Annotated in this window: 220 protein-coding genes and 2 tRNA genes (2 of these 222 cut by a window edge); 89 read left to right on the forward strand and 133 right to left on the reverse strand. The window is 70.6% G+C overall.

Going from position 1 to position 220,095, the window contains the following annotated elements; genetic code table 11:
* The 4 genes from IAI59_RS09480 to cuyB all read right to left on the reverse strand — a co-directional run.
* Positions 1-1,012: the 5' portion of an MFS transporter gene (locus IAI59_RS09480; protein ID WP_207416295.1), read on the reverse strand. 215 nt of this gene lie to the left of the window's left edge; the window shows 1,012 of its 1,227 coding nt (coding positions 1-1,012); it begins with the start codon at positions 1,010-1,012; its stop codon lies off the left edge, out of view.
* An 86-nt stretch (positions 1,013-1,098) separates the two neighbouring features.
* The gene (locus IAI59_RS09485) at positions 1,099-1,554 is read right to left on the reverse strand and encodes a DUF5991 domain-containing protein (RefSeq protein ID WP_207416296.1); all 456 of its coding nucleotides are present in this window, start codon (positions 1,552-1,554) and stop codon (positions 1,099-1,101) included.
* A 17-nt stretch (positions 1,555-1,571) separates the two neighbouring features.
* Positions 1,572-2,423, reverse strand: a complete 852-nt coding sequence (locus IAI59_RS09490; RefSeq protein WP_207416297.1) for a LysR family transcriptional regulator — start codon at positions 2,421-2,423, stop codon at positions 1,572-1,574.
* 4 nt (positions 2,424-2,427) lie between these two features.
* The gene (gene cuyB, locus IAI59_RS09495) at positions 2,428-3,132 is read right to left on the reverse strand and encodes a cysteate racemase (RefSeq protein ID WP_207416298.1); all 705 of its coding nucleotides are present in this window, start codon (positions 3,130-3,132) and stop codon (positions 2,428-2,430) included.
* Between the two features lie 174 nt (positions 3,133-3,306).
* Here cuyB and IAI59_RS09500 point away from each other — a divergent pair, with 174 nt between their 5' ends.
* On the forward strand, positions 3,307-4,137 hold the full coding sequence (locus tag IAI59_RS09500) for a sulfite exporter TauE/SafE family protein (protein WP_207416299.1): 831 nt from the start codon (positions 3,307-3,309) through the stop codon (positions 4,135-4,137).
* A 21-nt stretch (positions 4,138-4,158) separates the two neighbouring features.
* On the opposite strand, the gene IAI59_RS09505 is transcribed toward IAI59_RS09500, so the two are convergent.
* From IAI59_RS09505 to IAI59_RS09515, 3 genes are all read right to left on the reverse strand, one after another.
* Complete coding sequence (locus IAI59_RS09505) at positions 4,159-7,872, reverse strand: glycosyltransferase (RefSeq protein WP_207416300.1); 3,714 nt, start codon at positions 7,870-7,872, stop codon at positions 4,159-4,161.
* 14 nt (positions 7,873-7,886) lie between these two features.
* On the reverse strand, positions 7,887-9,611 hold the full coding sequence (locus IAI59_RS09510) for an FkbM family methyltransferase (RefSeq protein ID WP_207416301.1): 1,725 nt from the start codon (positions 9,609-9,611) through the stop codon (positions 7,887-7,889).
* 146 nt (positions 9,612-9,757) lie between these two features.
* Positions 9,758-11,092: an NAD(P)/FAD-dependent oxidoreductase gene (locus tag IAI59_RS09515; protein WP_207416302.1), complete on the reverse strand. Its 1,335-nt coding sequence runs from the start codon at positions 11,090-11,092 to the stop codon at positions 9,758-9,760.
* Positions 11,093-11,231: 139 nt separating this feature from the next.
* Between IAI59_RS09515 and IAI59_RS09520 the strand changes: the two genes are divergently transcribed.
* The 4 genes from IAI59_RS09520 to IAI59_RS09535 are packed head-to-tail and all read left to right on the forward strand — an operon-like array spanning position 11,232 to position 14,940.
* Positions 11,232-12,170, forward strand: coding sequence for a 2-hydroxyacid dehydrogenase (locus IAI59_RS09520; protein WP_237181100.1), 939 nt, complete (start codon positions 11,232-11,234; stop codon positions 12,168-12,170).
* A 4-nt stretch (positions 12,171-12,174) separates the two neighbouring features.
* A complete protein-coding gene (locus IAI59_RS09525; protein WP_207416304.1) occupies positions 12,175-12,951 on the forward strand; it encodes a class II aldolase/adducin family protein in 777 nt (258 codons plus the stop codon).
* Entirely contained in the window at positions 12,948-14,096 is a 1,149-nt protein-coding gene (locus IAI59_RS09530) for an ABC transporter ATP-binding protein (protein ID WP_336512466.1), read from the forward strand. The genes IAI59_RS09525 and IAI59_RS09530 overlap by 4 nt, the downstream gene beginning before the upstream one ends.
* 55 nt (positions 14,097-14,151) lie before the next feature.
* Positions 14,152-14,940: a class II aldolase/adducin family protein gene (locus tag IAI59_RS09535; RefSeq protein WP_207416305.1), complete on the forward strand. Its 789-nt coding sequence runs from the start codon at positions 14,152-14,154 to the stop codon at positions 14,938-14,940.
* Positions 14,941-14,978: 38 nt separating this feature from the next.
* Here the strand turns inward: IAI59_RS09535 and IAI59_RS09540 are convergent, their stop codons facing one another.
* Positions 14,979-15,977, reverse strand: a complete 999-nt coding sequence (locus IAI59_RS09540) for a Bug family tripartite tricarboxylate transporter substrate binding protein (RefSeq protein ID WP_207416306.1) — start codon at positions 15,975-15,977, stop codon at positions 14,979-14,981.
* A gap of 162 nt (positions 15,978-16,139) precedes the next feature.
* Here IAI59_RS09540 and IAI59_RS09545 point away from each other — a divergent pair, with 162 nt between their 5' ends.
* The 4 genes from IAI59_RS09545 to IAI59_RS09560 all read left to right on the forward strand — a co-directional run bounded on the left by IAI59_RS09545 (position 16,140) and on the right by IAI59_RS09560 (position 21,265).
* Positions 16,140-17,885: a glucan ABC transporter ATP-binding protein/ permease gene (locus IAI59_RS09545; protein WP_207416307.1), complete on the forward strand. Its 1,746-nt coding sequence runs from the start codon at positions 16,140-16,142 to the stop codon at positions 17,883-17,885.
* 111 nt (positions 17,886-17,996) lie between these two features.
* The gene (thrS, locus tag IAI59_RS09550; protein WP_207416308.1) at positions 17,997-19,949 is read left to right on the forward strand and encodes a threonine--tRNA ligase; all 1,953 of its coding nucleotides are present in this window, start codon (positions 17,997-17,999) and stop codon (positions 19,947-19,949) included.
* Positions 19,950-20,021: 72 nt separating this feature from the next.
* A complete protein-coding gene (gene infC, locus IAI59_RS09555; protein WP_207416588.1) occupies positions 20,022-20,546 on the forward strand; it encodes a translation initiation factor IF-3 in 525 nt (174 codons plus the stop codon).
* Between the two features lie 140 nt (positions 20,547-20,686).
* Complete coding sequence (locus tag IAI59_RS09560) at positions 20,687-21,265, forward strand: SH3 domain-containing protein (RefSeq protein ID WP_207416309.1); 579 nt, start codon at positions 20,687-20,689, stop codon at positions 21,263-21,265.
* Between the two features lie 7 nt (positions 21,266-21,272).
* Here the strand turns inward: IAI59_RS09560 and IAI59_RS23345 are convergent, their stop codons facing one another.
* A complete protein-coding gene (locus IAI59_RS23345; protein WP_207416310.1) occupies positions 21,273-22,370 on the reverse strand; it encodes a class I SAM-dependent methyltransferase in 1,098 nt (365 codons plus the stop codon).
* 118 nt (positions 22,371-22,488) lie between these two features.
* On the opposite strand from IAI59_RS23345, the gene guaA reads away from it, so the two are divergent.
* Positions 22,489-24,063, forward strand: coding sequence for a glutamine-hydrolyzing GMP synthase (guaA, locus tag IAI59_RS09570; RefSeq protein ID WP_207416311.1), 1,575 nt, complete (start codon positions 22,489-22,491; stop codon positions 24,061-24,063).
* Between the two features lie 39 nt (positions 24,064-24,102).
* Here guaA and IAI59_RS09575 read toward each other — a convergent pair whose 3' ends face one another.
* Together IAI59_RS09575 and IAI59_RS09580 are read right to left on the reverse strand one after the other, a co-directional pair.
* Complete coding sequence (locus IAI59_RS09575; protein WP_207416312.1) at positions 24,103-24,318, reverse strand: hypothetical protein; 216 nt, start codon at positions 24,316-24,318, stop codon at positions 24,103-24,105.
* A 407-nt stretch (positions 24,319-24,725) separates the two neighbouring features.
* Positions 24,726-24,932 (reverse strand): cold-shock protein, encoded by a 207-nt coding sequence (locus IAI59_RS09580; RefSeq protein WP_207416313.1) that lies wholly within the window; start codon positions 24,930-24,932, stop codon positions 24,726-24,728.
* A gap of 144 nt (positions 24,933-25,076) precedes the next feature.
* On the opposite strand from IAI59_RS09580, the gene IAI59_RS09585 reads away from it, so the two are divergent.
* The 5 genes from IAI59_RS09585 to IAI59_RS09605 all read left to right on the forward strand — a co-directional run bounded on the left by IAI59_RS09585 (position 25,077) and on the right by IAI59_RS09605 (position 29,739).
* On the forward strand, positions 25,077-25,235 hold the full coding sequence (locus tag IAI59_RS09585) for a hypothetical protein (protein WP_207416314.1): 159 nt from the start codon (positions 25,077-25,079) through the stop codon (positions 25,233-25,235).
* Between the two features lie 81 nt (positions 25,236-25,316).
* Positions 25,317-26,528: a putative DNA modification/repair radical SAM protein gene (locus IAI59_RS09590; protein ID WP_207416315.1), complete on the forward strand. Its 1,212-nt coding sequence runs from the start codon at positions 25,317-25,319 to the stop codon at positions 26,526-26,528.
* A 4-nt stretch (positions 26,529-26,532) separates the two neighbouring features.
* On the forward strand, positions 26,533-27,930 hold the full coding sequence (locus IAI59_RS09595; RefSeq protein WP_207416316.1) for a UdgX family uracil-DNA binding protein: 1,398 nt from the start codon (positions 26,533-26,535) through the stop codon (positions 27,928-27,930).
* A gap of 61 nt (positions 27,931-27,991) precedes the next feature.
* Entirely contained in the window at positions 27,992-28,207 is a 216-nt protein-coding gene (locus IAI59_RS09600; protein ID WP_207416317.1) for a hypervirulence associated TUDOR domain-containing protein, read from the forward strand.
* The gene (locus IAI59_RS09605) at positions 28,204-29,739 is read left to right on the forward strand and encodes a cryptochrome/photolyase family protein (RefSeq protein WP_237181101.1); all 1,536 of its coding nucleotides are present in this window, start codon (positions 28,204-28,206) and stop codon (positions 29,737-29,739) included. The genes IAI59_RS09600 and IAI59_RS09605 overlap by 4 nt, the downstream gene beginning before the upstream one ends.
* Here IAI59_RS09605 and IAI59_RS09610 read toward each other — a convergent pair.
* Positions 29,736-30,941 (reverse strand): multidrug effflux MFS transporter, encoded by a 1,206-nt coding sequence (locus IAI59_RS09610; RefSeq protein ID WP_207416318.1) that lies wholly within the window; start codon positions 30,939-30,941, stop codon positions 29,736-29,738. The genes IAI59_RS09605 and IAI59_RS09610 overlap by 4 nt on opposite strands.
* Before the next feature lie 229 nt (positions 30,942-31,170).
* Between IAI59_RS09610 and IAI59_RS09615 the strand changes: the two genes are divergently transcribed.
* Both IAI59_RS09615 and IAI59_RS09620 read left to right on the forward strand, forming a co-directional pair.
* The gene (locus IAI59_RS09615; RefSeq protein ID WP_207416319.1) at positions 31,171-32,250 is read left to right on the forward strand and encodes an amino acid ABC transporter substrate-binding protein; all 1,080 of its coding nucleotides are present in this window, start codon (positions 31,171-31,173) and stop codon (positions 32,248-32,250) included.
* A 62-nt stretch (positions 32,251-32,312) separates the two neighbouring features.
* Entirely contained in the window at positions 32,313-33,332 is a 1,020-nt protein-coding gene (locus IAI59_RS09620) for an amino acid ABC transporter substrate-binding protein (protein WP_207416320.1), read from the forward strand.
* Between the two features lie 4 nt (positions 33,333-33,336).
* Here the strand turns inward: IAI59_RS09620 and IAI59_RS09625 are convergent, their stop codons facing one another.
* The 6 genes from IAI59_RS09625 to IAI59_RS09650 form a co-directional block, all read right to left on the reverse strand.
* Positions 33,337-33,612, reverse strand: a complete 276-nt coding sequence (locus IAI59_RS09625; RefSeq protein WP_207416321.1) for an acylphosphatase — start codon at positions 33,610-33,612, stop codon at positions 33,337-33,339.
* A gap of 13 nt (positions 33,613-33,625) precedes the next feature.
* Positions 33,626-34,339, reverse strand: a complete 714-nt coding sequence (locus IAI59_RS09630) for an ATP12 family chaperone protein (RefSeq protein ID WP_207416322.1) — start codon at positions 34,337-34,339, stop codon at positions 33,626-33,628.
* A 40-nt stretch (positions 34,340-34,379) separates the two neighbouring features.
* Positions 34,380-35,255 carry a 3-hydroxybutyryl-CoA dehydrogenase gene (locus IAI59_RS09635; RefSeq protein WP_207416323.1) on the reverse strand — a complete coding sequence of 292 codons (876 nt, stop codon included), beginning with the start codon at positions 35,253-35,255 and terminating at the stop codon, positions 34,380-34,382.
* A gap of 4 nt (positions 35,256-35,259) precedes the next feature.
* The gene (locus IAI59_RS09640) at positions 35,260-36,186 is read right to left on the reverse strand and encodes an electron transfer flavoprotein subunit alpha/FixB family protein (RefSeq protein WP_207416324.1); all 927 of its coding nucleotides are present in this window, start codon (positions 36,184-36,186) and stop codon (positions 35,260-35,262) included.
* Positions 36,187-36,189: 3 nt separating this feature from the next.
* The gene (locus IAI59_RS09645; RefSeq protein WP_207416325.1) at positions 36,190-36,936 is read right to left on the reverse strand and encodes an electron transfer flavoprotein subunit beta/FixA family protein; all 747 of its coding nucleotides are present in this window, start codon (positions 36,934-36,936) and stop codon (positions 36,190-36,192) included.
* Between the two features lie 153 nt (positions 36,937-37,089).
* Positions 37,090-37,281, reverse strand: coding sequence for a twin transmembrane helix small protein (locus IAI59_RS09650; RefSeq protein WP_207416326.1), 192 nt, complete (start codon positions 37,279-37,281; stop codon positions 37,090-37,092).
* A gap of 271 nt (positions 37,282-37,552) precedes the next feature.
* On the opposite strand from IAI59_RS09650, the gene IAI59_RS09655 reads away from it, so the two are divergent.
* A complete protein-coding gene (locus IAI59_RS09655; RefSeq protein ID WP_207416327.1) occupies positions 37,553-37,837 on the forward strand; it encodes a hypothetical protein in 285 nt (94 codons plus the stop codon).
* 12 nt (positions 37,838-37,849) lie between these two features.
* On the opposite strand, the gene IAI59_RS09660 is transcribed toward IAI59_RS09655, so the two are convergent.
* The 3 genes from IAI59_RS09660 to IAI59_RS09670 are packed head-to-tail and all read right to left on the reverse strand — an operon-like array spanning position 37,850 to position 40,720.
* Complete coding sequence (locus IAI59_RS09660) at positions 37,850-38,740, reverse strand: prephenate dehydrogenase/arogenate dehydrogenase family protein (RefSeq protein ID WP_207416328.1); 891 nt, start codon at positions 38,738-38,740, stop codon at positions 37,850-37,852.
* Entirely contained in the window at positions 38,733-39,821 is a 1,089-nt protein-coding gene (gene hisC / locus IAI59_RS09665; protein ID WP_207416329.1) for a histidinol-phosphate transaminase, read from the reverse strand. Before hisC ends, IAI59_RS09660 begins: the two co-directional genes overlap by 8 nt.
* On the reverse strand, positions 39,818-40,720 hold the full coding sequence (locus IAI59_RS09670) for a chorismate mutase (protein ID WP_207416330.1): 903 nt from the start codon (positions 40,718-40,720) through the stop codon (positions 39,818-39,820). The genes hisC and IAI59_RS09670 overlap by 4 nt, the downstream gene beginning before the upstream one ends.
* A 108-nt stretch (positions 40,721-40,828) precedes the next feature.
* Here IAI59_RS09670 and metX point away from each other — a divergent pair, with 108 nt between their 5' ends.
* From metX to metW, 3 genes are all read left to right on the forward strand, one after another.
* Positions 40,829-41,995, forward strand: a complete 1,167-nt coding sequence (gene metX, locus IAI59_RS09675) for a homoserine O-acetyltransferase MetX (RefSeq protein WP_207416331.1) — start codon at positions 40,829-40,831, stop codon at positions 41,993-41,995.
* 149 nt (positions 41,996-42,144) lie between these two features.
* Complete coding sequence (locus IAI59_RS09680) at positions 42,145-42,753, forward strand: hypothetical protein (RefSeq protein WP_207416332.1); 609 nt, start codon at positions 42,145-42,147, stop codon at positions 42,751-42,753.
* Between the two features lie 172 nt (positions 42,754-42,925).
* The gene (gene metW / locus IAI59_RS09685; RefSeq protein WP_207416590.1) at positions 42,926-43,528 is read left to right on the forward strand and encodes a methionine biosynthesis protein MetW; all 603 of its coding nucleotides are present in this window, start codon (positions 42,926-42,928) and stop codon (positions 43,526-43,528) included.
* 7 nt (positions 43,529-43,535) lie between these two features.
* Here the strand turns inward: metW and IAI59_RS09690 are convergent, their stop codons facing one another.
* A complete protein-coding gene (locus tag IAI59_RS09690; RefSeq protein ID WP_207416333.1) occupies positions 43,536-43,724 on the reverse strand; it encodes a soj family protein in 189 nt (62 codons plus the stop codon).
* 86 nt (positions 43,725-43,810) lie between these two features.
* Positions 43,811-44,017 carry a hypothetical protein gene (locus IAI59_RS09695; protein ID WP_207416334.1) on the reverse strand — a complete coding sequence of 69 codons (207 nt, stop codon included), beginning with the start codon at positions 44,015-44,017 and terminating at the stop codon, positions 43,811-43,813.
* Positions 44,018-44,239: 222 nt separating this feature from the next.
* Between IAI59_RS09695 and phbB the strand changes: the two genes are divergently transcribed.
* Positions 44,240-44,962 (forward strand): acetoacetyl-CoA reductase, encoded by a 723-nt coding sequence (gene phbB / locus IAI59_RS09700; RefSeq protein ID WP_207416335.1) that lies wholly within the window; start codon positions 44,240-44,242, stop codon positions 44,960-44,962.
* A 39-nt stretch (positions 44,963-45,001) separates the two neighbouring features.
* Here the strand turns inward: phbB and IAI59_RS09705 are convergent, their stop codons facing one another.
* The gene (locus IAI59_RS09705) at positions 45,002-45,364 is read right to left on the reverse strand and encodes a phage holin family protein (protein WP_207416336.1); all 363 of its coding nucleotides are present in this window, start codon (positions 45,362-45,364) and stop codon (positions 45,002-45,004) included.
* A gap of 63 nt (positions 45,365-45,427) precedes the next feature.
* On the opposite strand from IAI59_RS09705, the gene yddG reads away from it, so the two are divergent.
* On the forward strand, positions 45,428-46,297 hold the full coding sequence (yddG, locus tag IAI59_RS09710) for an aromatic amino acid exporter YddG (protein ID WP_237180563.1): 870 nt from the start codon (positions 45,428-45,430) through the stop codon (positions 46,295-46,297).
* A gap of 10 nt (positions 46,298-46,307) precedes the next feature.
* On the opposite strand, the gene IAI59_RS09715 is transcribed toward yddG, so the two are convergent.
* The 3 genes from IAI59_RS09715 to IAI59_RS09725 are packed head-to-tail and all read right to left on the reverse strand — an operon-like array spanning position 46,308 to position 49,749.
* Positions 46,308-46,667: a hypothetical protein gene (locus tag IAI59_RS09715; RefSeq protein WP_207416338.1), complete on the reverse strand. Its 360-nt coding sequence runs from the start codon at positions 46,665-46,667 to the stop codon at positions 46,308-46,310.
* The gene (gene ctaD, locus IAI59_RS09720) at positions 46,664-49,195 is read right to left on the reverse strand and encodes a cytochrome c oxidase subunit I (RefSeq protein ID WP_207416339.1); all 2,532 of its coding nucleotides are present in this window, start codon (positions 49,193-49,195) and stop codon (positions 46,664-46,666) included. Before ctaD ends, IAI59_RS09715 begins: the two co-directional genes overlap by 4 nt.
* A complete protein-coding gene (locus tag IAI59_RS09725; protein WP_237180601.1) occupies positions 49,192-49,749 on the reverse strand; it encodes a cytochrome c oxidase subunit II in 558 nt (185 codons plus the stop codon). Before IAI59_RS09725 ends, ctaD begins: the two co-directional genes overlap by 4 nt.
* Before the next feature lie 138 nt (positions 49,750-49,887).
* On the opposite strand from IAI59_RS09725, the gene IAI59_RS09730 reads away from it, so the two are divergent.
* Entirely contained in the window at positions 49,888-50,385 is a 498-nt protein-coding gene (locus IAI59_RS09730; RefSeq protein WP_207416341.1) for a DUF2231 domain-containing protein, read from the forward strand.
* Here IAI59_RS09730 and IAI59_RS09735 read toward each other — a convergent pair.
* The 5 genes from IAI59_RS09735 to IAI59_RS09755 all read right to left on the reverse strand — a co-directional run bounded on the left by IAI59_RS09735 (position 50,363) and on the right by IAI59_RS09755 (position 54,337).
* Positions 50,363-50,872 (reverse strand): CopD family protein, encoded by a 510-nt coding sequence (locus IAI59_RS09735; RefSeq protein WP_207416342.1) that lies wholly within the window; start codon positions 50,870-50,872, stop codon positions 50,363-50,365. The two genes, IAI59_RS09730 and IAI59_RS09735, sit on opposite strands and share 23 nt — an antisense overlap.
* Positions 50,869-51,627 (reverse strand): cytochrome c oxidase assembly protein, encoded by a 759-nt coding sequence (locus tag IAI59_RS09740; RefSeq protein WP_237180602.1) that lies wholly within the window; start codon positions 51,625-51,627, stop codon positions 50,869-50,871. Before IAI59_RS09740 ends, IAI59_RS09735 begins: the two co-directional genes overlap by 4 nt.
* A gap of 191 nt (positions 51,628-51,818) precedes the next feature.
* A complete protein-coding gene (locus IAI59_RS09745) occupies positions 51,819-52,577 on the reverse strand; it encodes a DUF2076 domain-containing protein (RefSeq protein WP_207416344.1) in 759 nt (252 codons plus the stop codon).
* Between the two features lie 146 nt (positions 52,578-52,723).
* Positions 52,724-53,155, reverse strand: a complete 432-nt coding sequence (locus IAI59_RS09750) for a CoA-binding protein (protein WP_207416345.1) — start codon at positions 53,153-53,155, stop codon at positions 52,724-52,726.
* A gap of 72 nt (positions 53,156-53,227) precedes the next feature.
* The gene (locus IAI59_RS09755) at positions 53,228-54,337 is read right to left on the reverse strand and encodes an S-(hydroxymethyl)glutathione dehydrogenase/class III alcohol dehydrogenase (protein WP_207416346.1); all 1,110 of its coding nucleotides are present in this window, start codon (positions 54,335-54,337) and stop codon (positions 53,228-53,230) included.
* An 82-nt stretch (positions 54,338-54,419) separates the two neighbouring features.
* On the opposite strand from IAI59_RS09755, the gene IAI59_RS09760 reads away from it, so the two are divergent.
* The 3 genes from IAI59_RS09760 (at position 54,420) to IAI59_RS09770 (ending at position 56,317) form a co-directional block, all read left to right on the forward strand.
* Positions 54,420-55,262: a S49 family peptidase gene (locus IAI59_RS09760; protein ID WP_207416347.1), complete on the forward strand. Its 843-nt coding sequence runs from the start codon at positions 54,420-54,422 to the stop codon at positions 55,260-55,262.
* Positions 55,263-55,308: 46 nt separating this feature from the next.
* Positions 55,309-55,749, forward strand: a complete 441-nt coding sequence (locus tag IAI59_RS09765; RefSeq protein ID WP_207416348.1) for a PaaI family thioesterase — start codon at positions 55,309-55,311, stop codon at positions 55,747-55,749.
* A 64-nt stretch (positions 55,750-55,813) separates the two neighbouring features.
* Positions 55,814-56,317: a pyridoxamine 5'-phosphate oxidase family protein gene (locus tag IAI59_RS09770; RefSeq protein WP_237181103.1), complete on the forward strand. Its 504-nt coding sequence runs from the start codon at positions 55,814-55,816 to the stop codon at positions 56,315-56,317.
* Positions 56,318-56,463: 146 nt separating this feature from the next.
* On the opposite strand, the gene IAI59_RS09775 is transcribed toward IAI59_RS09770, so the two are convergent.
* The 5 genes from IAI59_RS09775 to gloB all read right to left on the reverse strand — a co-directional run bounded on the left by IAI59_RS09775 (position 56,464) and on the right by gloB (position 59,264).
* Complete coding sequence (locus IAI59_RS09775; RefSeq protein WP_207416349.1) at positions 56,464-56,718, reverse strand: GlsB/YeaQ/YmgE family stress response membrane protein; 255 nt, start codon at positions 56,716-56,718, stop codon at positions 56,464-56,466.
* Between the two features lie 130 nt (positions 56,719-56,848).
* Positions 56,849-57,457 carry a class I SAM-dependent methyltransferase gene (locus IAI59_RS09780; RefSeq protein ID WP_207416350.1) on the reverse strand — a complete coding sequence of 203 codons (609 nt, stop codon included), beginning with the start codon at positions 57,455-57,457 and terminating at the stop codon, positions 56,849-56,851.
* Positions 57,454-57,906 (reverse strand): cupin domain-containing protein, encoded by a 453-nt coding sequence (locus IAI59_RS09785; protein ID WP_207416351.1) that lies wholly within the window; start codon positions 57,904-57,906, stop codon positions 57,454-57,456. The genes IAI59_RS09780 and IAI59_RS09785 overlap by 4 nt, the downstream gene beginning before the upstream one ends.
* A complete protein-coding gene (locus IAI59_RS09790; RefSeq protein ID WP_207416352.1) occupies positions 57,903-58,496 on the reverse strand; it encodes a glutathione S-transferase N-terminal domain-containing protein in 594 nt (197 codons plus the stop codon). The genes IAI59_RS09785 and IAI59_RS09790 overlap by 4 nt, the downstream gene beginning before the upstream one ends.
* A 36-nt stretch (positions 58,497-58,532) precedes the next feature.
* Positions 58,533-59,264 carry a hydroxyacylglutathione hydrolase gene (gene gloB / locus IAI59_RS09795; protein WP_207416353.1) on the reverse strand — a complete coding sequence of 244 codons (732 nt, stop codon included), beginning with the start codon at positions 59,262-59,264 and terminating at the stop codon, positions 58,533-58,535.
* A gap of 48 nt (positions 59,265-59,312) precedes the next feature.
* On the opposite strand from gloB, the gene IAI59_RS09800 reads away from it, so the two are divergent.
* On the forward strand, positions 59,313-60,074 hold the full coding sequence (locus tag IAI59_RS09800) for a class I SAM-dependent methyltransferase (RefSeq protein ID WP_207416354.1): 762 nt from the start codon (positions 59,313-59,315) through the stop codon (positions 60,072-60,074).
* Here the strand turns inward: IAI59_RS09800 and dmeF are convergent.
* The 5 genes from dmeF to IAI59_RS09825 form a co-directional block, all read right to left on the reverse strand.
* Entirely contained in the window at positions 60,071-60,979 is a 909-nt protein-coding gene (gene dmeF / locus IAI59_RS09805) for a CDF family Co(II)/Ni(II) efflux transporter DmeF (RefSeq protein ID WP_237180564.1), read from the reverse strand. The two genes, IAI59_RS09800 and dmeF, sit on opposite strands and share 4 nt — an antisense overlap.
* Positions 60,980-60,989: 10 nt before the next feature.
* Positions 60,990-61,271, reverse strand: coding sequence for a metal/formaldehyde-sensitive transcriptional repressor (locus IAI59_RS09810; RefSeq protein ID WP_207416356.1), 282 nt, complete (start codon positions 61,269-61,271; stop codon positions 60,990-60,992).
* A gap of 43 nt (positions 61,272-61,314) precedes the next feature.
* Positions 61,315-61,602 carry an RNA-binding S4 domain-containing protein gene (locus IAI59_RS09815; protein WP_207416357.1) on the reverse strand — a complete coding sequence of 96 codons (288 nt, stop codon included), beginning with the start codon at positions 61,600-61,602 and terminating at the stop codon, positions 61,315-61,317.
* A gap of 16 nt (positions 61,603-61,618) precedes the next feature.
* A complete protein-coding gene (locus IAI59_RS09820; protein WP_207416358.1) occupies positions 61,619-64,492 on the reverse strand; it encodes a helicase-related protein in 2,874 nt (957 codons plus the stop codon).
* Positions 64,493-64,611: 119 nt separating this feature from the next.
* The gene (locus IAI59_RS09825) at positions 64,612-65,769 is read right to left on the reverse strand and encodes a M20/M25/M40 family metallo-hydrolase (RefSeq protein WP_207416359.1); all 1,158 of its coding nucleotides are present in this window, start codon (positions 65,767-65,769) and stop codon (positions 64,612-64,614) included.
* 152 nt (positions 65,770-65,921) lie between these two features.
* Here IAI59_RS09825 and IAI59_RS09830 point away from each other — a divergent pair, with 152 nt between their 5' ends.
* The gene (locus IAI59_RS09830) at positions 65,922-66,653 is read left to right on the forward strand and encodes an aspartate/glutamate racemase family protein (protein ID WP_237180565.1); all 732 of its coding nucleotides are present in this window, start codon (positions 65,922-65,924) and stop codon (positions 66,651-66,653) included.
* On the opposite strand, the gene bla is transcribed toward IAI59_RS09830, so the two are convergent.
* A complete protein-coding gene (gene bla, locus IAI59_RS09835; protein WP_207416360.1) occupies positions 66,650-67,504 on the reverse strand; it encodes a class A beta-lactamase in 855 nt (284 codons plus the stop codon). The genes IAI59_RS09830 and bla overlap by 4 nt on opposite strands.
* Positions 67,505-67,609: 105 nt before the next feature.
* Here bla and IAI59_RS09840 point away from each other — a divergent pair, with 105 nt between their 5' ends.
* The gene (locus tag IAI59_RS09840) at positions 67,610-68,476 is read left to right on the forward strand and encodes a LysR family transcriptional regulator (RefSeq protein ID WP_207416361.1); all 867 of its coding nucleotides are present in this window, start codon (positions 67,610-67,612) and stop codon (positions 68,474-68,476) included.
* On the opposite strand, the gene lpxB is transcribed toward IAI59_RS09840, so the two are convergent.
* The 8 genes from lpxB to hisI form a co-directional block, all read right to left on the reverse strand.
* Complete coding sequence (gene lpxB / locus IAI59_RS09845) at positions 68,473-69,618, reverse strand: lipid-A-disaccharide synthase (RefSeq protein WP_207416362.1); 1,146 nt, start codon at positions 69,616-69,618, stop codon at positions 68,473-68,475. The genes IAI59_RS09840 and lpxB overlap by 4 nt on opposite strands.
* A complete protein-coding gene (locus IAI59_RS09850) occupies positions 69,615-70,505 on the reverse strand; it encodes a carbon-nitrogen hydrolase family protein (protein ID WP_207416363.1) in 891 nt (296 codons plus the stop codon). Before IAI59_RS09850 ends, lpxB begins: the two co-directional genes overlap by 4 nt.
* Positions 70,502-71,077, reverse strand: coding sequence for a GNAT family N-acetyltransferase (locus tag IAI59_RS09855; protein ID WP_207416364.1), 576 nt, complete (start codon positions 71,075-71,077; stop codon positions 70,502-70,504). The genes IAI59_RS09850 and IAI59_RS09855 overlap by 4 nt, the downstream gene beginning before the upstream one ends.
* Before the next feature lie 33 nt (positions 71,078-71,110).
* Positions 71,111-71,821 (reverse strand): SDR family oxidoreductase, encoded by a 711-nt coding sequence (locus IAI59_RS09860; RefSeq protein WP_207416365.1) that lies wholly within the window; start codon positions 71,819-71,821, stop codon positions 71,111-71,113.
* Between the two features lie 16 nt (positions 71,822-71,837).
* Positions 71,838-72,488 carry a hypothetical protein gene (locus IAI59_RS09865; protein WP_207416366.1) on the reverse strand — a complete coding sequence of 217 codons (651 nt, stop codon included), beginning with the start codon at positions 72,486-72,488 and terminating at the stop codon, positions 71,838-71,840.
* 100 nt (positions 72,489-72,588) lie between these two features.
* On the reverse strand, positions 72,589-73,239 hold the full coding sequence (locus tag IAI59_RS09870) for a GOLPH3/VPS74 family protein (RefSeq protein ID WP_207416367.1): 651 nt from the start codon (positions 73,237-73,239) through the stop codon (positions 72,589-72,591).
* A gap of 67 nt (positions 73,240-73,306) precedes the next feature.
* Entirely contained in the window at positions 73,307-74,335 is a 1,029-nt protein-coding gene (locus IAI59_RS09875) for a CobW family GTP-binding protein (RefSeq protein WP_207416368.1), read from the reverse strand.
* Positions 74,325-74,753: a phosphoribosyl-AMP cyclohydrolase gene (gene hisI, locus IAI59_RS09880; RefSeq protein ID WP_207416369.1), complete on the reverse strand. Its 429-nt coding sequence runs from the start codon at positions 74,751-74,753 to the stop codon at positions 74,325-74,327. Before hisI ends, IAI59_RS09875 begins: the two co-directional genes overlap by 11 nt.
* A 35-nt stretch (positions 74,754-74,788) precedes the next feature.
* Between hisI and IAI59_RS09885 the strand changes: the two genes are divergently transcribed.
* Positions 74,789-75,292: a Fur family transcriptional regulator gene (locus IAI59_RS09885; protein ID WP_207416370.1), complete on the forward strand. Its 504-nt coding sequence runs from the start codon at positions 74,789-74,791 to the stop codon at positions 75,290-75,292.
* A 21-nt stretch (positions 75,293-75,313) separates the two neighbouring features.
* Here IAI59_RS09885 and glgX read toward each other — a convergent pair whose 3' ends face one another.
* The 5 genes from glgX to IAI59_RS09910 form a co-directional block, all read right to left on the reverse strand.
* Entirely contained in the window at positions 75,314-77,452 is a 2,139-nt protein-coding gene (glgX, locus tag IAI59_RS09890; RefSeq protein WP_207416595.1) for a glycogen debranching protein GlgX, read from the reverse strand.
* 151 nt (positions 77,453-77,603) lie between these two features.
* Positions 77,604-78,791: a cystathionine beta-lyase gene (gene metC / locus IAI59_RS09895; protein WP_207416371.1), complete on the reverse strand. Its 1,188-nt coding sequence runs from the start codon at positions 78,789-78,791 to the stop codon at positions 77,604-77,606.
* The gene (locus tag IAI59_RS09900) at positions 78,788-79,633 is read right to left on the reverse strand and encodes a sulfurtransferase (protein WP_207416372.1); all 846 of its coding nucleotides are present in this window, start codon (positions 79,631-79,633) and stop codon (positions 78,788-78,790) included. The genes metC and IAI59_RS09900 overlap by 4 nt, the downstream gene beginning before the upstream one ends.
* 5 nt (positions 79,634-79,638) lie before the next feature.
* Positions 79,639-80,358: an alanyl-tRNA editing protein gene (locus IAI59_RS09905; protein WP_419556470.1), complete on the reverse strand. Its 720-nt coding sequence runs from the start codon at positions 80,356-80,358 to the stop codon at positions 79,639-79,641.
* On the reverse strand, positions 80,355-80,996 hold the full coding sequence (locus tag IAI59_RS09910) for an NUDIX domain-containing protein (RefSeq protein ID WP_207416374.1): 642 nt from the start codon (positions 80,994-80,996) through the stop codon (positions 80,355-80,357). The genes IAI59_RS09905 and IAI59_RS09910 overlap by 4 nt, the downstream gene beginning before the upstream one ends.
* Before the next feature lie 39 nt (positions 80,997-81,035).
* On the opposite strand from IAI59_RS09910, the gene IAI59_RS09915 reads away from it, so the two are divergent.
* On the forward strand, positions 81,036-82,004 hold the full coding sequence (locus IAI59_RS09915; protein ID WP_207416375.1) for a DMT family transporter: 969 nt from the start codon (positions 81,036-81,038) through the stop codon (positions 82,002-82,004).
* On the opposite strand, the gene IAI59_RS09920 is transcribed toward IAI59_RS09915, so the two are convergent.
* The 4 genes from IAI59_RS09920 to IAI59_RS09935 form a co-directional block, all read right to left on the reverse strand.
* The gene (locus tag IAI59_RS09920; protein ID WP_207416376.1) at positions 82,001-83,212 is read right to left on the reverse strand and encodes an MFS transporter; all 1,212 of its coding nucleotides are present in this window, start codon (positions 83,210-83,212) and stop codon (positions 82,001-82,003) included. The two genes, IAI59_RS09915 and IAI59_RS09920, sit on opposite strands and share 4 nt — an antisense overlap.
* 75 nt (positions 83,213-83,287) lie before the next feature.
* Positions 83,288-83,728: a GNAT family N-acetyltransferase gene (locus IAI59_RS09925; RefSeq protein ID WP_207416377.1), complete on the reverse strand. Its 441-nt coding sequence runs from the start codon at positions 83,726-83,728 to the stop codon at positions 83,288-83,290.
* A gap of 8 nt (positions 83,729-83,736) precedes the next feature.
* Entirely contained in the window at positions 83,737-84,369 is a 633-nt protein-coding gene (parA, locus tag IAI59_RS09930; RefSeq protein WP_207416378.1) for a ParA family partition ATPase, read from the reverse strand.
* Between the two features lie 4 nt (positions 84,370-84,373).
* Positions 84,374-85,564 (reverse strand): MFS transporter, encoded by a 1,191-nt coding sequence (locus IAI59_RS09935; RefSeq protein ID WP_207416379.1) that lies wholly within the window; start codon positions 85,562-85,564, stop codon positions 84,374-84,376.
* A 131-nt stretch (positions 85,565-85,695) separates the two neighbouring features.
* Here IAI59_RS09935 and IAI59_RS09940 point away from each other — a divergent pair, with 131 nt between their 5' ends.
* Positions 85,696-86,109 (forward strand): rhodanese-like domain-containing protein, encoded by a 414-nt coding sequence (locus IAI59_RS09940; RefSeq protein WP_207416380.1) that lies wholly within the window; start codon positions 85,696-85,698, stop codon positions 86,107-86,109.
* Position 86,110: 1 nt separating this feature from the next.
* Positions 86,111-86,614: a GNAT family N-acetyltransferase gene (locus IAI59_RS09945; RefSeq protein ID WP_207416381.1), complete on the forward strand. Its 504-nt coding sequence runs from the start codon at positions 86,111-86,113 to the stop codon at positions 86,612-86,614.
* Here IAI59_RS09945 and IAI59_RS09950 read toward each other — a convergent pair.
* From IAI59_RS09950 to IAI59_RS09970, 5 genes are all read right to left on the reverse strand, one after another.
* Positions 86,611-86,925 carry a plasmid stabilization protein gene (locus tag IAI59_RS09950; protein ID WP_207416382.1) on the reverse strand — a complete coding sequence of 105 codons (315 nt, stop codon included), beginning with the start codon at positions 86,923-86,925 and terminating at the stop codon, positions 86,611-86,613. The two genes, IAI59_RS09945 and IAI59_RS09950, sit on opposite strands and share 4 nt — an antisense overlap.
* 56 nt (positions 86,926-86,981) lie before the next feature.
* Entirely contained in the window at positions 86,982-87,821 is an 840-nt protein-coding gene (locus IAI59_RS09955) for a transporter substrate-binding domain-containing protein (RefSeq protein WP_207416383.1), read from the reverse strand.
* A gap of 119 nt (positions 87,822-87,940) precedes the next feature.
* Positions 87,941-89,050 carry an S-methyl-5-thioribose-1-phosphate isomerase gene (gene mtnA, locus IAI59_RS09960; protein ID WP_207416384.1) on the reverse strand — a complete coding sequence of 370 codons (1,110 nt, stop codon included), beginning with the start codon at positions 89,048-89,050 and terminating at the stop codon, positions 87,941-87,943.
* 115 nt (positions 89,051-89,165) lie between these two features.
* Positions 89,166-89,660, reverse strand: a complete 495-nt coding sequence (locus IAI59_RS09965) for a UPF0262 family protein (protein WP_207416385.1) — start codon at positions 89,658-89,660, stop codon at positions 89,166-89,168.
* Entirely contained in the window at positions 89,653-90,126 is a 474-nt protein-coding gene (locus IAI59_RS09970) for a DUF983 domain-containing protein (protein WP_207416386.1), read from the reverse strand. The genes IAI59_RS09965 and IAI59_RS09970 overlap by 8 nt, the downstream gene beginning before the upstream one ends.
* Positions 90,127-90,261: 135 nt before the next feature.
* On the opposite strand from IAI59_RS09970, the gene IAI59_RS09975 reads away from it, so the two are divergent.
* On the forward strand, positions 90,262-90,903 hold the full coding sequence (locus IAI59_RS09975; protein ID WP_207416387.1) for an aspartate/glutamate racemase family protein: 642 nt from the start codon (positions 90,262-90,264) through the stop codon (positions 90,901-90,903).
* Here the strand turns inward: IAI59_RS09975 and IAI59_RS09980 are convergent.
* The 6 genes from IAI59_RS09980 to IAI59_RS10005 form a co-directional block, all read right to left on the reverse strand.
* On the reverse strand, positions 90,900-92,093 hold the full coding sequence (locus IAI59_RS09980) for a M20 aminoacylase family protein (RefSeq protein WP_207416388.1): 1,194 nt from the start codon (positions 92,091-92,093) through the stop codon (positions 90,900-90,902). The two genes, IAI59_RS09975 and IAI59_RS09980, sit on opposite strands and share 4 nt — an antisense overlap.
* Before the next feature lie 73 nt (positions 92,094-92,166).
* Positions 92,167-93,171 carry an N-carbamoyl-D-amino-acid hydrolase gene (locus tag IAI59_RS09985; protein WP_207416389.1) on the reverse strand — a complete coding sequence of 335 codons (1,005 nt, stop codon included), beginning with the start codon at positions 93,169-93,171 and terminating at the stop codon, positions 92,167-92,169.
* A gap of 35 nt (positions 93,172-93,206) precedes the next feature.
* Entirely contained in the window at positions 93,207-93,422 is a 216-nt protein-coding gene (locus tag IAI59_RS09990) for a hypothetical protein (RefSeq protein WP_207416390.1), read from the reverse strand.
* A gap of 13 nt (positions 93,423-93,435) precedes the next feature.
* On the reverse strand, positions 93,436-93,684 hold the full coding sequence (locus tag IAI59_RS09995) for a hypothetical protein (protein WP_207416391.1): 249 nt from the start codon (positions 93,682-93,684) through the stop codon (positions 93,436-93,438).
* An 11-nt stretch (positions 93,685-93,695) separates the two neighbouring features.
* On the reverse strand, positions 93,696-95,081 hold the full coding sequence (locus tag IAI59_RS10000; protein WP_207416392.1) for a dihydroorotase: 1,386 nt from the start codon (positions 95,079-95,081) through the stop codon (positions 93,696-93,698).
* Between the two features lie 76 nt (positions 95,082-95,157).
* Entirely contained in the window at positions 95,158-96,399 is a 1,242-nt protein-coding gene (locus IAI59_RS10005) for a D-alanyl-D-alanine carboxypeptidase family protein (RefSeq protein ID WP_207416393.1), read from the reverse strand.
* 284 nt (positions 96,400-96,683) lie between these two features.
* Between IAI59_RS10005 and IAI59_RS10010 the strand changes: the two genes are divergently transcribed.
* The 5 genes from IAI59_RS10010 to IAI59_RS10030 all read left to right on the forward strand — a co-directional run bounded on the left by IAI59_RS10010 (position 96,684) and on the right by IAI59_RS10030 (position 102,237).
* Complete coding sequence (locus tag IAI59_RS10010; RefSeq protein ID WP_207416394.1) at positions 96,684-98,207, forward strand: MmgE/PrpD family protein; 1,524 nt, start codon at positions 96,684-96,686, stop codon at positions 98,205-98,207.
* Between the two features lie 411 nt (positions 98,208-98,618).
* Entirely contained in the window at positions 98,619-99,641 is a 1,023-nt protein-coding gene (locus IAI59_RS10015; protein WP_207443781.1) for a hypothetical protein, read from the forward strand.
* 123 nt (positions 99,642-99,764) lie between these two features.
* Complete coding sequence (locus IAI59_RS10020) at positions 99,765-100,754, forward strand: 2-hydroxyacid dehydrogenase (RefSeq protein WP_207416396.1); 990 nt, start codon at positions 99,765-99,767, stop codon at positions 100,752-100,754.
* Positions 100,751-101,212: a GNAT family N-acetyltransferase gene (locus tag IAI59_RS10025; protein ID WP_207416397.1), complete on the forward strand. Its 462-nt coding sequence runs from the start codon at positions 100,751-100,753 to the stop codon at positions 101,210-101,212. Before IAI59_RS10020 ends, IAI59_RS10025 begins: the two co-directional genes overlap by 4 nt.
* A 59-nt stretch (positions 101,213-101,271) precedes the next feature.
* Positions 101,272-102,237, forward strand: coding sequence for a tripartite tricarboxylate transporter substrate binding protein (locus IAI59_RS10030; protein WP_207416398.1), 966 nt, complete (start codon positions 101,272-101,274; stop codon positions 102,235-102,237).
* 3 nt (positions 102,238-102,240) lie between these two features.
* On the opposite strand, the gene IAI59_RS10035 is transcribed toward IAI59_RS10030, so the two are convergent.
* The 14 genes from IAI59_RS10035 to queA form a co-directional block, all read right to left on the reverse strand.
* Positions 102,241-102,678, reverse strand: coding sequence for a GNAT family N-acetyltransferase (locus tag IAI59_RS10035; protein ID WP_207416399.1), 438 nt, complete (start codon positions 102,676-102,678; stop codon positions 102,241-102,243).
* Positions 102,678-103,310 (reverse strand): 3-oxo-tetronate 4-phosphate decarboxylase, encoded by a 633-nt coding sequence (gene otnC, locus IAI59_RS10040; protein ID WP_207416400.1) that lies wholly within the window; start codon positions 103,308-103,310, stop codon positions 102,678-102,680. Before otnC ends, IAI59_RS10035 begins: the two co-directional genes overlap by 1 nt.
* On the reverse strand, positions 103,307-104,569 hold the full coding sequence (otnK, locus tag IAI59_RS10045) for a 3-oxo-tetronate kinase (protein WP_207416401.1): 1,263 nt from the start codon (positions 104,567-104,569) through the stop codon (positions 103,307-103,309). The genes otnC and otnK overlap by 4 nt, the downstream gene beginning before the upstream one ends.
* A gap of 24 nt (positions 104,570-104,593) precedes the next feature.
* Entirely contained in the window at positions 104,594-105,487 is an 894-nt protein-coding gene (locus IAI59_RS10050) for a class I SAM-dependent methyltransferase (protein ID WP_207416402.1), read from the reverse strand.
* Positions 105,484-106,518: a glycosyltransferase family 4 protein gene (locus tag IAI59_RS10055; protein WP_207416403.1), complete on the reverse strand. Its 1,035-nt coding sequence runs from the start codon at positions 106,516-106,518 to the stop codon at positions 105,484-105,486. The genes IAI59_RS10050 and IAI59_RS10055 overlap by 4 nt, the downstream gene beginning before the upstream one ends.
* Complete coding sequence (locus IAI59_RS10060) at positions 106,518-106,916, reverse strand: 6-pyruvoyl trahydropterin synthase family protein (RefSeq protein WP_207416404.1); 399 nt, start codon at positions 106,914-106,916, stop codon at positions 106,518-106,520. The genes IAI59_RS10055 and IAI59_RS10060 overlap by 1 nt, the downstream gene beginning before the upstream one ends.
* Before the next feature lie 13 nt (positions 106,917-106,929).
* Entirely contained in the window at positions 106,930-107,889 is a 960-nt protein-coding gene (locus tag IAI59_RS10065; RefSeq protein WP_207416405.1) for a zinc-dependent alcohol dehydrogenase, read from the reverse strand.
* On the reverse strand, positions 107,886-108,677 hold the full coding sequence (locus IAI59_RS10070; protein WP_237180567.1) for a RibD family protein: 792 nt from the start codon (positions 108,675-108,677) through the stop codon (positions 107,886-107,888). The genes IAI59_RS10065 and IAI59_RS10070 overlap by 4 nt, the downstream gene beginning before the upstream one ends.
* 36 nt (positions 108,678-108,713) lie before the next feature.
* The gene (locus IAI59_RS10075) at positions 108,714-109,271 is read right to left on the reverse strand and encodes a VUT family protein (RefSeq protein ID WP_207416406.1); all 558 of its coding nucleotides are present in this window, start codon (positions 109,269-109,271) and stop codon (positions 108,714-108,716) included.
* Between the two features lie 66 nt (positions 109,272-109,337).
* On the reverse strand, positions 109,338-110,036 hold the full coding sequence (gene queC, locus IAI59_RS10080; RefSeq protein ID WP_207416407.1) for a 7-cyano-7-deazaguanine synthase QueC: 699 nt from the start codon (positions 110,034-110,036) through the stop codon (positions 109,338-109,340).
* On the reverse strand, positions 110,033-111,076 hold the full coding sequence (gene queG, locus IAI59_RS10085) for a tRNA epoxyqueuosine(34) reductase QueG (protein ID WP_207416408.1): 1,044 nt from the start codon (positions 111,074-111,076) through the stop codon (positions 110,033-110,035). The genes queC and queG overlap by 4 nt, the downstream gene beginning before the upstream one ends.
* Positions 111,063-111,530 carry a preQ(1) synthase gene (queF, locus tag IAI59_RS10090; protein WP_207416409.1) on the reverse strand — a complete coding sequence of 156 codons (468 nt, stop codon included), beginning with the start codon at positions 111,528-111,530 and terminating at the stop codon, positions 111,063-111,065. Before queF ends, queG begins: the two co-directional genes overlap by 14 nt.
* Positions 111,527-112,651 carry a tRNA guanosine(34) transglycosylase Tgt gene (gene tgt / locus IAI59_RS10095; RefSeq protein ID WP_207416410.1) on the reverse strand — a complete coding sequence of 375 codons (1,125 nt, stop codon included), beginning with the start codon at positions 112,649-112,651 and terminating at the stop codon, positions 111,527-111,529. The genes queF and tgt overlap by 4 nt, the downstream gene beginning before the upstream one ends.
* Positions 112,648-113,727, reverse strand: a complete 1,080-nt coding sequence (gene queA / locus IAI59_RS10100) for a tRNA preQ1(34) S-adenosylmethionine ribosyltransferase-isomerase QueA (protein WP_207416411.1) — start codon at positions 113,725-113,727, stop codon at positions 112,648-112,650. Before queA ends, tgt begins: the two co-directional genes overlap by 4 nt.
* Positions 113,728-113,830: 103 nt before the next feature.
* Between queA and IAI59_RS10105 the strand changes: the two genes are divergently transcribed.
* Together IAI59_RS10105 and IAI59_RS10110 are read left to right on the forward strand one after the other, a co-directional pair.
* A complete protein-coding gene (locus tag IAI59_RS10105; protein WP_207416412.1) occupies positions 113,831-114,601 on the forward strand; it encodes an SDR family NAD(P)-dependent oxidoreductase in 771 nt (256 codons plus the stop codon).
* 37 nt (positions 114,602-114,638) lie between these two features.
* Positions 114,639-115,841, forward strand: coding sequence for a Zn-dependent hydrolase (locus tag IAI59_RS10110; protein ID WP_207416413.1), 1,203 nt, complete (start codon positions 114,639-114,641; stop codon positions 115,839-115,841).
* On the opposite strand, the gene IAI59_RS10115 is transcribed toward IAI59_RS10110, so the two are convergent.
* Together IAI59_RS10115 and IAI59_RS10120 are read right to left on the reverse strand one after the other, a co-directional pair.
* Positions 115,842-116,522: a Fe2+-dependent dioxygenase gene (locus IAI59_RS10115; protein WP_207416414.1), complete on the reverse strand. Its 681-nt coding sequence runs from the start codon at positions 116,520-116,522 to the stop codon at positions 115,842-115,844.
* A gap of 78 nt (positions 116,523-116,600) precedes the next feature.
* Positions 116,601-118,766 carry a TonB-dependent receptor gene (locus IAI59_RS10120; RefSeq protein ID WP_237181104.1) on the reverse strand — a complete coding sequence of 722 codons (2,166 nt, stop codon included), beginning with the start codon at positions 118,764-118,766 and terminating at the stop codon, positions 116,601-116,603.
* A 267-nt stretch (positions 118,767-119,033) separates the two neighbouring features.
* Here IAI59_RS10120 and IAI59_RS10125 point away from each other — a divergent pair, with 267 nt between their 5' ends.
* From IAI59_RS10125 to mdoH, 4 genes are all read left to right on the forward strand, one after another.
* Positions 119,034-120,110: an imelysin family protein gene (locus tag IAI59_RS10125; RefSeq protein WP_207416416.1), complete on the forward strand. Its 1,077-nt coding sequence runs from the start codon at positions 119,034-119,036 to the stop codon at positions 120,108-120,110.
* A 75-nt stretch (positions 120,111-120,185) separates the two neighbouring features.
* On the forward strand, positions 120,186-120,812 hold the full coding sequence (locus tag IAI59_RS10130) for a carbonic anhydrase (protein WP_207416417.1): 627 nt from the start codon (positions 120,186-120,188) through the stop codon (positions 120,810-120,812).
* Positions 120,813-120,903: 91 nt separating this feature from the next.
* Positions 120,904-122,448, forward strand: coding sequence for an OpgD/OpgG family glucan biosynthesis protein (locus tag IAI59_RS10135; protein WP_408887605.1), 1,545 nt, complete (start codon positions 120,904-120,906; stop codon positions 122,446-122,448).
* Positions 122,436-124,571 carry a glucans biosynthesis glucosyltransferase MdoH gene (mdoH, locus tag IAI59_RS10140; RefSeq protein ID WP_207416418.1) on the forward strand — a complete coding sequence of 712 codons (2,136 nt, stop codon included), beginning with the start codon at positions 122,436-122,438 and terminating at the stop codon, positions 124,569-124,571. The genes IAI59_RS10135 and mdoH overlap by 13 nt, the downstream gene beginning before the upstream one ends.
* On the opposite strand, the gene IAI59_RS10145 is transcribed toward mdoH, so the two are convergent.
* Positions 124,568-124,828: a hypothetical protein gene (locus tag IAI59_RS10145; protein ID WP_207416419.1), complete on the reverse strand. Its 261-nt coding sequence runs from the start codon at positions 124,826-124,828 to the stop codon at positions 124,568-124,570. The two genes, mdoH and IAI59_RS10145, sit on opposite strands and share 4 nt — an antisense overlap.
* Positions 124,829-124,988: 160 nt before the next feature.
* On the opposite strand from IAI59_RS10145, the gene IAI59_RS10150 reads away from it, so the two are divergent.
* Positions 124,989-126,410: a M20 family metallopeptidase gene (locus IAI59_RS10150; RefSeq protein ID WP_207416420.1), complete on the forward strand. Its 1,422-nt coding sequence runs from the start codon at positions 124,989-124,991 to the stop codon at positions 126,408-126,410.
* Positions 126,411-126,435: 25 nt separating this feature from the next.
* Here the strand turns inward: IAI59_RS10150 and IAI59_RS10155 are convergent, their stop codons facing one another.
* The gene (locus tag IAI59_RS10155) at positions 126,436-126,768 is read right to left on the reverse strand and encodes a DMT family transporter (protein WP_207416599.1); all 333 of its coding nucleotides are present in this window, start codon (positions 126,766-126,768) and stop codon (positions 126,436-126,438) included.
* Between the two features lie 20 nt (positions 126,769-126,788).
* A tRNA-Leu gene (locus IAI59_RS10160) sits at positions 126,789-126,874 on the reverse strand.
* Between the two features lie 127 nt (positions 126,875-127,001).
* On the opposite strand from IAI59_RS10160, the gene cysE reads away from it, so the two are divergent.
* Genes cysE through IAI59_RS10175 form a run of 3 tightly spaced genes read left to right on the forward strand, consistent with a single transcriptional unit; the run spans position 127,002 to position 129,021 of the window.
* Positions 127,002-127,835: a serine O-acetyltransferase gene (gene cysE, locus IAI59_RS10165; protein WP_207416421.1), complete on the forward strand. Its 834-nt coding sequence runs from the start codon at positions 127,002-127,004 to the stop codon at positions 127,833-127,835.
* Between the two features lie 47 nt (positions 127,836-127,882).
* Complete coding sequence (locus IAI59_RS10170; RefSeq protein ID WP_207416422.1) at positions 127,883-128,341, forward strand: disulfide bond formation protein B; 459 nt, start codon at positions 127,883-127,885, stop codon at positions 128,339-128,341.
* A gap of 47 nt (positions 128,342-128,388) precedes the next feature.
* A complete protein-coding gene (locus tag IAI59_RS10175; RefSeq protein ID WP_207416423.1) occupies positions 128,389-129,021 on the forward strand; it encodes a hypothetical protein in 633 nt (210 codons plus the stop codon).
* 1 nt (position 129,022) lies between these two features.
* Here the strand turns inward: IAI59_RS10175 and IAI59_RS10180 are convergent, their stop codons facing one another.
* A complete protein-coding gene (locus IAI59_RS10180) occupies positions 129,023-129,583 on the reverse strand; it encodes an HNH endonuclease (protein ID WP_207416600.1) in 561 nt (186 codons plus the stop codon).
* Between the two features lie 166 nt (positions 129,584-129,749).
* Positions 129,750-130,406, reverse strand: a complete 657-nt coding sequence (locus IAI59_RS10185) for an alpha/beta hydrolase (protein ID WP_207416424.1) — start codon at positions 130,404-130,406, stop codon at positions 129,750-129,752.
* Positions 130,407-130,457: 51 nt separating this feature from the next.
* On the opposite strand from IAI59_RS10185, the gene gluQRS reads away from it, so the two are divergent.
* Positions 130,458-131,315, forward strand: coding sequence for a tRNA glutamyl-Q(34) synthetase GluQRS (gene gluQRS / locus IAI59_RS10190; RefSeq protein ID WP_207416425.1), 858 nt, complete (start codon positions 130,458-130,460; stop codon positions 131,313-131,315).
* On the opposite strand, the gene IAI59_RS10195 is transcribed toward gluQRS, so the two are convergent.
* The 3 genes from IAI59_RS10195 to IAI59_RS10205 form a co-directional block, all read right to left on the reverse strand.
* Positions 131,300-132,736: a mannose-1-phosphate guanylyltransferase/mannose-6-phosphate isomerase gene (locus tag IAI59_RS10195; protein WP_207416426.1), complete on the reverse strand. Its 1,437-nt coding sequence runs from the start codon at positions 132,734-132,736 to the stop codon at positions 131,300-131,302. The two genes, gluQRS and IAI59_RS10195, sit on opposite strands and share 16 nt — an antisense overlap.
* Positions 132,737-132,864: 128 nt before the next feature.
* Positions 132,865-134,367: a tripartite tricarboxylate transporter permease gene (locus IAI59_RS10200; RefSeq protein ID WP_207416427.1), complete on the reverse strand. Its 1,503-nt coding sequence runs from the start codon at positions 134,365-134,367 to the stop codon at positions 132,865-132,867.
* Between the two features lie 39 nt (positions 134,368-134,406).
* Entirely contained in the window at positions 134,407-135,000 is a 594-nt protein-coding gene (locus IAI59_RS10205; protein ID WP_207416428.1) for a hypothetical protein, read from the reverse strand.
* A 343-nt stretch (positions 135,001-135,343) separates the two neighbouring features.
* Between IAI59_RS10205 and IAI59_RS10210 the strand changes: the two genes are divergently transcribed.
* Both IAI59_RS10210 and IAI59_RS10215 read left to right on the forward strand, forming a co-directional pair.
* Positions 135,344-136,534: a M20 metallopeptidase family protein gene (locus IAI59_RS10210; protein WP_207416429.1), complete on the forward strand. Its 1,191-nt coding sequence runs from the start codon at positions 135,344-135,346 to the stop codon at positions 136,532-136,534.
* A 14-nt stretch (positions 136,535-136,548) separates the two neighbouring features.
* Complete coding sequence (locus tag IAI59_RS10215) at positions 136,549-137,532, forward strand: ketopantoate reductase family protein (RefSeq protein ID WP_207416430.1); 984 nt, start codon at positions 136,549-136,551, stop codon at positions 137,530-137,532.
* On the opposite strand, the gene IAI59_RS10220 is transcribed toward IAI59_RS10215, so the two are convergent.
* Both IAI59_RS10220 and IAI59_RS10225 read right to left on the reverse strand, forming a co-directional pair.
* Positions 137,529-138,491, reverse strand: coding sequence for a hypothetical protein (locus IAI59_RS10220; RefSeq protein ID WP_237181106.1), 963 nt, complete (start codon positions 138,489-138,491; stop codon positions 137,529-137,531). The two genes, IAI59_RS10215 and IAI59_RS10220, sit on opposite strands and share 4 nt — an antisense overlap.
* An 8-nt stretch (positions 138,492-138,499) precedes the next feature.
* Entirely contained in the window at positions 138,500-138,748 is a 249-nt protein-coding gene (locus IAI59_RS10225; RefSeq protein WP_237180569.1) for a hypothetical protein, read from the reverse strand.
* Between the two features lie 107 nt (positions 138,749-138,855).
* Between IAI59_RS10225 and IAI59_RS10230 the strand changes: the two genes are divergently transcribed.
* Complete coding sequence (locus IAI59_RS10230; protein ID WP_207416431.1) at positions 138,856-139,188, forward strand: DUF1491 family protein; 333 nt, start codon at positions 138,856-138,858, stop codon at positions 139,186-139,188.
* Between the two features lie 4 nt (positions 139,189-139,192).
* On the opposite strand, the gene IAI59_RS10235 is transcribed toward IAI59_RS10230, so the two are convergent.
* The 7 genes from IAI59_RS10235 to IAI59_RS10265 form a co-directional block, all read right to left on the reverse strand.
* Entirely contained in the window at positions 139,193-140,161 is a 969-nt protein-coding gene (locus IAI59_RS10235; protein ID WP_207416432.1) for a 2-hydroxyacid dehydrogenase, read from the reverse strand.
* 84 nt (positions 140,162-140,245) lie between these two features.
* Positions 140,246-141,772, reverse strand: a complete 1,527-nt coding sequence (locus IAI59_RS10240) for a peptidoglycan -binding protein (RefSeq protein ID WP_207416433.1) — start codon at positions 141,770-141,772, stop codon at positions 140,246-140,248.
* A gap of 18 nt (positions 141,773-141,790) precedes the next feature.
* Entirely contained in the window at positions 141,791-142,954 is a 1,164-nt protein-coding gene (locus IAI59_RS10245; protein WP_207416434.1) for a MotA/TolQ/ExbB proton channel family protein, read from the reverse strand.
* Complete coding sequence (locus tag IAI59_RS10250) at positions 142,951-143,586, reverse strand: OmpA family protein (RefSeq protein WP_207416435.1); 636 nt, start codon at positions 143,584-143,586, stop codon at positions 142,951-142,953. The genes IAI59_RS10245 and IAI59_RS10250 overlap by 4 nt, the downstream gene beginning before the upstream one ends.
* Before the next feature lie 50 nt (positions 143,587-143,636).
* Positions 143,637-144,494, reverse strand: coding sequence for an inositol monophosphatase family protein (locus IAI59_RS10255; protein ID WP_207416436.1), 858 nt, complete (start codon positions 144,492-144,494; stop codon positions 143,637-143,639).
* Positions 144,495-144,586: 92 nt separating this feature from the next.
* Positions 144,587-145,153: an elongation factor P gene (gene efp / locus IAI59_RS10260; protein ID WP_207416437.1), complete on the reverse strand. Its 567-nt coding sequence runs from the start codon at positions 145,151-145,153 to the stop codon at positions 144,587-144,589.
* A 181-nt stretch (positions 145,154-145,334) separates the two neighbouring features.
* A complete protein-coding gene (locus tag IAI59_RS10265) occupies positions 145,335-146,258 on the reverse strand; it encodes a manganese catalase family protein (RefSeq protein WP_207416438.1) in 924 nt (307 codons plus the stop codon).
* Between the two features lie 199 nt (positions 146,259-146,457).
* On the opposite strand from IAI59_RS10265, the gene IAI59_RS10270 reads away from it, so the two are divergent.
* Positions 146,458-147,528: an SDR family oxidoreductase gene (locus IAI59_RS10270; RefSeq protein ID WP_207416439.1), complete on the forward strand. Its 1,071-nt coding sequence runs from the start codon at positions 146,458-146,460 to the stop codon at positions 147,526-147,528.
* A 200-nt stretch (positions 147,529-147,728) separates the two neighbouring features.
* Positions 147,729-149,684 (forward strand): asparagine synthase (glutamine-hydrolyzing), encoded by a 1,956-nt coding sequence (asnB, locus tag IAI59_RS10275; RefSeq protein ID WP_207416440.1) that lies wholly within the window; start codon positions 147,729-147,731, stop codon positions 149,682-149,684.
* Positions 149,685-149,695: 11 nt separating this feature from the next.
* Here asnB and IAI59_RS10280 read toward each other — a convergent pair whose 3' ends face one another.
* Positions 149,696-150,865 carry a glycosyltransferase gene (locus IAI59_RS10280; RefSeq protein ID WP_207416441.1) on the reverse strand — a complete coding sequence of 390 codons (1,170 nt, stop codon included), beginning with the start codon at positions 150,863-150,865 and terminating at the stop codon, positions 149,696-149,698.
* Positions 150,866-150,915: 50 nt separating this feature from the next.
* Positions 150,916-152,196, reverse strand: coding sequence for a DUF445 domain-containing protein (locus tag IAI59_RS10285; RefSeq protein ID WP_237180570.1), 1,281 nt, complete (start codon positions 152,194-152,196; stop codon positions 150,916-150,918).
* A gap of 252 nt (positions 152,197-152,448) precedes the next feature.
* Here IAI59_RS10285 and IAI59_RS10290 point away from each other — a divergent pair, with 252 nt between their 5' ends.
* From IAI59_RS10290 to uraH, 5 genes are read left to right on the forward strand one after another with little or no spacing between them, the layout of a single operon-like run.
* Positions 152,449-153,174, forward strand: coding sequence for a metal ABC transporter ATP-binding protein (locus IAI59_RS10290; protein WP_207416443.1), 726 nt, complete (start codon positions 152,449-152,451; stop codon positions 153,172-153,174).
* A complete protein-coding gene (locus tag IAI59_RS10295) occupies positions 153,174-154,040 on the forward strand; it encodes a metal ABC transporter permease (protein WP_207416445.1) in 867 nt (288 codons plus the stop codon). The genes IAI59_RS10290 and IAI59_RS10295 overlap by 1 nt, the downstream gene beginning before the upstream one ends.
* A 33-nt stretch (positions 154,041-154,073) precedes the next feature.
* Positions 154,074-155,021, forward strand: coding sequence for an aldo/keto reductase (locus IAI59_RS10300; protein WP_207416447.1), 948 nt, complete (start codon positions 154,074-154,076; stop codon positions 155,019-155,021).
* A 58-nt stretch (positions 155,022-155,079) separates the two neighbouring features.
* Positions 155,080-156,498: an NAD(P)-binding domain-containing protein gene (locus tag IAI59_RS10305; RefSeq protein WP_237180571.1), complete on the forward strand. Its 1,419-nt coding sequence runs from the start codon at positions 155,080-155,082 to the stop codon at positions 156,496-156,498.
* Positions 156,495-156,830, forward strand: coding sequence for a hydroxyisourate hydrolase (uraH, locus tag IAI59_RS10310; RefSeq protein WP_207416452.1), 336 nt, complete (start codon positions 156,495-156,497; stop codon positions 156,828-156,830). Before IAI59_RS10305 ends, uraH begins: the two co-directional genes overlap by 4 nt.
* Positions 156,831-156,842: 12 nt before the next feature.
* Here uraH and IAI59_RS10315 read toward each other — a convergent pair whose 3' ends face one another.
* The 5 genes from IAI59_RS10315 to IAI59_RS10335 all read right to left on the reverse strand — a co-directional run bounded on the left by IAI59_RS10315 (position 156,843) and on the right by IAI59_RS10335 (position 162,041).
* On the reverse strand, positions 156,843-157,559 hold the full coding sequence (locus IAI59_RS10315; RefSeq protein ID WP_207416453.1) for an SOS response-associated peptidase: 717 nt from the start codon (positions 157,557-157,559) through the stop codon (positions 156,843-156,845).
* A gap of 2 nt (positions 157,560-157,561) precedes the next feature.
* On the reverse strand, positions 157,562-159,133 hold the full coding sequence (locus IAI59_RS10320) for an ABC transporter substrate-binding protein (RefSeq protein ID WP_207416605.1): 1,572 nt from the start codon (positions 159,131-159,133) through the stop codon (positions 157,562-157,564).
* A 92-nt stretch (positions 159,134-159,225) separates the two neighbouring features.
* Positions 159,226-160,530, reverse strand: a complete 1,305-nt coding sequence (locus IAI59_RS10325) for a CapA family protein (RefSeq protein WP_207416454.1) — start codon at positions 160,528-160,530, stop codon at positions 159,226-159,228.
* Positions 160,531-160,542: 12 nt separating this feature from the next.
* Positions 160,543-160,875: a DHCW motif cupin fold protein gene (locus IAI59_RS10330; RefSeq protein ID WP_207416455.1), complete on the reverse strand. Its 333-nt coding sequence runs from the start codon at positions 160,873-160,875 to the stop codon at positions 160,543-160,545.
* The gene (locus tag IAI59_RS10335; protein ID WP_207416456.1) at positions 160,872-162,041 is read right to left on the reverse strand and encodes a M20 aminoacylase family protein; all 1,170 of its coding nucleotides are present in this window, start codon (positions 162,039-162,041) and stop codon (positions 160,872-160,874) included. Before IAI59_RS10335 ends, IAI59_RS10330 begins: the two co-directional genes overlap by 4 nt.
* Before the next feature lie 123 nt (positions 162,042-162,164).
* Between IAI59_RS10335 and IAI59_RS10340 the strand changes: the two genes are divergently transcribed.
* Positions 162,165-162,869: an extensin-like domain-containing protein gene (locus IAI59_RS10340; protein ID WP_207416457.1), complete on the forward strand. Its 705-nt coding sequence runs from the start codon at positions 162,165-162,167 to the stop codon at positions 162,867-162,869.
* Here IAI59_RS10340 and IAI59_RS10345 read toward each other — a convergent pair.
* From IAI59_RS10345 to IAI59_RS10360, 4 genes are all read right to left on the reverse strand, one after another.
* Positions 162,866-163,342 (reverse strand): CinA family protein, encoded by a 477-nt coding sequence (locus IAI59_RS10345; RefSeq protein WP_207416458.1) that lies wholly within the window; start codon positions 163,340-163,342, stop codon positions 162,866-162,868. The two genes, IAI59_RS10340 and IAI59_RS10345, sit on opposite strands and share 4 nt — an antisense overlap.
* Positions 163,339-163,638, reverse strand: a complete 300-nt coding sequence (locus tag IAI59_RS10350; RefSeq protein ID WP_207416459.1) for a putative quinol monooxygenase — start codon at positions 163,636-163,638, stop codon at positions 163,339-163,341. Before IAI59_RS10350 ends, IAI59_RS10345 begins: the two co-directional genes overlap by 4 nt.
* 22 nt (positions 163,639-163,660) lie before the next feature.
* On the reverse strand, positions 163,661-165,265 hold the full coding sequence (locus IAI59_RS10355) for a GMC family oxidoreductase (RefSeq protein WP_207416460.1): 1,605 nt from the start codon (positions 165,263-165,265) through the stop codon (positions 163,661-163,663).
* Between the two features lie 81 nt (positions 165,266-165,346).
* Complete coding sequence (locus IAI59_RS10360; RefSeq protein ID WP_207416461.1) at positions 165,347-166,210, reverse strand: SDR family oxidoreductase; 864 nt, start codon at positions 166,208-166,210, stop codon at positions 165,347-165,349.
* 154 nt (positions 166,211-166,364) lie between these two features.
* Between IAI59_RS10360 and rplM the strand changes: the two genes are divergently transcribed.
* The 9 genes from rplM (at position 166,365) to IAI59_RS10405 (ending at position 174,238) form a co-directional block, all read left to right on the forward strand.
* Positions 166,365-166,835: a 50S ribosomal protein L13 gene (gene rplM / locus IAI59_RS10365; RefSeq protein ID WP_207416462.1), complete on the forward strand. Its 471-nt coding sequence runs from the start codon at positions 166,365-166,367 to the stop codon at positions 166,833-166,835.
* A 4-nt stretch (positions 166,836-166,839) separates the two neighbouring features.
* On the forward strand, positions 166,840-167,340 hold the full coding sequence (rpsI, locus tag IAI59_RS10370; protein WP_207416463.1) for a 30S ribosomal protein S9: 501 nt from the start codon (positions 166,840-166,842) through the stop codon (positions 167,338-167,340).
* A gap of 124 nt (positions 167,341-167,464) precedes the next feature.
* Positions 167,465-168,421, forward strand: a complete 957-nt coding sequence (gene argC / locus IAI59_RS10375) for an N-acetyl-gamma-glutamyl-phosphate reductase (RefSeq protein ID WP_207416464.1) — start codon at positions 167,465-167,467, stop codon at positions 168,419-168,421.
* A gap of 2 nt (positions 168,422-168,423) precedes the next feature.
* Positions 168,424-168,963 (forward strand): gamma carbonic anhydrase family protein, encoded by a 540-nt coding sequence (locus IAI59_RS10380; RefSeq protein ID WP_207416467.1) that lies wholly within the window; start codon positions 168,424-168,426, stop codon positions 168,961-168,963.
* Positions 168,963-169,493, forward strand: a complete 531-nt coding sequence (locus tag IAI59_RS10385; protein ID WP_207416469.1) for a hypothetical protein — start codon at positions 168,963-168,965, stop codon at positions 169,491-169,493. The genes IAI59_RS10380 and IAI59_RS10385 overlap by 1 nt, the downstream gene beginning before the upstream one ends.
* A gap of 88 nt (positions 169,494-169,581) precedes the next feature.
* Positions 169,582-170,145, forward strand: coding sequence for a hypothetical protein (locus IAI59_RS10390; RefSeq protein ID WP_207443783.1), 564 nt, complete (start codon positions 169,582-169,584; stop codon positions 170,143-170,145).
* An 87-nt stretch (positions 170,146-170,232) separates the two neighbouring features.
* On the forward strand, positions 170,233-171,825 hold the full coding sequence (locus IAI59_RS10395) for an ABC transporter substrate-binding protein (RefSeq protein WP_207416473.1): 1,593 nt from the start codon (positions 170,233-170,235) through the stop codon (positions 171,823-171,825).
* Positions 171,826-171,883: 58 nt separating this feature from the next.
* Positions 171,884-173,203: an LLM class flavin-dependent oxidoreductase gene (locus IAI59_RS10400; protein WP_237180573.1), complete on the forward strand. Its 1,320-nt coding sequence runs from the start codon at positions 171,884-171,886 to the stop codon at positions 173,201-173,203.
* A 57-nt stretch (positions 173,204-173,260) separates the two neighbouring features.
* Positions 173,261-174,238 carry a Bug family tripartite tricarboxylate transporter substrate binding protein gene (locus tag IAI59_RS10405; protein ID WP_207416476.1) on the forward strand — a complete coding sequence of 326 codons (978 nt, stop codon included), beginning with the start codon at positions 173,261-173,263 and terminating at the stop codon, positions 174,236-174,238.
* 9 nt (positions 174,239-174,247) lie between these two features.
* On the opposite strand, the gene pdxY is transcribed toward IAI59_RS10405, so the two are convergent.
* Positions 174,248-175,108 carry a pyridoxal kinase PdxY gene (pdxY, locus tag IAI59_RS10410; protein ID WP_207416477.1) on the reverse strand — a complete coding sequence of 287 codons (861 nt, stop codon included), beginning with the start codon at positions 175,106-175,108 and terminating at the stop codon, positions 174,248-174,250.
* Positions 175,109-175,272: 164 nt separating this feature from the next.
* Between pdxY and rpmE the strand changes: the two genes are divergently transcribed.
* The 4 genes from rpmE (at position 175,273) to IAI59_RS10430 (ending at position 178,248) form a co-directional block, all read left to right on the forward strand.
* Entirely contained in the window at positions 175,273-175,503 is a 231-nt protein-coding gene (gene rpmE, locus IAI59_RS10415) for a 50S ribosomal protein L31 (protein WP_207416478.1), read from the forward strand.
* 209 nt (positions 175,504-175,712) lie between these two features.
* Positions 175,713-176,189, forward strand: a complete 477-nt coding sequence (locus IAI59_RS10420) for an Hsp20 family protein (protein ID WP_207416608.1) — start codon at positions 175,713-175,715, stop codon at positions 176,187-176,189.
* Between the two features lie 164 nt (positions 176,190-176,353).
* Positions 176,354-177,871 carry an aldehyde dehydrogenase gene (gene adh, locus IAI59_RS10425; RefSeq protein WP_207416479.1) on the forward strand — a complete coding sequence of 506 codons (1,518 nt, stop codon included), beginning with the start codon at positions 176,354-176,356 and terminating at the stop codon, positions 177,869-177,871.
* Positions 177,871-178,248: a DUF779 domain-containing protein gene (locus IAI59_RS10430; protein ID WP_207416480.1), complete on the forward strand. Its 378-nt coding sequence runs from the start codon at positions 177,871-177,873 to the stop codon at positions 178,246-178,248. Before adh ends, IAI59_RS10430 begins: the two co-directional genes overlap by 1 nt.
* Positions 178,249-178,399: 151 nt before the next feature.
* Here IAI59_RS10430 and IAI59_RS10435 read toward each other — a convergent pair whose 3' ends face one another.
* A complete protein-coding gene (locus IAI59_RS10435; protein ID WP_207416481.1) occupies positions 178,400-179,578 on the reverse strand; it encodes a M20 aminoacylase family protein in 1,179 nt (392 codons plus the stop codon).
* A 282-nt stretch (positions 179,579-179,860) separates the two neighbouring features.
* Here IAI59_RS10435 and IAI59_RS10440 point away from each other — a divergent pair, with 282 nt between their 5' ends.
* Positions 179,861-181,219: a DEAD/DEAH box helicase gene (locus IAI59_RS10440; protein ID WP_207416482.1), complete on the forward strand. Its 1,359-nt coding sequence runs from the start codon at positions 179,861-179,863 to the stop codon at positions 181,217-181,219.
* A gap of 58 nt (positions 181,220-181,277) precedes the next feature.
* Here IAI59_RS10440 and phaC read toward each other — a convergent pair whose 3' ends face one another.
* A complete protein-coding gene (phaC, locus tag IAI59_RS10445; RefSeq protein ID WP_207416484.1) occupies positions 181,278-183,131 on the reverse strand; it encodes a class I poly(R)-hydroxyalkanoic acid synthase in 1,854 nt (617 codons plus the stop codon).
* 195 nt (positions 183,132-183,326) lie between these two features.
* Between phaC and IAI59_RS10450 the strand changes: the two genes are divergently transcribed.
* The 6 genes from IAI59_RS10450 to IAI59_RS10475 all read left to right on the forward strand — a co-directional run bounded on the left by IAI59_RS10450 (position 183,327) and on the right by IAI59_RS10475 (position 189,405).
* On the forward strand, positions 183,327-183,863 hold the full coding sequence (locus IAI59_RS10450; protein WP_207416487.1) for a hypothetical protein: 537 nt from the start codon (positions 183,327-183,329) through the stop codon (positions 183,861-183,863).
* A gap of 76 nt (positions 183,864-183,939) precedes the next feature.
* Positions 183,940-185,163 carry an LL-diaminopimelate aminotransferase gene (locus IAI59_RS10455; protein ID WP_207416489.1) on the forward strand — a complete coding sequence of 408 codons (1,224 nt, stop codon included), beginning with the start codon at positions 183,940-183,942 and terminating at the stop codon, positions 185,161-185,163.
* Entirely contained in the window at positions 185,160-186,461 is a 1,302-nt protein-coding gene (locus IAI59_RS10460) for a homoserine dehydrogenase (RefSeq protein WP_207416492.1), read from the forward strand. The genes IAI59_RS10455 and IAI59_RS10460 overlap by 4 nt, the downstream gene beginning before the upstream one ends.
* Positions 186,462-186,474: 13 nt before the next feature.
* Positions 186,475-187,461, forward strand: a complete 987-nt coding sequence (gene glpX, locus IAI59_RS10465; RefSeq protein ID WP_207416494.1) for a class II fructose-bisphosphatase — start codon at positions 186,475-186,477, stop codon at positions 187,459-187,461.
* Positions 187,462-187,528: 67 nt separating this feature from the next.
* Positions 187,529-189,247: a single-stranded-DNA-specific exonuclease RecJ gene (recJ, locus tag IAI59_RS10470; protein ID WP_207416609.1), complete on the forward strand. Its 1,719-nt coding sequence runs from the start codon at positions 187,529-187,531 to the stop codon at positions 189,245-189,247.
* An 82-nt stretch (positions 189,248-189,329) separates the two neighbouring features.
* Positions 189,330-189,405, forward strand: a tRNA-Glu gene (locus IAI59_RS10475).
* A 93-nt stretch (positions 189,406-189,498) separates the two neighbouring features.
* On the opposite strand, the gene IAI59_RS10480 is transcribed toward IAI59_RS10475, so the two are convergent.
* Genes IAI59_RS10480 through IAI59_RS10490 form a run of 3 tightly spaced genes read right to left on the reverse strand, consistent with a single transcriptional unit; the run spans position 189,499 to position 191,803 of the window.
* Positions 189,499-190,677: a DUF3618 domain-containing protein gene (locus IAI59_RS10480; protein ID WP_207416496.1), complete on the reverse strand. Its 1,179-nt coding sequence runs from the start codon at positions 190,675-190,677 to the stop codon at positions 189,499-189,501.
* Complete coding sequence (locus IAI59_RS10485; protein WP_207416497.1) at positions 190,674-191,087, reverse strand: phage holin family protein; 414 nt, start codon at positions 191,085-191,087, stop codon at positions 190,674-190,676. Before IAI59_RS10485 ends, IAI59_RS10480 begins: the two co-directional genes overlap by 4 nt.
* The gene (locus tag IAI59_RS10490; protein WP_207416498.1) at positions 191,087-191,803 is read right to left on the reverse strand and encodes a hypothetical protein; all 717 of its coding nucleotides are present in this window, start codon (positions 191,801-191,803) and stop codon (positions 191,087-191,089) included. Before IAI59_RS10490 ends, IAI59_RS10485 begins: the two co-directional genes overlap by 1 nt.
* 316 nt (positions 191,804-192,119) lie before the next feature.
* Here IAI59_RS10490 and IAI59_RS10495 point away from each other — a divergent pair, with 316 nt between their 5' ends.
* Complete coding sequence (locus IAI59_RS10495; RefSeq protein WP_207416499.1) at positions 192,120-194,612, forward strand: PAS domain S-box protein; 2,493 nt, start codon at positions 192,120-192,122, stop codon at positions 194,610-194,612.
* A 14-nt stretch (positions 194,613-194,626) separates the two neighbouring features.
* Here the strand turns inward: IAI59_RS10495 and IAI59_RS10500 are convergent, their stop codons facing one another.
* Complete coding sequence (locus IAI59_RS10500; protein WP_207416500.1) at positions 194,627-194,818, reverse strand: hypothetical protein; 192 nt, start codon at positions 194,816-194,818, stop codon at positions 194,627-194,629.
* A gap of 324 nt (positions 194,819-195,142) precedes the next feature.
* Here IAI59_RS10500 and IAI59_RS10505 point away from each other — a divergent pair, with 324 nt between their 5' ends.
* Together IAI59_RS10505 and IAI59_RS10510 are read left to right on the forward strand one after the other, a co-directional pair.
* Positions 195,143-196,279 (forward strand): mechanosensitive ion channel family protein, encoded by a 1,137-nt coding sequence (locus IAI59_RS10505; RefSeq protein WP_207416501.1) that lies wholly within the window; start codon positions 195,143-195,145, stop codon positions 196,277-196,279.
* A gap of 150 nt (positions 196,280-196,429) precedes the next feature.
* The gene (locus IAI59_RS10510) at positions 196,430-198,733 is read left to right on the forward strand and encodes a mechanosensitive ion channel family protein (protein ID WP_207443785.1); all 2,304 of its coding nucleotides are present in this window, start codon (positions 196,430-196,432) and stop codon (positions 198,731-198,733) included.
* 45 nt (positions 198,734-198,778) lie between these two features.
* Here IAI59_RS10510 and IAI59_RS10515 read toward each other — a convergent pair whose 3' ends face one another.
* Positions 198,779-199,759, reverse strand: coding sequence for a Bug family tripartite tricarboxylate transporter substrate binding protein (locus IAI59_RS10515; protein WP_207416505.1), 981 nt, complete (start codon positions 199,757-199,759; stop codon positions 198,779-198,781).
* A gap of 112 nt (positions 199,760-199,871) precedes the next feature.
* Between IAI59_RS10515 and IAI59_RS10520 the strand changes: the two genes are divergently transcribed.
* Positions 199,872-201,098 carry a metal-dependent hydrolase family protein gene (locus IAI59_RS10520; protein ID WP_207416507.1) on the forward strand — a complete coding sequence of 409 codons (1,227 nt, stop codon included), beginning with the start codon at positions 199,872-199,874 and terminating at the stop codon, positions 201,096-201,098.
* On the opposite strand, the gene IAI59_RS10525 is transcribed toward IAI59_RS10520, so the two are convergent.
* From IAI59_RS10525 to IAI59_RS10540, 4 genes are all read right to left on the reverse strand, one after another.
* Positions 201,095-202,348: a BaiN/RdsA family NAD(P)/FAD-dependent oxidoreductase gene (locus IAI59_RS10525; protein ID WP_207416510.1), complete on the reverse strand. Its 1,254-nt coding sequence runs from the start codon at positions 202,346-202,348 to the stop codon at positions 201,095-201,097. The two genes, IAI59_RS10520 and IAI59_RS10525, sit on opposite strands and share 4 nt — an antisense overlap.
* A gap of 15 nt (positions 202,349-202,363) precedes the next feature.
* Positions 202,364-204,169 (reverse strand): AsmA family protein, encoded by a 1,806-nt coding sequence (locus tag IAI59_RS10530; protein WP_207416511.1) that lies wholly within the window; start codon positions 204,167-204,169, stop codon positions 202,364-202,366.
* Between the two features lie 63 nt (positions 204,170-204,232).
* On the reverse strand, positions 204,233-206,062 hold the full coding sequence (locus tag IAI59_RS10535; RefSeq protein ID WP_207416512.1) for a CocE/NonD family hydrolase: 1,830 nt from the start codon (positions 206,060-206,062) through the stop codon (positions 204,233-204,235).
* On the reverse strand, positions 206,062-207,642 hold the full coding sequence (locus tag IAI59_RS10540) for an ABC transporter substrate-binding protein (protein WP_207416513.1): 1,581 nt from the start codon (positions 207,640-207,642) through the stop codon (positions 206,062-206,064). The genes IAI59_RS10535 and IAI59_RS10540 overlap by 1 nt, the downstream gene beginning before the upstream one ends.
* Positions 207,643-207,969: 327 nt before the next feature.
* On the opposite strand from IAI59_RS10540, the gene IAI59_RS10545 reads away from it, so the two are divergent.
* On the forward strand, positions 207,970-210,516 hold the full coding sequence (locus IAI59_RS10545) for a hypothetical protein (protein WP_207443787.1): 2,547 nt from the start codon (positions 207,970-207,972) through the stop codon (positions 210,514-210,516).
* A 54-nt stretch (positions 210,517-210,570) separates the two neighbouring features.
* On the opposite strand, the gene IAI59_RS10550 is transcribed toward IAI59_RS10545, so the two are convergent.
* Positions 210,571-212,079: a hypothetical protein gene (locus IAI59_RS10550; RefSeq protein WP_207443788.1), complete on the reverse strand. Its 1,509-nt coding sequence runs from the start codon at positions 212,077-212,079 to the stop codon at positions 210,571-210,573.
* A gap of 1,377 nt (positions 212,080-213,456) precedes the next feature.
* Between IAI59_RS10550 and IAI59_RS10555 the strand changes: the two genes are divergently transcribed.
* Positions 213,457-213,861, forward strand: a complete 405-nt coding sequence (locus tag IAI59_RS10555; protein WP_207416516.1) for a helix-turn-helix domain-containing protein — start codon at positions 213,457-213,459, stop codon at positions 213,859-213,861.
* Positions 213,862-213,984: 123 nt separating this feature from the next.
* Here IAI59_RS10555 and IAI59_RS10560 read toward each other — a convergent pair whose 3' ends face one another.
* Genes IAI59_RS10560 through IAI59_RS10580 form a run of 5 tightly spaced genes read right to left on the reverse strand, consistent with a single transcriptional unit; the run spans position 213,985 to position 219,604 of the window.
* On the reverse strand, positions 213,985-215,112 hold the full coding sequence (locus IAI59_RS10560; protein ID WP_207416517.1) for a glycosyltransferase family 4 protein: 1,128 nt from the start codon (positions 215,110-215,112) through the stop codon (positions 213,985-213,987).
* Entirely contained in the window at positions 215,109-216,275 is a 1,167-nt protein-coding gene (locus tag IAI59_RS10565) for a glycosyltransferase family 4 protein (protein ID WP_207416518.1), read from the reverse strand. The genes IAI59_RS10560 and IAI59_RS10565 overlap by 4 nt, the downstream gene beginning before the upstream one ends.
* Complete coding sequence (locus IAI59_RS10570; protein WP_207416520.1) at positions 216,272-217,342, reverse strand: GNAT family N-acetyltransferase; 1,071 nt, start codon at positions 217,340-217,342, stop codon at positions 216,272-216,274. Before IAI59_RS10570 ends, IAI59_RS10565 begins: the two co-directional genes overlap by 4 nt.
* Entirely contained in the window at positions 217,326-218,093 is a 768-nt protein-coding gene (locus IAI59_RS10575; RefSeq protein ID WP_207416521.1) for a YdcF family protein, read from the reverse strand. Before IAI59_RS10575 ends, IAI59_RS10570 begins: the two co-directional genes overlap by 17 nt.
* The gene (locus IAI59_RS10580; RefSeq protein WP_207416522.1) at positions 218,093-219,604 is read right to left on the reverse strand and encodes a polysaccharide deacetylase family protein; all 1,512 of its coding nucleotides are present in this window, start codon (positions 219,602-219,604) and stop codon (positions 218,093-218,095) included. Before IAI59_RS10580 ends, IAI59_RS10575 begins: the two co-directional genes overlap by 1 nt.
* A gap of 80 nt (positions 219,605-219,684) precedes the next feature.
* Between IAI59_RS10580 and IAI59_RS10585 the strand changes: the two genes are divergently transcribed.
* Positions 219,685-220,095, forward strand: partial view of a GNAT family N-acetyltransferase gene (locus IAI59_RS10585; protein ID WP_207416523.1) — the start only. It continues 597 nt past the right edge of the window; only the first 411 of its 1,008 coding nucleotides appear in the window; the start codon lies at positions 219,685-219,687; its stop codon lies off the right edge, out of view.

Below are 220,095 nucleotides of genomic sequence, written 5' to 3' on the forward strand. Positions count from 1 at the left end.
CGGCGTCCTTGACCATCACGTCGCGCGGCGTGCGGCTGGCGCCGAGCGCCAGCCCCGCCAGCAGCGCCACGACGATGGCCCCCGCCGGCGGCAGCGGCACGGCGCCCAGCGCCAGGATCAGCGCCACGGCCACCAGGGTCAGCCCCACCACGAAGGCGCCGTGGCGCTTGGAATGGTCGGCGAACCAGCCGCCAGCGAGCACGCCCAGGATGTTGCCCACGAAGTAGCCGGTCAGCAGGGTGGAGCCCATCGCCACCGGCAGCCCCCACAGCACCCCCATGACCGGGATGGCGAAGGCCTGGAAGCCGGAGGAGGCCATGGAGGACAGCCAGAAGAAGGCGAAGAACAGCAGCATCGGCTTGCTGAACAGCAGGTTGGCGCCGGTGGCCTCGCCAGCCGCGGCGCGTGGCTTGGGCTGGTCGGTCAGGATGCGGCTTTGCCACAGGATCGCGGCCACCACCGGCACGCCCAGCAGCCCGACCAACAGCAGCGCCTCGCGCCAGCCAAGGCCGAGCGCCAGCGCCGCGATGATCGGCGGCGCGGCGGCGAAGCCCAGGTTGCCGGTCATGGTGTGCATGGAAAAGGCCCGCCCCATGCGGCTCTTGTTGATGCTGCCGGCCAGGATGGCGTAGTCGGCCGGGTGGATCACGCTGTTGCCGACGCCCGACAGCAAGGCCAGCGCCAGGATGGTGCCGAAGTTGGGCGCGAAGGCCATGGCGGAGATGGACAGCGCCATGACCAGGGTGCCGCCGACCAGGTAGCGCCGCGCCCCCTGGCGGTCGACCAGAAAGCCCACGGGCGTTTGCAGCACCGCCGTGACGGTGCTCATCAGCGCGATGGAAAAGCCCAGCGTGGTGTAGGACACGCCGAACTCCTCTTTCCACACGGGAAACAGCGGCGCCAGGCACAGCATGTAGAAGTGCGACAGGAAATGCGCCGTGCCGATCAACCCGATGACGGGCCAGTCCCGGTCCTTTTCGGGCAGGGGCGCCGGGGCGGCGGGAACGGTCATGGCGGTTTCCTCGGTGTCGCGCGCATCATTCGTTGCGCGGAGGCTGCGCCCGCGCGCCGGATGCTGTCAAACCGCCCGGCGGCGGGTCAGACCCGCTTGAAGCGGATGGCCGGCGGCGTCGGCCCCGGCTCCGGGCTCAGGGCACCCCAGGCGGTCAGCGGCACGCCACCCCCGTCGCGCTTCAGCTGGAACAACTCCTGCCCGGGCCGGAAGCGGGCGACGTTGTAGCGGTTGGTCAGCTTGCCGTCGGCATAGGAGCGGAAGCGCACCCACAGCGTGTTCGGGTCGGCGCCGATCTCGCACAGGATGTGCTCGTCCGTTTGAAAGCCGGTGATGTCCAGGCGGCAGGTGCGCGCGCTGACCCGCAGCTCATAGGTGACCGCGATGCCGCTGCCGCCGGCGCTGCGGCCGCCGTGCCATTCGAAGCGGTAGTTGCCGGTCCAGGCATCGAGGCCAGGTGGCGCGCCCTGCGCCAGGGCGCCGCCGCCGGCGGCCATGGTGATCGCCGCCAGAATCCCCGCAAGCCAGCGTCTGCGCCGCATGCCCCCTCCGCTCCCGCCTAGTGCTGCTCCAGGCTATCGCGGATCAGCAGCACCAGCGGCGCAACAAGCTGTGTGCGCCCGGCGGCATCGCCGAACACCGCCATCTCGGCCACGCCGAGCGGCGGCAGGCCGGCGAATTCCCGCAACCCCGGCGGCAGGCCGGAACGGCCAAGCACGGTGGCCGCCAAACCGGCCTGCGCCGCGGCGGCCACGCCAAGCAGGCTGGCCGAGGTGTAGACCACCTCGAACCCCAGCCCCGCGCGCGCCAGCGCGGCCAGCGCGCGGTCGCGGAACATGCAGCCCTGGGGCAGCATGGCCACCGGCAGGGGGCGGCCTTCCGGTGCCTGCCAGCCGGGGGCGGCCACCCAGATGATGGGCTCCGTCCACAGGATGGTGCCCGCCGTTTCGCCGTCGCGCCGCTTGCCCAGCACCAGGTCCAGCGTGCCGCGCTCCTGCGCCTGGCGCAGCTCGTGGCTGCGGCCGACCTCCACCTCCAGCCGCACCTCGGGGTAGTCGGCGGCGAAGCGGGCCAGGATGGGCGCCAGGTTGCGCGGCACGAAGTGGTCCGCGACGCCGAGCCGCAGGTGGCCCGCCACGGGCGGCGCCACCAGCCGGCGCACCGCCTCGTCATTCAGTGCCAGCATGCGGCGGGCATAGGCCAGCAGCGTTTCGCCATCCCGCGTCAGCGCCACGGAGCGGCTGGTGCGCTCGAACACCCGGCGGCCCAGCAGCTCCTCCAGCCGCTTCACCTTCAGGCTGACGGCCGATTGCGTCAGGCCCAGCGCGGTGGCGCCGGGCGTGAACCCGCCGCGCTCCGCCACCTGCACGAAGCAGCGCAGCAGGTCGAGGTCGAGGTCCGGCGCCCGCAAGCCGCTACCCCCTGGCCCAGCGGATGGCGGCCAGCGCCAGCGCGTCGATGGTGTCGACCAGCGGCACGCCGATCTCGGCGTGCGGGCCGGCCTGGATGCCGAGCGGGATCTCGGTGCACCCCAGCACCACGGCGGCCGCCCCGCGCTGGCGCAGGATGCCCGCGGCCTCGGCCAGCGGGGCGTAGGCGCCGGCCACATCGTTGGCCTTGACCCTGGCGATACCGGGGGAAACGAGGGCCTCCATCTCCGCCGCCCCGGGCACGATCACCTCGTAGCCCAGCGCTTCCAGCCGGTCCTGGTACAGGCGCATGGCCAGGGTGGCGGCGGTGCCCATGACGCCGATGCGCCCGCCCTTGATGCCCTGGCGCGCCAGGTCCTCAGCCGCCGCGTCGACGATGTGCAGCACCGGCAGCGCCGTGGTGGCGCGCAGCTCGTCGAACCAGCCATGCGCGGTGTTGCAGGGAATGGCGATGGCCCCCGCGCCGGCGGCGGCCAGCCCCGCCACGCCGCGCGCCAGGGCCGGCAGCGGGCTTTCGCCGCCATGCAGCCGCGCCAGGGTGCGGTCGGGCACGCGGGGGTCGGACCACAGCACGGCCGGGATGTGGTCCTGGTCGCGCCCCGCCGGCGTCAGCAGCGTCAGCCGCAGCATGAACTGCGCGCTGGCCAGCGGCCCCATGCCGCCCAGCACGCCGAGAACCTTGTCCACCACGATCCCAACCCTTTCATCGCCCGGGCCGCAACGGCCGGCCGCGGCAAGGTGGCGCAGTTCACCGCGTCGGGAAAGGCCGCGGCCCGGCGCCGGCACGGGGTTGCGGAACCGCCGGGTGCGTGGGATGCCGGGGGTTCACACGTCCAGCTCCGTCGCGCCGAGGGTCCTTTCCGCATGCAACATCTGTCCGACCCCGTCTGGCTGGCCGCGCTGGCGCTCGCCATGGCCTTCACCGGCCTGGTGTCCGGGACGCTCGCGGGGCTGCTCGGCGTTGGCGGTGGCATCGTCATCGTGCCGGTGCTGTTCAACGTGCTGCCGCTGTTCGGCATTCCCGAGGCGGTGCAGATGAAGCTGGCGGTCGGCACCAGCCTGGCCACCATCATCCCGACCTCCATCGTCTCTGCCCGCAAGCACTACGCCAAGGGCGCGATCGACGGCACGCTGCTGCGGCGCATCTGGCCCAGCATGGTGCTGGGCGTGGTGCTGGGCACGATCGCCGCCATCTGGCTGCATGGCGCGGCGCTGTCGGCGGTGTTCGCGGTGATCGCGCTGCTGGTGGCGCTGAACATGGGCTTCACGGGCGTGGACTTCAAAATCCGCGACATCACGCCGCGCGGGCCCGGGCTGTGGGGCATCGGCGGTTTCATTGGCATGATCTCGGCCATGATGGGCATCGGCGGCGGCACGGTGGGCGTGCCGATCCTGTCGATGTTCGGCACGCCCATCCGCTCGGCGGTGGCCACCGCCTCCGTGTTCGGGTTGATCATCTCCATCCCGGCCACGGCGGGCTTCATCTATGGCGGCCTGGGGGTGCAGGACCTGCCGCCATGGTCCATTGGCTATGTGAACCTGATCGGCTTCGCGCTGATCGTGCCGAGCTCCATCCTGGCCACGCCCTGGGGCGTGAACCTGGCGCACACCATCCCGCCGCTGGCGCTGAAGCGCGCCTTCGCGGTGTTCCTGGCCATCACGGCGGCGCGGATGATCTATTCGCTGGTGACCTGAGGCACCCGCCCGCGCCACCGTTCAGTGGCGCGGGCCGTGTTCCGGTGGCGTCCAGCAAAGGGTCCAATGGCCGTCCACCGCGCAGTCCAGAAGCTGCCGGTAGCTTTCGTCCCAGCTCAGCGCGCGGATGCCGCTGGCAGCGGGCGCGAAGCCTGCGGCCACCCAGTCGCGAATGGCCGTGGCCAGCTCGGCCGGCGTATCGCCGGAGAAGTAGCGCGCATGGTCGCCCGCCACCTCGCGGAAGACGGGCAGGTCGCGTGCCAGCACCGGCAGGCCTGCCTGGGCGGCTTCGATGATCGGCAGGCCGAAGCCCTCGTGCCCCGAGGCCATCAGCAGGCCGGAGGCGCCGCGATACAGCAGCTGCAGGTCATCGTCCGAGCAGCCGGACAGCCAGTGCAGCCGGTCGCCCCGGCCGGCTGCGCGGCGCAGCCGGGCGGCGAACTCCTCCATCTTCCAGCCCTGCTTGCCGACGATGGTCAGGCCCACGTCATGGCCGTCGTCCCACAGCTCTTCCAGCGCGGCCAGCGCCTGCTGGTGTCCCTTGCGGGGCTCCACCGTGCCGGTCATCAGCAGGGTGGGACGGCGCTTGGCGGCGTCCAGCGCCGCCTGGACCTCGGGCGAGGACGCCTCCGCCGCCGGCACCGGCCGGAAATCCGCGCCCAGGTGGAACACGCCGATCGGCAGCGGCGCCGCGCGGGCCACCGGCTCCTCATCCAGCCAGGCCACCAGCTCGTCCGCCACGGCGCGGGAGATGCAGGCAGCGCCATCGGCGATGCCCAGCATCCGCACGTACCACTGCTTGATCAGCGCGATCACGTCGGCCGGGAACAGCTGGGGCTGGCGCATCGGCAGCAGGTCGTAGACCACCAGGACAATGCGCGCGCCCTGCAGGCGGGCGCGGCGCATCTCCTCGAATTCCGGGGCCGTCAGCTCGGCGTTGATGTCGGCGCAAAACAGGATGTCGCCGGGGCCAATGTCCAGCGGCGTTTCCGGCAGATCCAGCGGTGCGTGGCCCAGCATGCGCAGCGGCACCGCATGCGTCAGCCGCAACCGGCCCTGCTGCGCGCGCATCGCCTCCCCACGAAAGCCTTCCGGCGGGGCTTCCAGCACGCGGCGGCCGATCTCGCGCACCACGCGCTGAATGCCTGAGGCACCATCGCGCCGCGCCAGTTCGGAGATGTCCACCAGGAGGCGGGGGTGCCCGCCGCCGCGCCAGGGCTGCGCGAAGCTGCGGACCACGGCCTGGGCGGCTTGGCTCAGGGCGCCTGGGTAAGGCGCGACTGCCGCTATGCGGCCCTGCAGGCGGCGTGCCGCGATCAATGCCTGCTGCGCCGCATAGGCCGCCTCGATCGCATCATGATAGCGCAAGGCGATGGCTTCGGGCGCCAGCACGGAACACACGAAATCGCGTCCGGCCCGCCCCAGCTCCGCCCTGCGGGCCGGATCGGCCTGCATGTCGCGGATCGCGGCCGCGAGCGCGTCGGCATCCGCCTGCTCGGGTAACTGCAACACGGCGTCTGGCGGCAGTTCGCCCGCGGAGCCATGCGCATTCACGATCACCGGGACGCCCGCCATCATCGCGTCCGTCACCGCAGCGGAAGATTCGCCGCGCGACCCGCGTCGCCATTGAACGGCGAGGTCGGCAGCAGCGAGCCAGGCATCGTAGTCCGTCCGCGACAATCGCCCGATGCAGCTGATGCCTGCGCCGGCGCTTTCCACTTCGCGCCGCAGTTCCGGCGCGGCATCGCCGGCGAAAACCAGCCGGCCGATCAGGCCGCTGCGTTTCCAGGCCTGGGCCAGAAGCTGCGGGCACTTCAGCGCAGTCACGCCGCCGAAGCTCACGACCACGAATGCATCGGCTGGCAGGCCCAGGGCCGCTCGCGCCGTCGCGCGGTCTGGCAACGCGCGGTCCACCTTGATCAGCGGAATGGTCGTGATGCTTTGCGTGGCGGCGGCGCCAAAATGCTTCTCAAGCATCGCGACCCCGTGCCGCGAATGCTGGATCACGCCGACCGAGTTCTGCAACACAGGCAGCGAGCAGGGATAATGCGCGAGCGCTGCGTCCAGACCTTGCTCCGACGCGAAGCGCAGCGCGGGATAGCCGTGCGATTGCAGCAGCACACTGCGGATCTGGTCTGGCTGGCCACGCTCGTGTGCCAGCCAGTTCATGTAGTCCGACAGGAACGCGTCATGCAGCACCACCATGCCGGGGCAGTTGGGCAGCAGGTCCTCGGTCTGGAAGCGGTGAAAATGCGAATTGCCGACCTGATACAGCACCCGGTCAAATTGCCCCGCCTGTTGCAGGAACTGGCCGGGCGAAAGCCAGGGGTAGGTGGCGGAGATGCGGATGTCGTCCGTCTCCTGCTCGCTCACCACCGCGATGTCGTAGTGACGCCCGAGGCTCAGCAGCAGGTCGCGGCTGTAGTCGGCGATGCCGCTGGCGGCCGGCGGCAGCGGTGAAACGAAAGCCAAGCGCTTGCGGGGCAGCAGCACGGAAACCGGCCGCGGCTGTTCCTTGGCCAGGCGGCGGTCATGGATCTGCTCCAGCGCATCCCAGGCCCGATTGGCGCTGGACTGCCAAGTGAAGGTTCCCGCCTGCACAGGGCCATAGGCCGCAAGTTCCTGTCGGAATGCGGGGTTCTCCAGCACGCGCCGCATGGTGGCCGCGATGGAATCCGGGTCGGATGGGTCGAAAGTCGCGTCGTTCCGGCCAATCACCTCGGGCAGGCTGGTGGTGTTGCTGGCGATGGTGGGTGCGCCGCAAGCCATGGCCTCTGCCACCGGAAGGCCGAAGCCCTCATGCACGGACGGGAAGACGAACAGCGCACAGCTCGAATATAGCCCGTTCAGGTCCTCCTCGCGCACGAAGGGGACGATGACGAAGTTCTCCACCGGTACGTCAAGCTGCGCGGCCGTGCGGCGCAGATGTCCTTGGTCCATCTTGCCGACGATCAGCAACTGGTAGCGCGCACGCAGCGCCGCCGGCAGGCGCGCATAGGCCGCAATCAGCCCCGCCTCGTTCTTGCGAATGTCCCCCGCGCCGAGGAACAGGATGAATTCCTCCCGCAGCCCGTAGCGTTTCAGCAGCGTAGTGCGGCTATCTGGCGTCAGCGCCGCGGGGCGGAACTTCTCACTAATGCCGGCTTGGATGTTGAAAACCCGTTCCGGCGCATAGGGCAGGTGCCTGATGGCCTCGCCGCGGCTCGAATCCGAGATCGCAAGAAGCCCTTCGCAGAGCGCCATTTCCTGGACGCAGCGATAATACCACCGGGAGGCCTGAGATACCGTGCCGCCGAAGTATTCGGAATGCCGGATCAGCGGGATCAGGTCGTAGCAGGTGGCGACCACCGGCAGCCGCTCCAGCTCCGGTGGCAGGAGGGTGACGACATCGTCGCCCAGTCCCTCGAACATGCTGCTGACATGCACCAGATCGGGCTTCAGCGAAGCCAGGAACTGGGCACGCAGCGTTTCCCCGAAGGCCCGCATCGGCGTTTCGGCGGCGGCGGCGGTGCCGGGCGGGGAATGCCAGGTGCGGATGTTCGCGGCCGGCAAGAGCGGGGCGAACTGCGCGCCCAGCAACTCGGCGGTTTCCGGAAAGGCACCGTTGGTGGCCACCACGACGTCGTGCCCCCGCGGGGCGCGTGCCATGGCCAGGGCCAGCTCCCGCGAATAGCGGCCGATGCCGCGCGTGTAGCTGCTGCCCTGCGAACCCTGCAGATCGATGACGAGGCGCATGAAGTCTGGTTTCCTCAGCGGGCTGCGGGGGCGGCGGTGCCACTGGTGGCGAACTGGCGGTACAGCCGCGCCTCGTCCTCGCTCAGATCGGCCGGAACCGCCTGCTGCGGCGCCAGCATCTGGGTCAGCTCCTCCATGGTCATGGCCGGTGGCGGCGGGGGAGGGAGGGCCGCTCGCTCCTCATAGGCACGAAAGCGCAGCGCCAGCCATTCCACCGGCGCGGGCGCGATGCGCCGCGCGAGCTGCGCGCCTTCACGGCTGCCTGGTACCCGAAGCACCATCCGCATGCCCTGGTGAAAGACTTGGCGTGCCATCTCCTTGGCATCGCGGTGCGGCGCGGAGGGCGCCGGCATGGGGGGCGGGGCCGGGGCGGGCAACGCCGGTGGCCGCAGCTTCAGCACGCGCCGGCTGTGCCGGATCGGGGCCGTGACACGCCACGACCGGCTGGCGAGCAGGGCGTTGAGCTGCCGGTTCAGCTCGTCGTAGCTCCCCTTCCAATGCGTCACTTCGTGGCGTTGCCAGGCGACATGGGCCGCCAGCCGCTCTGGCAGGGATTCATCCAGGATGCCGGGCACGTGGGGGAACTCGATGCCCGATGCCGCTGCCAGGCGGGCCAGGCGCTGTTGCACCGCCCCGCATTCGGCGCGCTGATGCGCCACCTGCCCCTCGACCGACTTGAGCGTTTGTTCCAGCTCGTCCCGCGCCGTTTCCTCCAGCCGCAGCCGGTCGCGCATCCGTCCGTTGCGGGCCACCTGCGCTTCATGCGCCGCAGTCATCGCCTGCAACTGGGTGGCCGCTGCTTCCTGGTCCATGGCGGCCTGCGCCAGCCTGCCTTCGAGGGCTGCCACCTGCGTGTTCAACGCCGCGATCTGCTCGCGCAGTTCCGAGATCTGCGTGCGCTGGGCGGCCAGGGCGGCCTCGGCCGTCGCGCCGTGCTCGGCGGCGGCGCGGTGGGCTTCCAGAGCGTCGGCCAGTTGCCGGTCGCGCTTCAGTAACTCGGCTTCCAGGCCTTCTCCCCACGCTTGCGTCGCCTGCACCTGATCGCGCAGGGTTTCCACGACCACCGGCGTGTAGTCATCCAGAATGTTGGCGCCGGCTGTGAGCCTGCCCGCCAGCTCGGAGTGTTCGCGGGCCAGGAAATAAAGGTTCAGGCCATCGAACAGGCACCGGTCGTATCCGGCATCGAGCAGCATGGATTCCCAGCCGAGCTCGCTGCGCGCCGTGGTTCCCGGCAGCGTCGCTTCCACGACCACGATCCAGGGCCGGAACCGCGTGAAATCGGCGCCTTCCAGCACCGCCTGCTCCGCGCCCTCCACGTCGATCTTCAGGAAGTGGATGTCCGCGCCGCCGGCCATGGCGCAGACATCGGCCATGGTCACACCGCGCACCTCGCGTGCCTCGACCTCGCGCCCCTGGGCAGCAGCTTCCTCCGCGATATTCGGCACCGTGGTGGACAACCCGGTGCCGGGGACATGCAGAAAGCGGATGGTCCCCGGCTTCGCGGTGACGGCCATGTTGAGGTTGATGTCGCGCGGCCGCCGCTCAACGCAGCGCTCGAAGAATTCCCGCGATGGCTCGACGTTGATGCCGCTCCATCCCCGTTCGTAGAAAGCGCGCGTCACCGACAGCTCGTCCGGGTCGCAGGCGCCGACGTCGATGTAGAAGCCGCTCTCGATATGGCCCAGGGCTCGCCAAAGAATGACGTCCTCACCATTCTGGGCGTAAGAGATAAAGCTCATCATCATCCTTGGTCAGGGTAAGGGCTGCGGCGCGATGCCCGTGGCACGGCGTGATGGATAGAGGGGGCGGCGGCTTTGAGACCTCACCGTCATAACAAACTGCGCCGCCACTGCCCAGGCCGCATGGCCCGGCAGTGCGGGTATGGCTAGGCCCGCAACCGGTCCAGCCGGTCACGCACCCGGTACCAGCTTCCCACCATGGGCAGGAACCAGGGCGTGCCGTCGTAGGTCGGCAGGGTGGGGAAGCGCAGCCCGTCCAGGGCGAAGCCCTGGTTGCCCGCGCCGGCCAGCTTCAGCGCGCAGTTGTGGCCCAGCCAGGATGCCATGGCGACACCGGACCCCTGGCACCCGGCGGCGTAGTGCACGCCGTCCTGCGCGCCGATATGCGGCAGGAAGTCGAAGGTGAAGGCGACGTTGCCGCTCCAGGCATGGCTGATGCGAGTCTTTGCCAGCTCGGGGAAGACCTCGCTCATCATGCGGTGCAGGGTGGGTGCGGCCTGCTCGGGCGAGACGTCGCGGAAGGAGGCGCGGCCGCCCCAGACCACGCGCGTGCCGTCCGGGCTGGCGCGGAAGTAGTTCAGCACCCGGCGGCTTTCGCCCGCCACGCGGCGGGCGGGGAACAGGCGCTCGATCAGCCCCGGCTCCAGCGGCTCGGTGGCGATGATATAGGAGGCGATGGGCAGCAGCCGCTTGGCCAGCCAGGGCATGGCGCCACCGGCGGAGCCGCCGCCCGGGCCGCGGGAATAGCCGTTGGTGGCCACCAGCACCGCGTCCGCCATCAGCTCCCCCTTGTCAGTCGCGATCCGGAAGCCGCTGCCCTGGTGGCCGATGCCCGACACGCGCACCCCGCTGGCCAGCACCGCGCCAGCCCGCTCGGCTGCCCTGGCCAGGCCGCGGGCGTACTTGCCCGGGTGCAGGCTGCCGGCGCCGTCCGCCACCATGGCGCCGTGGTAGTGGTCGCTGCCCAGCACCTCACGCATCCGCTCGCGCGGCACCATGCGAGTGGGGTGGCCGGTCAGCGCCGCCAGCCGGTCGGCGCGGGCGGCCATGCCCTGGTAGTCGCGCGGCGTCCAGGCAGCGCTGACGCGGCCGCAGCGGACGTAGTCGCAGTCGATCGCCTCGCGCGCGATCAGCTCCTCGATGAACGGAAAGCTCGCGGCGGCGGCGTCCATGATGGCGTTGGCCCGTGCCTCGCCATGCTGCTTGGCCAGATCCGTCTTGGCCAGCTTCAGCCCGCCCGACACCGCGCCGCCGTTGCGGGAAGAGGCGCCCCAGCCGATCCGCTCGGCATCCAGCACCAGCACCTCGTGGCCCAGCCGGCGCAGCGTCAGCGCGGCCGAAAGCCCGGCATAGCCGCCGCCCACCACCACGACGCCCGCCCGGCCGGGCAGCGGCGTGTCGCGCGGTTCGGGCTCGGCGGCGTCCCACCAGTAGGGGCGGGCGGCGAAGCCGGGGGCGCGGAGGGCGTCGGGGATGCTCATGGCGGGGCGGAATCTTTCGGCAGCGGCACCTCAGGCTTGGCCCCAGCCGGCGGGGCTGGCAAGGGGGAGGCCTTTACCGCGCCTCCCGTCCTGGGCAGTGTGCGCTGCAACACTCCTCCAGCCGAAGGTGGCGCCGACCGTGTTGCTTCTGGTGAAATCCGGTGGTCCGAAGGCCGTGCCCGATTGGCAGAGCTGCTTTCGCCGCCACGACCCGCGCCTGGACGTCCGCTGCTGGACCGACCCCGGGGTCGACCCCGCCGCCGTCCGCTACGTGGTGGTCTGGGAGCCCGAGGAAGGGCGCCTGTCGGCGATGACGGGGCTGCGCGCCGTCTTTTCCTCGGCCGCTGGCGTCGACCACATCACCCGCGTGGCGGACTGGCCGCGCCACCTGCCGCTGGTCCGCATGGGCGGCGACGACACGGCGCAGCGCATGGGCGAATACATTTCCTGGTCCTGCCTCAGCCTGCTGCGCGACGCCCGCACCTTCGCCCTGGCGCAGCCGGAGGGACGCTGGGCCCACCGCGAAACCCGCTTCTCGGCGCCGCAGCGCACCGTGGGCATTCTGGGGCTGGGCAACCTCGGCGCCGCGGCGGCGCGGATGCTGCAGGGCCTGGGCTTTCCGGTGCGCGGCTGGTCGCGCTCCCGCAAGGCGCTGCCCGGCGTGGAAAGCTTTGCCGGCGCGGAGGAACTGCCCGCCTTTCTGGCCGGAACCGACATCCTGGTCTGCCTGCTGCCTTCCACCCCCGAGACGGCCGGGCTGATCGGCGCCGAGCTGCTGGTGCAACTGCCCGCCGGCGCCGGGCTGGTCAGCGCCGGGCGCGGCCAGCACGTGGTGGAGCCGGACCTCGTGGCAGCACTCGATTCCGGCCACCTGTCCGGCGCGGTGATGGATGTCTTCGCCACCGAGCCGCTGCCGCCGGACAGCCCCCTGTGGCGCCACCCGCGCATCACCGTCACGCCGCACATCGCCTCCATGGCCAGCCGGCAGGAACGCGCCCGCTATGTCGCGGAAGCGATCGCGGCGCAGGAAGCCGGCCGCCCGCTGCCCAATCTCTTTGACCCCGCCAAGGGATACTGAGCCCATGCTGACCCCGCCGCCGCTGCCCCCCGTCCGCCCCGACCCGCTGCACGTGCCGACCGAGCAGGAGCTGCGCCAGGACCTGGCCTGCGCCTACCGCCTGCTGGCGCATTTCGGCATGACCGACCTGGTCTACACCCACCTGTCCGTGCGCGTGCCGGGCGAGGGGCACCGCTTTCTGGTCAACCCCTACGGCCTGATGTTCGAGGAGATCACCGCCTCCTCCCTGGTGCTGGTGGATGCCGAGGGGCAGCCGGCGCAGGAGACCTCCTGGCCGGTCAACCCGGCAGGCTTCGTGATCCATTCCGCCCTGCACCTGGGCAGCGAGCGGGCGCAGTGCGTGATGCACACCCACACCTTGGCCGGCATGACGGTGGCGGCGACCGGCTGCGGCATCCTGCCGCTCAACCAGATGAACATGGAGTTCACCGACCGGGTGGCGATCCATGAATACGAGGGCATCGCCGCCGACGACAACCTGGACGAGCGCGAGCGGCTGGTGCGCGACATGGGCGACAAGCCCTGCCTGATCCTGCGCAACCACGGGCTGCTGACCATCGGCCGCACGGTGGCCGAGGCTTTCTACTGGATGTACTACCTGGAGCAGTCCTGCCGCATCCAGGTGGCGGCCCAGTCCACCGGCGCGCCGCTGTCCATGCCATCGCCCGAGATGGTGGCCCGCGTGCGCGCCCAGGCCAAGGACAGCCCCACCAAGGGCTGGCTGCCGTGGCAGGCGCTGAAGCGCAAGATGGACCGCGACCAGCCGGACTACCGCGCGTGAGTGAGGCCCCGGGCCGCGCGACTGGCATCGCCATGCCCGGGGACGTGGCGGGGCATGCCCTGTCGCTGCGCGGCATCACCAAGCGCTACGGCGGCTTCGCCGCCGCCCAGGATGTGAGCCTGGAGATCGGGCGGGGCGAGTTCCTGACGCTGCTGGGCCCCTCGGGCTCGGGCAAGACCACGCTGCTGATGTGCATCGCGGGCTTCGTGGCGCCCGATGCGGGGCAGGTGCTGCTGGACGGGCGCGACATCACCGCCCTGCCGCCGGAACGCCGCGACTTCGGCATGGTGTTCCAGGGCTACGCACTGTTTCCCCATCTGTCGGTGGCGGAAAACGTCGCCTTTCCGCTGCGCGTGCGCCGCCTGTCCAAGCCCGAGCAGACCGCCAAGGTGCGCGCGGCGCTGGACCTGGTGCAGCTCGGCGGGCTGGCGGACCGGATGCCGGCGCAGCTTTCGGGCGGCCAGCAGCAGCGCGTGGCGCTGGCCCGCGCCCTGGTGTTCGACCCGGCCCTGCTGCTGCTGGACGAGCCGCTGAGCGCACTGGACAAGAAGCTGCGGGCCGAGTTGCAAGAGGAGCTGAAGGCACTGCACCGCCGGGTGGGGCGCACTTTCGTCAACGTCACCCACGACCAGGAAGAGGCGCTGAGCCTGTCCGACCGCATCGCCATCCTGAACGGCGGGCGGCTGGTGCAGCAGGGCAGCCCGGCGCAGCTCTACGAGGCGCCGCGCTCGCGCTTCGTGGCGGACTTCCTGGGCAAGGCCAACTTCATCGCCGGCCGGGCCGAGCCGGATGGCGGCGGCATCCGCGCCGGCGCCACGCGGGTGGCCCTGGCCCCCGGCGCCCGCCCGCCGGCCGGCGCCCTCGTGCTGCTGGCGCTGCGGCCGGAAAAGGTGGCGCTGCTCTCGCCGGGGCAGGGCGCGGACACGGTGGTGGACGGCACGGTGGAACGCTGGTCCTATCTCGGCAGCGGCTTTTCGCTCGTGGTGGCCACGGCCGACCTGGGGCCGCTGCGCGCCATCCTGCCGGCCTGGAACGCGCCCTTCGCGCCGGCCGAGGGGCTGCCCGTGCGGCTGGGCTGGGCCGCCGGGGCCGCCGTGCCGGTGGAGGAGGATGCCCCCGCCGCCCCGGCGCCGCTTGCGCCTTGACGCGGCGGCCCGGCCGGGTCTGTGATCCGTGCCGCATCGCATCGAAGGACCGGCCATGAACGTTGCCACCCCGCCCGCCCGGATGAACTGTTCCGAGGAGGAATGGCGGGTCCGCTGCGACCTCGCCGCCCTGTACCGGCTGGTCGCGCACTTCAGGATGACGGACTTCATCTACACGCATCTCAGCGCCCGCGTGCCGGGGCCCGAGCACCACTTCCTGATCAACAAGTATGGCGTGCTGTTCGACGAGATGCGCGCCAGCGACCTGGTGAAGATCGACCTCAACGGCAACGTGGTGGAGGACGACCCCTCCTCCAAGCCGGTCAACGCCGCGGGCTTCACCATCCATTCGGCGCTGCACATGGCGCGCGAGGATGCCTTCTGCGTGGTGCATACCCACACCGCCGCGGGCATCGCCGTGTCGGCGCAGAAGCACGGGCTGCTGCCGATCAGCCAGCACGCGCTGAAGTTCTACGGCCACCTCGCCTACCATGGCTACGAGGGCGTGGCGCTGGACCTGGACGAGCGGGACCGGCTGGTGGCCGACATCGGCCCCCACAAGGCGATGATCCTGCGCAACCATGGCCTGCTGGTGACGGGGCGCACCATCCCCGAGGCCTTCAACATGATCTACTACCTGGAGCGCGCCTGCCAGGCGCAGGTCGCGGCCCTGTCCGGCGGCGCCGAGCTGGTGCTGCCGCCGGAGGAAGTGCGCCTCAAGACCGCCGCCCAGTTCAACGGCACCACGCCGGCGGAGAACGAGGCCAAGCTGGCGCATTTCGAATGGGCCTGGCCCACCGCGCTGCGGCTGATCGAGAACAACAAGATCGACTGGCGCAGCTGAACCGGGCCGGGGCGCCCGCGCGCCCCGGCCCCGCGTGGCTAGTCCACCTTGGCGCCCGAGCGGCGCACCACCTCGGCCCATTTCTGGACTTCCGCCGCCACGAAGCGCTCGAACGCCTCGGGGCTGGTGCCGCCGTCCGGCGTCAGGTCCGGCTTCATGCCGCCTAGGTCCGCGAGCTTGGCCCAGGTGTCGCGGTCCTTCACCACGGCGTCGATCTCGGCGCCCAGCCTGTCGATGATCGGCCTGGGCGTGCGGGCCGGGGCCTGGACGCCGAACCAGCCGGTCGCCTCCACGCCGGGCAGCCCTTCCTCGGCGGTGGTGGGCACGTCGGGCAGGGCGGCGCTGCGGGTGGTGGTGGTCACCGCCAGGGCCCGCAGGCGCCCGTCGCGGATATGGCCGATGGCGCTGGGCAGGTTGTCCACCCCCACCTCGACGCGCCCCGCCATCACCTCCGCGATCATCGGCCCGGCGCCGCGGAAGGGCACGTGCGTCATCTGGATGCCGGCTTCCAGCTTCAGCAGCTCGCCCGCCATGTGCAGCGAGGTGCCGGCGCCGGAGGAGCCGTGGTTCAGCAGGCCCGGCTTGGCCTTGGCCATCGCCACCAGCTCGCGCAGCGTCCTCACCGGCAGGTCTTTGTTCACGAAGATGACGTTGGGGACGCGGATCAGCAGCCCCACCGCCGCGAGGTCCGACGGCTTGTAGCCGATCTGCCCGGCATAGAGCGCGTAGTTGATGGCGCCAGAGGACACCGTCTGCATCAGGATGGAATAGCCGTCGGGGTCCGCGCGCGCGACCACCTCGGAGCCGATGTTGCCGCCGGCGCCGGCCCGGTTCTCGATGGGAAAGGGCTGGCCCAGGCGGGTCTGCAACTGCGCCGCCAGGATGCGGGCCGCGATGTCCGTGGTGCCGGCGGGCGCGAAGGGCACGATGAACTTCACCGGCCGCGTGGGCCAGGCAGGCTGGGCCCGGGCCGCCAGGGGCGCGAGGGGCAGGAGGGCGGCGGCGCCCAGCAGGGCGCGGCGTGGCAGATTCGGCATGGGCGTCTCCTTCAACCACACCGGCGGAGGTCTCGGCTGCCTCCGTCTTGCGATCTGGCTGCCCTGTTCCTGCCGCAAGCGGGTGGCAGGTTGCAAGGAGCGTGATACGGGCCAGATGCCGGGGGGCGGATGGCGGCGTGCTTCACCAGGGATCCAGGTCAGATGCGCTTCTTGAAGGTTTATGCGCGGGTGCTCGGTCTGCTCAGGCCGGACCGCAACGTCGCGGTCGGGCTGGCTGGCATCGCTCTCGCGGTGGCTGGCCTGCAATTCCTGGAACCCGTGATGTTCGGCCGGGTGGTGGACGTGCTGTCCGGCGGCGGCGGCATGGCCGTGCTGCAGCTCCTGGGCGTGTGGGCGGTGGTCGGCCTCGCAGGCATCGGCTTCAACGCCGCCAGCGCCCTGTTCTCCGACCGCATGGCCCACCGCAACCGCATGGCGGTGATGCACCGCTACTACCAGCACGTGCTGGCCATGCCGCCCGCCTTTCACGGTGACACGCAGTCCGGCCGCCTGATGAAGGTGATGCTGGTCGGCTCCGACAACCTGTTCGGCCTTTGGCTGTCGTTTTTCCGCGAGCACCTCATCACGGTGCTCGCCGCCGCCGTGCTGCTGCCGCTCAGCCTGGTGCTGAACTGGCGCCTGGGGCTGTTGCTGGTCGGGCTGGTGGTGGTGTTCTGCACGGTGGCCGCCTTTGTGGTGCAGCGCACCCACAAGGCGCAGGCGACGGTGGAAGGGCTGCACAGCCAGCTGGCCGGCAGCGCGCAGGACACGCTCTCCAACATCCTGGTGGTGCAGTCCTTCGCCCGGCTGGAAGCCGAATCGAAGCTGTTCGGCGGCATCATCCGGCAGGTGCTGGAGCGGCAGGGGCCGGTGCTGAACTGGTGGGCCGTGCTGTCGGTGCTGACCCGCTCGGCGTCCACGCTGTGCATCATGGCCATCTTCGTGCTGGGCGCCTGGCTGAACGGCCGCGGCGAGGCCAGCGTCGGCCAGATCGTGTCCTTCATGGGCTTCGCCATGATGCTGATCGGCCGGCTGGAGGCGCTGGTGGGCTTTGTTGCGCGGCTGGTGTTCCAGATGCCCGCGCTGGAAGAGCTGTTCGCCGTGATCGACAGCAAGAGCAGCGTGCCCGACCGACCCAACGCGCTGGACATCGGCCGCGCCTCGGGGCGCGTCGCCTTCGAGGAAGTGGGCTTCGCCTATCCCGGCAACGCCGTGACGCTGTCTGGCGTCAGTTTCCGGGCCGAGGCCGGGCGCAGCGTGGCGCTGGTCGGCCAGACGGGCGCGGGCAAGACCACCGCCATGGCGCTGCTGCAGCGGCTGTGGGACCCGGCGGTCGGCCGCGTCACGATTGATGACGTGGACCTGCGGGACATGACGCTGGAAAGCCTGCGCCGCAATGTCGGCGTGGTGTTCCAGGACAGCATGCTGTTCAACCGCACCATCCGCGAGAATTTGCTGGTTGGCCGCCCCGAGGCAACGCAGGAGGAGATCGAGGAAGCCTGCCGCATGGCTGAGGCGCATGACTTCATCTTGCGCCAGCCGCAGGGCTACGACACGCCGGTGGGCGAGCGCGGCGGCGCGCTGTCCGGCGGCCAGAAGCAGCGGCTGGCGATCGCCCGCGCGCTGCTGAAGAACCCGCCCATCCTGATCCTGGACGAGGCGACCAGCGCGCTGGACGCCGCGACCGAGGCGCGGGTGCAGAAGGCGCTCAAGGCCCTGATGGCCGGCCGCACCACCTTCATCATCGCCCACCGTCTGTCCACCATCCGCGAGGCGGACGAGATCCTGGTGTTCGAGGCGGGGCAGGTGGTGGAGCGCGGCGACTTCGGACAGCTGGTCCGCCAGGGCGGCGTCTTCGCGGAGCTGGTGCGGACCCAGATGCCGCCGGCCCTGGCCCTGGTGGCGTGAGCCGCCAGACCGCCCCGTCAAGGCTTCCATAACCCTTTATCCGTTGACGCCGGGGGCCGTGGCCCGCATGGTCCGCGCCCCCGAACTTACGTCAAACGGAAGTGCATTCTGATGCCTGCGATCACGCTGCCCGACCAGTCCGTCCGCAATTTCGACGGGACTGTGACGGGCACGACCGTGGCCGCCAGCATCGGCCCGGGCCTGGCCAAGGCCGCGCTGGCCATGCAGGTCGACGGGGTGCTGCGCGACCTGTCCCACAGCATCGAGGCGGATGCGAGCGTCCGCTTCATCACCCGCCGCGACCCCGAGGCGCTGGAGATGATCCGGCATGACTCGGCGCATGTGCTGGCCGAGGCGGTGCAGGCGCTCTACCCCGGCACCCAGGTGACCATCGGCCCGTCCATCGAGAACGGCTTCTACTACGACTTCGCCCGCAACGAGCCCTTCACGCCCGAGGAGTTGCCGAAGATCGAGGCGAAGATGCGCGAGATCATCGCGCGCAATGCCAGCTTCGTGCGCGAGGAATGGCCGCGCGAAGACGCCATCGCCTTCTTCGAGAACAAGGGCGAGCGCTACAAGGCCGAGCTGATCCGCGACCTGCCGGCCGACCAGGCGATCAGCATCTACCGCCAGGGCGAGTGGCTGGACCTGTGCCGCGGCCCGCATATGCGCGGTACCGGCGATGTCGGCACCGCCTTCAAGCTGATGAAGGTGGCCGGCGCCTATTGGCGCGGCGACCACCGCAACGCCATGCTCAGCCGCATCTACGGTACCGCCTGGCGCGACCAGAAGGAGCTGGACGCCTACCTGCTGCAGCTGGAGGAGGCGGAGCGCCGCGACCACCGCCGCATTGGCAAGGAAATGGACCTGTTCCACCTGCAGGAGGAGGCGGCCGGGTCGATCTTCTGGCACCCCAAGGGCTGGCGCCTTTATACCACCGTGCAGGACTACATGCGCCGCCGGCTGGACGCGGCAGAGTACCAGGAGGTGAAGACCCCGCAGCTGGTCGACCGCCGGCTGTGGGAAGCCTCTGGCCACTGGGAAAAGTACCGGGAAAACATGTTCCTGGCGACGGTGGACGACGAGTCCGAGAAGGACCGCGTGCTGGCACTGAAGCCGATGAACTGCCCCTGCCACGTGCAGATCTTCAACCACGGCCTGCGCTCCTACCGTGAGCTGCCGATGCGCATGGCCGAGTTCGGCGCCTGCCACCGCTATGAGCCGAGCGGCGCGCTGCACGGCATCATGCGCGTGCGTGCCTTCACGCAGGACGACGCCCACATTTTCTGCACCGAGGCGCAGATCGCGCAGGAAACGGTGGAGTTCGTGGACCTGCTGTCCAAGGTCTACCGCGACTTCGGCTTCACCGAATTCCGCGTGAAGTTCAGCGACCGCCCGGAGAAGCGCGCCGGCGACGACGCCACCTGGGACCGTTCGGAAGGCGCGCTCAAGGAAGCCTGCCGCATCGCCGGCGTGGAATACGAGCTGAACCCGGGGGAGGGCGCCTTCTACGGCCCCAAGCTGGAGTTCGTCCTGCGCGACGCGATCGGCCGCGACTGGCAGTGCGGCACGCTGCAGGTGGATTTCGTGCTGCCCGAGCGGCTGGACGCCGTCTATGTCGGCGAGGACGGCAACCGGCACCGGCCGGTGATGCTGCACCGCGCCATCCTGGGTTCCTTCGAGCGCTTCCTCGGCATCCTGATCGAGGAGCATGCCGGGCGCTTCCCGCTGTGGCTGGCCCCCGTGCAGGTGGCGGTGGCCACCATTGTGGACGAGGCGGCGCCCTTCGCGAGAGAGGTGGCCGCCGCGTTCCGCGCCGCCGGGCTGGCGGTCGAGCTGGACCTGCGCAACGAGAAAATCAACCGCAAGGTGGTGGACCACATCGAGCAGCGGGTGCCGGTGCTGGCCGTGATCGGCCGGCGTGAGGCGGAGGAAGGCAAGGTGGTGCTGCGGCGCCTGCCGGGCCGCGAGCAGCAGGTGCTGACCCTGGCCGAGGCGGTCGCGGCCCTTGCGGCAGAGGCGCAGGCGCCCGATCTACGGCCTGTGGATGTTGCAGTCGGCTGAAGACTGCACCATAAACAGGCGATTCAGATTTCGTTCCAACAGCGACAGGAGCCTACACTGGCCCGAGGCCCAATCCCGAACCAGCTTCCCCCCCGCGACGGACCGCGGGTGAATGAAGATATTCGCGTTCCGCAGGTGCGTCTGATCGACGAGGCCGGCGAGATGATCGGCGTGATGAGCGCCCGTGAGGCCCTGCTGCGCGCCTATGACGCCGGCATGGACTTGCTGGAGATCAGCCCCAACGCCGTCCCGCCGGTCTGCAAGATCACCGACTACGGCAAGTACAAGTACGAGCAGCAGAAGAAGGCCAACGAGGCCCGCAAGAAGCAAAAGATCGTCGAGATCAAGGAAATCAAGGTTCGCCCGAACATTGATGACCACGACTACGACGTGAAGATGCGTTCGGCCAAGTCGTTCCTGGATGAGGGCGACAAGGTGAAGGTGACGCTGCGCTTCCGTGGCCGCGAGATGGCGCACCAGGACCTGGGCGCGAAGGTGCTGGAACGGATCCGGACCGAGCTGGCGGAGCTGGCCAAGGTGGAGCAGATGCCCCGCCTGGAAAACCGGCAGATGATCATGGTGCTGGCGCCGAAATAACGGCTGCCGCGCCGGACCTGTCCGTGCCAACGCCCGGCCAGCTGCAAGCTGGCCGGGCGTTGGCGTTTTTATGCCGCGGCACCGCCGCAAAGCCGCGTTAATTCGCGTGCCTTATGGTGTTCGTGAACGGGAGACCCCTCATGCACCGCCCCGCCGCCCTTGCCGCCCTGGCCTTTGGCTGCGCCATGCTGCTGGCGCCGGCCCTGGCCCAGGCCGAGCCCGCCTTCGTGACCACACGGCTGAACCTGCAATCCGGCCCTGGCAACGAGTATCCCCCCGTCGCCTATCTGGAGCCCGGCGTGCAGGTCGAGGTCTTCGGCTGCCTGCAAGGCTATGGCTGGTGCGACGTGGCGATCGGGCGGGATCGGGGCTGGGTGGCCGGCGCCTATCTGCAGGCGCCGTATGAAAGCCGCCGCCAGCCGCTGGTCCAGGTGGCGCCCAGCATCGGCGTGCCGGTGATCGGCTTCAGCGTGGGCAGCTACTGGGAGCGCAACTACCGCGACCGCCCCTGGTATGGGGAGCGCGACCGCTGGGACCACCGGCCGTACCGTGCATACGGCCCGCCGACGGGCCCCGACTGGCGGCGCGACCGGCCGGACTGGGACCGGGGCCGCCCGGACCACGACCGCCCGGACCGTGACCACGGGCGGGACGGTCCGCGCGGCGACCGCGACCATGGCCGCCCGGGCGACAGGCGCGACGACCGCAACTGGCGTTGACGGCGGTTCAGCCGCGCCGGGCCACCAGCACGATGCATTGCGCATAGGCCGGCCCGGCCAGCCGGCCGAGTTCGCGCAGCGCATCCAGCATCGACCCGTCCGGGGCCGCTCCCCACGGCAGCACCGCGCCTTCCGCCCGCAATGGCCGGAAGCCGGCGGCGCGGACCCAGGCGCTCAGGGTGGCCAGCGTCACCCCGCCGGGTGCACGGCGGCCCAGCGCGTCGGCATTGTCGGCGCTGACGAACAGCAGGCCGTCGGGGCGGGTCGCGGCGGCGGCGGCGGCCAGCAGGGCGACCGCGGCGTCCTCCCGCTCCGGCAGGGTGTCGATCACCAGCGTGGCATCGAACGGCGCCTCGGCCAGCACGGCGGTGGGGTCGGCGGCGGTGAAGCGGAAGTTGGGCAGGCCCGCGTGGCTGGCGCGTGCGCGCTCCACCGCGCCGGTGTCACGCTCCACACCCAGCACCTGCGCCTCGGCGAAGACGGTGGCGAAGCGGCCTTCGCCGGCGCCGAGGTCCAGCACCCGCTGCCCCGCGCGGTCGCCCACATGCTCTCGCAGCAGGCGCAGCACCTCCTGCTGCCGTAGCTGGGCCAGCCCGTCCGGCATCGCCGTGGCTTGTGTGGCGGGGCTGGTGGGTGGCGGTGGTGCCGGCATCGGCTGCGGGGGTGCTGGCGCCTGCGCCGCCTCGGGCCCGGGTGGGGCCGGCACGGGCGATGCCGGCAGGGGAGCGGGCGATGGCATGGCGATGCCGGCATCCGGCGGCAAGCCCGCGAACAGCGACTTCACGTGATCGGTGTCGCTGAGATCGGCCATCGTGGCGCCCGGCTCGCGGGCAAAGATCACGAACACGTCGTTGGCATAGACTGGCACCGACCAGTCCGGCACGCGGTGCAGGAAGGGCGCGCCCAGCGCCTCGGTCATGCCCTTGTGCACCACCACCCAGGCAAAGGCCGGCGCTTCCTGCATGTCGTGCTGGCTGTAGGGGCGCACGAAGGGCAATTCATCGGTGAATTCGTCGGGCGCCAGCGTGCGCTCGCCAGGCCGCCGCCGCTCCAGCAGGTAGAGCAGCGTATCGTTCCAGGCCTGGTCCTCGGTCGGGAAGGGCATCGGTGGCAGTCTCCATCGCGCACGGGGCAGCGGGGGCACCCTGCCGCCGTGTCATGGCAGGATCAAGGGGCCGCCTTGCGGCTTGCACGGCGGCCACGGTTGTGGTGCAAGCTCGCCCATGGCCGACCTTTCCTCCCAAGCTCTCCATCGCGACCGCATCCTCATTCTCGATTTCGGCAGCCAGGTGACGCAGTTGATCGCGCGCCGGGTCCGGGAATCGGGCGTTTACTGCGAGGTCTGGCCGTTCACCGCCGATGCCGCGCGCATCCAGGCCTTCGCCCCGCGCGGCGTGATCCTGTCCGGCGGCCCCGCCAGCGTGACGGAAGCCGGCAGCCCGCGGGCGCCGGAGGTACTGTTCGGCATGGGCGTGCCGCTGCTGGGCATCTGCTACGGCCAGCAGACCATGTGCCACCAGCTGGGCGGCAGCGTGGAAAGCAGCGACCACCAGGAATACGGCCGCGCCTACGTCGATGTCCGCCACCCCTGCGCGCTGTTCGAGGGCGTCTGGGCGGTCGGTGCGCGCGAGCAGGTGTGGATGAGCCATGGCGACCACGTCACGGCCCTGCCGGACGGCTTCCGCATCGTCGCCACCTCCGAGGGCGCGCCCTTCGCCGTGGTGGCGGACGACGCGCGGCACTTCTACGGCATCCAGTTCCACCCCGAGGTGGTGCACACCCCGCACGGGGCGCAACTGCTGCGCAATTTCACCCATGGCGTCTGCGGCTGCGAGGGCGACTGGACCATGGCGGCCTTCCGGGCCGAGGCGATCGAGCGCATCCGCGCCCAGGTCGGCTCCGGCCGGGTGATCTGCGGCTTGTCGGGTGGCGTCGATTCGTCGGTTGCCGCCGTGCTGATCCATGAGGCGATCGGCGACCAGCTCACCTGCATCTATGTCGACCACGGGGTGATGCGCGGCGGCGAAAGCGAGCAGGTGGTGGCCACCTTCCGCGACCGCTTCAACATAAAGTTGGTGCACCGGGACGCGTCCGAGTTGTTCCTTGGCCAGCTCGCCGGCGTCACGGACCCCGAGCTGAAGCGTAAGACCATCGGCCGCCTGTTCATCGAGGTGTTCGAGGAGGAGCAGGCCAAGTGCGGCGGCGCCGACTTCCTGGCGCAGGGCACGCTGTACCCGGACGTGATCGAGAGCGTGTCCGCCACCGGCGGGCCCTCCGTCACCATCAAGTCGCACCACAATGTCGGCGGCCTGCCCGAGAACATGCGGATGCAACTGGTCGAGCCGCTGCGCGACCTGTTCAAGGACGAGGTCCGCGCGCTGGGCCGCGAGCTGGGGATGCCGGAGGAGATCGTTGGCCGCCACCCCTTCCCGGGTCCGGGGCTGGCCATCCGCATTCCGGGTGAGGTGACGCGCGAGCGCGTCCAGATCCTGCAGAAGGCGGATGCGATCTATCTGGAGGAGATCCGCTCGGCGGGGCTCTACGATGCCATCTGGCAGGCCTTCGCGGTGCTGCTGCCGGTCAAGACCGTCGGCGTGATGGGCGACGGGCGCACCTATGAGAGCGTCTGCGCGCTGCGCGCCGTGACCAGCACGGACGGCATGACGGCGGACGTCTACCCGTTCACCATGGAATTCCTGACGCGGGTGGCGGGGCGCATCGTCAACGAGGTGCGCGGCATCAACCGCGTGACCTACGACATCACCAGCAAGCCGCCCGGCACGATCGAGTGGGAGTGACGGCCGGCCGGGGGCGCTTGGCGTCCCCGGGCAACGGCGTCAGGCGGCGGAGCCGGCGGCCTGCTGGCCGCGCAGCTGGCTTTCGCGGCACACGCGCTCATGCCCGTCACGGTCGTTCTTGACGCGGTATTCGCGGTCGAGACCATCGTTCGGCAGGAGGCGCAGCACCGTGTAGGTGCCACCGGTGGCGCCCGGGTCCAGGCGGCCGCGCACGAATTCCAGCTTCTGGCCGATGGTGAAGCGATGGAGAGCCATGTTCGGTTCCTGTCGGGGCGCGGAGGGGAGAAGCACATCCGGGTGGGGCGAAGCGCGGCCCTGATGCCACTTCGCACCGTGGATCATCCAATGAGGTCGAGGACGATCCGGCGGATTTCATCCAGGCTGAGGCCCGAAGGCTCGGGCTGGCGGATGGTCGGCGTGCCGGGGGTATGGCCCGGCGGGGCCTGAATGTAAGCATGGGGGGAAGCGGAGTGCACGTTTTCCTTTCCACAGGCCACGTCGATGCAATGGGCGGCCTGTTGGCGACTTGAATGGCGTCATGATGATGCGCCGGACACGGCCATGGCCGCGTCGATCTGCCTCCCGCGGGAGGCCGGGCCTTGGCGCTTGGCCCGGGCCACGGAGCAGGGTGGGGATGGCGCGGACGCCACCCCCGGCCAAGCTCAGGCGGCCTTGATGTTGCCGGCCGAGGTCTTGCCCTGCTGGCCGTGCTGCAGCTCGTAGGAGAGCTTGTCGCCCTCGCGCGGCGCGTCGAGGCCGGCGCGCTGCAGGTCGGAGATGTGCAGGAACACGTCCTTGGAGCCGTCTTCCGGCTGGATGAAGCCGAAGCCCTTGGTCGCGTTGAACCACTTAACGATGCCGATGGCCATTTGAAGCTATCCGTTCATGACAAAAGTCCCGAGCCGCCAACATGGCAGACCGGGTCAACTTCGATGTGAGACGGACAACGAGGCTCGGGGCTCAATGAAGAGCGAGGAGAGCATGCCGAACCAAACGAGACTGACTGGACAGAGATGGGCGCCCGCGCCGTGAAATACAACCATTATTATCGCGAACGGCGAAAAGGCACTGCTCAAGACATCAGCGTGATTTATGTTCGCACAGGCGGACGTGATGAAATCATGCGTTTATTGGCCCAAAATCGCTATGGCCTGCGTATCGGCACGGGGTGAAACCACCTTCGGCCGCCCCGCTTTTCCTTGTTCTTTTCCCATCAACGAACATATAGTGAACGAAGTGTTAAGGGACGCAGCGTGGACCCGGCATTGGTCAAGAAGCTCCGCATTCTGGCGGACGCGGCGAAATACGATACCTCCTGCTCCTCCTCCGGCGCGCCCAAGCGGGCGGCGGGCAAGGACGGGCTGGGCTCGACCACCGGCAGCGGCATCTGCCACGCCTATACGCCGGATGGCCGGTGCATCTCCCTGCTCAAGATCCTGCTGACCAACTACTGCCTGTTCGACTGCGTTTATTGCATCAACCGGCGGTCCTCGAACGTGCAGCGCGCCCGCTTCACGGTGGAGGAGGTGGTGGCGCTGACGGTCAACTTCTACAAGCGCAACTACATCGAGGGCCTGTTCCTGTCGTCCGGCGTGATCAAGTCGCCCGACCACACCATGGAACAGATGATGCGCGTGGCGAAGTCGCTGCGGCAGGACCATGGCTTCGCCGGTTACATTCACCTCAAGGCCATTCCCGAGGCCAGCCCCTGGCTGGTGGAGCAGGCCGGGCTGTGGGCGGACCGGCTGTCGGTGAACCTGGAACTACCTTCGCAGGAAAGCCTGCAGAAGCTGGCGCCGGAAAAGGACGTGAAGTCCATCCACGCCTCCATGGGCCAGATGAAGGAGCGCATCATCGAGGCCAAGGCCGAGCGCCGCCGCTTTTCGCCCGCCGGGCAAAGCACGCAGATGATCGTCGGCGCCGATGCCACGACGGACGAGGGCGTGCTGACCGCCAGCGACACCATGTACCGCCGCTACGACCTGAAGCGCGTCTACTACTCCGCCTTCAGCCCGATCCCGGAGCCCTCCATCATCCTGCCGCTGAAGCCGCCGCCCTTGCAGCGGGAAAACCGGCTGTACCAGGCGGACTGGCTGCTGCGGCACTACGGCTTCACGGTCGGCGAGATCGCCCAGGGTGGCGAGGGCGGCATGCTGGACCTGGAGATCGACCCCAAGCTGGCCTGGGCCCTGAAGAACCGCCACCTGTTCCCGGTCAACGTCAACAGCGCGGAGCGGGAAATGCTGCTGCGCGTGCCGGGCTTCGGCAAGCGCGCGGTGGACAAGATGATCGCCGCCCGCCGCCACACGGTGCTGGACCTGGAGGACCTCGCGCGTTTGACGCCCGCGTTGAAGCGCGCGCGCCCCTTCATCATCGCCGACGGCCACAGCCCCGCCGGGCTGACCGACCGCGCCGACCTGCGGGCGCGTCTGGTGCCGCCGGCGGTGCAGATGAGCCTGTTCTAGCCCGATGCGGGCGGTGCTGGCCCCGGGCGCGGACCTGGATGGCTTCCGCCGCGCCGTGCGCGGGCTGGTGGCCGCCGGCGTGCCGCCCGAGCGTGCGAGCTTCGCCACGGAAGCCGCGCCCGGCCTGTTCGCGGACGCGCTGCCGGCCGAGGCACCGCCGGTGGCCTTGCCGCGCCCGGTGTCCGAGCTGATCGAGCTGGTGGCCTGCCACAGCGACCCGGAGCGCTTCGCGCTGCTCTACGCCCTGGTGTGGCGCGTGCTGAAGGGCGAACGGCAGCTGCTGGAGGTGCACAGCGACCCGCTGGTGCACCGGCTGGAACGCATGCGGAAATCCATCCGCCGCGACCTGCACAAGATGCACGCCTTTCTGCGCTTCCGGCAGGTTCTGGACGGCGGCGAGGAACGCTACGCCGCGTGGTTCGAGCCCGACCATTTCATCGTGGAAGCCACGGCGCAGTTCTTTGTGGACCGCTTCCGCGCGCTGCGCTGGTCCATCCACACGCCCAAGGGCTCGTTGCACTGGGACCGCGAGGCGCTGGTCGTCGGACCGCCCGGCCGGCGGGAGGACGTGCCGGACACAGATGCCTTCGAGGCCGGCTGGCTCGGCTACTACGAAAGCACCTTCAACCCGTCCCGCGTGAACCCGACCATGATGCGGGCGGAAATGGCCAAGAAATACTGGCACAACCTGCCGGAAGCCGTGCTGATCCCCGGCCTCATCCAGCAGGCACCCGCCCGCGCCCGGGACATGCTCGCCAAGCAGGCGGAGGCGCCGCGCCACCGCGACCCGTTGCGCGCCGTCGCCGCCATGGCGGCGCAGGATCCGGCGACGCTGGACGAGCTGAACCGCATCATCGCCGCCAGCGAGCCGCTGGTGCCCGGCGCCACCCGCGCCGTGCTGGGGGAAGGGCCGATGAGCCCGCGGCTTGCCTTCGTGGGCGAGCAGCCGGGCGATCAGGAGGACCTGCAAGGCCGCTGCTTCGTCGGCCCCGCTGGCCAGTTGCTGGACCAGGCGTTGGGCGAGGCCGGCATCGAGCGAAGCCAAGCTTACCTGACCAATGCGGTGAAGCACTTCAAGTTCGTGCAGCAGGGCAAGCGGCGGCTGCATCAGTCGCCGACCACCGGCGAGATCAAGCACTATCGCTGGTGGCTGAAAAAGGAACTGGGCTTCGTGCAGCCGGGCTTCGTGGTCGCCATGGGCGGCAGCGCCGCCACGGCGCTGGTGGGCGAGGTGGTGCAGGTGATGAAGCACCGTGGTCCGGCGAAGTTCGAGGGCGGCCAGCGCGGCTACATCATGCCGCACCCGTCCTACCTCCTGCGGCTGCCGGACCCGGCGGCCAAGGCGCGGGCCTATGCGGAGTTCGTTGAGGATCTCAGGCGGATTCGCGATCTGGCGGCGTGACCGCCGGCAACCCGAGGCAGGGCTGCGGCGTCATCTGCTTCGGCAACACGGAAACGGAACGATGGCGAAGGCTGAGTTGAAGAAGGGCGACCACGTGGCCTGGGACAGCGCTCAGGGCGAGGTGAAGGGCGAGGTGGTCAAGAAGCTGACCAGCCCCACCAAGATCAAGTCGCACAAGGTGGCGGCGTCCAAGGACAACCCGGAATACCTGGTGAAAAGCGACAAGACGGGCGCCGAGGCGGCGCACAAGCCAGGCGAGCTGAAGAAGGCCAAGTGAGCCTCCGCCACCTCGTCCTGGTGCTGGGCGACCAGCTGGACGAGGATTCGGCCGCCTTTGATGGCTTCGACCCCGCGCGCGACGCCGTCCTGATGATGGAGGTGCGGGAGGAAGCCAGCTACATCCCGCAGAACAAGCGGCGGATCGCGTTCTTTTTCTCCGCCATGCGCCACTTCGCCGAGGCGCTGCGCCGGCGCGGCTGGACGGTGCATTATTCCGAGCTGGACGACCCGGAAAACGCCGGTGCCTTTGGGCCGGAGATTTCCCGCCACATCCGCGCCCTGAAGCCCGGCGGGCTGGTGGTGCTGGAGCCGGGCGACTGGCGCGTGGGTGACGCGCTCCGCTCGCTGAAGCCTGCCCCGGAATTCCGCGAGGACCGGCACTTCCTGTGTTCCACGGCGGAGTTCACCGAGTTCTCCCGCCAGCACCCGCGCATGGTGATGGAAACCTTCTACCGCGCCATGCGCCGCCGCATGGACATTCTGGTGGAGCGCGATGGCAGCCCCGCCGGTGGCGCCTGGAACTTCGATGCCGACAACCGCGAGGGCTTCGGCCGCGGGGGTCCTCCACCGGTGCCGCCCACCCGCCGCTTCCGGCCGGACGACATCACCCTTGCGGTGCTGGACATGGTGGAGCGCGAATTCCCCGGCAGTCCCGGTAAGCTGAATGACTTCGACCTGCCCGTCACCCGCCGCCACGCGCTGGCGGCGCTGCGGGATTTCGTGGAGCATCGCCTGCCGCTGTTCGGCCGTCACCAGGACGCCATGTGGACGGGACAGGCCTTCCTGTTCCATTCCGTCATCTCCGGCCCGTTGAACCTGCATCTGCTGAACCCGCGCGAGGTGGTCGAGGCCGTGCTGGACAACCCGGCCAACGCACCGCTGAACGCCGTGGAAGGCTTTGTCCGGCAGGTGATCGGCTGGCGCGAATTCGTCCGTGGCATCTACTGGCGGGAGATGCCGGACTATGCCGGGCGCAACGCGCTGGATGCCACGCTGCCCATGCCGCGTTTCTACTGGACCGGTGAGACGGAGATGCGCTGCCTCGCCCAGGCCATCGGGCATACCATCGACCACGCCTATGCCCACCACATCGAGCGGCTGATGGTGCTGGGCCTGTTCGCGCTGCTGCTGGGCGTGAAGCCCTACGACGTGCACCGCTGGCACATGTCGATGTTCTGGGACGCGATCGACTGGGTGTCGCTGCCCAACACCCTGGGCATGAGCCAGCAGGGGGACGGCGGCGTGGTGGGCACCAAGCCCTATGCCGCCAGCGGCAACTACATCAACCGCATGAGCGACCATTGCCGCCATTGCCGCTTTGACCCGAAGCAGTCGGTGGGCGAGGACGCCTGCCCCTTCACCACCTTGTACTGGGATTTCCTGGCCCGGCACCGCAAGCGCTACGCCGGCAACCTGCGCATGCGGAACCAGTATGCCAACTTGGACCGCAAGGAAGGCGCCGAGCTGGCCGCCATCCAAGAGCAGGCCCGGGGCCTGCGCGCGCGGCTGACGGCGGAAGGCTTTCTCTAGGTTCTGGGCCGGAACGCCTGGGCCACCACGCAGGCAATGGCGGCGCCCAGCATCAGCATCGCCATCGGCCGCGCGCTGCCGTCGGCCAGCCAGCCCAGCAGCGCGCCGCTGCACCCCGCCACGCCGAACTGCAGCGTGCCCTGCAACGCGGATGCCGAGCCGGCATGCGCCGAATGCCGGGCCAGGGCGCCCACCGTGGCGTTCGGCATGATGATGGCGCACAGCGAATTGGCGATGGCCAGCGGCACCAGCACCTGCCACAGGGCCCCCGGCCCGCGAAAGGCCACCACGGCCAGCGTCAGGGTGGAGGCCAGCATGGCCAGCGTCGTCCAGCGCACCAGCCGCCGCGCACCAAAGCGCATCAGCAGCGGCGGGTTGAACTGCGAGGCCAGGATGAACCCCGCCGCGATGGCGCCGAACAGAATGGCGAAGCGCCCCGGGTCCAGCCCGAAGACGCCGACGAACACCCCCGGCGAACCGCCCACATAGGTGAACAGCAGAAAGGTGCTGGCGCAGCCCAGCGCCGTGTGGCTGAGAAAGGAGCGTTCGCGCAGGATCTGCGCGAAGCGCAGCAGCTGCGCCGTGAAGCCGAGCTGCAGCCGGCGTTCCGGCGGCAGGGTTTCCGGCAACAGCCGCCATACCAGCGTCATGGACAGCAGCGCATAGGCGGCGCCGAACCAGAAGATCAGCCGCCAGGAGCCGAATTGCAGCATCAGCCCGCCCAGGCTGGGTGCCAGGATGGGCGCGGCGCCCATCACCAGCACCAGGCGCGACATCAGCCGGGCGGCGGCGTGGCCTTCCGCGATGTCGCGCACCACGGCGCGCGGCAACACCATGCTGGCCGAGCCGCCAAAGGCCGCCACGGCGCGGAACAGCGCCAGGGTCGTGATGTCGTTGGCCAGCGCGCAGCCGACCGTGCCGGCCATGAACACCGCGAGCCCCGCCATCAGCGGCCGGCGGCGGCCGTAGCGGTCCGCCAGCGTGCCTTGTGCCATCTGCCCCACCGCGAGCCCGAGGAACCAGGAAGCCAGGGTGATCTCGGCCGAGCCGGCCGCGGCGCCGAATCCGGCCTCGATGGCGGGAAAGGAAGGCAGATACATGTCCGTGGACAGCGGGCCGATGGCGGTCAGAAAGCCAAGCAGCAGCGGCAGCCAGCCGGGCAGGGCCCGGTCCGGCGGCGGCGAGGGGGGCAAGGGCGGCATGGGACGTCCGGAAGTGGGGCAGGCGGCCGGCAGGATACACTGGATGGCGCCCGGCGGCGCCATCGGGCGCGGCACCGGCTGGGCGCCTGATCGGCAGGCAACCGCGCCGCCGCATGCCCGCAACACGGGCGGAAGGGTGGCGGCAGGGCGTTTCATCACACGATCTCCGCTTGCGGGATGCGCCGAACGCTTCAAACTGCCTCAGGCCGGCGTCTGGTGCCGGTCAGATATGCAGAATACGGAGAGCCGCGTGATCCGATCCGTCCTGGCCGCCCCCTGCCGCGCCGTCGGCCTTTCACTGCTCGGCGGCCTGGCGCTTGCCACGTCGCTGAGCACTGCCGGCCCCGCCGCCGCGCAGGGCGCGGTCGACACCGTCGCCGCCATCCGGACGCGCGGCCAGCTGGTGTGCGGCGTGGCCGGCCAGGTGGCCGGCTTTTCCGCCCCCGACAGCCGCGGCGAGATGCGCGGGCTGGATGCCGACACCTGCCGCTCCGTTGCCACCGCCATCTTCGGCGACGCCAGCAAGGTGCGCTTCGTCAACGTCACGCCGCAAAGCCGCTTTACGGCCTTGCAGTCGGGCGAGATCGACATGCTGGTGCGCAACACCACCTGGACCCTGGCGCGCGAGGCCTCGCTCGGCCTGGAATTCGCGTCCGTCAACATGTACGACGGCCAGGGCTTCATGGTGAAGACGACGCTGGGCGTGAAGTCCGCCAAGGACCTCGGCGGCGCCAGCATCTGCGTGCTGCCCGGCACCACCACCGAGCTGAACGTCACCGACTATTTCCGCAGCCAGAACATGACCTTCACCCCCGTGGTGATCGAAACCGTGGAGGAGGTGGAGCGCGCCTTCGTCGCCGGCCGCTGCGACGCCTATACCACGGACGTTTCCTCGCTCGCCGCCTTCCGCTCCTCGCAGGGCCCCAATGCCGGCAACTACCTGCTGCTGCCCGAGGTGATCTCCAAGGAACCGCTGGGGGCCATGATCCGCAAGGGCGACTGGAAGTTCTTCGACATCGTGCGCTGGACCCACTTCGCGCAGCTGACGGCCGAGGAGCTGGGCATCACCAGCCAGAACGTGGCCACCTTCGCCGACAGCACCAACCCGGACGTGCAGCGTTTCACCGGCAAGAGCGGCGACCTGGGCAAGATGCTGGGGCTGCAGCCGGACTGGGCGGTGCAGGTGGTGCGCCAGCTCGGCAACTATGCCGAGATGTGGGACCGCAACATCACGCCGCTGGGCGTGCAGCGCGGCATCAACAACCTGTGGAGCAAGGGCGGGCTGCAATACGCGCCGCCGATGCGCTGAACCGTCCCGACCGTGGCGGCCCGACCCCGGGCCGCCGGCCTTTTTGCGGAGAGCCTGCCGCCATGCGCGGATTCCTCAAGACCATCGCGGGCCTGCTCGCGCTCGCCCCCGCGGGCACCGCCCTGGCGCAGCCGGCGGCCGATACCGTCGCCACCATCCGCGCGCGCGGCAGCGTCGCCTGCGGCGTCACGCCCAACACCATCGGCTTCGCCTCGCCGGACAGCCGTGGCGTGTTCCAGGGGCTGGATGCCGATTATTGCCGCGCCGTGGCGGCGGCGATGTTCGGCGATGGCGGCAAGGTGCAGTTCGTGCCCACCACCGCGCCGCAGCGCTTTCCCGCCCTGCAGTCGGGCGAGGTGGACGTGCTGATCCGCACCACCACCTGGACCCTGTCGCGGGAGGCGGCGCTGGGCTTCGAGTTCACCGGGGTGAACTTCTTCGACGGCAATGCCTTTATCGTGCGCAAGGCACTGGGGGTCAGCTCGGCCAAGCAGCTGGACGGCGCTAGCGTCTGCCTGCAGCAGGGCTCGACCACCGAGCTGAACGTCACGGATTACTTCCGTGCCAACGGCATGAAGCTGAACCCGGTGACGTTTGAGAACGTGGAGGAGATCCGCACCGCCTTCGCCGCCGGGCGCTGCGACGTCTATTCCTCCGACACCTCCACCCTGGCGGCCTTCCGCATGGGGCAGGGGGACAAGGCGGCCGACTACGTGCTGCTGCCCGAGGTGATCTCCAAGGAGCCGCTGGGCCCCGCCGTCCGCAAGGGCGACGCCAAGTGGTTCGACATCCTGCGCTGGGTGCATTTCGCGCTGCTGACGGCGGAGGAGATGGGCATCACCCAGACCAACGTGTCCGGCTTCGCCGACAGCACGAACCCGGATGTCCAGCGCTTCACCGGCCGCACCGGCGACCTGGGCAAGATGCTGGGGCTGCAGCCGGATTGGGCGGTGCAGGTGATCCGCGCCACCGGCAATTACAGCGAGATGTGGGAACGCCACATCACGCCGATGGGCCTGCCGCGCGGCATCAACCGCCTGTGGAACCAGGGCGGGCTGCAATACGCGCCACCCATGCGCTAAGCGGCTAGGCCGTCGGTGCCCGGTGGAAGCCGGGTTCCGCCGGCGGCTCGGCGAAGTCCTCCACGATGGATTCCACCCGCGCCAGCGGCGGGCCGGCGCGGCAGGCGGCCAGCAGGGCGCCCACGGCCGCCGGGTCGCCGCTCACCAGTGCCTCGACGCTGCCATCCCGGCGGTTGCGCACCCAGCCATGCACGCCCAGCTGCGTTGCTTCCCGCTGCATCCAGTCGCGAAAGCCGACGCCCTGCACCCGGCCCCGGATGCGCACCAGCTTGCCGTCCATTGCCCGCCTCCGCTCACGCCCCGACGGCGGCCAAGCGCATCAGCCGTTCCGCCAGCGCCACATCCTGGCCCACGGCGCGGCGGCGCGCCATCGCCTCCTCGTCCTCGCCCCACAGGTCCTGCTGCCAGCTTTCGTCCACCAGGGCGAGGCGGGTGGCCTCCCCCGCGTCCAGCCGCCCGTGCAGCAGCGCCAGCCCCAGCACCAGGCTGCCCAGCAGCGGCACGGCGAGGCCGAGCGCCGTCAGCTCCAGCGGCGGCAGCGCGGCCACGGCGCGCTTCAACGCGGCCAGCGACTCCGGCGGCTGCGCGACGTGGATGATGCCGGTGGTGACCAGCAGCGGGGCGCTCAGGCTGTCCGCCGCCCAATCCAGCAGCGGCTGCCATTCGGCGTCCTGGATGGCGGCCAGGCGGCGGTCGTCGCCGCGGTAGCACAGCAGGTCGGTTTCGCCGTAAGCGGCAATGGCGTCGACGCTGGGCTGCGGGTCGGGCGCCACGCGGTCGATGGCGGTGCCGGCCATGCGGGTCAGCGGCACCATCTCCATGCTCATCTCGCCGCCCTTGGCGCTGCCGGCCTGTTGCCATTCGCCGGCCACGGCCTCGGCCAGCAGCAGGCTCGGCAGGCGCATCGGCCCGCCGCCGGGCAGGCGCATGGGGCGGCCGTCGAGCAGCACGGTGAAGCCGCCATCCTCGTGCGGGGCGGCGGTGGCGATGTCCCAGAAGCGTTTCATGGGCGGCGATATGGCGCGGCGGCCCGCGCCGCGCCAGCCTTCAGCGGGTCGGCTTCGGCGGGTCCTGGCTGTAGTCGTAGAAGCCACGCCCCGACTTGCGGCCCAGCCACCCGGCCTCGACATGCTTCACCAGCAGGGGCGAGGGGCGGTACTTGCTGTCCCCCATGCCCTCGTGCAGCACGCGCATGATGGCCAGGCAGGTGTCCAGCCCGATGAAGTCGCCCAGCTCCAGCGGCCCCATCGGGTGCGCGGCGCCGAGCTTCAGGGCGGCGTCGATGGAGCGCACGTCGCCCACGCCTTCCTGCAGCGCGTAGACCGCCTCGTTGATCATCGGGATCAGCACGCGGTTGACGATGAAGGCAGGGTAGTCCTGCGCCACGGCGGTGGTCTTGCCCATCCGCTCCGCCAGCGCCTGCACCGCCGCGAAGGTCGCGTCGTCGGTGGCGATGCCGCGGATCACCTCCACCAGCTTCATCACCGGCACCGGGTTCATGAAATGCATGCCGATGAAGCGGTGCGGCCGGTCGGTCGCCGCGGCCAGCCGGGTGATGGAGATCGACGAGGTGTTGGAAGCGAGGATGGCCTCCGGCTTCAGCAGCGGCACCACCTGCTTGAAGATGGAAAGCTTGAGGTCCTCGCGTTCCGTCGCCGCCTCGATGACGATGTCGGCGGCGGACAGCTCGGACATCTCCGTGCCGCCCTGGATGCGGCCCAGCGCCGCATCCCTGGCGGCGGCGTCGATGCCACCCTTGCTCACCTGCCGGTCGAGGTTGCGGCTGATGGTGGACATGGCCTTGTCCACCGCCTCCTGCTTCACGTCCACCAGCACCACGTCCAGCCCCGCCAGCGCCGCCACATGGGCGATGCCGTTGCCCATCTGCCCGGCGCCGATGACGCCGACCGTGCTGATCGTCATGCGCTCAGCCCAGCTCCGCCTCGAGTTCGGGCATCAGCTTGAACAGGTCGCCCACCAGGCCGTAGTCGGCCACCTGGAAGATCGGCGCGTCCTCGTCCTTGTTGATGGCGACGATGACCTTGCTGTCCTTCATGCCGGCCAGGTGCTGGATGGCGCCCGAGATGCCGACGGCGATGTAGAGCTCCGGCGCCACGATCTTGCCGGTCTGCCCCACTTGGTGGTCGTTGGGCGCGAAGCCCGCGTCCACGGCGGCGCGGGAGGCGCCCACGGCGGCACCCAGCTTGTCCGCGATGCCGTCCAGGATGGCGAAGTTCTCGGCCGAGCCCAGGGCGCGGCCGCCGGAGATCACCACGCGCGCCGCGGTCAGCTCCGGCCGCTCCGACTTGGCGATCTCGGCGCCCACGAAGGAGGAAATGGACGGCGCATCCGTGGCGGGTGCCGCTTCCACGGCGGCGCTGCCGCCCTCGGCCGGCACCGGGTCGAAGGAGGCGGCACGCACCGTGAGCACCTTCTTGGCGTCGGCCGACTTCACGGTGGCCAGGGCGTTGCCCGCGTAGATGAAGCGGCGGAAGGTATCCGCATCCACCACGCCGGCGATGTCGGTGACGATCTGCACGTCCAGCAGGGCGGCGACGCGGGGCATGATGTTCTTGCCCATGGCGCTGCCGGGGGACAGCAGGTGCGTGTAGCCCGGCGCCAGTGCCAGCAGCAGGGCGGCGGCGGGCTCGGCCAGCCCGTGCTCGTAGGCGGGGCCGGAGGCGGCCAGCACCTTGGTCACGCCGGGCAGCTTGGCCGCGGCCTGGGCGGCGGCGTCGCCGCCCAGCACCAGCACATGCACGTCGGCGTCGATCTGCGTGGCGGCCGCGACGGCGGAGCGGGTGGGGACGGAAACGTGGTCTTCGCTGCGGTCGGCGAGGATCAGGACGGCCATGGCTCAGATCACCTTCGCTTCGTTGCGCAGCTTGTCCACCAGCTCGGCCACCGAGGCGACCTTGCGGCCAGCCTGGCGCTTCGGCGGCTCCTCCACCTTCAGCACCGTCAGGCGCGGCGTGACGTCGACGCCGAGCTCGGTGGGCTTCAGCGTCTCGATCGGCTTCTTGCGGGCCTTCATGATGTTGGGAAGGCTGGCATAGCGCGGCTCGTTCAGCCGCAGGTCGGTGGTGACGATGGCCGGCAGCGTCAGGCTCACGGTCTCGAGCCCGCCATCGACCTCGCGCGTCACGGTGGCTTTGCCGTCCGCGACCTCGACCTTGCTGGCGAAGGTGCCCTGGGCCCAGCCCAGCAGCGCCGCCAGCATCTGGCCGGTGGCGTTCATGTCGTCGTCGATGGCCTGCTTGCCCAGGATCACCACCTGCGGCTGCTCACGCTCCGCGATGGCCTTCAGGATCTTGGCGACGGCCAGCGGCTCGGTGCCCTCGGCTTCCACCAGGATGCCGCGGTCGGCACCCATGGCCAGCGCGGTGCGGAGCTGCTCCTGCGCCTGCGCCGGGCCGATGGACACGGCCACGATCTCCGTGGCGATGCCCTTTTCCTTGAGCCGCACCGCTTCCTCGACCGCGATCTCGTCGAAGGGGTTCATCGACATCTTGACGTTGGCGGTCTCCACGCCCGTGCCGTCCGCCTTGACGCGGACCTTCACGTTGTAGTCGACCACCCGCTTGACCGGGACCAGAAGCTTCATGGGTGGGGCTTGTCCTTCCTATGCCATGGAACAGCTTGGCGCGCCGTGGGCGCCAGTCTGTCCGCGATCGCGGCGGGTCTCAGCCCGCCTGCCGGCCACGTTGCGGCACGGTAAGGCGGCGCCGCCGGTCCTGGCAATACGGCCAGCGGCGGCCTAGCCGCGCATCAACAGCACCAACACCACGAACAGTGCCAGCGAGATGCCCTGCAGCCAGACGCGGTAGCGCATCAGCGTGCTGGACTTGGCGCCGTCCTGGCCGCGCGCCAGCCCGACCATGCCGGCGAAGAGCACGCCCAGGGTGCCCAGCATGGCGAGGGCGAGCAGGATCGATACGATGGTGATCATGCAGCAGACATGGGCGAGGCGGGGCAGGGTGCAAGCAGGCCGGGGTCTCAGCACCGGATGCGCATATCGCATGGCCGCCCTGCGCCAACCGCCTTGCCGAGGCCACGCTCCGGTGCCTAAGCTCCGTTCATGAGCCCGATGTCGTCCACGCGAATGACGATTAGCGGCCCGGCCGTTTAAGCGCCCTGCGGGGGGCAGCGGCCGGGATGACCCCGCGCAGCCCAGTCGCAGCCGCACCGCGAGCCGGTGCCGACCATCGGATCCTATTCTCATGTCAGACCTTTGTTCCGCGGTGTCCGCCGCCCGCTTCACCGTGCTGGCCGAAGCCTATCCCGGCCTGCTGTCCCGCGTGCTGGAGCCGCTGGCCAAGCGCGACCTGACCCCGGATCGCGTGCGGTCCCAGCGGGAAGGCCAGTTTCTGCGGGTGGAGATCGCCGTGGACGCCATGCCGGTCGAGATGCTGCACCTGGTGGCGGGCAATCTCGGCCAGATCATCGGCGTGATGCGGGTGGAGGCCATGGAAGGCCGCCACGTGCGTCTGGCCGTCGCCGCCTAGGCCGCGCCCGCGTCAGGCTTGGTTGATCGCGATCAGGCCGCGCCGCACCTTCTGGCCGCGGTGGATGCGGTCCTCGATGAAGCCGGCCTCGCCCCAGCGCACGGCGCGCCCCAGCGCCTGCGCGTCCTCGCTGAAGCGGGCCAACATCTCCAGCAGCGCCGGCCGGTTGTTCAGGAAGATGTCGCGCCACATGTTGACGTCGCTGGCCGCGATGCGCGTGAAGTCGCGAAAGCCCGAGGCGGCGAACTTCAGCACCTGTTCCTGGGTTTCCTGCGCCAGGTCGTCGGCCGTCGAGCAGATGGTGAAGGCGATCAGGTGCGGCAGGTGGCTGACGATGGCCACCACCTTGTCGTGGGTGGTGGCGTCCATGGTTTCCAGCATGGCACCGGCCCGTTCCCACATCGCGGCCACCTTGGCCACGGCCCCGGCATCGGTGCCGGATGGCGGCGTCAGGATCACGTAGCGGCCCTGGAACAGGGTGGCGAAGCCGGCATCCGGGCCGGAATGCTCAGTGCCGGCCATGGGGTGGCCGGGCACCAGGTGCACGCCGGCGGGCAGCAGCGGTACCAGGTCGCGCAGCACGGAGCCTTTGGTGGAGCCGCTGTCGGTCAGCACGGCGCCCGGTGCCAGATGCGGCGCGATCTGGCGCATCACCGCCGCGAAGGTGCCGACCGGCACGCACAGGATCACCCCGTCGCAGCCCTGCACGGCCCGCGCGGCATCCGTTTCCACTACATCCGCGATGCCCAGCTCGCGCAATCGCGCCGCGACGCCGGGCCCGGTGTCGCAGGCCACGACGGTGGCGGCGATGTCCCCCCGCTCCCGCGCCAGCCGGGCGAGCGAGGAGCCGATCAGCCCCAGCCCGATGATGCAAAGCCGCTGGAAGACCGGCGCGTCAGCCATGCGGCGCGGCGGCGGTCAGCGCGTCGATCACCATCTGGCACTCCTCGGCCGTGCCGATGGTGATGCGCAGGCAGTGCGGCAGGGCGTAGCCGCCCATGCCGCGCACGATCAGCCCGCGCTGCTTCAGGGCCGCATCCGCCGCCCTGGCGCGCGCGGCGTCGCCGAAGTCCAGCAGAATGAAGTTGGTGTGGCTGGGCCAGACCTTGATGCCCGCGCCTTCCAGCGCCGCCACCACGCGCCCGCGCCATTCGGTGTTGTGGGCGACCGACTTCGCTTCCCACCCCGGCTCGGCCAGCGCCGCGATGGCCGCGGCCTGCGAGGCGGCGGCGACGTTGAAGGGGCCGCGCACGCGGTTGAGGGTGTCGATGATCTCGGGCGAGGCGTAGCCCCAGCCCACCCGCATGCCGCCCAGGCCGAAGATCTTGGAAAAGGTGCGCAGCATGATGGTGTTGCCGGCGGCATCCACCAGCGCGGCGCCGGCGTCGTAGCCGGGGTCCGTGACGTATTCGGCATAGGCGCTGTCCAGCACCAGCAGCACGTCATCGCGCAGCCCGGCGCGCAGGCGGGCGATCTCGGCCGAGGGCAGCAGCGTGCCGGTCGGGTTGTTGGGGTTGGTGATGAAGACGATGCGCACGCGCGGCCCGGCGGCGGCGGCGATCATGCCGTCGATATCCGCCTTCATGTCGTGCTCGGCCACCTTGATCACGCGGCAGCCGGCGTAGCGGGCGGCGATGTCGTACATCATGAAGCCATAGGCGCTCATGACGATTTCCGTGCCCTCGCCGCCATAAGCCAGGCAGAGATGCGCGATCAGCTCGTCCGAGCCATTGCCGCAGACGATGCGCGCCGGGTCCAGCCCGTATTTCGCGCCGATCGCGGCCCGCAATTCCTTGGCGCTGCCGTCGGGGTAGCGGTGCGCCTCGCGCGCCGCGCGGGTGATGGCCTCGATGGCGCCGGGCGGCGGCCCGAAGGCACCCTCGTTGGACGACAGCTTGATGATCCGGTTGACGCCCGGAAGCTTGGACTCGCCCCCGACATACGGCTCGATGCTGAGGATGGAGGGGCGCGGCTGCACGGTCATGCGGGCGGTTCTTCCGGATGGGTCGGGGTCGGTCGGGCAGGGGCGTCGCAGAACGGCTCGGCATAGGCGCCGAGCACCTGCACGCTGGAAAAGGGCAGGGCGGCCAGGCGCGGGTCGGCGGGGTCGAGAAAGCCCTCCACCTCGGCCAGCGCGGCCCGCGCGTGGTGCCAGATCACCCGGCATGGCGGCAGGCCGAGGGCGGCGAGGGCGCCGCCGATGCGGCCGACGTCATTCACCCCGGCAAAGCGCAGCAGCGTGCGGTCGCGGCCGCTCGGCTCCGGCCGAAAGGCCGCGACGGCCAGCGCCTCGGGCCGCGCGCCCTCGGGGCCGGCCAGAAAGGGCAGGGCCGCCAGCACCTGCAGGCGGGGCACCTGCATCTGCATCCACCATGCTGCCGCAGGCCGGTCGCCGCGCTCCGCGGCCGGCAGGATGGCGACGGTGGCCTCGCCCGCCGCCACGGCGGCCAGCGCGCCTGCCGGCGTGGGATGCAGCGTCAGCCGCGTCAGCAAACCGAAATGCCCGCGCGCCGCGTGTGCCGCCGCGCCGTCGGCGGCGCCGCACGCCGCCATGGAAAAGGGGCCCTGCTGCGCCAGGGAACTGGCGATGATGTCGCGCCACAGCCGCGCCACCACCGGGCGCGGCAGCGGGCCCTCGTGACGCGCCAGCAGGCGCCGCAGGATCGCCGCCTCGCGCCCCGGGCGGAAGGTCGGCCCGCCGGCCTTCACCCGGCCCGCCGCCATGCCGGCCGCCAGTGCCGCGCGGCGCATCAGCAGGTCGTGCATGGCATCGTCGATGTTGTCGATCGCCGCCCGCAGCGCGGCCAGGTCCGGCCCGGCCCCGGCCGGCGGGGCGGGCTGGGACTGCTGCGCGGGGGCGGTGGTGGGGGTCAGGTCGGCCATGGCGGTGGCCCAGCATTAATGCCCCGGCGGCGCCGCGCCAAGCACCGCCGCGCCGCCGGCGGTCGCGCATGGACCTGGCCGCCGCGCGATCCTATTGATGGCGGCGGCATGACCCAGTCCCCCGCGCCCCCGCACTCCGAGTCCCCGCCGGCCGATGCGGCGGCATTCCGGCACCAGAGCGTGTCCTTTCCGGACGGGCTGTCCCTGGATTGCGGCGCGGCCATCGCCCCGCTGACGGTGGCCTTCCGCACCTACGGCACGCTGGACGCGGCGCGCGGCAACGCGGTGCTGGTATGCCATGCCATGACGGGCGACCAGTACGTGGCCGAAAGCCACCCGGTCACCGGCAAGCCCGGCTGGTGGGAAGCGGTGGTCGGACCCGGCAAGCCGGTCGACACGGACCGCTTCTTCGTGATCTGCGCCAACGTGCTGGGCGGCTGCATGGGCAGCACCGGCCCGCGCGAGGAGATGCCGGGGGAAGGCCGCCCCTATGGCACCGACTTCCCGTCCATCACCATCCGCGACATGGTGCGCGCCCAGAAGCGCCTGGTGGACCACCTGGGCGTCCCGCGGCTGCTCGCCGTGATCGGCGGCTCCATGGGCGGCATGCAGGTGCTGGAATGGGCGGCGACCTTTCCCGAGATGGTGCATGCCGCGGCGCCCATCGCCACGGCGCCGCACCACAGCGCGCAGAACATCGCCTTTGACGAGGTCGGCCGCGCCGCTATCCATTCCGACCCGGACTGGAAGGGCGGGCGGTACTGGGAAGACGGGCGCATCCCGGCGCGGGGCCTGTCCGTGGCGCGCATGGTGGCGCACATCACCTACCTGTCGGAGCAGGCGCTGACCCGCAAGTTCGGCCGCCGGCTGCGCGGCGCCCCGGCGCTGACATTCCTGGAGGACGTGTTCGAGGTGGAAAGCTACCTGCGCCACCAGGGCAGCACCTTCGTCAACCGCTTCGACGCCAACAGCTACCTGACCATCACCCGCGCGATGGACTTCTTCGACCTGGCGGCGGAGCACGATGGCAACCTGGCCGCCGCCTTCCGTGGCACGCCCACGCGGTTCTTCGTGGCGTCCTTCGACAGCGACTGGCTGTTTCCCACCAGCGAAAGCCGCGCCCTGGTGCGGGCGCTGAACGCGGCGGCGGCCAACGTATCCTTCGTGGAGATCAAGTCGGACAAAGGGCACGACGCCTTTCTGCTGCACGAGCCCGAGTTCCATGCGGCGCTGGGCGGCTTTTTGCGCGGTGCGGCGGAGCGCGCCGGCTGCTGATGCAAGGGCGCCGCGTTGCATGTGACCCATGCGCAGGGCGAAACGTTTTTTCGAAAACCAGACGATATGACATCGCGTTCATCGTTACAGGAATGCCGCCCCGGCCGGTCGCCGGCCCGGGCTTCGCTGATCATGAATGGAGAATTCGCATGTCCCTGCGCACCACGCTGGCCGCCGCCGCGGCCCTGATCGCCCTCGGCGCCGCTCCCGCCTTCGCCCAGGATGGCGGCGCCGGCGGCGACAGCAACATCAACAACTTCGTCCGCCAGTCGCCCAACGGCATGCAGCCGCAAAGCAACGGCGTGCCGGTGATCGTGGACAACCGCGATGGCCAGCCGGTGATCCGCTATCGCGGCGCGCAGCCGCGTGCCGAGGGCGTCGAGGACGGCCGCGTGCCCCGCATCGTCGACAACCGCGAAGGCCAGCCGGTGATCAGCTATGGCGCCGACCGCGCGCTGAACCCGGTGCGTGGCGCGCGCCCGAGCCGCGCCGCCCGCCAGGCGGCGGCGCGTGCGCCGATGGCCACCGCGCCGGTGCTGAACCGTGCCCGCGCTGAACTGCAGCGCGGCCAGTTCGCCGCCGCCGCCGCCAACCTGGAGGTGGTCGAGACCCGCATGCTGAACCAGAGCGGCGGCGCCGGCGACAATGCGGCGCTGCGCAGCGTGAGCGAGGCCCGCGCCGCCGCCAGCCGCCGTGACCGCGCGGGCGCCATGCGCGCGCTGGATGCCGCCTCCTCGCACATGAGCCGCGCGAGCTGAACAGGCCGGCCGACTTCGCAGTGGAAAGGGGGCGGGCCGCAAGGTCCGCCCCCTTTCCCGTTCCGGGGCCTCGCGGCCCGGGGCCGGGGCCGGTATAGGAAAGCCGCTTTCCCGTTTCCGGAACGAGGCGCCCTTGCCCGACACCGCCCCCATCCGCTTTGTCGCCAAGAACATGCGGCTCGACCTGCGGCTGATCGCCGAGATGATCCCGCCTGGCGCCAAGGTGCTGGACATCGGCTGCGGCGACGGCGCCCTGCTGGACCACCTGACGCGTGAAAAGCATGCCGATGCCCGCGGCATCGAGATCGACATGGCGCAGGCCACGGCCGCCGTGGCGCAGGGTCTGGCGGTGATCCATGGCGACGCGGACAACGACCTGGCCTTCTATCCGGACGGCGCCTTCGACTACGTGGTGCTGTCGCGCACCATCCACGCCGTCGAAAAACCGCGCGAGGTGCTGCGGCAGATGCTGCGCATTGGCCGCCACGCCATCGTGTCCTTTCCCAACTTTGGCCATTGGGAAGTGCGCATGAAGCTGCTGCTGACCGGCCGCATGCCGATGACCGATACCTGGGGGCGGCCCTGGCACGAGACGCCCAACATCCACCCCTGCACCATGCTCGACTTCTTCGATCTGTGCGCGGCCGATGGATACACGGTGGAACGCTGGCTGGCGGTGGACGAGCGCGGGCTCAAGGCGCCATGGCGGGAGTCCGTGCGCCTGGCCAACCTGTTCGGCGAGCAGGCGCTGTTCCAGCTGCGCCGGACGGACTAGCCGGCGATCAGGCCGCCATCTTGCGGGCGGCGCCGTCGCGCAGCAGCGCCTGCACCGCCTCGGCCACCTTGTCCGCCGCATCCTCGGCGCCCAGCTCCTGGCAGCACCGCTCGGCATGGCCCAGCAGGCGCAGCACGGAGGAAAGGTCGCGTCGGGCCTGCTCGGTCCAGAGGACCGCGGCGATCGGGGTGTCCATGAGGTTCACCAGGGGCTGGGTGCTGCCGGGGATTCGGTGGCCGGCGCTTAAAGCATCCTTGCCGGCAGGGCCACAGAATTCCGCGCTCAGGCCTCGCCGCGGGTTTCCACCATGGCCAGGCCCCAGTCCGGCTGCGGCGGGACGTCGATCAGCATGGCGGCATAGGCGATGTGCCGGGCGGCATCCTCCACCCCCAGGGCGCGCGCCTCGGCCTCCATGTAGCTGAGCATCCGGATCAGCGACGCCCGGTCAGACCGTTTTTCGTGGTCGGGGTGGCTTTGAAAGGCGCTCATGTTGCTTCGGGTCCCGGGCGGCCGATGGCAGGAACAGCATCATCACACAAGCGTGATGTATCTGATGCAAGAGAATTTCGGCAAGCGCAAACTTCGGCCGAGCGCGGTGCCGGGCCATGGCCAAGGCGCGTGGCAGGCCATACCTTGCGACATGGGCGCCCAGGAATCACGCATCCCGGACGGTCGTGGCCCCTTAAAAGAACACGCAACGGAGGTTCCGCTATGGCACGTTTGGCACTGGTCACCGGAGGACAGCGCGGCATCGGCGCCGCGATCAGCGAGGAGCTGCAGAAGGCCGGGCGCAGCGTGGTCGCGTCCTATGCCGGCAACGACGCGGCGGCGACGGCCTTCACGGAGCGGACCGGCATTCCGACGGTGAAGTTCGACGTGTCCGACTACGCGGCCTGCAAGGCGGCGGTGGCCAAGATCGAGGCCGAGCACGGGGTGATCGAGATCCTGGTCAACAATGCCGGCATCACCCGGGACGGCACCATGAAGCGCATGGACCGCGACATGTGGGACGCGGTGATCGATACCAACCTCGGCTCCTGCTTCAACCTCGCCAAGCTGGTGTGGGAGGGGATGACGGCGCGCAAGTTCGGCCGCATCGTCAACATCGGCTCGATCAACGGGCAGGCCGGGCAGTACGGGCAGGTCAACTACGCCGCCGCCAAGTCCGGCATCCATGGCTTCACCAAGGCCCTGGCGCAGGAAGGCGCGCGCGCCGGCATCACCGTCAATGCCATCGCGCCCGGCTACGTGGATACGGAGATGGTGCGGGCGGTGCCGGACGACGTGCTGCAGAAGATCATCGCGCGCATCCCGGTCGGGCGGCTCGGCCATGCCGAGGACATCGCCCGCGGCGTCTGCTTTCTGACGGCCGACGATGCCAGCTTCATCACCGGATCGACGCTGTCGATCAACGGCGGGCAGCACATGTACTGACGCGGCAGCGCGGGCGGCCGGGCCGCCCGCGCATCCGGTTCAGCGGTTGACGGCGGGGGTGGCGCGGTCCGCCAGCAGGCGGCTGGCCACCCAGGACACCAGCCACACGATGATCGCGCCCATAAAGGCATCCCAGAAGCTGGCGACGCGCATGCCGGGCATCACGCCGGCGGTGATGGCGAACATCAGCGCGTTGACCACCAGCGTGAACAACCCGAGTGTGAGGACGGTCAGCGGCAGCGACAGCAGCGCGATGACCGGGCGGATCAGCGCATTGACCACGCCGAACACGACGGCGGCGATCAGCAGGTTGATCGGTCCGGTGAAGCTGATGCCGTCGATCAGGTATTCCGCCAGCCAGAAGGCGACGGCGGTGATCAGCGTGCGTGCCAGGAAACCCATGGAAGAACTCCTTCTCTTGATGCCCGCTCAATGCCCAAGCTTGCGGCAGGTTTCGGTGCGCGCATGAGCCGGCACGATATGCTCGGCGGTGTGGCATTGGTGCTATGGGCGTTTCTAGGCGTGCTGACCCGGCTGGCCGCCGGCATCCCGCCATTGCAGCTCACCGCCATGGCCATGACGGTCGGCGGTGCCGCCGGGCTGGCGGTGGTGCTGGCGCGCGGCCAGGCATCGCGGCTGCGGCAGGGCGCGCTGGCCTGGGCGCATGGCGTGGGCGGGCTGGCCGGCTACCACGCGCTGTATTTCGCGGCACTGGCCCTGGCGCCGCCGGTGGAAGCCAACCTCCTCAACTACCTGTGGCCGTTGCTGATCGTGCTGCTGTCGGCCCCGGTGCTGGGCTTGGCGCTGGATGCGCGGCGCCTGTCCGGCGTCGTGCTGGGGCTGGCCGGCTGCGCGCTGCTGCTGGGCGGCGGTGCCGGCTTCGCGCCCGCCGCCTGGCCCGGCTTTCTGTGCGCCGCGGCGGCGGCCCTGGTGTGGGCCCTGTATTCGGTCACGGCGCGGCGGCTGGCCGGCGTGCCGACCGAGGCCGTGGCGGGCTTCTGCCTGGGGGCGGCCTTGTTGTCCGGCGTGTTGCACGCCCTGACGGAAACCACGGTTGTGCCCGATGCACGGCAGGCCGTGGCGGTGCTGCTGATGGGGCTGGGTCCGCTGGGGGCCGCGTTCTTTTTATGGGATGCCGGCATGAAGCGCGGCGACCCGCGCCTGTTGGGCACCCTGGCCTATGCGACGCCGGTGGCCTCCACCGCGCTGCTGCTGGCGGCGGGGGAAGGGCAGGCGGGCTGGCGGGTGCTGGCCGCCGCGGCACTGGTCGCCGGGGGCGGGCTGCTGGCCGCGATGGGGCGTGGCGGCAAGCCGGCAAAGGCGGCGCGCCTGTGAGCGTCTTCGCCTACAGGCAGGTGGAAAGCGCCAGCACGGGCGCGTAGTTCACCAGGGTCGCCACCAGGGCCACGACGCTGGCGTAAAGCGCCGCGCGGGCCAGGAGGCCGTCCGGCCGCCGCCCCACCCGGCGGGCATGGCGCCGGCACCACACAATGATCCCCAGCAGCGCCAGCACGTGCAGGACCCAGATGCCGAGCAACACGCCGCGTTGCAGGCTGAGCGGGCCGAGCCGCATGCCGTCCCACCCGAAGGCGCAGCCGACCGACAGGGCGGCATACAACCACAGAAACGCCGATCCCCAGACACACAGGCCGGCGCAAAGCAGCAGCAGCGGCGGGGCACCCTGCCGGGCGGCGGCGGTGGTCATGGCGTCGCCAGCCCGCGCATCGGCACCAGCCAGGGCAGGGCCAGAAGAAAGCCCAAAGCCAGCAGCGTCGTCGCGGCCGTGTAGTCGTGCCACAGCGTGCCGGTGCGAAGGTCGGCCGAGCGGCGCGGCGACACAAAGCCCGCCATGCAGCGCCAAGCCGCCAGCCCCGCCAGGATGCCGCCCACCGTGGCATGCAGCGCGGCATAGGCCAGGAAAGCTGCGGTGACGGCGAGGTAGGCATGGCCGCTCGGCGTGGGCACCTGGAACAGCATCAGCCAAAGGGCCGCCAGGGCGGCCAGAACCTGGCAAGCCGCGACGCCGAGCTGCAGCAGCGCCGCCCGCCGCACCGAACCCCGCAACGCCATCAGCGAGCCGCGCGCCAGGGCGGCCGCGGCGGCGCACAGCAGCCCTGGTGCGGCCGCCGCGGCCAACGGCAGCGCGACCACCGCGGGCGGCGGCCATCCCGGGGCCACCAGCCACAGAAACAGCGCGCCGAAGACCAGCGAGGCAAAGGCCGTGCCGTCCGCCACCAGCAGCAGCGCCACGCCCCACCAGGATGCCGGGCACGGTACCTCGGAATGCAGCGGCAGGCGCAGGCCGAGTCCGGCCTCCAGCAGGCCGTGGTCGCGCGTTTGGCCGGCCGTGCGGTGCCAGCGCAACAGGACGCCGACCACCAGGAGCAGCGTCAGCGGCGTCGCCCAGTACAGCTTGAACAGCAGCGTCAGCACCGTGGCACCGATGGCCAGCGCGGTCCACAGCGGCAGAAAGGTCGGGCGCGGCAGGATGGCGATGTGCTCGGGCTCGCCGGTCGCCATCTCCACCGCCATGATCTCCTGCCAGCCGTGGCGCGGCGTGGCGAGAAAGCCTTCGCCGCGTTCCAGCGCCTCGGCCAGCCCGGGTGCGTCGCGCAAGGGCGCGCGGCCCGACACACGGGGCAGCGAGGCGAAGGCATAGGATGGCGGCGGGATCGGCACCGCCCATTCCAGCGTTTCCGCCTGCCAGGGATCAGCGGGCGAGCGGCGGCCGAAGCGGAACTGCAGGAGCATGTCGGCCGCGAACAGCGCGAAGCCCGCCGTCATCACGAAGCCGCCGATGGAGGAAACGAGGTTCGGCAGTTCCCACCCCAGTCCCTCGGGCACCATGGCCCAGCGGCGCGGCATGCCGAGCAGGCCGGTCAGGTGCATGATGAAGAAGGTCATGTTGAAGCCGACGAAGATCAGCCAGAAGGCCAGCGTGCCAACGCCGTAGAGCGGCTGGCGGCCGGTGACCAGCGGCAGGTAGTAGTAGGCCGCCGCGAGCATGGGGAAGATGAAGCCGCCGACCAGCACGTAGTGCATGTGCGCGACCACGAAGTGCGTGTCGTGGGCCTGCCAGTCGAAGGGTACGATGGCCAGCATCACCCCCGTGAGCCCGCCGCAGACAAAGACGAAGAAGAAGCCGAGGAGGTAGAGCATCGGCACGCTCATGCGCGGGCGGCCGGCCATCATGGTGCCGATCCAGAGAAAGATCTGCACGCCCGTCGGCACCGCCACCAGCACGCTGGCCGCCGAGAAGAAGGCCTGCGCCAGATGCGGGATGCCCACGGTGAACATGTGGTGCACCCACAGCCCGAAGGACAGGAACCCCATGGTGGCGACCGCGACCACGATCCAGGCGTAGCCGATCATGGCGTGGCGCACGAGCACGGGCAGCATGGTGGAGATCAGCCCCGCCGCCGGCAGGAAGATGATGTAGACCTCCGGGTGGCCGAACAGCCAGAACAGGTGCTGCCACAGGAGCGGGTCGCCACCGCGCGTCGGGTCGAAAAAGGGCAGGTCCAGCGCGCGTTCCGCTTCCAGCAGCACGGAGCCGAGGATCAGCGGCGGGAAGCCCACCAGCATCATGCCGGCGGTGACCAGGATGTACCACGCGAACAGCGGCATGCGCGCCAGGCTCATGCCCGGCGCACGGAACTTCAGGATGGATACCACCAGCTCCACCGCCGCCGCGACCGCCGAGATTTCCACGAAGGTCACGCCCAGCAGCCAGACATCCGCGTTGATGCCCGGCGAATAGCGGCCCGAGGACAGCGGCGTGTACATGAACCAGCCGCCGTTGGGCGCATACCCCGCCAGCAGCGCCAGGATCAGGATGGAGCCACCGAACACGTAGCACCAGAAGCCCAGCGCGGTGAGGCGCGGAAAGGCGAAGTCCCGCGTGCCCAGCATCTTGGGCAGAAAGAAGATCGCCACGCCCTCGAACATCGGGATGGCGAACAGGAACATCATCACCGTGCCATGCATGGTGAAGATCTGGTTGTAGACGTCGGGACCCACGAAGGCGCTGCCGGGGGAGGCGAGCTGCGCGCGGATCAGCATGGCCAGCGCGCCGCCGATGGCGAAGAACAGAAAGGCGGTGACGATGAAGCGCCGCCCCAGCACGGTGTGGTTGACGGCCGCGAGCCGCCCCCACCCCGGCGGCGTGGACCAGATGCGCTCCAGCTCCCGCGCCGCTTCCGTGCGCGCCGGCAACTGCTCGGGCGGGCTCATGGCGTGTTCCCTTCCGCCGCCGCGGCGAGCGCCGGGCCGAAGGCGGCGGCGTCATGCGCCTGCACCGCGAAGGCCATGGTGGTGTGGCCCGTGCCACAGAATTCCGCGCAAACGCCGCCGTAGTGGCCCGGTTGGTCGGCCTGCAGGCGGATGACGTTCACATGGCCGGGGATGGCGTCGATCTTGCCGCCCAGTCGCGGCACCCAGAAGGAATGGATCACGTCGGTGCCGACCACCCGCACGTCCACCGGCCGGCCGGCCGGCAGGTGCAGCACGTCGTCCGTCCGCAGGCCGCCGGGGTAGCGGAAGGTCCAGTGCCATTGGCGGGGCACCGCTTCCACCACATAGGCGCCGGAGCCGGGGCGGGGCAGCAGCCGCTCGCCCGTCAGCAGGGCGAAGACCAGCAGCGCGCCCAGCACCACCGCCGGCAGCGCCAGTCCCCCCCACACCAGCCAGAAGCGCGGCGCGATGTCGTGCCCCAGGCCAGGCCGCAGGAACGCCAGGGCGACCAGCCCCAGCACGCCGGCGAAGATCGCCGCCGCCCCGCCCAGCATCACCCACCACAGCAGTGCCGTGGAGGCGGCGGCGGGACCCGCGGGCGACAGGGTCGAAAGGTCGCCGGTGCAGCCACACAGCCCCAGCGCCGTTGCAACCGTGCAGAGGGCGCGCCCGCGCCGCGCCAGGGAGGCCGCATGAAGACCAGCAACGACCCCAGTCCCGTGATCCGCCGGGTGGCGGAGCAGGATGTCAGCTCCGCGGTGGCCATCGCCGGGCACCCCGTGCACGCGATGGCGGTGCATTTCCCGATCGCGCTGGCCATCGCCGTGCTGGGGATCGACCTGACCTACTGGTGGAGCGGCGACGAGTTCTGGCTGCGGGCCGGCCTGTGGGCCGCCGGGGCTGCCTTTGTCACGGGCGTCACGGCCGGGTTGGTGGGCACGGCGGAACTGCTGCTGGTGCCGGGCATCCGGTCGCGCGCCGCGAGCTGGACGCATGCCATCGCCGCCATGATGTTTCTGTCGATCATCGGCATGAACTGGACGGTGCGGCTGCTGGAGCCGGAGGCGGTGATCCCCCTGGGCCTGGCCCTGTCCGGGCTGGGGGCGGTGTTCACCGGGCTGGCGGGGTATCACGGCGGCAAGCTGATCCTGCATCACGGCGTGGGCATCATGGTGTCGGACCAGGAATAAACGTGGCCGCGGCGTCGCGCAGACCGCCCGGGCGCAGCATGAAGCCCGGCAGCAGCGCGGCCGGATCGATCACTGGCTTAGCCAGCACCACCCAGAAGATGCCGAGCATGGTGGCGGACAGCGCCACCATGCTGGCGCCCACCCGCCAGCGCGCGAAATACCCGCCCTCGTCGAAGACGGACAGCAGCAGCAATCCGATCCAGACGTGCAGCCCCACCAGCACGCCGACCAGAAGCAATTTCAGGGCGAACCAGGGACCGGCGATGCCGCGCGTCACGATCAGCGCCGTGCCGGAGGCGATGGCCAGAAAGGCGGCGGGCGAGATGATGGTGATATAGGAAAAGCGCGTGAAGGCGTGCAGCCGGTGCAAGGGCCCGCCCGAGCCGGCGTCCCGCCGCTGACCGAACAGCAGGGGCATCAACAGCAGCCCGGCGGTCCAGATCGCTAGGGCCGAGACATGCAGCAGCTTCAACCAGACGACCGTCATGCCGCCGGGTGCGCCTCCGGCGCGCTGAACAGCCGGCGCAGGCAAAGCACGGCGGCCACGAAGTTGGGCAGCATGGCGGGTGCCCACATCAGCAGCCCGGCCAGTTGCTGGTCTTCCAGCGCGGACAGGCCGAACGGCTCGGTGGCCAGCAGGTGCTGCGCGTAAAGCGGTTGGGGCGCGAAGGTGATCAGCGCGCCCAGCAGGCCCATCAGGCCGATCACCGACACATGCCCGGCCACTGCCCGCAGCGGCGGCAGGCGGGCATCCAGCAGCCCGCGCCACACCACCAAGGCCGTGCCCAGCAGCGAAAGCTCCATCACCCAGTACACCGTGTCGCTCGCCAGCGCGGCGGCGTAGGGCACGGGGGCGTGCCACAACCAGACGGTCACCACATGCGCCAGCACCGCGACGCCAAGCAGACGTGACGTGGCGCCCCCGGCGGCGGGAAAGGCGAGGGCCAGCAACGGCGCCGCCGCCGAGATCAGCAGCAGGTGATGTGCCACGCGGGCCGAGAACAGGGCCGACGACAAGGCGCACAGGGGGGAAACAAAGGCCACGGCCAGCAGCAGCACCGCCAGTGCCAGCATGCGCCGCCGCCGCGCGGCACTGGGCCTGTGCCGCAGGCACAGCAGGCCGCCCGTCAGCAGCACCAGCAGGCCGCCTAGCACCCAGGGGTCTGCGTTCCAGCTGTGCCACAGCACGGCGGGCAGAGGTGCCACGCCGCAATAAGGGATGGCCGCCGCGTGCGATGGCATCACGTCAGCATGCTCCGGTCCCTGCTTGAAATCGCGCGGCGCATCAGCGCCGCCCTTGTCCGTCCTGCCGCCATTCGACAGCAACGCGGACGAGGCGGGATGAGCCGGACGGAGATGACAATTTTTTCAGACTACGCCGGATCGGCAGTGGGGGAGGACCATCGCGGATGGTCCTCCCGCCAGCAACAATGTCAGATGTCGTCGTCGCTGTAGCCGGCGTCGTCGAAGCCGCCATCGGCCGCCGCGTCGTTGCCCCAGCCGCCGTCATCCACCGGCGTGGCGTCGTTGTAGCCGGCGTCCTGGCCGGGGTCGGTCCAGGGGCTGGCCGAGGTCGGCACCGCTTCCTGCCCGAAATCGCCCACGGCGCCAGCGGCATCCGTGGCCGCCGTCGCGGCATGCGCGGCACCGCCCGAAAACATGCCCATCAGCATGTTGCCCATCACCATGCCGCCGGCGACGCCGGCCGCGGTGGTGAGCGCTGAGCCCAGAAAGCCGGAGCCGCCGCGGCCCTGCTGCATCATCTGCGGCTGCATGCCCATGGGGGGCTGCATCGGCTGCGGGCGGGGCGTCATGGGCTGCGGGCGCTGCTGGCCACCGCCGCCGAACAACCCACCGAACATGCCGCCGCCACCGCGCTGCGGCGCGGCCTGCGCCTGCTGCTGCGCGTTCTCAAGCTGCCATTCCAGCTCCTGGATGCGGTTCTGCGCCTGCACCAGGGCGTGTTCCTGCACAAACGCCGTCTGCGTCAGGCGGTAGCGGGCCTCGGGGTAGCGCGCGAACAGGTCGCCGATCAGCCGGTCGGCCTCCGGGTCCACCGGCGGCAGCTGCGGGCGGGACTGCACGGACGGCACGCTGCTGCCGCCCCAGGGGGAGGCGGCGGGCTGGGCCGGGGCCACACCCGCCATGCGCTCAACAAAGGCAGAGATGATGCGGCGTTCTTCTTCGGTCATGTCCCTTCCCCTTTCGGGGCCTTTTCCAGACGGTTCGCGCGAATCGCGCCAGGGCTGGCCCGGCACGCGGCAAGGGACTTGGCCCAGGGCAAGGCCCGCTTCAAGCCCGGATGAACTTTCGGCAATGTTTTGTCATGCGGCGCCGGTCAGGCGGCGCTGGCCAGCCCGAGGCGGCGCCACTCGATCACCGGGCAGCGGTCCATCACGGCCACCAGCCCGGCATCGCGCGCCCGCGCGGCGGCGGCCTCGTCCACCACGCCGAGTTGCATCCAGACGGCGCGGGCGCCAAGCCGGATGGCCTCGTCCACCACCGCGCCGGCCTCCTCGCTGCGGCGGAAGATGTCGACCATCTCCAGCGGCGCGGCGGCGTCCAGGGCCGCCACCACCTCGGCGCCATGCAGCCGTTGCCCGGCGAGGCCCGGGTTCACGGGCGTGACGTCGAAGCCCCGCTCCGCCAGAAAGCCTGCCACGCCATAGGATGGGCGCGCCGGATTGGCCGAGGCGCCGACCACGGCGATGCGCGTGGTATTCAGCAGCAGGCGGCGGATGTCGTCGTCGGTCAGCCCGTCCATGGCCATGGCGATCAGTGCTCCTTCACGGCCCAAGCAACGCGGCGGGGCCGGCGGGGGTTCCCCGCCAGCGCGCGGCCGTCAGTAGAGCACGACACCGCGGATGCTTTCGCCCCGCGTCATCAGGTCGAAGCCCTCGTTGATGCGGTCCAGCGGCATGGTGTGGGTGATCAGGTCGTCGATGTTGATCTTGCCGTCCATGTACCAGTCGACGATCTTCGGCACGTCCGTGCGCCCGCGCGCGCCGCCGAAGGCCGAGCCGATCCACCGCCGGCCTGTCACGAGCTGGAAGGGGCGGGTGCTGATCTCGGCGCCCGCCTCCGCCACGCCGATGATGGTCGAGACGCCCCAGCCCTTGTGGCAGCATTCCAGCGCCTGGCGCATGAGCTTGGTGTTGCCGACGCATTCAAAGGAATAGTCGGCGCCGCCACCGGTCAGCTCCACCAGATGGGCCACCAGGTCGCCCTCGATCTCCTTCGGGTTGACGAAGTGGGTCATGCCGAACTTGCGGGCCATCGCCTCGCGGTTCGGGTTCACGTCGACGCCGATGATCTTGTTGGCGCCGACCATGCGCGCGCCCTGGATGACGTTCAGCCCGATGCCGCCCAGGCCGAAGACCACCACGTTGGCGCCCGCCTCCACCTTGGCGGTGAACAGCACGGCGCCGAGCCCGGTGGTGACGCCGCAGCCGATGTAGCAGACCTTGTCGAAGGGCGCGTCGGCCCGGATCTTGGCCAGCGCGATCTCCGGCACCACCGTGTGGTTCGCGAAGGTCGAGGTGCCCATGTAGTGGTGGATCGGCTTGCCGTTGCAGGAAAAGCGGCTGGTGCCGTCCGGCATCTGCCCGCGCCCCTGCGTCACGCGGATCTTCTGGCACAGGTTGGTCTTCTGGCTCAGGCAGTAGTCGCATTCGCGGCATTCGGGCGTGTAGAGCGGGATCACGTGGTCGCCGGGCTTCAGCGTCTTCACGCCGGGGCCGACCTCCAGCACCACGCCCGCGCCTTCATGGCCCAGGATGGCGGGAAAGATGCCTTCCGGGTCGGCGCCGGACAGGGTGTACTTGTCCGTGTGGCACAGGCCGGTGGCCTTGATCTCGACCAGAACCTCACCCTCGCGCGGGCCTTGCAGGTCCACCTCCTCGATCGACAGGGGCTTGCCGGCCTCCCAGGCAATGGCGGCGCGTGTCTTCATGGCAGGGTTCCTCGGCACTTGGGACGAACGGCCTCACTGCCACTTCTTGCGGGAAGCGGGAAGGGAGGACATCTGAAGGGACATGCGCATCCCCTTTCTGTCGTCCAAGCCCCGTGTCGCCCTGGTGCGGCTGTCCGGCGTCATCGCCGCGCGCGGCGGCCCGGCCACCGGGCCCGCCCTGAACATCGAGCAGGTGGGGCCGGTGCTGGACCGTGCCTTCGCGCTGAAGCGGCTGGCGGCGGTGGTGCTGGCGGTCAATTCGCCCGGCGGCTCGCCCGTGCAGTCCTCGCTGATCGGCGCCCGCATCCGTCGCCTGGCGGAGGAGAAGAAGGTGCCGGTCATCGCCTGCGTCGAAGACGCGGCGGCGTCCGGCGGCTACTGGCTGGCCTGCGCGGCGGACGAGATCGTGGCGGACGGCGCCAGCATCGTCGGCAGCATCGGCGTGATCTCCGGCGGCTTCGGGCTGGAAGGGCTGATCGAGCGCTTCGGCGTCGAGCGGCGGCTGACCACGGCGGGCGGGCAGAAATCCTTCATGGACCCGTTCCGCCCGGTGGAGCCGGCGCAGCAGCAACGGCTGGAGGAACTTCTGGAAGCCATCCATGCCGAATTCCGCGACTGGGTGCGCACGCGCCGGGGCGGCAGGCTGCAGGCTCCGGAGGCGCAGCTTTTCACCGGCCGCTTCTGGACCGGCCGGGAAGCCCTGCCGCTGGGGTTGATCGACCGGCTGGGCAACGCGGCGGATGAAATCCGCCGGCGCTTCGGCGACAAGGCGCAGGTGGTGCCCTTCGGCGGCGCCAAGCGGCCGCCGCTGCCGCTGCGCCTGCTGGGGGCCGGTGCCGCCGCGCCGGGGCTGGCGGCCGAGGCGGTGGCCACCGCCGCCGCCCTGGCGGAAGAGCGGGCGGCCTGGGCTCGCCTGGGCCTGTAGCAGCGCGGCCTTGACGGCGGGCGCCGGGTTGGGCACCCCGGATGGCATGTCCGCACCCCACGTTTCCGCCCCGTATCACGAGCTGCTCGGATTTATCCTGGAGGAATGGCGGGAGAACTATGTCCGCATCGCCATCGAGGCGGGCGAGCAGCACCTCAACCGCAGCAGCATCGTGCATGGCGGCGCCATCCTGTCGCTGATCGACCAGGCGGGCGGCATGAGCGGGTTGTGGTGCGACACGCCTGGCCACAGCCGCAAGGGCGTGACCGTGGACCTGAACTGCCACTTCACCGGCCAGACGCTGCCGGGGCGGGTGTACGCCGAGGGCCGCATGGTGTCCCGCGGCGGTAAAATCTATTTCGCGCGGACCGAGGTGTTCGACAGCCAGGGCCGCATGGTGGCCTTCGGCAGTTCCACCCACCGCTGGCGTGGCGGCAGCGAAACGCTGTCCGGCAGCCCGGACCCCGCGGCGGCCGGCTCGGCCTGAGCGGCACGCAACCGCCACGGTGCTGCGCAGTTTGCCTCCCAGCACCGCAAGGGAAGCGAACACCGTGGATACCGCCAAGAACGAAGACGAAATGCGCATCAAGGTGCGCGAGATGGTCAAGGACATCCAGGTCGCCATCATGGTGACCACCGACCCCGAGGGGCACCTGCGCGGCCGCCCGATGCGGGCGCAGAAGCCGGACGAGGACGGCAAGACCCTGTGGTTCTTCACGCGCGACGACAGCCCCAAGGTCGATGAGATCGAGGGCAACCCGAGCGTGCTGCTGGGCTATGCCGATCCCAAGAGCCAGGACTTCGTGTCCATTTCCGGCAAGGCGCGCATCGTGCGCGACAAGAACAAGAACAAGCAGCTCTGGACCGAGGACCTGCGCACCTGGCTGCCGGAAGGCCCGGACGGGGATGGCTATGCGCTGATCGCGGTGGAGATCGCCGGCGCCGAGTATTGGGACGCCATCTCCTCCAACGTCACCTTCGCCTTCGGCTACGCCAAGGCGCTGGCGACCGGCAAGCCGGCGAGCTCCGGCGAGAATGCCAAGGTCGATTTCTGACCGGCCAGACGAAAAAGCCCGGGGTCCGAAAGGACCCCGGGCTTTTTTATGTGCACGGGCCGGCGCCGGATGAAGCAAAGGCCGGGCCCGGACGCGCCTCCTGGCGCGCCGGATCCGGCCTTTGATCAACGGCGACGCGACGCCGTTCAGACGGCGCGGCGGCCGACCGTGAAGCGGTAGATCGCCAGCACGATGATGGCGCCGACCACGGCACCGATGAAGCCCGCGCCCTCGCCGGCGCGGTACCAGCCGAGCGCCTGGCCGAGATAGGACGCCACGAAGGCGCCCACGATGCCGAGGATGGTGGTGAGGATGAACCCACCGCCGTCGCGGCCCGGCATGATGAACTTGGCGACAACCCCCGCCAGGAAGCCGATGATGATCGTCCAGATAATGCCCATGGTCGCGTTCCTTGAAGAATGGCTTGGGCTTAACGCTGCTTGTTCTGAAAGGTAACGCCGGCTTCGCATCTTTCCTGCAGGAAATGGCATGGGCCGGGTTGCGGGATGCCGGTCCCACCCCACCGCGGCGTTATTCCGGCTTGCGCCAGCAGCCGCGTACCACCTCCGCGACGCCCTGGTGCTTGGGGCCTTCCTGCAGCAGGACGCCGCCTTCCAGGCATTCCAGGGTGTCCAGGCTGGCGAAGGCGGTGTCCGCCATGGCGCGGGTCCAAAGCAACGCCGGCTCGCGCGGCCCGCCACTGCGGCGGCCGTTCTGCGCGGGCGAGAAGCATTCCAGCACCAGCATGCCGCCCGGCGCCAGGGCCTGGACCGCGCGGGCCGCGACGACCTCGCGGTCCGCCGGCGGCAGGTGCAGGAAGATCCAGGCGATCAGGTCGAACCCGGCGTCCGGCCAGGACCATTGGACCAGGTCGGCCGCATGGGTGGCGAGGCGCACGCCGCGCGATTCCGCAAGTGCCGTGGCGCGGCCGAGCCCGGTGGCGGACCAGTCCACGGCCGTCACCTCCAGCCCGCGTTCGGCGAGCCACACGCCGTTGCGCCCTTCGCCATCGCCCAGCGCCAGGGCACGCCCCCGCGCCGGCAGCCTTGGCCCCCAGCTTTCGAGATAACGGTTGGGCGCCTGGCCGAACATCCAGGGCTGCGCGGCATAGCGCGCATCCCAGGCGAGGCTGTCGCTCATGGCCCGGGTGCCCAACCTGGCGGCGCCATCTCGAAGCCCGAGAAATTGAAGGCCGGGCTGACGGTGCAGCCCACCAGCACCCAGCCCGCCAGCGGCCGCGCCGCCTGCCACCAGCCGGGCGGCACGAGGCCGAAGGGTTCCTCGCCGGCGGACAGGTCCGGGCCGATCCGCCGTTCCTCGCTGCCCCGGCCGTCGGCCGACAGGTGCAGCGCCAGCGGGCCGCCGGCATACCAGTGCCACGCTTCGGCGGCATCGACGCGGTGCCAGTGGCTCCGTTCCCCGGCGTCCAGCAGGTAATAGATGGCGGTGCCGACGCCGCGGCCGCCACCGGGCGGGGCATCGCGCCAGATCTCGCGGAAGTGCCCGCCTTCGGGGTGCGGCGACAGGCCCAGCGCCGCGATCACCGCCGCCGCGGGCAGGGACGGGTCGCGCAGATCCGGCGGGGTCATGCCGGGCGGGTCGCGACCATGGCGGGGTGCGCCTCCGCCTCGGCGAACCAGGCCGTCAGCGCGGGGCGGCCCTCGCGCCAGTCCTCGTCGGCGAAGCGGAAGTCGAGGTAGCCCAGCGCACAGGCGACGCTGACGGCACCGATGTCGCGCAGCCGCTCCGGCGGGTTGCGGTCCAGCCAGTCCAGGGCGCGGCCGATGGCGGCGGCATTGCGCCCGCCCAGGTGCCGGCGTCCCTCATCCTGCGGATAAGGCTGCTGCATGCGCCGGGCCACGGCGGCATCCATCACGCCATCCCCCAGGGCCTGCAACAGCAGCGCGCCGGTGCGCTCGCTGCCGGAGTCCGGAAACAGCGGCGACGCGGTGCCGAGCCCGTCCAGGTATTCGCAGATCACCCGGCTGTCGAACAGCGGCAGGCCCTCCACCGTCACCAGGCAGGGCACCTTGGACAGCGGGTTCTGTTGCAGCAGCGCGGCCGGGCTTTCATGCGGGTTGGTGGACAGCAGGTCCACCCGCTCCTCCAGCCCGCGCATCAGGAGGGCGACCATGACCTTGCGGACGAAAGGCGAGCCGGAGGAATAAAACAACTGCATGCGGGCGGGGTCCGTGATGGGGGAAGGTGTCGCCAGTCAGCCGCGGAAGCTGTCCTTGCCGGCGCGGATCTCGGCCAGCCGCTCCACGCTGGAGGCGCGCAGAAACGGGTTGGTCCGCTTTTCCTCGCCTAGCGTCGCGGGCAGGGTGGGGCGGCCGGCGGCGCGGGTGGCGGACACCCAGGCCGCCTTGTCGCGCAGCGCCGCGTTGTCCGGCTCCACGGTCAGCGCGAAGCGGGCATTGCTTTCGGTGTATTCGTGGCCGGCGCAGACCAGGGTCTGGTCGGGCAGGGGCTTGAGCAGCTCCAGCGCGTGGAACATGTCCGCCGGCTTGCCTTCCAGCAGCCGCCCGCAGCCCAGCGAGAACAGCGTGTCGCCGCACAGCAGCACGTCACCATCCGGGAAGTAGAAGGCCACATGGCCCAGCGTGTGGCCGGGGCTGTCGATCACCCGGCCCTCGGTGTCGCCGATCGCCACCGTGTCGCCGGGCACCACGGCGGTGTCGAGCGGCGGCAGGCGGTGGGCATCGGCCTTGGCGCCGATCACCCGGGCCCCGTATTTCGCCCGTACCTGCTCCACGCCGTCCACATGGTCGCCGTGGTGGTGGGTCAACAGGATCAGGTCGCAACGCCCGCCCGCCGCGTCCAGCGCCGCGATCACCGGTGCCGCCTCGCCGGGGTCGCAGATCGCGACGGTGCCGGTGGCCTCGTCCCGCAGCATCCAGGCGTAGTTGTCGGAAAGACAGGGCACCGCCGTCACGGTCACGGTCATGGTCAGGTCCTTATGGTCGCCGAAAGGGCGTGCCCTTATATCGGATGCATGAGCGACGAGGTCCACGCCCCCCCTGAGTCGCCGCACCGCGAATTCTACCAGACGCCCACGGGCGCGGTGGCGGCGCGGCTGCTGCGCGAGCGGCTGGTGGAGCTGTGGCCGGACCTGACGGGCCGCTGCGTGCTGGGGCTTGGCCACGCCACCCCTTATCTGCGCCTGTGGCGGGACCACGCGGCCCGCGTGCTGGCCGCCAGCCCCGCCGAGGCCGGGGCGCAGCCCTGGCCGCGCAGCGGCGCCAACCTGGCGACGCTGGTGGAGGAAACGGAGCTGCCCTTCGCCGACTTCACCTTCGACAACGTCCTGATGGTGCACGGGCTGGAAACCGCCGAGAATGGCCGGCGCCTGCTGCGCGAGGTTTGGCGCGTCCTGAAGGAAGACGGCCGCCTGCTGGTGGTGGTGCCCAACCGGCGCGGCCTGTGGGCGCATTCCGAAGGCACGCCCTTCGGCCAGGGCAGGCCGTATTCGCATGGCCAGATCGCGCGCCTGCTGGGGCGCACGATGTTCACGGTGGAGCGCCGCCGCTCGGCCCTGTTCATCCCGCCGTTCCAGACCCGGCTGCTGCTGCGCGGCGCGGGGGTGTGGGAAAGGGCGGGGCGGGCACTGGCGCCGCGCTTCGCCGGCGTCGCCATCGTGGAAGCGCGCAAGGAGATGTTCGGCGCCGTGCCGGTGCGCGCCCTGCCGGCCAAGGGGCGGCGGGTGCTGGTGCCGGCGGGCCTGCGCTTTGATCCGCCTAAGCCGCCTCCGGGCTAGGCCGCGCGCGTTTCCACCGTCACATGCGCCAGCTCGTGCACGGGGGCGAGGCGGGCGCGGATCGTAGCGCCGTCCGCCAAGCCTTCCGTGCTGACGATCGCGGCATGGGCGGCGGGGCCAACACGCCAGACATGCAGGTCGGTGATCCGCACGTCGCCGGGGGCCTCGACATGCTGGCGCATCTCGGCCTCCAGCGCCGGGTCAGCGACATCGAGCAGCACGCCGGCGGTGTCGCGCATCAGGCTCCAGGACCAGCGGGCGATGACAATGGCGCCGAGCAGCCCCACCGCCGGGTCCAGCCAGGCCCAGCCCAGGTAGCGCCCGGCCAGCAGCGCGCCGATGGCCAGCACCGAGGTCAGCGCGTCGGCCAGCACGTGCAGGTAGGCGGAACGCAGGTTGTTGTCCTGGCCGTGGTGAGAATGCCCGTGGTCGCCATGCGCATGGCCGTGCCCGTGATCATGGTTGTGATGGCCAGAGCCACCGGCCAGCAGCAGGGCGCTGACGATGTTCACCACCAGCCCCAGCACGGCCACCGCCGCCGCCTGCCCGAACGCCACCTGCTGCGGCGCCCAAAGCCGCATGCCGGATTCCACCGCGATGCCCAGCGCCACCACGCCGAGCACCAGCGCCGAGGCGAAGCCCGCCAGATCCCCCACCTTGCCGGTGCCGAAGCTGAAACGACGGTCCCGCACATGGCGGCGGGCAAAGGCATATGCGCCGGCGGTCACCGCCAGCGCGCCGGCGTGGGTCGCCATGTGGAAGCCATCCGCCAGCAGCGCCATGGAGCCGAACAGGCTGCCGGCGACGATCTCGCCCACCATCATCACGGCGGTCAGCGCCACCACCCAAAGCGTGCGGCGCGCATTGGCATCGTGCTGCTCGCCGAGAAAATCGTGGTCGTGCATCGGTGCGGTCCTACTTGGCATAGCGGCTGAGCACGGCGGCGAGCTCGTCGGCGCCGCGCTGGCGCTCCGCATCGCTCAGGCCCGGGGCGGCGACATGGGCCCGCAGGTGGTCCAGCATGATCTCATCCATCAGCCCGGCGACGGCACCACGCACGGCGGCGACGCGCTGCAGCGTGACGGCGCAGTCGGCGCCGCCTTCCAGCGCGCGCTCCACGGCCTGCAGCTGCCCGCCGATGCGGCGGACGCGGTTGACCAGGGCCTGGGTTCGCTCGGGGTCGGTAAGATGGGCCATACCATACCCAGGTAGGGTATCGCACCCAGCATTCCAAGACCGGTTAGGTGATGTCCTCGTACAATGCCTGGGCTTCCGGCGCCGGGCCGCGCCGGGCGGCCAGCGCCGCCACGCGCCAGATCTTCACCACCCCGGTTTCCGGCCGGCCCAGCGCCAGGGTCAGCACGTCGCCCGGGCGCAGCTTGGCATGCGGCTTTTCCACCGGCTGGCGGTTCAGCCGCACCGCGCCGCGTTCAACGAACCGGCTGCATTCCGCGCGGGTCTTGGCGACCCGCGCGCACCACAGCCACTTGTCCAGCCGCTGCCAGTCCCGGTCCTCGGTCTCCGCCATCGCCGGACGGGGCGCCTCAGCCCTTGCCCAGCTTCAGCTTGGACAGCACCGCGAAGGGGCTGTCGGGGTCGGCCTTGGCGGGCTTCGGTGCATCGAAGCTGTAGCTGCGGCCCTCGCTGCCGCCGCCCCGGTTGTTTTTGTCGAAGGGGCGGGGGCCGCGCGGGCGGTCATCCCGGCCGCGATCGTCACGCGGCGGGCGCGGGCGGTCGCGGAATTCGGGACGGGTGCCTTCCGGGCGGGCACCTTCGGGGCGTGGCGCGCGCGCGTCCTGGCCCTCGGGCCGGGGCGGGCGGGGGCCACGCGACCGGTCGTCGCGCCGGGGCGGGCGGGGGGCGCGCTCCGGGCGCGGGGTTGCGGCTTCCGCACCCTCGGGCGCGGCCTCGGCGGTGGCGCCCTCCGCCGCCGCCGCCACAGCCGGGGCCGGGCGCCGGTCGCGCTGCGGCGGCCGGCCCTGGCGAGGGCCGCGATGCCGGTTCTCGTCGCGCTTCACCGCCACCATCTGTGGCGACGGCGGGCCAAAGGCGCCCTCGGCCGCCGGCTCCACCGGCAACAGGCGGAAGCCCAGCGTGTTCAGCACCACGGGCAGGGCGTCGGCCTTGACGCCCAGGCGGCTGGCCACGTCCGGCGGCAGCATGGCGGGGTGGCGGCGGGTCAGGTGGCCCAGCTCGCCCGCCACGCGCTCGGCGACGTCGAGGCGCAGCAGCACCGGCCCGGCCGGCACCCAGCCCATGGTTTCCGCGAAGCCCGCGGGCCAGCCTTCCGGCGGCGGCACGGACACCAGCCCGCCGCCCGGCAGCGCCGGCACCATGCATTCGGCCTTGAGCGCCCAGAGCTGCGCGCGCAGCGCCATGGGCCGCGGCTTCAGCACCTCCGGAAGGTACAGCGCGAAGCGCCCGGCGCGGATGCCGATGGCCTTCAGCTTCTGCCGCAGCTCGGGGTTCACCTCGGCTTCCGTGCCGCCGGGCACCAGGCCCAGGTATTCGCGCAGGCGGAAGGCGGGGCCGCGCAGGGTGTTGTCCTCGGCGGCCTTTTCCTCGACCGTGTTGAGGGCGGCGAACTCGCGGGCCAGCATGGCCTCCAGCCAGGCGGCCAGGCGCACCCGCAGGCGCTCCTTCTGCGCGCCGTCCAGGAACTCGCTGGCCAGCGGCTCGACCTGCGGCTTGTCCGGGGTGGGGCCGGGCTTGAGGCGCGCGATGTCGGCGCCGTCCCAGGTGATGCGATGCGTGGGCGTGAGGGCGAAATCCTCGTCCTTGGCCGCTTCCAGCGCCGCGACGCGGCGGGGCATCTCGGTCACGAGGGCACGCCGGGCCGCGCGCAGCACCAGCTTGCGCTCGTCCTCGTTGGCGGCGGATGGATCGGGCTCAAAGACGAAACCACTGACATGACCGACGGGATGGCCTTCAACCACCACCTCCCCTTTGCGATTGACGGCAGATAGAAGCTCTTCCTCGGTCTCATCCAGGCGGCGGATGAGATGCGCGGCGCGGCGGTCCACGAAGCGGGCCGTCAGGCGTTCATGCAACGCGTCGGACACCGCGTCCTCGGCCGCGCGGGCCTCGGACTGGAAGCGCGTCGCGTCCCGCACCCAGTCCGCGCGGGCGGCCACGTAGGTCCAGACCCGGATGGCCGACAGGCGGGACATCAGCGTGTCCAGGTCGCCCTCGATGTTGCCGAGCTGGGCGATCTGGCTGGCCACCCAGTCGGTGGGCAGCGCGCCGTCCTTGACCATGTGGATGAAGATCTTGGCGGCGAACTTGGTGTGGCTGTCATCGGCCAGCTTGCGGAAGTCCGGCACTTGGCAGGCTTCCCACAGCAGCCGCACGCGGTTGCGGTGGTCGGCCAGCTTGCGCACCTCCGGGTCGCGCGACAGCGCTTCCAGGGTGACGTAGTCGGTGGCGTCGTTGCCGCGGGACAGCCCAGGCTGGCGCGGCGGCAGCGCCAGGCTGTCCAGCAGCGCGTCGATGCCGGAGAAATCCAGATCGGCGTTGCGCCAGGCGAGCTGTTGCAGGGCCTCGAATTGATGGCCCTCGATCTTGTCCACCATCTCATCCGGCAGCGGCGGGCAGTCGCCGGTGACACCAAAGGAGCCGTCGCGCATGCCGCGCCCGGCGCGGCCGGCGATCTGGGCCGCTTCCTGCGGCGTCAGGATGCGGGGGCGGTGGCCATCGAACTTGTTGAGGCTGGCGAAGGCCACATGGTCCACGTCCATGTTCAGACCCATGCCGATGGCGTCCGTCGCCACCAGGAAGTCCACCTCGCGGTTCTGGTACAGCGCCACCTGGGCATTGCGGGTGCGGGGGGACAGCCGCCCCATCACCACCGCGCAGCCGCCTCTCCGGCGGCGGATCGCTTCCGCGATGGCGTAGACCTCGCCGGCCGAGAAGGCGACCACGGCGGAGCGCGGCGGCAGGCGGGTCAGCTTGGCGGGGCCGGCATAGGAAAGCTGGGACAGGCGGGGGCGGGTTTCGATCTCCGCCTGGGGCACCAGCCGCTGCAAGAGGGGGCGGATGGTTTCGGCGCCCAGGAACATGGTCTCGACCAGGCCGCGCGCATTCAGCAGGCGGTCGGTGAAGATATGGCCGCGATCCGGGTCGGCGCAGAGCTGGATCTCGTCCACCGCCACGAACTCGGCGCGCCGGTCCAGCGGCATGGCCTCCACGGTGCAGGCGAACCACCTGGCCTCGGGCGGCAGGATCTTTTCTTCCCCCGTGATCAGCGCCACGTAGCGCGCCCCCTTGGCCGCCACCATGCGGTCGTAGTTCTCCCGCGCCAGCAGGCGCAGCGGAAAGCCGATGATTCCGCTGGAATGCGCCAGCATCCGGGTGATGGCCAAGTGGGTCTTGCCCGTGTTGGTCGGACCCAGGATGGCCTTGACGCGGGCCGGGAACATGCTGGCGGCGGAGTTCGTGGGGACGAAAGCTGGCATCGCTTCGGGTGTGTGGGGCCAATGGGGGGTGCTTGGCAACGGGGCGCGTGCCCCGCCGCCATCGCCCCCGGGGGAAGCGACCGTCAGACGCTGGCCAGCAGCGCCGCCATCAGCCGGGCGCGGGGCACCAGCGCGTCCATCAGGACGTGCTCGTTCAGCGTGTGGGCCTGGCCGCCCAGCACCCCCAGCCCGTCCAGGGTGGGGATGCCCATGGCGCCCGTGAAATTGCCGTCCGAGCCGCCGCCCGCGCTTTCGTGGTTCAGCTCAAGCCCAAGCTCGGCGGCAATGGCGCGGGCCTGGGCGTAGAGGCCCATGGTGGCCGCGTCCGGCTCCCACACCGGGCGCGTCACGCCGCGCGTCACCTCGAAGCGCACGTCCCCCATGCTGTCGTTGAGCGCCAGCATCTTCTGCACGGCCGCGTCCAGGTCCGGCTGGCGCTTGGCCATGCTCAGCGACTCGGCATCGCAGAAGGTGGGCACGCAGTTCACCCACTGGCCGCCATGCATCACGCCCACGGAATAGGTGCAGGCCTCGGTGGTCATGTCCTCGATGGCGATCAGCCGCCGCGCCATCTCCTTCACCGCGCTGCGGCCGGCGGAGAGCGTGGCGCCGGCGTGGCTGGGCCGGCCGGTGGTCTTCAGCTTGAACCGGGCGATGGCGTAGCGCCCGGTCACCACGCCGCCATCGGCGCGGCCGGGCTCGGGCACCAGCACCACGTCGTGCCGCGCCGCCTCGGCCTCGATCAGGTCGCGGGTGGAGGGGCTGCCGATTTCCTCGTCGCTGGTCAGCAGCACCGTCACCGGGCGGCTGGTGGCGATGCCGGCCTGGCGCAGCGCGGCCAGCGCCTGCAGCGCCAGCACCGTGCCGCCCTTCATGTCGAAGATGCCGGGGCCGAAGGCGCGGTCGCCTTCCACGCGAAAAGGCAGGCCGGTGGCCAGGGTGCCCACCGGGTGCACCGTGTCCAGATGCGCCAGCACCAGGATGCCGCCCTCGTCGCCCGCCGTGCCGAAGCGGCCGCGCACGCAGTCGCCGAGTCCCATGCGGCCGGGGATGCGCTCCACCCGCGCGCCCATCAGCGCCATCTCGCGCATGGCCAGCGACATCATGCCGTTGACGGCGGCGGTGTCGAAGGTCGGGCTTTCCTGCTCCACCCAGGGGCGCAGGCTGGCCAGCAATGCCTCGGCGGTGAAGGGAAGGGCGAGGGCGCGGCGCGCCTCGGGGCTCAGGGCTGGGGCGTCCATGGGCGGCTCTCCTGCGGGGTCCGCCGGACAGCCTGCGGGCTGGGGGCGGATGCGGCAAGGGCGGGACTGGCCGTGGCCGGCCGCGCGCTGCTAGCGTCCTGGCCGATGAACACCGATCCCAGCGGCCACGCCGCCCACCGGAAGCACGGCTGATGCGCATCCTGGTCGCCAATGCCAACACCACGGACGCCATCACGGAGCTGTGCGCCGCCGCGGCCCGCGCCGCCGCCGCGCCGGGCAGCGAGATCATCCCCGCCACGCCGCGCTTCGGCGCGGCGGTGATCTCGTCGCGCCTGGAAAACGCCATTGCCGGCCACGCGCTGCTGGACCTGCTGGCCGGCCATGCCGGGCAGGTGGAGGCGGTGGTGCTGGCGGTCAGCCTCGACACGGCGCTGGACGCGGCGCGGCAGCTGATGCCGTGCCCGGTGGTGGGCATGACGGAAGCGGCCTGCCTGACCGCCTGTCTGCTCGGCGGGCGCTTCGGGCTGGTGACCATGGGCGGGGTGGAAACCTACCGCGAGCTGATCGGCCGCCACGGCCTGGCGGCCCGGCTGTCCGGCCTGCGGGGCATCGCGGCAACGCCGCAGGACGCCCTGCGCGACCCCCCCGCGGTGGAGGCCATGCTGCTGCAGGAGATCGATTCCCTGGTGGCGGAAGGCGCGGACGCCGTGGTGCTCGGTGGCGCGGCGCTGGCCGGCATGGCGGCGCGGCTCGGCCCCCGCGCGCCCGTGCCGCTGCTGGACGGCATCGCCTGCGCCGTGAAGCAGGCGGAGGCGCTGGTGGCGTTGAACCTGCCCCGCCCGCGCGCCGGCAGCGTGGCGCCGGTGGCGGGACGGGACAGCAAGGGGCTGTCCCCCGCCCTGGCGGCGCTGCTGCGCGGCTAGGCGGCGGCCGCCACCAGGGCACCCACCTCGGCCAGCGCGGCATCGCGGCGCGCCGGCGGGGCGGGGCATTCCGTAATAAAAGCCGCCACCAGCACGGGCTTGCCGCCACCCGGCGGCCACAGCAGCCCCACGTCGTTGCTGGTGCCGTGCGAGGAGGTGCCGGTCTTCTCGCCGGCCTGCCAGCCGGGCGGCAGGCGGGCGCGCAGCCGGGCATCGCCGGTGCGGTTGTTCCGCAGCCAGCCGGCGAGTCTGTCGCGGGAGGCCGCCGACAGCGCATCGCCCAGCAGCAGCTTTTGCAGATTGCCCAGCATGGCGGCGGGGGAGGTGGTGTCGCGCGGGTCGCCGGGGGTGGCCTCGTTCAGCGCGGTCTCGATGCGGTCCAGCCGCGTCATGCCGTCGCCAAGCCCGCGCAGCCAGGCGGTCAGCCCGGCGGGTCCGCCCAGCGCGTCGAACAACAGGTTGCCGGCGGTGTTGTCGCTCAAGATCATCGCCGCCTCGCACACCGCGTCCAGCGTCATGCCGGGGCCGCCGGCATGCTGCTCCGTGGCGGGGGAATAGGTCACCAGATCCGCGCGGGAAAAGCGGATGCGGCGGTCCAGGCGGTCCTGCCCGGCATCCACCCGTGCCAGCACCCCGGCCGCTGCCAGCAGCTTGTAGGTGCTGCCAAGCGGAAAGCGCTCATCCACACGGTGCCCGACCCGGCCGCCCGTGCCCAGAACCGCGACGCCGAGCCGCCCGCCGATCTGCCGCTCGATCCGCGCGAAGTCCGCGGCCAGGCCGCCCTGCGCCCATGCCCGCTTGGCACCCAGCGCCAGCAGCGCCCCGCCCAGCCATTGCCGCCTGTTGATCATGCCCGCCTCTCCTCGCTTTGGCGGGGCGGACACTGCGGTGGAGGGGTGGGGGTGGACAAACGATCATCCCTTGCGCGAGCCCCTAGGAAAACTAATGAGGGTGGCATGCACCTGCCGCTCAATGCCCTGCGCGCCTTCGAGGCCGCCGCACGCCAGCTCAGCTTCACCCGCGCCGGGCTGGAGCTGCGGGTGACGCAGGCCGCCGTCAGCCATCAGGTCAAGGCGCTGGAGGACATGCTGGGCGTGCCGCTGTTCCGCCGCCTGCCACGCGGCCTCGCGCTGACGGAGGAAGGCGAGGCGCTGCTGCCGGTGCTGAGCGACAGCTTCCGTCGCATCGCCGCCACGCTGGAGCGGTTCGAGGGCGGGCGGCTGCGAGAGGTGCTGGTGCTGGGCGCCGTGGGCACGGTGGTGTCCGGCTGGCTGCTGGCGCGGCTGCCGGAATTCCGGGCCGCGCACCCCTTCGTGGACCTGCGGCTGCTGACCAACAACAACCGTGTGGACCTGGCGGGCGAGGGGCTGGATTGCGCCATTCGCTTCGGCGATGGCGCCTGGCACGGCACGGAAGCGACGCGGCTGTTCACCGCGCCGTTGTCGCCGCTGTGCGCCCCCGCGCTGGCGGAACGCCTGGGGCAGCCGGCGGACCTGATGCGCGAGGTGTTGCTGCGCTCCTACCGCGTTGACGAATGGGCACGCTGGTTCGCGCTGTCCGACCTGGAAGCACCGGCGGTGCGCGGCTTCGTGTTCGATTCCTCGCTGACCATGGCAGAGGCCGCCGTGCAGGGCACCGGCGTCGCGCTGCTGCCGGCGCGGATGTTTGAGCGCGACCTGCGCCAGGGCCGGCTGGTGCGGCCCTTCGCGCCGGAAGTGACGCTGGGCGCCTATTGGCTGACACGCTTGAAGTCGCGCGAGGAAACGCCGGCCATGGCGGCCTTTCGCCAATGGCTGCTGGCGCAGCCGGAGGTGGCGGCCTAGCGCGCGTCGATCGCCCGCAGCACCGCCTGCGCCGCGGCCTCGCTCGGCACGCCGCCGGGCGGGCGCAGCAGGTCGAAGACGCTGGCGAAGCCGTCGCGCTGCGCCCGGGCGGCGGCGGGGTCGGTCAGCAGGCGGACCAGTTCGGCCGCGAGGTTCTCCGGCGTGCAGACCTCCTGCACCAGCTCCGGGATGATGCGCCGCTCCGCCAGCAGGTTGACGATGGAGATGTGCGGCACCTTCACCAGCCGCCGCGCGATCACGGCGGTCAGCGGGTTCAGCTTGTAGCCCACCACCATCGGCACGCCGGCCAGCGCCACCTCCAGCGAAGAGGTGCCGGACTTGATCAGCCCCGCCTCGGCTGCGGCAAAGGCATCGTATTTCTCGGCCACGTCGCGTACCAGGATCGGCGCGGGGTGCCAGTTACCGGCGACGGCGCGCACCGCTTCCTCCACCGGCCCGGCCAGCGGCACGACGGGGCGCAGGTGCGGCACGCGGGCGGCGGCCAGGCGCAGCGCGGCGCCGAAGGTGGGCAACAGGCGGCCGACCTCGCTGCGGCGGCTGCCGGGCATCACCAGCACGACCCGCTCGTGATCCGCGATGCCGTGCAGGGCGCGGAAGCGGGCGGCATCGCCCCGGTCGGCGCCGGACTCCAGGATGGAATGACCGACGAAATCGACCGGGATGCCGGCCTTCTCGAAGAACGGTGCCTCGAAGGGCAGCAGCGCCAGGATGCGGTCCACCTCGCGCGCGATGCGCTTCACCCGCCCGGGGCGCCAGGCCCAGACCTGCGGCGCGACGTAGTGCAGCACCGGGAAGCCCTGCGGCTTCACCCGCGCCGCGATGCGCAGGCCGAAGCCGGGGCTGTCGATCGTCACCACCACGGCGGGCCGGCGCGCGACGATCTCGGCCACCGTCTCGTCCAGCCGGCGGGACAGGCGGCGGATGTTGGGCAGCACTTCCAGGATGCCCATCACCGCCAGCTCGCGCATGGGAAACAGCGAGGCAAAGCCCTGCTCGGCCATCCGTTCGCCGCCGACGCCGGCGAATTGCAACTCGGGCCGCGCCGCGCGCAGCGCCGCGATCAGCCGCGCCCCCAGCAGGTCGCCCGAGGCCTCGCCCGCCACCAGATAGACCAGCGTCATGCCGGCACCACGACGGCGGGGCGGCCGAAGGAGCGCTTGGGCCAGTCCCGGTGGTTCAGCACCGCACCATCCTTGCGCACCGCCTCGATCCGCGCCGGGTCCAGCGTCGCGAACAGCCATTGCGGCATGTCCAGCGCGCCGCGGGCGATCACGCCGTCTTCCGGAAAGCCGCGGTCGATCGGGCCGAAGACGGCGGCATGGCCCCGGTTGGCGTCCAGCGCCGCCGACCAGGGCGCCGTGCCGACCGTGGGCGTGATGGCGATGAAGCACTGGTTTTCCACCGCCCGCGCGGCGGCGGAAACGCGCACGCGGTTGAAGCCGTGCGGCGTGTCCGTGCAGGACGGCGCCAGCACCAGCCAGGCGCCGGCCTCCACCTGCGCCCGCACATGCTTGGGAAATTCCACGTCGTAGCAAACGGAAATGCCGATCAGCCCCCACGGGGTGGAAAACACCTTCGGCCCGCCACCGGGCGAGACGCCCCAGCGCTCGCGCTCGAAGCGCGTCATGCTGTGCTTGTCCTGCGTTGCCATCAGGCCCTCTGGCGTGATCAGCGGCGCGCGGTTGCGCACCAGCCCGTCGGCGTCGCGCACCGGCAAGGTGCCGGGCAGCAGCCACAGCCCGGCGCGGCGGGCAGCGTCGCGCATGGCGTCCAGGATATCCGGCGCGGCGGCAACCATCGCGGCCAGCTCGGCGGCCTCGTCGGCCACGTCGCTGCCGGTCAAAGCCGCGCCCAGCTCCACGCAGGCGTATTCCGGCAGCACCGCCAGCTCCGCGCCGGCGGCGGCCGCCCCGGCTAGCCACCGGTCCAGCTTGGCACGGAAGGCGGCGATGCCGGCGGGCCGCTCCACCGGGTATTGCAGCAGGGCGAGGCGAAGCGGCTTGCTCACAGCAGGCGTTCCCAGAAGTCCAGCACATGCGGTTGTTCGCCGCGCGCGGCGACCTCGCGCCAGCGCAGCGTGCCGCTGATGCCGGCGGGTGCGTAGCCCCGGTTGCGCCAGAACTGGTCCAGCGGCACGTGGCCGGCCGGGCGGCGCGGGTCATCCGCCGCGCGGCGCACGCCGCAGAAGGTGGCGCGGGCCAGGCCCAGCGCGCGGGCCTGCGCTTCGCGCAATTCGAAGAAGCGCACGCCTGCGCCCTGGCCACGATATCGCGGCAGCAAGACGCTTTCGCCGAAGTAGCAATAGGCCGCAGGATCGCGGCCGGCGGCGCTGAAGGCGGCGCGCGCCCAGCCGTTCATGGGCGCGCAGGTGGCGGCACCGACCGGGTGGCTGCCATCCAGCGCCAGCACGACGGAGGCACCGGGCGCGCGGGCATAGTCACGCAGGTAACGCGCCTCGGCGCCCCGATCGCCGTGATACAGGTAAGGCCATTCCCGGAACACCGAAAGGCGCAGGCGGGACAGCGCGAACAGCCAGGGCTGCAGCGCATCGCCGGTCAGGGTTTCGAAGCGGAGGGCCATGCGGGGCTGCATACCGCGCGGCCGGGCGCGCGGCTACTCGGCGTAGATCATCTTGCGGGTCATGCCGCCGTCGCTGATGAACTCGGCACCCGTGACGAAGCCCGCTTCCGGCCCGATCAGCCAGGCCACCAGCGCGGCGATGTCACGCGGTTGCCCCACCCGCCCGGCCGGGTGCTGCGCGTGATCCTCCGGCCGCAGCGCCTCGCCCGCCACGTCGATCCAGCCGGGGCTGACGCAGTTGACGCGGATGGCGGGGCCGAGGCTGACCGCCAGCGCATGCGTCAGCGCCACCAGCCCGCCCTTGGTGGCGGCGTAGGCCTCGGTATCGGGTTCCGACATATGCGCGCGGGTGGAGGCGATGCAGACGATCGCCCCCCGCCCGGACTGCCGCAACAGCGGCGCGCAGGCCTTGGACAGCAGAAAGGCGCTGGTCAGGTTGGTGCCCAGCACCTTTTGCCATTCGGCGAGCGACAGCTCCTCCACCGGCTTGCGGATCATGATACCGGCGTTGCAGACCAGCGCGTCTAGCCGCCCTTCCTGCGTCTGGATGCCCTCGGCCAGCGCGGCCACCGCCGCCTCCTCCGCCACGTCGGCCACCACGTGGCGGCCGGGTGCGCCGGGGGCCGGCTTCAGGTCGGCCGTCACCACGCGCCAGCCGTTCGCGGCCAGCAGCGTGGCGATGCCGGCGCCGATGCCGTGCGCGCCGCCGGTGACCAATGCGACGGGGGAGGGGGTCTGGCTCATGCGGTGGTCCTGTTTCTCAGTTGGGCGGCACCAGCCCATCCTTGCCGATCAGCACGGAGGCGGCGGTGATGGTGCCGGCTTCGGCACGGCGCCCGTTGACGACAACCTGGCCACCCGCCACCAGCAGCGCGCGGTCGCCGGGAACGAAGGTGACGACGGGCGCGTCTTCCGGCACCAAGATGCGCTTCTCGCCGTCCGGGTACTTCACCGTCAGCACCACGTCCTCGCCCTTGCCGACATTGCCCACCGTGCCATTGGTCATGGTGGCGACGGTGCCGTTGGTCATGGTGCTTTCCGGCCCCAGGTCCCAGGGAAAGTGGCCGGCGGCGGTGCCGCGCGCGGCGGGCGGGAAGATGGTGACCTGCAGCGCGCGCAGCGTGCCGTCCGGCTGCGCCACGGCGGCGGAGCCGATGTAGCTGTCGGCCGTGATGTCGCTGAGCTTGGCCGCCAGCATCTGATTGACGCGCAGGTTGGCGGGCAGGCCGACCGTCACCTTCTCGCCCGTGCGGGTGGTCATCGCCATGCTGTCGGCGGACACGCTGTCGATCACGCCGCGCAGCCGCACCGGGCGGTCATTGGGCGCGGGGGTGGCAGGGGCCTGGGCTGAGGCGAGCGCCGGCAGCAGCGCGAGGGCGCTGGCCACGGCGAGAAGGGAGCGTCGGTTCATGGCGTTTCCTTGCAGGCCGCACCGGATTGGCGGCGTTACGGAGGATGGCGCGTTTCCGCGCCGCCGTAAGCCTCGCCATGCATGACAAAAGCGTATGGATTCACATCATCGGCGCGTAGCGGGCCACTTCCGCGAAGATGTCGCGCACGGCATCGGCCACGGTCTGGTTCAGCGCCTCGTGGCGGGACACGGCCTCGATGCGCGGCTGGGCGCGTTCCAGCTCGGCCGGTGCCAGCATCAGGGGGAACAGGCCGGCGGCGCGGGACAGGCCGATCAGCAGCGCATCGCGCGCCTCGGGCTCGCCATCCTCGAAGATCACGGCCATCAGCCGGGCCTTGACCTCGCGTTCCTCCTTGTCCGAGATCACCGGGTAGCGGCGCTCGGAAAACAGCCACAGGAAGCGCCCTTCCTCGGCCTTCAGGATGCCGCGTTGCACCAGCCGGTCGAAAAAGGCGGTCCGGTATTGCTCGGCATCCTGCGCCAGGGTCTCGATCCACCAGCGGCTGTCCTGCGGCTCCGGCTCGGCCTGGATGCGGGTCAGAACGCCGTCCAGGACGGTGTCGCCCGTGGGGGCGGGGCTTTTCACGCGCAGGCGCGGGGGGTCCGTGTCGATCCGCTCTTCCAACGCCAGTTCGGCCAGCATGGCGCCGACCAGGGCATAGTCGCCCGCCGGCGCGGCACGGTCGGTCAGGCGCCCGGTCTCGTCGTCCAGCATCAGGAGGAGCAGTTCCTCCGGCATGGTCAGCGGCATGGTGGCCTCCCTCGGCGCTTCTGCCCCAGCCAACGCCAGGGCGCCGCGCCGGGTTGCCGAGCGCCAGCTAGGCGGTGGCCGATGCCGCCACGAAGGCCGCCAGCCCGTCCTCCACGACCGCCCGCGGCAGGTCGCGCAGGATGAAAACGATGCGCGACCGGCGTGGCTCGCCGTCCGGCCAGCCGGCCAGCAGCACCGGCGCATGCCACACATGCTGCACGCCATGGATCGCCACCGGCCGGTCCTGACCCTGCAGGTCCAGGATGCCCTTGACCCGCAGCAGCGACTCGCCCCGCGTGGCAGTCAGCATCTCCAGCCAGGTCGCCAGCCCCTGCCAGGGCAGGGGCGTGTCAAAGCTGAGGGAAAAGGCGTGGATGCCGGCGTCGTGGCGGTTGCGGTCGTGATGGTGGTGGTGCCCGTGGTGGTCCCAGGCGGCTTCGTCCAGCCAGCCGCGCACGGCCTGGCCCTGGTCGGCCGGGTCGAAGCGGCGCTGGCCGAGCAGGGCTTCCGGCGATGCGGCGCCGTCGCGCACGGGAACGGGCACAATGCCGGGATTGATGCCGCGCAGGCGGGCGAGCAGGGCCTGCATGGCCGTGTCGTCCACCAGGTCGGGCTTGCTGACCAGCAGCCGGTCGGCCACCGCCACCTGCCGCACCGCCTCGGGCTGGCGGTTCAGCGTGTTCAAGCCGTTGGCGGCATCCACCAGCGTCACCACCCCGGCCAGGGCGAAGTGCCGCTGGGTGGCGGGGTCGGCCAGCAGGGTCTGCAGAATGGGAACGGGGTCGGCGAGGCCGGTGGTTTCCAGCACCACGCGGTCCACCGCCTGCCCCGCGGCCATGCGCTCGGCCAGCCGCGCCAGGGCGGCGGACAGGTCGCCACGAATGGTGCAGCACAGGCAGCCGGCCTGCAGCAGCACCGCATCGTCCTCCAGCGCCTCCACCAGCAGGTGGTCCAGGCCGACATCGCCGAACTCGTTGATCAGCACCGCGGTGCGCGCCATCTCCGGCGCCCGCAGCAGCGTGTTGAGCAGCGTGGTCTTGCCGGCGCCCAGAAAGCCGGTCAGCACCGTGATGGGGACCAGGGTGTCAGTGGCCATGGGCGTGGCCGTAAAGCTGTGCCGGGTCAACCTCGGGCGCCGCGATGGCGGCCAGCCCGCCATCGCGCAGAGCCCGGAAGAAGCAGGAACGGCGGCCGGTGTGGCAGGCCACGCCGTCCTGCCGCACCAAGGCCAGCACGGTGTCGCCATCGCAATCCAGGCGCAGGTCCACCAGATGCTGGAACTGGCCGGAGGTCTCGCCCTTGCGCCACAGGGCATTGCGGCTGCGGCTGAAATACACCACGCGCCCGGTGGCGAGGGTTTCGTCCAGCGCTTCGGCATTGGCCCAGGCCATCATCAGCACCTCGCCCGTGTCATGCGCCTGGGCGATCACGGGCACCAGCCCATTGGCATCGAAGCGCGTGGCGGCGATGAAGCGGGCGCGCAGGGCAGGGTCGGCGATGGTGGTGCTAGACATGGGCGTTATTATATAACAGGTGGACCGGCAGGAGAATGGCCATGGACGGACAGGAGATCGAGAGCACGCTGCCGGCCCCGCTGCGGCAGGCGCTGGATGACGCCGACGCACGCTGCGCCCGTGCCGGCGCGCAGCTCACCCCGCTGCGGCGGCAGGTGCTGGGCCTGGTGCTGGAAGCCGAGCAGCCGCTGGGTGCCTATGCGTTGCTGGACCGCCTCAAGGCCAGCCGCCCGGGCGCCGCGCCGCCCACGGTCTACCGCGCGCTGGACTTCCTGCTGGAGCAGGGGCTGATCCACAAGGTGGAGCGGCTGAATGCCTTTGTCGGCTGCGTGGAAGGCGGGCACGGGCACGAGGGCCACGGGCACGACCACCCGCACCAGTTCCTGATCTGCCGCGACTGCGGCTTGACGGTGGAGATCACCGACCATGGCGTGGCGCAGGCGGTGACGGCCGCCGCGTCCAGGTCCGGCTTCACGGTGCCGCAGGCGACGGTGGAGATTGAGGGCCGCTGCGCCACCTGCACGGCGGCGGCGGCCTGAGGCCACCGCCGCCGGCACGGTTCACTCCGCGGCGGCGGCGGGCGCCTTGCGGCTGTTGGTCCGCAAACGGAACAGCAGGAGCGAACGGCCGGTCACCGTGTAGCTTTCGCCGATCGGGAAGGCCGGTTCTTCGTCTTCCTCCTCGCCCACCACATTGGTGTCCAGCAGCCGCACCCATTCGCGTCCGTCGGCGCTGTCGGGCAGCACGAACTCCACCGCCTCGTCATGCGCGTTGAGGATCATCAGCAGCGTCTCGTCGCGCGCCGCGACCTTGATGCCGCTTTCCTGCGCCCGGCCGTCCAGCATGCGGGCCAGACACTTGGTGCTGGGGTTCTGCCAGTCTTCCGCCGTCATCTCCTCGCCCGACGGGTTCCACCAGGACAGCGCCTTGGTGCCACTGGCCTCGTGATGGTCGCCGGACAGGAAGCGGCCGCGGCGCAGCACGGGAAAGCGTTCCCGCAACCGGGCCAGCCGCTGCACGAAGTTGACGAGGTGCTCGCCCTTCTCGCCCCAGTTCCAGTCCAGCCAGGAAATCTCGTTGTCCTGGCAATAGGCATTGTTGTTGCCGCCCTGGGTGCGGCCGAACTCGTCGCCCGCCAGCAGCATGGGTGTGCCCTGCGACAGGTACAGGGTGGCGATCATGTTGCGGATCTGCCGCTCGCGCACCGCGTTGATCGCGGGGTCGTCGGTCGGGCCTTCGACGCCGTAGTTGAAGGAGCGGTTATGCGAATGGCCGTCGCGGTTCTCCTCGCCATTCGCCTCGTTGTGCTTCTCGTTGTAGGTGACGAGGTCGTTGACGGTGAAGCCGTCATGCGCGGCCAGGAAATTGACCGTCGCCCAGGGCTTGCGGCCATGATGGTCGAACAGGTCGGCCGAGCCGGACAGCCGCTTGCCCAGGTCGGCGGCGCTGCCTTCCTCGCCCACCCAGAAGCCACGCACGGTGTCGCGGTACTTGTCGTTCCATTCGGCCCAGCCGGGCGCGAAGTTGCCGACCTGATAGCCGCCCGGGCCGATGTCCCAGGGCTCAGCGATCAGCTTCACGTCCGCCAGCAGCGGGTCCTGGTTGCAGGCCTTGAGGAAGGCGGACTGGTCGTCGAAGCCATGCGGCTCGCGCGCCAGGATGGTGCCGAGGTCGAAGCGGAAGCCATCGACATGCATCTCGTTGACCCAGTAGCGCAGGCTGTCCGTCACCATCTGCAGCACGCGCGGGTGCGACAGGTTGACGGTGTTCCCGGTGCCGGTGTCGTTGATGTAGTAGCGCGGCTGGTCGGGCAGCAGACGGTAGTAGCTGGCGTTGTCGATGCCCTTGAAGGACAGCGTGGCGCCGCGCTCGTTGCCCTCGGCCGTGTGGTTGTAGACCACGTCCATGATCACTTCGAGGCCGGCGTCGTGCAGCCGCGCCACCATCTCCTTGAACTCGGAGAAGGCGAAGTCCGGCGTGCGGGCGTAGCGCCGCGCCGGCGAGAAGAAGCCCAGGCTGTTGTAGCCCCAGTAGTTCACCATGCCCTTGTCGAGCAGGTAGTCGTCGTTCAGGAAGAAGTGGATCGGCAGCAGCTCGACCGACGTCACGCCCAGCGACTTGATGTGCTGGATGACCTCGCGGTTGCCCAGGCCCGCATAGGTGCCGCGCTGGTCCTCGGGCACCAGCGGGTGGCGCTTGGTGATGCCCTTGACGTGGGTCTCGTAGAACACCGTGCGCTCCCAGGGGATGCGCGGGCGGCGGTCGTTGCCCCAGGTGAAGGCGGGGTCGACCACGCGGCACTTCGGCATGAACTGGGCGCTGTCGCGCTCGTCAAAGGACAGGTCGTTGTCCGGATGGCCGATGGTGTAGCCGAACAGCGCGTGGTCCCACTTGAGGTCGCCCACATGGCTCAGCGTGTAGGGGTCCAGCAGCAGCTTGTTCGGGTTGAAGCGGTGGCCGGCATCCGGCTCGTAGGGGCCATGGACGCGATAGGCGTAGACCGTGCCCGGCCGCGCGTCCGGCAGAAAGCCGTGGAACACCTCGTTGGTGTATTCCGGCAGCTCGATCCGCTCCAGCTCCGTTTCGCCTGTGTTGTCGAACAGGCACAGCTCCACCTTGGTCGCGTTGGCGGAAAACAGCGCGAAGTTGACGCCAAGGCCGGTCCAGGTGGCGCCCAGGGGGTTGGGCCGCCCCTGCATGATGCGGGACTGGTTGATCGAAGGGGGCACGGAGGAATCCCTGGTTACACTGAGTTCCCTAGAAGTGTGCCGCACCGTGCGGAGTTGCGGGTCCCGTCGGTGAAATCGCCGGACGGCGGGGCCGGACGCGGGCGATGCCGGCCCCGCCGGGTCAGGCCAGCCGCGCCATGCCGGCTTCCAGGTCCGCGATCAGGTCGGCGGTATCCTCCAGCCCGATATGGAAGCGAACGGCCGGGCCGCCCAGGGCCTCGGCGCTGGTGGCGGTGCGGGTCACGAAGCCGGTGGTGGCGAGCGCCAGGCTCTCGAACCCGCCCCAGGACGCGCCGATGCCGAAGAGCTTCAGTCCGTCCACCAGCGCGTCCGCCTGTGCCCGGGTGTAGCGTGGCTGGAAGACAACCCCGAACAGCGAGCAGGCGCCGGTGAAGTCCCGCTTGAACAGCGCGTGCTGCGGGTGGCTGGGCAGGGCGGGGTGCAGCACGCGCAGCACTTCGGGCCGGCTTTCGAACCAGCGGGCCACCTCCAGCCCGGCGGCTTCCTGGTGCTTCAGCCGCACCGCCATGGTGCGCAGCCCGCGCAGCGCCAGCCAGCAGTCGTCCGGGCTGGCGTAGTGGCCCATGAAGCGCCCGGCGGAGGCGACGGTCGTCCAGTCCTCCTCGGTGTTCACCACCACGCTGCCGAGCAGCACGTCGGAATGGCCACCCACGTACTTGGTCAGTGCCTGGATGGAAACGTCCACGCCGTGCTTGAAGGGCTGGAAGTGGTGGATGCCCCAGGTGTTGTCCATCAGCACCTTGGCGCCCTGGGCATGGGCGACGGCGGCCAGCGCCGGGATGTCCTGCAGCTCGAAGGTGTGGCTGCCCGGGCTTTCGGTATACAGCACCCGGGTGTTGGGCCGCATCAGGCTCCGCAGCCCCTCCGCGTCGATCGTGGGGTCGTAGTAGGTGGTCTCGATGCCCCAGCCGGCCAGCAGGCCGTCGCACAGGCGGCGCGTCGGGCCGTAGGCGCTGTCGGGCACCAGGCAATGGTCGCCGGCCTTCAGGTAGGCCATCAGCGGCACCGCGCAGGCGGCAAGGCCGGTGCCGACGATCAGGCAGCGCGTGCCGCCCTCGACCTCGGCGATGGCATCTTCCAGCGCGAAATGCGTGGGGCCGCCGGAGGTGCCGTAGGTCAGCGCGTGCTTGTCCAGCCCCGCCGCGCCGAGGGTCTGCCGCGCTTCGCTGGACGGGTAGAGCACGGTGGAGCCGCGATGCACGCCGCCGTTGACGAAACCGTGGCTGCGGATGCCCGGCCGGCTGACATGCGTGACCCGGGTGGCGAAGCTATGATGCTCGTCGCTCATGGGGCGGAGCCTTCCTTGGCGGTATCGGGCCGCGCGGCCCATTCGGTCCAGGAGCCGTCGTAGACGGCGGGTTCGGGCAGCCCCGCATGCACCATGCCCAGCGCCACCACGCAGGCGGTGACGCCGGTGCCGCAGGAGGCGATCACCGGCGTGCTGCCGTCGATGCCCGCGCGCCCGAAGATGCCGCGCAGCGTTTCGGGCGGCAGCATGGTCTGGTCCGGCGCCAGCAGGGCGCCGGCCGGTACGCTGCAGGCGCCCGGCATGTGGCCGGACGGCAGGCCGGGCCGCGGCTCCGGGCTCGATCCGTCGAACCGCCCGGTGGGGCGGGCATCGACGATCTGCGCGCCGCCTTCCGCCACCACCCGCTTGACGTCGCCGATGCCCGCCAGGCGGCGGGACACGAAGTCCGCCCAGAAGGTGGCCGGGCGCGGCGCGGGCGCGGGGCCGCTGTCCACCGTGCCACCCTCGGCCCGCCATTTCGGCAGGCCGCCATCCAGCACCGCCACCTTCTCATGCCCGAACAGCCGCAGCAGCCACCAGCCGCGCGCCGCCGAGAACAGGCCCTTCTGGTCGTAGAACACCACCCGCGCATCCTGGTCGACGCCGAGCTGCCCCAGCAGCTTGGCGGCACGGCCGGGGGAGGGCGCCATGTGCGGCAGGTCGGTTTCGGGGTCCGCCACCTCGTTGATGTCGAAAAAGCGGGCGCCGGGGATATGCGCCTGCTCGAACAGCGCCGGGCCGTCCTTGCCCTCGGGCGGCAGGTAGTAGGTGGCGTCGAACAGCACGATGTCCGGCTTGCCCAGCTCGCCCTTCAGCCAATCGGCCGAAACCAGCTCGCGCATGTCGCTCAATCCTCCAGCACCAGGTAGACCCGGCGGTTCTGCTTGCCCTTGCTTTCGAGCTTGGTGACGGTGACGGTGCCGATCTCCCCCGTGGCGCGCACATGCGTGCCGCCGCAGGGCTGCAGGTCCACGGTGCCGTCCGCCGTGCCGATCCGCACCAGCCGCACCGTGCCGGTGCCGCGCGGCGGCTGCACGGACAGGGTGCGGACCAGGCCGGGGTTGCTGTCCAGCTCGCTTTCATCCACCTGCATGTCGCTGACGGGGTGGTTCGCCGCGACCAGCGCGCGCAGCCCTTCCGTCAGGGATTCCTTGGTGGGCGGCTCCGGCAGGTTGAAGTCGAGGCGCGAGCGCTCGGCGCCGATCTGCCCGCCGGTGACGCCCGCGCCGGGGATCAGGCTGCACAGCAGGTGCAGCGCGGTGTGCATGCGCATCAGCCGGTGGCGGCGCGGCCAGTCCAGCGCCAGCCGCACGCGGGTGCCGGCGGGGGGCAGCGCGGCGCCCTCGGCCGGGGCGTGCAGCACGGCGCCGTCCTCGCCCTTCAGCGCCTCGGCCACCGCCATCTCGCCGCCGTCCCAGGACAGGGTGCCGGCATCGCCGGGCTGGCCGCCGGCGCGGGCGTAGAACAGGGTGCGGTCCAGCACCACGCCCTCGGGCGCGGCGGAGACGACCGTCGCCTCGGCTTCGCGGGCATAGGGGTCGGCGCGGTACAGCAGCTCGGTGCTCATGCGGTCCATTCCTGCCGCAGCCGGGCGCAGTGCAACTGCAGCCACAGCATGCAGATGGCGGCGCTGGCGTTGCGGATCTCGTTGCGCGCCATCATCGCGAAGGCCTCGTCGGCATCCACCACGACCACGCGGGTTTCCTCGTTCTCATGGGCCAGGCCCAGCGTCTCGCCCTCGCCGGGCTCCGGCAGGCGCACACGGCCGGCGTAGAAGTGCAGCCGCTCGTCACAGCCGCCATGCATCAGCAGGAAGTCGCCGATGCGCTCCATCCGGTCCGGCGTCAGCCCGGCTTCCTCCTCGACCTCGCGGATGCCGCATTCGCCCGGGTCCTCGCCCGGCTCCAGCAGGCCGGCGGGGCATTCGCGGGAGATGGGGTCGTCGCCCGCCGCCAGGGCCGGCAGGCGGAACTGCTCCACAAAGGCGATGCGGTGCGTCCACGGGTCGTAGGGCAGCACCACCACCGCCTGGCCGCGCCGCCACAACTCCCAGGTCAGGGTGCCGGACAGGCTGCCGTCGAAGCGGCGGTGGCGGAACTTCACGATCTGCAGGGGGAAGCGGCCTTCCCAGGCCAGCTCGTCGCTTTCCGGGAGGTAGAGCGGATGGGCCGGCACCACCGGGGCCTTGGCCGGTCTGGCTTTCATGAGAAGCAAACCGTAGTCTTGTTCCGAAACGTCCAAACCATGCAGCCAGCCATCCTTTCCATCTCCCCACCCGCCGAATCGGACGTGGCCGAGGCGCGGCGCCGCGCGCAGGCCGCGCGCCGCCGTGCCATTCTCTGCGTTCTGGGCGCCGCCGCAACCTTCGCCGTGGCGGCGGCGGCCGTGAAAGGCCTGAACGGCAGCGTGCCGGTCATGCAGGTGATCCTGTTCCGCAACCTGCTGGCCATCCCGGTGTTGCTGGTATTGTCCATGGCGGGCGCGCGCCGCAGCGGCGTGCGGCTCGCCACGCTGCTGGCCACGCGGCAGCCGTGGTCGCACGTGCAGCGCATCATCTATGGGCTGATGGGCATGTTCGGCAGCTTCTACGGCTACATGCACCTGCCCATCGCCACCGTCACCGCACTGGGCTTCACCATGCCGTTCTTTCTCGCCGCGCTGTCCGTGCCGCTGCTGGGCGAGCGGCTGGACCGCGGGCGGCTGCTAGCCATGGTTGCGGGCTTCGCCGGCGTGATGATCATGCTGCGGCCCTGGGAAGGGGTGGGCGAAACCGGCCTGCCGCTGCTGCCCGCCGCCGTGGTGCTGCTGGGCTCGGTCGGCTGGGCCATGGCGATGATCACCATCCGCCGCATGGGCGACAGCGGTGAGTCCGGCACCACCATCGTGCTGTGGTTCGCCTTTGGCGCCGCGCTGGTGGGCGCCGTGGCGGCGGTGCCGGGGTGGATGTGGCCGGCGCCCTGGCAATGGGCGCTGCTGCTGGCGGTGGGCGTGGTGTCGGCCTTCGCGCAGCTGCTGATGACGGCGGCCTATCGCGGCGGCGAAACCACGCTGATCGCGCCGTTCGAGTATTCCGCCATCATCTGGACCACCGGCCTCGGCGTGCTGCTGTGGAGCGAATGGCCGGATCGCTGGAGCCTGCTGGGCTTCATCGTGCTGGTCGCCGCCGGGCTTGGCATGTGGTGGCACAACACCCGGCGGGACGCGACGGCCTAGGCATCCTGCGGCAGCGCCCGCAACCCCGGCACGGGCGAGGCCAGGATGACAACGAACTGCGCGGCGAACAGCAGGGCGGACAGCGCCAGCGCCGCCTCGGCCCCGCCGGCGCCGGCCAGCAGCGCGCCCAGCGCGGCGCCCAGCGGCCGGGCGCCGAAGGTCGCCGTCATCACCACCGCCGAAACGCGGCCCAGCATGCGCTGCGGCGTCACGGCCTGGCGCAGCGTGGTGGTGGCGATGGTCCAAAGCACCGGCCCGGCGCCGAACAGAAACAGACCCAGGCCCGCCAGCGCCGGCTGCGGCGCGGCCACGGTCAGGAGCACCAGCAGCGCCGCCACCAGCGCGCAAGCCGGCCCCACCACCACCAGGCGCCCGAAGGGCATTGCCGCCAGAAGGCGCGGCGCCGCCAGCGCGCCCGCCACCATGCCGGCACCATACAGCCCCAGGGTCATGCCCACGGCCGCCGCGTCGAGCGCCAGCCGCTGCACCGCATAGGCGACGTATACGGCCTGCAGCACAAACCAGGCGGTGTTGAACAGCACCGCCGTCAGCAGGACCGGCCGCAGCAGAGGATGCGCCAGCACGAAGCCGGCACCTTCGCGGATCTCGGCCCACACCCGGCGGGGCGGGGCGGCGGGCGGCGCGGTGTCCGGCAGCCCGGAAAGCGCCGTCGCGGCCAGCAGCGACAGCGCCAATGCCAGCGCAAAGGCCGGGGGCGCCCCCAGCCAGCCGACCAGGGTGCCCCCCAGCGCGGGCCCCGCGGCAAAGGCGATGCTGCGGGCCAGCTCCAGCACGCGGTTGGCGGCGGCCAGGTGCGGGCGGGGCACCAGCGCCGGCACCAGCGCGGGCGCGGCGACGGAATAGGCCACCGTGCCGACCGCCCCCAGCCCGCCCAGCACCGCCAGGGCCGTCAGGTTCAGCGCGCCGGCCAGCAACAGCGCCAGGATCATCGCCAGCGAGGCCGCGCGCAGCAGTTCCGCCCCCGTCATCAGCCGGCGGCGGGACGTTCGGTCCGCCAGCACGCCGGCCGGGATGGACAGCAGCAGGAAGGGCAGGGTTTGCGCGGTTTGCAGCCAGCCGGCTTCCGCCGGGCCGGCGCCCAGCAGCAGCACGGCGGCCAGCGGCGCGGCAGCCAGGGCCAGTTGCTCGGAACACTGCGCCAGCAGGTTGGACCAGCCAAGGCGGCGAAAGGCGGGGGGCAGGGGCATCGGGGCATCCGCTGGGGTGATGCCGCAACCTCGCCGTGCTCGCGCCCGGCCGCACTCCGGAACCTCGCCGGCAATTCAGCTTTCGCGCGGGTCGCCGCCGTCGAAGCGCTTGCCGAACCAGAAGCGGGTATGACCCGCCGGCCGCCCGGCCAGCGTGCCGAGCGGCGTGAAGCCGTGGCGGCGATAGAACGCCGGCGCCTGGAACGAACTGGTGTAGAGATGCACCCCCACGGCGCCGCGCTTGCGGGCTTCCGCTTCCGCCTGCGCCAGCATGGCGCTGCCGACGCCCTGGCCGCGCAGCGCCTCGCTGACCCAGAACTTTTCCACGAACAGCCAGTCCAGCACCACCTCGGCCACCAGCCCGGCCAGCAGCGCACCGTCCGGCCCGTGGTGCAGCAGCACCAGTGGCTGATGCACCGGCGCGGCGCCCAGGGCCTGGGTGCGGTGGCGGGACAGGTTCTCGCCCACCGCGCGGGCATCGGGGCCGTCGCGGTCCTCGGTCAGTTGGAAGTACACGGCGTGTCCTATGGCTTGAAGGAAAGCAGGGCCTCGGTCACCGCCCGGGCCTCGTCGGCCGCCAGGCCGCGCGGCGCGCCTTCCACCACGCCCAGCCCCTGCACGAAGGTGCTGGCGAAGGCGGTGCGGTTGCCCAGGCACGGTTCCAGGAGCGGCAGCCCCCGGCGCAGCAATTCGTGCGCGATGTCTTCCCGCAGCCGGCCGTTGGACGGCACGCGGTTCAGCACCAGCACGGCGTGCTTCTTTTCCTCCGCCACCAGCGCCAGCGTGCCTTCCATCGCCCACAGGTCGGCGGGCGAGGGCTGCAGCGGCACCAGCACGAGGCTGGCGGCGCGGATGGCGATGCGCGCATCGGTGTCGGCATGCGGCGGGGTGTCCAGCACCACCGCGTCGTGGTCGCGCGCCATGCGCTCGATCGTCGCCGGCAGGCGCCAGCCGGATGGATCGGCGTAGTGCATCGGCTTGGCGCGCTCGCCAGCCTTCAGGCGTTCGGTCCACCAGCGGCCCAGCGTCTTCTGCGGGTCGGTGTCCAGCAGCGCCACGCGCCGGCCCTGGGCCGCGAGGGTGGTGGCCAGCGTGGCCGCCAGCGTCGACTTGCCGGCGCCACCCTTGCGCTGCGCCACCGTGACGATGAAGGCCATGGTTTCAGCTCCCGCTCGTTGCCTGATTGTGCGCAAACGCCACCCGGAAGGCCAGCGCCAGCGCGCAGCAGGCGAGCAACGCGCCCGCGATGCCCATGCCGGGCAGGCCGAAGGCGGCGATCGCCAGCCCCCCCGCCGCCGCGCCGCTGGCTTGGCCGAGGTAGATGCCGGCGGAGTTGGCCGCCAGCACCACCACCCGCGCATCCGGCGCCAGCGCCACCAGCCGGGCCTGCACCATGGGCATCATGGCGAACACACCGGTGGAGGATGCCAGCAGCGCCAGCGCCTGCGCCGGGATGGCCAGCCAGTGGCCGCGCAGCAGGCCCAACAGCAGGGCGGCCTGCAACGACTGCGCCAGCAGGATCGCCAGCGGCATCCACCGTGCGGCGCGAATGCCCTGCCGCTCGTAAAGCCGCGTGCCGATCGGCAGCCCCAGCATGGAGGCGACGCCCGACAGCGTCTGCATCAGCCCCACCTGCCACCCCGCCAGCCCGCTGACGGCGTTCACCGCCGGGCCGATAAAGGCCGAGGTGCAGAACGACGCACTGAAGGATAGGTAGGCCAGGCCCAGCATGGGCAGCACGCCGGGCCGGCGCAGCACGCGCAGGCTGCCGCCGGCGCGGCCCTCGCCGGGCACCTCCGGCAGCACCAGGCGGATGGCCAGGGCGCTGGCGCCGCACAGCACCGCCGTCAGCCCGAAGGCACCGTGCCAGCCGAGCAGCGAGCCCGCGACTGAGCCAAGCGGGATGCCCAGCAGAAAGGCCGCCGTGGTGCCGCCGATGACCAGCGCCAGGGCGCGCGCCCGCTGTTCCGGCGGCGCCAGCGTGGCGGCGGCGGCGGAAGCGGACGGCACGATCACCGCCGCCGCCACGCCGCACAGCACGCGCAGCGCCAGCAGCAGCGGAAAGGTGGGTGCCAGCACCATGCCGAGGTTCAGCAGCGCCATGGCCGCCAGTGCCGCCACCATCAGCCGCCGCCGCGGCACCCGCGCGCACAGCGCCGCCATCGGGATCGCGGAAAGCCCGAAGGCGAGGGCGAAGGCGGTGCCAAGCTGCCCGGCCTGGGACACCGGCACCTGCAAATCCTGCGCGATCTCGTTCAACAGCCCGGCATAAACGAAGGACTGGGTGGAGGTGGCGAAGGAGGCGGCGGCCAGGACCGGCACGCGGCCAAGGCCGCGGGGAGGGGAGGACATGGCAGCCGGCTCCAGCGATGCGCCCCGCAGCCATGCCCGCGCTTATGCTGCGGCGCAAGATGGCGCGTGCGGATGGACGCCGCCCTGCCGCCACCGCACAATCACCGGCCTTGAGATTGCAGGAGCACGCCATGAGCGTCGAAGACGTTTCCCCCCGCGCCGCCTGGGACGCCCTGCGCGCCGACCCGGATGCCATGCTGGTCGATGTGCGGACCGATGCCGAATGGAACTTCGTCGGCATCCCGGAGCTTTCGGAAGCCGGCAAGCAGGTGGTGCTGATCCCGTGGCAGGTCTACCCCTCCATGCAGGTCAACGGTGCCTTCACCGACCACCTTCGCAAGGCGGGCGCCACCGAGCAAAGCAAGCTCTACTTCCTGTGCCGGTCCGGCGTGCGCAGCATGGCGGCGGGCGAGGCGGCGCAGGCGGCGGGTTTTTCCCAGGCCTTCAACGTGGCCAACGGCTTCGAGGGGCCGCCGGATGCCGAGGGACATCGTGGCGAGGTGGCCGGCTGGAAGGCCGAGGGCCTGCCCTGGCGCCAGCGCTGAGGTGATCCGCGCGGCGCTGGCGGAAGACCTGGCACTGCTGCCTGCGGTGGAACGCTCGGCGGCGGCGTTGCTGCGCGGCACTCGCATGGACTGGGCGGCCGACGGCCCGACGCTGGCGCCCGCGCTGCTGGAGGAGGCGGCCGCCCACGGGTTGCTGTGGTGCGCCTGGCGGGCGGAGGCCGGCGTGGTCGGTTTTCTGCTCGCCAGCCTGCTGCAGGGCGACCTGTTCATCGAGGAGCTGTCGGTGGCCCTGCCGCACCAGCGGGCCGGCTTTGGCCGGGCGTTGCTGGGCCACGCCGTGCGGCAGGCGCGGGAACGCGGGCTGGCCGGCGTGTCGCTGACCACGGACCATGATCTCGGCTGGTGCGCGCCGTTCTACGCCGCCGCCGGGTTCATGGTGGTATCCGGCGACGCGCTGGGTCCGATCCTGCGGGAACGGCTGGCGCAGGAAGCGGCGCATGGCCACGACCCCGCCAGCCGGTGCGCCATGCGGCTGGCCTTCTAGTGCCGCGCGGCTTCCGCATTGGCCTTGCGCGTGGCGGCCGCCTTGCGCGCGCTGGCGGAACGCTCCTCCGCCGTGCGGCCGGCGGAAGCCGCACCGCCCTTGCGGCCACCCTTGTGCGCCGCGGCGTTGGAAGACGGATGGCCCCGGCCTGAGCCGGACTTCTCGCCGCCGCCGTCATCCTTGTTGACGGTGGCCCAGGCGCGGCGCTCGGCCTCGCCTTCCGGAATGCCACGGTTCTCGTAGCTTTCCTCGATATGCTCGGCCTTGCGCTTCTGCTTGTCGGTGTAGGCGGATTTGTCGCCGCGGGGCATGTCGGCCTCCTTCCGGTTGATCCGGAGGGAAAACACGCCGCGCGGCGACAGGTTCCTCAGCCGCAGGTCAGCGCATGCGGCGTGGGATCGTAGCCGGGCATGCCGGGCACGCCGTAGCCGGGGAAGGGCGTGTTCTCGGCATCGTCGGCCGCCGGCTTCACGCCGAACCACTTCTCGGACAGAGCGGCGACGGTGCCGTCGCGCTTCATGCATTCCAGCACGTTCTCCACCGCGTTGCGCAGCTCGACATTGTCCTTGCGGAAGGGCGCGGCCCAGTGGGCGCGGGTTTCCTTGATGACGAAGTCTGGCACCAGCATGGGCGTGCGCGTGGCGGCGTAGCGCACCACCGTGTTGCCACCGAGCGTCGCATAGGCGCGGTTCGCCACCACCGCCTGCACCGCGTCCGGCTGGCTGTCATAGGTCTGCACCGTGAAGCCGTACTTGGCCGCATTCGCCTGCGCCCAGGCGTCGTAGGCCGAGCCCTTGTTCACCGCGATGGCCTTGCCGCGCAGGTCGTCCATGCCGGTGATCGGCGCGGAGCCCTTGCGGATGCCGAACTGGAAGGCTGTGTAGAGGTAGCCCTCGGTGAACAGCAGGTTTTCCGCCCGCTCGGCCGTCACCGTCACGGGGGCGGCCAGGAAGTCGTAGCGGCCGGCGTTCAGCGCGGGCACGAGGCCGGAAAAGGAGGCGCTGTCGATGGTGATGGGGCGGCCCATGCGCTTGGCCACCTCGGTGAACAGGTCGACGTTGAAGCCCTGTACGCCGCCATCGAGCTTGGGAAAGGCGTGGGGGGCGAAGGTGCCGTCCACCGCCGAGCGCAGCGGCTGCTGGGCGAAGGCGGCGCCGGAAAAAGCCAGCGGAATGGCAAGCAGGCAGGCGAAGGCGGCGATACGCATCTGGTGTTCAACTCCCTGGTGGCCGCCGCCGCCCCGGGTGGGGCGGCGGCGACGGCGGCCGGTGATGGCCGCGATTGCCAGCAAGAAGCGTGCAACGCCGCGCCGGCGGCGTCACCCCATCATTCGGCGGCGAGCGCCGCGAACTCCGGGTAAAGTCCGAGCAACCCGGCTTCGGACGCATCGCAACGGCCGCGCTCGGTGATCAGCCCTGAGACCAGCCGCGCCGGCGTGACGTCGAAGGCCGGGTTGGCGCCGGCGCTGCCGGGGGCGGCGGTGCGGACCGTCACCACCTCGCCGGACGGCAGGCGGCCGGTGGTGTTGAGCACCTCGTCCGCTGCGCGCTCCTCGATCGGGATCTCGCGCAGGCCGTCGCGCACGCGCATGTCCAGCGTGGAATGCGGCAGGGCGACCCAGAAGGGCACGTCGTTGTCCCACGCCGCCAGGGCCTTCAGGTAGGTGCCGATCTTGTTGGCCACGTCGCCCTGGCGCGTCACCCGGTCGGTGCCGACCAAGACGATATCCACCTCGCCATGCTGCATCAGGTGGCCGCCGGCATTGTCGGCAATCACGGTGTGCGGCACGCCGTGGCGGCCCAGCTCCCAGGCCGTCAGGGCCGAGCCCTGGTTGCGCGGGCGTGTCTCGTCCACCCAGACATGCACCGGGATGCCGGCGTCATGCGCCTGGTAGATCACGGACAGCGCGGTGCCGTAATCCACAGTGGCGATCCAGCCGGTGTTGCAGTGGGTCAGGATGTTGACCGGCTTGCCCGGCTTGCGGGCAGCGATCGCCTGGATCAGCGGCAGGCCGTGCTGGCCGATGCTGCGGCAGGTTTCCACGTCGTCCTCGGCGATGGCGCCGGCGGCCTCGTAGGCCGCTTCGGCCCGCGCGGCCGCAGCCACCGGGCGCAGCGCCTTGAGCATGCGGTCCAGCGCCCAGCGCAGGTTGACAGCGGTCGGCCGCGTGTCGCCCAGCATGGCGGCCACGCGCTCCAGCGCGGCGTCCGAGGCATCGCGCCGCAGCGCCAGCGCCAGCCCGTAGGCGGCGACGGCGCCGATCAGCGGCGCGCCGCGCACCTGCATGGAGCGGATGGCGTGGGCCACCTCGTCCTCATGCGTCAGGCGCAGGATCTCCACCGTCCAGGGCAGGCGGGTCTGGTCCAGGATGCGCACGGACCAGCCGTCATCCTGGTCGACCCAGACACTGCGATAGGCGACACCGTCGATGTTCATGGGGCTTGGGGCTCCGTCCGGGAAAGCCGCGCAAGGCGCGGGCGGGGCGAGAGCACCGGATATAGGGTGTTTCGCGGCCCCCGGTCATGCGAAGGCCGGGGGTGTGGGATGCGCGTCAGATCCGCTGGTGCAGGGCGCAGACCAGGGTGAAGAGCCGCCGCGCCGTCTCGAAATCCAGCGCGATGCGGCCGGCCAGCCGCTCGGACAGCAACTCCGCCCCTTCGTTGTGCAGCCCGCGCCGGCCCATGTCGATCGCCTGCACCGCGCTGTCGTTCAGCCCGCCCCCGACCGCCTGTTCATGGCTTTCCACCACCATGTGGTAGTCCTTGATCAACCGGCGGAACGGGCCCAGCGCCAGCACCAGGGCGTGCAGCGAGGCATCGGCGGCGTCGCGGATGTCGAACACCAGCCGGCCTTCCCGCACGCACAGGTGCAGCCCGTAGGGCCCTGGGGGCAGGCCCTCGGGGTCGAAGCGGTTGGCGGCCAGGAGGTCCGTCACGGCCTGGGCACGGTCCGCCTCCGCATAAGGGCTCGGCAGCGCCGTGTTGTCCGGCAGCTCGATCCGCGCCAGCCGCTGGCTGTCAGCGATAGGCAGGCCGGAATCAGGCATCGGTGTCGGGCTTGGCCACCGCCGGCCGGGGTGGCGCGGGGTCCGGGTGTCGCGCGGCATCCCCCACGGGGCCGAGGCGGATCATCCAGCCCAGCACCGCGCCCTTCACCGGCCGCAGCATCAGGGTGCAGATGATGGCGAAGAGCGGCAGCCAGATCACCATGTGCAGCCACATCGGCGGCATCCAGGCCTTTTCCACCCAGAAGATGGGCGGGAGCAGCACATGGCCGGCGACGAAGATGACGATGTAGGGCGGCGCGTCATCGGCGCGGATCTGGGAAAAGTCGGTGCCGCAATGCGGGCAGCCAGGCGCGATGGTCAGAAAGCCGTTGAAGACCTTGCCCTGCGCGCAAACGGGGCAACGGTTCATCGCGCCACGGCCCAGCATGGTCATGAATGGGGGCAGGGCGGGGGGCGTGGCCGCCTTGCGGTCGGGTTGCCATTGGCGCAGCGGCGGGGTGTTCATGGGACTTCCTGGCGTGCGTTTCGGCGCGGGCGGGCCCCCGCATCGGGGCCTTCTGCTTGTGCAAAGCAGTATCCCGCTTTCCGTCCCGGCGGATCAAGGGTTGCGAAAGGGTAACCGGGCGGGAACGATAGGCAGATGGCCCGTCGCATCCTCGTCATCAACCCGAACTGCTCGCAAAGCTGCACTGACGGCATCGCGCAGTCACTGGGACATTTCGCCGCACCCGACCGCCCGCCCTTCGAGGTGGTGTCCCTGCCCGGCGGCCCGCCCGCCATCGCCACCTGGCGGGACTGGTTCTCGGTGGCCGAGCCGCTGGCCCGCATGGTGGAGGCCGAGCCGGCGCTGGCCTACATCATCGCCTGCGTGTCCGACCCCGCGATCGACCTGCTCCGCACGGTCACCGACCGGCCGGTGATCGGCCCCTTCCGGGCTGCGGTGGCCAGCGCGCTGGTGCGGGCCGACCGCTTCGGGGTGATCGCCTTTGTGGACGCCTCCAAGGCGCGGCAGCGCAAGGTGCTGCAGGCCATGGGCGCCGAGCCGCGGCTGGCCGCGAGCATCGCGCTCAACCTGCCCATGCAGGCCCTGACCGACCCCACCGCCGCGCGCGGCGCGTTGTGCGACACCGCGCGCGCCCTGGTGGCGGCGGGCAGCGAGGCGGTGATCCTCGGCTGCGCCGGCATGGCGGGGCACCGCGCGGCGGTGGAGGACGCCTGCGGCGTGCCGGTCATCGAGCCCTGCCAGGCCGCCGCCGCGCAGGCGCTGCTGGCGCTGGCCTAGGGCTCCGTCAGCTCCTGCTCCACCAGGCTGGCCCAGAAGGCGATGCCGGTGGGCAGGATGGCGTCGTTGAAGTTGTAGCGGGGGTGGTGGGCGCCAAAGGTTTCGCGCCCTTCCGCCGCCTGGCCCAGCCGGATGAAGCAGCCCGGCACGGTGTTGGCCATGTAGGAAAAGTCCTCGCCCCCCATGGTCGGCGGATGGTCGCGCACCAGCCGGTCCTCGCCCGCCAGCCGCAGCGCCGCCTGTTGCGCGCGTTCCACGGCGGAATCCGTGTTCACCACCGGCGGGTATCCGCGCTCGTAGATGATCTCCACCCGCGCGCCATGCGCCTGCGCGGTGGCGGTGATCACGGCGCGCAACTGCTGCTCGATGGTGTCGCGCGTTTCGGCCTTCAGGGTGCGGACGGTGCCGGTGATGGTGACATCCTCCGGGATCACGTTGCGCGCGGTGCCGCCATGCACGGTGCACAGCGAGACGACGGCGGAATCCAGCGGATCCGTGTGCCGCGCCACCACCGTCTGCGCCGCCACGATGATGTGCGCCGCCGCCACCACCGGGTCGATGCCCACATGCGGCCGCGCCGCGTGACCGCCCTTGCCGAAGACCTTGATGTCGATCTGGTCGGCCGCCGCGTTGGTCACGCCGCGGGTGATGGTGAACAGGCCTTCCGCCCCGCGCGAGTCGTTATGGATGCCGAACACGGCGTCGCAGGGGAAGCGGGTGAACAGCCCTTCCTCCACCATCACCCGGCCGCCGCCGCCATCCTCCTCGGCGGGCTGGAAGATGAAGTGCACGGTGCCGTCGAAATTCCGCGTTTCGGCGAGGTACTTGGCGGCGCCCAGCAGCATGGCGGTATGCCCGTCATGGCCGCAGGCGTGCATCTTGCCCGGCGTCTGGCTGGTATAGGGCAAGCCGGTGATCTCCTGAATCGGCAGGGCGTCCATGTCCGCCCGCAGGCCGATGCTGCGGCGGCTGTTGCCCTGCGCCGCGTTGCGGCCGCGCAGGGTACCGACCAGCCCCGTGCCCGCGATGCCGCGCGTCACCTCGATGCCCCAGGACGCCAGCTTGTCCGCCACCAGCTGGCTGGTGCGATGCTCCTGAAACGCCAGTTCGGGATGCGCGTGGATGTCGCGCCGCCACTCGCCCGCTTCAGCGGCGATGGCGGCGAGGCGGGGGTCTGTTTCGGTCGGCATGGGGCGGGCTCCAGAGGCTGTTGGATGCGGTGATGCTCCGCCCGCCGCTGCCGGGTGGCAAGGCCCCGGCGGCTTATTCCGCCGCGCGCGCCGCCGCCGGCGCCCATTCCGTCGGCGCCACGCTGCCGGTCTGCTCCAGGATCCGGCCATAAGCCTCGGGGCGGCGATGGGCGGCGAAGTTGAAGATGCTGGTGCGGCCCAGGCGGCACATGTCCAGGTCGCAGTCGGCGATGATCAGCTCGTCGTCCCAGCTCGTCGCCTCCGCCATGATCTGCCCCTGCGGGTTGACGATGATGGAGTTGCCGAACAGCTCACAGCCATCCTCGATGCCGGCCTTGGCCACCGCCACGCCGAAGGTGGCGTTCTGGTAGCAGCCCGCCTGGATGGATAGGTGGGAATGCAGCACCCGCAGGTGATGCGCCTCGAACCCCTTGGCGTCCTGGTTGATGGAAGGCGTGTTGTAGCCCAGCATCACCAGCTCCACCTGCTGCAGCCCCAGCACGCGCCAGGCTTCCGGCCAGCGGCGGTCGTTGCAGATCAGCATGCCGATGTTGACCGGGCCGGCGGAGCCCACCGGCGCGCGCACCACGGGGAAGCCCAGGTTGCCGACCTCGAAGTAGCGCTTTTCCAGGTGCTGCACGTTGCGCTTGGGGTCGAACTCGCGGTGCCCCGGCAGGTGCACCTTGCGGTACTTCAGCACCACCTCGCCCGAGGGATGCACGTAGACGGCGGTGTTGAAGTGCCGCTTGCGCACCACGCCCGCCTCGTCCGCCTCATGTGCGATCTCGGCGAAGCCCAGGTGGAAGCCGATGTTGTACTTGCGCGCCGCATCGAACAACGGCGCCGTCTCGTTGGACGGCAGCGCCTGCTCGTACCAGTGGTCGGCGTTGTTGATGTCCTCCTCGAACCAGCGCGGAAAGAAGGTGGTCAGCGCCAGCTCGGGGAAGACCACGACCTCGGCGCCGCGCTTGTGGGCCAGCTCCATCAGCCGCACCAGGCGCGCGACGACGACATCGCGCCCCTCCGCCTTCTGGATGGGGCCGAGCTGGGCGGCGGCGACGGTCAGGCGACGGGACATGGCGGTGGCTCCTTCAGGGGGACGGGCGGGGCGGCTCAGTGGCTGGCGGCGGGCGGCATGGGGTCGATGAAGTCCCCGGCATGCTCCATCTGCACCTCGGCGACGGCTTGCATGAAGGCATCGTCCCAGGCGTCCTCCAGCGCGTCCATCAGCGCTTCTGCGGCCTCCTGGCTGCGCAGCAGTGCGACGCGGTCGCGCCCCGCCACCCAGACGGAAAAGGCCTCGGGGCCTTCCTCGCGGATCTCGAACATGGGGCGGGCTCCTTCAGGGCCGGCGGGTCGGGTGGACGACGGTGGACGGGGATTCGGGCGGCGCGGCGGCGGTGGGGGGGACGCCCGGCCCGGTGTCCGTGTCGCCACCCTTCTGCCGCAACAGCAGAAAGGTGACGCGGCCCACCACGGCGCAGAAGATCCAGCCACCGGCGGCCAGCCACAACGTGGTGCCCGGCCCGGTGGCCCAGACCCACAGGGCCAGCGCCACCAGCACGGACAGGACGACCAAGAACAGGCGCATCCGCCCCGGCCTCAGTCGAGGCCGAGATAGGTGTCGCGGTTCTGGCGCGGCACGAAGCGGCCGGCACCCGGCGCGGCCAGCACCCGCTCGCCATCCCACAACTGCCGCCCGCGCAGAAAGGACGCGGCGACGCGCGCCTTGACCGGGCGGCCGTGATACGGCGACCAGCGGGTTTCCGGGCGGTCCTGGATGATCGCCTCGTCGAAGGTGAAGTCGCCCTCCTGCATCACCAGCACGTCGGCGTCCGAGCCGACGCGCAGCGCGCCCTTTCGGGGGTAGAGGCCGTGGAACTTTGCGGTCCGCTCGGCGCCGTACTTGGCCATCAGCGTCAGCGGCAGGCCGCGCTCGACGAGCAAGGAATAGAAGACGGGCGCGAAGGACTGCAGGCCGGTCAGCCCGGCGCCGCAGGCGAAGATGTCGTCGCCCAGCTTCTTTTCGCGCGGCCAGGGCGCGTGGTCGGTGGACACGTAGGCGACCTTGCCGGCCACCAGCGCCGCCCACATGCGCTCCACCTCCGCGGCGGTGCGGAAGGGCGGGTTGCACTTGCCGAAGCCCTTGAGGCGGACCAGGTCCTCCTCCGTCATGCAGAGATACTGCAGACAGGCCTCGCCGGTGGACATCGCACCCTGGGCGCGGAAGCTTTCCGCGATGTCGAAGCCGCGGGCAACGGAGGAGTGCGCGATGTGCACATGCGCCCCTGTCTCAAGCCCGATCTCGAAGATCTCCAGGTCCGCCATGGTTTCGGCCAGGGGCGGGCGGGTGCGCGCGTGCATGATGGGATCGACGCGCCCGGTGGCCTTGGCTTCCGCCGTCAGCCGCTCCACCAGCTCCTGGTCCTCGTTGTGGAGCGCGACCATCAGCCCGGTCTTGGCGATCTCGCGAAAGGCGGCGACCATGGTGGGATGGTCGATGCGCGGAAAGCGCACCGCGTCATATTCATAAGTGGACAGCTTGAAGGCAGAGACGCCGGCCTCCGCCAGCCCGGCGATGGCATCCACGCCGCCCTGCTTGGTGATGGTGCCGTACAGCGCCACGTCCACATGCGCGGTGGCGTTCACCACCTCCACCTTCTCGGCCAGGATGGCGGCGCTGGTCACGGCGCGGGGCACGTCGTAGGGCATGTCCACGCAGGTGGTGACGCCGCCGGCGGCGGCGGAGCGGGTCGCGCCTTCGATACCTGCCCAGCCGATCGCGCTGCTGGTGTGCATGTGGCCGTCCACCAGCCCGGGCAGCAGGGTGTGGCCGCTGAAGTCGTGAATCTCGGTGGCGGGGGGCAGGGCGCCTTCGCCGATCGCGGCGATCGTCTCGCCGCGGATGGCGATGTAGCCGTCCGGCACGATGCGGTCGGGAAGGACGAGATTGCCGCGCAGCACGCGGTCGAAGGGAAGCTGCGTCACAAGGTGAGCCTCACGCGATGGGTGTCCGTCGCGCCAGGATACAACGGGCCACGCCGATGCGCGACCCGCCGCCGCATCATTGCCCGTTGGGGGACAGCACCATGCAGGGGCCGCGCACGGCGCGGCAGGTGGTGCGCGCCTGAGCGGAAGACAGCCCCGTGACCCGCGCGCGCCAGAAGGTGCTGCCCCGCACCTGCACGCGCTCCACCGCCGTGCTGCCGCCGCGCGCCGCGGCCCGCTTGGCCGCCGCCTGGGCCGGGGCCCGGTCGGCGAAGGCGCCCACCTGCACCGCCCAGTCGCCGGGCTCGGCGCGCGCGGGCGGGCGGGCGGGTGCCGCCAGCGCCGGACGGCTGACCACGGCGCGCACGCTGCCGCCGGTCTGCACCCGTGCGGCCGGTGCGATCACCGGCGCGGCCTGGGCCATGCCGACCAGGGACGGCCCGCGCCGGCTGGACATCATCATGTCCGTTTGCGGCGCGCCGGTGCCGCGCTCGTCGAAGCCACGGTCCAGCAGCGCCATGACGTGCTGGTCCCGCTCGGCGCCGCTGGCGCCGCCGAACACCACCGCGATCATCCGCACGCCGTTGCGCATGGCGCTGGCGGCGAGGTTGAAGCCGCTGGCGTTGATGAAGCCGGTCTTGATGCCGTCGGCGCCCGGGTAGCTGTCCAGGAGCCGGTTGTGGCCATAAACGGTGCGGCCGTTCCAGTCGAAGGACTGCACGCTGAAATAGGCATAGCGTTCCGGGAAGTCGCGGATCAACGCCTGGCTGAGCCGCGCCATGTCCCGCGCCGTGGTGTACTGCCCTGGGTCCGGCAGGCCGGACGCGTTGCGGAACACCGTGTTGCGCATGCCGAGGCTGCGCGCCATCGCGGTCATGCGCGCGCCAAAGGCCGCCTCGCTGCCGCCGCCCGCCAGATGCTGGCCGAGCGAGGACGCGGCGTCGTTGGCCGACTTCGTGACCATGGCCAGGATGGCGTCGCGCGCGCTGATGGTGCTGCCGGCCCGCAGGCCGAGCTTGGACGGCGGCTGCGCGGCGGCGCTGGGCGTGACGCGGATGCGCGTGTCCGGCCGCAGCCGGCCGCGCTGCATGGCATCGAAGGCCATGTAGAGCGTCATCATCTTGGTGAGCGATGCCGGGTAGCGGCGCTCATCCGCCGCCACGGACACGATGGTTTCCCCGGTGTTGGCGTCCATCACGAAGGACGCGTAGCGCTCGCTGCCGATCTGCGCCTGCGCTGGCCGCGCGATGCTGATGGTGGCGGCGGCGAGCAGCGCGAACGCGAAGGCGCGGCACCGCGCAAGGCCGTGGCTGGACATGATGGCAGGCTCCCCTTGCGCGCACGGTCCAAAACGCCCCCCCGGGCACCGCGCGCATCCCCCCGGCATCACGCCTTTGCGGGGCGCGGGCCGACGCGCCGCCGCTGCCGGCGGCGCGGCCCCACAATGCAGAGTTGTGGCGCCGGATGGAAGCACCCCATGCGCCATTGATGGAGATAAATTTACCTCCGATGCGCCCGCGCAACCATGCCGTTCCGCAATGGACGACCGCGCCGGGGCAGCGCACAAACACGCCGGGAACCCGACAAGGAGGAATTCTCCGCATGAAGCTGCATTCCGTGAAGGTGCATCCGTCCAAGGCGCTGCTGGCGCGCGAGGACCAGCTGGCCTGGAAGATCGCCGGCGTGGCGGCCGACAAGGTGACCGTGCAGAAGCCGGTCGCCGAGATGATCATCAACCGCATCATCGACAACGCCGCCGTCGCCATCGCCTCCGTCAACCGCCCGGCGCCGACCTCGGCGCGGCAGATGGCGCTGGGCAACGCCCGCAAGGGGGGCGCCGCCATCTTCGGCCTGCCCGGCTCCAAGGGCTTTTCGCCCGAATGGGCCGCCTGGGCGAACGGCACGGCGGTGCGCGAGCTGGACATGCACGACACCTTCCTCGCCGCCGACTACTCCCACCCCGGCGACAACATCCCGCCGATCCTGGCCGTGGCGCAGACCCTCGGCCGCTCGGGCCGCGACCTGATCCGCGGCATCGCCACGGGCTACGAGATCCAGGTGGACCTCGTGAAGGCGATCTGCCTGCATGAGCACAAGGTGGACCACATCGCGCATCTCGGGCCCTCGGCCGCGGCCGGCATCGGCACGCTGCTCGGCCTGAAGCAGGAGGTGATCTACCAGGCGGTGCAGCAGGCGCTGCACACCACGGTCACCTTCCGGCAAAGCCGCAAGGGCGAGATCAGCTCCTGGAAGGCCTTCGCACCCGCCCATGCCGGCAAGCTGGCGGTGGAGGCGGTGGACCGCGCCATGCGTGGCGAGGGCGCGCCGAGCCCGATCTACGAGGGCGAGGATTCCGTGATCGCCTGGGTGCTGTCCGGCCGCAGCAACCGCGCGGACGTCTACGGCCCCGACTACTACCAGGTGCCGCTGCCGGAAAAGGGCGAGGCCAAGCGCGCCATCCTCGACACCTACACCAAGGAGCACTCGGCCGAATACCAGAGCCAGGCGCTGATCGACCTCGCCTTCCGGATGCGCGGCAAGATCGAGGACATGGAGGCGATCGAGAGCATCGTCATCCACACCAGCCACCACACCCACTACGTGATCGGCACCGGCGCCAACGACCCACAGAAGATGGACCCCAAGGCGTCGCGCGAAACGCTGGACCATTCCATCATGTACATCTTCGCCGTCGCGCTGCAGGACGGCAGCTGGCACCACGAGGCCAGCTATGCGCCACGCCGCGCCAACCGCGCCGATACCGTGCGGCTGTGGCACAAGGTGGAGACGCGCGAGGATGCCGAGTGGACCCGCCGCTATCATTCGGTGGACCCGGCCGAGAAAGCCTTCGGCGCCCGTGTCGAGATCCGCATGAAGGACGGCACGGTGCTGGTGGACGAGATGGCCGTGGCCAACGCCCACCCGCTCGGCGCCCGGCCTTTCGAGCGCGAGCACTACATCCGCAAGTTCGAGGAGATGACCGGCGATATCCTGGCGCCACGTGAAAGCGCGCGCTTTCTGGAGGTGGTGCAGGACCTGCCGAGGCTGGCGGCGGGCGAGCTGCATCTCCTGAACCCGGCCCTGCCGCGCGGCGCGCTGGCCGAAGGCAAGCCGGGCATCTTCTGAGGAAGCAAGGCGGCAGCGGCGGATTCGCCAAGCCGCCGGCCGCGTCCCGAAACACACAGCGGGCAAAAAAAGCGGCGATGGTGAAACCCATCGCCGCTGGAAATGCAACGTGTCTATGCGGATTTCGTTGACAAGCGGATTGGGCGTGAAGATAGCGTGGTGCGTGCGTGGTGAATTGAGTGCGATTCGTGTGGAGGCCGTCGAGGCGGCACCACCGGAAGCCCCGGTTCAGGATCGCCGCAATCGGAAAGGATGAAGCCTGGCGCGGGAAAGTCTGCGGCAGGCACCGGGCGGGGAGCCCGGGCGGGTGCTAGCCGGCGTGGCGGGCAGGGGCGTGGATGGGTCGAACCCCGCCGCTTCCATGCTTTCTTCACCGGTGCATGCGATCATCCGGACTGATGGCGAAGACAGATGCACGGCACCGCGCCGCGTTGTCCCGGATGGGACGGGGCGGATCGGATGAGCCCAGGACGACTCGGCAAGGAGAGCCAGCTAATGACCGACAATAACGAGACCGACGCCGGCAAGCCGGGTGCGGACCGGGCCCAGCCCATGGCGATGAGCACGAGCCGCCGCACGGCCGGCACGCGCAAGGCCAGCACCGCTGGCCGCAAGCCTGCCGCCAAGCCGGCGGCGAAGAAGACCGCTGCGGCCGCGCCGAAGAAGGCCGCCGCCAGCACCACCCGCAAGCCGGCGGCGAAGAAGACCGCTGCCGCCGCGCCGAAGAAGGCCGCCGCCAGCACCGCCCGCAAGCCGGCGGCGAAGAAGACCGCCGCCGCCGCGCCGAAGAAGGCCGCCAGCAGCACCGCCCGCAAGCCGGCGGCGAAGAAGACCGCCGCCGCCGCGCCGAAGAAGGCCGCCGCCAGCACCGCCCGCAAGCCGGCGGCGCGCAAGACCGCTGCCGCCGCGCCGAAGAAGGCCGCTGCCAGCACCGCCCGCAAGCCGGCGGCGCGCAAGACCGCTGCCGCCGCGCCGAAGAAGGCTGCTGCCAGCACCGCCCGCAAGCCGGCGGCGCGCAAGACCGCTGCCGCCGCGCCGAAGAAGGCCGCTGCCAGCACCGCCCGCAAGCCTGCGGCGAAGAAGACCGCTGCGGCCGCGCCGAAGAAGGCCGCCAGCAGCACCGCCCGCAAGCCGGCGGCGCGCAAGACCACCACTGCCGCCGCGCCGAAGAAGGCTGCTGCCAGCACCGCCCGCAAGCCGGCGGCGCGCAAGACCACCGCTGCCGCCGCGCCGAAGAAGGCTGCCAGCACCACCACCCGCAAGCCGCGTGCGCCCAAGGCTGACGTGCCGGCGGTGACCGAGGCACCCGCGCCCAAGAAGCGCGCCGCGCCGCGCAAGAAGGCCGCGCCGCAGGAACTGCCGATGCCGATGCCGGAGCCGACCCCCGCGCCGATGCCGGAGTCGATGACGGACGAGCTGAACGGCAGCAACTGAACCTTGCCGCCAAGCTGAGAGAAGGAGGCGCCGCTGGAACCAGCGGCGCCTTTTTTCATGGCGGGTCGTGGCTTTGCAGGCCCACGTGCATCGCCTAGCCTCCCCCCCAGGGGGAAAAGCATCATGAGCGACAACATCCGGCGTGTTCTGTATCTCAGCCACGCGCCCGACAAGGTGTACGCGCTGTGGCGTGCCGCCATGCCGCAGGGCTGCGAGCTGCTGACGCTGTCGGCCAACGACGATGCCGAGCGGCTGGCGCTCTTGCCCCTGGCGGATGCGGTGATCGTCGCCCCCGCGGTGCTGAAGCCCGAATGGGTGGCGGCCGCGCCCAACCTGCGGCTGGTGCAGCACCAGGGCGTCGGCTGGGAAGGCGAGACGCCCATCGCCGCGCTGCGCGAGCGGGGCATCCGCCTGGCCATCAACCCGCTTGGCACGCCCGAGGTGGTCAGCGAACACGCCCTGGCCCTGATGTTCAGCTGCCTGCGCCACATCCCGCGCGCCGACGCGGCGATGCGCCGGGGCGAATGGCTGGGCACCGCGATCCGCCCCATCTCGCGCAACCTGCGCGGCCGCACGGTGGGCATTGTCGGCATGGGGCGTATCGGCTCGGCCGTCGCGGCGTTGCTGCAGCCTTTCAATGTGCGCGGCCTTTACGCCGACCCGCTGGTGCAGCTGCCCGAAGGGCTGGAGCTGGCGTTGAACTTCCGCCGGGTGGCGCTGGACCGCCTGCTGCGGGAGTCGGACGTGGTGACGCTGCACCTGCCGGCCACCGCCGAAACCCGCCACATCATCAACGACGCCACGCTGGCCACCATGAAGCCCGAGGCGGTGCTGGTGAACTGCGCGCGCGGCGCGGTGGTGGACGAGGCCGCGCTGGCCCGGGCGCTGGCCGCCGGCACCATCCGCGCCGCCGGCATCGACGTCTTTTCGCCCGAGCCGCCATTGCCGGACAACCCGCTGCTGAAGCTGGAAAACGCGGTGCTGACCCCGCATGTCGCGGCCGGCACGCTGGATGCGATGATGGCCAAGGTGGAAGGGGCCACCGCCAACCTCGGACGCTTTTTCACCGATGGCAGCCTGGAAAACGAGATCGACCTGGCACGGCTGCCGTGATCGTCCGCCCGCTGCCGCCCGGCAGCCGCGCGCCCTTGGGGCCGTTGCTGGATGCCTATGCGGCGGAGATGCGGGGCGTCTTGGCGGGGGCCGCCATGCTGCGGCCCGGCGCCGCGCTGGCCCTGGTGCGGGACGACCCGCGCACCGAGCTGATGGGCGCCTTTGAGGACGGGCAGGCGGTGGGCTTCGCCTTGTTCCACGACCTGCCGGAGGCCGTCTTCGCACGCCGCTGCGGCCAGCTCGACGATCTTTTCGTGCGCGCCGACCGCCGCGGGCAGGGCATCGCGCGGGCATTGATCGGCGCCGTGGAGGCGGCCGGGCGGGAACGGCACTGGAGCCACCTGCGCTGGTTCGTGCCGCCCGAGGACCACGCGGCACTGGCCCTTTACCGCCGCATCGCTGAGGCCCCGGGGTGGCACAGCTTCGTGCTCAGGCTGGACCCCGCCGCCTCCATCTGATCGATCGCTTCAAAAGACCAGGGTTATGGCCTTAAGCTCCCATCCGGAGGAACAAGGCCATGAACATCACTCTCACCCGCCGTGCCGCGCTGGCTGGCGCCCTGGCGCTGCCATCGCTCGCCCGGGCGCAGCCGGCCCGGCCGGTCCGGCTGATCGTGCCTTACCCGCCCGGCGGCATCACGGACCTGGTGGCGCGCCGCGTGGCGGCGGCGCTGGGGACGTTGCAGGGCCGGGCATTCGTGGTGGACAACCGCCCCGGCGCCGGCGGCAACCTGGGGGCGGAGATCGCGGCCCACGCCGCGCCGGACGGCAACACGCTGTACATGGGCTTCGCCGGCACCCACGCCATGAATGTCAGCCTGTACCCGAAGCTGAACTACGATCCTGTCGCCGACTTCACGCCGCTGTCGCTGTTGATCGAATCCCCGCTGGCGCTGACGGTGCACCCATCCGTGCCGGCGAAGACGCTGGCGGAGCTGACGGCCTACGCCAAGGCCAACCCGGAAGCCCTGGCCTTCGGCTCCTCGGGCAATGGGGGCGCGTCGCACCGGGCGCTGGAGCTGTACAAGGCGGCGGCGGGGGTGCCCATCCTGCACGTGCCGTATCGCGGCGCCGCGGCGGCGAACACGGATCTGCTGGGCGGCAAGATCCAGGGCATGTTCGACACGCTGATCACCGCCATGCCGAACATCAGCGCGGGCGCCGTCCGTGCTTTGGCGGTCACCGGGCGCGGCCGCGCGGCCCTGCTGCCGGATGTGCCGACCATGGCCGAGGCCGGGCTGCCCGACTACAGCTTCTACACCTGGCTCGGCCTGCTGGCGCCGGCGGGGCTGCCGGCGGCGGAGCGCGACCGGCTGGTGGCGCAGATCGGCCAGGTGATGCGCGACCCGGCCATGGCGGCATGGTGCGCCGAGAACGGGTTGGAGCCGCGCCCGTCCAGTCCCGATGAATTCGCCGCCTACATGGCCGACGAGACGGAGCGCTTCGCGCGCTTCGTCAAGGAAACCGGCATGCGGATCGAGTAGCCTCTAGTTCCGTTTGCGCAGCGCGCGGACAAAGCCGTGGCCGGCTTCCGCGAAGCCGGTCGCGGCGCAGAAGCCGCGCGAGGCCTCATCCTCCACGCGCCATTCCAGGCTGTCGCAGCCGGCCTGCCGCGCGGCCTGGGACGCGGCCTTCAGCAGCATGCGGCCGATGCCCCGGTGCCGCTCCTCCTCCGCCACCACCAGGGTGGAGATGCGGGCCACGCTGCGGGCGGCGTGCAGCACCGGGTGCCAGTGCAGCGCCGCCACCCCCACCACGGGGCCGTAGTCAGCGGCGACCATCAGCGTCGAGTGCGGGTCTTGCGCGATGGCCTCCAGCCGTCCTGCCATCTCGTCTTCCGGCTGGCGCAGCAGGCGCGCGATGTCCGCCGCGTCCAGCGGCACCGCGCCGCGCAGTTCGACGCCGCGGCGCATCCCATAGGCCATCAGCCGAAGGTGGTCAGCAGGTCGTCCACCTGCGCCGGGGTCAACTCGCGGGCCGGCATTCCGCGCAGCAGCAGCGCGAGGCGGGCGGATTCCTCCAGCTCCTCTGACGCATAGACGGCGTCCAGCAGCGTCTTGCCGGACACCACGGGGCCATGGTTGGCCAGCAGAAGCGCTCGGGCTTCCAGCGCCGCCGCATGCACCGCAGGCTCCATCGCGCCGTCGCCGGGGCGGTAATAGGGCACCACCGGCAGGCGGCGGCCGATGCGCATCACGAAATAGGGTGTCAGCGGCGGGATCGGCGCGTCCTCGCCCGGCGCGGCCAGGCAGCCGATGGCGGTGGCGTGGGTGGAATGCAGATGCACCACCGCGCCCGCTTCCGGCCGGGCGGACAGCACGGCGCGGTGCAGGAACACCTCCTTGGACGGCTTGTCGCCGCCGACATGCCGCCACTCCGCGTCCAGCTTGCTGATTCGCGCCGCATCCAGGCTGCCGAGCGAGGAATTGGTCGGCGTCATCAGGAAGCCGTCCGGCAACCGCACGCTGATGTTGCCGGCGCTGCCCACGGAATAGCCGCGCTGGAACAGGCTGGCACCGAGGCGGACCAGCTGATCCCGGATTTCCTGCTCGGTCATTGGAAGGCCTTCAGAAAGAAGTCACGCGCGCCGAAATTGCCGGACTTCAGGGCCAGATGCAGGTTGCCCGGCTCCGCATAGGTCCAGGGCACGCCGGGGTCGATCTGCGGGCCGATGCGCAGGCTCTTCACGCCCAGCTTCTGCACCACGGCGCCGGAGGTCTCGCCGCCCGCCACCACGAGCTGCCCCACGCCGCGCGCCACCAGCTCGGCCGCGATGTCCGCCAGGGCGTGCTCCACCAGCATGCCGGCCGCGTCGCGACCCAGCTTCTGTTGCAAGGCCGCCACCTTGTCCGGCGGTGCGGAGGCGGCGATCACCACAGGCCGCTCTTCCGACAGCTTGCCGTCCATCCAGGCCCGCGCCTGTGCCACCAGCGCGGCGGCATCGGGCGTTTCCAGCGCGTCCAGCTCCAGCACCGGCACGTGGTCGCGCGCCAGCCCGATCTGCCCCAGCGTGGCGCGGGAGCAGGAGCCGGCGACCACAGCCATGGCGCCGCGTGCCTCAGGCAGCTCGTCGGCGTCCTCGCGGTCCGGCAGCAGGCCCATGGCGCGGAAATTGGCCGGCAGGCCCATGGCGATGCCGGAGCCGCCGGTGACCAGCGCGTGCTCGGCGCAGGCGGCGCCGATGGCGTGCAGATGCGCTTCCGTGACCGCGTCCGTGATGGCGTAGCGGCGGCCGGCGTCACGCATGGCGGTGAAGGCGCGGCGGATGGCGCCTTCGCCCTGCTCTACGGTGTTGAACGGCACCAGCCCGACGCCGCCCTCGGTTTGCCGCGCCAGAACCCGCACCAGGTTGGCGTCGCGCATGGGGGTCAGCGGGTGGTTCTCCATGCCGCTCTCGTTGAGCAGCACGCCGCCCACGAACAGATGGCCCTGGAAGATGCTGCGGTTGTTGGCGGGAAAGGCCGGGCAGGCGATGGCGAAGCCCGATTGCAGGCGCCGCAGCAGCGCATCCGCCACAGGGCCGATATTGCCTTCCGCCGTGCTGTCGAAAGTGGAGCAGTATTTGAAGAAGATCTGCCGGGCGCCCGCGGCCAGCAGCGCCTCGCAGGCCGCGAGGCTTTCGGCCACCGCCTGCGGCGCCGGCACGGTGCGGGACTTCAGCGCCACCACCACGGCATCGGCCTCCGGCATGTTCGAACCTGGGGGGCCATCAGGCACGCCGATCACCTGCACGGTGCGCATGCCGTGCGCCACCAGCATGGCGGCGAGGTCGGTGGCGCCGGTAAAATCGTCGGCGATGCAGCCCAGGATCGGCATGGCGAAGGGTTCCTCGGTAATTTCTTAATTGATCGTGCGCGCAGTTTTGGGCATCGCCGGCGGCAGCGCCAGCAGGTCCTGGTGGCCGACCACGGCGGACAGCCGGCCGCGCGCCGCCTGCAAGGCCCGGTCGCGCCGCCACTGCTCCACCTGCGCGGCCAGCGGGCGGGGCAGGCGCTTCAGGGCCGCATCCGCGTGGCCATCCGCCAGCGCCTCGCCCATCGCCGGCACGGCGGCGGGCACGCGCCAGGGGCTGGGGGCGGTGGTGACGGAAAAGCCGCGCGCCCGAAAGGCGGCGGCCATGAAGCCCGGGGCCGCCGGACCCAGCGCCGGTCCGCCGAAACCCTTGTCGCGCCGCTGGTCCCGCAGAAAGCCGCGCGCCACCAGCCGGTCGGCGGGGTGGGGCGGAAAAAAGCCCTCGCGCCCGTCGACGTTCAGCGCGGCATAGAAGGGCACCCGCAGGGCGGCGGCCATGCGCGCCACCCAGGGGCGGGACACGAGGTCGCACAGCGCGGTGCTGACCACGGCATCGGCTTCCTCCAGCTTCAGCACGCCGGGCGCCTCGTTCAGGTCGGCGATCTGTGCCTCGACCCGCCAGGGGCCGACCGGGGTCAGCACCAGCATCACGCGCGGCTTGGGCAACTGCACGCCCCAGCCGACGCGCTCCGCCGCATCGGCGATCTCGGCGAAGGCGCGCTCGATCAGCGCGGGGTCGGAATCCACCAGCGTCCAGATCTGCGTGCGGCCGATATAGGGCGCCAGCCAGCGGAACAAGGCGCCGGTGCCGGCCCCGAGGTCGATGATGCGCGGCCGCGCCGGCAGCGCCGCGGCCAGCGCGAGCGCCAAAGGCACGGCGCGGGCGCGGGCGTCGAAGGGTTCGCGCAGTTGCAGCCAGTCGCCGTCGAAGCCCTCGCTCATGCATCCATCTCGCGCAGAAAGGCGGCGGCGCGGTCGGGCCAGCGGGGCAGGGACTGCCCGGCCTGCCAGGCGGCCTCGGCCATCTCGGCGCGCAGCGCGGTGTCGAAGATCGGCCGCCGCATGGCGCGGGAATAGGAGGTGACGTCGCCCGGCGGGGCGATGATGCCGGCGGTGGGGGGCACCACGTCCGCGATGGCGCCGCCCGCGGTGATGGCCACCGGCAGGCCGCGCGCCAGCGCTTCCGCCGCCGCCATGCCATAGCCTTCCCAATGCGTGGCCAGCGCGAAAAGGTCGGCCCCGGCGTAGAAGGCTTCCAGCGCCGGCTGGTCCACCTCCCCCGCGAAGGTGACGCGGCCGGCGATGGAAAGCTCCTCGGCCAGCGCGGCCAGGGTTTGCGCGTGGGTCCGGTCGCGCGGCGCACCGGCGATGGTCAGCGTCCAGTCCAGATCGGTCAGGCGGGCCAGGGCGCGCAACAGCACGTCGTGCCCCTTGCGCGGCGTCAGCACGCCGACGGACAGGATGGCGCAGCCCGGCCCGCCCGAGCCGCGCGAGCGTTCCGCCGGGTCGGTGCCCGGCTCCACCACGCCGATCTTCTCGGCGGAAACCGGAAACTCCAGTGGCAGCCGGTCGGCGGTGAGGCGGGAGGTGGTGACGAGGCGCGCCATGCGCGGAAACAACGCGGCTTCCAGTTGCTTGAGCCGCGCGCGGTCTTCGTCCGGCACGCCGGGCTCGATCGCCGTCGGGTGGTGGATCAGGCCGATGGCGCCGCGTTGCTCCAATTCATCCGCGAACGGCGCGAAGGCGGGCAGGCCGAGGCCGTCGATGATCAGGCGCGTGTCGGCCGGCACGCGGTCCAGCGCGGCGCGCGCGGCGGCGGTGGCGGCGTCATCCGGCAGCGGGTGGCGGCCTTCCAGCTCGACCACGCTCACCTCATGCCCCGCGGCGCGGAAACCCTCCACCAGCCGGCGGTCATAGCCATAGCCGCCCGAGACGGTGCTGAACGGCCCGGGGACCAGCAGCGCCAGCTTCATCAGAGCGCGGCCTCATAGGCGGCCCAGGCCAGCGGGCTTTCGCGCAGCAGCACCTTGATGGACTGCACGGCGCGCGCGCCCTCGCCGAAGCGGCCGTCCCTGATCGCCCTGACCAGCTCGCCATGGATATAGGAGCACAGAAACTCCGTGCTGGTGTTCTGGCCTGCGAAGATGCCCATGTCGTCCAGGTTGTTGTAGTCGAAGCCGTCCAGGATCTTGCGCAGCTCCACGCGGGCGGCGGCGATGTCGATCAGCAGGTTCAGGCGGTCCAGCTTCTCGGCACGGAATTCCGCCTCCACCACGAAGGTTGCGCCGTGCACGCGCTGCGCCGGGCCGAATTCCTCGCCCTTGAAGCTGTGGGCGACCATGACGTGGTCGGCGACGGTCAGGCTGTACATGCGTGGCGGTCTTTCAATAGATGACGACAGGGCAAAGCGGGGCGGCCTGGCCCCGGGCGGGCGGCGCGAGGATGGCGGCGTAACGGGCGGGCAACTGCTCAAAGGGCAGGGTGGGGCCGCACAACACGTCCAGCACAGGGTCGCGCAACAGGTCGAGTGCCAGCGCCATGCGCTCGGCATGCGTGCGGCGGCCGCGCATGGCGGGAGACACGGCGCCCACCTGGGTGGACAGCAGCCGCAGCCGCTTGCTGTGGAAGGCTTCGCCCAGCGGCAGGCCGATCTCGGCATCGCCGTGCCAGGAGGCTTCCAGGATGCGGGCCTCGAAGGCCGCGCGGGCAAGCGCCAGACGCAGGCCGGCGGCGCTGGCGGAAGCATGCACCACCAGCTCCTGCTCCGCCGGCGCTTGGTCCGGCGTGGCGAAGCGGGCGCCCAGGCGCTCCACGACCTCACGCCGCAGCGGGTCCGTGTCGGCCACCGTGACCACCGCGCCGGGAATGCGCGCCAGCAGCCAGGCGGCCAGCAGCCCCACCACGCCGCCGCCCACCACCAGCACCCGCTCGCCCGCCAGCGGCGCGGCGTCCCACAGGATGTTCAGCGCGGTTTCCATGTTGGCGGCCAGCACGGCGCGGTGGCTGGAAACGCCGTCCGGCACTGGCACGCACAGGCCGCGCGGCGCCAGGAACAGGTCCTGGTGCGGGTGCAGGCAAAAGACGCGGTGGCCATCGGCCAGCGTGCCCACCGCCGCGTAGCCGTATTTCACCGGAAACGGAAAATCGCCGGCCTGCAGCGGCGCGCGCATGATGGCGTGCTGGCTGGGCGGAACATGGCCCGACAGCACCAGCCGTTCCGTGCCGCGCGAGATGCCACTGGCCAGCGTTCGGACCAGCACCTGGTCGGGTGCGGGCACGGGCAGCGTTTCCTCGCGGATCTCGCATTGCCCGGGGGCGGTGGCCCAAAGGGCGCGCGCCCTCACGGCGTGGCCTCGCAGATCGTCGGGCGGGCGCGGTGCAGGGCGATGTCGAACAACACATCCTCCCCCAGCGTGTGGACGCCCCAGGCGAAGCGCAGCCCATCCGCGATGCGCGCCGCCTGCGGCAGGGTGAAGGCGGGAATGCCCGAGCCCAGCAGCACCGGTGCCACCGTGACATGCAGCCGGTCCAGGCAGCCCGCCGCCAGGAAGCGGGACACGGTCAGCCCGCCGCCTTCCACGAAGATGCGGCGCAGCCCGCGCGCCGCCAGGGCGGCGAGCAGGGCCGGCAGGTCCAGCCCGCCGGCGGCGTTGCGCGGCAGGCGCAGCACCTCGGCCGTGCCGTGCGGGTCGTGGCCGGGGGCATCGGTGGCGCAGGCCAGCAGGGTGGGCGGACCCTCGCGAAAGACGCGATAGCCGGTGCCAAGGCGCCGGTCGGTATCGACCACCACCCGCACGGGGCTTGGGCCTTGGCATTCGCGGGTGGTCAGGCGGGGGTCGTCATGCTTCACGGTGCCGGCGCCGACCAGCACCACGTCGCACAGCGCGCGCAGCCGGTGGGTGTGCAGGATGTCGCCGGGGCCGCCGATCCACTGGCTGGCGCCGCAGGCCGTGGCGATGCGCCCGTCCAGCGTTTGCGCCAGCCGGCCCAGCACGGTGCAGCCATCCGGCGCGGTGGGCGGGGACAGCACGGGCGCGAAAAGCCGGCCGAGCGGACCATCCGGCACGACGCCGGCCCCGCCGCGTGTCGCGAGCAGGGCTGGCCATTCGGCGGATTCGGTCATGGCGTCCATCGGCGGCAGCCTAGCGCGGCTTGCCGCCGAAGGCGATCAGGCCGGCAGGATGCCGCGGCGCGCATCCGCGCGGCGCAGCCAGGCCACCAGGGGCAGGGCCAGCAGGATCATCCACAGCTTGCCCAGCACCTGCCCAGGCAGGAAGGACAGGTCGCCAAAGGCGATGAACAGGAACGCCACGCTATCCACCACCAGCCCGGCGAGGCCGGACAACAGCACCGCCAGCACCAGATGGCGCCGCTGCAACGGCGTGTAGACGGCGAGGTCCACCGTTTCGCTGATCAGAAAGGCGGCGGCCGAGGCCACCACCAGCGCGGGCGGCGCCAGCGTGGCCGAGATGGCGGTGCCGGCCAGGATGGCGAGCCAGGCCCAGCCCAGGCCGAGGCGCCGCTGCACCAGGTCGCGCAATACCAGGGCGAGGCCGATCATCAGCACGCCGGAGGGTGCCATGACGCCCGGCGCCACCGGGATCAGGCACGGGCCCTGTGGCACGCAGACGCTGCCGGCGTTGCCGATCAGCCAGTTCGCGGCGGGGATGGTCAGGCCGAATGCCACGAGGGCGGCGAAACCCTCCAGCCGGCGGGTGTCGGTCATCTTGCGAGTTTTCCCATGACGGGGCGGGTGCATCCGCGTGTTGGCCGCGCGGCGAACCCCCGCGCGTCAGGTGCCCGCTCGATACTCCGCGAAGCCCTTCGCGCGCAACTCGCAAGCCGGGCAGGTGCCGCAGCCGTGGCCCCAGGCGTGGCGGTGCGCGCGGTCGCCGAGGTAGCAGGTGTGGGTGTCTTCCACGACCGCCCCGACCAATGCGGCGCCGCCGAGCCGCTCGGCCAGCCGCCAGGTCTCGGCCTTGTCGATCCACATCAGCGGCGTGTGCAGCACGAAGCGCTTCTCCATGCCGAGGTTCAGTGCCACCTGCAGCGCCTTGATGGTATCGTCCCGGCAGTCGGGGTAGCCGGAAAAATCTGTTTCGCACACGCCGGTGACGATGTGACGCAGGCCCCGGCGAAAGGCCAGCGCGGCGGCGAAGGTCAGGAAGATCAGGTTGCGGCCGGGCACGAAGGTGTTGGGCAGACCATCCGCCCGCATGGCGATCTCGGTGTCCCGGGTCAGCGCCGTGTCGGACACCGCGGCCAGCGCGTCGAGCTTCAGCGTGTGGTCCTCGCCGAGCTTCGGCGCCCAGGCGGGAAAGCCGCGGGCGATGTCGGCGCGAAAGGCGGCGCGGACCTCCAGCTCCACCCGGTGGCGCTGGCCGTAGTCGAAGCCCAGCGTTTCCACATGGTCGAAGCGGTCCAGCGCCCAGGCGAGGCAGGTGGCGGAATCCTGGCCGCCGCTGAACAGCACCAGCGCACGTTCGGTCATGATGTCGTCTCCAGTCGTTGCACGGCCCAGCGGGCGGCATCGGCCACCACCTCGGCCGGGTCGTCGCACAGCGCCCGCGCCACCTCGCGCAGCGTGGGCGAGCCGGAATTACCGATGGCGTTCAGCACGTTGCGCACGAAGCGGTCGCGCCCGATGCGCTTGACGGGCGAGCCGGAAAACAGCGCGCGGAACGCCGCGTCATCCAGCACCGCGAGTTCCGCGAGGCGCGGCGCGTTCAGGTCTTCCCGCGCCACCAGCGCGGGCTCGGCCCCGCGCTGCGCGAACTTGTTCCAGGGGCAGACGGCGAGGCAGTCGTCGCAGCCATAGATGCGGTTGCCCATGGCCACCCGGAATTCCTCCGGGATCGGCCCCTTGTGCTCGATGGTCAGGTAGGAAATGCAGCGCCGGGCATCCAGCCGGTAGGGGCCGACGAAGGCATCGGTCGGGCAGGCCGAGAGGCAGCGGGTGCAGCGCCCGCAATGGTCCACCTCGGCGCCGTCGGGGGCGAGGTCCAGGGTGGTGTAGATCTCGCCCAGGAACAGCCAGGAGCCGAATTCGCGGGACACCAGGTTGCTGTGCTTGCCCTGCCAGCCGATGCCGGCCTCTTGCGCCAGCGGCTTTTCCGCCACGGGGGCGGTGTCGACGAAGACCTTCAGCTCACTGCCGCGCCATTCCTCGACCATCCAGCGCGCCAGCATCTTCAGCCGCTTCTTGACGACGTCGTGGTAGTCGCGGTGCCGGGCATAGACGCTGATGCCGCCGCGGTCCGGCTGCCGCAGCACCGCCAGCGGGTCCTCCTCCGGCCCGTAGTTCATGCCGAGCGCGATGACCGAGGCGGCCTCCGGCCACAGCGCCTTCGGCTGGGCCCGCTGCTCGGCGCGGTCGGCCAGCCAGCCCATCTCGCCCTGCATGCCGGCGGCCAGAAAGGCGTCCAGCCGCGCCCGTACCTCCGGCCCCAGATGCGCGGGCGCGAAGCCCACCGCATCGAAGCCGATTTCCAGCGCCTTCGCGCGGATGCGGGCGGCGTTATCCCCGGCCACGGTAGTTGGGCACGTCCTGGTTCGGCACCCAGACGCCCTCGGGCGGCGTGCCGGTTTGCCAGAAGACGTCGATCGGGATGCCGCCGCGCGGATACCAGTAGCCGCCGATGCGCAGCCAGTGCGGCGACAGCGTTTCGACGAGGCGCGCCCCGATGCCCACCGTGCAGGCCTCGTGGAAGGCGCCGTGGTTGCGGAAGGAGGTGAGAAAGAGCTTCAGGCTCTTGCTTTCGACAATCCACTCATTGGGGATGTAGTCGATCACCAGATGCGCGAAGTCCGGCTGGCCGGTCATCGGGCAGAGCGAGGTGAATTCCGGCGCGGTGAAGCGGATGCAGTAGCGCAGGCCGGGATGCGGCGTGGGCACGCGCTCCAGCACCGCCTGCTCCGGGCTGGCGGGCTGCGCGGTCTGGCTGCCCAGCATCGTCAGGCCGGACACGTCGTGGCTGCTGCTCATGCGGCGATCTCCCCCTTGGCGGCCCAGCCGGCCTCGATGGCGGCGGCCTCTTCCTCGAAGCGGCCGGCGACGATGGCGGCGCGCAGGCGGGCCATCAGCGTCTGGTAGTAACGAATGTTGTGCCAGGTCAGCAGCATCGGCCCCAGCATTTCCCCTGCCTTGAACAGGTGGTGCAGGTAGGCGAGCGTGTGGCGCGTGCAGGCCGGGCAGTCGCACTCCGGGTCCAGCGGCTCCAGGTTGTCCGCATGCTTGGCGTTGCGCATGTTCAGAATGCCGGCGCTGGTATAGCCGCGCCCGGTGCGGCCCGAGCGGGTCGGGATCACGCAGTCGAACATGTCCACGCCGCGCCGCACGGCGCCGATCAGGTCGGAGGGCGTGCCGACGCCCATCAGGTAACGCGGATGCGTTTCCGGCAGCATGGGCACGGAGAAGTCCAGCGTGCGGAACATCTCCTCCTGTCCCTCGCCGACGGCCAAGCCGCCGATGGCGTAGCCTTCGAAGCCGATGTCGGTCAGCGCCTTGGCGCTTTCGGCGCGCAAATCCTCGAAGGTGCTGCCCTGCTGGATGCCGAACAGCCCGTAGCCCTCGCGCGGGGTGAAAGCATCGCGTGAGCGCTTCGCCCAGGCCATGGAGAGCCGCATGGCGCGGGCGGCTTCCTCATGGCTGGCCGGAAAGTGAATGCACTCGTCGAAGCACATGGTGATGTCGGCATCCAGCAGGTGCTGGATCTCGATGCTCCGCTCCGGCGTCAGGCGGAACTTCTCGCCGTTGATGTGGCTTTGGAAGGTGACGCCGTCCCTGTCCATCTTCCGCAGCTTGCTCAGCGACATCACCTGGAAGCCGCCGGAATCCGTCAGGATCGGTCCCTGCCAGTCCATCATCTTGTGCAGGCCACCCAGCCGCCCGACGCGCTCGGCGCCCGGGCGCAGCATCAGGTGGTAGGTGTTGCCCAGCACGATGCTGGCGCCGGTGGCGCGCACCGCATCCGCCGTCATGGCCTTGACCGTGCCGGCGGTGCCGACGGGCATGAAGACCGGCGTCTGCACCGCGCCATGCGCGGTGTGCAGCGTGCCGGCGCGGGCATGGCCATCGCGGCACTGGCAGCTCCAGGACAAAGTCACAGGGCATTCTCCCGGAACAGCAGGCTGGCATCGCCGTAGGAATAGAAGCGATAGCCCTGGGCCACCGCGTGCTCGTAGGCCGCGCGCATCCGCGCCGTGCCGGAAAAGGCCGACACCAGCATGAACAGGCTGGACTTCGGCAAATGGAAGTTGGTCAGCAGCACGTCCGCCGAGCGGAAGCGGTGGCCCGGCAGCAGGAAGATGTCGGTCAGCCCCTGGAAGGGGTGGATGGTGCCGGCCTCGTCCACCGCGCTTTCCAGCAGCCGCAGCGCGGTGGTGCCGATCGCCACGATGCGCCCGCCCGCCGCGCGGGTGTTGTTGATGGCGGCCGCCGCCTCCGGCGTCACCTCGCCCCATTCGGAATGCAGCCTGTGGGCGCGCGGGTCCTCAGTGCGGATCGGCAGAAAGGTGCCGGCGCCGACATGCAGCGTCACTTCCACCTGCCGCACGCCGCGCGCGGCGAGCGCCTCCAGCAGACCAGGGGTGAAGTGCAGGCTGGCGGTGGGCGCCGCGACTGCGCCGGGCTGGCGCGCGAAAATCGGCTGGTAGTCGGCGCGGTCCTGTTCGGTCGGGCCATCGGGGCGGGCGATGTAGGGGGGCAGGGGGATCTCGCCCGCCTTTTCCAGCGCCGCCGCCAGCAGCGCCTGGTCGGGGCCGAAGTCCAGCAGCACGGCGCCGCCCTCCTGCTTCTCCAGCACGCGCGGCGCCAGCTCCGGCGCGCCGTCGATGGCCAGCACGTCGCCCGCGCGCAGCTTCTTGGCGCCGCGCACCAGGGCGTGCCAGGTGCCGCCGGCCTCGGCACGGTTCAGCATGATCTCGATCCGCGCCTCGCCACGCCGGGCCCGCAGCCGGGCGGGGATGACGCGGGTGTCGTTGACCACCATCAGGTCGCCGGGGCCGAGCAGGCCGGGCAGGTCGGCCACGCCGAGGTCGCGTGTCCCGGCCGGTTCCACCACCAGCAGGCGCGCGGAATCGCGCGGCCGCGCCGGGGCCTGGGCGATCAGCGCCTCCGGCAGGGCGAAGTCGAAATCCTCGGCCCGCAACGGGGGGAGGGCGGGTGCATCGGTCTGGGTCATGGGAACCCGCGGGCGGTAGCGGAGGGGAAACGGAAGCGCAAGCAAAGCCTCGACAGGGCAGGCTTGCCCCCGCAGGCTGGCGAACAAAACCGGGAGGCGGCGGATGATCCGATTTGAGCTGCGGGGGCGGCGGGCGCTGGTGACGGGCGGTGCCTCCGGCATCGGGCTGGCGGTGGTGCGGATGCTGGCCGGGGCCGGCGCCCGCGTGGCGGTGAACCACCTGCCGGGCGACGCGCGGGCCGAAGCCGTGCTGGCCGAGCTGCGGGCCGGCGGCCACGACGTGCTGGCAGCCCCCGGCGACGTGGGCGACGCGATGGACGGCCCCCGCATGGTGGCGGATGCCATCGCCGCGCTGGGCGGGCTGGACTTCCTGGTCAACAACGCCGGCACCCCCGGCACCAGCACCCTGATCCCGCCCGCGGCGCTGGACCGCATGGACGAGGCGCTGTGGCGAACGGTGCTGGAGGTCAACCTGCTGGGCACCTTCCGCTGCGCCAAGGCGGCGGCGCCCGCGCTTTCGGCGGCGGGCGGCGCGGTGGTCAATGTTGCCTCCATCGCCGGCATCGACAGCCCGGGCAGCTCCATGGCCTATGGCGCCAGCAAGGCCGGCGTGATCAGCCTGACCAAGAACCTCGCGCGCGCTCTCTCGCCCGCCGTGCGGGTCAACGCCGTCGCCCCCGGCGCGGTGGACAGCCCCTGGATGGTGGAATGGACGGAGGAACGCCGTGCCGCCTCCGCCGCCAAGGCCCTGCTGAAGCGCCGCTGCCAGCCGGAGGACCTGGCCGAGGTGATCCTGTTTCTGCTGGCCGGCGCCGGCATGGTCACGGGGCAGACGCTGGTGGTCGATGGCGGGCTGACGCTGGAAGCCCGCTGACCTAGGCTGGCACCGTGCAACACCGGAGCCCGCCGCCATGCCCGAAGCCGATACCGCCCGCTTTCTCCAGGACCTGCACGAGCTGCGGCGGATCGGCGCCTTCAAGACGGGCGTGCACCGCCCGACCTACAGCCCGCAGGACATGGAGTCCCGCCGCTGGCTGATGGACAAGATGCGCGAGGCGGGGCTGGAGGCCTCCATCGACGGCATCGGCAACGTGTTCGGCCGCCATCCCGGCCCCGGGCCGCACCTGCTGGCCGGCAGCCATATCGAGAGCCAGAACGAGGCCGGCTGGCTGGACGGGGCGCTGGGCGTGGTGGGTGCCCTGGCCATGGCACGCGCCGGGCTGCCGGTGGACGTGATCGCCTTCGCGGACGAGGAAGGGCATTTCGGCAGCTTCCTGGGCAGCCGGTCCAGCATCGGCGAGCTGGAGGAGGCGGAGATCGACGGGCAGGTGGGCGCCGGCGGCCAGAAGCTGCGCGATGCGCTGGCCGGCGCCGGGCTGTCCGGCCTGCCGCGCCTGCAACTCGACACCGGCCGCTACAAAGGCTTCCTGGAAATGCACATCGAGCAGGGCACGCAGCTGGAGCGCGCCGGGCACCAGGTGGGCGTGGTCACGGGCATCGTCGCCATCTGGCAATACAAGCTGGTGGTGACGGGCATGCAGGACCATGCCGGCGGCACCACCATGGCCGAGCGGCGCGACGCCGGGCTGACCGCCGTGCGCCTGCTGGCCGCCATCGATGCCGAGTTTCCCCGCCATTGCGGCCCCCGCACGACCTGGACCTGCGGGCGCATCGCGCTGGACCCGGGGGCGTCCAGCATCATTCCCGGCCGGGCCGAGGTGCTGTTCCAGTTCCGCGACATCGAGACGGAGGTGCTGCAGCGGCTGGACGCGGCGCTGCGGCGCCTGGTGCAGGACAGCAACCGGCGCGAGCGCTGCGAAACGGAGCTGCGGATCCTCGGCCGCTCCACCCCCGCCCTGAGTGACGAGCGGCTGATGGCATCGCTGGACGCGGCGGCCGAGGCCGCGGCGCCCGGGCGCTGGCAGCGCCTGCCCAGCGGCGCCGGGCACGACGCGCAGTACATGGCCCGGCACATGCCGGCGGTGATGCTGTTCGTGCCCTCGATCGGCGGCATCAGCCACCACTGGGCGGAAAACACGGCGGACGAGGATCTGGCGATGGGCGCCCGCGTCCTGGTGGACGGCGCGGCGCGCTTTCTGGCGGCCGCGGGCTAGCTACATCTCCACCCATTGCCGCAAAAGGTTGTGGTAGCTGGCGGTCAGCGCCAGCACCCCCGCGTCGTCGTCCGGCAACTGCGCCCGCACCCGGCGGATGCCCTGGTCCAGGCCATACAGCAGGCCACGCCGGCCATCGTCCTTCACCATGGACTGGATCCAGAAGAAGCTGGCCCATCGGCTGCCGCGGGTGACGGGCCGGACGCTGTGCAGGCTGGTGGCGGGGTAGAGCACCAGGTCGCCGGCATCGAGCTTGATGCTCTGGGTACCGTAGGTGTCCTCGATCACCAGCTCGCCGCCGTCGTAGTCGCCGGGCGGGGACAGGAACAGGGTGGAGGACACGTCGGTGCGCAGCCGCCCGCCACCGGGCACGTGGCGGATGGCGTTGTCCACGTGGGCGCGAAAGGTCATGCCGGCGTCGTAGCGGTTGAACATCGGCGGATAGACCCGCAGCGGCAGCGCGGCCGCGGTGAACTCGGCGTTGCGCCCCAGCGCGCGCAACACCAGCTCGCCCAGCTGGCGCGCCTGGGGCGAGGCCTCGGGGACCTGCAGGTTGAACTTGGCGAGGGCCGACTGCTCGCCGGCGGTGGCGCGGCCGTCGGTCCATTCGGCGGCTTCCAGCACGGTGCGGCAATGCGCCACCTCGTCCGGCGACAGGAGCTGGGGGATGCGGATCAGCATGCGGCGGGCCTCGCTTGGCAGGAACGGCGGAAGGGGCCGCGCGGGCGGCCCCTTCCGGGTCGGCACGGCAGGGTGGCGTCAGAACTCGGCGTTCAGGGACACCAGCACGGTGCGCCCGGCGGCCGGCAGGACGCGGGTGCCGAACAGCGAGCCGTAGTTGCGCTCGTCGGAAAGATTGTAGCCGTTCACCTGGACGCGGAGGTTGTCGTTGATCTTGTGCGAGATCACCCCGTCCAACGAGAAGTTGGCCGGCGCCTCGGCCGTGTTGGCGGCGTTCAGGAACACCTTGTCCCGCCAGGTGAAGCCGCCGCCGACCGTGAGGTTCCAGGGCTCGCCGCGATTGATCTCATAGGTGGTCCACAGCGCTGCCGCGTTCTCCGGCACGTACTGCACCCGCTTGCCGACATTGGCGGCGGTTCGAGATTGACGGGTTTCGCTGTCCATCGCGGTGTAGCTGGCATTGATGGTCCAGACCGGGGTGATCAAGCCGCTGATGCCCAGCTCGATGCCCTGGTTGCGCTGGACATCCGAGGACGCGAACCGTTCGCCCCCCAACGGGTCGACATCCTCGGCGTTTTTCTTGTCCACGCGGTACAGCGCACCGGTCAGGCCCAGGCGGCCGCCGTCCAGCACGTTGATCTTGGCGCCGATCTCATAGACCGTGTTGCGCTCCGGATCGTAGTTGCTGCGGAAGCCGCCGACGGTCGAGGGCTGCGTGAAGAACAGCGAGCCCGGCGGTGTCGAGGAGGTGGAGTAGCTGGCGTAATAGGTCTGGTTGCGCGTTGGCTCGAAGATCACGGCGGCGCGCGGGTCGACCGAGGTGGAATCGCCGTCGATGTCGCTGGTCAGCACCTGCCCGGGGGCCCCGGCGGTGTAGTCCGTTTCATAGCGGGTGACGCGCACGCCGCCGACGACCGACAGCTCCGGGATCAGCCACAGCCTTTCGTTCACAAAGGCACCGTAGGCGGTGACCTCGCCATTCCGCTTGTTGGTCGGGCCCGTCAGGCCGCGGCGGGGGAAGACGGATTGCGGCCGCAGGTTGGTGGTCGCGGCGGTGGTGTAGCCGAAGCCCTCGCGGTCGGTGTCCTGGTGCCAGATGTCGATGCCGCCCGTCAGCTCGTGCCGCAGCGGGCCGGTGGTGAACTTGGCGGTGGCGGTGGTGACGTTCTGCAGGGCCCAGGTCTGCTGGCTGTAGGGGTTGCCGGCGCCGCTCGGCGTCAGGGTCGGGTTGCCGCCGCGCAGGAAGCTGGTGGTGCAGGCGGCATCGCAGCCGACGATGCTGTAGGCGAAATCGCGGTCCACCCAGGTGGCGCGCGTGTCGTTGGCGATGGTCAGCCATTCATTGGCCTGGTGCGACAGCCGCGCGGTCAGCCGGTCCACCTGCACGCGGTCGCGGTCGTTGCGGCTGCCGTACCAGGTGCTGCGCGGCAGGCCGTATTCGGTGATGGGGCGGGCGATCCGCTGGCCCGGCAGCGTGATCAGCGGCACGCCGGCATCGGTCGGCACGTCGTATTCATAATGCAGGTATTCGGCGGTGAAGGTGGTGTCGGTGCCGAGCCCGAAGGAAACCGAAGGCGCCACGCCCCAACGGTGGCCGGTGGGACTGTCGCGGTCCACCGCGCGGTTGGCCTGGCCCATCAGGTTCAGCCGCACCGCGCCGGTGTCGCTGAACTGCTTGTTGAGGTCCAGCGTGCCGCGCGCGAAGGGGCCGCTGCCGCCGGTGACGGTGGCGCCCAGGCTGTCGCCCAGGTGCGGGGTACGGCTGCCCACCGCGATGGCGCCGCCCACCGTGCCGGTGCCGAGTGCGTAGCCGGACGGGCCCTTGATGACGGACACGTCCTCGAAGGTGAAGGCGTCGCGCTGGTAGGAGCCGAAGTCGCGCAGCCCGTCGACATACACGTCGTCCTGCGCGCTGAAGCCGCGGATGCGGAACTGGTCGCCGTTGACGCCGCCATTGCCTTCACCGATCGAGACGGTCACGCCGGGGACGTTGCGCAGCGCCTCTTCCAGGGTCGTGACGTTCTGTTGCTCCAGCACCTCGCGCGGGATGACGGTGATGGTTTGCGGCGTGTCCTGCACGGTGCCGGGCAGGCGGTTCACGGGCGCGGCGCGGCGCAGGGTGTTGGGGGGTGCCTCGCCCTGCACCTGCACGGTGGGCAGCATGACCGGGGCTTCCGGCGTGCTGTTCGCGCCCTGGGCCATGGCGCCGGCCCCCATCGGCACGGCCATGGCGGCGCCGGCCATCATCGCCGCCTGGGACAGAGTGCCCGTGCGGCCTTCCCCCCGCGTTGAACCGTGCCGCCCAGACCCCTGACGCCGTGCCATGATCGCCTCATTAGTTGAGAATGAGTTTCATTATGATTCGCAGAAAAGGCGAGCGTCAACGTGGCGGCACCGAGATCGCCTCGTTGTGGCAGCAAAGACACAATCGACCGCGTGCCCCCGGTGCGGGTGGGGCTGCCCGGACCGCCCGGCTGTGCCATGCTGCGCCGAACCGGAGGCCCATTGCCGATGCACCGCCGCCTGTTGCTCGCCGCGCCCCTGGTGCTGGCGGCGTTTCCCGCCCGCGCCGTGCCGGACGAGGCGAGCCTGCGCGCCCTGAACAAGGCGGTGGTGGAAGGCGCGGTGCTGCCCGGATACCGCGGCTTCGCGTCGGCCGCGGGCGGCTTCGCGGCAGCGTTGGCGGCCCTGGCCAAATCCCCGGGCGAGGCGGCGCCGCTGGCGGCCGCGCGCCAGAACTGGGCGGAGGCGATGCTGGCCTGGCAGGCGGTGCGCGCGCTCCGCTTCGGTCCGGCCGCGATGTTTAGCCGCGCGCCGCGCGTGCAATCCTGGCCGGGGCCGGGAGACGTGATCGGCCAGTCCCTGGACACCGCCGTGCGGCGGCGGGACGCCACTCTGCTGGAAGTGCGGTCGGACACTTTGTCCAACGTGGCGACGCTGGGCCTGCCGGCGGCCGAGCGGCTGCTGTTCGGCCCGGAAGCCGCGTCCCGCCTGGCCGCCGCCGATGCGGAGGCCGCGTACCGGGCCGCGTTGCTGGGCGCGATCGGTGCCACCCTGGCCGCGATCGGGCGGGACCTGCTGGAAGCCTGGGCCGCTGGCCCGGAACCCTTCGCCAGCGTGATGATCGACCCGCGGCCGCCTTATGCCGCGCCGCGCGATGCGACGCAGGAGCTGCTGCGGGCCTTGCAGCTTGCGGTGCGCCAGGTGGCGGGCCCCGCCCTGGCCGACGCTTTGCAGGCCGGGTCGATGGACCGGCTGGAAAACTGGCGCGCCGGTTTGTCCGGGCGGGCATGGGTGGCGCAGATGGCGGCGGCCCGGCAGATGTTCCGCTCCGGCTTCGCGCCAGCGCTGGAACGCGACGGGCAGGGGGCGCTGGCCTTGTCGCTGGGGCAGGAATTCGACCGGGTCGTCCTCGCGGCGACATTGCCATGGCCGGCCGAGGCGGCGTTCGGCGAGGCGGTGCCAGAACGCCGCGCCACGCTGCGGGCCTTGCAGCAGCAGGCCGCCGCGCTGGCCGATCGGCTGGCCGGAGAGCTGGCGCCGGCCCTGGGGCTGCCCACCGGCTTCAGTGCCTTGCCCGTTGATTGACCCTGCCATTCGCCCATTTCCCGCAGTGCACAATCTGCCCTAGAGAGCCGGCAGAACAGCAGCGGAGCGCGCGGCATGGCGATGGAAGACAGCGGGCTAGAAGAATTCTTTGCCGGCTACCGGCAGTTCCGCACCGAGGTATGGCCCGAGCGGCGCAAGCTGTTCGAGACGCTGGCGCGCGATGGCCAAAGCCCGCGTGCCCTGGTGATCAGCTGCTCGGACAGCCGCGTCGATCCCTCCATGGTGTTCGGCGCCGCGCCGGGCGAGCTGTTCACTATCCGCAACGTCGCGAACCTCGTGCCGCCCTACCAGCCGGACGGCGACTACCACGGCACCTCGGCAGCGCTGGAATTCGCCGTGCGGGTGCTTCAGGTGCCGCGCATCATCGTGCTGGGGCATGCCATGTGCGGCGGTGTCCACGCTTTGCTGAACGGCTTTCCCGTCACGGCGCAGGACTTCGTGGAGCCCTGGATGCGCATTGCCCGCCAAGCGCGGGAACGGGCGCTGGCCTGCGAGCCGGCGGACGCGCAAACGGCCTGCGAGCAGGAAACCGTTAAGCTGTCTCTGCGCAATCTTCGGGGCTTTCCGTGGGTGGCGGATCGCCTGGCGGACGGCAGTCTGCAACTGACCGGTGGCAGCTTCGACATCCGCACCGGCATTCTCTCAATCCTCGGTGACGACGGAAACTTTCACCCGGCTTGAGCGTTGCTGTGTGGGCCGTGCCGCACGAATGGCGCGGGCGTGCCGCAACTTCGCCTTCAGCGCAGTGTTCGCTGGCCACTTGAATTAGGGGATTTTTCAGAACGTGACCCGCCGCGACGCCCTTTTGGCCGCCGTATCGCTTTCCACGCTCTTCATGGCGGAGGAAACGGCGCACCTGTCCGAAGCGCACGCGGCAGGCCCCAATGAATTGCCCTTCGATCCCGGCAGCACGGTGCGCGAGGCCGCGCGCGCTTTGGCGGCGCAGCCCTACAAGGCGCCGCCCGACGCGCTGCCCGGCCCGCTGTCCGATCTCGGCTACGACCAGTACCGCGACATCCGCTTCCGCCCGGACCAGGCGCTGTGGCGCCCGGAAGGGCTGCCGTTCCAGATGCAGCTGTTCCACCGCGGCTTCTTGTACAAGTCGCGCGTCGACATGTACGAGGTGGCGGACGGCCTGGCGCGGCCGATCCGCTACACCCCGGATCTGTTCACCTTCCAGAACATGCAGCGTCCGCCGAACGAGGATCTGGGCTTCGGTGGCTTCCGTCTGCACGGCCCCATCAACCGCTCGGATTACTACGACGAGATCTGCGCTTTCCTCGGCGCCAGCTATTTCCGCGCGGTCGCCAAGGGGCAGATCTACGGCCTGTCCGCCCGCGGGCTGGCGCTCAACACGGCGGAAGGCAGGGGCGAGGAATTCCCGCTGTTCCGCGCCTTCTGGGTGGAAAAGCCACGCGAAGGCGTCAACGCCATCACTGTGCACGCGCTTCTGGACAGCCCGTCCTGCGCCGCCGCCTTCCGCTTCGCCATCCGCCCTGGCACGACCACGGTGTTCGATGTGGAATCCACCGTGTTCCCGCGCGTGGACATCACCACCGTGGGCGTCGCGCCGCTGACCAGCATGTTCTGGTTCTCGCCGCTCAACCGCACCGGGCGCGACGACTGGCGCCCCGGCGTGCATGACAGCGACGGCCTGCTGCTGCTGACCGGCCGGGGCGAGCGTATCTGGCGCCCGTTGAACAACCCCCGCGACCTGCAGATCTCCGTGTTCGGCGACAGCAATCCGCGTGGCTTCGGCCTGATGCAGCGGCGCCGTGACTTCGCCTCCTACGAGGATCTGGAAGCGCGCTACGAGAAGCGCCCGAGCCTTTGGATCGAGCCGATCGGCGACTGGGGCCAGGGTGCGGTGCATCTGATCGAGATCCCGACCAGCAGCGAGATCCATGACAACATCGTGGCGTTCTGGCGGCCCAAGGACCCGCTGAAGGCCAAGGGCGAGTACCGCTACACTTTCCGCATGCACTGGTGCAATGAGGCTCCGGTCGATACGGCGCTGGCGCGCATCACCGCGGTGTATTCCGGCGCGGGCTCGCAGCAGGGGCTGCGCTACTTCGTGTTCGACGCCATGGGTGGAGCGCTGCGCGACCTGCCGGCCGATGCCAAGCCGGAGCTGGTTGTCACCGCCAACAGCGGCGAGATCCGCAACGCCGTGGCCTATCGCAACCCCGAGAACGGTGGCTGGCGCGTCGCGTTCGAGCTGGCCCCGGGCGATGCCAAGTCGGTGGAACTGCGGGCCGAGCTGCGGCAGGGTCAGATGCCGCTGGCCGAAACCTGGTTGTATCGATGGACGGCCTAGGGCGCGACAGCGGCTGGCGCGCGCTGCCGCCCGAGGCGCCGCTGGACATGCCGGTGCAGTCGTTGCGCGCCAAGCCGCAGCGCCGTGCCGGCGGCATGCCGTCCCGCCCCGTCGCGGGCTGGCTGCGCCGGCTGCTGGTGATCGGCGGCGCGGTGTTGCTGACGCTGTTCGCGGCGCGCGAGATGTCGCTGGTGCTGAATTCCGGTAAGCCGACGGTGCTGGAAGCTCTGGTGCTGGTGCTGTTCGTGGTGCTGTTCGCCTGGATCGCGCTGTCCTTTGTCAGTGCCTGCTGCGGCTTTGTGCGGCTGATCGCCGGGCCTGACCGGCGGCTCGGCATCGAGGCGTCCGGCCCGCCGCCGATCCCGCAGACCGTCACCGCGCTGCTGATGCCGACCTACAACGAGGACCCGTCCCGCGTCATGGCGGGGCTGGAGGCGATCCATGCCTCGCTGGTCGCGGCCGGCGCCACGCATCGCTTCCACATCTTCATCCTGAGCGACAGCACCGAGCCGGGCGCCTGGATCGCGGAGGAAGCCGCGTTCCTGGACCTGCGCCGCCGCACGGGTGACGAGCAGAACATCTTCTATCGCCGCCGCCCCAAGAATACCGAGCGCAAGGCCGGCAACATCGCCGAATGGGTGCGCCGCTGGGGCGGTGCCTATCCGCAGATGCTGGTGCTGGACGCCGACAGCGTGATGGAGGCCGACACCATCCTGCGCCTCGCCGACGCGATGGAACGGCACGAAGATGTGGGGCTGATACAGACCCTGCCGATCATCACCGGTGGCTCCACGCTGTTCGCCCGCATGCAGCAGTTCGCCGGGCGCGTGTATGGCCCGCTGATCGCCGAGGGCATCGCCTGGTGGCACGGCGGGGAAGGCAACTACTGGGGCCACAACGCCATCATCCGCACGCAGGCCTTCGCTTCCGCGGCGGGGTTGCCGGACCTGCCCGGGCGCAAGCCCTGGGGCGGGCACATCATGAGCCACGATTTCGTGGAAGCGGCACTGATGCGCCGTGCCGGATGGGCCATCCACATGGTGCCCTGGCTGCGCGGCTCCTACGAGGAAAGCCCGCCCTCGTTGATGGACCTTGCGGTGCGGGACCGCCGCTGGTGCCAGGGCAACCTGCAGCACATGGCTGTGCTGCCGACGCGCGGTCTGCACTTCGTCAGCCGCCTGCACCTGATGACCGGCATCGGCAGCTACATCACCGCGCCGATCTGGCTGATCTTCTTGGTCACCGGCGTGTTGCTGTCGCTGCAGGCCCGCTTCATCCGCCCGGAATACTTTCCCGCCGGGCCAACGCTGTTTCCGGAATGGCCGACTGTGGACCCGGTGCGCGCCATGTGGCTGTTCATCGGCACCATGGCGCTTCTGCTGGCGCCCAAGCTGATGGCGTGGTTCGCGTTGCTATTCCATGCCCGCGACCGGCGCGGCAGTGGCGGCGCGCTGCGCATGCTGGTGTCCATGCTGATCGAAACGGTGATCGCGGGCCTCCTCGCACCCGTCACCATGCTGACCCAGAGCTACGACGTCGTTTCGATCCTGATGGGCCGCGATTCCGGTTGGTCCGCGCAGCGGCGTGACGATGGCAGCATGCCGCTCGGGCAGATCGCGCGGCTGTACTGGCGCCACACGGTGTTTGGGCTGGTTTTCGGCGGCATTGCCTGGCTGGTGTCGCCTTATCTGGCGTTGTGGATGTCGCCGGTGGTGCTCGGGCTGACGCTAGCCATTCCCTTGGCCTGGATCACCGCCGGGCGCGGCATCGGGCTGGGATTGAAAAGGCTGGGCCTCCTGCTGGTGCCGGAGGAAAGCGCCACGCCCCGCGTGTTGACCGATGCCGTGGCCTTTCGCCGCGACCGGGCCGGCACGCCGCTGCCCGCCGGCCCTGGCGCGCTGTTCCAGGAACCGGCGTTGCTGGAAGCGCACCGCCGCATGCTGCCGGCCCCCCGCCGGCCACGCCAGGACCCGATCGACCCCAACCTGCTGGTCGGTCTGGCAAAGGCCGAAGAAGCGCAAAGCCTGGATGAGGCACTGGGGGGCCTGAACCGCGCCGAGCTGGCGGCGGTGCTGGGCCACGCGGACGGGCTGGACCGCCTGCAGGCTCTGGCCACGCGCTAGCTTAGCCCCTGGCGCACGGCCGCGGCCTGTGCCTGATAGGCCTGCCGCGCCAGCGTACCGCTGAGCGGCGATACCACGGCTGTCGGCTGCTTCACCGCCGCATCGCAGACCTCGGGCAGGGCCGTGCTGCCGCCCGGTGGGGACACCGCGGCGAGCGCGACCACCGTGGCCGGGTCCTGGCCCGGCACCGGCAGGCGTTGAATGGCGTCAAGGCAGGCGTTCATCAGCCCGGACGCGCTGTTGGCGGTTACCATCATGGCGGGAAATCCTCATGCCGTGGTGCATGGCTCAGTCCATGCTTCGCTGCTCGGTGTACGGGACAAAGGTTAAAGCGCGGTAAATGGCCGCCCCTGCCTCGACAAGCGGCGCACCCGGTCGCACCCTGAAAGCAGGTTCGTTTTCCAGGGAGTGCCCGAAGTGCAGAATTCCGAAGAGATCTGGCGCCTTGTCGATGAGCGGCAGCAGCCCTTCATCGAGTTGAGCGACACGGTGTGGGGCATGCCGGAGCTGGCCTACAACGAGCACCGCTCGGTGGCCGAGCACAAGAAGGTGCTGGACGCCCAGGGCTTCCGCATCACCGAGAACGTCGCCGGCATTCCCACCGCCATCATGGGCGAGGCGGGCGAGGACGGGCCGGTGATCGCCATTCTCGGCGAATACGACGCGCTGCCCGGCCTGTCCCAGGAAGCGGGGGTGGCCGAGCACCGGCCGATCCCAGGCGCCGGGCATGGCCATGGCTGCGGCCACAACCTGCTCGGCTCCGGCGCCATGCTGGCGGCGGCCGCGGTCAAGGACTACCTCGCCGCGAATGGCCTTAAGGGCCGCGTGCGCTACTACGGTTGCCCGGCCGAGGAAGGCGGCGCCGCCAAGGCCTTCATGGTGCGCGAGGGGGCCTTCAAGGACGTGGATATCGCCATTTCCTGGCACCCGGCGCCCTTCGCGGTGGTCAACGAGGCGAATTCGCTGGCCAACACCCGCATCGACTTCACCTTCACCGGCCGTTCCAGCCATGCCGCCGCCGCGCCGCATCTGGGCCGCAGCGCGCTGGACGCGGTGGAGCTGATGAATGTCGGCGTCAACTACATGCGCGAACACATGCCGAGCGACGCGCGCATCCACTATGCCTATCTGGATGCCGGCGGCATTGCCCCCAACGTGGTGCAGGGCAAGGCGACCGTGCGCTACCTGATCCGCGCCACGGACCTGCCGGGCCTGCGCGGGCTGGTGGAGCGCGTGCGCAAGATCGCGGATGGCGCCGCGCTGATGACGGAAACCACGGTGGACACCAAGGTCGTTTCCGCCGTGTCCAACCTGCTGGGCAACGCGCCGCTGGAGCGTGCCATGCAGAACAACCTGGAACGGCTGGGCCCGCCGCCCTTCGACGATGCCGACCGCGCCTTCGCGGCCGAAATCCAGAAGACGTTGACGGATGCCGACATCGCCGCCGCCTTCAACCGCGCCGGCGTGCCGGTGCGCCGTGGCGTTCCGCTGGCCGACGAGATCATTCCGCTGGAAGCCAAGGGCGCGCAGATGGTCGGCTCCACGGATGTGGGCGACGTGTCCTGGGTGGTGCCCACCGTGCAGGCGCGGGGCGCGACCTATGCCATCGGCACGCCGGGGCATTCCTGGCAGCTCACGGCGCAGGGCAAGTCGCCGCTGGCGCACAAGGGCATGGTGCACGTGGCCAAGGTGATGGCGGGCGTGGCGGTGGACGCGCTGCGCGACCCGGGGCTAATCAAAGCGGCACAGGCCGACCTCGCCGCGCGCACGGAGGTGCACCCCTATGTCTGCCCGCTGCCGGAAGGGCTGTCGCCGCCGATCCACATGGGCAAGAACTGAACCGGGCGAGGGGGCTGCGGCCCCCTCAATGCCCCGCCGTGGCGGAAAACAGATTCACCACCAACACCCCTGCCAGGATCATGCCGATGCCGATCATGGCCGGCAGGTCCAGCTTCTGGCCGAAGGCGACCCAGCCCACGGCCGAGATCAGCACGATGCCGAGGCCGCTCCAGATCGCGTAGGCGACGCCCACCGGAATGCCGCGCAGCGCCAGGGACAGGCAATAGAAGGCCCCCAGGTAGCCCAGCGCCATCAGCGCCGTCGGCCAGGGTCGGGTGAACTGCTGCGAAGCCTGCAGGGCGGAGGTGGCCATCACTTCCAGGGCGATGGCGACGAACAGCGGCAGATAGGTTCGGATCATCGGGCTGCCGGGGAGATTGGTGCGGGTGGTCGGACTCGAACCGACACTCTGTCACCAGAAGCGGATTTTGAGTCCGCCGCGTCTACCATTCCACCACACCCGCGCGGGGAGCCTTTTCCCAGCCTTCGGCGCGGAATTCAAGGGGGCGTGTCCGGTATGGCGGTGCGCGTGTCAGCTTTCCCCGGCCATGCTAGACCCGTAGCCCTTGTTTGGCTGGAAAGGCCGTCGCCATGACGCAGCATGCGCCGCACCGCCCGGAAGGGGGCGAGCCGCAGTCGATGTCCGGCATCGACCCCGTGTGGTCACGCATCCGGCGCGAAGCGGAGGAAGCCGCGCGGCGGGAGCCGGAGCTTGGCGGGTTCCTGCACGCGGCAGTGCTGCAGCACGAGCATCTGGAGTCGGCGGTGGCCAGCCGCGTGGCCGACCGGCTGGGCCATGCCGACCTGCCCGGGACGCTGCTGCGCCGCAGTCTGGAGCGGGTGCTGCTGGACCAGCCAGGCGCCGCCCTGGCCGTTCGCGCGGACATCATGGCCGTGGTGGACCGCGACCCCGCCACCCGGCGCGCCATGGAGCCGGTGCTCTACTACAAGGGCTTCCACGCGCTGGTGACCCACCGGCTGACCCACCACCTGTGGCGGGAAGGGCGGCGCGACTTCGCGTTGTGGCTGCAGTCGCGATCCTCCGCGGTGTTCCAGACGGACATCCATCCGGCGGTGCGCATTGGCCAGGGCGTGTTCCTGGACCATGCGACCGGGCTGGTGGTGGGCGAGACGGCGGTGGTGGAGGACGACGTCTCCATCCTGCAGGGCGTTACCCTGGGCGGCACCGGCAAGGAAACCGGCGACCGACACCCCAAGATCCGCCGCGGCGTGCTGATCGGCGCCGGTGCCAAGGTGCTGGGCAACATCGAGGTCGGCGCCTGCGCGCGCATCGCCGCTGGGTCGGTGGTGCTGAAGCCGGTGCCCTCGGGCTTCACGGTGGCCGGGGTGCCGGCCCGCGTGGTGGGCCAGGCGGGCTGCGCCGAGCCATCCCGCGCCATGGACCAGACTCTGGACGGCGTTTGACGCTTCGTAACTTGCCCCCGCGGCGCGGCGCGCCGACAAGCGCGGCCATGCCCGTGCTGATCGCCTTGCTGGCCGCCGCCGCCCCGCTCTTCGCCATGGCCACCGAACGCTGGGGCGGGTTGAACCCCTGCCTGCTGTGCCTGTGGCAACGCTGGCCCTATTGGGTCGCCGCCGGGCTGGCCTTGCTGGCCTGGCTGCTGCCACGCCGCCTGATGCTGGCGCTGGCCGGACTGGCGGTCCTGACCTCCGGCGCCTTCGCCGTGGTGCACCTGGGGGTGGAAGCCAAGTGGTGGCCGTCGCCGCTGCCCGGCTGCATGGCGCCCAACGCCGCGCCGAACCAGAGCGTGGAGGACATGTTGCGCAGCCTGGCGCCCAAGCCTGCCAAGCCCTGCGACGAGCCGACCTATCTGGTGCCCGGCCTGCCACTGTCCATGGCCGGCATGAACTTGCTGTATGCGCTGGGCCTGGGTGGCTTCGCGCTGTGGGCCGCGGCCAGGCGGCGATAGGCACAAGCGGGGCTGACGGCGGCGGCGGGTGGTGGCAGGATGACGGCATGCCCTTTGCGTCCCGTATCGCCGCCTTTCTGCTTCTGCCGCTGCTGGCGGCCTGCGCGATACCGGAAGCACCATCCGCCGATCCCAGGCTCAAGGCCCTGACCGCCCGCCTTCCCGTAGAACTGGGGGGCTTCAAACTGCTGGATGGTGCACCCCATCCGAACCAGCCCAATGCCTTAGGTCTGCGCTATGCCCACGCCCCGTCCGGTACCGTGGCGCTAGTGGGGCTGATTACACCGGATGGTACGATGATACCGGATGGGCCGGGCTCGACGCCGGTCGAGTTGACGGTGAACATCCTTTCTTTGGCAGCCCAGGCCAGCCTGGGGGGTACCGGTCTGACCCGGCGGCCCGACTTCGGGGGTGCGCGCACGGGGCAGCCACCGGAGGTCCGCTGCAGCGATCTGCAAGTCCGCCAAGCCGATGCGGCGCATTACGTGGTGATTTGCGCGACGGGCATAGGTGGCGGCATCGTCACCATCAACATGATCGTGCAACAAGCCCGGGATGCCGGAAACCTCCCCCGCCAGTTCATGCTGAACTTCGCGCTGAACGTGGTTCAGGCCCTGCGGAGTGACGCGACGGAGGCACCCGCAGCGCCGGCCACCCAGGGCCCGGTGTATCGGCTCTAGCTCAGCCTTCCAGCTCGCTGTCCCAGTACAGGTAGTCGCGCCAGCTCTTGTGCAGGTAGTTGGGCGGGAAGGCGCGGCCGTTTTCCTGCAGCTCCCAGCTGGTCGGCTGGCGCGGCGTGTGGCGGGGAAACATCTTGATCTCGCGGGGCAGCTTGTCGGCCTTGCGCAGGTTGCAGGGGCCGCAGGCGGTGACGACGTTGTCCCAGCTGGTGCGCCCGCCGCGGGAGCGGGGGATCACGTGGTCGAAGGTCAGCTCAGGCGTCGGCCGCTCGGCGTGGCAATACACGCAGGAGAAGCTGTCGCGCAGAAAGACGTTGAAGCGCGTGAAGGCCGGGCGGCGCGCCGCCGGGATGTATTCCTTGAGCGCGATCACGCTGGGCAGGCGGATGGTGTGGTTGGGCGAATGCACCGCCGTGTCGTATTCCGACAACACGGACACGCGGTCCAGATACACCGCCTTGACCGCATCCTGCCACGCCCACAGCGAGAGCGGGTAATAGGACAGCGGACGGAAGTCCGCGTTGAGCACCAGGGCGGGGAAGCTGCTGGTCCCCGCCGACATCATCCCGTCAGGCAAGCGACGCTCCTTTTCAGGCCGCGCGCCTCAAGTTCTGGGGCTGGACCGGACGGAAGAACCCCAGATGTCGTGGCGCCGTCGGTGTGCTCCCGATTCATGGCAGGAAGGCGAGGCCCGTGCAATATCGCCGCGCACGGGTTTCACGGCCCTGTCACGCGGCGGTGATGCCGGCGGAGGCCCGTTGCAGGAACAGGCTGCCCGCGGACAGGCCGGCATCGTCGATGCCGTGGCCCAGGCGGGGCGAAAAGGTGCTGTCCACCGGCACCTCCGCCGCGCGCAGGGCCGACTCGGCCTGCTGGCTGGCGGCGGCCGGCACCACCTCGTCCACCTCGCCATGCACCAGCAGCACCGGGGGGCGGGACACGATCCCCTCCACGCCACCAATCAGCATGCCGGAATAGGCCATGATGCCGGCCGGCGGGCGCGGACGGCGGAGCCCGGTGTACAAGGCCATCATCGCGCCCTGGCTGAAGCCCATCAGCACCACCGCCGAGGCCGGCAACCCGGCACGGGCGCATTCGGCGTCGATCATGGCATCCAGCACCGGGCGGGCGGCCGCGACGCCGGCCAGGCGCGCGGCCTCGGTCCGCTCCATCAGGCTGAACCACTGGCGGCCGAAGGGCGCGCCGTCATGCGGATCGGGCGCATGCGGGGCGACAAACAGCGCGTCCGGCACCGTGGCGCCCCAGTGGGGCGCGAGGTCGATCAGGTCATTGCCATCCGCCCCCAGGCCGTGCAGCAGAAACACGATCATGGATGGCGAGCCGCCATTCTTCGGCCCGCAGCGCAATGTGTCCGTGCTGGCCATGCGGCGTCCCCCTTGCTGTGCGACCGGCCTCTCCGCTACGCGCGATCCGCCATGGCCGCAACCATCGTCACACGCTTCGCGCCCAGCCCCACCGGGCGGCTGCACCTGGGCCACGCCCACGCCGCGCTGCTGGCGTGGCAGGCGGCACGCGAGGCCGGCGGCCGGTTCCTGCTGCGCATCGAGGATATTGACCCTGTGCGGTGCCGCCCGGAATTCACCGCCGGCATCCTGGAGGACCTGGCCTGGCTCGGCCTGGACTGGGATGGCGCGCCACGGGTGCAGTCGGCGCATCTGCCGGACTACCGCGCGGTGCTCGACCGGCTGCGGGGCAGGGGTCTGGTCTATCCCTGCTTCTGCACCCGCGCCGACATCGCCCGCGAGGTGGCGGCCAGTGGCCATGCGCCGCATGGGCCGGACGGGGTGCTCTACCCCGGCACCTGCCGCCGGTTGTCGGAAGCCGAGCGCCGGGTGCGCATCGCGGGCGGCGAGGCCTATGCCCTGCGGCTGGACATGGCGGCGGCGCTGGCGGGCCTGGACGGACCGTTGTTCTTCGAGGAAGCGGATCGGGGCAGGCTGCGCTGCGACCCGGCGCGGTTCGGCGACGTGGTGCTGGCGCGCAAGGACACGCCCGCCTCCTACCACCTCTGCGTCACGCATGATGACGCCTTGCAGGGTGTCATGCTGGTGACGCGGGCCGAGGATCTGCTGCCGGCCACCGACCTGCACCGCCTGTTGCAGGCGCTGATGGGATGGCCGGTACCGCGCTACCGGCACCACGGGCTCTTGCTGGGGGCAGACGGCAAGCGCCTGTCCAAGCGCGACAACGCCCCCACCCTGGCGGCGCTGCGCGAAGCGGGCCGCCCCCCCGGGGAGGTGCGGGCCCTGGCCGCGTCTCAGGTGCGGCCGTAGGTGTCCTCGAAGCGGACAATGTCGTCCTCGCCCAGATAGGCGCCGGACTGCACCTCGATCAGCGTCAGCGGGATCATGCCGGGATTCTCCATCCGGTGCACGCAGCCGAGCGGCAGGTACACGGACTCGTTTTCCCGCAGCAGGATGCGCTCGGCATCCCGTTCCACGATCGCGGTGCCGTTCACCACCACCCAGTGCTCGGCACGATGGAAGTGCTTCTGCAGCGACAGCTTGGCACCCGGCTTGACCGAGATCTTCTTGACCTGGAAGCGGTCGCCCTGGATCAGCCCCTCGTAGTGGCCCCAGGGGCGGAAGGAGCGGCGGTGCTCCGTCGCCTCCTTGCGGCCGGACTTCTTGAGCTGGGTCAGCAGGGTCTTCACGTCCTGCGAACGGTCGCGGTGCATCACCAGCACGGCGTCGTCGGTGACCACGGTCACGACGTTTTCCAGCCCGACCACGGTGGTCAGCATGCCTTCGCTGCGCACGTAGCAGTTCTTGGCATCCAGCAGCTCGACCGGGCCGATGGTGGCATTGCCCTGTTCGTCCTGCGGGCTGATCTCCCACAGCGCGGACCAGGAGCCGACGTCGGACCAGCCGATCGAGGCCGGGACCACGGCGGCGTGCGCCGTCTTTTCCATCACCGCGTAGTCGATGGAGATGTCAGGCGCGCGGGTGAAGGATTCCACCGCGAGCCGCACGAAGTCGAGGTCGCGGGTGGCATCGGCGACCGCGGCGCGCACGGCGGCCAGCAGTTCCGGCGCCAGGCGCTCCAGCTCGGCCAGCAGGGTGGCGGCGGTGGCCACGAACATGCCGGAGTTCCACAGGTGCCGGCCATCCGCCAGGAAGGTCGCGGCGGTCGCGGCGTCCGGCTTCTCGACGAAGCGGGCGATCTCGGACACGCCGTCCATCCCGCTGATCGCGGCGCCGGTCTCGATGTAGCCGTAGCCCGTCTCGGGCGCCGTCGGCTGCATGCCGAAGGCGACAATGCGGCCGGCGCGCGCGGCGGCGGCGGCGAGCTCCAGCGCGCGCGCCAGGGCGGCGTTGTCCGAGATCGCGGCATCGGCCGCCATCAGCCACAGCACGGCGTTGGGGTCGGCCTCGTGCGCCAGCAGCGCGGCGGCAGCGATGGCGGGCGCGCTGTTGCGTGCCACCGGCTCCAGCACGATGGTCGGGTTGCCGACGCCCGCGGCCTGCAGCTGCTCGGCCACCATGAAGCGATGCGCCTCATTGCAGACGACGATGGGCGCGGCGAAGCCGGCGCCCGCGGCGCGCCCCACCGTGTCCTGCAGCATGGTCGTGCCCGTCGAAACCAGCGGCCAGAACTGCTTCGGATAGCCCTCGCGGGACAGCGGCCAAAGTCGGCTGCCGGTGCCGCCGCACAGGACGACAGGCACGATCCGCTGGGAGTTGGCTTCGACCATCGTGTTCTAAAACTCTTGTTCAACGGGAGCGGGAGCATAAGGAGGCGGAGGCCCAAAGAAAAGCCGCCCCGGACGGATGCCCGGGGCGGCGAAGGCTTTTCTTTGGTGGGCGGGGCGTCGCGCGGGCCTCAGCCCGCCATCGCCGCCTCCTTCTTCTTGCGCAGGCCGGGCAGCAGCATCAGGCCGAGGGCCAGCGCACAGATGGCCAGCAGCACGCCGCTGATCGGGCGCTCGATGAACACGGTCGGGTCACCACGCGACAGCAGCATGGCGCGGCGCAGGTGCTCCTCCATCATCGGGCCGAGCACGAAGCCCACCAGCAGCGGCGCGGGCTCCATCTTCAGCTTGTTGAACACGTAACCGAGCACGCCGAAGAAGACGGTCGAATACACGTCGAACACGTTGTTGTTGATGGAATACACGCCGATCGCGCAGAAGGTCAGGATCGCCGGGTACATGTACTTGTAGGGCACTTGCAGCAGCTTCACCCACATGCCGATCAGCGGCAGGTTGATGACCAGCAGCATCAGGTTGCCGATCCACATGGAGCAGATCAGGCCCCAGAACAGGTCCGGCTGCGTCTCGACCATGCGGGGGCCGGGCTGGATGCCCTGGATGATCAGCGCGCCGACCATCAGCGCCATCACGGCGTTGGACGGGATGCCCAGCGTCAGCAGCGGAATGAAGGAGGTCTGCGCCGCCGCGTTGTTGGCGGCCTCGGGACCGGCCACGCCCTCGATGGCGCCGTTGCCGAACTCGGCCCGGCCCTTCGACATCTTCCGCTCCATCATATAGGAGCCGAAGGAAGCCAGCGAGGCGCCGCCGCCCGGCAGGATGCCGAGCACGGAGCCCACCACCGTGCCGCGCAGCACGGCGGGCGTCGCGCGGGCCCATTCATGCTTGGTCAGGAACAGGCTGCCGACCTTGGCGGTCAGCACCGAGCGGACTTCCGGCTTCTCGAGGTTCAGGATGATCTCGGCGATGCCGAACACGCCCATCGCCATGGCGGCGAAGTTCAGGCCGTCCGACAGCTCCGGCACGCCGAAGGTGAAGCGCTGCTGACCGGTCTGCACGTCCGTGCCCACCAGGCCGAGCGCCACGCCCAGCACCACCATGGCCACCGACTTCACGACCGAGCCCTGCGCCAGCACGGCGGAGATGATCAGGCCCAGCAACATCAGCGAGAAGTAGTCGGCCGGGCCGAAGGAGAGCGCCACCTCCGTCAGCAGCGGGCCGGAGGCCGCCACCAGCAGGGTGGACACCGAGCCCGCGAAGAACGAGCCGACGGCCGCGATGGTCAGCGCCGCGCCGGCACGCCCGTTGCGGGCCATCTTGTAGCCTTCCAGCGTGGTGACGACGGATGACACCTCGCCTGGAAGGTTGAGCAGGATGGCCGTGGTCGAGCCGCCGTACTGCGCGCCGTAGTAGATGCCGGCGAGCATGATGATGGCGGTGGTGGCCGGCTGGCCGAAGGTGATGGGCAGCAGCAGCGAGATGGTGGCAACCGGCCCGATGCCCGGCAGCACGCCGATGGCGGTGCCGATCAACGCGCCCAGCAGGGCGAACAGCAGGTTGTCGAAACTCATCGCGACGCCGAAGCCATGCGCGAGGTTTGAAAGAAGAAGGTCCATGGTCGTCCCTTACCCAGTCGTCTTACAGGCTAGGCCAGATCAGAAGGTCGGCCAGATGTTCACGCGGATATCCAGCTCGTAGATGAACACCCACCAGCACAGCGCGATCAGGAAGACGACGCAGGCGGCGACGCCCAGCGGCCGGTGTTCCTTGTCCGCGAAGGCGGCGATCACGACCATCGCCGCGATGGCCAGGAACAGCCCGCCGGCGTCCAGCAGCACGCCGAAGATGTTCATGCCCGCCAGCACCAGCCCCAGCACGCGCCAGCCCGGGCTGATCGCCAGGATCAGCAGCGCGATGGTGAGCGCGATGCCGAGCGGATACCAGTTGCCTTCCAGCGCCGGGATGGCGGCGATCACCTGATAGCCCACCAAGCCGACGACGATGGCGGCGGCCAGCGTGACGAAGTCGAGCTTCAGCCACTTTTCCAGCGGGTCGGGGCTGCTGAACAGCGCCATGCCGAGCACGATGGCCCCGAGCGCGAACTCGATCCAGAACACCAGCATCGGCATATAGCCCGGACCCATGCGCCGGGACGTGCCCAGCGTGTGATCCAGGTTCAGCCAAAGGCCGAGGCCTGCCAGCACAAGCAGAAAGATGCCGGAGGCCAGGTCTTTCGCGTTGATTTTCATGCCGATCCTTTCTTGAACCCCCGCACGCCTGTTGGGCGTGCCTTGCAGTGTGACACTCTTGATACGGGAGATGACGCGCCTGTCATGCCCGGCAGGCCCCTGTCGTCGGGCCACGGCCGGCACCGGCCGCAACCGGCCAGGGCACTTCTTGAATAACTTGGGCGGGGTTGCATCCCCTGCCGCTCGGTCTCCCCCCGAATCGTAAAAGTGAGGCAACCTAAGTCACTTCGTGTGGAGACGGCAACAAGGATGCTTACGATGAAGAGAACTTCATGCGGACGTTTGCGCAACGATGTTACGCCGTGTCGCGTCTGACGATATTTTTCCTTTGAAAGTACCTGTGATGCCCGACGATATCCGCCGCAACGACCCCAGCGGTCAAATCCGCAGCGCCGCCGCCGCCGCCACGCCCAGGCTTGTCGAATTGCGCCGGGACATCCATGCCCATCCGGAATTGGCGTTCGAGGAAGTGCGCACCGCCGGCATCGTCGCTGCCGAGCTGGCCCGCCTCGGCATCCCGCACAAGACCGGCATCGGCCGCACCGGCGTGGTCGGCATGATCGAGGGTGGCCGCCCCGGCCCGACCCTGGCGATCCGCGCCGACATGGACGCCCTGCCGATCCATGAGGAAACCGGCCTGGACTACGCCAGCACCGTGGACGGCAAGATGCATGCCTGCGGGCACGACATCCACACCGTCACCCTGCTCGGCGTGGCCGAGGTGCTGCGGGGCATGGCACCGTCCTTCGCCGGCCGCATCAAGCTGGTGTTCCAGCCCGCCGAGGAAGTTCTGGGCGGTGCCGAGGCGATGATCGCCGACGGGGTGATGGACGGGGTCGACATGGCGCTCGGCTTTCACAACCACCCCGACATGCCGGTGGGCCGCTTCGGCTTCGTGCGCGGTGCCTGCCTGGCGGCGGCGGACCGGTTCGACCTGGTGGTGCGCGGCAAATCCGGCCACGCCGCGCATCCCTACGCCGCGGTGGACCCGATCGTGGCGGCGGCGCATTTCGTGACCCAGGCGCAGACGGTGGTGTCGCGCGAGGTCAAGCCGCTGCAGCCGGCGGTGGTCACCATCGGAATGTCGGCCGGCGGCACCACCTATAACATCATCCCCGAGCGCGTGGTCCTGAAGGGCTCGGTCCGCACCCTGGACCCCGAGGCGCGGGACGTGGCGGAAGCGGCCCTGCGCCGGCTGGCCGAGGGCATCGCGCTCGGCATGCGGGTGGAATGCCAGATGGACTACCGCCGCATGGTGCCGCCGCTGCTCAACAGCGACCGGGTGCTCGACCCCGCCCTGGCCGCCCTGGCCGCGCAGTTCGGCGCCGGGCTGGTCGACGAGGGCGTGCCCAGCATGGGGTCCGAGGATTTCTCGGCCTTCGCGACGCGGGTGCCGGCGATGCAGTTGCGGATTGGCTCCTCCGCCCCGGGGCGGCATGATGCGCTGCACAACGCCGGCTACCAGCCGGACGAGGGCAGCATCCCGGCGGGTGTCGAGGCCTTGTCCCGGATCGCGCTGGAGCTGCTGGCCTGAAAGGGATTGGTCGGATGAAGATCTGCGTATTCGGTGCCGGGGCCATCGGCGGCCACGTGGCGACGCGGCTGGCGCTGGGCGGCGCGGACGTGTCCGTGGTGGCGCGCGGCGCGCAGCGCGATGCCATTGCCGCCGACGGCCTGCATGTCTCGGCCAGGGACGGCGAGCATTCCGCCCGCCCGCGCGTCGGCACGCCGGCGGAGCTGGGCGTACAGGACGCGGTGATCGTCACCGTCAAGGCACCGGCCCTGCCGCAGGTGGCGGAGGCGATCGGGCCGCTGCTTGGCCCGGACACGGCGGTGGCCTTCGTGATGAACGGCATCCCATGGTGGTATTTCGACCGCCATGGCGGCGCGCTGGATGGCCGGCGCCTGCCGGAGATCGACCCAGGCGATGTGCTGCGCCGCGCCGTGGGCGTGGAGCGCACCCTGGGTGGCGTGGTGTATTCCGCCTGCACCGTCACCTCGCCCGGGCGCATCCGGGTGGAAAATGCCGTCAACCGCGTGATCCTGGGCGAGCCCGACGGCAGCGAAAGCCCGCGGGCGCAGGCGATCGCGGATGTGCTGAACAAGGGCGGCATGGTGGGCGAGGTGACGACCGACATCCGCACGGCGGTGTGGAGCAAGCTGGTCACCAACCTCGCTTTCGGCCCCTTCGCCATCCTGTCCCGCCTCGGTGCCGGCCCGTCGACGCAGGACCCGGTGGTGCGGACCGCGATGACGCGGGCGATGGAGGAGGCGGTGGCCGTCGCCAACGCCCTCGGCCAGCCTGTGCAGACCGATGTCGGCAAGCGCGTGGCGGAACTGTCGCGCTCGGCGCACAAGGCGTCCATCCTGCAGGATCTGGAACTCGGGCGGCCGATGGAGGTGGCGTCCTTGTTCCGGGTGCCGCTGGAGCTGGCGCGCATGGCCGGCGTGGACACGCCGACCCTCGACCTCGCCGTGGCCCTGGCGACGCAGCAGGCCAACGCCGCCGGGCTGTTCCAGACCGCCGCCTAGGGTGAAAAGGGCAGCGGTGCCGGATGGACCGGCACCGCGTCCTGCCCCAGCACCCAGCCCTCCCAGCGCCGCACCCAAGGGTCGTCCGGCACGGTGTCCGGCCGCGTGCCGTCCAGCACGCCGATGACGCACAGCAACCCCAGAAGGCTGTCGAAGCGGTCCTCGCCCAGCGCATCGGCGCCGAAGCCCGACTGAAGCGCGGCCACCAGCGCCGGCGCGGGCGCGACATGGAGCCGCCCCATGGCCAGCCGGAGGGACGGCTCCGCCGCCCGCCGCGCTTCCGGCACCCGCTTGCTGCCGTGCAGCACCACGCCGAGATGCCGCATCGCTTCCGCCGGATAGGTTTCCGCCAGCACGGCTGTGCCCGGTGCCAGCAGGGCGCGCAACCCGCCCTCGAACGGCCAGAAGCGGTAAGGCGCGCCGGCGGCCAGGGCAGGGGCCAGCCAATCGCGCCAGGCACTGATCGCTGCCTTACCGGTCTGGTTGGCGCCCAGGGTCCAGAACAATGGCGCGCCGGCCGGCCGCTCGGTGGTGGCCAGGTCGCACAGCCGCGACAAGCTGGCCGGACCAGCAAAGCCCAGCGCCGCCGCATGCGACGCGCGCGTCATGCCGCGTAGACCGCGGGCGGGGTAGAAGGGCCGGTCCGGTGACACCTCGGCCAGGTCCGTGGCCACGGAAAAAAAGGCGGCGGAGCTGTCGAGGCCACGCAGAAACGGCAGGAAGCCGGCTTCGGGCCGGGCGGCGGCGAAGGCGCGTGGCAGGCCGAGCGGCAGGTCCAGGCCCAGTGCCAGCGGCGCCCCCTCAGCCAGCAACCGGGCGGCCAGCGCCGCCGGATCGCCCACCGGCACCGGCGCCTCGGCCACCCAGCCGCCGGCATGGCGGCGGGCGATGCTCACTTGGCGCTTGCGCGGGTCCAGGCTCCAATCCGCGTGGGCGGCGATCAGCGAGGGCCGCGCCACGGGCGGGATCAGAGCGGCTTGGTGGCCTTTTCCATCAGGCGCGCGAAGAAACCCTGCTTGGCCGGCGTGGCGGGGGCGGCCTTGCTGGCGGCCAGCAGCGCCTCACGCTCCTTGGTCTTCAGCTTCAGCCACTGGTCCAGCGTCTTGCCGGCCTTGGCGGCGCGCTTGGTTTCATAGGCGCGCTGGCCCTCGGTCATCTTGGGCGCGGCTTCGGGGGCCGCTGCGGGCGTCGCGGGGGGCTTGGGGGGCTTGGCCATCGGTACTCGTCCATCTCGGGGCAGGCGCATGCCGCAGATGCCCGCTGCGGGCGGCCGCATCAAGAGGGGGTTGCGCCGGCACCGCCGCTGCCGCTTGTTGCCGCCCCATGGAACCAAGACTGAAAGCCGGCCTCTGGGCCAAGGCGGCGATCCGCATGGCCGACCTGTCCGGCCGCTCCGCCATGGTGCTGCGAAAGGGCGACGAGGATGCCGGCGGCATCCTGTGCCTCCTGCGCGGGCGCGACGGCTGCGTGGTGCTGGCGCAGACGCGCGACCCGGAAGGCCGCCCCGCGTGGCAGCGCGGCACCGGCCGGCAGCCGGTGCCGGAGCCGGAAGCCGAGGCCTACGTGGCCCGGCAAACGGCGCGCGACCCCGACCTGTGGGTGATCGAGTTCGACACGCCGGACCTCGTGCCGCCGTTCGAGGCCCGGCTGGTGTAGCGGCTCAGCAGACGAAGTCGTTTTCCGCCACCGCCCCGCCCTGGGACACGCGGTGGATGTTGCCGAACATCTGGTTGATGGTGCTGACGAAGTTGTCCGCCGCCATGGCCGCGATGTGCGGCGTGACCACGGCGTTGTCCAGCTTCAGCAGCGGGTGGTCCGCCGGCACCGGCTCCTGCTCATAGACGTCCGTCGCGGCGCCGAGGATCTCGCGCGCCTTGAGTGCCTCCACCAAGTCGCTTTCGATCACCACGCCGCCGCGGGCGCAGTTGATCAGCACGGCCTTGGGCTTCATGGACTGCAGCGCGCGGCGGTCGATCATGCCGGCGGTCTGCGGCGTCATCGGGCAATGCAGGGACACGATGTCGGCCTGGGCCAGGATCTCCGGCACAGTGGCGAAGCGCACGTCCTGCTCGGCTTCCTCGGCGGCGCTCAGCGGGCGGGTCTTGTTGTACAGCACGGGGCAGCCGAAGGCCTTGACCATCCGCGCCACGTTCTGGCCGATCGCGCCGTAGCCGATGATGCCGACGGTCTTGCCGGAGATCATCAGGCTTTCCTTGGGCAGGGTCGTGGTGCGCCAGGCGCCGTTCTCGCGCAGCGTGGCATGGCCGAAGGCCAGGTTGCGCAGCAGCGCGATCATCAGCCCAACGGCGAATTCCGCCACGGGCACGGCATTGCTGCCCGTGGTGCGCGCCACCGTCACGCCCTGCGCCTTGGCGGCATCCAGGTCGAAGTTGTCGACACCCACGCCCCACTTGTGCAGCAGCTTGGCCTGCCGGGCCGCCGCCAGCAGTTCCGCGTTCACGGCGATCTGCCCGGACACGATGTAATCCGCATCCGCCACCAGCGTCTTCAGCTCGGCGGGATCGCGCGAGGTCGCGTGCTCCAGCGTCAGGCCGGGGGGCAGCAGGTCGCGCATGCGCTGCGCCGTGCTGGGGGTGATGGGGTCGATGACCACGATCTTTTCGCTCATGCCCCAGGCATAAAACGGAACCACAGGGCCGAAAATGCCTTTTCCAGGTAGAATTTCACCTGTCAGCCGATTTCCCAGTAATCCTTATCGGTCAGTGAGACGCAGCTCGATCCGGCGGTTCCGTGCCAGGGCCTCGGGGCTGTCGCCAGGGTCCAGGGGCTGGTTGTCGCTGAAGGCGGTGGCGGCCACGTGGTTGGCCGGCAGCCCCTCGTTGATCAGCAGCTGCGCCACCGCGATGGCGCGGGCCGACGAGAGTTCCCAGTTGCTGGCGTAGCGCCCGGTCCCGCGCAACGGGCTGCGGTCGGCATGGCCGTCCACGCGCAGGATCCAGGGCAGCTCGGCCGGAAAGCGCTGGCTGACGTCCTTGAGCACGCCGGCGATGGCGCGGATCTGCTGCACGCCGCCGGCCGACAGGTCGGCACTGCCCACGGGAAACAGCACCTCGCTCTGGAACACGAAGCGGTCGCCGACGATGCGCACCTCCGGCCGGTCGCCCAGCACGTCGCGCAGCCGGCCGAAGAAGTCGCTGCGATAGCGCTGCAGTTCCTCCACCCGGGCGGCGAGGGCGGCGTTCAGCCGCTGCCCCAGCGCGGTGATCTGCGCTTCCTTGTCGCGCCCCGCGGCTTCCTCGGCATCCAGCAACGCCGCGATGCGCGACAGCTCGCCGCGCAGCGCCGTGATCTGCTGGGTCAGCAGCGCCACCTGGGCGCGGGCGCTGTCGGCCAGCCGGGTGTTCTCGGCCGCGGTGCCCTCGGCGGCGCGGCGGGCGGCGGCGGCCGCTTCCGCCTGCTGGCGGCTGGCCGCGGCCAGGGCCTCGGCGGCGGTGCGGGCCTGGGCGTCGCTGCTGGCCCGGTCCAGGGCCGCCTGGGCGCGACGTTCCGCCTCGTCGCGCAGCGCGGTCAGCGCCTGCAGCTGCTGGTTCAGCCGGGCGATGTCGGACAGCCGGGTGGCGATGGTGGCGCGGTCGGCCTGCACCGTGCGGTCCAGCTCGGCGGCGGCGGCCCGCAGGCGGTCCAGCTCGGCGCGGGCGGCGGCAAGGTCGGTTTCGGCCGTGCCGGCCCGGTCCTGCTGCTGCGCCAGGGTGCGGCGCGTTTCGGTCAGGTCGCGCACGGAGGCGGCGGCATCGCCGCCACGCGCATCGGCGCGCGACAACGCTTCCGCCAGCCGTTCCTCCAGGCTGGCGATGCGTTCGGCCGAGCCGCGCGTCGCCGCGTCCTGATCGGCCAGCCGCGCGGCCAGCCGGTCCCGCTCGCCGCGCAGGCTGTCGCGCTCGGCCGCCTGGCGGTCACGCTCGTCGCGCAGCCCGGCGATCTGGGAAAGGGCGTTGTCGCGCGCCACGCTGGCGGCGCGCAGCTCGTCGGTCATGCGGCCTAGGCGGCCGCGCAGTTCCTCGCCCTGGCCGCGCTCCAGCGCCAGGAGGTCAGCCAGCTCGGACACCTGCCGGTTCAGCCGGTCCAGCGCCTGGTCGCGCGACGACAGCGCGACGGACAGGAAGCCCTGCGCCAGAACGAAGACCAGCAGGACGAAGATCAGCACCATCAACAGCGTGGACAGCGCGTCCACATAGCCGGGCCAGGGGTTTGGCCCTTCCCTGTTGCGGCGCAGCGCCATGGGTCAGCCCATCCTCATTCAGCGCGGGCCTTCGTCGGCCAGGGCGGCGATGGTGCGGGCCAGGATCTTGATCTCGCCGCGGATCTCGGCGGTGGCCTGGGCACGGCCCTGGGCCACGTCCTCCACCAGCCGGGACATGTAGATCTCCAGGTTGCGCAGATGCGTCCGGGAGGCCTCGTCCAGCGCGAAGCCGGACTGTGCCTCGGCCATGCGGGTGAGGGTGGGGGCCAGCGCGGCCTGCCCCTCGGCCACGCGTTGCATCAGCACCTGGCTGGCACGCATCTGGTCGGCCAGGACGGACAGCCGCTCGGTCAGCGTCACCAGGGCCTGGCCGCTGGCCGCGCGGCCTTCCTCGCCGCGCGTCATGATGCGTTGCAGGTTTTCCAGGTTTTCCGCGGTCTGCTCCAGCAGCGCCTGCACGTAGGCCGGCACGGAGCCGCCGCCCTCGGCGCCGCCATCGCCCAGCACGCCGGACGACAGGCGCGTCACGCCCGCCAGCCATTCCTCCAGCTCGTTGTAGAAGCGGGTCTGCGCCTGCCCGGCCGTGAGGTCGAGGAAACCCAGCACCAGCGCGCCCGCGAGGCCGAGCATGGAGGAGGAAAAGGCGACGCCCATGCCGCGCAGGGGCTGCGTCAGCCCGGTCTTCAACTGGTTGAACAGCTGGTTGATGTCGCCCGAGCCGACCGACATGGAGGAGATCACCTCCGCCACCGAGCCGATGGTCAGGATCAGCCCCCAGAAGGTGCCCAGCAGGCCCAGAAAGATCGACAGCCCGGTAACGTAGCGCGACAGCTCCCGGCTTTCGTCCAGCCGCGAGGCGATGCCATCCAGCACCGAGCGCATGGCGGGCGCGGACAGGGACAGCCGGTCGCCCCGCCGCGTCGCGAACATCGAAGCCATGGGCGCCAGAAGCTGCGGCGCCCCATGCTTCGCGCCGCCGCGGGCGGGGGCGCCGGCACGTGGCTCGCGGAAGCCCTCCAGCCACGCCACCTCGGGGTTCAGCGTCACCACCTGGCGGATGTTCCAGGCGATGCCGAGCAGCATGACGCCAAGGATCACCGCGTTCAGCACCGGGTTGGCGCCGAAGGCCTCCAGCAGCGGGCCCGACAGCACCGCCGCCAGCACCAGCACGGCCAGCAGGAACACGATCATCCGCAGCAGATAGTGGTTGGGGCGTGTCATGGGCGGGGTGGGGCCTGCTGGCTGCTGGGCGGGGCGGGGGCGGTCTGGCTTTGCGTGGTCAGCGTGGGGCTGGGGCTGCCGGGCGGCAGCAGCTCGACGGCGTTGCGCCCTTCCGCGGTGCGGCCGACAGGGCGCAGGTCGATCCGCTGGCCGTCCAGCCCGCCGGCTTCCAGCGCCCGGCGCACCGCCTGCGCATTGGCCAGCGCCGCGCGGCGGGCAACCGAGATGTCATCGGCCGGACCGTCCACCTGCGCCACCACCGTGACGCGCCCCGTGGTCTGCGCCGTCAGGCGGCGCGCGATGTCGGCCAGGGTGTTGGCGGTGGCCGGGTCGATCCGGCCGGTGGCGGACACGCCCTCAATCCGCCAGCCGCCCTGCGGCAGGTTGCGCATGCTGGGCGGCAGGGCGAACAGCGGCAGGCGGGGTGTGGGCGCGGCGGCGCGCGGCGCCCGGTTCAGGTCCGGCGGCGCCGGCGCGGCGGGGGCGGTGACGGCCGGCGCCTCGGGCTGTGCGCGCCGGGTCACGGCGGCGGGTGCCCCGGCCTGCGCCCAGGCGGCGGCAGGCAGGGCCAGGAGCACGGCCAGGGCGGCCGGACAGATCGGGCGGAAGGGGGCGCGGCGGCGGAAACGCATTGCGCCGCACCCTAGACGCTTCACGGACGGTGCTCAATGAGCACGGCCGATCAGGCCTCGGCGCGGCCCTCGGCGCGGGCGCGGGCGATGGCGGCCACACCTTCATTGACGGCATCGCGCAGCTTGGCCTGCAGAAAGGGATTGCCGCCCACCACGTCGCCGCCCGGATACGGGTCGCCGCCATCGGGCGCCGTCACGTAGCCGCCGGCCTCCTTCAGGATGATGATGCCGGCCGCCATGTCCCAGGGCTTGATACCGAGTTCCCAGTAGCCCTCGTACCGGCCCGCCGCCGTCCAGCACAGATCCAGCGCCGCGGCGCCCATGCGGCGCACGCCGGCCACCTGCGGCATCAGCTTGGCCAGGATGGCGCTGAACTCCGCCTTGCGGCCGATGGAGGCGAAGGGGATGCCGGTGGCGAACACGGCGCTCAGCATGTCGCGGCGGCCGGACACGCGCAGGCGGCGGTCGTTCAGAAAGGCGCCGTTGCCCTTTTCCGCCCAGAACATCTCGCCGGACGCGGGGTTGTAGACGACGCCCGCCATCAGCTCGGAAGTGTTCTCGCCCGTGCGCTTTTCGATGCCCACGGAGATGCACCAGTGCGGGATGCCGTGCAGGAAGTTGGTGGTGCCGTCCAGCGGGTCGATCACCCAGCGCCATTCCCAGTCGGCGTCGCCGGAGGTGCCGTTCTCTTCCGCCAGAAACGCGAAGTTCGGGCGGGCGCGGCCCAGCTCGGCCCGCAGCGTTTCTTCCGAACGCAGGTCGGCCTGGGACACGAAGTCGCCCGGGCCCTTCATGCTGACCTGAAGCTGCTCGACCTCGCCGAAGTCGCGCAACAGGCGCTTGCCGGCCTTCTGCACGGCGGACACGACGACGTTGAGCGCGGGGGAAAGGCGGGCGGACTGGGCCACGGCGGGGGTATCTCCGGCAAGAGCCTGAAACGAAATGCCGCGGCGGGGGCGCCGCCGCGGCGAAGGGCGCGAAGCAAGGCGCCCGGAAGGGCTTAGCCCTTGGCGCGCTCGACGTAGGAGCCGTCCTCGGTCTTCACCACGATCCGCTCGCCGGCGGTGATGAAGGGCGGCACCAGGGTCTTGGCGCCGTTGGACAGCACGGCCGGCTTGTAGGAGGAGGAGGCGGTCTGCCCCTTCACCACCGGGTCGGCCTCGGCCACCGTCAGCGTCACCTGCGCGGGCAGCTCCATGCCCACCGGGTCGCCCTCGATCAGGCGAACGGTGACGGTCATGTTCTCTTCCAGGAAGGCCATGCGGTCGCCCAGGATGGCGGAGGGGACGATGGTCTGCTCGAAGGTCTCGGGGTCCATCAGCACCAGATTGTCGCCGTCGGCGTAGGAGTAGGTGAACTCCTTGTCCTCGGTGGTCAGGCGCTCGACCGTGTCGGCGGTGCGCCAGCGGTCGTCCTTCTTGGTGCCGGTCTTGATGTCGCGCATCTCGACCTGAATGAAGGCGCCGCCCTTGCCCGGGGTGATGATGGCGATCTTCAGCACGGTCCAGCGACGGCCCTCGTACTCGATGACCTGGCCGGGGCGCATCTGGTTGGCCTGCTGCTTCATGGGCGGGGCACCTGTCTTCCGAAGGACTTGAACGAACGAATACGGCCGCACCCCAGGCTGGCCTGGGGACGGGCGGGGCGGGCTTTACTCCGGGAGCAGGGGGGGTGGCAACGGGCAAGGGGCCCCGGCTTGGCCGGGACCCCTTCCGCTCATGGGCCCGAAGGCCCGCCGCCGCGCAGCGTCAGCGCGACTTCTGGTACAGCTTGGAAGCGATCTCGAACATCTCTTCCGGCGCGTAGTCGGGCGTGAAGGCCGAGGGGACGCCGGTCAGCTGGTGGATCTTGCCACCCTCGGGGATGCCATCGACTACCTGCAGCTCGCCGGCCGGGTCGCCCGGCAGCGCCTGCTCACCATTGCCCCAGATGCCGGCGATCTCCTTGTAGTCGTTCGGGCTCCAGGTGTAGAGCCGGCGGTGCGACCCTTCCTGCAGGTACTTCTGGCACTCGGGGATCTTGTCGAGGTTGATGTTCGGCGTCGGCAGGAACTTCTCCAGCTCCACGCCGGTGATCTGCTTCAGCGCCAGGGCATAGGCATGGGCGTGCACCGAGCCGCGCACCAGGAGATAGCCGCAGACCTCGCGGCCCGTCGGGTCGGACAGGGTCTCGTAAACGCGCAGCTTGTGCAGGCGGGCGCCGCATTCCAGGTGGAAGTTGTGCAGCAGGTCGACCACCACGTTGCCCGTGGTCGTGACCATGTCCGCGTTCCAGGACATGCTGTTGCTGTTCACCGGCAGGGAGCCGCCACCGTTCGAGGCGAAGGAGGCGAAGGAACGGATATCCTTCATCGCCTCCATGGGCGACTTGGAGATGTCGCCGCCCGGCTGCATGTCGCCATCATTGTCGGGACCGTTGTTCAGCATGGCCACGCCGTTGCTGACCAGCTCCACATGGCCCAGTTCCTCGGCCGTGATCGAGGCGACCAGGCTGTAGAACGGCTTCAGCTTGTCCTTGGAGCGGAAGTTGAAGCTCTGGAACATGTAGTTCCCGAGCGTGGACATCTCGCCGTACTTGCCACCCAGGAGTTCCTGCAACGCTGCTCCCGCGTTCGGATCTTTCCGCTTGGGGGCCGGCAGTTCAGCTTGAAGCTTGTCGACGCGCATGAACATCGGATCGTTCCATGATGGTGTGCGAAGGAGGAACGGCGTGGCGTGAACATAGTTATAGAAAAAATTAATTCCCGTTTTATGTCACAGCCTCAGCAGTGCAATTCATACGCCTCAAGATGATGAATTATCGGGTGCGCACGTCTGGTTTTGCGCCGCAACATGGTCATCTGCCGCGACACCACATTTTGGGAGTGCCTTCATGGCCGAGAACACCGCGCTGATTGTCGGCGCAAGCGGCATCACCGGCAGCAATCTGGCGCAGGCATTGATTGCCGAGGGCTGGACGGCCTACGGGCTGGCCCGCCGCCCTGACACCGGCCTGGCCGGCCTGCGCCCCGTCGCCGCCGACCTGCTGCAGCCCGAAGCGCTGCGCGCAGCTCTGGCCGAGGTCGCGCCCAGCCACGTGTTCATCACCACCTGGATGCGCAACGCTACGGAAGCGGAGAACATCCGGGTCAACGGCGCCATGGTGCGCAACCTGCTGGACGCCCTGTCGCCCAAGCGTTCGGTCCGGCATGTCGCGCTGGTCACCGGCCTGAAGCACTATCTCGGCCCGTTCGACGCCTATGTGAAAGGTGGCACGCCGCCGCTGACGCCGCTGCGCGAGGACCAGCCGCGCCTGCCGCTGGAAAACTTCTACTATGCCCAGGAGGACGAGGTCTTCGCCGCGGCGGCCCGCGATGGCTTTCACTGGAGCGTGCACCGCCCGCATACCGTGATCGGCAAGGCGGTGGGCAATGCCATGAACCTCGGCACCACGCTCGCGGCCTATGCCTCGATCTGCAAGGCCACCGGCCGGCCGTTCCGCTGGCCTGGCTCGGCCGCGCAATGGAACGGCCTGTCCGACGTGACCGACGCCCGCCTCCTGGCCAAGCAACTGATCTGGGCCTCGACCACCGAGGCGGCGCGCGACACCGCCTTCAACGTGGTGAACGGCGACGTGTGGCGCTGGAGCTGGCTGTGGGGCCGTATCGCCGACTGGTTCGGCGTGGAGGCGGTGGGCTTTGATGGCACCATCCACTCGCTGGAGGCGGAAATGGCGGGCGACGGGCCGCTGTGGCGCGAGCTTGCGCAACGGCATGGCCTGGCGGAGCCGGACCTCGCGCGGCTGGCCTCTCCCTGGCACACCGACCTCGATCTCGGGCGCCCGATCGAGGTGATGACGGACATGAGCCGCAGCCGCCGACTCGGCTTCGCGGCCTTTCAGCCGACTGAGGATTCCTTCACGGATCTGTTTGCGCAGCTGCGGGCCGACCGCCTGATTCCGTGATTCGTCCCGATATCACGCAAGCGTGCCTTTTTTGGTACGCTTGCGTACGGTCTTCTCTCGCCTGATCGTTGACGGCGGCGCTGCTCGCCAGATACACGCATAAAGCTTCGTGAATGATCCGAGAAGTTGAAGCGGGATGGTTTCCCCCCGCTTCACCGGTGCTGGCACGACGAGCGTCATCCGCGGGAGAGCAGCCGGACATGTGCGGAATCGTGGGGTTCGTCAGGGCCGGAGATTTGCCTGACGAGGCATCGGCGCGTGATCTGGTCGCGCGCATGAGCGACCGGCTGCTGCACCGGGGGCCGGATGACGGCGGGTGCTGGACCGACCCGGCAGGTGCCGCCCTAGGCTTTCGCCGCCTGTCGATCATCGACCTGTCCCCGGCGGGACATCAGCCCATGCTGTCGGCCGATGGTCGCTACGCGATGGTGATGAACGGCGAGATCTACAACTTCGGCGACATCCGCGCCGAGATCGAGCAGGCGCGCGGCGCTGTCGCCTGGCGTGGCCATTCCGACACCGAGGTGCTGGTCGAGGCGATCGCGTTGTGGGGCGTCGAGCCGGCGGTCCGGAGGGCCAACGGCATGTTCGCCATTGGCGTCTGGGACCGGCGGGAAAGGGCGCTGTTCCTGGCGCGCGACCGGATCGGCAAGAAGCCGTTGTATTACGGCTGGGCCGGCGAGTGCTTCCTGTTCGGCTCCGAGCTCAAGGCGTTGTGGCCGCACCCGGACTTCGATTTCTCTGTTTCCACCGAGGCGCTGGGCGACTTCCTGCAGCTTGGCTACGTGCCAGGCGAGCGGACGATCTTCGCTTCCGTGAGCAAGCTGCCGGGTGGCACGATCCTGCGGCTCGACCCTTCGGCCAGCCGCCACGCCCCGCCGCGGCCGGTGCCCTATTGGTCGTTGCGGCAGGTCGCCGCCGCCGGGCTGGACGCGCAGGCCGGGGGCAAGGTGCCGGACGAGGCCGAATTGGAAGCCCTGCTGCGGGACGCCGTGGCGCGCCGCATGGTGGCGGATGTCCCGGTCGGGGCCTTTCTGTCCGGCGGCATCGATTCCAGCCTGGTCACGGCCATGATGGCGGAGGGTGCCGCCGAGCCGGTGCGCAGCTTCTCCATCGGCTTCGGCGTGCCGGAATGGAACGAGGCCGAGCACGCCAAGGGTGTTGCCCGCCACATCGGCACCCGCCACGAGGAACTCTACGTGTCGCCGGCCGACCTGGTGGCGGTGGTCGAGGACTTGCCGGCGATCCTGGACGAGCCCTTCGCCGATGATTCCATGATCCCCACGACGTTGCTGTGCCGCCTGGCGCGGCGGCAGGTGACCGTGGCGCTGTCCGGCGATGGTGGCGACGAGTTGTTCGCCGGCTACGCGCGCTACGCCGCGGTCGACCAGTGGTTGTCCCGCCGCAACGCGATGCCGGCCCTGGGGCGCGTGCTGGCCAGCGGATTGGCCAGGGGGCTGGCCGGCCCGGCGGGGCGGTTCAGCGGCGCGCGCATGCAGCGGCGCTTTCTTCTGCTCGGCAGCCTGCTGCACCATGGCGACCCTGACCGGGTGCATGAGATGCTGGTGTCACAGCACCTGCAGCCCGGCGCGCTGTTGCTGGCCGGTGGCGACGCCAAGCGGCCGCTGACGGACGGCACCTTCAACCTCGGCCGGTCCAACGCCATCGACCGCATGACCTTCACGGACACGGCGTCCTATCTGGTGGACGACATCCTGGCCAAGGTGGACCGCGCCAGCATGTCCGCATCCCTGGAGGTGCGCTGCCCGCTGCTGGACTACCGGGTGATCGAGATGTCCTGGCGCTTTCCGGCGGCGGCCAAGTGCCGCAACGGCACGGGCAAGCTGCCGCTGCGCAACATCCTGTACCGCCACGTGCCCCGCGCGCTGGTGGACCGGCCGAAGATGGGCTTCGGCGCGCCGGTCGAGGTGTGGCTGACCAACGAGCTGCGCGGCTGGGCGGAAGCGTTGATGAGCCGCGACGCGCTGGGGCGCCATGGCCTGTTGAACGTCGAGGCCTGCCGCGCGCTGTGGGAAGACTTCACGCAGCGTGGCCGTGGCTGGAACCGGGTGATCTGGAACATCCTGATGTTCCAGGCGTGGCACCAGTCCATGCAACTCCGAGAGACGCGGAGCATGGAGCCGATCGCCGCCTGAGGCGGCGGCTCTCAGCCCGCCAGCTTGTGCAGGTGGCGGTGCAGCTGCTCGGTGTTGTGGCGCCAGTTGAAGCGCTCGGCGCTTTCCCGCACCGCGGCCTGGGCCGGGGGGTCGGCCAGGATCTCGCGGATCGCGGCGGCAAAGGCGGCGGGGGTGCGCTGCCGCAGCAGCCGGCCGGCGGCGGGGCGGTCCACCGCCTCGGCCGCGCCGTCCACCTCCGGCGTGACCACGGGGGTGCCGCAGGCCATCGCCTCGATCCAGGCGTTGGCCAGCCCTTCGCTGGCGGAGGCCAGCGCCATGACGTCGGCGGCCGCGAGCATCGCGGGCAGCTCGGCATGCGGCACGCTGCCCAGCAGGCGCACCCGGTCCGCGACGCCCCGGGATTCGGCCAGCGCCTGCAGCTTGGCCCGATCCGGCCCGTCGCCGGCGACCAGCAGCGTGGCGCCCGGGATATCGGCTACTGCTTCGATCACGATGTCATGACCCTTGCGGGGAATCAGCGCGCCGAGGCTGATCACCAGTGGCCCGGCGATGCCGAGGCGCGCCTTGGCCGCCACCCGGTCCTGCGGCCTGAAGCGCTCCAGGTCCACGCCCGTGTAGTGCACCGCGATGCGCTCGCCATCCATGCCCATGCCGATCATGTCCCGGCGCAGGGAGGCGGCAACGGCGAGCATGCCATGCGCCTCGGCCGCCGCGCGGCGGACCTGGCCGCGGCAGCCGGCGCGGTTGCCCCAGTAGTGGATGTCCGCGCCGCGCGCCTTGACGGAAAACGGCACGCCGAACTCCGCGGCCAGCACCCGCGCGGCGGGGCCGTCGGGGAAAAAGAACTGGGCGTCAATGACGTCGAACCGGAAGCCCTCTTCCCGCCAGCGGCGCAACACGGGGCGCGCGGCGCGCACCAGCAGGGCCGGGTTCAGCGGCGCGCTGAGGCGCGGGATCACGCGCATGCGCGGCCGGGCCACGGGCACGCCCTTCCACACGTCCTGCAACGGCAGGGTCCGCAGCTTGGCGTAGTGCGGCAGGCGGTCCAGCGGCGGCAGCGGCATGGGGATGGGATTGACCACGCGCAATTCCACGTCGTCGCAGGCCGCCAGGCGCAGGGTCTGGTTTTCCACAAACACCCCGAAATTCGGCTGGACCGGATTCGGGAACAGGGTCGACAGGGTGACCACACGGAGCATGGCGCCCGCATTAGCACGGCCATGCTCGTGGCATAGGGGGAAAGCGGTGCCTATTGCGCCACGCGCCCGAACACGGCGTGCAACAGCGCATACAGCCCGCCGCCCGCCAGAAAGCCGACGATGGTGCCGTTGATCCGGACGAACTGCAGGTCCCGCCCCACGCGCAGCTCGATCTTGTCGACCACCGTCGCGGTGTCCCAGTTGCCGACCACCTGCGCGATAAAGCCGGACAGCTGTTCCTGCGCCCGGGGCAGGGCGCCGCGCGCCATGCGTTCCACGGTGCCGTTGACGCGGGCGCGCGCCGCCTCGTCCTGGCCGAGCAGGGTGCCAACATTGCCCAACAGGCCGGAGATCAACGCCACGCTGCGGCCATCGGCGCGCCCGGCATCGGCGGCCAGCGCCGCCTTCAGCCGATCCCACACGTCCATCAGCCACGCATTGACCGTGGGGTGGGCCATGGCGTCGCGCATGGCCCGGCCGATGGTGGCCGCGCGTTCCGGATCGTTTTCCAGCTTGTCGATCTCGGCCAGGAGCCAGGTTTCGAAGGCGGCGCGCAGCTCGCTGTCGTCGGGCTCGATCTTTTCCAGCTCCTGGCTCAGCGAGCCGAGCACGCGCCGCGCCACGGCGGCGCCGGCCAGCCAGCCGACCAGCGCGCCGCCTTCCGCCCGCACCCGCGCCTGGATCGCTTCCTGCAGGCTGCTTTCTTTGGATTTCAGCACCGCGCGCACCTGTGTCACCGCCAGGCCGAACACCTCCTGGTGCTGGCCGCCGGCCATCAGGGTCCGCAACAGCCGCGCCAGCATGCGCGCGGCGGCGGGGCCGGACACGATGCGCGGCAGCAGCCGGGCCAGCAGCCGGCGGGCGCGCCCGTCTTCCAGCGACAGCAGGATGCGCGGCAGGCTGGCGGTCAGGGCCTCGGCCGCCGGGCGGGTGTTGGCGGGGTCGGCCAGGACGCGCTTGAGGATGGACGCCACGTCGATCCGCTGCATCACCCGCGCGAGCTCGGCCTCGGTGAACACGTGGTTGGCCACGAACCGGCCAAGGCCACGCCCCAGGCGCTCCTTCTGATTGGGAATGATGGCGGTGTGCGGGATGGGCAGGCCCATCGGCCGCCGGAACAGCGCGGTGACGGCGAACCAGTCGGCGAGGCCGCCGACCAGCCCGGCCTTGGCGGCGGCCTGCAGCAGGTCTGTGGCATAGCCGGGCGGCATCCAGTAGGCGCCCAGCATCAGCCCCGCCATCACCACCAGCAATCCGCCGGCGAAGGTGCGGTAGCGGGACAGGTTCCGGCGAAGCGCGGCGTCTGGGTCGGGCAGGGGCGTGGTGTGCATCGCGGGGGAAGCTGGGGCGGATCGCATGGCACCGCAACGGGGCGTGGCGCCCCGCCGTTGCGCTTTGCCCTGGCCTGGGTTGCGCGGCCGACGCTTTGCGTGCAACCGGCGTGATGTTATGACATAACACATCATGCCGATGCCGCCCTTCACCGATCCACTCGCGCTTTCTGCCGGAGCCGCTGCCCGTCTGGCATGGGCCGCCGTGTTGCTCGCCGTGCTGTGGGGCGCCGTGGCCTGGGCGCGGCTGGCATGATCCGCCTGGACAATCTCACCCTGACGCATGGCCGCCGCGCCGCCGTGCACCACGTGACCGGCGAATTTGCGTCCGGCAGCCTGACGGCCATCGTCGGGCCGAACGGCGCCGGCAAATCCACGCTGCTGCGGGCCATCGCCGGGCTGCACCGGCCGGGCGGCGGCAGCGTCGCCGCGCCGCGGCAGGGCATCGCGCTGCTGCCGCAGGTGGCGGCGGTGGACCGCGCTTTTCCGGTCTGCTGCCTGGACGTGGTGCAGTTCGGCCACTGGGCGCGGGCGGGCGCGTTCCGCGCCATCCGCCCGGCCGAGCGCGCGCGCTCGGTCCAGGCGCTGGCGGCGGTGGGGCTGGAAGGCTTCGAGCGGCGGCCGGTGGGCAGCCTGTCCGTCGGCCAGTTCCAGCGCGTGCTGTTCGCCCGCCTGCTGGTGCAGGACGCGCCGGTGATCCTGCTGGACGAGCCGTTCAACGCCCTGGATGCCCGCACCATCCACGACCTGCTGGCTTTGGTGCGCCGCTGGCATGGCGAGGGGCGCACCGTGGTGGCCGTGCTGCACGACATCGCCCTGGTGGAGCGGGAGTTTCCCGAAACCCTGCTCCTGGCCCGCGAAGCCATTGCCTGGGGGCCGACGGCGGAAGCCCTGTCCCCCGCCAACCGCCTGCGCGCCCGCATGATGGCCGAGGCCTGGATGGACGACGCCGAGGCCTGCACCCGCGACGCGGCCTGATGATGGACCTGCTGTTCGGCCCCTTCATCGAATTCGGCTTTCTGCGCCGCGCGCTGGTGGGCTGCATGGCGCTGTCGCTGGCCGCGCCCCCGCTCGGCGTGTTTCTGATGCTGCGGCGCATGAGCCTGACCGCCGATGTCCTGGCGCATGGCATCCTGCCTGGCATCGCCGCCGGCTTTCTGGTGGCCGGCCTGTCCGTCACCGCCATGTCGGTGGGGGGATTGTTCGCCGGGCTGGTGGTGGCGCTGGGGGCGGGCGCCCTGTCACGCGCCACCGGCGGGCGGGAGGATGCGGCGCTGGCCGCCCTGTATCTCGTGGCGCTGGCGCTGGGCGTGACGCTGATCTCCACCAGGGCCGGCTCGGTTGAGTTGTCGCACCTGCTGTTCGGATCCGTGCTGGGGGTGGATGACCCGGCGCTGTTCATGATGGCCGGCGTGTCCAGCCTGACGCTGCTGGCCCTGGCCTTCGCCTGGCGCCCGCTGGTGCTGGAATGCTTCGACCCTTCCTTCGCCGCCGCGGCCGGGGCGCGGGGCGGGCTGTGGCACCTGCTGTTCCTAGGGCTGGTGGTGCTGAACGTGCTGGCCGCCTTCCAGGCACTGGGCACGCTGATGGCGGTGGGGCTGATGATGCTGCCCGCCGTGGCCGCCCGCCATTGGGCCCGCAGCGTGGGGGGCATGGCCTATGCCTCCGTCGCCATCGCGCTGTTCTCGTCTGCCGCCGGGCTGCTGCTGTCCTATCACCTGGACCTGCCCAGCGGGCCGGCCATCGTGCTGGTGGCGGGCGGGTGCTGGGTGGTGTCGCTGGTGGCGGGGCCGGTGGATGGCCTGCTTGCGCGCTGGCTGAAGCGGCCGCATCTGGCGGGGTAGGGCGGATCATCGCCCGCGAGGGAGAGACTCCGCATGGAACAGCGTGCATTGGGCAAGGCCGGTTTCAGCGTCGCGCCGCTGTGCTTCGGCGGCAACGTCTTCGGCTGGACGGCGGACGAGGCAATGTCCTTCAAGCTGCTGGACGCCTTTGTCGCAGGTGGCGGCAATTTCATCGACACGGCGGATGTTTATTCCCGCTGGGCGCCGGGCCATGTGGGCGGCGAGTCCGAGGCCATCATCGGCAAGTGGCTGAAGGCACGGGGCGGGCGGGACAAGGTGGTGATCGCCACCAAGACCGGCGCCGAGATGACCCCGACCGACAAGGGCCTGGCCCCCGCGCGCGTGGAACAACAGATCGAGGCCTCGCTGAAGCGCCTCGGCACCGACTACGTGGATCTCTATTATTCCCACCGGGACGATGCCGAGACCCCGATGGAAGAGGTGCTGCGGACCTACGACCGGTTGATCAAGGCCGGCAAGGTGCGCGCCATCGGCGCTTCCAACTTTTCCGCCGACCGCCTGAAGCTGGCGCTGGACACCGCGGACCGTGACGGCCTGCCGCGCTACACCGTGCTGCAGCCGCTGTACAACCTGTACGACCGCGAGTTCGAGGGCGCCTTGCAGGACCTGTGCGTCGCCGAGAACGTTGCCGTCGCGCCCTATTACACGCTGGCCAGCGGCTTTCTAACGGGCAAGTACCGCGAGCAGTCCGACCTGGGTCAGAGCGCGCGTGGCGGCAAGATCGGCACCAACTACCTGAACGAGAAGGGTCACAGGGTGCTGGCCGCGATGGACGCCGTGGCGGCGCGGTTGAACGTCAAGCTGTCCCAGGTCGCCTTTGCCTGGCTTGCGGCGAAGCCCTCGGTCGTCGCGCCGATCGCCAGCGCCACCAAGCCGGAGCAGTTGCAGGAGCTGCTGGCCGCCGCCGACCTGAAGCTGGATGCCGAGGCGATGGCGGCGCTCGACGCCGCCGGCGCCTGACGCTTGCACCCGGGCGGGGCGGGGCGCCATGCTGCGCCGCACCCTGCCCGGAGGCCCCATGTCCCTCGATGCCCTCGCCGCAAGCGTCCGCCGGCAGCTCGCCCTTTTGGACTACCCGGCGCATGACTGGGTGCCGGCGGCGCCGGCGGGCGTGCTGGATGTCGCCATCATCGGTGGCGGCCAGACCGGGCTGGCGACGGCCTTCGCCCTGCAGCGCCAGAAGGTCGGCAACATCGCGGTCTTCGACCGCGCCGCGCCCGGCGGTGCGGGGGTCTGGACCACCTTCGCGCGCATGCGCACCCTGCGCACCCCCAAGCACGTCACCGGCCCCGACCTCGGCATCCCCGCCCTGACGCCGCGCGCGTTTTTCGAGGCACGGGACGGCGAGGCGGCGTGGCAGGCCTTGCGCAAGATCGGCCGCGAGGACTGGCAGCATTACCTGGACTGGTATGCCCGCGTGCTGGACCTGCCGGTGCGGCACGAGCACGCGCTGGAAGCCATCGAGCCCGATGGCGCCCTGTTGCGGCTGCGCTTCGGCACGCCACGGGGCACCGTGGAACTGCGCGCGCGCCGGCTGGTGCTGGCCACCGGCATGGACGGCTCCGGCGCCTGGGTGACGCCGCGCCCGTTCGACCGGCTGCCACCGGACCGGGTGCTGCACACGGCGCAGGAAATCGACTTCGCCGGGCTGGCTGGCAAGCGGCTGCTGGTGATCGGCGCCGGCGCCTCGGCCTTTGACAACCTGGCCACGGCGCTGGAAGCCGGGGCGGACCATGCGCGGATGCTGGTGCGGCGCCCGCGCATGCCGCGCATCAACCCCTTCCGCTGGATGGAGCAGGCAGGGTTCCTGGGCCAGCAGCACGCCTTGCCGGACCTGCTGAAGTGGCGCTTCACGCGGCACATCTTCGAGCTGAACCAGCCGCCGCCGCAGGAAAGCTGGGACCGCGTGGCCGGCGACCCGCGCTTTGCCATCACCATGGGCGCGCCGGTGCTGGACGCGCGCATGGCCGATGGCGCGGTGGTGCTGGACACGCCGCAAGGCGCCTTCCGGGCCGATGCGGTGATCCTCGGCACCGGCAGCACCGTCGACCTCGGGCTGCGGCCGGAGCTGGCGCCCTTCGCGCACCAGATCCGCCTGTGGCGCGACGCCTTCACCCCGCCGGCCGGCGAGGACAGCGCGCTCTGCGCTGCCTCGCCCTATCTGTCGGACGACTTTTCCTTCCAGGAAAAGCAGCCGGGCGCGGCGCCGTTCCTGTCGCGCATCCACTGCGTCACCTATGCGGCCACGCTGTCCATGGGCCTGTCCGGCGCCAGCATCAGCGGCATGAAATACGGCGTGCCGCGGCTGGCCGACGGCATCTGCCGCGCGCTGTGGCGGGAGGATGCGGAGCATCACCTCGCCGCCCTGCAGGCCTTCGACCTGCAGGAGCTGACCTCGCTGATCCCGGAGGAACTGGTGGAGGAAGCGGCGCGATGAGCAAGTCCTCGGCCCTGAGCACGCATGTGCTGGATACCGCCAGGGGCCGCCCCGCCGCCGGCGTCGCGGTGGAGCTGTGGCGCATGGAGCCGGCACCCGCCCTGGTGACGCGCGCCACCACCAACGCGGATGGACGCACGGATGCGCCGCTGCTGGATGCCGCGAGCTTCCAGCCCGGGCGCTACGAGCTGCGCTTCGCGGTGGGTGCCTATTTCGGGGAAGGCTTTCTCGACCAAGTGGTGCTGAACGTCGGGCTGCGGGCGGGGGAAGGGCATTACCATGTGCCGCTCCTGTGCTCCCCCTGGTCGTATTCGACCTATCGCGGTTCCTGACGGGGGGGGGCGTCAGTAAACCGGGGCGTCGTCCAGCTCGGGCGGCGGGTTGGCGGTCGGGTCGCGGGCGATCAGCCCGGCGTCGTTTTCCGCGAACTTGCCGACGCGCACGCCCACCGGCCAGCAAGCCAGCTCCTCGGCGGGGCTCGGCAGCAGCATCTCCTGCAATTCGTCGGGCGAGGCCTCCTCCTCGCCCAGCCAGGCGGGCCACAGCTCCGGCGGCAGGATCACCGGCATGCGGTGGTGCACCAGGGCCTGCTTCTCGTTGGCCTCGGTGGTGACGATGGAGAAGGTGCGCAGCCAGTTGCCGTCCGGCTGCTGCCAGCCTTCCCACAGCCCGGCGAGCGCCATCGGCTCGCCGGACGCCAGGGCGACGGCATAGGGCTGCTTCTTCTCGCTCTCCTGCCGCCATTCGTAGAAGCCATCCGCCGGCACCAGACAGCGGCGCTTGCTGAAGGCCTCGCGGAAAGAGGGTTTCTCGGCGATGCCGTCCGCGCGGGCGTTCATCAGCTTGGCGCCGCCGCTGCTGTCCTTGGCCCAACGGGGCACGAGGCCCCAGCGCAGCGTGCCGAGGTGGCGGGCGCCATCCTGCGGGTTGCGCCGGACCACCAGGGAGTCCTGCGTCGGCGCCACGTTCCAGGATGCCGGGTGGTTGGGCACCGCCCCGCCGGTCTCGAAATACTGCGCGAGACCCGCGGGGTCGCGTTGCAGAAAGAAGCGCCCGCACATGCTCAGACGCGCCGGACGTTCCAGAACGATGCCTGGCCGACCGGCATGTCCTGGAGATTGGCGCGATACGCCTGCAGCCGCCGGTATTCGCCGAGCGGCACGTAGGGCACGTCGGCGATGGCCTCGGTCTGCATGGCGCGCGCCACCTGCTTCTGCGTGTCGAGGTCGGGAGCGGCGAACCAGTCCTGGCGCAGCGCCTCGATCCTGGCATTCTCCGGCCAGCCGAACCAGGCGCGGGCGCCGTTGGTGCGCAGCGCCAGGTGGCCCGCCGGGTCGATGGTGCTGGACAGGCCGGTGCAGAAGGCGCTCCAGCCGCCCTTCTCCACCGGCTCGCGCGAGGAGCGGCGCTGGCTGATGGTGCCCCAGTCGCCCACCTGGGTGTCCACGTTCATGCCGGCCTCGCGCATGGTGTGGCCGGCGACCTCGGCCAGGGCGCGCAGGGTCGGGTAGTCCTCGGCCTGCAGCATCACGACCTTTTCGCCGTTGTAGCCGGCGGCGGCCAGGTCGCGCTTCACCTTGGCCATGTCGCGTGGGCCCTTGAACACCTCCAGCGCCGCGTCGTTGGCTAGCGGGCTGTCGGCGCTGAAGCAGCCGACATGCGCCTTCCAGCCCGCTTCGTCGGTGCCATAGGCCGCCTGCATGAAGGCTTCCTGGTCGATCGCGCCCAGCACGGCGCGGCGGATGGCCGGGTTGTTGAAGGGCGGGTGCAGGTGGTTGAAGCGCAGGATGGTGCTGTAGAAGTCGTCGCCATAGGCCACCTTGAGCTGGCGGCTGCGCGCCAGCATGGGCGACAGGTCGCTGCTGGTGCTCTCAATCCAGTCGATCTCGCCGTTCATCAGCGCGCCGGCCGCCGTGGCGAGGTCCGGGATGATCTGCCATTCCACCCGTTCGAACATCGCGCGCTTGGGGCCGGCGGTGCGGCTGGGCGTGCCGGGGGCGGGCACGTAATCGGCGTTGCGGGCATAGACCACGCGGGCGCCGGCAAGCCGCTCGTTGGCCACGAAGCGGAAGGGGCCGCTGCCGACCATCTCGGTCACCTGCTGCGTGGACGGCGTGGCCGCCAGCCGCTCCGGCATGATCACGGGGATGGAGGCGCCGATCTTGCCCAGCGCCTGCGGCAGGGTCGGGAAGGGCCGCTTGAAGCGGAAGCGCAGGGTCTTGTCGTCCACGGCCGTGATCTCGTCGGCGGCGCCGATGACCTCGAGCCCGTACATGTCCCGCGTGCCCCAGCGGCGGATGCTGGCCACGCAGTCGCGGGCCCGCACCGGCTCGCCGTCATGGAACTTCAGCCCGTCGCGCAGCGTCAGCGTCCAGTCCTTGAAGTCCGGGGTGTGCTGGTGGCCCGCGACCATCTGCGGATGCGCATTGAAGTTCACGTCCAGGCCATAGAGCGTGTCGAACACCATGAAGGCGTGGTTGGTCGTCACCGCCGCGGTGGTGAAGATGGGGTCGAGCACCGCGAGGTCGGCCTGCGGCACGAAGCGCAGCGTACTGGCATTCTGGGCCTGGGACAGGCGGGGGGCGGCGAGCAGCGCGGCGCCGGTGCCGAGCAGGGCGCGGCGGGACAGGGGCATGGGGCGCATGGGGAACTCCAGGTTCGACCTTGGGCCGTGCATTGAAGAAAGGCGGTTTCCGGCGCTTATTCGGGGGCCTCAGGCGCGGCGCGTCAACCGGGCAGGGACAGGGTGGCGATGCCGTCGCGCTCTGTGAACCGTGTGCCGAAGGGCTCCGACAACGCCGCGAAGCGCCGGAGGATGGCCGCACCCTCCTCGCCCGCCGCCAGCCGGGGGCGGCCGCGCCGGTGTCGCGCGTCGCCAAGGCCGAGGCTGACGGGATGGATCTCCATGCCCGCCAGCCGGCCGTTGTCGAACAGGCAGACGGGTACCACCGTTTCCCAGAACTTTCGCTCGGCGGGAAAGCCCTTGGTGTCGTCGGCCGTGCGCTGGCGGTACACCTGACCGGGCGTCATCTCCGGATCGGCCTTGAAGCGATCATAGGAATCGGCAGGCAGGCGGGACACCAGCTCGTTCTGCCCGATGAAGTTGCCGAGGCTGTAGAAGATCGGCTTGCCCTTGTAGATCTCCATGCCCCGCAGCAGGTGCGGGCCGTGGCCGACCACGAGGTCCGCGCCCTCGTCGATCATGCGGTGTGCGAATTCGGGGATAAAGGCGGCCGGGATCTCCTTGTCGCCGTCCTGCTCATGCGCGTGCAGGCTGACCAGCACCACGTCGGCCAGCGCGCGGGCTTCGCGCACCCAGCGGGCGATGCCGGCCATGTCCTTGTTGTTGGGCGTGGTGCGCAGGCGGGTTTCCGCCGCCGCCTTGAAGTTCAGCGGGCCAAAGGGAAACACCGCCGGGTCTTCCGGCGGGTGGCCGAAGCCGAGCTTGATGACCATCTGCCGGAACTGCTCCAGCCCCAGCCCGGTGGCGATCTGCTTCAGCGTTTCGAGCTGCTGCTCCGTCACCTCGTGCATGGTGTCGAAGCGCAAGGGGTTCAGGCCGGGGCGGCCGGGCATGTCGGGCCGCTGCTGGCTGGCTTCCTGCCCCTTGGCGAAGGTGGAGCTGCAGGACAGCAGCGCGACGGTGCCGTTGGGATGCTCGTGATAAGCCGGGCGGCGGGCGTCCTCCAGGTTGCGGCCGATGCCGGCATAGGTGAGGCCGCGCGCGTCCAGCGCCGCCATGGAATGCAGCAGGCCGGAGATGCTGTAGTCCAGGCAATGGTTGGTGGCGGTGGCGAAGAGGTCGAAGCCGCCTTCCGCCAGCTCGTCCAGCACCCAGGCGGGGGCGCCGAAATGCGACCCGCCGCTTTCCAGCGCCGGGTCGCCCCGGAAGTCGTTGGCCAGGACCTCCAGGTTCGTGAAGGCCATGTCGGCACCGCGGATCATGTCGAACAGCGGGGCCACCTGCGGGTCGCTGCAGCTGAGCAGCCGGCGTTGCAGGATGCTGTCGCCAGTGAGCGCGAGCCGCAGCATGGGCAGGTTCCTTCAGTCCACGATGAACAGGGTGCAGCCGGTTTCGGTGACGGAGCGGTGCGCGGCATCGCCGAAGTCGGACATCATGTAGCTCATGCCCGCCACCAGCGCGGTGCTGCGGCCATCCTTCAACTCGCTGGTCAGGGCGCCGCTGACCACGAAGATGACATGCCCCCGGTCGCACCAGTGGTCCGCCACGTAGCCGGGCGAGTATTCCACCATGCGCACCCGCAGGTCGCCCACCGTGAAGGTCCGCCACAGCGCGAAGCCGCGCTCGCCCGGGTGGTGCGTCGGCTCGATCTGCGACCAGTCGATGCTGGTGAAGGGGAGGGGCGGGATCTTCACCGCGGCAGCAGCCGCTCGGCCAGCTGCGCGAAGTAGCTGGCGCCGATGGGCAGCAGGTCGTCATTGAAGTCGTACTTCGGGTGGTGCACCTGCGGGTCGCTGCCGGTGCGGCCACCGCCGAGCATCAGGTAGGAGCCGGGCTTCACGTTCAACATGAAGGAGAAGTCCTCGCCCCCCATGGTCGGCTTGTCCATGTGCACCACGCGGCTGTCCCCCACCACGGCGGCGGCGGCCTGGCGGGCGAGGTCCGTGGAGCTTTCCTCGTTCACCGTCGCGGGGTAGAGGCGGGTGAAGCGCACATCGGCCTCGGCGCCATAGGCGGTGGCGATGCCGGTAGCCAGCGCGCGGATCTTGCTTTCCAGCAGGTCGCCGATCTCTGGCTTGAACCAGCGGGCGGTGCCCTGCAGCAGCACCTTCTCTGGGATCACGTTGTGGGTGTGGCCGCCCTCGATGTGGCCGATGGTCACCACGCCGGATTCCAGCGGCTCCACGTTGCGCGCCACGATGCTCTGGAAGGCCGAGACGATCTGCGCCGCGATGACGATGGGGTCGTTGCCGTTGTTCGGCATGGCGCCGTGCGCGCCCTTGCCGGTGATGGTGATGTCGATGTTGCCCACCGCCGCCATGACCGGCCCGTTGCGCCACAGGAACTCGCCCGCCGTATGGCCCGGCCAGTTGTGGATGCCGAAGACGCGCTCCATCGGAAAGCGCTCGAACACGCCTTCCTCGACCATCACGCGGGCGCCGCCGATGTTTTCCTCGGCCGGCTGGAACAGCAGATACACGGTGCCGGCGAAGTTGCGGGTTTCGGCCAGGTACTTGGCCGCGCCCAGCAGCATGGTGGTGTGGCCGTCATGGCCGCAGGCGTGCATCTTGCCCGGTGAAAGCGAGGCATGCGCGACGCCGGACTCCTCCAGGATGGGCAGCGCGTCCATGTCCGCCCGCAGCCCGATGGCGGGGCCGGGCGCCGAGCCGCGGATCACGCCGATCACGCCGGTCTTCGCCACGCCCGTGATCACCTCGTCCACGCCAAAGGCGCGCAGCTTCTCGGCCACGATACCGCTGGTGCGCACTTCCTCGAAGGCCAGTTCCGGATGCTGGTGGAAGTCGTGGCGCCAGCCGGTCATCTCGTCGTGGAAGTCGGCGATGCGGTTCATCACGGGCATGGAAGGCAGTCCTCGGTTCGTGGCGACCATGCTTGTGCGGCGCGCCGCCGCTGGCAAGGGCCGCCGTGACAAACTGTGGCGGAAGGTTCCCACGGCGCCGGGCCGCGCCCATCTGAGGGCGCGATGATCCGCCGCACCCTGCTCACCCTGTTTCTGCTGTTGGCGCCGCTTGGCCTGCTGGGCGGCTATCTGTCCGGCGCGCTGCGCCTGCCGCCGGAATGGGACCCCCGCGCGCCGCTGGATTTCCGCGCCGAGCCAAACTGGATGACGGGCTGGAAGCTGGCGCGGCTGAAGCTGCAGCCGGAAAGCTGCTTCGCCGCCTTTGAGGCTTCCGGCATCACGCCGGACCGGTTGCCGGACCGCGCCGCCGACACCAGCTGCCCCTTGGTCGATACCATGCGCCTGCAAGGCGAAAGCGCGGTGCTGAGCCCGGCGCGGCCGGTCGTGACCTGCCCCGTGGCCGCCGCCTGGCTGATGTTCGAGCGCCACGCGCTGCAGCCGGCCGCGGAAGCCCGGTTCAACAGCCGCGTTGCGCGGGTGCAGCACCTGGGCACCTACGCCTGCCGCAACGTATACGGCCGCGCCACCGGCCGGCGCAGCGAGCATGCCAGCGCCAATGCCATCGACATCGCGGGCTTCACCCTGGCCAACGGGCGCGAGGTGAGGCTGCCGCGCGACTGGGATGCCGAGGGTGGCAACGGCGCATTCTTGCGGCAGGTGCGGGACGGCGCCTGCCGCTTCTTCGGCGCCGTGCTGGGGCCGGACTACAACGCGGCGCACCGGGACCACTTCCACATGGAAGCGGGCCGGTGGCAGCGTTGCAGCTAGCGCAGCGCTTCCTCGAGCAGCAGCAAGGCAGCTTCCGCGAAGGCCTCCATGTTGCCGGCGCGGTCCGTGGCGCCGGTGGACAGCGTCCGCCGCAGCGGCACCAGCCCGGCCACCGCCATGCAGCTGTGCCCGGCCGGGTCGCCGTAGCGGTTGCCGGCGGGGCCGGCGGCACCGGTTTCCGACAGCCCCCAGTCGGCGTTGAGCTGCAGCTTCACGCGCTCGGCCAGCAGCACGGCATAGGGCTCGGAAGCCGCGCGCATGCCCTGCATGCCAGCGCGGTTGATCTCCAGGAACGCCTCCCGCGCCGGCGCGGTGTAGACCACGGCGCCACCGAGGAAGTAGGCGGAAGCCCCGGGTACCGCCAGCAGCCGCGCCGCGATCAGCCCGCCGGCCGAGGATTCCGCGACCGCCACCGTCTGGTGCCGTGCCTTCAGCAGCGCGCCGACGCGCGCCGCGACGTCCATACTGCTCATGCCACCACCATCACGTGGATGGCGCGGTCCGCCACCATGTCCTGTGTCGCCTGACCATAGGCCTTCATGTGCGGCGCCGCGGCATGCGCCTTCAGCGCTTCCGGGCTCGCCCATTTTTCCACGACGATGAAGCTGTCCTCGCCTGTCACGGCGGGGAAGCCCGGCGCATCGACGACGGGCACGTATTCGATGCAGCCCTCCTCGGCCAGCACGGCGGGGATGTTGGCGCGGAACTTTTCCAGCACGGCGGCACGCTGCCCCGGATGCGCGGTGATGACGGCGATAACATGGATCACGCTGCTTCTTCTCCCTCTGGATTCAGGCGGCCTGCCGGATCAGCTCGGCTGCCTTTTCGCCGATCATGATGCAGGCGGCGTTGGTGTTGCCGGAGACCACGGTGGGCATGATGGAGGCATCCGCCACCCGCAGCCCACCGATACCTTGCACCCGAAGATCGGGCGCCACCACCGCCCCCGGGTCAGCGCCCATGCGGCAGGTGCCGGCGGGGTGGAAGATGGTGGTGCCGGCGCGGCGGGCGTGTTCCAGCAGGGCGTCATCGCCGTCGCAGCCGGCGCCGGGCAGGAACTCCGCCTCGATCCAGGCGCGCAGCGCGGGGGCGGCGGCCACGCGGCGCACCAGCTTCAGCCCCTCCACCATGCAGCGCCGGTCGGTGTCCGTGCTCATGTAGTTGGCGCGGATGCGCGCGGGCAGGGCCGGGTCCGCGCCCACCAGGGTGATGTCGCCCCGGCTTTCCGGCCGCAACTGGCAGGTGCTGATGGTGAAGCCGGGAAAGTCGTGCAGCCCGCCGCCGGGGCGGTCGGCCGAGAAGGGAATGAAGTGGAACTGCGTGTCCGGCGTGGCGCTGCCGGGCAGCACGCGGGCGAACAGGCCTGCCACGCCGGCGCTGATCGTCAGCGGCCCGGCGCGCCGCAAGGCGAAGTGCATGCCTGCCATCATGCGCCCGGCGAGGGACCCCAGCGCGTCGTTCAGCGTGCCGCGGCGGGATGCGCGAAACACCATGCGGGCCTGGAAATGGTCCTGCAGATTGCGCCCCACCTCCGCCAGGTCATGCCGCGGCGCGATGCCCAGCGCCCGCAGCTCCTCCGCCGGCCCGATGCCGGACAGCAGCAGCAGCCGGGGCGAGGCGATGGCGCCCCCGCACAGCACGACCTCGCGCCGCGCGCGGATGCTGCGCGCCGTGCCCGCGTGACGGAACGCGATGCCCGTGGCGCGCCGCCCGTCCAGCACCACCCGCTCGGCGGCCGCGCCCGTGACCACGACGAGGTTGGCGCGGCGGCGTGCCGGGCCGAGGTAGGCCGTGGCGGCACTGCAACGCCAGCCGCCCCGCGCCGTCACCTGGAACGGCCCGACCCCTTCCTGTTCCGCGCCGTTGAAATCGTCGTTGCGCGGCAGACCCACTTCCTGGCCCGCGGCGATAAAGGCTTCCGCCAGCGCGCTGCGCGGCGACAGGTCGCTGACCGCCAGCGGCCCGCCGGCGCCGTGCCATTCATCGGCGCCGCGTTGCTGGTCCTCCGCGCGGCGAAATGCGGGCAGCACGTCGGCGGCGGACCAGCCGACGCAGCCCAGCTGGCGCCAGTGGTCGAAATCCGCGTGCTGGCCCCGCACGTAAAGCAGGCCGTTGATGGCGGAGGAGCCGCCCAGCACCCGTCCGCGCGGCCAGTTGATGCGCCGCCCGTGCAGCTCCGGCTCCGGCTCGGTCGCCAGGTTCCAGGACAATGTCGGGTGGTACATGGTCTTGGCATAGCCGATCGGCACGTGGAGCCATGGGTTGCGTGCCGCGCCGCCGGCTTCCAGCAACACGACCAGCACGCGCGGGTCTTCCGACAGCCGTGCCGCCAGGGCGCAGCCGGCAGAGCCGGCGCCCACGACCACGTAATCCGCTTCCTCCGGCAGGCTGCGCATGTTGCCGCGTTTCCTTGCTGCCCTGGCATGGAGCCTAGGCGCGCCACCGCGCCGTGCAAGAGGGCTTCGCGGGCCGGAAGGTCAGCCGGCGGCGAAGGTGCGGGCCAGCCCGGCTTCCAGCGGCCGGGGCGCCACGCCCAGTTCCCGGCGCATGGCGGCGATGTCGAAGGCCTTGTCCTCGGTCAAGCGGCGCAGCTCCGCCGCGCGCACCGTCGGCAGGCGCGGCACCAGCCGGGTGAGGGGGGACAGCGCCAGCAGCGGCAGCAGCGGAACGGGCAGGATGGCGGGCACCCGCACCCCCGCCGCGCGGCACACCGCCCGCAGAAAGTCCCGGTACGCCAACGGTTCCGGCCCGGCGATCACGATGGCTTCCGGCCTTGGCCAGTCGCGGGCCAGGGCGGCGCGGAGGCTGGCGGTGACGTCATCCTGGTGGATCGGCTGCACCAGGGCGCCGCCGCCTCCGGGCAGGGGGGCCACGGGCAGGCGTCGCATCAGCGCGGCCAGGCGCTGCACGTTGTCCTCGCCTTCCGCGCCATAGATCATGGTGGGGTGCAGGATCACGCCATGGCGGCCGCTTTCCAGAAGGGCCGCCTCACCGGCGCGGACCCCGTCGCCATGGCTGTCGGCCCAGCGGGAATAACGGCGGGTGCTGCCCATCAGCACGATGCGCGAGTCCGGCGGGGCGGCGGCCAGAATGGCGGGGGCGTGGCGTGCATGGGCGCAGGAGGCGATGCGCGCCAAGCCAGCCAGCGCTGCCCGCAGCGCGGCGCCGTCCCGCAGGTCGGCGATGCGGGGCGCGCCGGGCAGGCCGGTCGCGGCCCAGCGCGCGGCATCGCGCACCACCGGCACAAAGGGCACCCCGTCCCGCGCCAGCGAACGGCACAGGGTGGCGCCGGAGCGGCCGGACGCGCCGATCACGGCGACGGGGGTGAAATCAGGGTTCATGCGGCGGGCTTCCGGTGCGATGCGAAGTAGCCTAGAGCCGCGTGAAGCGGCGGGCCAGAGAGCTGTGGTATCATGATACCACAAAGTTTTGCTTGACTGCCGCCGCCGCCCCGGCGATACCCCGCCGCACCTTTAGAACGTTATTTGGATTACCATGCTCTCCACGCAGACCCGCTCGCTGAAGCCGGCGGAGGTCAAGAAGGACTGGGTGCTGATCGATGCGGAGGGCCTCGTGCTCGGCCGTCTCGCGGCACTCGTGGCCGTTCGCCTCCGCGGCAAGCACAAGCCGCAGTTCACCCCGCATGTCGACTGCGGCGACCACGTCGTGATCGTCAACGCCGACAAGGTGAAGGTCACCGGCAACAAGGCCGAGCAGTCGGTCTTCTACTGGCACACCGGCTACCCGGGCGGCATCAAGGAGCGCACCATCCGTGAGCGCCTGGAAAGCCGTTTCCCCGAGCGCGTCGTCGAGAAGGCCGTGGAGCGCATGATCACGCGCGGCCCGCTTGGCCGCCGTCAGATGAAGAACCTGCACGTCTATGCCGGTGCCGAGCACCCGCATGCCGGTGCGCAGCCGTCCTCGCTGGACGTCGCCGCCCTCAACCGCAAGAACAAGGTGGGCTGAGGCCATGAGCGAGCAGACGACCGCCAACTCCCTGTCCGAGCTGAAGACCCTGGTGGCCGGCACGCCCGCCGGCGCCGGTTCCGAAGCCGCCCCCGTCCGTGAGGCGAAGCGCGACCAGTTCGGCCGCTCCTACGCCACCGGCCGCCGCAAGAACGCCATCGCCCGCGTGTGGGTGAAGCCGGGCAAGGGCGAGATCTCCATCAACGGCCGTTCGGCTGGCAAGTACTTTGCCCGCCCGGTGCTGCGGATGCTGATCACCCAGCCCTTCCTGGTGGCCGACCGCTACCAGCAGTTCGACGTGTACTGCACCGTCGTCGGCGGTGGCCTGTCCGGCCAGGCCGGCGCCGTGCGCCACGGCCTGAGCCGCGCCCTGGTGAACTACGAGCCGGGCCTGCGCGCCATCCTGAAGAAGGCCGGCTTCCTGACGCGTGACCCCCGCGTGGTCGAGCGCAAGAAGTACGGCAAGGCGAAGGCACGACGCTCCTTCCAGTTCAGCAAGCGCTGACGCTGGGCGGGCCGGCGTTCGCGCCGGCCTGTCGCCGACAGGTTGTTTCATCGGAAAGGGCGGGCCCGCAGGGGTCCGCCCTTTTTGTTTTTCTGTTACGCTTTCCCCCGAACAGGAGGGCCAGATGGCCAAGGGCGCGATTCCCACGATCTTCATCGACGGCGAGGCCGGCACCACCGGCCTTGGCATCCGCGAGCGGCTGGAAGCCATCCCTGGCATCGCGCTGCGCTCCATCGCGCCCGAACGCCGCAAGGACCCCGAGGCCAAGCGCGCGCTGATGGCCGAGGTGGACCTGGTGGTGCTCTGCCTGCCCGATGCCGCTTCCAAGGAAAGCGCCGCCATGGCGGCCGGGCTCGGCGCAGAGGCGCCCAAGCTGCTGGACGCCTCCACCGCGCACCGCGTGCATCCGGACTGGGTCTACGGCGTGCCGGAGCTGGAGCCGGAGCAGGCTCGGAAGATCGCCGCCGCCGCGCGCGTCGCCAACCCCGGCTGCTACCCCACCGGCGGTATCCTGCTGTTGCGCCCGCTGGTTGAGGCCGGGCTGCTGCCGCCCGATTATCCGATCACGGTCAATGCGGTGTCCGGCTATTCCGGCGGCGGCAAGGCGATGATCGAGACCTTCGAGGGCGCGGACCACCCGGCCTTCGAGCTGTATGGGCTGGGCCTGGAGCACAAGCACGTGCCGGAGCTGCAGGGCTATTCCAAGCTGACCCGGCGGCCGATCTTCGTGCCCAGCGTAGGCGACTACCGCCAGGGCATGCTGGTTTCCATTCCGCTGCACCTGGACCTGCTGCCGGGCAAGCCCTCGCCGGAGGCGCTGTCGGAAGCGCTGGCCGCTTATTACGCCGGCTCGGAATGGGTGAAGGTGCTGCCCGCCACCGCCGACGGCAAGCTGGAGCCGGAAGCCCTGAACGACACCAACACGCTGGAGCTGCGGGTCTACGGCAACGCCGCCCGGGGCCAGGCCGTTCTGGTCGCGCGGCTGGACAACCTGGGCAAGGGTGCCTCCGGTGCGGCCGTGCAGAACATCGGGCTGATGCTGGGGGTCGACGTGTCCGCCCGCCAGGCCGAGACGGTGTGAGGATGGAGCCGATGTCGCCGGTCTTTCCCTTCGAGGGCGTGCTGCCCAGCGTCGCGCCTTCCGCCTTTATCGCGCCCACGGCGGCGGTGATCGGCAATGTGGAGATCGGCGAGGATTCCTCTGTCTGGTACCATTGCGTGCTGCGCGGCGACACGCACCCGATCCGTGTCGGCGCCCGCACCAACATCCAGGACGGCACCATCGTGCACGTCGCCGCCGGCACGCTGCCGGCGATCATCGGCGACGACGTGACCATCGGCCACGCCTGCATCATCCATGCCTGCACCCTGAAGAACCGCGCCTTCGTGGGCATGGGCGCCACGGTGCTGGACGGTGCGGTGATCGAGGAAGGCGGCATGCTGGGCGCTGGCGGGCTGCTGGCGCCGGGCAAGCGGATCGGGCCGAACGAGCTGTGGCTCGGCGCCCCGGCAAGGCTGGTGCGGGTGATGAGCGCGGAGGAGCGGGCGGGCTGGGACCGCAACGCCGTGCATTACGCCGAGCTCGCCAAGCGCCACGCCGCGTCGCTGGCGGAGCCCGCCTGATGCGCCGGGCGGGGGTGGCACTGCTGCTGCTGGCATCGCTCGCGGCCTGCGCCACGCCCCCGCCGCCCGCGACGCTGCCCCCCGCCGCCAGCCGGCTGGATGCCGACCCGGTGCGCGCCGCCATCCGCGGCGCCGCCGACGCGTTCGCCTATCCGGAAAGCCTCGCCGGCCGGCCGGAAGCGGCGGCCATCGCGGTGGCGCAGCTGGAATTCCTGGCGGTGGAGGTCATGGCCAACCGCACCAGCCTGCGCCTGTCCGGCATTGTCGGCCCCGCGCTACAGGCGGCGCGGGTGGAGGTACGCGATTACCTTGGCATCGCGCCCGGCGCCGCGCCGCAGGCGGTGATCGACGCCTTGCTGGCCACGCCGCCCGACCTGTCGCGGCCCACGCTGTTCACGGCCGGCCCCGCGGAAACGCTGCGGCGCCTGTCCGCCATGCCGCGCCTGCCGCAAGCCAACACCGGCACCGCGATCGCCCGCCAGCAGATGGAGTTCGGCCCGCCGGAGCTTGAGGGCTTCCGCCTGCGGTGACGCCGCGCGCATTCTCCGTCATGGTGCGGGCAACGATTCGCCCCTGACCGCCGGAGCCGCCATGCGACACGCTGCAATGATCCCCGCCATGGCACTGTCCATGCTGCTGCTGGCAGGCTGCGCCGAGTTGCGCACCCCGCCGGTGGTGCAGCCGGTGCCGGTCGCGCTGCTGCCCCCCGCTACGGACCCGCTGCGCGCCGCCGCCCGCATGGCCGCCGCCGACTTCGCCGAGGAAGGCGCTGCCGTGCAGAACCGCCCGGCCGAGGCCGCGCGCGCCATGGGCCGGCTGGAATGGCTCACCGCCGTGCTGTCCACCGACCAGCGCTACGACGCCCTGCCGCCCGGCATTGCCATGGCGCTGCGCGGCGGCACGGCCGAGGTGCGCGAAGCCCTGGGCATGGTGGCCGACACGCCGCCCGCCCAGGCGACCGCGGCGCTGACCGCCATTGCCCGGCAGATCGATGCCGGGCAGTCGCCCGACTTTCCCGCTGCGCTGTTTCCGGGCGGCGCCGAGCGCAGCCTGCAGCGCCTGACCCGGCCGGGCCCCTTGCCGCAGGCCGCCATTGCCACCGGCCAGGCGGCGGAGGTGATCGCGCGCCTGGACCAGACGGGCGGATGGAACCGCGGCGCCGGTGAAACGCCGCGCTTCTGAGCGGGGTTCTGCTTCTGTGGGTCTGGCGCCGTATCACCTGAGCGGGCAGTCTATGACGCAATGTAATCGTGGAATCAGGAAACAACGATGAAAAGACGCCATTTCCTGGCCGGCGCGGCCGCCCTGCCGGCGGCAACCGGTCTCGCCATGTCCCGCCCCGCCTTGGCGCAGGGCAATGCCCGCGTGCTGCGCTTCGTGCCGCAGGCGGACGTGACCATCATCGACCCGCTCGGCACCACCGCCTATCCGACGCGCAACCATGGCCACATGTGCTGGGACACGCTGTACGGCATCGACGAGAACTTCGTGCCGCAGCCACAGCTGGCCGAGGGCTATGTGGTCGAGGACGACGGCAAGCGCTGGGTCTTCACGCTGCGCGACGGCCCGACCTTCCATGATGGCGAGAAGGTGCGGGCGGCCGACGCCGTGGCTTCAATCAAGCGCTGGATGGCGCGCGACACCATGGGGCAGACCCTGTCTGCCCGCGTGGACGAGATCCGCGCGCTGGACGACCGGCGCTTCGAGATCCGCCTGAAGCGCCCGTTCGGCCTGATGCTGGACGCGCTGGGCAAGGCCTCGTCCTACCCGTGCTTTATCTATCCCGAGCGCTTCGCCAACCAGGACCCGACCAAGCCCTTCACCGAGGTGGTCGGCTCCGGCCCGTATCGCTTCGTGGCGGGCGAGCGCGTGTCCGGCGCGCAGGTCGTATACCAGAAGTTCGATAAGTACGTGCCGACCCCGGTGGGTGCGGTGAGCATGGTGGCCGGCCCCAAGTTGGCGCATTTCGAGCGCGTCGAGTGGAAGGTGCTGCCCGACCCCGCGACCTCCACCGCCGCCATCCAGGCCGGCGAGGTGGATTGGCTGGAAGTGGTGCCGCCCGACCTGAACCCGCTGCTGGCGCGCGCGCGTGATGTGGTGCTGGACCGGATCGACGCTTCCGGCACCTATGCCAGCCTGCGCCTGAACCACCTGCACCCGCCGTTCAACGACCCCGTGGTGCGCCGCGCGCTGCTGAAGGCCGTGGCGCAGGAAGACTTCATGGCGACCGTGGCGGGCGACGAGAAGAACTGGCGCGCCGGGGTGGGCTGCTTTCCGGTGGCCAGCCCGCTGGCGTCCGATGAGGGGCTCTCGGCCCTGACCTCGCCGCGCGACGTGAACGGTGCCAAGGCGGCCATCGCCGCCGCCGGCAAGGGCGGCGCCAAGGTGGTGGCGTTGCATGCCACCGACGTGGCCAACCAGAACGCGCTGATGGCCGTGGGCGTGGACCTGTTCCGCAAGACGGGCTTCGACACGGAGGACGCGACGTCCGACTGGGGAACCTTGCTGCAGCGCCGCCAGAACAAGGGCGCGCCGAACCAGGGCGGCTGGAATGCGCTGATCGCGCTGTTCAGCGGCATGGAGTTCAACACCCCCGCCGGCCACCTGCTGCTGCGCGCCAATGGCGACAACGCCTGGTTCGGCTGGCCGAACTCGGACAAGCTGGAAGCGCTGCGCGACCAGTGGTTCGACGCCGCCGACATGGCCGCGCAGAAGACCATCGGCCGGCAGATCCAGGCGCAGTTCTTCGAGGACGTGCCCTACATCCCGCTCGGCCAGTACTTCGTGGACAGCGCCTACCGCAAGGGACTGACCGACATCCGCCGCGGCATCCCGCTGCCGCTCAACGTCCGGCGCGGCTGAGCGACCGGGCGCGGCGGCCGGTGCCGCCGCGCCCTTTCCTGACCTGCTGGAGGCTGCGATGCGTCAGATGCACCTGGGCGCCTTCATGCGCCCCACCACCATCCACACCGGTGCCTGGCGCTTTCCGGGTGCCTTTCCGGACGCCAACTTCAATTTCACCCACCTGAAGCGCTTCGCGCAGACGCTGGAACGCGGCTGCTTCGACGCGTTCTTCATGGCCGACCACCTGGCCGTGCTGAACATGCCGATGGAGGCATTGCAGCGCAGCCACACCGTCACCTCCTTCGACCCGCTGACGCTGTTGCCGGCGCTGGCGGCGGTGACCGAGCGGATCGGGCTGATCGCCACCGCATCGACCACCTTTGAGCAGCCCTACCTGATCGCGCGCAAATTCGCCTCGCTGGACCACCTCAGCAACGGCCGCGCGGGGTGGAACATCGTCACCACCTCCAATCCGGACGCCGCGCTGAACTTCGGCCAGGACGCGCAGATGGACCACGGCGACCGCTATCGCCGGGGCCGCGAGTTCTACGACGTCGTCACCGGGCTGTGGGATAGCTGGGCGGACGATGCGTTTCTGCGGGACGTGGAGGGTGGGCGGTTCTTCGACCCGGCGCGGCTGCATGTGCTGGACCACCAGGGCGAGTTCTTCCGTGTGCGCGGCCCGCTGAACGTGGCGCGGCCGGTGCAGGGCTGGCCGGTGATCGTGCAGGCCGGTGCGTCCGACGCCGGGCGGCAGCTCGCGGCTGAGACGGCCGAGGTGGTCTTCGCCGGCGGCTCCACCCTCGCCGACGGGCAGGCCTTCTACCGTGACATGAAGCAGCGCGCCGCCGCCGCGGGGCGCGACCCCGCGCATCTCAAGATTCTGCCCGGCTGCTTCGTGGTGATCGGCGATACGTTGCAGCAGGCGCAGGACAAGCGCGCGCTGCTGGACAGCCTGGTGCATTACCAGAGCGGCCTGGCGTCGCTGTCCATCGCCATCGGTCATGATGCCTCGGGCTTCGACCCGGACGCGCCTCTGCCGCCGCTGCCGCCCAGCAATGCCAGCAAGAGCGGCCAGCAGCGGGTACTGGACATGGCGGCGCGGGAAAGCCTGACGGTGCGCCACCTGGCGCAGCGGCTGGGCGGCTATGCCGGCGTCGCCATGGTCGGCACGCCAACGATGATCGCGGACACCATGCAGGAATGGATCGAGCAGGAGGGCTCGGACGGGTTTAACGTCATGTTCTCCGACCTGCCGGCCGGGCTGGACGACTTCGTGGGGCAGGTGGTGCCGGAGCTGCAGCGGCGCGGGTTGTTCCGCACTGCCTATGCCGGCACCACGCTGCGCGACCACCTGGGGCTGCCGAGGCCGGGCAACCGCTTCTTCCCGGCTTGACCCGGGCGGTTGCCGCAGCGCAGCATCCGGCCATCCCCCCTGTTGACCGGAACGCCGATGCCCTTGTCCCGCCGCGCCATGCTGGCGCTGCCCGCCATCCTCGCCACCCCCGCCGCCCGGGCGCAGCCCGGGTGGCCGGCCCGCCCGGTGCGCATGGTCGTGCCCTTTGCCGCCGGCGGCAGCACCGACGTCTCGGCCCGCCTGCTGGTGCCGAAGATGAGCGAGATCCTGGGGCAGTCGGTGGTGATCGAGAACCGGGCCGGGGCGGGCGGCACGCTGGGGTCCGATGCGGTGGCGAAGTCGCCGCCGGATGGCAGCGCCTTTGTGATGGGCACGGTGTCCACCCACGTGCTGGCGGTGGGGCTGTACCGCGAGCGGCTGCCCTACGACCCGGTGCGCGACTTCGCGGCTGTGGCGCCCACGGTGCTGGTGCCGATCTGCATCACCGTGCACCCTTCGCTCGGCGTGTCCACGCTGGCGCAGTTCATCGCGCTGCTGAAGGCCAATCCGGGCAAGTACAGCTACGGCACGGGCGGCGCGGGCGGCTCGGCGCATATCGCCGCCGTGGGGTTCCTGAATGCCATCGGCGCGCAGGCGGAGCATGTGCCGTACCGGGGCAGCGCGCCCATGCTGAACGACCTGCTGGCCGGGCAGGTGGCCATGGGCTTCGACACGCCGGCGCTGATCGCGCAGCACCACAACAGCGGTGCCCTGCGTTGCCTGGCCATCGCCACCGACCAGCATTCCAGCCTGATGCCAGGGGTGCCCACCGCCACCGAGGCGGGCTTGCCGGGCTACAAGGCCTATTCCTGGTTCGGCGTCTTCGCCCCCGCCGGCACCCCCGCGCCCATCGTGGCCAAGATGAACGAGGCGGTGCGCGGCGCGGTGACGGACCCCGCCATCCGCGCCCGGCTGGTGGAGCTGGAGCTGCCGCCGATCGAGGCAGGCAGCCCCGCCGACTTCAGCGCCTTTCTGCGCAGCGAGCTGGACCTCTGGGTGCCGCTGGTCAAGGCCAGCGGCGCCACGGCCGACTAGCCACGCCGGTCAGCAGCTTTCGGCGCCGAACACCCGGCTCGGCGCCACGAACTCCTCCTGCGCCGCCACGGTGAGGATCTCGCGCGATCCCGCTTCCGCCGTCTGCTTCAGCAGGCCGTAGACCGAGCTGGCGGCGGCGGCGGCGGCCGTGGCGGCGGAGCCGCTCTTCATGCGGTGGAACAGGAACAGTGCCGCGATGGCGTCGCCCGCGCCGTTCACGGACAGCGGCAGCATCGGCGTCTGCACACGGTGGAACGCGCCGCCCTCGGCCGCCAGTAGCTCGATCCGGTCGGCGGGCGTTTCCGCCACCTGCAGGGAGGTGACCAGCACGGCGCGGGGGCCGCTCGCCGCCATGGTGGCCTGCAGCGCCGCGACGGCGGCCTTGGCCTCCGCCAGGCTGGTGACCGGCAGGCCGGTCAGGTTTTCCAGCTCGAACTGGTTGGGGGTGATCAGGTCGGCGGCCGGAACTGCGCGGTCGCGCATGAATTCCGGGATGCCGGGACGCACGAAGACGCCGCGGCCGACATCGCCGATCACCGGGTCGCAGCAATACAAGGCGGCGGGGTTGGCGGCCTTGACCTTGGCGGCGGCGCCGAGCACCGCCTCGCCGATGGCGGCGTCGCCCATGTAACCGGACAGCACGGCGTCGCAGCCGGGCAGGGCGCCACGGTCCTCGATGCCCTGCACCAAATCCTGCACCAGCTCGGCGCCGAACACCTGTCCGCGCCAGGAGCCGTAGCCGGTGTGGTTGGAGAACTGCACCGTGTTGACCGCCCAGACCTCCGCCCCCAGGCGCTGGAGCGGAAACACCGCCGAGGCGTTGCCCACATGGCCGTAGGCGACCCAGGACTGGATGGACAGGATGTTCATGCGCGCGGCTTTCCCTGGCTGGGCGAGGCCCATGGTCTAGGAGTGCCGGGCAGGGGGGTCAATCGGCCACGCCGGTTGCTTTTGCGGCCCCCGGCGGGCTAGAAGCGCGGCTTCGCGCGGCCGGTCGGCATCGGCTGCACCATTGTCATGGAAAGATCACCGGCATGAAGCCCGACATCCACCCCGAGTACCACGACGTCAACATCATCATGACGGACGGCACCACCTTCACGACCCGCTCCTGCATGGGCAAGGAAGGCGACACGCTGCGCCTGGACATCGACCCGAAGTCCCACCCGGCCTGGACCGGCGTGCAGCGCGTGATGGATACGGGCGGCCAGATCGCCAAGTTCAACAAGAAGTTCGCCGGCATCGGGACTCGTACCAAGGGCTGACGCCGCCGCGCATTTTCTGCGCCGACGGAAACGCCGCCTCCCTTGAACGGGGGGCGGCGTTTTTTATATCTGGTCGTGCCAGGTGATGCTCCCCCGGGAGGTCGCCGGCGCGGATGGATGCACCAGGGTCGCCCAGATGGGGGCCCGTTCGGACACCCTTCCGTACCCGCACAGTGATCCTTGCTTTGTTTGAGAAGGTTCCGACCATGATGACCGCTTTCGATCCCACCCCCCTGTTCCGGTCCGCCATCGGCTTCGACCGCCTGTCCCGCCTGGTGGACAGCGCCCGCGCGGCGTCCGAGGGCCCGGCCTACCCGCCCTACAATATCGAGCGGACGGGTGATGGCTCCTATGTCCTGACCATGGCCGTTGCCGGCTTCGGCTCGGATGACCTGGACATCACCGCCCAGGACAACGTGCTGACCGTGTCTGGCAAGGCGACCCCGCCGGCCCCCGAGGCCGAGCGCCGCTACCTGCACCGCGGCATCGCGGGCCGCGCCTTCGAGCGCCGCTTCGTGCTGGCCGACCACATCCAGGTCGAGGGTGCGGACCTTGCCAACGGCCTGCTGCACGTGTCGCTGAAGCGCGAGGTGCCTGAGGCCTTGAAGCCCCGCCGCATCACCATCGGTGGCCAGGCGCCGCGCCCGGCGATCGAGGGGCAGGCGACGGAGCAGCTGGCGGCCTGACCGCCGTCGCGCTGGAGACCGGGGCCGGGGCAGAGATGCCCCGGCCTTTTTCATGCCCGCCGCTCTGCCGCAGCGCGAGACGGCCGCATTGACTTCCTTCCCGCGCCGGCGGCCCAATGGTGACACGATGCCGGTGCACGGCACGCGATGGGAAGGAAGCGATCATGAACGCCCCTGAATTCCTCGGCAGCCCCGCCACCCTGTTCAAGCAGCGCTACGGCAACTTCATCGGCGGCCGGTGGGCCGAGCCGAAGGATGGGCGATACTTCGAGAACACCTCGCCCGTGAACGGCAAGCGGCTGTGCGAGGTCGCGCGTTCCGGCGCGGCGGACATCGAGGCCGCGCTGGACGCCGCCCATGCCGCCAAGGACGCCTGGGGCCGCACCAGCGCGGCCGAGCGCGCGGTGCTGCTGAACCGCATCGCCCAGGTGATGGAGGACAACCTCGACAAGCTGGCCCGCGCCGAAACCTGGGACAACGGCAAGCCGATCCGGGAAACCACCGCCGCCGACCTGCCGCTGGCGATCGACCATTTCCGCTACTTCGCCGGCTGCATCCGCGCGCAGGAGGGCGGCATCTCGGAGATCGACCACGACACGGTGGCATACCACTTCCATGAGCCGCTGGGCGTGGTGGGGCAGATCATCCCCTGGAACTTCCCGCTGCTGATGGCGGTGTGGAAGCTGGCCCCCGCGCTGGCCGCCGGCAACTGCGTGGTGCTGAAGCCGGCCGAGCAGACGCCGGCCTCCATCCTGGTCTTCGCGGAACTCATCGCGGACATCCTGCCGCCGGGCGTGCTGAACATCGTCAACGGCTTCGGCCTGGAATGCGGCAAGCCGCTGGCATCCTCCAACCGCATCAGCAAGATCGCCTTCACGGGCGAGACCACCACCGGCCGGCTGATCATGCAGTATGCCAGCCAGAACCTGATTCCGGTCACGCTGGAGCTGGGCGGCAAGTCGCCCAACATCTTCTTCAAGGACGTGGCGGCGGAGGACGACGACTTCTTCGACAAGGCGCTCGAAGGCTTCACCATGTTCGCGTTGAACCAGGGCGAGGTCTGCACCTGCCCGTCCCGCGCGCTCGTGCATGAAAGCATCTACGACCGCTTCATGGAGCGCGCGCTCAAGCGGGTCGAGGCCATCGTGCAGGGCGACCCGCTGGACCCCGCCACCATGGTCGGCGCCCAGGCTTCCAGCGAGCAGCTGGAGAAGATCCTGGCCTACATGGACATCGGCCGGCAGGAGGGGGCCGAGGTGCTGACCGGCGGCGAACGCAACAGGCTCGGCGGCGACCTGGCCGAGGGCTATTACGTCAAGCCCACGGTCTTCAAGGGGCACAACCGGATGCGGGTGTTCCAGGAGGAGATTTTCGGTCCCGTCGTGTCCGTCACCACCTTCAAGGACGACGAGGACGCGCTGAAGATCGCCAACGACACGCTGTATGGCCTTGGCGCCGGGATCTGGACGCGGGACGGCAACCGCGCCTACCGCTTCGGGCGGAACATCCAGGCCGGGCGGGTGTGGACCAACTGCTATCACGCCTATCCGGCGCATGCGGCCTTTGGCGGCTACAAGCAATCCGGCATCGGGCGGGAAAACCACCGCATGATGCTGGACCACTACCAGCAGACCAAGAACATGCTGGTCAGCTACAGCCCCAAGAAGCTGGGCTTCTTCTGATGCCGGGGGAGGTGGCCCCGCTGGAGCGCGTGACGGCCACCCCCGCCGCGCTGGACCTCTTGGCGGAAATCCAGGCCCGCCATGGTGCGGTGCTGTTCCACCAATCCGGTGGCTGCTGCGACGGGTCATCCCCCATGTGCTACCCGGTCGGCGAGTTCATCCTCGGCGACCGGGATGTCTGCCTGGGCGAGATCGGCGGCGCCGAGGTCTATATCGGCGCGGACCAGTACGCGGCGTGGCGGCACACCCAGCTCATCATCGACGTGGTGCCGGGGCGGGGAGGGATGTTCTCGCTCGACAACGGCACGGAGCGGCGGTTCCTGACCCGTTCGCGGGCCTTCGACGGCAGCGAGATGTGCCGGCTGCCGGGGGGATGAAGGTCGGGGGAATGAATTCCCCCCAACCCCCTTCTTTCTTTATCTGTCTGGCGGTCGTGGCCGTGGTGGCGGCCCGCTCCCACCAGGCGGGATCGAGAACAGCACAAAGAGAAGTTGGGGGTTTGGGGGGAATTCCTTCCCCCAACCTTGCTTACTTCAACTCCTGCTCCACCAACTGCGCCAGGTATCCCGCCCCCAGCGGCAATAGGTCGTCATTGAAGTCGTAGTGGATGTTGTGCACCGGGGTGCCGCCGCGCGTCTCGCCCTTCTGGCCGAACATCACATAGGCGCCGGGGCATTTCTCCAGCATGAAGGCGAAGTCCTCGCCGGCGGTGATGGGCGGCTCGTCGGGCAGCACGGCGTCCTCGCCCAGCACGGCGGCCACGGCCAGCGCAGCGCGCGCGGCTTCCTCCACCGTGTTGATGGTGGCGGGGTAGGCGCGGCGGTACTCGATCTCGGCGGTGGCGCCGAAGGCGGCGACGGTGTTCTCCACCACGCGGCGGAAGGCGGGCTCCATGGCGTCCCGCACCGCGGGCTTCAGGGTGCGGACGGAGCCGCGCAACTCCACCGCGTCCGGGATGACGATGTCGGACGTGCCGCCGTGGATCTGCCCGATGCTGATCACCGCCGTTTCCAGCGGGTCGATGCTGCGCGACACCACGGTCTGCAGCGCTGATACCACCTGCGCCGCCGCCACCACGCTGTCGATGCCCAGGTGCGGCTTGGCGCCGTGCGTGGTCACGCCGCGCACCACCACGCGGAAATAGTCGATGGCCGCCAGCATGGTGCCGGCGCGGACGGAAACCTGGCCGAGCGGCAGCCCTGGCTCGTTGTGCAGGCCGTAGACGGCGTCGCAGGGGAAGCGTTCGAACAGCCCGTCGTCGATCATCGCCTTGGCGCCGGCCAGTGATTCCTCGGCCGGCTGGAAGATCAGATGCACGGTGCCGGAGAAGTCGCGCGTTTCGGCCAGGTACTTGGCGGCGCCCAGCAGCATGGCGGTGTGGCCGTCATGGCCGCAGGCGTGCATGCGGCCCGGAATGGTGCTGGCATGCGGCAGGCCGGTGGCTTCCGTCATCGGCAGGGCATCCATGTCGGCGCGCAGCCCAATGGCTCGGTTGGCGCCCGGCGCGTCCCGCTTGCCGCGCAGCACGCCCACCACGCCGGTGCCGCCCAGGCCCTCATGCACCTCGATGCCCCAGCTGCGCAGCTTGTCGGCGACGATGGCGCTGGTGCGGTGTTCCTCGTAGCCGATCTCCGGATGCGCATGGAAGTCGCGGCGCCATGCCGTCATCTCGGGGGCCAGGGCGTCCAGCTGGTGGCGCAGGGTCATCGCGGCATCTCCTTGGTTCCGCGGAAAGTTTCCCGCCGCTTCACGAGGGCCGCAAGCCTTCGCACTTGCGTTATCGGGGCAGGGCGCCCATATCGGGGCCGCTGAACGAATTTCAGCCGAGTCTCTGGTCGCGTGAATGGTCCGTCTCCGTGGACCCATGGCCAGGACCCCGGGCGGCGCCCGGAACCTTTGCAATCCCGGTACGACCCATCCACGCGGGGCGTCCTGACCCGCAAGACCCGTGCGGCCGTCATGGCACGCCCGGGCGATGGATGTTGAACGATGACCGACTTCGCTTCCCTTGGCCTCGCCGAGCCGATCCTCCGCGCCCTGACGCAGGAAGGCTACACCACCCCGACCCCGATCCAGGCGCAGGCCATCCCGCATGTGCTGGCCGGCCGCGACCTGCTGGGCATCGCCCAGACGGGTACCGGCAAGACCGCCGCCTTTGCCCTGCCGATCCTGCACCATCTGGCCGACCGCAAGGCACCGGCGCCGCGCGGCGGCTGCCGCGTGCTGATCCTGTCGCCGACGCGGGAACTGGCCTCGCAGATCCACGACAACGTCAAGGCCTATGGCCGCTTTCTGGGCCTAACCACCGCCGTGGTGTTCGGTGGCGTCGGCGCCCGCCCGCAGATCCAGGCGCTGTCGCGCGGCGTGGACATCCTGGTGGCCACCCCCGGCCGCCTGCAGGACCATGTGCAGTCCGGCTACGCCAAGCTGCAGGGCGTCGAGGTGCTGGTGCTGGACGAGGCCGACCAGATGCTGGACCGCGGCTTCTGGCCGGCGGTGAAGCGTCTGTCCTCCGTGATGAGCAAGAACCGCCAGACCCTGTTCTTCTCCGCGACCATGCCGACCGAGATCGCGAAGCTGGCCGGCGAGATGCTGAAGGACCCCGCCAAGGTGTCCGTCACCCCCGTCGCCACCACCGCCGAGCGGGTTGAGCAGAAGCTGATCTACGTGGATGCCAGCCAGAAGCGCGTGCTGCTGTCCGAGATGCTGCGCACCCCCGGCATGGGCCGCGCGCTGGTCTTCGCCCGGACCAAGCACGGCGCCGACCGCGTGGCCAAGAACCTGAACGCCGACGGCATCAACGCCCACGCCATCCATGGTGACCGCAGCCAGGGCCAGCGCGAGCGTGCCTTGCAGGACTTCCGCACCGGCCGCGCCTCCATCCTGGTGGCGACCGACATCGCCAGCCGCGGCATCGACGTGGATGGCGTGACCCACGTCTTCCAGTTCGACCTGCCGGACACGCCGGAAGCCTATGTCCACCGCATCGGCCGTACCGCCCGGGCGGGCGCCAGCGGCGAGGCCATCACCTTCTGCGCGCCGGACGAGATCGTGAAGCTGCGCGCGGTGGAGAAGCTGATCGCCATGCAGATCCCCTCCGAGGACCGGCTGAGCGATGCCGGCCGGGCCGAGGCGGCGCGCGGCGTGCCCAAGAAGGCGCAGCAGCAGCGCGGCCGGGGTGGCCGCCCGGGCGGTGGCGGGCATGGCGCGCCGCGTGCCGCTGCCGGCGCGCCGCGCGGTGGCGAGCGTTCCAGCCGCAGCGCCCCGCCGCGCGGCGGCCGTGGCGGCGAGGGCGAGCGCAAGGACCGTTCGTGGCGCGAGGGCGACTTCCGCAACTCCTCGCGCTGACATCTCGCCGGTTTGACACGCAAGGCCGGGGGCGGCGACGCCCCCGGCCTTTTGCCGTTCAATCCGACGCCATGACCTTCACGTAGCTGCCGGGGGCGTCTTCCAGCGCCGGCAGGCCGCCCTGGCCAGGCTGGCGCGCCGGCACCTGGGTCTTGTCCAGAGCCGAAACCCAGCGGTGCCAGTCCGGCCACCAGGAGCCCGACAGTTCCATGGCGCCGGTGAACCATTCGTCGGGGGAGGCGGGCAGGCTGTCCGCCACCCAATGGCTGTACTTGCCGGATTCCGGCGGATTGGCCACGCCCGCGATGTGGCCGGACGCCGCCAGCACGAAGCGCACCGGCCCGGCGTAGAGCTGCGTCGCCCGGTAGGTGCTTTTCCAGGGCGCGATGTGGTCCTCGCGCGTCGACAGGATATAGGTCGGCAGCTTGATCTGGCGCAGGTCCAGCGGCGTGCCGCCCAGCGTCACGCCGCCGGGCTTCACCAGGTCGTTCTGCTGATACATGCGGCGCAGGTAGAAGCTGTGCATGGCCGCCGGCATGCGGGTGCTGTCGTCGTTCCAGTACAGCAGGTCGAACGGAAAGGGCTCCTGGCCCATCAGGTAGTTGGACACCACGAACGACCAGATCAGGTCGTTGGCGCGCAGCATGTTGAAGGTCGTGGCCATCTCGCCACCCTCCAGAAAGCCGCGCTTGCTCATGCGGTCCTCGATGGCCTTGAGCTGCTCCTCATCGATGAAGACGCCCAGCTCGCCCGCCTCCTCGAAATCCACCATGGTGGTGAAGAAGGTGGCGGACTTGATGCGGTTTTCCTTGCGCGCCGCCATGCGGGCCAGGGTGGCCGACAGCAGCGTGCCGCCCAGGCAATAGCCGATGGCGTTGACCGACTTCTCGCCCGTCGCCTGCTCGATCGCATCCAGCGCGGCGTAGGGGCCTTCCATCATGTAGTCCTCGAAGGACTTGGCGGCCAGGGCCTCGTCCGGGTTCACCCACGAGACGATGAAGACCGTGTGCCCCTGCGCCACCGCCCAGCGCACGAAGCTGTTCTTGGGCCGCAGGTCGAGGATGTAGAACTTGTTGATCCAGGGCGGGACGATCAGCAGCGGCCGCTTCAGCACCGTGTCTGTCGCCGGGCTGTACTGGATCAGCTGCATCAGGTCGTTCTGGAACACCACCTTGCCGGGCGAGACGGCGATGTTCTCGCCGATGCTGAACTTGCTGTCGTCCGTCATGCGGATCTTCAGCTTGCCCTTGCCGCGCTCCAGGTCCGACAAGAGGTTCTGCAGGCCGCGCAACAGGTTCTCGCCCCCCGTCTCGGCGGTCTTGCGCAGCACCTCCGGGTTGGTCATCAGGAAGTTGGACGGGCTCATCGCGTCCACGAACTGGCGCGTATAGAAATCGACCTTCTGCGCCGTCTTGGGCTCCAAGTCCTCCGCCGCGTGCACCACGCCGGTGAAGTAGCGGGCGGACAGCAGGTAGGACTGCTTGATGAAGTCGAAGACCTCGTTCTCGCGCCAGGCCTCGTCCTTGAAGCGCCGGTCCTTGCTGTCCTCGGCGATGACGGGGCTGACCTCCTCGCCCCACATGCGGCGGGCGGTGTTCTGCCACAGCGTCAGGTAATCCTGCCAGAAGCCGAGCTGCGCCTGTACCAGCCGCGCCGGGTTGGCCATCAGGCGGGTGGACATCTCCAGAAAGGCGCTGCCCATCTGCATGGGGTCGGGGCCGGGGCGGCCGCTTTCGGCGGCGTTCAGGCTTTGGCGGTTCAGGAAGTCCGTGACGATGCGGTGCCCGCGCTCCGCCACGTCCGCCATGGTGCGGCCCAGCGTGTCCGGGTCGGGCATCCGGAACGCCGGCTCGGCCGGCTTCGCGCCGCCCGGGGCCGGGCCCTTGCCCGGCTTGTCGCTGTCCTGCGCCATGGCGTCCTCCTGTGTTCCGCGCCTGCCGCGCTGTGCTGTTGGCCGCCCGCCGCCCGTGCCGCGAATGGCGGCGGGGGAGCATCGTCTCGCCCCGCGAAGCCCCGCCCTACTTTCGTTCGGACCGGATTTCAGGCTAACCCTCTGCCGCAGGTCGGGAGATGGTCCATGGGCCGGTTCGCGGGACAGGACTTCAGCATGATGGACGGTAGTGTGGGGCGCCCCCGGCAGCAAGACGGGCTGAAGCGCATGGCCGGGCTGTTGGGGCTGCTGCTGCCGCTGGCCGGCTGCGTCGGCACGCCGTCGGAAGGGCCGCTGGATTTCTTTCGCAATGCCTTTGGCGACCCGTTGCAGGGCCGCGCGGCGCCGCCGGGCCTGGACGCCACCGGCTACCCCAATCTGGCATCCGTCCCGGCCGCCCCGCCGCGCGGCGCCCCCTCGGCCCGCGAGGCGCTGAGCAGCGCGCTGGCCGACGCCCGGGCGCAGTCGCTGGCGCCCCGGCCTGCCGGCGTGCCGGTGCCGGCGCCACCCGTCGGCTCCGATGGCTCGGTGCCCGTGGCGCCGCCCGCGCCGCCGCGCCTGGCCGCGGCCCCGCGTATCGCCCCCGGCACCGCGCTGCCCATGACGCCGGCCGGCCGCGCCGGGCAGCCGGACGCCGTGCCCGCCGACCCTGGCGCCGCGCCCGCGCTGCCGCCGGCCGAGATGATGGGCGTGCCGCCGCCGCCACGCCTCTGACCGCCGCGCCCGGTTCCCCCCGGCGACGATCTGCTTTACCCGACCCTTTGAACGCTTATCTCCGGACCGCTGCGCCATGACCGAGGAATTCCACCGCATCCGCCGCCTGCCGCCCTATGTCTTCGCCGAGGTCAACCAGGCCAAGGCGAAGGCACGCGGGGCGGCCGAGGACATCGTGGACCTCGGCATGGGCAACCCGGACAGCCCGACGCCACCGCACATCGTCGCCAAGCTGATCGAGGCGGTGCAGAACCCGGACACGCATGGCTATTCCGCCAGCCGGGGCATTCCCGGCCTGCGGCGCGCCCTGGCGGGATACTACGCCCGCCGCTTCAACGTGGAGCTGGACCCCGAGACGGAGGTGGTCGCCACGCTCGGCTCCAAGGAAGGGCTGGCAAACCTGTCGGCCGCCATCTCCTCGCCGGGCGACACCATCCTGGTGCCGAACCCGTCCTACCCGATCCACCAGTTCGGCTTCATCATCGCCGGCGCTTCCGTCCGCTCCATCCCGCACACGCCGGACGAGGCGATGCTGGAAGCGCTGGACCGCGCCGTGCGCCATTCGGTGCCCAAGCCCACGGCGCTGATCGTCAACTTCCCGTCCAACCCCACCGGGCTGATGGCGGACCTCGACTTCTACCGCGAGCTGGTGGCCTTCGCGAAGAAGCACGAGATCTACATCCTCTCCGACCTCGCCTATGCCGAGCTGTATTACGGCGCCCGCGTGCCCCCCTCCATCCTGCAGGTGCCGGGGGCCAAGGACGTGGCGGTGGAGTTCACCTCCATGAGCAAGACCTACAACATGGCCGGCTGGCGCATGGGCTTCGCCGCTGGCAACCCCAAGCTGATCGCGGCGCTGACGCGGGTGAAGTCCTACCTGGACTACGGCGCCTTCACGCCCATCCAGGTCGCGTCCGTCGCCGCGCTGAACGGGCCGCAGGACTGCATCGACGACATGCGCCGCCTGTACCGCGAGCGGCGGGACGTGCTGGTGAAGGGCCTGAAGCAGGCCGGCTGGGACGTGCCGGTGCCGGAAGCCGGCATGTTCGTCTGGGCGGAGATCCCGGAGCGGTTCCGTGGCCTGGGCAGCGTCGAGTTTTCCAAGCTGCTGCTGGCGCGGGCCAAGGTGGCGGTCGCCCCCGGCCTCGGCTTCGGCGAGCATGGCGACACGCATGTGCGCATCGCCATGGTGGAGAACACCCAGCGCATCCGCCAGGCGCTGCGCGGCATCCGGGGCTTCCTGCAGGGGGACAACGCGGGCCCCGCCATGGAACCCACCGCCGAGGGAGCCAAGGCATGAGCCGGCCGCTGTCGGTCGGCGTCGCCGGGCTGGGCACGGTCGGCGCGGGGGTGCTGACGGTGCTGCGGCAGAACGCGGCGCTGATCGCCGCCCGCGCCGGGCGCCCCATCGCCGTCACCGCCGTGTCGGCGCGTGACCGCAGCCGCGATCGTGGCGTGAAGCTGGACGGGCTGCGCTGGTACGAGGACGCGGCCTCCATGGCCGCTGATCCCAATGTGGACGTGGTGGTGGAACTGGTCGGCGGCTCGGACGGCCCCGCCAAGGCGCTGGTCGAGGCCGCGCTGGCCGCCGGCAAGCCGGTGGTGACCGCGAACAAGGCGCTGCTCGCGCTGCACGGTGCCGCACTGGCCGAGCAAGCCGAGAAGGCCGGCGTGGCGCTGGCCTTCGAGGCGGCGGTGGCCGGCGGCATCCCCGCCATCAAGGGGCTGCGGGAAGGTCTGGCGGCCAACCGCATCAGCCGTGTCACCGGCATCCTGAACGGCACCTGCAACTACATCCTGACCTGCATGCGCGACCAGAAGCGCGAATTCGGCGACGTGCTGGCCGAGGCGCAGAAGCTGGGCTACGCCGAGGCCGATCCCTCCTTCGACATCGATGGCGTGGACGCGGCGCACAAGCTGGCCATCCTGGCCGCGCTGGCCTTCGGCCGCCCGGTGGATTTCTCCGCTGTGCATGTGGAGGGCATCCGACACGTCTCCGCGCTGGACATCCGGCTGGCGGAGGAGCTGGGCTACCGCATCAAGCTGCTGGGCATCGCCAGCGAGGTGGAGGGCGGCGTGTCCGCCCGCGTGCACCCCTGCATGGTGCCGGTGGCGCATCCCATCGCGGTGGTGGATGGCGTGTACAACGCCGTGGTGGCGGAAGGCGACTTTGTTGGCCGCGTGGTGCTGGAAGGGCGCGGCGCCGGCGCCGGGCCCACCGCCAGCGCCGTGGTGGCGGACCTGATCGACATCGCCCGCGGCCGCGCCACCCCTGTCTGGGGCGCCGCCGGCAACGCGCTGGCGCAAACGCCCGCCGTGCCCATGGCGCAGCACCACGGCGCTTATTACCTGCGGCTGATGGTGCTGGACCGCCCCGGCGTGCTGGCGGACGTGACCGGCGTGCTGCGCGACCACGGCATCAGCCTGGAAAGCATGATCCAGCGCGGCCGCGCCCCCGGCGAGGCGGTGCCCATCGTGCTGACCACCCACGACTGCCAGGAAGCCGCGATGCGCGGCGCGCTGGCGCGCATCGCCGCCCTGGAATCGGTGCTGGAGCCGCCTGCGCTGATCCGCATCGAAACCCTGACCACTGCCTGAACTGGACCCCGCCATGACCACGCGCGACCTGATCCCCGTCGATCGCAACCTTGCCCTGGAGCTCGTCCGCGTGACGGAGGCGGCGGCGCTCGCTTCCGCCCGCTGGATCGGCCGGGGTGACAAGAACGCCGCCGACGGCGCCGCCGTGGATGCCATGCGCAAGGCCTTCGACACGGTGGCCATCGAGGGCACCGTGGTGATCGGCGAGGGCGAGATGGACGAGGCGCCGATGCTCTACATCGGCGAGAAGATCGGCCTGGGCGGCCCCAAGGTGGATATCGCCGTGGACCCGCTGGAAGGCACCTCCATCTGCGCCTCCGGCGGCCCCGGTTCCATCGCCACGCTGGCGGTGGCCGAGCATGGCGGCTTTCTGCACGCGCCCGACATCTACATGGACAAGATCGCCGTGGGCCCCGGCCTGCCGGCGGGCGTGGTGGACCTGGACGCGGCGCCGGGCGAGAACCTGCGCGAGCTGGCGCGGGCCAAGAAGTGCGAGATCAACGACCTGGTGGTCTGCATCCTGGGCCGCGACCGGCACAAGGACATCATCCGCGCCTGCCGCGAGGCCGGCGCGCGCATCATGCTGATCCCGGACGGCGACGTGTCGGGGCTGATCGCGGTGTCGCAGCCGGAAGCGGGCGTGGACCTGTATCTCGGCTCCGGCGGCGCGCCGGAGGGCGTGCTGTCCGCCGCCGCGCTGCGCTGCATCGGCGGCCAGATGCAGGGCCGCCTGCTGTACGAAGATGACAGCCAGATCCAGCGCGCGCGGGACATGGGCATCACCGACCCGAACAAGAAGTTCGCGGTGGACGAGATGGCCAGGGGCGACGTGATGTTCGCCGCCACCGGCATCACCACCGGCCCGCTGCTGAAGGGCGTGCGCCGCAACGCCACCGCCGGCTACACCCATTCCATCATCATGCGCAGCAAGACCGGCACCGTCCGCTACATCGAGGCGCACCACAACTTCGCCCTGAAGCCGAGCGCCTTTGCCGGCTGACCTGATCACCGTCGACACGGCGGCGCCCGTCCTGGGCGTCGCCAGCAGCGCCACCGGCCGCCGCTGGATGTGGCGGGAATCCGACGCGCGCATCGGCCTGGCCATTGCCCAGCGGCTGGACCTGCCGGAACTGCTGGGAACGCTGCTGTCAGCGCGCGGCGTCGGCATCGAGCAGGCGCGCGACTTCCTGGAGCCGACGCTGCGGGCCCTGATGCCCGATCCTTCCACGCTGATCGACATGGATGCCGCCGCCGAGCGCCTCGCCCAGGCCATCCGCCAGGGTGAGCAGGTGGCGGTGTTCGGCGACTATGACGTGGATGGCGCCTGCTCCGCCGCGTTGACCACCCGCTTCCTGCGCGAGCTGGGCTGCCGCGTACGGCCCTACGTGCCGGACCGGCTGAAGGAAGGCTACGGCCCCAACCCGGCCGCCATCGCCGCGCTTTGCGCGGAAGGCGCGACGCTGATCGTCTGCGTCGATTGCGGCATCGCGGCCCATGCGGCGCTGGAAGCGGCCCGCGGGCTGGCGGACGTGGTGGTGCTGGACCACCACAAGGCCGAGGGCGCGGTGCCCGTCGTGGCCGCCGCCGTGAACCCCAACCGGCTGGATTGCGGCTCCGGCCTGCGCCACCTCTGCGCCGCCGCCGTGGCCTTCATGGCGGCCGTCGCCACCTTGCGGGTGCTGCGCGCGTCCGGTCATTTCGGGACCTCCCAGCCGCCGGACCTGCGCGGGCTGCTGGATCTGGTGGCGCTGGCCACCGTCTGCGACGTCATGCCGCTGACCGGTCTGAACCGTGCCTTCGTCACGCAGGGGCTGAAGGTCATGGCGCGGGGCGACCGCGCCGGCATCGCCGCCCTGCTGGAGGTGGCGCAGGCGCGCGACGCACCGTCCGCCTACACGCTCGGCTTTCTGCTCGGCCCGCGCATCAATGCCTCAGGCCGTATTGGCGAGCCGGACCTCGGCGTGCGGCTGCTCACCTGCGACGATCCGGTGGAAGCACGGATCATGGCCGAGCGCCTGGATTCGGTGAACCGCCGCCGCCAGGAGGTGGAGGCCGAGGTGCTGGGCAGCGCCTTTGCCGAGGCCGAGCGGCAGTCGGCGCTGGGCTTGCCGGTGCTGCTGATCGTGGGCGAGGGCTGGCATCCCGGCGTGGTCGGCATCGTCGCCGGCCGCGTGCGGGAACGCTTCAACCGCCCGGCTTGCGTCGCCGGGTTGCAGGACGGCTTCGCCAAGGGGTCGGGGCGGTCGGTGCCGGGCGTGGACCTGGGCGCCGCCATCATCGCCGCGCGGCAGGTGGGATTGCTGGAAACCGGCGGCGGGCATGCCATGGCGGCCGGCTTCTCTTTCCGGCCGGAACGGCAGGCGGAGGTGCAGGCCTTCCTCGTCGAACGCCTGTCCCATGCCGCCGACCTGCCGGGTGCCGCCGACCTGTTCCTGGACGCCAGCCTGATGGTGCCGGCGGCGACGGCCGGACTCGCCGAACAGATCGGGCGGCTCGGGCCGTTTGGCGCCGGCAACGACGAACCGGTCTTCGTGCTGCCGCGTGCCCGCATCTCCCGCGCTGACCGCTTGGGGCGGGAAGGCGGCACGGTGCGCGCCTTTGTACAGGGGGAGAGTGGGGGCCGGCTGAAGGCCGTATGCTTCCGCGCCAAGGCCGGCCCTTTGGCGGAGCTGTTGCTGAACAGCGGAGGCGCCCCCGTGCACCTCGCCGGCGCGTTGCGAGCAGAGCGCTGGAACGGCGAGGTTTCCGCCAGCCTGCACGTGCAGGACGCGGCACCGGCGGGATGATATTTCCGGTCTGGGAGGGGTAGACGCGCCGCCTATGCCACGCTAGTAACCGCCGCCCGCGCAAGCGCGTGGACATGGTTCTGTCCCCATCGTCTAGAGGCCTAGGACACCAGCCTTTCACGTTGGTAACACGGGTTCGAATCCCGTTGGGGATGCCATTCCAATAAGGCCCGAAGGCTTTCGCCTGTCGGGCCTTATTCGTGTCTGGAACAGGCCAAGCCACCGGAGCGCCGAGGCGCTCCGGCCGCTGTTCAGACCTTGGGCGGTACCACGATGGTCGGCGTCTGCAGGCCGGCGGGCCGCGGGTTGGCCGCCGGGGTTGTGGAGCTGGCGGGCTTCTCTCCCCCGCTGTCCGTATCCGCGGTCTGCACCGCGCCCTTCGCCACGTCGGCGAGATCGGTGCTGGCCTTGGTCGCCACGTCCGCGACGCGCGCTGCCGCCTGCTTCACGCCCTCGCCCAGGCTATGGGCGGAAAGCCCGTCCTTGTTGATGGTGTCGCGCGCATCTTCGTAGGCGCCGGCGAGCGCGTCCTTGGCCTGCTCGACATTGTCACTGACCGCGTCCTTGACCTGCGCGTACTGCTCTTGCGCGGTATCGCTGACCTGCTTGGTCACGGCGTCGCTTGCTTCGCCCATCAGCCGGTTCTCGGCTTCAGTGGAAGGCAGCAGGGCGCCCAGCGCGGCGCCGACGGCCAGGCCCAGCGCACCCACCAGCAGCGGCTGCTCGTGGCTCAGCTTGCCCCAACCTGCCTGGAACTTCGCACCGGCACGGTTGGCGCCCGCAGCGGTCGCGTCGTAGCCCTGCGACAGGGTATGCGTCGCGTCATGCGTTTGCCGCCGCGCCGCATCGTGCACGGACCCGGCGGTGGCGGAAGCCTGGCTGCCAAGCTGCGAGGCACCATCGGCCACCGAGGCCGCCGCCGAGCTGATGGCCGACCCGGCGCTGGACGCCGTATCGGCCACCGCGTCGGCGACGTTCCGCGCGGTCCCTGCCACCGCATCCGTGGCATTGCTCGCGGCACCCACCACGGCATCCCTTGCACTGGCCACAGCCGCGCCCGCGCGGTCCAGCAAGCCGGGCTCCTGCGCCGAGGATGCCGGGGCCGGCAGCGCCGGCACGCGGTAGTCGGGCTGCCGCGCGGTGGCTGGATAGGCCGGCCCGCGGTTCTGGTTGGACAGCAGCAGCCAGCCGATGCCGGCGCCGATCAGCACCACCGGCAGCGGGTTGTCGCGCACCGACGTGCCGAGGTTGCGGATGAATTCCGAACCGCCGGAACTGCGCGCGTAGTCCATCACCTGATCCATGATCTGGTTGGGGGACATGCTGCCGCGCAGCGCCTCGATGGTGTCGGACACGCGGGCGCGGGTGCGCTCCACATCGTTCTCGATCTCGGCGGCCGTGCGGCCACGCGGGTCTGTGGTTTCGCTCATCGCACGGCCTCCTTGGCCACGGTGGCGTCCTTGGACACCTGGTTGACGGTCCGCTCCGGGGTCAGGTTGGCGGCCTTCATCTTGGTCAATGCGCCCTGCAGCAGCAGGTAGCCGATCAGCGCCACGACGACGCCGACGATCAGCCCCGCCACCCAGGCCTGCAGCCCGAAGCTGACAAGAAGGGCGACCACGGCCTGCAGCAGGATGATCAGCGCACCCAGCAGTAAAGCCCCCGCCACGCCGATTGACGCGGCGGCGGTGCCGAGCTGGCTGACCTTCTCGCCCATCTCGGCGCGGGCCAGCTGCACCTCCTGCCGGACCAGCGAGGAAGACTGCTGGACCAGATCGCCCAGGAGGTCCGGCACGCTGCGCGGGTCAGCGGCCGTGGTTCGGTTGAGGTCGGACGGCATCAGTGCGTCCCCTCATCGATCGTCGGCATGCTGCCGGGCGTGGCGGTGCCGGGGCGGTGCGCCGCCGCGCCGCCGAGCGTCGCGGCGGACATCGTCAGCGGCCGCGCGTCCTGGCCCGGCGTGGAAGGCGCCCAGCCCGGCGCCTGGCCCGTCAGACCCGAAGGCTTGGCGGGGGAGGAGGGCGAGGCCGGGGAAGCGGCCGGCACGCCTGTCGCCGAGCTCTTGGCGAAGCGCGACACGGCGAAGCCCGCTAGCACCGCGGCGCCGAAGAACGCCGCCGGCTGGCGGCGGGCGAAGCCGGTCACCTCCTCGATCAGGCTGCCGACGCTGCGCTCGCGCAGCGAACCGGCGACCCCCTCGATGGAATCGGCCGCGCTGCGCACGTGCTTGGCGATTTCGGGCGATGTGGATTCGAGATCGTCCGCCACGCGGCGCACCGCGCCGGCAAAGCCCTCGGCCTTGTCGGCGCCGGCTTCCTTGCCCTGGTTGGCCAGGTCCTCCGCCTTGGTCTTGACGGCGTCCGCGACCTCGGCCCCCTTGTCCTGCACGGCGCCCAGCACATCGCTCGCCTCGGCCCGCAACTGATCGCCGGTTTCGCGTGCCTCGGTCGTGACGTCACGCTTCAGGGCGGCGGCATCCTCCTGCACGGCGGACAGTCCGTCTCTGCCGCGCCGGGATGGATCATCGAAATCCCGTGTTCCGTTGGTCGTGCTCATGCAGGCCTCCTGGGTGAGTGACGCGGCGACCCGGATGAGGACGATCGCTCGGCCCCGGATCAGGTCGTGCAGGCTCCATCGTGACAATCGTCCGCAGGAACGATGGTTTCGAACAACTCCCTTTGCTCTGCGCCATCCGTGCTGGCAGTGACCAAAGCCTATTTGACAGAACCGGCAGCACGGCTCAGTGCTGCATCCGCTCGCCTTCCGCATCCGCCGCCGGTGGCCCCGAAGCACCTCCGCCGCGAGATGCCACCCGGGCCGTGCCGGCGTGCATGCGGTGTCCACCGGCCACGCTCTTTGGGAACGACCCCGCATGACGCTGCCTCCGCCCGTGCCCGTCTGGAACGAGGAAGAGCGACTGGCCGTGCTGCGCCGGATGCGCCTGCTGGACACCCCGCCCGAACAGGCCTTCGACGATCTGGTGCGCATGGCGGCGGAACTGCTGGACATGCCGATCGCCGCCGTGCACCTGATCGACAGCGACCGGCAATGGGGCAAGTCCGAGATCGGCCTGGGCGTGCGGGACCTGTCGCGCGACATCGCCTTCTGCGCGCACACCATCCGCGAGCCGGGCGCGCTGATCGTGCCGGATGCCACGCTGGACCCGCGCTTCGCCGACAACCCGCTGGTCACCGGCGCGCCCGGCATCCGCTTCTATGCCGGCGAACCGCTGGATGTGGACGGCCACCGGCTGGGCGCCCTGTGCGTGATCGACACCAAGCCCCATGCGGGGCTGGATGAGCGCCAGCGCTTCGTGCTGAAGACCCTGGCGGCGCAGGTGGTCAGCCAGATCGCGTTGCGCGCGGCGGCGGCCGAGCGCCTGCGGGCCCAGGCACTGACGCGGCAGACCCTGAACAGCACCGGGCAGTTCGCCATCATCAGCCTGGATCTCGCCGGGTGCGTGACAGGCTGGAACCGGGGTGCCAGCAGCGTGCTGGGCTGGCCGGAAGCCGATATCCATGGCCGCTCCATCACCCAGATCTTCACGCCGGAGGATCTGGCGGTGGATGCGCCTGCGCAGGACATGGCCCGGGCGCTGGCCGTCGGGGAGGCCACCGGGTCCCGCTGGCTGCTCAGGCGGGACGGCACGCGCATCCGGGCCAATGGCGAGATGACGCCGCTGCGCGACGACGACGGCATCGCCATCGGCTTTGTGCTGGTGCTGCGCGATTCCACGCGGCAGCACCAGGCGGATGCGGCGCTTCTGGCGGTGAACGAGCGCTACCGCCTGGCCGCGCGCGCCACCAACGACGCGGTGTGGGACTGGGACCTGCGCGAGAACATCGTGCTGTGGAACGAGGCGATGGAGGAAGCCTATGGCTGGACGCCGGCCGACACCGGCGCCACCGGCGACTGGTGGATCGACAACATCCACCCCGAGGACCGCGATGCGGTGGACCACAGCATCCATGCCGTGATCGACGGCAGCGGCACGGGATGGACGGGCGAGTACCGTTTCCGGCGGGCCGACGGCAGCTACGCCGATGTGCTCGACCGCGGCTTCGTGATCCGCGACGCCGCCGGGCAGGCGGTGCGGATGATCGGCGCGATGCTCGACCTCAGCGAGCGCAAGCGGGCCGAGGCGCGGCTGCGGGAGATGAACGACACGCTGGAACAGCGGGTCGAGGAACGGACCCGGAGCCTGCGCGAAGCCGAGGAAACGCTGCGGCAAAGCCAGAAGATGGAAGCCGTGGGGCAACTGACCGGCGGGCTGGCGCACGACTTCAACAACCTTCTGGCCGGCATCTCGGGCAGCCTGGAGCTGGTGGAGTCACGGCTGGCGCAGGGCCGCACCCAGGGGGTCGATGCGTTTCTCGGCACCGCCAAGAATGCGGTGAAGCGGGCGGCGGCGCTGACCCATCGGCTGCTGGCCTTTTCCCGCCGGCAAACGCTGGACCCCCGGCCCACCGACGTGAACCGCCTGGTGGCGGACATGGAGGAACTGGTGCGGCGCACGGTCAACCGTTCCATCGCGCTGGAAGTGCTGCCCACGGCGCCGCTGTGGAACACGCTGGTGGACCCGAACCAGCTGGAAAACGCCCTGTTGAACCTGTGCATCAACGGGCGGGATGCCATGCCGGATGGCGGCCGCCTGCGGATCGCGACCGCCAATGCGGCGCTGCACGGCGCGGCGGCCACCGCGCTCAACCTGGCGGATGGCGACTACGTGATGCTCAGCGTCGAGGATACCGGCAGCGGCATGACCGCCGACGTCGCGGCCAAGGCCTTCGACCCGTTCTTCACGACCAAGCCGCTGGGGCAGGGGACGGGCCTTGGCCTGTCGATGATCTATGGCTTCGTACGTCAGTCGGGCGGCGCCGCCGAGATCGACACCGCACCCGGGCGCGGCACCACGGTGCGGTTGTTTCTGCCGCGGGCCCAGGGCATCGCCGAGCCGCTGATGCCATCTCCCGCTGCCCGCAGCCCGGCTGCCGCCGCGGCGGTGGAGACCGTGCTCGTGGTGGACGACGAACCGACTGTGCGGATGGTGGTCGCCGAGGTGCTGACCGACTTGGGCTACACGGCGATCGAGGCTGCGGACGCGGAGGCGGGCTTGTCCCTGCTGCGGTCCAACGCGCGGATCGACCTGCTGGTGTCCGACGTCGGGCTGCCCGGGGACATGAACGGGCGCGAAATGGCCGAGTTGGCCCGTGAACACCGGGCCGACCTGAAGGTACTGTTTATCACCGGCTTCGCCGAAACCGGTATCCTCAGTCCGGACCGCCTGCAGGCCGGCATGCAGGTGATGTCGAAGCCCTTCGCCATTGAAGAACTGGCGGCCCGCATCCGGTCGTTGATCGGGTAGGGGCGGCCGGCCTCCTACATCTGCATGGGCGTGCCGCCCGCGGGGTCGCCGATCGGCGGCAGATCCTCGCCGGGGATCGGCTCTTCCGGCCCGGGCGGGTCCTGGATCGGCGGCTCGGGCGGCTCCGGCATCGGTGGCGGGTTGGTCGGTGGCATCGGCATTGGCGGATCGTCCGGCGAGATCGGTGCCTGCGCGTGCGGGGTCATGGCGACGTCCTTGCTGGATACCCGGGTTCAATGCGCCATGGCGCGACACGGTTTCGGGTCGCGGACGATCGTCAGGCCCCGCCACCAGGGCCAAGCAACACGCAGGCGTGATGTTGCAGTGCGGCGCGATGTGTCAGAGCCTAGAACCCTGTAGCATCAGCAAAAAATCTTTCTCTGCAATGGTTTGTCACGTGCTTTTCACGTTAAAAGTCATGCTCGCATCCTGTTTGCGCCTGAACGCACGCAACAGGTGCGGCAGCACGGCATTACCCGACAACAGCAAAATCAGGGGAACCGCCGCCGCATCGCCGAAAGGGAGGCTTTTTGGAAAACGCTGCCATTGCCGCGAGGCGGGTTGTCGCTTCGATCGACTGGCTGCCGAACTGGACAGTCAGCCTCCTGGTGCTTGTCGCCGGCGTGTTGCTGGCGCTCGGCGCGCATCGGGTCCTGTTTCGGGCCGCCACCCGGCTTGTCGCTCCGCGGGATTTGTTCTGGCGCTCCCTCGTTCAGCGCACGGAAGGTCCGATCCGCTTCTCGCTGATCATCTTCGCGCTGGGCTTCGGGGCATCCGTCGCGCCCCTCACGCCGACCGAGGGCGACGCGATCCGCCATCTGCTGCTGGTCTGCTTTATCGGGCTGGTGGGCTGGGTGGCGCGCACGGTGTTGCACATCTGGACCACCATCTACCTGCGGCGGTTCAAGCTGGATTCCGAGGACAACCTCCTCGCCCGCAAGCACACCACCCAGTCGCGCATTCTGCAGCGCGTGGCGGCGATCCTGATCGTCGTGATCACGGTTGCCGCCGGGCTGATGACCTTCGATGGAGTCAGGCAATACGGCGTGTCGCTGCTGGCGTCCGCCGGTGCCGCCGGCATCGTGCTGGGCTTGGCACTTCAGCCGCTGCTGAAGAACCTGGTCGCCGGCATCCAGCTCGCCGTCACCCAGCCGATCCGTCTGGAAGACGCGGTGATCGTGGAAGGCGAATGGGGCAACGTGGAGGAGATCAACTCCACTTATGTCGTGGTGCGCCTGTGGGACTGGCGGCGGATGATCCTGCCGCTCAGCTACTTTATCGAGCACCCGTTCCAGAACTGGACGCGCGAGGGTGCCAGCCTGATCGGTACCGCCTTCCTGCATGTCGACTACACCGCCCCGGTGGCCACCATGCGCCGCCGGTTGCAGGAAATCGCCGAGGCCTCGCCGATCTGGGACCGCCGCGTGGTCAACATGCAGGTGACGGAGCTGACGCCGCAAACCATGCAGATCCGCATGCTGGTCAGCGCCAGCAACGCAGGCCGCGCCTTCGACCTGCGTTGCGAGGTGCGTGAGAAGATGATCGCCTTTCTGCAGGCCGAGTACCCGCATGCCCTGCCACGCGGCCGCGCCGAAGTGGATGCCGGCCCCGGGCCGGCGGATAGCCCCAAGGCGCGCCGCGTCGCCGCCGCCGAGGGTGCTTTCTGAACTGCACCTCTGGCACGCGCCGCCGCCGGGCATCCAAGCCCGGCGGCGGCTGTGCTAGGACATCGCCACCTGATTGTTTCACTTGCCTGAGGATGCTCCGTGCCCGGTCACGCCCGCCTTCGCTGTCTACACCGTGTCCTGCTGTTGCTCGTGCTGCTGCTGCCAGCCGCCGCCCTCGCGCAGGGAGTAGCCACCGCGCCGGCCCCGGCCGCCGGCGCGGCGCCGGCCGCCCGGGCGCAGGACCCCGTGGCGGCGCTGGACGGCATCCTGGCAACGCTGAAGAACGACAACAGCCGGGCCGCGTTCGTGGCGGAGCTGGAGCAGTTGCGGAGCAGCCTGGCGCAGCGCGCGGCCGCACCCGCCGCGCCGGCTGCGCCTGCCACGCCAGCGCCCGCCACGGCGCCAGCCCCGGCCACGGCACCTGCTGCCACGGCACCCGCTGCCACGTCGCCGGCAGGCGGCGCTGCCGCACCGGCCACCCAGCCCGAAGAGGTGCCGCCCGAGGCCGGGCTGCTGGGCGCCGTCGCCGTGGGCCTGACCGACATCGGTGAAACGGTGCGCGAGCAGCTGACCAGCGGCAGCATCACCGGCCGCATCGCCGCTGCCGCCACCCAGGCGGAAAGCCGGCTGGTGACGGCGGTGACCAGCGGCAACGCGGTGGGGTTCCTTCTCTGGGCCGGCGCTGGCTGGGCCCTGGCCGCGGTTCTGCTGTACGGGCTCAGGATGCTGCCCTGGTTGCGGCCGCTGCCCCCCGGCACCCGCTTTCAGCCGGAACGCCGTGGCCATCTGTGGCGCAACGCCGGGCTGGATGCCGCGCGCCGCTTGGCACCATGGATCCCGGCCGTCGCCGTCGTACTGGCCTGGCCCGCCGTGTTGCCGCGTTCCGGCGACAGCGCCCGGTTGTTCCTGGCCGTGGCCTTGCCGTTTCTGGTCGGCAGCCTGGCGATCCGCCTGGGCGGGCCGCTGCTGTTTCTGCTGGGTCCGCTGCGCGGCTGGCGCATCGTCGCCTATGCCGAGCGGCGCATCCTGCCCTGGCTGGGCGCGCTGGCCGCCCTGTCCGTGGCCAGCACCATGCTCCGCGCCCCGGAGCTGCGCTGGACCCTGGGCTGGGATGTCGCGGCGGTGCTGACCTTTATCGTGGACACCGCGCTGGGCATCGTCGCCATCATCTTCATCCTGAACCGCCGCCGCGGCGTGCAGCGCCTGCTGAGCGACACGCGCGGAGAGCAGGCGCGGGACGGCAAGCTGCACAAGGTGCTGGGTGCCCGGCTGGCCGCCAACTGGCACCTGTTGGGCCTGCTGATCGTGGTGGGGCACCTGATCTCCCGGCTGTTCGGGGTCGGCGGCGGCTCGTTCATCGGGCGGGCGATGATCACCGTCGCGGCCATCGCGGTGATCGCGGCGCTGACCTTCGCGATGTCCGGCGGCTTGGCCAAGCTGGCGTCGCACATGAACAACGGCCGGGGCGGCCTGGCCCGCCGGCTGACATGGCGGTACCTCGAAACGGCCCGGCAGCTGCTGCGCATCGTGGCCGGCGTCGTGATCCTGATCGTCGCCCTGCGCATCTGGAATTTCGATGCCGTCACCTGGTTCAGCGCCGGCGTCGGGCTGGCCATCGCGCGGCCGATCATCTCCATCGCCAGCGTGCTGCTGATCGGCTGGATCAGCTGGGCGACGCTGGACACCATCGTCGACTTCGCCCTGCTGCCGAAGGATCATTCGGGCCGGGCGCGGGATCATTCCAACCGGGCGCGCACCCTGCTGCCACTGCTGCGCAACTTCGCCTTCGTGGTGCTGGTGGTGCTGACCATCATCGCGGTGCTGAGCAACCTCGGCGTCAACGTCACGGTGTTGCTGGGCTCGGTTTCCATCCTCGGCGTCGCCATCGGCTTCGGGTCGCAGCAGCTGGTGCAGGATGTCATCACCGGCCTGTTCATGCTGTTCGAGGACACCATCGCGGTGGGCGACACGATCGACACCGGCGACCGCAACGGCACGGTGGAAAGCCTGACCATCCGCACCGTGCGCATCCGCGACGGCGACGGCGCGCTGCACACCATCCCCTTCAGCCAGATCAAGGCGCTGAAGAACCGCTCGCGCGGCCTGGGCGTCTACACGGTCAAGGTGGTGGTGGGCTACGACGCTAACCTGGACCGCGTGATGGAAGTGATGAAGGAGATCGGGCAGGGGCTGCGGGACGACCCGGCCTATTCGTCCGACATGCTCACCGGGCTGGAGATCTGGGGCGTCGACCAGTTCACGCCGGACGGCATCACCATCATGGGCGGGTTGAAGACCCGCGCCCTGAAGCAATGGGGCGTCGGCCGGGCCTTCAACCTCCGCCTGAAGCGGCGCTTCGACGAGGAAGGCATTCCGCTCACCCCGCCGCGCTCCTCCGTCATGGTGCTGCCGCCCCATGCGCAAAAAGAACTGGAAGCCGACATCGGCGCCTGACGATCCACGGCGGCGGCGCCCGTCACGGGCGCCGCCGCCGGGGCGTCACTCCGGCTTGATGTTGCGCTTGCGGATCAGCGCGCCCCAGCGCGCTCGCTCCTGTTCGGCGTAGGGGGCGAACTCCTCCGGCGTGCCGCCCACCACGTCGATGGACAGCGGTGCCAGCTTCTCCCGCACCTCGCCCGACAGCATCACGGCGCGGGACGCCTCGGCCAGCTTGCGGATCACGGGCTCCGGCGTGCCTGCGGGCGCGAACAGGCCGAAGTCGGTGGAAGCGCGGTAGCCGGGCAGGCCGCTTTCGGCCACCGTCGGCACGTCGGGCGCTTCCTTGCTGCGCTCGGCGCTGGTGACCGCCAGCGCCCGCAGCTCGCCGGAGCGGAGATACGGCACGGCGGTGACGGAATCGACGAAGGACAGCACCACCTCCTTGCCCAGCACCGCCTGCACGCCCTGCGCCCCGCTGCGATACGGCGCGTGAAGCATCTCCGCCCCCGCCATGTCCAGCATCAGCTCCACGCCCAGGTGGTTGGCGACGCCCGAGCCGGCCGAGGCGTAGCTGATGCCGCCCGGCTTCTGCTTGGCCGCCGAGATCAGGTCTTGCAGCGTGCGGAAGGGCGCGCCGGGGGCCACGCAGATGAACATCGCGTTGGTCGCCAGCATGCCTACGGGCGCGAAGGCCTTGTCGTTGTCGTAAGGCAGCTTCTCGAACATGAAGGGCGCCATGGCGAAGGTGCCGTTCGGCACCACGCCGAGGGTGTAGCCATCCGGCCGCGCGCGGGCGAGAAAGGACATGCCCACGGTGCCGCTGGCGCCCGCGCGGTTGTCCACCACGAACTGCTGCCCGAACCGGGCGGACAGGGTCTGCGCCAGCAGCCGCGCCACAAAGTCGGTGGAGCCGCCGGGGGCGAAGGGCACCATCACCGCCACGGGGCGGCTCGGGTAGCTGTCCTGCGCCCGGGCGCGGGATGCCGGCAGAGCCGCCAGGGCAAGGCCTGTGGCGAGGGCGTGGCGTCGGGTGATGGGCATGGCTGTTTCTTCCCTGAAGCGGCGACTCGTGCGGGCGCCCTGCAGCGGTTTATGGACGAGCGGCATGGCCCGTTCCATACCGTTCGGCAACGAACCGGGGAGCGCCGCGTCCATGCTGCATGAGCCCACCATCATCCTGCGCGCCGCCGGCGCCTGGATCGGCGACGGACGCGTGGTGGCGCCGGCGGAGCTGCATGTCGCCGGCGGCTGCCTGCGCTGGATCGGCCATCCCGGTGGCGGGCCGCCGCCCGAAGGGGCGGTGGTGCGGGAGCTGGGCTGCCAATGGCTGTTGCCGGGCCTGATCGACGCGCATCTGCACCTGTGGGGCCTCGACCTGTCCGACCCGGCGGCGTTGTGGAACTGGCCGATGGCGTATCGCGCCACGCGCGCCGCCGCGGATCTGCAGCGGATGCTGCGGCAGGGCATCACGGCCGTGCGGTGCCTGGGCGGGCCGCTGGGGCCGTCCCTCGCGCGCGCCGTGCGGGAAGGGTTGATCGAGGGGCCACATGTTGTCGCGGCCGGGGAGTTCATCTGTGCCCGCGCCGGCACCTGGGACGCGGTGTCCTTTCCGCAAAGCTGGGTGGAAGGGCTTGGCATGTACGCGGACGGCGCGGACGCCTGCCGGCAGCGGGTGCGCGAGCGCATCCGCCAGGGTGCGGACTTCATCAAGGTCGGCGGCTCGGTGGGCGAGCATACCGATCTGCTGCGCCCCTGGGGCGACGACCCCGCGCATCTGCGGCTTGCCTACAGCGACGGCGAGATGGCGGTGCTGGTGGAGGAAGCGCACCGCAACGGGTTGCGGGTCGCCAGCCACGCGATCGGCGAGGCCGCCGTGCGGCAGGCGCTGGATTGCGGCGTGGACAGCATCGAGCACGGTCACGGCATCGGCGACGAAACGGCGCGGCGGCTGGCGGGCGAGGGGCGAATGCTGGTGCCCACCCTGTCGCTGCCGGTACTGCGGCTGGCACATCCCGACCCGGCGGTGGCGGCCGGCTGGCAACGGCACCGCGAGGCGCAGCGGCGGTCCTTGCAGCACGCGCTGCGGCACGGCGTGCGCATGGCCGCCGGCACCGACTTCGTGGGTCCTCCCGGCTCGCCGCTCGGGGCCAATGCGATGGAGCTGGAGCAGCTGGTCGATGCTGGCCTGACGGTGGAGCAGGCGCTGCTCGCCGGCACCGCCACGGCGGCCGAGGCGCTGGGAATGCAGGACCGCATTGGCCGGCTAGCGGTGGGCCTGCAGGCCGATGTGGTGGCGGTGCCGGGCGACCCGCGGGCGGACATCGGGCTGGTGCGCCGCGTCGGCTTCGTGATGAAGGGTGGGCGGGTGGTGCTGGGCTAGCGCGCCGCCAGCCAGGCCACGGCCCCCAGCCCGGCGGCACGGCCGGTGGCCATGCAGGCTTGCAGCAGGTAGCCGCCGGTCGGTGCTTCCCAGTCCAGCATCTCGCCGGCGGCGAACAGCCCGGGGCGGGCGCGCAGCATGAAGTTTCCGTCCAGCTCTGCCAGCGTGATGCCGCCGGCCGAGGAGATGGCGCGGTCCAGCCCCTGCGGCGCCAGCAGCCGCAGCGGCACGGCCTTGACCAGCTCGGCCAGGGCTGTCCCGGCGGCGCCATTGTGCAGCGCCTCCTGCACCAGCCCGATGGCGACCGGCGGCAGCCCCGCCGCCTTGCGCAGAAACGTGGACAGCGACTGCCCGCGGCGTGGCGCATCCAGCCGCGACGCCAGATCACCCAGGCCGAGGTCGGGGCGTAGGTCCAGCAGCAGCGTGGCGTCGCCATCCCTCGCGATGGCGTCTCGCAACAGGGCGGACAAGGCATAGACGGCGCCGCCCTCGATGCCCTGGGCGGTGACCACCGCCTCGCCCCGCACGCTACGCTCGCCGAAGCGCAGCGCGATGCGCTTCAGCGGCGTGCCCTGGAACCTGTCCCGGAACACCGCCGACCAGCCGATGCGGAAGCCCATGTTGGCGGGGCGGAACGGCGTCACCTCGACGCCCGGCAACTGCCCGGCCCATGCGCCATCCGACCCCAGGCGCGGCCAGGATGCGCCGCCCATCGCCAGCACCGTGGCGGCGGGGCGGATCGTCTTCTCACCCTGCGGCGTGTCCAGTCGCAGCGCGCCATCGGGCGTGAAGCCCCGCCACTCATGGCGCGGCAATACCTGCACGCCCAGCCCGTCCAGCCGTGCCAGCCAGGCCCGCAGCAACGGCGAGGCCTTCAGCGCGCGTGGAAAGATGCGCCCGGAACTGCCCGTGAAGGTGTCCTGCCCCAGCGCCGAGGCCCAGGCGACCAGCGCTTCCGGCGAAAATGCGCGAATGGCGGGGGCCAGCACCGCTTCGGCACCGGCGTATCGCGGCAGAAAGGCGTCCAACGGTTCCGAATGGGTCAGGTTCAGCCCGCCGCGCCCGGCCATCAGCAGCTTGCGCGCGGGCGAGGGCATGCGGTCGAACACCCGCACGGCATGGCCGGCGGCGGCCAGGGTTTCGGCGGCCATCAGCCCGGCGGGGCCGGCGCCGAGCACGGCGGCGAAGGGGGGTTCTGCTTGCACGCCGTGCTTATGGCCCGGATCGGGACGGAGTGGAATTTCGCCCATGCATGGCGGTCCGGCCTAACGCGACAGGCAGGGGCTTTCACGGGCAAAGGGACGCAGCGCCGGTAGCAGGCGGCTCACCGCGCCGGCGGCATTCAGCGCGGCCCTGCCTTCCGCCGTCCAGATGGCCGGGCGGATGCTGGGGTCATCCAGCGCACCGCTGACCCGTACGGGTACGTCCAGCGCCAGCGTGCCGGTGGTGGCGGGTTCGGTGCCGATGGTCAGGTCGATGCGCCGGCGCCGCAGGTCGACCGTGCCGTGGCCGCTGACCGTGCCGTCGCGGGCCCGCAGCCGCAGCGGTGCCAGCGTGGCCTCGGCGCCCCGCAGGTCCACCACCGCCAGCAGGCAGCTGACCGGGCTGCTGCCCCCGGCCGTGCGGAACAGGCCCCGGATGTCGGTGGAAACCAGCTCCAGCACCCGTCGGCCGATGCCGCCGCCCTGCATTCGCACCACGGCGGAGGCATGGGCCGCGCGCGCCGCCGCGTTCAGCGTGCCGCCCCGCGCTTCCAGCGCCGCGCGCGCATCCAGCGCACCCGACAACGGCAGGTCGCCGAGGCCGAGCAGCCGGCGCAGCGCACTGGCCTGCACGCCGTTCGCCTGGGCATCGGCCTGCACGTACTCGTTGCTCACTTGGCCGCTGGCTGCGATGTGGCCACCCAGGTAGTTCAAAGCCAGTTGCTCCACCGCCAGTCGTCCGGGCCGCAGCGTGGCGGCGAGGCGGGCATCGGTGGCGGATACCGCGCCGTAATCCAGCCGCCGGGCGGTGAGGCGGAGGTCCAGCAGGGTGCCGGGCGCCCGGTCCACGGCAAGGGTGACGTCGGCGCCGCTGCCGCCATCGCCGGCCAGCAGGCGGTCGAGGTCCAGGCGGTCGAAGTCCAGCACGGCCGTGACCGCGTCGGCGGCGCCATCCTGGCCTTCCACCAGGGTCAGCGACTGCCCGGCAATGGCGGCGGGGCCCAGCGCGCCGGCCAGCGCCGACCAGTGCCACCGGTTGCCCTGCTTCTGCAGGGTGCCGGTCAACCGCAGGGGCGGCGTGCGGTCCTCGGTTTGCGTGCCGGCGATGCGCAGCAGCGCGGCAAGGTCCGGGGCGTCCAGCGCCAGCGTCCCGTCGGCGCCATCCAGGTTCAACGGATCGGTGAGGCTGCCACGGAAGTTCAGCGCCGTGCCGTCGGACCGTAACGCGACCTCGGCGGGGAAGGGATGCGCTGCGTCGTGCAGGGCATCGAAGGAGCCCAACGCGGCATCCAGCGTCACCGGCACATCATTGTATTGCCCCTGCGCCGTCAGGCGGGCCGGCGCCGCCGGGTCCGCGGCATGGAGCGCGGCCTCGGCCAGCCGCACATGCAGCAGCTTGCCGGCGCGGGTGCGGTAATCGAGGGCGGCATCGCGCAGCATGGCCGCCGGCAGGGTGGGAAATCCGGCGCGGCCATTGCTCGTCCCGGCCGTGGTCGCCGGGTCGCCGAACACCCAGTTGCCACGGCCGGCGGCATCGCGCTCCAGGGTCAGGCGCAGCCCATCGGCTTCCAGCCGGCGGACCATCACGGGGCCGCGCAGCAGGGAAAGGGCATCCACCTCGGCCTGCAACCGGCCCACCTGGAACAGCGGGGCGCCACCCGGCAGGCCCTCCAGCCGGCCGTCGGTCAGCCGCAGCGCGATCCACCGCCCCGGGGTGAGGTGCAGCGAGCCCAAGGCCACCGGCCGCCCCAGCCAGGCGCCGCCGGCCCGGGCGGCCAGCGGGCCGAGATCGGCCTTCCCCAACAACAGCCAGCCGGCAACGAGCACGGCGAACAAGGGCAGCAGTATCCAGGCGAGGCGGCGTGGCACCGGGGACTTCCTTGCGGCGGCATGATCGCCGCCAGCATCAATGCCGCTGCCCCCCTGAACTTTTCATTCCGTCGTCGCGGGCACCACCGGCAGCACCAGGCGCGAGGTGCGTGCGGCATCCACGAAGATCGTGTTTTCCGCCACCCGCATGCGCCGCCAAGCGCCTTCCGGCTCGCCGGTCTGCGGGTTGAGGTCGTAGTGCGGGAACTCCGAGGACGCGATGTCCAGCCGGATGCGATGCCCGGCCTTGAACAGGTTGGCGGTGGGAAACAGCTCCACGGTCACGCGCACCGGCATGCCGGGCTGCAGCGGGCGGGGGTTTTCGCGGTCGTCGCGGTAGCGCAGACGCAGGATGCCTTCCGTGACGTTCATCGCGAAGCCCTGGGGGTAGTCGCCGCTGGGCGGGTGCAGGTCCACCAGCTTGGCGGTGATGTCGGTGTCCGGCACGTCGCTGGCCACCCAAAGGTCGGCCACCACGGGGCCGATCACGGTCACGTCCGCGTCCAGCGGCGCGGTCTGGAACACCACCACGTCGGGGCGGGACGCCAGGGGCAGGAACGGCGCGCGGTGGGCGAACATCCCTTCGCGCTCCCGCTGGTCATAGGGACCGCCGGAGATCAAGGGCTCCATGGAGGTGATGGCGCCGCCGATCGTCGGCACCGGGTGGGCCGGGTCCGCGGTCCAGCTGATCGGCACGGCATCGGCGGCGGGCGGCTCGGGACGCAACCCGCCATCGGGCTGCAGGTGGAAGTCGGTGAACACGGTGCCGGGCAACGGCCAGTCGGATGCTTCGCGCCAATGGCCGCCATGTTCCAGCAGCCCGGCGCCATTCCGCCGCCCGCTGCCGCCGCCCATGACGAAGACCCGCACGCGCGGCTCCGCCTCCACGCCGTTGGCCACGCCCTTCAGCCAGCGGTCGAAGAAGCGCAGGCGAAAGGCGCGCCAGTCGCCGGCCCAGGAATCGACCGTGGCATCGGGGCCGAACTCCACCTCGCCGAAGGCCGTCTGGCTGCGGTTGCCATGGGTCCAGGGGCCGAGGATCAGCGAGGGCGTGCCCCGCCCGGCGTCGCGCAGCCCGGTGAAGTTCTCCACCGCCGTGCGGGGATAGGGGTCGTACCAGGAAGACATGTGGACCATCGGCACGTCGGCGTAGCGGTCGTGCCAGCCCATCGCGAAGATGCCGAGCTTTTGCCAGAAGGGTCCGAAGGCGCCCTCCGTCCATTGCTCGAAGAGGTAGTCCTCGTAGTCCGGCGCATGGCGCACCGGGGAATGCCCCGGCTTCCAGGGCCAGCGGGCGAACCAGGCATGCAGGTCCTCGGCCGCGAAGGCATTGGCGCGCACCGGGTCGGCCAGGGTTTCCGGCGCCAGCCGGCCCTGGTTGAAGGCCCAGGTCGCCTGCTTCAGCTCAAAGGCACCGCCCCGGCGGATGCCGCCCTGCCAGGCGTCGGAGAAGCCGCCGGAGTCCAGGATCTGCGCGGCGAGCCCGGGTGGATTCAGGCAACCCAGGCTGGCCTGGGTATGCGCGGCGTAGCTCAGCCCCATGGTGCCGATGCGGCCGTTGCACCACGGCTGCTCCACGATCCAGGCGCAGCAGTCGAAGCCGTCCTCGCCATCGGCGAGGTACTTCACGAACTCGCCTTCGCTGCCGTAGCGGCCACGGCAGTCCTGATACACCACGGCGTAGCCGTGCGACACGAAGTGCTGCGCGATCTCCTCGCGCTTGGCGGGGCTCGGGTCCGCGGCAGTGCGCTCGGACCGCGAAACCTCCCGCTTGCCGTAGGGGGTGCGTTCCAGAATGACGGGGAAGGGGCCATCGCCCTGCGGGAGGTAGACGTCCGTCGCCAGCCGCACGCCGTCGCGGCAGGGAACCATGTGTTCGATGCGGTTGTGCATCAGCGGACGACCTTCAGGTGCTGCGCCAGGGTGCTTTCATCCAGCCCGGCCTCGTAGGAAAGCCCGTTGCGGTGCGCCCAGGTGTTGTTGGGCACGTGCAGCGGAATGATGCCGGCATCGTCGCGGAACGCGATCTCCTGCGCCTGGCGCAGCAGCGCGCCGCGCTGGTCGAGATCCGGGATGCCGCGTGCCTGATCGATCAGCGCATCAAAGCGCGGGTTGGAATAGCGGCCGCGATTCAGGGCGCCGTAGCCGCGCGTCTGGTCGTATGTCCGCAGCACCTGGGACAGGCCCAGCCAGCTGTCGCCGGTGGTGTGGCCGAAGCCGATCAGAAAGGCGGAGAACTCCCGCTTGCCGGCGCGGGTGAAGAACACGTTGGAGGGCATCACCTCCACCCGTGTTTCGATGCCGATGCGCGTCCAGAACTGCGCCACGGCCTGGGCCGTCTTGTCGTCCTCGATGTAGCGGTTGTTGGGCGAATGCAGGGTGATGCGGAAGCCGTCGGGGAAGCCGGCGTCGGCGAGCAGCCGCTTGGCCTCCGCCACATCGAAGGCCGGCGCGGCGAGGTCCGGCGCGAAGCCCACCTGGCCCTCCACCGCGAGCTGGCCGGCCGGCCGGGCGGCGCCGGACAGTATGCGATCGACGATCGCCTGGCGGTTGATGCCAGCCGACAATGCGCGCCGCACCCGTGCGTCGCGTAGCGGGTTGTGCGCGAGCGGCCTGCCGTCCCGACCGGACACAAAGGGCGTCGTGTCGCCGGACTGGTCCAGCGCCAGGTAGATCAGCCGTGACGAGGTGGAAGACGACACACCGACGGAGCGGTTGTTCCGCAGCCGCGCCAGCTCGCCCGGCGGCACGGCGTCGATCAGGTCCAGGTCGCCGGCCAGCAATGCGGCCAGGCGGGCCGCATCGTTGGCGATCGGCCGCAGGCTGGCGCGCGCGAAGTCCGGCTTCTCGCCCCAGTAGTCGTCGTTGCGGTCCAGGGCGATGGCGGTGCCCGGCTGCCAGCCACGGAAACGCCAGGGGCCGGAGCCGATGGCCGCGCGGCCGCTGTTGAAGTCCGCCGTCGTCGCATCCCGCGCCACATGCGCGGGCACCACGTAGGCCGTCATGGCATTGAGCACCACCGCCGGGTCCGTGCCGCGCGAGCGCAGGCGGATGGTGCGGGCATCGACCACCTGCACCTCCGTCACCGCCGCCTGCATGCGGATGAAGGGTGCGGGGCTGCCGGGCACCTTGGGCATGCGCTCCAGCGAAAACAGGATGTCGTCCGCCGTCACGGGCGTGCCGTCGTGGAAGCGGGCGCCTTCGCGGATGGTGAACTGCCAGATGTCGGGTTCGGGGTTGCTGACGCTGGTCAGGCCCGGAACCGGGCGCAGCGCGCGGTCGGCCGATAGCATCGGGTCGAAAACGTGCTGGGCCACCGTCTGGTTGGCACCGACCAGGGCGAAATGCGGGTCGATGGAGGATGTTTCCGTTTGCAGCCCGATGCGGATCTCGTCTCGCGTCTGGGCCATGCCCGGCCGGCCGGGGGCGATGCCGGCCAGCAGCGCGGCAAGCAGCACAAAGGGGGCACGCATGGGTCTGGCCTTTCAAGAGGACCGGCCCAGGCTAAGCCCGATTGGTACCAATCTGAAAGCGCTATTCGGGTGGTTTGGCGGGTGACTGGGTATCGGCCCGGGGGGCCGGCAAGCGCCGGGATTGGCCAAATCGATTTAGTTTATGGCACGCAAAGATTTGATGCGATTTGGTGATCGTAAAGAAATGTGGGATCACCCCCGCCAACAACGGATCAAAGATTCGGGAGGGTCGAGTAGCGATAAGTGGAATCGATTCACGAGTGAATCGAGAAGCAGACTGCTGCTTGGGAAATGACGTCTGTACTGTTTACGTGGGGTGAAAATACTGTGAGCATTTTGAACATTAACCTTGCCCTGGAGAACGCCGGGGCCAGGTTGCTCGAAAGCGGCGTCACCACCTTCGCTGAAGTCTTCGCCAAAGGGGAATTGGCCGCAGGCAGCGGCCTGAATGCAACGATCGGCGGCGCCACCAGCGCCGTCCAGCTGGACGTCAAAACCACTTATGATGACGGCTCGGTGAAGATGGCCGTGCTGTCCGTGCTGCGGCCGGACCTGGCCGCGGGGCAGAGCCTGGATGTGACGCTGGCGACCGCCGCGCCGTCCTCCGCCGCCGCCATCAATCTGTCCCAGGCCCTCGCCGGCCACGCCTTCACGGTGGACATCGCCGGGTCCGGTGGCAACCACGGCGTGGACGTGCTGCACATGCTGCAGGATGCCCTGGCCAACGGCACCGCCAGCGTGTGGCAGACCGGTGCCCTGGCCAGCCAGGCGCGGGTCGAGATCCCCCTGGATGGCTCGCAGCGCCTGGTCTTCGACGTCACCGCCTTTCAGGGCGGCGGGCTCAAGATCGACGCACAATTCAACAACGACGGCGCCATGCTCGCCAATGGTGGCCACGCTGCCTACCATGTCACCGCGACGCTGGATGGCGACGTGGTGATGCGCGAGAACGTCAACCAAGGCCAATACCAGAACTGGCACGAGACCTTCAGCACCACGGACCACGACGGTGGACAGGGGCTGGGTGACTCGGGCAGCGGGTGGCTGAACATCCGCCACGACGTGGCGCATCTGCAGGCCACTGGAGCGGTGGCGCAGTACGATCTGAGCATCGGCATCAGCGAGGCCAAGCTGGCGGGCTGGGGCCTGGCGGCGAGCCTGTTCGACTTCGCCGACCCGCTTTCGGCGCACGGCGTGCTGCAATACATGCCCAATACCGGCGGCCGCGACGATATCGGCTTCACGACGGCGTCCAACACGGCGTGGCTGATGTCGCAGGACCCGCGGGCGGCGGCCTATGCGATGGGTCAGGCGGAAGCCGGCAGCGTGATCCCGTGGCACCAGTGGGACAACGCCAATGGTGGCTGGCTGTCGGCCGAGGATTACCCGCGCCTGTGGACCGACGGCCGCGGCGGCACCGGCACCCCGGGCAATTCCCAGACGACCGGATTGACGCAGCAGATCGGCAAGCCGGATGGCTGGACCCTGGATTCGGCGCACCAGCCCGACCTGTCCTACGTGCCCTACCTGCTGACCGGCGAACGCTGGATGCTGGACAACCTGCAGGCCCAGGGTGCCTGGAACGTCCTCAACATCTGGAACGACACGCGGGGCGAGGACGGCTTCATCGTGGTCAATGGCGGCCAGGTGCGGCATTCCGCCTGGGCGCTGCGGCAGATCGACGAGGCCGCCTGGGCCAGCCCGGACGGCAGCGCCGAGAAGAGCTACTTCACCGCCGTGTCCAAGGCCAACTGGGCCTGGCTGGTCGACCAGATCCCCGCCTGGACCGCCGCCCAGGGCGAGGCGCATGGCTGGGTGCCGGGCGACTACGGTGCCGACAACGCGCTGCCGCCGTGGCAGCAGGACTATTTCGCCTCCACCGCCATTGCCGCCGCCTCGCACGGCAATGCCGATGCGCTGACCTTTCTGCAGTGGCAGTCGAACTTCCTGGTCGGCCGCTTCACGCATGAGGCACAGGGCTTCGCCGAACATGATGGCGCCGCCTACCTGATCGCGATCGGCGACCCCGCCACGGGCAAGCCGCTGCAGACCTGGGGCGAGATCGGTGCCCAAACGGTGGCCTGGAATTGGTCCAACGGGAGCGGCTGGGCGCATTCCGATGGAGACTACGCGCAGCTGGCGATGGCGACCCTGGCCGGCATCGCCCACCTGACCGGCTCGCCCGAGGCCATTGCAGCCTATAACGCCCTGGCCGCGGATGCGCCGCCCTTCGTCAACGACGCCACCTTCAGCAAGGACCCGACCTTTGCCATCGCGGCGCCAAGCCCGTCGGACATTCCCGTGCTCCCGGGCGGTAACTTGCCGCCGACGCAGCCGGTCCCGGAGCCGACGCCCGAGCCGGTGCCCACTCCCGACCCGGTGCCCACGCATCCGACGCCCGCCCCGGACCCGGTTCCCGAGCATCCTGTTCCGACCCCGGATCCCGTTCCGTCCCATCCTGATCCAACTCCGGACCCGGTGCCCACCCCCACCCCCACACCCACTCCGACCCCCGACCCCGTTCCCGAGCAGCCGGCTCCGGACAGTGTCGCGTCGCTGAGCATGAAGGTGGGGACCTTCGGCTTTGTGGGTGGTGCGCCAGACGTCGTCATCACGGTGGACGGCGTCCAGATGTTCCATGGTGCAATCGGCGATGGCAGCGCGACGGTCAGCGAAGTGGTGCTTGGCCAGGTGACTGCCGACACGGACCACCACGTGCTGCTCAGCTTCCCTGAGCAGGGTGAGCCAGGCGGCGTGCTGTATGTCGCTGACATCCTGATGGATGGTGTTTCGGCCGGAACCGGCGTGGCCCTCATGGGCCATGGCGAAGCCAATCTGACGGCGCACGGCAGCGGCGACATCTTCGGGCTCTAAACCGAATGGTCAGGGGGCACGGCGACCTGCCGGGCCCCCTGACCTTTGCCGCGACTATCGTTTGGTGGCGCGCAGGCGGCGGAGATCATCCTCCGCCACCCGGTGCACCTTGTAGCGCCGCCAACCGGCCAGCAGTGCCGCGAGCTGTTCCTCTTGCGAAGCACCTTCCCGCCGCAACCGCTGCAGGGCGGCCCGCGTGGCCAGCACCGGATGCCCCGCCACCAGGTCCGTGCCCGTGGCCAGCGCGTCCAGGAACACGCCTCCCAGCGCCGGGTTTTCGCGCTCGATCACATAGGCGCCGTAGCCCATGACGGAACTGCGGCCGTGTTCCACCATGCGGCGCGCGTAGCCCCGCAACTCGATCAAGCGCGGATGCTGCTGCAGGATCTCACGGATCTCTGTTGCGCTGGCCCGCTTGTACCGGGTGCCGGTGGGCACCTTGCGCTCGAAGCGCCACAGCAGGTTCGCCATGGCCGTGGCGAGCGGCTGGTCGCCAAACTTGATATCCGGATCTTCCGGAGCCGCCGCCACGGCCGAGCGCCGCGGCTGCATGTCGTAGCTGGCGCAGGCATCGTCCGCGAGGCCACGGACCACCGGCACACGGAGTGTCGTCTGGGCCGCGATCACCGCCAGGAGCCGGTGCTGCCCGTCCGCGAGGTGACCGGATGCGGTGAAGCAGATGGGTTGCGCGTTGTCGCACCAGCGGCCTTGCCGCATATCCAGCGCCAATGCCTCGACCACCGCCGTCACTGGCGGACGGGCCGAGGGGTGCTGCGACAGGTAGCGTGCCGCAGTCGCCGGGTCGATCTCCTCCATCGACCATTCGCACTGCTCCTCGCCACGCCGCGGCACAACGCCGCCGTCAAAGGCATCCAGCCCCCGGTAGCCCATCAGCCGCGGGAAAGGCTCGCCGCGCTTGCCGTCGGCCCCGGGCGGCTGCCACATCAAGCGGCGCGGCCGGGCGCCCTGTTGCGTCGCGTTCCAGGCCTTGATGGCCAATGCGCTGAGGCGATACAGCCCCGCCGTCGATGCCGCTTCCTCGCCGCTGCGCTCGATCTCGTCGAACAGCACCACGCCCGGCTCGTCAGGCTGGTAGCTGTCGTGCTGCTCCAATGCGTCCAGCAGGCGGGTGGTCACGCCGGGCTCGACCTGCCGGCCCATGGCCACGAGCATGCTGCGGATCGGCTCCGGCAGCGGGCTGGCAGGGCGTGCCAGGCTTTCGGCCAGCGCTTCGCTCAGCGCCGTGCTGCCATGCACGACGCGCCACAACCGCATCCAGCTGGTGGTGCCAGGGGTGCCGGTGGAAAGGACGCATTCGTCATATTGGGCGAGGCGCGTCAGCAAATTCGCCAGGGCCAGATGATGCGGCATGCCCCGTTGCTTCAGCATGCCGGCCAAGCTGCGGCGCCGGTGCTGGTCGATCGTGTGGAACACCTCGCTGTCGACCTGCTCCGCCAGCATGGTGCGCAGCGGGATGGCAGTTTCAACGCAGGCATGAAGGCGCTGGACGCCATCGATCAACAGCCCGGACGGTGCACGCACCAGGGGCACGCCGTTCAGCACCCAGCATCCTTCGCGCATTGCGCGGCTATAGGCTTCCACCGCGTCGTCACGTCGCCGCGCGGCGGGGTGAACATTCCCAAGCCATTCGGCCGCCAGGTCGGGGCTGACGCTTTGAAGGCTCAGGTGGATGCCCTTTGCGCACAACGAAGGCGTGTCCGCGTGCCTGGAGCCAAGGGACGGGATCTTGCGGGGCAATGCGGTCACTTTAAGCATTCAGGCGCCCGTCAACAGTCCCGCTCCCGCGCGCTGCTGACACTGCGCCACATACGGTCCCCAGGGCAGCACAACGGTCCAGGACAGCAGCAGGCCCAAACCGCAATGCCGTTCCGATCACCACGGATAATGGCCAGTTCACCTGCGCCTCCAAACCCCATCTTCTTGACGAAAAAAACGCAAACCCGCCGGATGCGGCGACGATATCTTGGAAGGCATGGGGGCACTGAAAAGAGCGAGCAACCCACATAACCCCAAACCTTTCTGCCGCCCGTCCCAAGCCAGCGAGATTTACCTCTGAGGCAAACCTCGCCCCGGCGTACCTCACCATTCTTAAACTGCGTAGCAAGAAGTGTAAAAATTTTCGACAGTTATAATTTCGATATCGCAAGTTTTGGGGACAGGCGCCCATTGCGAGTTCGACACCTCATTGCGGCGGAAAAAGAGCCCAATCCAGGCATCGGTACGATAAGGAAGTATTCTCAAAACCGTGAGCTGCGGAGCATGGTACCTGTGCAGTCAACACGGCTCCGTGATCGTCCAAACCGGCCCAAGACGATCCGAACTTCATTGGAATTCTCAACTCCACAGAACCAATACCTGCTTCATGGGCGATTTATCGCATGCGCTTATCACGTCTTGTTGTGCAGAATTTTTTGCAAGAAAAACAGATGGAGCGTCATTTAAACAATATAATACAAGTAGTTTTGAGAAAATTTGGGGTAAACCACCTAGTAATCCTGATTACCAACTTAACTTGCAAAGCAATTCGGAAAAAATTTGTATAGATTCCTCAGAATATCATGAGGGATAGAGGCGCTTATTCATGAGATTGGCTCGAACGTAAGCCAAACATGCGTAAAATTTGTAAGATACTGGCTGCCACAATCATTACAATTGAGGCTGGTGTGGTACTAAACTGCGTAATTCGCAGGTCGGTTTGCATGTGGTGGTTTTCCAAATGCGACACATGGCGTTCTATGCGTCGCCAGCTCTGGTTGCGTAAGGTTTTGCACCGAACCGCTTGACGTTCCTGGCGGACAGAAATGGAGATCGATGCATGAGCCCCCCCGAAGATCGCCCCGCTTGCTGCGCCGGAGCTGGCGCCCCCTTCCGCCCCGTGGACATCGCCTTGGCGTCCCTTTCTGTTCTGGAGACTGTGTAATGACCCGTGGCCCGACTACCTCTGATTCCGCCGTCGGTCGTGAAATCCGTCAGTACCGCCGCTCGGCCGGGCTGACGCAGAAGCAGATTGCCAGCATGGTGGGTGTCACCGGTGCGCAGCTGCATCGCTACGAGACCGGTTCGACGCGCATCACCGCGAGCCGGCTGATCGATATCGCCAATGCTCTGGGCGTCCGCCCCGACACGCTGCTGGCAACCGCCGCCGCCGCCGGTACCGAGCCGGTCGCAATGCCGAACCTGGCCAATTCTGGCCAGGAGATCGTCGAGCTGATTCAGATGTTCGGCAGCATTTCCGACCCGCGCCACCGCAGCGCGCTGGTCGCCGTTGCCCGGATGATGACGTCGCCCCAGGCGCAGCGGAACGGGACCGACGAGACCCCCTGATCCGGCAGGTCACCGCATGGTCCCGGCTATCCCCCGGGCCGGTCCATGCGGTCGAGCGGCCCCAGTGGCCATCAGGATGATGCGCTTGCAGGCCTGCTGCCCTTCGGGGCGGCAGGCCTTTTATCAGGCCGCCGTGGCCAGGGTTGTGCGGCCGATCGTGCGGTCGATCACGGCAGCATGCGCCTGGAACATGGTTTCCTGGTCGTAGTCCTGCAACGCCTTCGCCCGGTTCGCGGTACCAAGGCGGCTGCGCAGTTCGGCATCCTGCAGCAACGGCCTCAGCGCACCGGCCAACGCACCATCCTCCTGCGCCACCACCAGCGCGGCATTCTCTTCCGCCACCATATGCCGCACATCGCCGGCATCGGTGCTGGCGACCGGCAGGCCGGACGCCATGGCCTCCAGCACGGAAAAGGGCATCTGCTCCGTGTCCGAGGACAGGGCAAAGATATCCAGTCCGCGATAAGCAGCCGCAGGGTCGGGCATGTGTCCGGCAAAGCGGACCACCTCGGCGATGCCAAGTTCGCCCGCCAGTGCTTCCAGCTTCGGTCGTTCGGTCCCGTCACCCATCACCGCGAGTCGCAGGGAAACGCCGTCCCGCCGCAGCAGGGCGCAGGCGCGCAGTAGGCGGCCAATGTTCTTTTCCGTCCGCAGGGCCGCGACGGTGCCAATCAGCGGGGCCTGGCCCGGCGGCCCGGCATCGGCGGCGGCGCCGTCCGGGGAAAAGCGGCTGACATCCATGCCGTTGGGAATGTGATGCACCTGCCGGGCGGGCAGGTTCCAGCGTTCCAGCGCCGCTTGCATCAGGATGCGCGATGGCACCACCACGGTGCTGTTCCGCAGCGCCACGCGGCGCGTCAGGATGCGACGGCGGAACTGGCCGCCGCTTTCCTCGGGCCCGAAGCCGTCCTCGGTATGCAGGTGGGGCAGGGACGGCCGGGCCAGCCGGGTCAAGGCCCACTCGATGCTGCCCCAGTTGCTGGTCACCAGCAGGTCCGGCTTCATGCGGGCGAACAGGCGGCCGATCGCCAGCATGGTGCGGGGCAGCGCCTCGCCCTTGGTGACGGGCGACGCCACCATCTCCAACGGCACCCCGGGCGCGATGCGCTCCAGGCAACCGCTGCGCCCGTCCAGCGCCACCACGGCGTGGCGGTAGCGGGCGCCAAACCGGTTGGCGATGGCGGCGAAGCGAACCTGCGCCCCGCCAACGTCGAAGGTGGGATAGACATGCAGCAGCAGCGGCGCGGTCATTCGGCGGCGCTCCGCGGCGCGGCGCCGCGCAGGCGGAACATTTCCTCGGCCGCCAGCGCCAGCACGCGGCGGGCATTGCCGGCCCAGGTCAGGTCGCTGCGGCTGATCTCGGCGCGGGCATTCTCGCCCAGCCGGCGGCGCAACGCCGGGTCGGTGGCCAGGCGCAGAATCGCCTGCCACTGCTCCTCGGGATTGTTCGGATCGAACAGCAGCGCCGTTTCGCCATCCCGCAGCACTTCGCGGAGGTTGGGCTGGTCGGGCGCGACGATGGCTCGGCCGGCCGCCATGTATTCGAAGACCTTGAGCGGCGAGGCATAGGGCACGGATGCCGGCTGCAAGGCGATGTCGAACTGGGACACGATTCCCGGGATGGCTTCCCGCGCCGCCAGCCCACCGAAGGTCACGCGGTCGGCGACGCCGAGCTCCCTGGCCAGCGTTTCCAGCGGCACCCGCGCCGGACCTTCGCCCACCACATGCATCGCCAGCGTCGGCGTGCCACGATAGCCAGCCAGGGCGCGGATCACCCGGTCCAGCCCGTGCCAGTCACGGATAAAGCCGACGAAGCCCAGCACCACCGGCCCGCCTTCCGGTCGCGCCTGCAGGGCGGCGAAGTCTTCCGGATGGATGCCGTTGGGCACCACGGTGATGCGCTCGCGCGGCACGCCGGCGGCGGCGACCTTGGCACCCAGCACCTCCGTCACCGGCAGCACGCGGCTGGCCCGGCGCCAGGGCAGGTGCTCCAGCGCGGTGGCGAGCCGCTTCAGCGACAGGTTGCCGAAGCGCGCGCGCTCCTCGGCCAGGGGGGCGTTCACCTCCAGCAGCAACGGCACCTTGTGGCGGGCAGAGACTATGGTGCCGGCCAGGTGGAACAGGTTGGCGCGCTCATAGATCACGTCCGGGCGGAAGTCGCGCGCCGCGCGCTCCAGCCGCAGGGTGGCGGGCACGATGTAGGCCAGCTCGGCCAGCTCCCCCACCCAGCCGGGCAGCTTGTCGCGCAACAGCGAAACCGCCTTGCTGTCGCCGCCCAGCTCCGCCTGGGCAAAGCCGGGCGGGCCGACCACCAGAACCTCGTGGCCGGCGGCGCGCAGCGCGTCCACCATGGCCTCCAGGTGCACCGCCTGCCCATCGCGCGAGCGGATGCGGTGGCTGTAGAGGATCCTCATGCGTGGCGTCTCCGTTCGATCCATTGCATCGCCTGGCGGCGACCGTGTCCTGCGGTTTGTTTGGCGATGGCCAGCAGACCTGCGGCGTTGAGCGGGTCCGCCAGCAGCAGGCCTATGCGCTGGCGACGCTCGGCCACCCAAAGCGGTTTATAGCCATCGTCACCGCGGCCGAAATCCAGGGCGGTGGCGCGGTCCTGTTCGATCAGGCCGCGGATCATCAGGGCCGTCAGCACCGTGCCGGGGGAGCCGGCCCGCGCATCCTCGGCATGCGCCAGCTTGAGCAGCGAGGCATAGCCACCGGCCAGCACCCAATACTGCGCCGCCAGCACCGCGCCTGCCGCGTCACGCAGCACCCCGAGGCGCAGCAGCCCGGCGGCCGCCGTCGCCCGCATCAGGGCCGCGTCGAAATCCGGAAACGGCTCAAACGGCTTCCAACTGCGGGCGCGGACATCCTCGTAGGCGCGAATGCCGGCTTCCAGGGCCGCGCCGGGGGTGACGACCAGCTCGAAGCGGGTGTCGCGCATGGCCTTGGCCAGCTTGCGCTGGATCGTGTTGCGCAGCGCGGGAGCACGGCCGGCGAGGTAGCCTTGCCAGCCCGCCCCGGGATCGAGCGGTTGCCACCAATTGCCGAAATGCGTGAAGGGCAGGGCCCGCAGCCCGGCCCCGCGCAAACCGGCCCGGATCACGGCGAGTTTCGGCGCATCCTCCGGCAGCGTGTCCAGCACCGTCGGCGCCCGGCCGCGCAACAGGCTGCCCATGGCCATTGCGCCGGCTTCCGTGGACTGGTCCGGCCCCAGCAGCGGTTGCCAGCTCAATGTATAAGGTGTCGCGAGGCTGCGCAGCGTGCCGGACTGGCGCATCAACGGCAGCAGCAGCGTGTCGCCCGCCCGGGCCAGCACCGGCTCGGCGCCAGCAGGCATGGCATGCGCCAGCACCGTGTCGAACCACAGGCGGCTGCCGAAGAAGTCGGCGCTGCCGCTGGGTGCCAGGAACGGGTCGCACCAGGCCGGCAGCCCGGCGGCGGGGGGCAGCGGCACCAGCACGGCGGTGTCAGTCGCGGATCGCATACACCAGCCTCCCGGCCCATTCGCGCAGCGCGAACCAGCTTTCGGACAGGTGGTCCGGACGCGGGATCCAGTCCGACCAGCTGCCATCAGGCCCGCGGGTCACGCGCACCGGCGCCGCGACGACGTGCAAGCCGGTGCGCCCGAAGGCTTCCAGCGCCCGCGGCAGATGCCATGCATGGGTGACGACATAGGCGGCTGTGATGCCGTCTTGCCGCAGCACCGCCGTGCTTTCCACCGCGTTGCCCCTGGTGTCCGGCGCCTTGCCCTCGACCCATCGGGTCGGGACGTTGAAATCCGTTTCCAGGCTGTGCTGCATCAGCGTCGCGATCGGGGGCGTGCCGGCCGACAGCACCCCGCCGGTGACCAGGATAGGCAGGCCGGTGCTCCGGTGCAGCGCTGCCCCGGCGCGCAGGCGCTCCAGTGTCATCGGCCCGACATCCGCGCCGTCCATGCCATGCGCCAGCTCGGCGCCCAGGATGACGATGGCCTGCGGCGCCGGCCCCGGCGGCCCGGCCCGGGCGGCGCCCACCAGCCGCACCTCGCGCTCCAGCGACTCCGTCAGCAGGCCGGACGCCATCGGCGTGGACATCAGCCCCAGCGCCAGCGCGGCGGCGATCACCACCAGCCCGCCCGGCCGCCAGCCGCGCCATGCCAGCAATCCGCCCGCCAGGCACGCCAGCACCAGCCCGAGCGGCGGCAGGACCAGCGCCGTCAGGATCTGTTGCGGCAGGAGCGAGACGGACAGCTCCATCAGGGCAATGCGTCCAGCAGCGTATTCGCCGGCTGTTCAGCCGTGGCGCCGGAACCGAAGCGCACCTCCTGCCATGTCGCCATGCGGCCGCCCACTTCCTCGCGGAAGAAGGTGTAGAATTCGTCCAGCCAGGCGAGAAAGCGGTCCCGCTGCGCGATGTCCCGCACATAGGGCGTGTTTCCCGGTTCCAGCGACGGCGAATGATAGGTCAGCGAGAATACCCGGTGGCCGCCCGCCAGCATGTGGCGCACCAGCCGCTTGGCTTCGGGCACCGTCATGCCTTCCGGGGTCAGCCGGATGCGTTCCAGCAGGCCCAGCCGTGCCATGCCGCCGGCGATGGGCAGGCGGCGGGCACGCGGGCCGAACAGAAAGGGTGCCAGCGCTTCGCCGCTGCGGCCGGACATCCGGCCGACCAGCGCGGCGGAAACCGGGATTTCCATCAGCGTGCGGTCGGCATCCACCCAGTACGGCTTGGGCGCGCTGGCCCAGGCCCCGGGCAGGCCGCGCCGGCCCGGCGGCGGCCAGCAGGGGGCGAGGCTGCTATCCACCACGTAGCCAAGGGACTTCAGGATGTCAGCGGTGCGCGGCCCGACGCCGTAGCGCCCCGTGCGATAGATGCGTGGCATGGTGCCGAAGGTATCTGCCAGCGTATCCGTCAGGCAGCGCGCCTTCTCCAGTTCCAGCGCGACAGGGAGATTGCCAGCGAAGCTGTTGCTCTCGTTGATGGTCTCGATATGCGGCGGCGTCACCCAGGGGTGCATCTGCGCGCCCACGTCGCACAGCCCGTCCTGCAGCAGCTCGCGCAGGGGCGCCCGCCCGGCGTCCTGCGCCGCCACCGGGTAGTCGGCCAGGTAAACCGGCACCACGCCATGCCGCGAAAACACGCGGTGGGCCAGATGCTGGCTGCGCATGGACACCACGTCCCGCGCGTCCAGCGAGAAGGGGTGGGACCAGTTGAACGCTTCCTCGGCGTCGATCGTCGTCAGCAGCAGTGGCGGGCCGGCGGGAAACACGGCCGCGTCATGAAAGCGCCGGTCGGTGATCGAGGCATCGCAGCCCAGCTCGGTGTCCGGGGCCGCGGCCACGGCGGTGGGGATCCGCACGCCATAGGCGCCCAGTTGTTGCGCCGCGGCCTGCCGAGGGGTGCCAGCCGGAATGCCACCCTCCACCAGCCGCCGGCCGCTCGTCTTGCACAGCATGGCAACCAGTGGCGCCTGGTCGTCCGCGTCATGCATCTGCACGGCGGTGAAGCGGTGCAGGTTGCGCAGCAGCCAGCCGGTCAGGGCCACCTGGCGCGCGGCCTCGCCCAGCGGGCCGTCAGACAGGTAATGGATCGCCGCCAAGGTGCTGCGCGGCAAGGGCGGCACCGCCGGGCGGTGCTGCCCGGTGACCAGCACCTCGTGCCCCAGGCGGGGCGACAACTCCTGCATGGCCGCGCTGGCGGCATCCAGCTGGCTTTCGCCAGGGCGATAGCGCGATACGAGATGCAGAACCCGGGGCGCGCGCATCATCCAGCCTTTCCACCGATTGCGGGTTTCCTTCGGCCACGGATCGCGGCAGTTTCGCAAGGGTGAAGATTGAACGCGTGCCATTGAGCGGCTTCGCCGAGCTGGAGCCTGAATGGCGTGCGCTGGAAGCGGCGGCGCCGGCCCTGTCGTTCTTTCAGTCCTGGACCTGGGTGGGCTGCCTCGCCGAGGAACGCTACCCCGACCCGGTGCTGCTCCGCGCCACCCAGGATGGCGTGGTGCTGGGGCTGGCATTGTTCAACCGGCGCGGCCGCCATCTGCATCTGACGGAAAGTGGTGACGCGGCGCTGGACGCACCCTTCATCGAACACAACGCGCCGCTGGTGGCGCGCCCCGACGCCGCGGCAGCGCTGCTGCGCGCCTCCTGGCCGGTGCTTGGTGCCCGCCGGCTGGTGTTGTCCGGCGTCGCGCCTGAACTGGTGGTCCAGGCTGGCGGCACCGCGCTGCGGCTGCAGGAACGTATGGCGCCACGGCTG

It is taken from the genome of Roseomonas haemaphysalidis (assembly GCF_017355405.1).
GTDB classification, from domain to species: domain Bacteria; phylum Pseudomonadota; class Alphaproteobacteria; order Acetobacterales; family Acetobacteraceae; genus Pseudoroseomonas; species Pseudoroseomonas haemaphysalidis.

Bases quoted from the DNA above. Each gene is read 5' to 3' on its own strand.
- IAI59_RS09980 (WP_207416388.1), bottom strand. From the start codon at position 92,093: ATGCCGACCGAAACAGACCCCCGCCTCGCCGCCATCGCCGCTGAAGCG.
- phaC (WP_207416484.1), bottom strand. From the start codon at position 183,131: ATGGCGCAGGACAGCGACAAGCCGGGCAAGGGCCCGGCCCCGGGCGGC.
- IAI59_RS09545 (WP_207416307.1), top strand. From the start codon at position 16,140: ATGCGCTTCTTGAAGGTTTATGCGCGGGTGCTCGGTCTGCTCAGGCCG.
- IAI59_RS09705 (WP_207416336.1), bottom strand. From the start codon at position 45,364: ATGGGTTTCCTGGCACGCACGCTGATCACCGCCGTCGCCTTCTGGCTG.
- IAI59_RS09765 (WP_207416348.1), top strand. From the start codon at position 55,309: ATGTCCGCACCCCACGTTTCCGCCCCGTATCACGAGCTGCTCGGATTT.
- queA (WP_207416411.1), bottom strand. From the start codon at position 113,727: ATGACCCAGACCGATGCACCCGCCCTCCCCCCGTTGCGGGCCGAGGAT.
- IAI59_RS10005 (WP_207416393.1), bottom strand. From the start codon at position 96,399: ATGTCCAGCCACGGCCTTGCGCGGTGCCGCGCCTTCGCGTTCGCGCTG.
- otnC (WP_207416400.1), bottom strand. From the start codon at position 103,310: ATGACCGAGCAGGAAATCCGGGATCAGCTGGTCCGCCTCGGTGCCAGC.
- IAI59_RS09655 (WP_207416327.1), top strand. From the start codon at position 37,553: ATGTCAGACCTTTGTTCCGCGGTGTCCGCCGCCCGCTTCACCGTGCTG.
- IAI59_RS10570 (WP_207416520.1), bottom strand. From the start codon at position 217,342: ATGCGATCCGCGACTGACACCGCCGTGCTGGTGCCGCTGCCCCCCGCC.
- IAI59_RS10290 (WP_207416443.1), top strand. From the start codon at position 152,449: ATGATCCGCCTGGACAATCTCACCCTGACGCATGGCCGCCGCGCCGCC.
- IAI59_RS09640 (WP_207416324.1), bottom strand. From the start codon at position 36,186: ATGGCCGTCCTGATCCTCGCCGACCGCAGCGAAGACCACGTTTCCGTC.
- IAI59_RS09515 (WP_207416302.1), bottom strand. From the start codon at position 11,092: ATGAGCATCCCCGACGCCCTCCGCGCCCCCGGCTTCGCCGCCCGCCCC.
- IAI59_RS10565 (WP_207416518.1), bottom strand. From the start codon at position 216,275: ATGAGGATCCTCTACAGCCACCGCATCCGCTCGCGCGATGGGCAGGCG.
- IAI59_RS09660 (WP_207416328.1), bottom strand. From the start codon at position 38,740: ATGGCTGACGCGCCGGTCTTCCAGCGGCTTTGCATCATCGGGCTGGGG.
- IAI59_RS09615 (WP_207416319.1), top strand. From the start codon at position 31,171: ATGCAGAATACGGAGAGCCGCGTGATCCGATCCGTCCTGGCCGCCCCC.
- IAI59_RS09690 (WP_207416333.1), bottom strand. From the start codon at position 43,724: ATGGACACCCCGATCGCCGCGGTCCTCTGGACCGAGCAGGCCCGACGC.
- queC (WP_207416407.1), bottom strand. From the start codon at position 110,036: ATGACCGAACGTGCGCTGGTGCTGTTCAGCGGCGGCCAGGATTCCGCC.
- IAI59_RS09840 (WP_207416361.1), top strand. From the start codon at position 67,610: ATGCACCTGCCGCTCAATGCCCTGCGCGCCTTCGAGGCCGCCGCACGC.
- IAI59_RS09680 (WP_207416332.1), top strand. From the start codon at position 42,145: ATGTCCCTGCGCACCACGCTGGCCGCCGCCGCGGCCCTGATCGCCCTC.
- IAI59_RS10540 (WP_207416513.1), bottom strand. From the start codon at position 207,642: ATGCGTGCCCCCTTTGTGCTGCTTGCCGCGCTGCTGGCCGGCATCGCC.
- IAI59_RS09780 (WP_207416350.1), bottom strand. From the start codon at position 57,457: ATGAGCGACAGCCTCGCCTGGGATGCGCGCTATGCCGCGCAGCCCTGG.
- IAI59_RS10305 (WP_237180571.1), top strand. From the start codon at position 155,080: ATGTCCCTCGATGCCCTCGCCGCAAGCGTCCGCCGGCAGCTCGCCCTT.
- recJ (WP_207416609.1), top strand. From the start codon at position 187,529: ATGTGGCGGGAATCCGACGCGCGCATCGGCCTGGCCATTGCCCAGCGG.
- IAI59_RS10010 (WP_207416394.1), top strand. From the start codon at position 96,684: ATGAAGCTGCATTCCGTGAAGGTGCATCCGTCCAAGGCGCTGCTGGCG.
- IAI59_RS09740 (WP_237180602.1), bottom strand. From the start codon at position 51,627: ATGCCATCGCACGCGGCGGCCATCCCTTATTGCGGCGTGGCACCTCTG.
- IAI59_RS10440 (WP_207416482.1), top strand. From the start codon at position 179,861: ATGACCGACTTCGCTTCCCTTGGCCTCGCCGAGCCGATCCTCCGCGCC.
- queF (WP_207416409.1), bottom strand. From the start codon at position 111,530: ATGAGCAGCAGCCACGACGTGTCCGGCCTGACGATGCTGGGCAGCCAG.
- mdoH (WP_207416418.1), top strand. From the start codon at position 122,436: ATGGACGGCCTAGGGCGCGACAGCGGCTGGCGCGCGCTGCCGCCCGAG.
- IAI59_RS10170 (WP_207416422.1), top strand. From the start codon at position 127,883: ATGCCCGTGCTGATCGCCTTGCTGGCCGCCGCCGCCCCGCTCTTCGCC.
- IAI59_RS10325 (WP_207416454.1), bottom strand. From the start codon at position 160,530: ATGCTGCGGCTCGCGCTCACTGGCGACAGCATCCTGCAACGCCGGCTG.
- IAI59_RS09935 (WP_207416379.1), bottom strand. From the start codon at position 85,564: ATGTCCTCCCCTCCCCGCGGCCTTGGCCGCGTGCCGGTCCTGGCCGCC.
- rpsI (WP_207416463.1), top strand. From the start codon at position 166,840: ATGAGCGAGCAGACGACCGCCAACTCCCTGTCCGAGCTGAAGACCCTG.
- IAI59_RS10055 (WP_207416403.1), bottom strand. From the start codon at position 106,518: ATGAAGCTGGCGCTGCTGGTCCCCGGGCCGTTCAGCACCGTCTCGGGC.
- IAI59_RS10115 (WP_207416414.1), bottom strand. From the start codon at position 116,522: ATGCTGATCCGCATCCCCCAGCTCCTGTCGCCGGACGAGGTGGCGCAT.
- IAI59_RS09970 (WP_207416386.1), bottom strand. From the start codon at position 90,126: ATGAACACCCCGCCGCTGCGCCAATGGCAACCCGACCGCAAGGCGGCC.
- thrS (WP_207416308.1), top strand. From the start codon at position 17,997: ATGCCTGCGATCACGCTGCCCGACCAGTCCGTCCGCAATTTCGACGGG.
- IAI59_RS09950 (WP_207416382.1), bottom strand. From the start codon at position 86,925: ATGCCCCGCGGCGACAAATCCGCCTACACCGACAAGCAGAAGCGCAAG.
- IAI59_RS09670 (WP_207416330.1), bottom strand. From the start codon at position 40,720: ATGGCCGACCTGACCCCCACCACCGCCCCCGCGCAGCAGTCCCAGCCC.
- IAI59_RS10405 (WP_207416476.1), top strand. From the start codon at position 173,261: ATGCCCTTGTCCCGCCGCGCCATGCTGGCGCTGCCCGCCATCCTCGCC.
- IAI59_RS09755 (WP_207416346.1), bottom strand. From the start codon at position 54,337: ATGAAGACACGCGCCGCCATTGCCTGGGAGGCCGGCAAGCCCCTGTCG.
- IAI59_RS10120 (WP_237181104.1), bottom strand. From the start codon at position 118,766: ATGGCCGGCGCCGCCATGGCCGTGCCGATGGGGGCCGGCGCCATGGCC.
- IAI59_RS10430 (WP_207416480.1), top strand. From the start codon at position 177,871: ATGCCGGGGGAGGTGGCCCCGCTGGAGCGCGTGACGGCCACCCCCGCC.
- IAI59_RS09965 (WP_207416385.1), bottom strand. From the start codon at position 89,660: ATGCCTGATTCCGGCCTGCCTATCGCTGACAGCCAGCGGCTGGCGCGG.
- IAI59_RS10020 (WP_207416396.1), top strand. From the start codon at position 99,765: ATGAGCGACAACATCCGGCGTGTTCTGTATCTCAGCCACGCGCCCGAC.
- IAI59_RS09815 (WP_207416357.1), bottom strand. From the start codon at position 61,602: ATGGCGGAGACCGAGGACCGGGACTGGCAGCGGCTGGACAAGTGGCTG.
- IAI59_RS09580 (WP_207416313.1), bottom strand. From the start codon at position 24,932: ATGGCCATCGGCATCGTTAAGTGGTTCAACGCGACCAAGGGCTTCGGC.
- IAI59_RS10575 (WP_207416521.1), bottom strand. From the start codon at position 218,093: ATGGAGCTGTCCGTCTCGCTCCTGCCGCAACAGATCCTGACGGCGCTG.
- metW (WP_207416590.1), top strand. From the start codon at position 42,926: ATGCGGCTCGACCTGCGGCTGATCGCCGAGATGATCCCGCCTGGCGCC.
- IAI59_RS10535 (WP_207416512.1), bottom strand. From the start codon at position 206,062: ATGCACAACCGCATCGAACACATGGTTCCCTGCCGCGACGGCGTGCGG.
- IAI59_RS10195 (WP_207416426.1), bottom strand. From the start codon at position 132,736: ATGGTCGAAGCCAACTCCCAGCGGATCGTGCCTGTCGTCCTGTGCGGC.
- IAI59_RS09500 (WP_207416299.1), top strand. From the start codon at position 3,307: ATGCAACATCTGTCCGACCCCGTCTGGCTGGCCGCGCTGGCGCTCGCC.
- IAI59_RS10315 (WP_207416453.1), bottom strand. From the start codon at position 157,559: ATGTGCGGGCGCTTCTTTCTGCAACGCGACCCCGCGGGTCTCGCGCAG.
- IAI59_RS10395 (WP_207416473.1), top strand. From the start codon at position 170,233: ATGAAAAGACGCCATTTCCTGGCCGGCGCGGCCGCCCTGCCGGCGGCA.
- IAI59_RS10030 (WP_207416398.1), top strand. From the start codon at position 101,272: ATGAACATCACTCTCACCCGCCGTGCCGCGCTGGCTGGCGCCCTGGCG.
- IAI59_RS10460 (WP_207416492.1), top strand. From the start codon at position 185,160: ATGAGCCGGCCGCTGTCGGTCGGCGTCGCCGGGCTGGGCACGGTCGGC.
- mtnA (WP_207416384.1), bottom strand. From the start codon at position 89,050: ATGAACATCGACGGTGTCGCCTATCGCAGTGTCTGGGTCGACCAGGAT.
- IAI59_RS09800 (WP_207416354.1), top strand. From the start codon at position 59,313: ATGAGCGACGAGGTCCACGCCCCCCCTGAGTCGCCGCACCGCGAATTC.
- IAI59_RS10215 (WP_207416430.1), top strand. From the start codon at position 136,549: ATGAAGATCTGCGTATTCGGTGCCGGGGCCATCGGCGGCCACGTGGCG.
- otnK (WP_207416401.1), bottom strand. From the start codon at position 104,569: ATGCCGATCCTGGGCTGCATCGCCGACGATTTTACCGGCGCCACCGAC.
- IAI59_RS10485 (WP_207416497.1), bottom strand. From the start codon at position 191,087: ATGCCGTCCGACCTCAACCGAACCACGGCCGCTGACCCGCGCAGCGTG.
- IAI59_RS09535 (WP_207416305.1), top strand. From the start codon at position 14,152: ATGAACGTTGCCACCCCGCCCGCCCGGATGAACTGTTCCGAGGAGGAA.
- IAI59_RS09510 (WP_207416301.1), bottom strand. From the start codon at position 9,611: ATGAGCTTTATCTCTTACGCCCAGAATGGTGAGGACGTCATTCTTTGG.
- IAI59_RS09505 (WP_207416300.1), bottom strand. From the start codon at position 7,872: ATGCGCCTCGTCATCGATCTGCAGGGTTCGCAGGGCAGCAGCTACACG.
- IAI59_RS09985 (WP_207416389.1), bottom strand. From the start codon at position 93,171: ATGTCCCGTCGCCTGACCGTCGCCGCCGCCCAGCTCGGCCCCATCCAG.
- guaA (WP_207416311.1), top strand. From the start codon at position 22,489: ATGGCCGACCTTTCCTCCCAAGCTCTCCATCGCGACCGCATCCTCATT.
- IAI59_RS09990 (WP_207416390.1), bottom strand. From the start codon at position 93,422: ATGTTCGAGATCCGCGAGGAAGGCCCCGAGGCCTTTTCCGTCTGGGTG.
- IAI59_RS09955 (WP_207416383.1), bottom strand. From the start codon at position 87,821: ATGCGTATCGCCGCCTTCGCCTGCCTGCTTGCCATTCCGCTGGCTTTT.
- IAI59_RS09645 (WP_207416325.1), bottom strand. From the start codon at position 36,936: ATGAAGCTTCTGGTCCCGGTCAAGCGGGTGGTCGACTACAACGTGAAG.
- ctaD (WP_207416339.1), bottom strand. From the start codon at position 49,195: ATGAGCCCGCCCGAGCAGTTGCCGGCGCGCACGGAAGCGGCGCGGGAG.
- IAI59_RS09600 (WP_207416317.1), top strand. From the start codon at position 27,992: ATGGCGAAGGCTGAGTTGAAGAAGGGCGACCACGTGGCCTGGGACAGC.
- IAI59_RS10265 (WP_207416438.1), bottom strand. From the start codon at position 146,258: ATGTTCATGCGCGTCGACAAGCTTCAAGCTGAACTGCCGGCCCCCAAG.
- IAI59_RS09905 (WP_419556470.1), bottom strand. From the start codon at position 80,358: ATGAGCACCGAGCTGCTGTACCGCGCCGACCCCTATGCCCGCGAAGCC.
- IAI59_RS09975 (WP_207416387.1), top strand. From the start codon at position 90,262: ATGGCCCGTCGCATCCTCGTCATCAACCCGAACTGCTCGCAAAGCTGC.
- IAI59_RS10125 (WP_207416416.1), top strand. From the start codon at position 119,034: ATGCACCGCCGCCTGTTGCTCGCCGCGCCCCTGGTGCTGGCGGCGTTT.
- IAI59_RS09775 (WP_207416349.1), bottom strand. From the start codon at position 56,718: ATGGGCATTATCTGGACGATCATCATCGGCTTCCTGGCGGGGGTTGTC.
- IAI59_RS09730 (WP_207416341.1), top strand. From the start codon at position 49,888: ATGAAGACCAGCAACGACCCCAGTCCCGTGATCCGCCGGGTGGCGGAG.
- IAI59_RS09915 (WP_207416375.1), top strand. From the start codon at position 81,036: ATGCAGCCAGCCATCCTTTCCATCTCCCCACCCGCCGAATCGGACGTG.
- IAI59_RS10060 (WP_207416404.1), bottom strand. From the start codon at position 106,916: ATGTACAGCCTGACCGTCGCCGACCACGTCATGGTCGCCCACAGCTTC.
- IAI59_RS10035 (WP_207416399.1), bottom strand. From the start codon at position 102,678: ATGGCCTATGGGATGCGCCGCGGCGTCGAACTGCGCGGCGCGGTGCCG.
- IAI59_RS10205 (WP_207416428.1), bottom strand. From the start codon at position 135,000: ATGAAAATCAACGCGAAAGACCTGGCCTCCGGCATCTTTCTGCTTGTG.
- IAI59_RS10490 (WP_207416498.1), bottom strand. From the start codon at position 191,803: ATGAGCACGACCAACGGAACACGGGATTTCGATGATCCATCCCGGCGC.
- IAI59_RS09485 (WP_207416296.1), bottom strand. From the start codon at position 1,554: ATGCGGCGCAGACGCTGGCTTGCGGGGATTCTGGCGGCGATCACCATG.
- pdxY (WP_207416477.1), bottom strand. From the start codon at position 175,108: ATGAACATCCTGTCCATCCAGTCCTGGGTCGCCTACGGCCATGTGGGC.
- asnB (WP_207416440.1), top strand. From the start codon at position 147,729: ATGTGCGGAATCGTGGGGTTCGTCAGGGCCGGAGATTTGCCTGACGAG.
- IAI59_RS10320 (WP_207416605.1), bottom strand. From the start codon at position 159,133: ATGCCCCTGTCCCGCCGCGCCCTGCTCGGCACCGGCGCCGCGCTGCTC.
- IAI59_RS10500 (WP_207416500.1), bottom strand. From the start codon at position 194,818: ATGACCCCGCACGCGCAGGCACCGATCTCGCCGGACGATCCGCCAATG.
- IAI59_RS09825 (WP_207416359.1), bottom strand. From the start codon at position 65,769: ATGGACGCCCCAGCCCTGAGCCCCGAGGCGCGCCGCGCCCTCGCCCTT.
- IAI59_RS09760 (WP_207416347.1), top strand. From the start codon at position 54,420: ATGCGCATCCCCTTTCTGTCGTCCAAGCCCCGTGTCGCCCTGGTGCGG.
- IAI59_RS09735 (WP_207416342.1), bottom strand. From the start codon at position 50,872: ATGACGGTCGTCTGGTTGAAGCTGCTGCATGTCTCGGCCCTAGCGATC.
- IAI59_RS09540 (WP_207416306.1), bottom strand. From the start codon at position 15,977: ATGCCGAATCTGCCACGCCGCGCCCTGCTGGGCGCCGCCGCCCTCCTG.
- IAI59_RS10560 (WP_207416517.1), bottom strand. From the start codon at position 215,112: ATGACCGCGCCGCTGCTGCTGCATGTCTATCCCACCTTCGACGTTGGC.
- IAI59_RS09625 (WP_207416321.1), bottom strand. From the start codon at position 33,612: ATGGACGGCAAGCTGGTGCGCATCCGGGGCCGGGTGCAGGGCGTCGGC.
- IAI59_RS09920 (WP_207416376.1), bottom strand. From the start codon at position 83,212: ATGCCCCTGCCCCCCGCCTTTCGCCGCCTTGGCTGGTCCAACCTGCTG.
- IAI59_RS09585 (WP_207416314.1), top strand. From the start codon at position 25,077: ATGGGCGCCCGCGCCGTGAAATACAACCATTATTATCGCGAACGGCGA.
- lpxB (WP_207416362.1), bottom strand. From the start codon at position 69,618: ATGACGCTGGTCTATCTGGTGGCGGGCGAGGCCTCGGGCGACCTGCTG.
- IAI59_RS10130 (WP_207416417.1), top strand. From the start codon at position 120,186: ATGGCGATGGAAGACAGCGGGCTAGAAGAATTCTTTGCCGGCTACCGG.
- IAI59_RS09715 (WP_207416338.1), bottom strand. From the start codon at position 46,667: ATGACCACCGCCGCCGCCCGGCAGGGTGCCCCGCCGCTGCTGCTGCTT.
- gloB (WP_207416353.1), bottom strand. From the start codon at position 59,264: ATGACCGTGACCGTGACGGCGGTGCCCTGTCTTTCCGACAACTACGCC.
- IAI59_RS10280 (WP_207416441.1), bottom strand. From the start codon at position 150,865: ATGCTCCGTGTGGTCACCCTGTCGACCCTGTTCCCGAATCCGGTCCAG.
- efp (WP_207416437.1), bottom strand. From the start codon at position 145,153: ATGAAGCAGCAGGCCAACCAGATGCGCCCCGGCCAGGTCATCGAGTAC.
- IAI59_RS10075 (WP_207416406.1), bottom strand. From the start codon at position 109,271: ATGACCGACACCCGCCGGCTGGAGGGTTTCGCCGCCCTCGTGGCATTC.
- IAI59_RS10240 (WP_207416433.1), bottom strand. From the start codon at position 141,772: ATGGCGCTGCGCCGCAACAGGGAAGGGCCAAACCCCTGGCCCGGCTAT.
- IAI59_RS10380 (WP_207416467.1), top strand. From the start codon at position 168,424: ATGGAGCCGATGTCGCCGGTCTTTCCCTTCGAGGGCGTGCTGCCCAGC.
- IAI59_RS10335 (WP_207416456.1), bottom strand. From the start codon at position 162,041: ATGCCCGTGATGAACCGCATCGCCGACTTCCACGACGAGATGACCGGC.
- IAI59_RS09695 (WP_207416334.1), bottom strand. From the start codon at position 44,017: ATGAGCGCCTTTCAAAGCCACCCCGACCACGAAAAACGGTCTGACCGG.
- IAI59_RS10520 (WP_207416507.1), top strand. From the start codon at position 199,872: ATGCTGCATGAGCCCACCATCATCCTGCGCGCCGCCGGCGCCTGGATC.
- IAI59_RS10295 (WP_207416445.1), top strand. From the start codon at position 153,174: ATGATGGACCTGCTGTTCGGCCCCTTCATCGAATTCGGCTTTCTGCGC.
- IAI59_RS10225 (WP_237180569.1), bottom strand. From the start codon at position 138,748: ATGGCCAAGCCCCCCAAGCCCCCCGCGACGCCCGCAGCGGCCCCCGAA.
- IAI59_RS09810 (WP_207416356.1), bottom strand. From the start codon at position 61,271: ATGGCCCATCTTACCGACCCCGAGCGAACCCAGGCCCTGGTCAACCGC.
- IAI59_RS09745 (WP_207416344.1), bottom strand. From the start codon at position 52,577: ATGACCGAAGAAGAACGCCGCATCATCTCTGCCTTTGTTGAGCGCATG.
- IAI59_RS10245 (WP_207416434.1), bottom strand. From the start codon at position 142,954: ATGACACGCCCCAACCACTATCTGCTGCGGATGATCGTGTTCCTGCTG.
- parA (WP_207416378.1), bottom strand. From the start codon at position 84,369: ATGGCCTTCATCGTCACGGTGGCGCAGCGCAAGGGTGGCGCCGGCAAG.
- IAI59_RS10235 (WP_207416432.1), bottom strand. From the start codon at position 140,161: ATGAGCGAAAAGATCGTGGTCATCGACCCCATCACCCCCAGCACGGCG.
- IAI59_RS09820 (WP_207416358.1), bottom strand. From the start codon at position 64,492: ATGTTCCCGGCCCGCGTCAAGGCCATCCTGGGTCCGACCAACACGGGC.
- IAI59_RS09885 (WP_207416370.1), top strand. From the start codon at position 74,789: ATGGCCATGGACGGACAGGAGATCGAGAGCACGCTGCCGGCCCCGCTG.
- IAI59_RS10145 (WP_207416419.1), bottom strand. From the start codon at position 124,828: ATGATGGTAACCGCCAACAGCGCGTCCGGGCTGATGAACGCCTGCCTT.
- IAI59_RS09830 (WP_237180565.1), top strand. From the start codon at position 65,922: ATGCGCATCCTGGTCGCCAATGCCAACACCACGGACGCCATCACGGAG.
- IAI59_RS09630 (WP_207416322.1), bottom strand. From the start codon at position 34,339: ATGAAACGCTTCTGGGACATCGCCACCGCCGCCCCGCACGAGGATGGC.
- dmeF (WP_237180564.1), bottom strand. From the start codon at position 60,979: ATGCACGACCACGATTTTCTCGGCGAGCAGCACGATGCCAATGCGCGC.
- metC (WP_207416371.1), bottom strand. From the start codon at position 78,791: ATGAGCGACGAGCATCATAGCTTCGCCACCCGGGTCACGCATGTCAGC.
- rpmE (WP_207416478.1), top strand. From the start codon at position 175,273: ATGAAGCCCGACATCCACCCCGAGTACCACGACGTCAACATCATCATG.
- IAI59_RS10340 (WP_207416457.1), top strand. From the start codon at position 162,165: ATGATCCGCCGCACCCTGCTCACCCTGTTTCTGCTGTTGGCGCCGCTT.
- IAI59_RS10105 (WP_207416412.1), top strand. From the start codon at position 113,831: ATGATCCGATTTGAGCTGCGGGGGCGGCGGGCGCTGGTGACGGGCGGT.
- IAI59_RS10345 (WP_207416458.1), bottom strand. From the start codon at position 163,342: ATGAGCAGTATGGACGTCGCGGCGCGCGTCGGCGCGCTGCTGAAGGCA.
- IAI59_RS10515 (WP_207416505.1), bottom strand. From the start codon at position 199,759: ATGCCCATCACCCGACGCCACGCCCTCGCCACAGGCCTTGCCCTGGCG.
- IAI59_RS10300 (WP_207416447.1), top strand. From the start codon at position 154,074: ATGGAACAGCGTGCATTGGGCAAGGCCGGTTTCAGCGTCGCGCCGCTG.
- IAI59_RS09875 (WP_207416368.1), bottom strand. From the start codon at position 74,335: ATGGCCACTGACACCCTGGTCCCCATCACGGTGCTGACCGGCTTTCTG.
- IAI59_RS09900 (WP_207416372.1), bottom strand. From the start codon at position 79,633: ATGCGCGAGCTGGTTTCGGCCGATTGGCTGAAGGGCGAGCTGGGCAAG.
- IAI59_RS10285 (WP_237180570.1), bottom strand. From the start codon at position 152,196: ATGCACACCACGCCCCTGCCCGACCCAGACGCCGCGCTTCGCCGGAAC.
- IAI59_RS10050 (WP_207416402.1), bottom strand. From the start codon at position 105,487: ATGAGCGAGGGCTTCGACGGCGACTGGCTGCAACTGCGCGAACCCTTC.
- IAI59_RS10070 (WP_237180567.1), bottom strand. From the start codon at position 108,677: ATGGACGCCATGACCGAATCCGCCGAATGGCCAGCCCTGCTCGCGACA.
- adh (WP_207416479.1), top strand. From the start codon at position 176,354: ATGAACGCCCCTGAATTCCTCGGCAGCCCCGCCACCCTGTTCAAGCAG.
- IAI59_RS09560 (WP_207416309.1), top strand. From the start codon at position 20,687: ATGCACCGCCCCGCCGCCCTTGCCGCCCTGGCCTTTGGCTGCGCCATG.
- IAI59_RS10355 (WP_207416460.1), bottom strand. From the start codon at position 165,265: ATGCGCAGCCTGCCGGAGGAAGCGGATTACGTGGTCGTGGGCGCCGGC.
- IAI59_RS10210 (WP_207416429.1), top strand. From the start codon at position 135,344: ATGCCCGACGATATCCGCCGCAACGACCCCAGCGGTCAAATCCGCAGC.
- IAI59_RS10525 (WP_207416510.1), bottom strand. From the start codon at position 202,348: ATGGGCGAAATTCCACTCCGTCCCGATCCGGGCCATAAGCACGGCGTG.
- IAI59_RS10420 (WP_207416608.1), top strand. From the start codon at position 175,713: ATGACCGCTTTCGATCCCACCCCCCTGTTCCGGTCCGCCATCGGCTTC.
- IAI59_RS09610 (WP_207416318.1), bottom strand. From the start codon at position 30,941: ATGCCGCCCTTGCCCCCCTCGCCGCCGCCGGACCGGGCCCTGCCCGGC.
- glpX (WP_207416494.1), top strand. From the start codon at position 186,475: ATGACCACGCGCGACCTGATCCCCGTCGATCGCAACCTTGCCCTGGAG.
- IAI59_RS09865 (WP_207416366.1), bottom strand. From the start codon at position 72,488: ATGAACCGACGCTCCCTTCTCGCCGTGGCCAGCGCCCTCGCGCTGCTG.
- IAI59_RS09635 (WP_207416323.1), bottom strand. From the start codon at position 35,255: ATGACGATCAGCACGGTCGGCGTCATCGGCGCCGGGCAGATGGGCAAC.
- IAI59_RS23345 (WP_207416310.1), bottom strand. From the start codon at position 22,370: ATGCCCTTCCCGACCGAGGACCAGGCCTGGAACGATACGCTGCTCTAC.
- phbB (WP_207416335.1), top strand. From the start codon at position 44,240: ATGGCACGTTTGGCACTGGTCACCGGAGGACAGCGCGGCATCGGCGCC.
- IAI59_RS10455 (WP_207416489.1), top strand. From the start codon at position 183,940: ATGACCGAGGAATTCCACCGCATCCGCCGCCTGCCGCCCTATGTCTTC.
- IAI59_RS10480 (WP_207416496.1), bottom strand. From the start codon at position 190,677: ATGAGCGAAACCACAGACCCGCGTGGCCGCACGGCCGCCGAGATCGAG.
- IAI59_RS10185 (WP_207416424.1), bottom strand. From the start codon at position 130,406: ATGGCCAGCACGGACACATTGCGCTGCGGGCCGAAGAATGGCGGCTCG.
- cysE (WP_207416421.1), top strand. From the start codon at position 127,002: ATGACGCAGCATGCGCCGCACCGCCCGGAAGGGGGCGAGCCGCAGTCG.
- IAI59_RS09650 (WP_207416326.1), bottom strand. From the start codon at position 37,281: ATGATCACCATCGTATCGATCCTGCTCGCCCTCGCCATGCTGGGCACC.
- IAI59_RS10495 (WP_207416499.1), top strand. From the start codon at position 192,120: ATGACGCTGCCTCCGCCCGTGCCCGTCTGGAACGAGGAAGAGCGACTG.
- IAI59_RS09790 (WP_207416352.1), bottom strand. From the start codon at position 58,496: ATGCAGTTGTTTTATTCCTCCGGCTCGCCTTTCGTCCGCAAGGTCATG.
- IAI59_RS09785 (WP_207416351.1), bottom strand. From the start codon at position 57,906: ATGACCCCGCCGGATCTGCGCGACCCGTCCCTGCCCGCGGCGGCGGTG.
- IAI59_RS09910 (WP_207416374.1), bottom strand. From the start codon at position 80,996: ATGAAAGCCAGACCGGCCAAGGCCCCGGTGGTGCCGGCCCATCCGCTC.
- IAI59_RS09595 (WP_207416316.1), top strand. From the start codon at position 26,533: ATGCGGGCGGTGCTGGCCCCGGGCGCGGACCTGGATGGCTTCCGCCGC.
- IAI59_RS10390 (WP_207443783.1), top strand. From the start codon at position 169,582: ATGGCACTGTCCATGCTGCTGCTGGCAGGCTGCGCCGAGTTGCGCACC.
- IAI59_RS10270 (WP_207416439.1), top strand. From the start codon at position 146,458: ATGGCCGAGAACACCGCGCTGATTGTCGGCGCAAGCGGCATCACCGGC.
- rplM (WP_207416462.1), top strand. From the start codon at position 166,365: ATGCTCTCCACGCAGACCCGCTCGCTGAAGCCGGCGGAGGTCAAGAAG.
- IAI59_RS10230 (WP_207416431.1), top strand. From the start codon at position 138,856: ATGGAACCAAGACTGAAAGCCGGCCTCTGGGCCAAGGCGGCGATCCGC.
- IAI59_RS09620 (WP_207416320.1), top strand. From the start codon at position 32,313: ATGCGCGGATTCCTCAAGACCATCGCGGGCCTGCTCGCGCTCGCCCCC.
- IAI59_RS09860 (WP_207416365.1), bottom strand. From the start codon at position 71,821: ATGAGCCAGACCCCCTCCCCCGTCGCATTGGTCACCGGCGGCGCGCAC.
- IAI59_RS10555 (WP_207416516.1), top strand. From the start codon at position 213,457: ATGACCCGTGGCCCGACTACCTCTGATTCCGCCGTCGGTCGTGAAATC.
- IAI59_RS09725 (WP_237180601.1), bottom strand. From the start codon at position 49,749: ATGCTGGGCGGGGCGGCGGCGATCTTCGCCGGCGTGCTGGGGCTGGTC.
- IAI59_RS10180 (WP_207416600.1), bottom strand. From the start codon at position 129,583: ATGTCGGCGGGGACCAGCAGCTTCCCCGCCCTGGTGCTCAACGCGGAC.
- IAI59_RS10400 (WP_237180573.1), top strand. From the start codon at position 171,884: ATGCGTCAGATGCACCTGGGCGCCTTCATGCGCCCCACCACCATCCAC.
- IAI59_RS10015 (WP_207443781.1), top strand. From the start codon at position 98,619: ATGCACGGCACCGCGCCGCGTTGTCCCGGATGGGACGGGGCGGATCGG.
- yddG (WP_237180563.1), top strand. From the start codon at position 45,428: ATGAGCCGGCACGATATGCTCGGCGGTGTGGCATTGGTGCTATGGGCG.
- IAI59_RS10435 (WP_207416481.1), bottom strand. From the start codon at position 179,578: ATGACCCTGCGCCACCAGCTGGACGCCCTGGCCCCCGAGATGACGGCA.
- IAI59_RS10175 (WP_207416423.1), top strand. From the start codon at position 128,389: ATGCCCTTTGCGTCCCGTATCGCCGCCTTTCTGCTTCTGCCGCTGCTG.
- IAI59_RS09870 (WP_207416367.1), bottom strand. From the start codon at position 73,239: ATGCCGCTGACCATGCCGGAGGAACTGCTCCTCCTGATGCTGGACGAC.
- hisC (WP_207416329.1), bottom strand. From the start codon at position 39,821: ATGACCGTGCAGCCGCGCCCCTCCATCCTCAGCATCGAGCCGTATGTC.
- IAI59_RS10360 (WP_207416461.1), bottom strand. From the start codon at position 166,210: ATGAACCCTGATTTCACCCCCGTCGCCGTGATCGGCGCGTCCGGCCGC.
- IAI59_RS10200 (WP_207416427.1), bottom strand. From the start codon at position 134,367: ATGGACCTTCTTCTTTCAAACCTCGCGCATGGCTTCGGCGTCGCGATG.
- IAI59_RS10110 (WP_207416413.1), top strand. From the start codon at position 114,639: ATGCCCGAAGCCGATACCGCCCGCTTTCTCCAGGACCTGCACGAGCTG.
- IAI59_RS09855 (WP_207416364.1), bottom strand. From the start codon at position 71,077: ATGGCCCTCCGCTTCGAAACCCTGACCGGCGATGCGCTGCAGCCCTGG.
- IAI59_RS09575 (WP_207416312.1), bottom strand. From the start codon at position 24,318: ATGGCTCTCCATCGCTTCACCATCGGCCAGAAGCTGGAATTCGTGCGC.
- gluQRS (WP_207416425.1), top strand. From the start codon at position 130,458: ATGGCCGCAACCATCGTCACACGCTTCGCGCCCAGCCCCACCGGGCGG.
- IAI59_RS10580 (WP_207416522.1), bottom strand. From the start codon at position 219,604: ATGATGCGCGCGCCCCGGGTTCTGCATCTCGTATCGCGCTATCGCCCT.
- argC (WP_207416464.1), top strand. From the start codon at position 167,465: ATGGCCAAGGGCGCGATTCCCACGATCTTCATCGACGGCGAGGCCGGC.
- IAI59_RS09995 (WP_207416391.1), bottom strand. From the start codon at position 93,684: ATGCGCCTGTTCTTGGTCGTCCTGTCCGTGCTGGTGGCGCTGGCCCTG.
- uraH (WP_207416452.1), top strand. From the start codon at position 156,495: ATGAGCAAGTCCTCGGCCCTGAGCACGCATGTGCTGGATACCGCCAGG.
- IAI59_RS09940 (WP_207416380.1), top strand. From the start codon at position 85,696: ATGAGCGTCGAAGACGTTTCCCCCCGCGCCGCCTGGGACGCCCTGCGC.
- hisI (WP_207416369.1), bottom strand. From the start codon at position 74,753: ATGTCTAGCACCACCATCGCCGACCCTGCCCTGCGCGCCCGCTTCATC.
- IAI59_RS10250 (WP_207416435.1), bottom strand. From the start codon at position 143,586: ATGCGTTTCCGCCGCCGCGCCCCCTTCCGCCCGATCTGTCCGGCCGCC.
- IAI59_RS09750 (WP_207416345.1), bottom strand. From the start codon at position 53,155: ATGGCCATGGACGGGCTGACCGACGACGACATCCGCCGCCTGCTGCTG.
- IAI59_RS09525 (WP_207416304.1), top strand. From the start codon at position 12,175: ATGCTGACCCCGCCGCCGCTGCCCCCCGTCCGCCCCGACCCGCTGCAC.
- IAI59_RS10450 (WP_207416487.1), top strand. From the start codon at position 183,327: ATGATGGACGGTAGTGTGGGGCGCCCCCGGCAGCAAGACGGGCTGAAG.
- glgX (WP_207416595.1), bottom strand. From the start codon at position 77,452: ATGCAGGGGCGGCCCAACCCCCTGGGCGCCACCTGGACCGGCCTTGGC.
- metX (WP_207416331.1), top strand. From the start codon at position 40,829: ATGACCCAGTCCCCCGCGCCCCCGCACTCCGAGTCCCCGCCGGCCGAT.
- IAI59_RS10385 (WP_207416469.1), top strand. From the start codon at position 168,963: ATGCGCCGGGCGGGGGTGGCACTGCTGCTGCTGGCATCGCTCGCGGCC.
- bla (WP_207416360.1), bottom strand. From the start codon at position 67,504: ATGATCAACAGGCGGCAATGGCTGGGCGGGGCGCTGCTGGCGCTGGGT.